This is a genomic window from Olsenella sp. An270 (assembly GCF_002159735.1).
Classification (GTDB): Bacteria; Actinomycetota; Coriobacteriia; order Coriobacteriales; family Atopobiaceae; genus Thermophilibacter.
In genome coordinates this window covers 1-190,071 of sequence record NZ_NFJF01000005.1, presented here as the reverse complement: position 1 = coordinate 190,071, position 190,071 = coordinate 1, and the positions used below count along the sequence as shown (strand labels likewise).

The window sequence follows — 190,071 nt, the reverse complement described above, 5'->3', positions numbered from 1 at the left end:
CCGAGACGCGGCCCGCCCCGGGAGGGCGACATACGAGCGCGGCCCTGGCGCCGGGGGACCGGGGCCGGGGCGGATTTGTCGCTTGACGGAGACTCTCTCATATCAGGAAACCCCGCCCTTGTCCGAGTGCGATCTAAAAAACGGCGGGGTTGTACGGCTTGGAAGGCTGCGAGCAGTACAAGCTCGGCAATTTCTAGAACGGACGGCGACAAGGGCGGCATTTCTTAGAGTGGGCTCGGACAAGGGCCGGGATTTCTAGACCGCTGTTCGACAAGGGCGGCGATTCTTGGAGTGGGCCCAGACAAGAGCGGCGTTTTCTGGAGCGGGCGGGCGACAAGGACGGCGGTCTCCGGGTTTGTCGGCCGTCCGCGGAACCGGCTGGCGAAAACATCTTCTTGTCAGTGGTACAAAACGTTTGGTGGTGTTAAATGGATTGTGTTTAGAAGACGAGAAGGTCGGAGGATACGATGAGAAACGTGGGCGTTCGAGAGATCAGTAGGAAGACGGGGTTCTCTCCGGCCACGGTCTCCAATGCGCTCAACCACAAACGAGGTGTGAACAAGGAAACAGCTGCCATCATCCTCCGTGCGGCCCACGAGCTCGGCTATGACCGTCCCAGCCGCGTCACGCACGTCAACTTTGTCCTGGCGCGCAAGAACGGCCTGGTGCTCGACGAGGGCACGTTTCACCCCGGCGTGATCGAGGGGGTCGAGCGTGCGGCGAGCCTGCAGGACATGAGCACGGTCTTCACGACCATCGAGCTCGCGGACAGGCAGGCGGCGGCGCGCCAGGCGTACGAGGTCACCCATGACAGCTCGAGTGCCATCGTGCTCCTGGGCACCGAGATGGCGGAGGAGGACTACGACCTCTTCCGCGGCTCCGAGGTCCCCCTCGTGGTCGTGGACGGCTGGAGCGACCACCTGTTCCTGGACTGCATCGTGACCTCCAACGAGAACTCGGCGTTCCGCGCGGTGAGCTACCTCATCGAGATGGGCCACCGCGAGATCGGCTACATCGCCGGCTCCTATCGCATCAAGAACTTCCCGCTGCGCGAGCGCGGCTACCGCAGGGCGATGCGGGAGGCCAACCTCCCCGTCAACCCCGCGTTCCGCGTCGAGGTGGGGACGGTCGTCAACAGCGCTTACGAGTCGATGCGCGAATGGCTGGCGACAAACCCCACGCTGCCCTCGGCGTTCTTCGTGGAGAACGACATCATGGCGTTTGGCTGCATGCGCGCGATGACGGAGTGGGGCATCAAGATCCCCGAGGACGTCTCGATGTTCGGCTTTGACGACCTCACCTACGCCAGCATCTCCAACCCGCCGCTGTCCACGGTGCGCGTCCCCAACCGCGAGATGGGCGAGCTTGCCGTCCGCACGCTCGTGGAGCGCATGCGCGAGCCGCGCGACTACACGAGCGTGGTGCACCTCTCGACGACCTTCGTCGAGCGCCAGAGCGTGGCGCGCCTCTAGCGTCCCCGTAGCTACTCGTAGTAGGCGACCTCGTCGCCGCACATGACGTCGTGCGCCTCGTCGAGGGCGGCGATCAGCGGCTTGAGGCCGTCGAGGTTGGAGCTCATGTTCGTCATGATCACGACGACGTAGGTCCCCGTGTCCGAGAAGACCACGCCGGCGTCGTTGGTGGACTGGAGGCCGGTCCCGTCGGCGGGGTACCAGCCCGCCTTGCTCCAGACCTCGCAGGAATCGCGCAGCGTCTCTCCGAGGGGGGTGCTGGTGGTCTGCGAGAGGTAGCCGACGAGCTCCTCTGATCCCGCCTCTCCCGACGTGCCGTAGCGGTGGATCTCCTGCCAGATGGAGGCGAGCTCGTTCGCCGTGGTGTAGGGGTAGTAGTAGAAGTCGCCCGTCGACGCCGCCTGCGGCGCGCCCTTCTCGCCGAGCCACGCGGCGTAGGCCGACAGGCCAAACGCGTCGAGCAGGGCGTGGTAGTCGTCGTTGGAGGAGTAGAGGAGGCAGCTCGCCATGGAGTTCGCCATGCCACCCGAGCCGCCGTGGCTCTCGCAGATCCACGTGCAGTACGCTGCCTTGATGCTGCTCGCGGGGTAGCGGCTGGCGTCCGCGTCGTACCAGAGGCCGCGCCGCGTCTCGAGGTCGACGAGTGCAACGCTGACCTCGACGCCCGTCTCCTCGAGCTTTGCGATCTCCGAGCGGACCGCGCTCAGTTCCTCGCGCTCGAGGAAGGCCTCGGGCGCGGTGACGGTGAGCCCGTCCTCGCCGGTCGACGTGAGGGTGGCGGCCTCGGCCATGGTCACGGGATGGAGCTGCTCCTCTTGGACGACAACGCGCTCCTCGGGCGTCTCCTCGACGGTTGCGGGGGCCTCTGTCTGCTCGGAGTCGGCGCGCAGGCGGGGGAGCAGGGTCGTCCCCACGACGACGCCCGTCCCGATCACCGCGACGACGAGCAGCAAGATGGCAACGCGCTTTCCCATGAGACCTCCCAACCAAATCATTCTGTCACGACGGAGCCCTCGCCGCGCGTCCTTCTCGGCAGGCGAGAAGAACCTGCGTGTAGATGTTGTGCCAGCTCCCGTTTCTGCACAGGTTGTGCAATACTACGCACGCTGTGAAATATCTCACGGAAAGGCACCCATGCAGGAATGCGTGCTCAGCACCGATAGGCGCAGCGTCCGCACCCGCCAGGCCCTGCGCGCCGCGCTCGCGCGCGAGATCGACGCGACGGGCGACCTCTCCCGCGTCACCGTGACCGCGGTGACCGAGCGGGCCGGCGTTACGCGCCGCACCTTCTACTCCCACTTCCGGGACATCCCCGACCTGGTGAACCAGATCGAGGAGGAGACCCTGGCGGAGCTGCGCGCCCCGCTCGCGCGCCTGGCGTCGTGCCACCTGGACGACCTGCGCTCCGCGCTCGACCATGGCAGGCCCGCCCCCGGCGCCGCCGAGCTGCTCCGCTGCGTCCGCGACCGCGGGGACTACCTGCGGCCGCTCCTGGGCGAGGGGGGAGACCCGGCCTTCGCCGAGCGCATCAAGAAGGTCGCCTACGAGGTCGTGGGGCCGCGCGCCCTCGACGGCCTCAACCTGCGCGCCCTGGGACCGCTCTTCGACTACTACCTCACCTTCGCCATCTCCGCCGAGGTCGGCGTGCTGCTGCGCTGGCTCGACGGCGGGATGCGGGAGGGCGTGGGCGTCATGGCGCGCCTCATGACCGCGCTCATGTTCGTGCGCCCCGGCGACCTCTACGACAACCCCATCGACCTTGACCTGCCCAGCTTCGCCCTTGCCGCGATGTGCTCCGAGGAGGACAACTGATGACCAAGACCGCTGACTCCATTCAGGCCGAGAAGAGCGCGCGCAAGCCGCTCGAGCTCAAGGCGGACGGCGCCGAGCTCTCCCCGGCGCACGCGACCGACTTCTCCCACGCGCACCTGCGCCTGGGCATCGACGTGGGCTCCACCACGGTGAAGCTTGCCGTCATCGACGACAACGATAACCTCGTCTACGCCAACTACGAGCGCCACCACACCGACATCCGCGCGACGGCCAAGGAGCTCTTCGCCCGCGCGCGCAAGGTGATCGGCGCGGCGCCCATGCGCGTCTCGATCACCGGATCCGGCGGCATGCTGCTCGCCAACTGGCTGGGACTGGAGTTCGTCCAGGAGGTCATCGCCTCCAAGCGCGCCGTCGAGACCCTCATCCCCCAGACCGACTGCGCCATCGAGCTGGGCGGCGAGGACGCCAAGATCATCTACTTCGACAACGGCATCGAGCAGCGCATGAACGGCACCTGCGCCGGCGGCACGGGCGCCTTCATCGACCAGATGGCCTCCCTGCTCCACACCGACGCCTCCGGCCTGAACGAGCTCGCCAAGGACGCCACCCAGATCCACCCGATCGCGTCCCGCTGCGGCGTCTTCGCCAAGTCCGACGTCCAGCCGCTGCTCAACGAGGGTGCCAAGCCGGCCGACATCGCCGCCTCCATCTTCCAGGCCGTGGCCAACCAGACGGTCTCGGGCCTGGCGTGCGGCCACCCCATCCGCGGCCACGTGGCGTTTCTCGGCGGCCCGCTCCAGTACCTCTCGGAGCTCCGCAAGCGCTTCTACCTGACGCTCAACCTCGACGACGAGCACATCATCGTCCCCGAGAACGCGCACCTGTTCGTGGCCACGGGCGCGGCGCTCGCCGGTGAGTCCGAGAAGTACGTCACCTTCGACGAGGTGATCCGCCTCCTCGAGGAGCTCAGGGACGTCCAGGGCTCCGAGGTCGCGCGCCTCGAGCCACTCTTCGAGTCCGAGGAGGACTACCGGGAGTTCAAGGAGCGCCACGACAAGCAGGTGGTCCCCAAGGGCGATCTGGCCACCTACCGCGGTCGCGTGTTCGTGGGCATCGACGCCGGCTCCACCACGATGAAGTGCGCCGTGGTGGGTGAGGGCGGCGAGCTGCTCTACACCTGGTACGGCAACAACAACGGCGACGTCCTGGGCACCGCGCGCCGCATCATGGACGACATCTACGACCGCCTGCCCGAGGGCTGCTCGATCGGCCACGTGACCACCACCGGCTACGGCGAGCAGATCCTCATCGAGGCCCTGCGCGCCGACTCCGGTGAGATCGAGACCGTCGCGCACCTGCGCGGCGCCAAGGCCTTCGTGCCCGACGTCCAGTTCATCCTGGACATCGGCGGCCAGGACATGAAGTGCCTGCAGGTCAAGGACGGCGTCATCGAGCACATCATGCTCAACGAGGCGTGCTCCTCGGGCTGCGGCTCCTTCATCGAGAGCTTCGCCGTGTCCATGAACATGACCGTCCAGGAGTTCGCGCAGGCCGCCGTGGGCGCCAAGAGCCCCGTCGACCTTGGCTCCCGCTGCACCGTCTTCATGAACTCCCGCGTCAAGCAGGCGCAGAAGGAGGGCGCGACGATCGGCGACGTGGCCGCGGGCCTCTCCTACTCCGTCATCAAGAACGCCCTCTTCAAGGTCATCAAGCTCCGCGACTTCGACGAGATCGGCCAGTGGTGCGTCGTCCAGGGCGGCACGTTCATGTCCGACGCTACCCTGCGCGCCTTCGAGGTCCTGACCGGGCGCGACGTCATCCGCCCGGACATCGCGGGCTGCATGGGTGCCTACGGCGCGGCCCTTCTCGCCCGCGACCGCGCCGGTGCGGCGGGGACCTCCCAGGTCCTGTCCCGCGAGGACATCGACAACCTGCAGGTCAAGCACACCAACGTCCACTGCGGACGCTGCTCCAACAACTGCCTGCTCACGATCAACGACTTTGGCGGCGGCCGTCGCTTCATCACGGGCAACCGATGCGAGAAGGGAGCCGGCGGCAGCCGCGCCAAGAAGAACGACGCGCCCAACCTCTTTGAGTTCAAGAACAAGCTGCTCTTCGACCGTCCGGTGCTGCCGGTCGACGAGGCGCCGCGCGGCACGGTGGGCATCCCGCGCTCGCTCAACATGTACGAGAACTACCCGTTCTGGCATGCGTTCTTCACCAAGCTGGGCTTCTCGGTCGTGCTCTCCGACCAGACCTCGGCCAAGACCTACGACGCGGGCATCGAGTCCATGCCGTCCGAGAGCGTGTGCTACCCGGCCAAGCTCTCCCACGGCCACATCATGAACCTCATCGAGAAGGACCCCGACTTCATCTGGATGCCCTGCATCCGCTGGGAGCGCCAGGAGGACGACGGCGCGACCAACCACTACAACTGCCCGATCGTCATGAGCTATCCGCAGGCGCTCGGCCTCAACGTCGACGAGCTGGGCCAGGGCTCCAAGATCGAGTTCCTCGCCCCGTTCATCCCGTACGACAAGAAGAAGGAGCTCAAGCGCCGCCTCTTCGAGCTGGTCGTTGAGCAGCGCGAGAAGGACGCGGAGGCCGGCCGCGGCCGCGTGCGCGGTGCGCGCATCACCCGCGCCGAGATCGACGAGGCCGTCAACGCCGCCTGGGACGCGGACCTCGCGTTCAAGGACGCCATGCACCGCGCCGGTGACGAGGCCCTGCGCTGGATCGAGGAGCACGACGCCCACGGCATCGTGCTGGCGGGCCGCCCCTACCACAACGACCCCGAGATCAACCACGCCATCCCCGAGCTCGTGCACTCCTTCGGCTTTGCCGTGCTCACCGAGGACTCCGTCGCGCACAAGATGACGCCCGAGCGCCCCATCCGCGTGATCGACCAGTGGATGTTCCACAGCCGCCTCTACCGTGCGGCGCGCTTCGTGGCCTCCCGCAACGACCTGGACCTCATCCAGCTCTTCTCGTTTGGCTGCGGCCTCGACGCCCTCACCACCGACCAGGTCCAGGAGATCCTCGAGGCGTCCGGCAAGATCTACACCGTCCTCAAGATCGACCAGGTCTCCAACCTGGGCGCGGCGCGCATCCGCATCCGCTCCCTCATGGCCGCCCTCACCGAGCAGCGCGAGGAGCTGCGTCGCGCCGCCAGCCGCGGCGAGGTCCGCGAGGTCGAGCCCGTGGGCGTCAAGAACGCCGACGGCTCGCTCGAGCGCGCCCGCAAGACGCAGGAGGGCCGCGTGCCCGTCTACCGCGAGGCTGCCAGCGCCGCCTTCGAGAAGGTCCGCTACACCGAGGACATGCAGAAGGCGGGCTACACCATCCTCGTGCCGCAGATGGCGCCGATCCACTTTGACCTGATCGAGGAGCTGTTCAAGAGCTCCGGCTACAACGTGGTCCTGCTCCCCTCCGTGGACCAGGGCGCCGTCGAGGCCGGCCTCAAGTACGTCAACAACGACATCTGCTACCCGTCCATCCTGGTCACCGGCCAGATCATGGAGGCGGTGCTCTCCGGCAAGTACGACCTCTCGCGTCTGGCCGTCATCATCACCCAGACCGGCGGCGGCTGCCGAGCCACCAACTACATCGCCCTCATCCGCAAGGCCCTCAAGGACTCCGGCCACCCCGAGATCCCGGTGATCTCCCTCACCGCGGCCTCCGGCCTGGACGAGAAGAACCCCGGCTTCAACGTCCTCAAGGACCCTGGCCTGCTCATCAAGGCCGTCTATGCCCTGCTCTACGGCGACCTCATCATGCAGCTGCTCTACCGCGTGCGCCCCTACGAGGCCGAGGCCGGCGCCGCCGACGAGCTCTACGACCGCATGATGGCCGACGCCAAGGGCGTGATCGTGGCCGGCGGGCGCAAGCGCTTCTATGACCTCTGCCAGCGCACCGTGGACGCCTTCGAGGCGCTGCCGCTCGTGAACGACCGCTCCAAGCCGCGCGTGGGCGTGGTTGGCGAGATCCTGGTCAAGTTCCACCCCACGGCCAACAACCAGGTGGTCAAGGTCATCGAGCAGGAGGGCTGCGAGGCCAACGTGCCCGGCCTCGTGGACTTCTTCCTCTTTGGCATGACCAACGCGATCAACACCAACGCCGAGCTCGGCACCAAGGCCACGAGCCGCCTCTCGCACATGGCGGGCATCAAGCTCGTCGAGGGCCTGCGCGAGCCCATCAACAGGATGCTCGATAAGACCACGCGCTTCCAGGCGTACCCCGACATCTTCGAGCTGGCCGCCAAGGCCGAGCAGGTGCTGTCCCTGTGCAACACGATGGGCGAGGGCTGGCTGCTCACGGCCGAGATGTGCGACCTCATCGAGACCGGCACGCCCAACATCGTGTGCTGCTCGCCGTTCGCGTGCCTGCCCAACCACGTCGTGGGCAAGTCCGTCATCAAGCGCCTGCGCCAGATGCACCCCGAGAGCAACATCGTGGCCGTGGACTACGACCCCGGCGCCTCCGAGGTCAACCAGCTCAACCGCATCAAGCTGATGATCTCGGTGGCCAAGGAGAACTTCCGCGAGAACCGCGGCGGCTTCAGGCTGGAGAACCCTGACGACCCGACGCTCGGCGAGGACTACGGCCTGCCGCTCTCCGCCGAGCAGCGCGCCCGCCTGGTGGACCTCAAGGCCCGCGCCGGCGTCGACTAAAGACGGGGTCGCTACGCGTCGATCTTGAACTCGTCGCCGAGGGAGTTGACCACCTGCTCGCTCGTGTCGCGCAGCCAGGTGAGGGGGTCGTCCAGCCCCGAGAACACGGGGTTGGCGGCCGCCAGCTCACCGGTGTAGTCCTTGAGGGGGTAGACGGCGAAGGTGCTGCCGTCGGTGTGCATCACGAGCGGCGTCCAGACGACGTTCTCGACGCTCACCTCGCCGTCCTCCTCCTCGCGCACGAAGTCGCAGCTCAGCATCCCCTCGAGCTGGTTCTTGGGGCTGGGGGCGTCGTGGTTGACCACAAAGTTGCCGAGCGAGTAGGCCACGAGCGTACGGTTGCCCTCCTCGCCCTCGAGCCACGTCATGGGACCGATGACGTGCGGGTGCGATCCCAGCACCACGTCCACACCGAGGTCGGCGAGGTACTGCGCGTACTCGAGCTGGGTCTCGTCGGCCTCCATGAGGTTCTCGGTGCCCCAGTGCATGGCAACGAGCACGACGTCGGCGAGCTCCTGGGCGCGCTCCACGTCGTCTGCGATGCGCTCCTTGTCGATGAAATTCACGGCGTAGTCGGGCAGGTCCGCCTGGTCGTAGCCGTTCACGCCGTAGGTGTAGTCGAGCAGGGCAAACGTGATGCCGCTGCGCTCTATGGTGGCGATCTCCGCAGCCTCCTCCTCGTTCGACGCCGTGCCGGTGAAGACGACGGGCTGGTCGTTCCAGACCTCGCGCGAGTGGTCGTTGGCGCCGAAGTAGCCCCAGTCGTAGGAGTGGTTCGACGCGGAGGCCACGAGGTCAAAGCCCGTGTCCACGATGGCGTCGGCCATCTGGTCGGTGGTGTTGAACGACGGGTAGCCCCGAGGCCCGATGTCATCGCCGCCCAGGTGCGTCTCCTGCTTCACGTAGGCTAGGTCGGCCGCCTGCACGATGTCTCGGACGGGTTCGTAGACGGGCCGGTAGTCGTAGTCGCCGTCGCCCACCTCGCCCGCCTGCGCGTCGGCGTAGGCGGCGATGCCGATCTCCGGCAGGTTGTCGCCCACGGCGACGAAGTGGACGGTCGCGGGGCCCGCGGGCTCCGGGGTCGTCTCGGGCGCCGGCGTGAGCGCCGCCCGGATGCCGAGCACGCACCCCACCACAAAGAGGGCGGCGAGCACGATAACGACGGGGAAGAGCCGCGTCTTTGCTTGGCGCGCGCGGGCTGGTCGGGCGGCCGGGCGACCTGCGGGCTGGCTCGGCGCCGCGGGCTCGATGCGGGTCCCGCGGCGGTGCGGCTGTTTCCTCTGCCTGCGCTCCCGGTAGCTCTCGGACATGGCGTGCCTCCTTCGTCGCCCACCATTGTAGACCCCGGCACACCGTACCGGCGGCTGACACGCGCCGCCGTGCCCTGCGTTAGACTAGCAGGCGAGAAAAACCGTCGAAGGAGGCACCATGTCCGACGTCCTCGAGCGCTTCATGCGCTACGTGCAGGTGGACTCGCAGTCCGACCCCAACAACATGGACGAGACCCCGTCCACGCCCCGTCAGCACGAGATGGCGCGCTTCCTTGGCGATGAGCTGCGCGAGATCGGCTGCGAGGACGTGGCCGTGGACGAGCACGCCTACGTGACCGCGACGCTGCCCGCATCCGCCGGGGCAGAGGGGTGCCCGGCGCTTCTGCTCTGCGCCCACATCGACTCTTCGCCCGACGCGCCCGCCTCGGGCGTCCGCCCGCACGTGGTGCGCTACGAGGGCGGCCCGCTCGTCTCCGGCGTGGTGGACGGCGTGCCGGTCCAGACCACGACCGAGCAGGTGCCCGACCTCGCCCAGTTCGTCGGGCAGGACATCGTCTGCACCGACGGCACCACGCTCCTCTCGGCCGACGACAAGGCCGGCGTGGCCGAGATCTGCGCGCTTCTCGCCCGCCTCGTTTCCAACCCCGACCTGCCGCATCCCACCATCAAGGTGGCCTTTGTCCCCGACGAGGAGATCGGCCACGGCGCCGAGCTGCTCGACCTCGAGGCGCTTGGCGCCCGCTGGGGCTACACCGTGGACGGCGAGGCCCTCGGCGAGTTCAACTACGAGTGCTTCTCGGCCTGCGAGGCCACCGTGCGCGTGCGCGGCGTGATGGTGCACCCGGGCGCCGCCAAGGACGTCATGGTCAACGCCATCACCGTGGCATCCGAGTTCCAGCAGCTCGTCCCCGCCTCCGAGCGCCCGGAGCACACCGAGGGCCGCGAGGGCTTCTACCACCCGACCGACATCGAGGGCACGGCCGACGCGCTCACCCTCTCCTACATCCTGCGCGACTTCGACGCCGACGGCTTCGAGGGGCGCAAGAAGACCTTCCGGGCCATCGCCGCGTTCCTGAACGACCGCTACGGCGAGGGCACGGTCGAGGTGTCCTTCCGCGAGCAGTACCGCAACATGGCCGAGAAGTTCGGGGAGGCCGAGAGGTGCCTCGTTGACTTTGCGCTGGAGGCCAACCGCGAGGTCGGCATCGAGCCGGTGCTCGTGCCCGCGCGCGGCGGCACCGACGGCGCCCAGCTCACCTTCCGCGGGCTGCCCTGCCCCAACATCGCCACGGGCGGCTACAACGCCCACTCCGTGCGCGAGTTCGTGCCCGTGCGCAACCTCGAGCTCACGGTCGACCTCCTCGAGCGCCTCGTCGCCAAGTTCGCCCAGACGCCGGGCGGGGAGGCGTAGCCCGTGGACGTGCTGCTCGTCGTCGTGGCTCTGGCCGTGCCGGTCATCGCCCTCGTGTTCGAGCACGTGGGCAACGTCCGCATCACGGAGCGCCACCACAGCCATCACGACACCTACGTCGTCTCGGCGGAGTTCACGCGCTCGATCGTGCTCGCCATGGCGTTCATGGCGGCGCTGGGCCTGCTCATCGCCTGGCTCTGCGAGCAGGACGTGTTTGGCGCCGACGAGGGGACGGTGCTGACCTTCTTCGACGCGTTCCTCGTCACGTCGTTCCTGCTGTGGGCGGCCATCTGCCGATATCGCGTCTCCACCTTCGGCGACTGCATGGCGGTCACGCCGCTCGTGGGGCCCAAGGTGTGGGTCCGCTACGACCGGATTGACCGCCTCGAGTGGTCGGGGCTGCGCGCCGGGACGGGCTTTCGCAACCTCGTCGTCTGGGTGGACGGCCGCCGCGCGGTCACGCTGCTGGGCATCGTCGACGTGGAGCAGATCCTCATGAGCATCGACCGCTTTGACCTGCTGCCCACGAGCGGGAGGAGGCACGCGTGATCAGGCTCGTCCTGTCCGACATGGACAACACCCTCATCCCCTTTGGCGCGGACCACGTCTCCGACCGCACCGCCCGCGCCATCCACGAGCTGCTCGACGCCGGCGTGCCCTTTGGCCCCGCCACCGGCCGCGACTACGTCGAGCTCATGCGCTTCTTCCGGGGCGACGAGGCGTGCTTCATGACGGGCATCCTCTCCAACGGCAAGCGCGTGCGTGCCGAGGGGCGCTACGTGCGCACGGTCCTTCTCGGCCACGACGAGCTCGTGCGCATCGACGAGGCGCTGCGCGGCGAGAGGGGCATGTTCCTCGTGTGCTACCCCAACGAGACGGACGCCTCCAATCCTGCCTACTGCGTGCGCGCCACCAAGGAGGAGTCGGCTCCCTTCGAGCGGCGCTCGGCCTTCACGGGCATCTGCGTCGACGCCGTGCCCGACGAGGACATGATCGCGGCGACGATCGCCTGCCCCGGACCGCCGGAGCGCATGGACCGCTGCCGCGCGCTCGTCGCCGAGGCGGTCCCCGAGGTGATGATCGTCTCGCCGTTCGCCGAGTGGTTTGACGTGCTGCCGGCGGGCGTCTCGAAGGCCGACGGCCTCGAGGTCCTGCTGGAGGCGCTGGGCGTGGGGCTCGACGAGGTCGTGGTCTTCGGCGACGCCGAGAACGACCTGGCCGTCATGCGGAAGGTCCCGCACTCCGTGGCCGTGGCCAACGCCACCGACGAGGTGCTCCGCGCCGCGCGGCATCGCGTGGGCGCGTGCGCGGACGAGGGTGTGGCCGACGCGCTGCTGGAGGTCGCCCGGGCGACGAGGGCGGGCGAGCTGCCCGCGTTCCTGAAGGAGGAGTCGTGATTAAGCTCATCGCGTCAGACATGGATGGCACCCTGCTCGACGAGGACGCCCAGGTCCCCGAGGAGACCTTCGAGCTGATCCACCGGCTCGCCGAGCGGGGCGTGCGCTTCGTGGCCAGCTCCGGCCGTCGCTACGACACGCTTCGCTGGTTCTTCGAGCCCGTCGCCGACGAGATGGACTACGTGGCCTCGCTCGGCACGCAGGTCTACGCCGATGGCCGGCTGCTCGACCGCGAGGTCTTCTCCACGCTCTCCGTGATGCGCCTCTTCGAGACGTGCCAGATGTTCGACTGTCTGCACCTCGCGCTCTATGACGCCGGCCACGCCTTCCTGCTCAACGACCAGAGCGCCTACGTGCGCGAGCTGGACAAGGACCTGCCCGACGCCATCTGCGTCTTTGACCCGCCGTCGCCCGACGTGAGCATCATCAAGGCGTCCATCTGCTGCGACCGCCCCGAGCAGATCATGGACATGGCCTACGTCTTGGAGCGCGAGCTCTCCGAGTGGTTCACCTTCCTGCCGAGCGGCTCGCGCTGGATCGACGTGACGCCGCGCCATGTGAGCAAGGCCACGGGGCTCGAGCAGGTCATGCGCTACTGGGGAATCCAGCCGGACGAGGTCATGGCCTTCGGTGACTCGATGAACGACTACGCGATGCTGCGCTACGTGGGCCACCCCTGCGTGATGGCCAACGCGCGTTACGCCGTGAAGCAGGTGGCCCAGCGCGTGATCGGTTCCAACGCGGAGCACGCGGTCCAGGCCACGATGCGCGAGCTGCTGGAGAGCCTGTAGGGCGTCCAGGAATTGCCGCCCTTGTCCTAGGGACTTCTAGGAATCGCCGCCCTTGTCCGGCGAGAAGGACCTGCGGCCGGACAACCTCCCGGATTCCCGGAGTTCTTCTCGCCAATGTCGCCGAATCCTAGAACGGGGCGGTACAACGTCCCGAGTTCCTGGATCGCTCTCGGACAAGGGCCTCAACTTCTAGAACGCCTGGCGACAAGGACGAGGATTCCTAGAAGCGCCCGCGGCGCGAGTCCCGTACACTCGACGAAAGGGGAGCGACTCGTCGGCGGGAGGTGCCATGGGCGATGACGCGGCCCGCGCGAGCGGGATCATCACGTCGATGCGGAAGTCGGGGCGCCTGGACGAGGCGCTCGGGCTCGCGCGCCGCGAGCATGCGCGCCACCCGGGGGACGAGCGCGTCTCCCGCGCCCTCTCGTGGGTCCTCTGCGACCTCGTGCGCCGTGACGGCGCGTCCCCGCGCCTGGCCGAGCACCTGCGCGGCATCGCCGAGCTCCGTCTGCCGGATGACGGCAACGAGGTGCTCTACAAGAACCTCCTGCGCCGCCTGACCGACCTCGCGTGGGACCTGCGCCGCGCCCATGACGAGCGGGGGCTCCGCGCGCTGCTCGACTCCCTGCGCTCCGCGACGGTCGTGGTCCCGGACGCCGAGTGGCTCGCGGGCGGCCGCTCCCGCTCGGACGGCGAGCGGGTCCTGATCTCCACGTCGGAGGCGGGACCGCTGCTGCGTCCGCTCTTCTCGGCCTTCTCCGGGTCCCCCGAGGAGCTCGAGTCCCTGGTGTCCTGGTCCGGCCCGGAGCCCTTCGTGATGGCGGAGGACCTGCGCCACGGCACCTGGGAGGCGCCGGACGAGGAGGGGGAGACCCCCGAGGCCCTGGACGACCTCCCGCGCACGCCGATCTACGTGGAGTGGGCGAGCCCGCGCCGCGGCGCCCTGGGCATCACGGCCTATCGGCGCTCCGCCGTGCGCGAGTTTGGCGCGCCGCAGGTGAGCATCGAGCGCAGCGTGGTGCACGACGCCCGCCTGGCGCGCGAGCTCAGGGCGCACGAGGTCTACGACGCCGTGCTCTCACCGGACGGGCGCTCCGTGTTGGGGACGCCGGAGGTCTGCGGGGACGAGGCGCTGCGCTCGGTCTTCGTGCGGCGCTTCGAGGGCCGCTTCGAGCGCGTGGGCGACTACGGCTTTGTGCGGCTGCCCGGTGGCACGGCCTCGACGGGCGACGTGCTGGTGCCGGCGCGGACCGTGGCGGAGCTGGGCATCGCCGATCTCTCGATGCTGAGCGGCGTCGCCGTCGCGTCGTATCGCGAGGATGAGGACGCGTGGGGCTTCGTGGCAGATTCGGTCGAGCACGTCGAGCCGCCGCGACCCGATGACGTGGAGCGGCGCGTGACGGGGACCGTGAGGGTCTCTCGCGGCGGGTCGGCCTTCGTGGGCGACTGCCTGGTGCCGGAACGCCTGATGGGGGAGCTCGGGCTGCGCGACGGACAGGAGGCCTCCGTGCGGGCACGCCTGCGCTGGGACCGTCGTCGTCGCACGTGGGACTGGATCGCCGTCTCTGCGTAGGAACGGGGCTGCGCGCACTGCTTCTAGGAATCTGCGTCCTTGTCATGAGGAGATCTAAGAATTCGGGACGTTGTCAGGTGACAGCCTAGAAAACGGCGACCTTGGCGAGAAAAACTCCGGGAATCCGAGGGGCTGTCCGGCCGCAGGTCCTTCTCGCCGGACAAGGGCGGCAATTCCTAGACGCTCCTGGGACAAGGGCCGCAATCCCTAGACGCCCTCAGGACAACCCCGGCGATTCCAAGAAAACGCCCCGCCGGCCAGCAGGGTCGACGGGGCGCCAGGGGGGCGTGGGTGCGCCGCTAGTCTATCGGCGCGCGGTAGAAGTTCCCGAAGAAGTTCTCGGTACGGCGCGTCATCTTGCCCCTGGGGGCGCTCGCTATCATGTTGTCAACGATTCCTGTCGAGGGGAGGCCTCATGGCGCTGCTGAGGGAGTTCTGTGCGGAGAACGTCGAGCGGGTGCCTGCCGCGCTCGCCGCGGGGGCGGGGAGGATCGAGCTCTGCGACAACCTCGCCGTGGGCGGCACCAGCCCGAGCTACGGCGTCATTCGCGCCGCCGTCGGCATCGTGCGCGAGGCCGGGACGGCCGTCATGGCCATGGCCCGCCCGCGCGGAGGCGACTTCGTCTACACGGCCGCGGAGGAGCAGATGATGCTCGACGACGTGGCCATGGCGCGCAGCCTGGGCGTGGACGGCGTCGTGTTTGGCTGCCTGACCGCCGACGCCGAGACGGGCGAGGCGGTCGTGGACCGCGAGATGACGGCGCGCCTCGTCGAGGCCGCGCACGGACCCGTGACCGACGAGTCGGGGACGGAGGTCCCGCCCGTGATGGTGACCTTCCACATGGCGTTCGACGAGCTCACCGAGGAGCGCCAGCGCGAGGCCATCGGCTTTCTCTCCGACCTGGGCGTGGAGCGCATCCTCACGCACGGCGGGGCCGCCGGCACGCCGATAGCCGACAACCTGGACCATCTGCGCCGCCTGATCGAGCACGCCGCGGGGCGCCTGACCATCCTGCCCGGCGGCGGCATCACCTTCGAGAACGCCGAGTCCGTCGCCGAGGCCCTCGGCGTGCAGGAGGTTCACGGCACCAAGATCGTGAAGCTGGGCTGAGGTTCTTCTCGCCCGCGAAAAGGGCTGTCCTGGGGCGCCCGGCGCCGAGTGTACGAGTTTTGGCTCGCTCGGCTCCGGGCGCTTCCTTGTCAACTGGGGAAACGTCGCCAAGAGGCGCCGTTTTCGACGGCTCCTGCGGGCTAACTCGTACACTCGGCGAGAAGGACGGGCCAGCGAGAAGGACGTGTCGCGCGCAAGAAAAAAGCCCGGAGGCCGCATGAACTCCGGGCTGACTCTGTATGGTCGCGGGGGCAGGATTTGAACCTACGACCTTCGGGTTATGAGAGGCCCATCCAGCCCAAACGCCTCCGGCACGCCCTGGCGGGGCGGGCACCGTTTGTCCCCCTGGGCAGGCAGAATCCGGCAGGGTCGGGCAGGGTCGTCGGCCGGCGTCCCGCCCCCGCTAACGTTGGTAGTACCGGTTTAGGACCCGTCTAGTACCAGCGGGAGGCAAGCGATGCGGAGGGCATACACCCAGGGCTTTGTGTCGAAGCACGGCGGCAAGTGGCGCGCGGTGGTCAACTGGCAGGGCGAGGACGGGAGGCAGCACCGGCTCACGAAGACCACCGGCGTCCGGTGCTACCCGGACAGGGTCGACGAGGCGACGGGCGAGGTCACCCCCGACAACCGGGGCAGGGCGAGCGCCGAGACGGCCCTCCGCCGGTGGAGGGACGAGCTGGTCGCGTCCGAGGAGGAGCGCTCGCGCCTGGAGGAGGCGTCGTGCGACACCACCTTCGCCGAGTACGCGGAGCTGTACGTCATGCGCAAGGAGCTCTCTCGGGCGGTCCGTCCGGTGACGATAAGGGGGTACCGCTCCCACATCTCCAAGATACGGGGAACCGAGATCGGCGACACGAGGCTGCGCGACGTCACCCCGAAGCTGATCGTCGCCTGGGAGCAGGGGATGGCCGCCGACGGCCTCAGCAGCACGACGCTCTCTCACATCCACGTGTTCGCCAAGCAGGTCTTCACGTACGCCTGCAAAATGGGGGACCTGACCCTCAACCCCTTCGATAGGGTCGACGCCCCCAGGCGAAGGGCGAAGCCCGTCAACGCCCTAAGCGCCCGAGAGGTCGCAAGGCTCAATCGGGCCCTCGTGGGATTTGGCCCGTCGCCCCTCGCGGTCGGAGTCCGCATCGCCCTGTCGACCGGAATGCGCCAGGGGGAGATATGCGCGTTGCGGTGGAGCGATGTCGACCTTGAGGGACGCAGCATCCGGATCAGCCACTCTCTTTCGCGCTCTGCCGGCAGGTACGTGCTTAGCTCCCCCAAGACGGAAAGCTCCCTGAGAAACGTGCCGTTTGGGGAGGGGCTCCTCCTGGTTCTTACGGAGCGCAAGCAAGCGATGATTGCGGACAGGGAGGAGTTTGGAATGGACTGGGATGACTCCCTGTTTGTGATCGGCTCGCCAATCAGCGGAACGTGGTACAGCCCGCAGGTCCTGGGTCACGAGTGGCATGCCCTGGCGAGGGCGGTGGGGCTCGTCGGGACGCAGGGGGTTCCGCCCCGCTTCCATGACCTGAGGCACACCTTCGCGACCTTGGCGATCTCCTCTACATCGGGGAACCTGGACGTGAAGACTGTGAGCTCCGTTCTCGGCCACAGCAATGCGGCCATGACGCTCAACGTGTACGCGGATGCCCTTGCTGACAGCAAGCGAGAAGGCATGGAGGCTATGGACCGAATCATGCTGGGCAATGGTGACGAGTCTGCATAGCCACGAGCAGACGTCTTGCTGTAAGCCTTGCGAGGCAAGTCGTCTCTCGTGGACACCGTCAGGGCATTTTCCAAAAAAGCCCGCGCTTGCATCGCGGTCGCGTCGGGCGCTCATTGCGTCATGCTCACGATCGGACTCGTGCTCGACTGCGGCGGCCTTTGCGGTGTGTGTCGCAATCACCATGCTCCTCTGTAGCGAGCGGCCTAACTTGTGGCGGGGGACCGGGCCTGTGTGTCCCTTTGCCCGGTGGCGTCACCGGGCAAAGGGACACACAGGCCCTCTCGCATCGGGCGAGCCGCTGCTCACGTTGCAAGATGTAGGAAGCGGGTACCCAATTCGCCCCTCTGCGGCGGCTGGGTACCCACTTCCATCTTGCGACTCGCGCGTTTCGGGGTCGCGCGTCCGGAGCCCCCCGTTCTTCGCGCGCCCGGTTTTTGCGGTCTGGGGGGCGCCGCCCCGCCGGGGGGGCGTCCCCTCATCTCGCAAGTCGCGCAAGGCCGGACCGGCGGCGTCGCCGTTCACGAAAAGCGAAAAATGAAAAACGGGAGGTTCGAGATGAGCGAGAGCAGGATCCGGAACAAGCAAATCAAGGTGTACGTCACGGAGAGGGAGCGGGAGGAGCTCAGGCGGAAGGCGCGGAAATGCGGAATTCGCGTCAGCGACCTCGTCCGTGACGCCCTCATCTACTCCGACGATTTGAAAGTCGTCGTGATCGACTTCAAGCGCCTGCACCGCGCGTGGCTCGAGGTTCACAGGCAGGGGGTCAACCTGAACCAGATCGCCCGCGCACTGAACTCTCGCGGGGCGGAGGGCTACGACCGAAGGGCGCTGGACCGGGCCCTCGAGCTTCAGCGCGACGCGACCCTCAGGATGATGTCCGCGCTCATCTCGCTCAGGGACGAGGCGGGGCGGCATCATGTCGTCATAGACGTCGAGCCGCTCGACCCGGGCGACATCGAAGGGTAGGGGAGCGGGGAGGGACGTTATGCGAGCAGATGCTGAGACGTTGCGGCCCGGTGTCGCCGCCGCCGACTGCACGATGGGTGCGTTTTGCGACTACAGCGCGGGCGCTCCCGCCGGGGCGCTGGGCGAGGAGGTACGCGTGGCGCCGGTTCGGGCGAGCCCCTCGCGCGCGACCGAGCTGCGGGAGGTCGGCGGCCCGCGCCGCTGGGTGCCGCTCGGCGAGCCCGAGGAGGACTGGTGGGCCGAGGTGGGCGCGTCTGGCGAGCGCCTCCCCGGGGAGTGGGAGTACGACAGGGCAGCCGGGTCCGTCGTGCGCTCGTGCGCGTGAGCGCCCCCGACGCCCCCCGGGCTCCGCGCGGGCGGCGTGCTACCTCGTCGCGCCGCAGCCGGGGCAGCGGTAGCCGGTGGTCACCGTCTCGTCCCACGCGGCGCTCACGAGGACCTGCTCGTCCCAGGCGGCGCTAGCGAGAACCTGCTCGTCCCACGCGGCCTGGACGACGACGGTCTTGATGCTGTAGGACCCACACCCGTTCAGGACGTTCGCCTTCATGTGGGCGTCGACGTTGCCGGTTATGTCCGCCCCGCAGTTGTTGCAGATGGTTCGGTCCTTAGTCACCGCGTCGTGGTGGACCGTCGTGTAGGCCGCGTCGTGATGCACGGTCGTGGTCTGCGCGACCCAGCTGTGGACATGCGCGGTCGGGGAGGACGACCCGGAGCCGCCGGAAGAGCCAGAACCGGAGCCGCCGGGGGTCAAGGAGGAGCCGCCGGTCGAACCAGCAGAGCCGGTAGAGGAGCCGTTGCCGCCAGAGGACGCCGAGGCCGAGCCACCGGAGGGGGACGCAGCCCCGCCAGCAGAGGTCACGGAGCCGCCGTCCTGACCGGCCTGCACTTCGGGCTCTGCCTGGGAGGACTCCGCAGCCCCCGTGTCCGCCTCCACGGCGCCCTCGGCGTCCGCGCCGTCATCCGCGACGGCCGCGCCCGGCGCCCCCTCCGCCTCGCCGCCGGATGGGTCGCCGCCCGGCGAGAGGGAGAGCGCGACGCCGCCGCAGGCCACCGCGAGCGCGAGGGCGCACCCCGCGCATATGGCCGCCACGGCCCCGCGCCCCGGGCGCCTCGCCGCGAACGGGTCCCGCGGCATGTCGAGGACGGCCCTGCCGACGTCCTCGCGCCCGCAGCGCTCGGAGAACGCCTCGCGGGTCGGGGCGTCGCCGCCCTCCTCGTAGGCGTCGTAGAGCGCGTCGATGACGGGCGTCACGACGTCCGCGACGTCCCCGTCCGACAGCGAGGCGGAGACGGCGCCCGCCTCGCGCGCCCTTGCGACGGCGGCGAGGACGTCCCTCCGCGCCCTGTCCTTCGGGCGTGTCGTGGCCCTGGCCGCCCTGGTTCCCGCCCCGCCCGTGGCCCTGGCCTTGCTAGCCTTGCGCTCGCTCATGTCCGCAACCCCCTATCGCCCCTCCCTCGCCGGGCGCCCCGCCCGGGCCGCGAGGGACCTGATCGCGTACGCGATGAGGACGAGGGCCGGGTAGAGCAGGACCGCCATGCACAGCAGGTCGACCGGCGCGCTGCCGATGCCCGTGGTCTGCCTGAAGGTCGCGGCGAGGAGGAACGGGAGCACGGGGGCGGCGACGTACTTCATGACGAGCTACAGCAGCCGCGCCGTGGTGGCCAGGGCCACGAACAGCGGGCCGCCCCACACCACGAGGCGTCCCCCCTCCCTTCCCCCGTCCCAGAGGCCGAGCCTGTAGCTGACGAGGTAGACGAGGTGGTACCAGAGGACCGCCATGTCCCAGAGCAGGAGGAAGCCCCCGGCCGGGCCGAGTGTGTTTGGTCAAGTCCGTCTTTCTGAAATGATCACGGAAAACTTTCGGGTTTGGGCACGCAACTTTTTCGGGTTCGGTCACGGGCGCGCCGCTAGCTTCCCGACTTGCCCAGCATGAGCGACTCCTCGAGACGGTGGCTTGGGCCGCCGAACTCGACGAGCCTGCCGTGGTGGACGACGCGGTCCACGATCGCGGCGGCGAGCTTGTCGTCCGCGAAGACCGTGCCCCACCGGCTGAACTCGACGTTCGTGGTGAACACTATGCTCCTCCTTTCGTAAGAGTCGGATATGACCTGGTAGAGCAGGCGCGCGCCGTCGACGTCGAAGGGGACGTAGCCGAACTCGTCGAGGATCACGAGCTCGGCCCTGCCGACGTCCGCCAGCAGCCTGTCGAGCGTCCCCTCGCGCTTCGCCTTGCCGAGCTGCAGCACCAGCGTCGCCGTCTGGAAGAAGCGCACGGGCACCCCGCGCCGGGTCGCCTCGATGCCGAGGGCCGTCGCCACGTGCGTCTTGCCGCGGCCGGTCGGGCCGTGGAGGACGAGGTCCTCGGCGCGCTCCACGAAGTCGAGCGAGAGCATCTCGTCTCGGCCCCAGCCCTCGGGAAAGCGCACGTTGGACCAGTCGAACCCCTCCACGGCCTTGGGCACGGGGAAGCGGGCCTGGCGCAGCAGCCGGGCGCGCTTCGACCGCTCGCGGGACTCGAGCTCGCGCGCGAGCATCCCCGAGCACGCGGCGAGCTGGCCCGGGGTCGCCGTCTCGAGGAACCACGCTATCGTCGCCTTCGATATGAACAGCGACCTGGCGCGCGAGGAGAACTCCTCGCGCTCGGCGTCCGGGATCCTAGGCACTGGCGGCGCCCCCCTCCAGCAGCTCGAAGGCCCGGTCGTACCCCGCGAGGTCGACCGGCTCGTCGTACTCGACGAGCGCGTCGCCGGCGGCCGCCCTGGCGGCGGCGAGCTCCAGGGTGGCGGCGTCGACGCCGCCCGTGGCCCCGAGCGACCTCAGCGCGCCCTCCACGGTCGCCGCCCAGCCCCGCCTGGCGCTCACGTCGCGCAGCGCCCTGAGGTCGGCTCCGAGGTCGGCGGGCGACTCCGAGTCGAGGAACGCCACGAGCTGCTCGGGCAGGGACCCCCGCACGACGCTGTCGCGCCAGCCGCCGGGGCGCACGCAGAGCAGCCTCAGCTGCAGCATTGGGTCGGCGGAGTCCGTCGGCGCGTCGCCCCACTCGCGCGGGTACTCGGCGACGACCTCGCCTCCGGCGCCGACGACCGTGACGTCGAAGGCGCCCATCGCGACGGCGACCTCGCGGGAGGCGTTGGCGGGCCCCGCCGAGTAGCGGTGCTCGCCGCCCGCCCTGAACGAGCCCTGCTTGTCGCACCTCCTGGTGAGCCACGTCACGCACGCGAACGGCGCCGCGGGCAGCGGCGAGAGCGCGGCGCGGTCGTCCCCGAAGAGCTCGGACTCGGGCGCTCCCTTGCGGTAGTGCGGCCTGCCGTCCGAGAGCGCCAGGCACGTCCCGAGCAGCCGCTCGTTGTAGGCCTTCACGTCCCAGACCTGCGGGACCGGGACGAAGAGGTTGCGCCTGAGCGTCCCGACCTTGTTCTCCACGGAGCCCTTCTCGTTGCCGGAGTGGGGGTTGGTGAAGCTGTAGTCGAGCCCGTAGTGCGCGGCGAACCGGCGGAAGAGCGCCGAGGTCCTCATCTCAGCGCCGACCCTGCGGCCGACCTCGGTGGCGTTGTCGAACACGGCCCGCAGCGGCACGCCCCCGAGGAACTCGAAGACGTCGCGGAGCCCCTGGCAGACGCACTCCGCGGTCTCGCCCCAGAAGACCTGCGCGAGCCCGACGTTTGAGTGCGGGAACGTGACCACGAGGAAGTGGCCGCGGGTGACGACGCCTCGCACGCGGAAGTCGGCCTGCCCGAAGTCGACCTGGCACTCGCCCGGGAGCCAGTCGAGCAGCAGGAACCCCTGCGCCTCGCGGGCGTCGAGCTCGGCGGCGAGCTCCTCGCGCCTCCTCCTCACGTACCTCCTGACGGTCGAGTACGAGCCCTCGAAGCCCTTCTCCGCGACGAGCCGGTCGAAGACCCTCTTCGCGGTGTGGCGCTGCTTGTACCAGCAGCGCCTGTCCTCGAGCAGCCACGAGTCGACCAGCGCCGCGAAGGGCTCGAGCAGGGGCGACTCGGGCGCCCTGCCGACCGCCGGCGGCCTCTCGGAGAGGTCGGTCTCCCTCAGGTACTTCCTCACCGTGGGCTCGGAGACCCCGGTGTCCCGGGCGATCGAGGCGACGCTCGCCCCGCCCCTCCCGAGCCTTCTGATATCGTCGATCTTGTCCACGCCGATCATTTCCTTCCCGGCCTCCCATCGTCGCAACCGTAGCAGCGACAACGTTAGGCCCCGTTGGGGATGGTCGGCGTGCCCATGCCCAAACCCGAAAGTTTTTCGTGACCATTCCCGAAAGCTCCGGGTGATCAAATCCGCAAGTCAGACGTTATCAAACACACCGAGCGCGCCCCACGAGGGGGCCGCCGCGCCGCCCGCGGCGGGGGGCTGGGCCAGGAGCAGGAGCAGCACGAGCGCGCCCGCCCAGGCCGCGGCCGTCGCCGCCGCGGCGAGGAACAGGACGAACCATGCCGGGCGCGCCCCGCCCGCGCCGAGCTTCCGCAGGAAGGTGCGCGGGATGTACCCCCTCGAAGCGCCCATGTGCGACCTCCTTGACGAGACCGTGTTCCTGCCCCCTAGTCTATCTCATATTGTCACTTATATAGGGGTGACTCATATAGGTCGAAGCCAAAACATTGGTGCTCGAGAGCGAGGGGTGCCGATGACTGAGCTTAACGCCCCCATGAGGGTGGGCCTGCGCATAAAGGAGCTGAGGGGGGAGCTGGGCGTGAGCCAGGAGTCCTTCGCCTACTCCATCGAGATGTCGCGCACCTACCTCGCGGAGGTCGAGGTCGGCAGGCGGAACGTCTCCATCGAGAACGTCGACCGCATCGCGCGCGGCCTCGGGGTCTCGCTCAGGGAGTTCTTCGACTCGGAGCTGTTTGGCGGGAAGCCTCTGCAGTCATCCGAGGCTGACGGAGCGGCCCTCTAGTAGATTTGCCGTCACGCTGTCATGGGAAGCAATCTGTTTGTCACTGACGGAGGGGGGTGTTGTCATCAAGCTTCCGGGCAAAGACGTCGTTGCGAGGGCTTTCTGAGGGGGAGGGGTGCAGAGCCATCCTCTTTTGAAAAGCATGAGATGTTACCTATCGTTCCCCTGCCCTCATCCGGCCACGGCGGCCCCGTCAACGGCGCTATGGGCTCCGCTTCGATTGGCCGGTCCCTGTCGCGCGCATCGACCTCTACGAGATTGAGAGGAACGTCGTGAGACCCGCCCCTCGCGATTCCAGCGGCGGCGGCACTCCCTTTGTTTAACGCGGCCGGGAATCGTTTCGGCTGCCGTCCTCCCCGGGGATTGCGGGCGCCGTGTGGGACAAGGCCCATGCCCTCGCCTTGAGGTGCGAGGCTGTTGAGGCGTTCCTCGGCCTGCATGGTGTTCGGCATCTGGGCCGATGGCATTTCTTACCGGGCTGGGTGACGACGATCATTTCTTCCCGTGAGGTGGGCCACCGTTGAGCCTGTGCCTGTCACACATATGCTGGCCCCATTCTTCTTCGAAGATGCCCCTCCACGCAGCGTGGCCGAGAAGAAATGCCCGCACGCTGTCTGCGCAGACAACGTGCGAGGGTTATCGATGGAGGGACTCCTGTGATGCGAAGGCGCTCTAGGAGGGTCGCGGCACAACGGAGCAGCTGTCGAGCAGCTTGTGAAGATAGGAGATCAGGTTGAGGACCTCGACGGCGTCCGTTTCGTTGACGTCCCAATGGATTCTAAGCTGGTGTGCCGTCGGGTTGCGAACCAGGTGTATCGCGCCGTTGAGCAGCTCCCTGAGGCCATTCTGCTGGTTGCGTTCAGATTCGGTCCGCAGGGTGGTCAGGGCGATGTAGGGATCCTTGACGCTCAGCGCCGCGTCAAACAGCCTCGTTCCGTCGAGGCTTAGCCCGGACATTTCTCTCACTCGGTCGCAGAGGCCCTTGGCAGCCTCATGGACGGCATGGAAGTAGTCGTCAACGAGGAGCTCCTTTTGGCAGCACTTCATGACCTCGGGATGAGCGCCGGCCCCAACGAGTGCGTTTCTGAGACTTCTGGTTCGGCGCTCAACCTCATCTAGCGTCTCTGCCACCTGAACCTTATGGAGCTTTCCGTCGTCACGCACCTCGATACCGGAGAGCATGAGGACCCGATTCACCTCGTCCATCATCCACCTGTATCGCGCGCCGTCGTTGATGCCCCGGGCGGGGTTGAAGCAATAAATAATAAGGCCATACACGGCATTGGCATTTCCGGCGCCGTCCGTCCTGCTGGCGAGCGCATTGTACAGCCTCTTCCATTTCGTGTTGGCCGGATCCACGTCTGCAATCCCTAGCTCGGCGAGCATTCTGCCGATCTCGGATCCGGTGAGGCCGTTGTGCGTATCGCCGATAACCCTGCAGATCTGCTCCGCCTGGGCCACGGTCAGTGCGGGTGCCTTGGACACAGCGCTTTCCTCTCTCGTCAGGTGCTGGGGGGCTGCGCCTCCTCCAGGAGATTATCCTAGCTGCCCGATGCCCTAATATCGTTTTCGCGGGTGATGGGGTGGTCTCTCGTGTTGTAACAGACGAGGGCGTTCTCCAGTGGGTAAGGGTGGCCGTGCTTGTCTGCCCTCGGGGGCATGTGCGTCAAGCATTCTGTTGTGCCAGGTTGACTGTGGCTACCGCTAGGACATAGTTGTCTCTAATGTAACTGAGGGAGATGGATGAAACCAGGGATTTCACTATGAGGAAGTTGCGGTAAGACAACCGCAAATGAGTGGACTATAGCTCCGCCACATCATGCGGGGAGTGCTGGTAACTTGGTGGCCCGGCTGGCTTCATACAAGAGGGCATCGTCCCTCGCAGAGTGATGGTAGATTTCAGAGGATATTTCGATTACGAAATAGCGAGCCGATGTCCCTTACTTTCCGTTGCGTGCGTCCAGTGTTGTCCTCATCAGCGGTAAGGACAATCAACGCGTCGCCCATACCGTCTACAGCTGTGCTTACGCCAACGCTCATCCGCTCCAATGTGCTCTGCGGCTCCTGTGCCGTGTCCCCGCTGGTCAGTTTTACCTTGTCTTGCATATCGCTCATGGCCCGCCCTTTCCGTATGGTGGGAAAAGCCGGCACTTATCAGGTGGATAACGGACTACTAGCTCGTTACAAGATGTGTTGCGCGTCAGCGTTTGTTGCGGTCAATGTTCCCCAATGAGAGAATTAATGTGACAAAGCGTTGCGTTCTGCTACAGAAGGTCGTGGTTGAAACGACGAAGAGGCTGTCTGCAGGCACATTCAAAAAATGTGACATGCACATTCACTCGAGTTCCTGCTACAGCAGGGACTACGAAAAGTCCGAGTTCTTTGACGCCTTGACAGGCGGTGACCTCGATGTGGTTGCCGTAACGGACCACAACAGCGTGGATGTCAAGCTGCTGTCGGAGCTGCAGGGCGTGCTGGCGAAAGAGAACAAAACGTTGATTGGCGGGGTTGAGCTAAACGTCAAGCTCCATCCCGACACAATAAAGCAATATAACCTAACGCTAGGAAAGGGTTCGAAAGGCGAGTACTTCCATGCCATAGTCTGGTTCTCGATGGAGGATGCAGGGGCAATGGCGCAGGTGGTCACCCACCTATTCGAGAAACGCCTGCTCGCCGAGAAGGGTGCACCCAGCGACGGCAAACCGGCCATTCAGCCGCAATCGCCGAAGTCTTTCTCTAAGATGACCGAGGGCAAGGCAATCTTCCTCGAAGAGTTCCAGAAAGAGGCCGCCGCAATACCTCATTTCTTCATTCCCCACGAGAACAAGGACAGAAGCCTGTCCTCCTACCTCCCGAACAACTGCCAGGCGAATCTCGACTACAAAGATCGTCTTTTCTACTACAGTCACGCCATGGCGGTTGAAGGCGGCTCTAAAAGCAGAAAAAGCATTTCGACTGGGATGGCTGAAGAGCTTGAGACTACGGTCGCGGCGCTATTTTTCAGCGACGCCAAGACGACTGAGGAGATCGGCTCTCGCTTCACATGGATAGACTTTGACGGCGACCTTGAATCGCTGCTGCTCGCTATCAGCGACCCCGAAAGCCGTATCAAGACGTCGGACGAATATCCGGAGCTGCCGCAGACAAATACTGGGTCTTTTCTGGAGTCAGTGTCCTTCAATACCTACGTTAGCGGCGCTGTGGACAACAGCCGTCCGATCACGCTCAATTTCTCGCCGGGCTATAACGGCATCGTAGGGTCAAGGGGTAGCGGGAAATCGATGCTTGCATGCCTCCTCGCAAATAAGGGAGTCGACACTTACTCGAGGTTCGTAGATGCGGACAGCGTGAAGTTCAAGATGCAGGACGGCGTTCCAACAAGCAATCGCCCTAAGTGCCTTTACCTCGGCCAAGGGGAGCTTGAGGAGATCTACAGGAGTGGGAAGTACGAGCAGATACCCTTTCTAGACGAGCACATTTCGCCATTGAAAGAGAAAGCGAGGAAAGGTTCAGAGGAAGCTGCGGATGAGCTGAAAACTTGGCTGAATCTTGGAGAGCGGCTGCTCAAGGCATTTTGCACGAAATATCCCAACGGTCCACTGCGTATCAACCACCTCGATGCTGCGGTACCTTCGGGCATCACGATAGAAGGGCCGTCGCTGCCCGCAAGGGATGCACCGCAGATAACAAAAGCCAAGAATTCGCTTAACGTCATAGATGACAAGCTCAGAGCCGCATCGGAAGCCATCGGTTCTATCAAGTTCAATGCTTCCTACCCCGAGGATAACACGCTATTTGAAGCACTTGAAGTGGAGACGCGCGCCATCCAAAATGACATGGAAGCAGTCATCAAGCGAATCGGACGATTCTCGGACGGATTGGGGAAAGTTGACCCATCTTGGTTTTCGCGTCGCGAAGAGCTCGTGTCCTTGTTCTCTGAGACATTGAATACGGCTAACAATGCGAGTGGCTCCACAACGCTCGCCCAATACCAGAAACAAACTAAAGATGCCACTGCATTCCTATACGACCTGCTCTCGCTCCGCATTTCATTGAAGCACGTAGATGAGGAAGCGCAAGCGGCATACGAGCGCATGCACAAGCCAATTGATCCGGTGCCGCTGCAGAACGGCGACGAACCAATCGAGATCTCCCTCTTTTACGAAGACGACTCGACGTACGATGACAAGCGCGCGAACCTGCTGGGAGCATCGTCCAGCAAGGACCTGCAGGCCTTGGCCGAAGCCTTCCTGCGCCAAGCGGACAGAAGACGCATGCACAAGCTATTCGATGGAAGGAAATTTATATCGTACTCTTCGAGGGATCTGGGGTCTCATTACGAGAAGTACTTCGAATTGGCCAAGACAACGATATGCGATGCGGGCAGCCTTAAAACCCAGATAAAGATCGCTGAGAAACCTATAGACGACATGTCGCCGGGGACGAAGGCGCAAGCACTGTTGAAGCTCTTTCTAAACGACAGCGTCGCATCTGGAAGATGGGCGTACGTCGTCATCGACCAACCGGAGGACAACCTCGATGTGGCGACTATCAAAGATTTTCTCGTCGACCGTCTGAAGCAGCTCAAACTTAATGTGCAGTTCTTCGTAGTCAGCCACTCAGCACCGGTCATAGTGAACGGGGACGCTCGCACCGTTATCGTCTGCAACAATGACAACAACGGCATTAGCTACGTTCCCGGCCCGCTGAACGAGAGTCCAATCAAGCAATCGATAGCCGATGTGCTGGACGGCGGAGAGCGGTATCTGAAGATGCGGTTGAACAAGTACAATTTCCAAGTGGGTGATCACTCATGATAACGTGTGGAAGCGACGGAAAGGTCATAGTGCAACTGGAGGAGGAATCCTTCGACCTATCCGCCTCCGATCAATACGCGGACCTTCTCCTTTGGCTGACATCGCCAGATGAGAGGGTCCAGATTGATGAGTCTGACTTTGAGGTCGACGAAACGCTAGATGGCAATAATAGGGCCAAGGCAGAAAGGTACTCTGATTTTATCTCTGCCTTCCTGAAGAGAAGAAAAGATAAACTCAGCGAGAGCCGGGCGCTTACGGCGGAGAAGCGAGAGGAATCAATCAAAGAGTTCATTGAATATCTGAGACAGGAAAGTGAGTAAACAGAGGCCCTACAGCCTCATATTGGTGGACGCTGGATGCTCTTCGTGGGGTAGCTCATGAGCCTATTGGGGACTTCACGCCGTCACCGTGCGCGGATGACAATCCCCACCAATCCCCATGGATTGAGGTGGCGCGCTGCCGCCAATCGGGGCCGATGAGCTTTCGGCTCAGTTTCATCAGGGCTCCCTGCCGTACTCGTCGACCATGCGACGGACGGCGTCAAAAGCTTCCTCTCTGGTCGCGGTAGGAGAGCATATAACAAACTCTAGCCCGGCCTTGAAGGGGTATGCCCAGTACGACTCCACCTTGCAAAGCCTGGTTGGATCAAGGGTCCTGGGCGGGGCCTTGCACCAGCTGCGGACGAGGCTGACATCCTCAAGGAACTTGAGCGGAAACCGCATTTGCTCGCTCTTGGGAGTCCTCGTCACGTAGGCCGCGGCCCCGTCGTAGAGGGCCCTCGGCGAATATCCCATGCCCGTAAGCCTATTGAAGGCCTCTCTCGTATCAGCCTCCCTCCTTCCGGGAGGGTACTGGAAGAGACGGGTTAGCCTGGAGAACCAGCCCTCGGGGTCTTCGGAGGAGTGAGCTATAAGGGAACTAGTGTTAAACGTGGTCGCTACGGGACCGTCTGACTCGGAAGAATCGACTACGGTTCCTTCGGCATTTGGGCGATAGCGGGCCCCGAAGTCGCTGGTGGCAGCCTCGTTAGCCGCATTAAGGTCCGGGCTTCGACCGGCAACCGTAGTGGGGTCGATGTCTACGGGGTCGACTACGGTCGAGGCGCTTTCGGCTACGGTTTCTTCGCCTGTGACAACGGTTGGGCGCGTTTGGGGCACGGTTGAATGGGGCTCTCGCGGCGCAACGGTACTCCGTTCCACGGGAGCGCAGGCCCTCGGACGAATGCCGCAGAGTTTCCAAGCCGAGGCGAGCTTCCGTGAATCGCTCTTGAAGTGGGAAGAGAGCAGGGGCCTCCCACCTCGCTCCTCGTACAGCAGCTTGTATGCCTCACGGTACGTTGCCGCGTCCGTGCTTTCGGTCTCGAAGCAAAGGACCCGCAGTACCTGTTGAACGGTTTTTGTGGATTTGGGGCTAAGTCCGATGGCGGTGGCCATCTGGCGATATGAGAAGGTGGCACGCTGCCTGCCGTCCGACAGGATGATGTCACTGGGCGTGAAGAGCGCGACCGCGTTGACGATCTTCTGGATTGTCCGATACGTTTTCCCTTTGATGCGCCCGCCCCCGAAAGCGTTGCCGAGTGAGACTGAGGCATCGAACAGCCAGTCGCTCATCTCGGGCGTGAGCACGGGCATGAAGGAGCCGGGCTCCTCCTCAATCTCCACGTCGTCAAGTATGCCCTGATAGTCGGATGGCATCGGAATAACCCAAATCGCACTTGTGCACTAGAGGGAGACGTCGAAGAAGGCGGCGAGCTTCTGGGGAGAAAAGTACCAAACCCCGCCGATCTTGCGCGCGGGAATGACTCCCTCGCGCGCGAACTCGAGGAGCCTGCGCTCGCTCATCCCGCACCACTTTGCCGCCTCGTGAGTCCTCCACGGCCGGATGCCCTTAGCGCCGCTTGACGTGCCCGACGTCTTTGCGTCCATCCTCGTCTCCTTCGAAAAGCATAGGGTTAATCCGCCTAAAGCCTGAACAAAATTGACTATATCAGTATTAGGGCAAACGAGTCAAGAAAATCAGGTATTCTTTGTGAGAAAGCTGTACGTTTATTCTTCATGCAGACGGGGGGCAGAATGGGCGGTCCGCAAAAAGGCCTCTACATTGCAAAGGACCAGAGGTCTGGGATGCACTCGTTTGTTCGAGTGGTGCCGAGTGCGGGCATGCCCGACTCTCCGTGCAACCCGTCAATCAACTCGGTGAATGATCTGCTCATGGCGAAGAACGTCGAGTCCTTGGCTGACGCAGCGGAGCAGCTGGGGCCCATGTTTCTCAGGGGCAATAGTCTCCGCTTGCGCACCTTGGATAGGGAAGACTTTCGCGCGCTCGTCAGCTCCCCTGACGATCTCTTGGCAGAGTGTTTCTTCGACCCCTACGCGAAGCGGTCGGATGATGACCCATGGGCGTTTGAGCGGTCTGGCAACGCTGCCCGTCTTGCCGTCTCGCGAGCGGTGGAGAATCGAGACTTCTGCTCGAAGTGCCCTGACGTCTCAAGCGGCGAGGGAAGGGCGCCCCTTATCGTTGAGCCTTTGCAGGACTGGGTACTTCTGAGGAACCTGCTTTCAGTCACTCTGAGAGTTGGCGCGCTTCTGAGAGAGGGGGCCAGGAGCTCTGACACCCTTCTCGAGGACGCCGGCTTCTCTAGAGTGGGGAGAAGGACCTTTAGCTCGAAACTGGTAATCGACTCGCCCGGTTATGCCATTCCCGTGATGTTCAATCCGTTTTTCCGACCTGGCAGCGTGACGGGAAACGACCTCGCTTATAACGCCGACGCAACGTGCCCCCTTTATGGGCGCATTGCCGAAGTCAGGATGGGGCTTTTTGGTGCGTCAATAGGAGTCTTGCGAGGCTGTAACGTTATTAAGTTTGCAACGGGGTCACAGGCGGAGGCCGCCCGTGGCTCTTTCAAGCCACGTAAAAACAGGCCGAAAGAGGCAAAGTGGATGTACCTCGTCATCGAGAATAGGGAGGGCGTTGGGCAGGGGGAGCTCGCGGACGTGCTCTTGAACGCTCTCGACTCTCAGCTCTACAGGCCCCACCTCTCGTACAGCGGCAAGATGATGGAGGAGGTCTCGGTTTGCTCCTATGACCTTCCTACCGCACTATGGGGGCTGGTTCGAGACCACCCCTCGCACTACCTGTCAACTTGCGAGAACTGCCAGAGGACCGTCTTCTCAACGAACCAAGGGCCTTCCCGAAGATTCTGTAGCGATGCCTGCCGAACCACATGGAAGAGACGACATGGGCTGTTGGGTAGCGGCATGGAGGAGGCGTGATGGAACGAACTGCTGAGGCCAAGGCATTTGTCGAGCGCTGGAAGGGCATTATCGCCGCCGTCCCCGAGGGGAAGAGCAACGAGCAACAGGATACCCAGAAGTTCTGGATTGACCTCTTGGAGAGCGTCCTCGGAGTTCCCTCTAACGAGATTGCTGGTTTCGTGGACTTCGAGCGAAAGGTGCGAGGTCGGCGCATAGACGTCTTCGTGAGCGACCACCACTTCCTCTGCGAGCAGAAGTCCGTTGGGGTTGACCTTGATGAGCCCGAGCTGAGGAACAAGACGTTCGTGACGCCCTTCCAGCAGGCCATGTGGTACGCCCAGAACCTGCCGTACTCCGAGCGCCCGCGCTGGGTCATGACGTGCAACTTCGAGACGTTCCGCCTCTACGACCTGGATGACGAGCGCCCTGAGGAGGGCTTCCAGGAGTTCTCCCTCGAGGAGCTCCCGGATCATGCGTACCTGCTGTCGTTCCTCACCTCCCAGGAGACGAGCCGCCTCCACAAGGAGCAGCAGCTCTCCGTCGAGGCGGGGACCTACGTGTCCAAGCTGTACGACGCGCTGGCGAAGCAGTATCACCACATCGATGAGGACGCCGAGGAGCAGAGGTCGCTCAACGTCCTCATCACTCGTGTCATCTTCATGCTCTACGCTGAGGACGCGGGGCTGCTCCAGTCCCACAGGGCGTTCGGAAAGTACTGCCAGGGGGATCCAAGGAAGCTCCGCGGAAAGCTCGCCGATCTTTTTGGAGTCGTCGACACGCCCTACGACCAAAGGGACGAGTATCTGGACGAGGATTTGGCCGCCTTCCCATACATCAACGGAGGGCTGTTCTCTGACTCGTCGATAGTTATCCCCCAGATGACCGAGGAGATTGCGGCGGTCATCGCCGAGGCCTCCGAGGGCTTCGACTGGAGGGAGATCTCGGGCGTCATCTTCGGGGCGGTCTTCGAGGGGACGCTCAACCCCGAGACCCGTCACGCGGGTGGCATGCACTACACGAGCGTCGAGAACATCGACAGGTGCCTCAGGCCACTCTTCCTTGATGACCTCTGGGCAGAGCTGCATGCTGCCGAGGGGGAGCGGAGCGAGGGAAAGCGCAAGCAGCTGCTCGGCCGGTTGCATGACAAGATCGCGAGCATCACCGTCGGAGATCCCGCCTGCGGCTCGGGGAACTTCCTCACGGAGGCCTACCGTCAGCTCAGGACCATCGAGAACCGCATCATCGAGGACGAGCTCGGCGACCAGACGGCCATCTTCGATTACCTGGAGAGTCCCGTCAGGGTGACCCTCGACCAGTTCTACGGCATTGAGATCAACGACTTCGCCGTCTCGGTCGCAAAGACCGCCCTCTGGATCACCGAGGAGCAGATGCTCCGAAAGACGCAGGAGATTCTCCCGCACTACGACTTTGATTTCCTGCCCCTGAGGAGCCTCTCGAATCTCGTAGAGGGGAATGCTCTCACAACGGACTGGGCTGAAGTGTTCCCAGAAGACCTTACCTACCTCGTGGGCAACCCGCCGTTCCTCGGGGCACGTAACCAGAGCAAGGAGCAAAAGGCCGAGCTGCTTACCGTGTTCAACGGCGCCAAGAATGCGGGAAACATCGACTATTGCGGCGCTTGGTACATGAAAGCGGCGAGGTTCACGGAGGGGAAGCGCACTCGCTGCGCGCTCGTCTCCACCAACTCCATCTGCCAGGGAGAGCAGGTTGCGAACCTCTGGAAACCGCTGCATGACATGGGACTCCACATCGACTTCGCGCACAACACTTTCCGATGGGACAACGAAGCAGCTGAAAAGGCCCACGTGTTCTGCATCATCATCGGCTTCTCTCGTGAAGACGTGAAGAAGCGCCTCTTTGTTCACGATGCTCCAGATTTGCCCGAACGCACTATTCTTCCATCGAATATTAATCCGTATCTTGTTGATGCTCCCGATGTGTTTGTTTGGAACCGATCCAGGCCATTGTGCGACGTTCCGAGAATGGTAATTGGATCGCAGCCTATTGATGGAGGTAATTACCTCTTTACGGATGAAGAAAAGAATGATTTTCTGAGATGTGAGCCTGGGGCAGCACGCTTCTTTCACCCTTGGATAGGGTCGAAGGAGTTTCTTCACGGGTATCGGCGCTGGTGTCTTTGGCTCGGTGATGCGTCTTTTGCCGAATTAAAAGAACTGCCCCTTTGTCGCGAGCGCATAAATGCCGTGCGTGAATACCGTCTATCAAGTAATCGGAAGCAAACTAAAAAAGCGGCGGAAACGCCCCAGAAGCTAGGGATGGAAGTCATCTCATCAGGAGCATCAGTCGTTATTCCACGTCATAGCTCCGAGAGGAGGAAGTATATTCCCCTCGGTTTTATTGGTAGTGATGACCGCTGCGGCGACGCGAATTTAATGATTCCTAATGCGACGCTATATCATTTCGGAGTGCTTCATTCACAGTTTCATAATGCATGGATGAGAACGGTGTGTGGTCGTCTAAAGAGTGACTATCGATACTCATCCGGTGTTGTATATAACAACTTTGTTTGGCCTGAGCCGACAGAGGCTCAGCGTGCTGAGATTGAGGGTTATGCGCAGGCTGTTCTTGATGCCCGCGCCGCGCAGCATGGCGTGACGCTTGCCGATTTGTACGATCCAGACAATGAGGCGTTCTTTCCTAAGCTGATTGCAGCACATCGTGAGCTCGATTTTGCCGTTGAACGTGCCTACGGAGTGACGTTTAGCGGTGATGAGGGGCGAATAGTTGGCCACCTCTTCAAGCTCTACGCCGAGAAGACAGAATCGTAGGGCAATATGAACGAAGTCGAATCTACTACTTATGAGCGCCTCCTCGATAAGTCTCAGGAGGCCTTCCTGCTTGCCATAGAACTTTATAATCGACCGACCATTCGATATCACGCCGAAGGTTGCTGCTTCTTCCTTTGCAATGCATGGGAGCTTATGCTCAAGGCATATATCATCCATCAGATTGGCTACGAGTCCGTCTATTATCCGGGCAGTGACCGGACCCTCTCGCTCTCCGACTGTCTCAAAAAGGTCTTCACCAACGAAAACGACCCGCTCCGTCTAAACATGGATGTGGTTTGTGAACTCCGCAACACGAGCACGCATTTTGTGACCGATGAGTACGAGCTGTTCTACGGCCCAATCCTGCAGGAGTGCGTGAAGTTTTACGAGGAGAAGCTGCGCGAGCTGCATGGAATTGAGATTAGCGACCGGATACCCGAGAACTACCTCGCCCTGTCCGTGAGGCGTGGAGATGTCGATTTCGATGTAATCAAAGCCCGTTATCCGCGCGAGGTGGTGGAGAAGATGCTCGAGCTTGGTTCCTCGATAGTTGCGAGCAGGCCCGAAGGATCCGGAATTAACTATGCTACCGATCTGCGTCTCACGAAGAAGAAAGAGGGCATTCCCGTCCGGATTGCAAATGACTCGGATACTGCAGTCTCAATACTGCACTCGCTCACTGACCCCATAAACAAGTATATCTATCGCGCTAAGCGGGGGGCAGACTTCATCAGGCGCAAGCTCAACAAGGAGGGTATCGTCCTTAGAGTTAATGGTGAGTCGAAAGAGTTCAACGTTTTTCACTTCAATGTATTTGTGGATTTCTACAACATGAAGGGAAACGATTCCTACTCGTATAACCTCTCGCTTGGTGGTGAACAGCCCAGCTGGGGATACTCACAGCAAGCTATCGACCTCATGTTGCAGGAAATCCGGCGTGATCCTGAACACGTTATCGACGGAATGCGTGGGGAACTTGCAAAGAGAAAGGCGAGGAAAAACCTCTAGCCAGCAAGAAAGCCGACCCCAGGAGCAAGGGAATTCTAAGCAGTCCGGAGACGCCTACCCCCATTCGGGGACCCAGCTTTGTTCCACCCAAGTCGGCTTCTTGGAATTATTCTACCATGTTCGCCCGCCGTTAAACACTGACCTAAATAGCAACGAATTGCTGACCTCGGTTGAAAGGGCCGTGCCCAAGTTGAGTTTCACAATCGGTAGTACCAGCGTAGTACCACGCTAGTACCCAAACAAAAAAGTCGGAGGCCCAAAGGCCTCCGACTAGCAAGTTTATGGTCGCGGGGGCAGGATTTGAACCTACGACCTTCGGGTTATGAGCCCGACGAGCTACCAGACTGCTCCACCCCGCAATGTGTGCACCTCGTGTGTGCAAGGAATAACTATACGCATCGTTCTTCTCGGCTGCAAGAACTTTCTCGATTGTGAACCCTTCTCCATATCTGCGCGTCGACCGATTCAGGATAGCTTGCGATTGCGTTCAGTCCGCGTTACGCATTGCGCCGCTTTTGCGAAGTTGTCGCGCACTAGGATTTTACCTGCTACACGGGTACATCAAAGCATCAGTGCCCCACCGTGTGGGAGCGGGGCAACCCAACAGAGAGGATAGATAATGCATTCAGTTACCGCCGCGGGTCACACCGCGAGGGCGGGAGGGTCGGCAGCGGGGCACTTTGCGGTCCTTCCCATCCTCATTCTCATCCTCGCCCAGATGGGCACGACCGGGGACAACGGCGCGCTGTCGCTCGCCGCGTCCGCGCTCACCCACGACCTCGGCGCCACGACCTCGGAGATCCAGCTGGCCAACATGGTCTACCCGCTCATGGGCGGCGCGTTCATGATCGCGGGCGGCCTCGTGGGCACCATCATCGGCTGGAAGCGCACCTTCCGGATCGGCGCGGCCCTCTGCGCCCTCGGCGAGGTCGCCTGCGCGCTCGCGCCCAACATGATGGTCTTCGTCTGGGCCGGTCGCGTGCTCGTGGGCTTTGGCGCGAGCTTCCTCATCCCGTCCGTCCTCGGGCTCATCCCGTACCTGTACCAGGGTCACGACCGTACCGTCGCCTTCGGCTGCATCGGCGCCGCCTCGGGCCTCTCGGCGCTGCTGCCGCTCATGCTCGGCGTCGTCATGGAGGCGGCCGGCATGCACGTGACCTTCCTCGTGCTCGCCGCCTACTTCCTCGCCGTGCTGGGCGTCTCCTCGAGCCTGCCGCACATCGACCAGGTGGACGAGAAGCTCAGGTTCGACGGCGTCGGCGTGGCGCTCGCCGCGTCCGGCCTGTTCATGTTCCTCGTGGGCATCTCGAGCATCTCCTCGTGGGGCCTCATCGAGCCGCTCGACACCTGCCCGTTCATGTTCTTCGGCATCTCCCCGGCGCTGCCGCTCGCGCTTCTCGGCGTGGTGGTCCTGATCGTGCTCGTGCACGTGGAGAAGGGCGTGGAGAAGAAAAACGGCGTCGCGCTGCTCCCGCAGTCGTTCCTGCACACCCCGCAGGTCCTCGCCGGGCTCGCCGCCAACGCCATCACGTTCTTCTTCATGGGCGTCCAGTCCATCCTCATGGCTCCCTACCTGCAGCTCGTTGCCGGATGGAGCCCCATCGACGTGGGCGTGATCTCCATCGTCACCGGCGTCCCCACCTTCGCGCTGGCGCTCGGCATCCCCAAGCTCGCGCCGCACGCCAACCCGCGCCACGTCATCCAGGCGGGATACGTCATCATGGCGGCCGCCCTGGCGATCATGGCCTTCTCCGTGACCATCGACGGCAGCAACGCGTTTGGCGTCTACCTCGGTGCGTTCGTCGCCGGCGTGGGCGCGGGCACCGTCTCGTCGCATTCGAGCAACGTCGTGGCCCTCGCGGTGAGCGAGCGCGACGCCTCGCAGTCGGGCGGCATCCAGAGCACCATGCGCAACGTCGGCCAGGCCGTGGGCGTGGCGCTCCTGGGCGCGGTGCTCTTGCTCGGCATCACGGGCCAGGTCCGCGCGGGCGCGGCGGCCGATCCCGCCATCTCGCCGGCCGTTAGTGAGCAGGTCTCCCAGATGAGCATCAACCTGGGCAGCAACCAGGAGTTTCGCGAGCAGATCGCCGACATCGACATGACCAGCTCCGAGGAGAACGCCCTCGTCAACATCGAGGCGCGCGCCCGCTACGAGTCCACGCGCGTGGCGTACGGCGTGGGTGCCGCGATCATCCTGCTGGGCCTGCTCACCACCCCGGCGATCAAGACCTTCGAGAAGAGCGAGGGCTAGGAACGGCCGGGCCCCTACAGGTCGTGCGCGGTGAGGATCTCCTGGGGGATGAGGCGCGCGCCCTCCACGACGGCGCGCAGGTAGGCCATCTCCTTCTTGTCCAGCACGCCCTCCATGAGCTCGAGGCCCACCACGCGCACGCCGCCCTGGTCGGTCTCCTCGTTCATGAGCGGGTCGGGGAAGCGGCGCATGGCGCGGCGCAGCATCTTGCGGTAGGCGGGCGCGAACGGCTCGACCGAGAAGCGCCCGTCGGCCATGTCGGCGAGCTTGGCCAGGATGGAGAGGCCGGCGCGGTCGATGTCGCCCCAGTAGAGGATGCGCACGTCGTCGGCGCGCAGCGTGTCGAGAAGGTCGGGCAGCTTGTGCGGGTCGTCCACGAGGTAGCCGTTGCCAAAGACCACGCCGTGGACGCGCTCGCCGAGGATCTTCTTGCGACCGTCCACGAACAGGGCGTCGCGCATGTTGACCCAGGGGTCCAGGTTCTCGGAGACCACCAGGCGCAGGCGGCGGTGGTGCTTGGGGATGTGATGCAGCAGTTCGAGCTTTACCTGCGGGCGGCAGCTCACGACGTCGGTGATGCCCATGAGGTGAAGAAGCTTGCGGCCGTCGGACTCCACGGCGAGGAACTTCTCGTCGCCGAAGAGCTGGTAGGAGAGCTCGCGCAGGCTGAGCGTGCCGTCGCCGAGCGTGGCGCCACCCGCGAGCGCCGCGTCGAGGGCGCGCAGCTCGCGCTCGTAGCGCAGGAACGCGTCGGGCGTGCTGAGCAGCCAGCCGTTGATCCACAGGCGCGGGTCGAGGTCGATGATCTGCCGGCGCACGCCGTTGAGCTCGGGCGACTGCTTGCGGATGGTGTCCAGGCCGGCGAGGCCCCGGCTCGCGCGGCGCGCCGGCGGCCGCGGCGGCTCGGTGCGGGCGATCGAGCGTTCGTCCTTCTCGGCCGCGTCGCCCTGCTCCCGGGGGACGCGCAGCGCGTAGTCGCTGCCTGCCGGCTCGAGGACGCCGGCGTCGAGCAGGGCCCGGAGCGCGGTCTCGTCCGCGTCGTACCTCTCCAGGACGTCGGCGACGTCGGCGGCGGGCAGCGGGCTCTTGCGCACGCGGACGAGTCCGCTCGCGATGCCGCCCGCGACGCTGCGGAACTGCGTGGGGAGCTGCTTGCTCAGGATCTTGGCGAGCTCGAGCACCATGTCGTGCTCCTGCTCGGTGAGTCGGTGTGCCATGGGGGTCCTTGTCTGTTGGTTGCCCCCACAGCATACCGCGTCGGGGGCGCGCTACGACAGGGCGGCGCTCCACGCGCTCTGCAGGCCGAGCACGACCACGAGCGAGAGGACGTTCACGACGAGCGCCGCGATCGCGAGGCCCTTGCCACCCTTGGTCCCGCGCACGGTGCCGACGACGCCCACGATCGAGAAGACCAGGCCGATGGCGCCGATCATGAACGAGAGGTTGTTGACGATGGGGATCCACGAGGTCACGATCGCGAGGATTCCCAGGACCAGTCCGACGATCGCCGCGGCCGAGGTGGGCTTGCTGTCTGCCATGAGGGCTCCTTCCGGTTGGGTTTGCTGCGCCTCACAGTATGGGGAGCGCGCCGCTGCGGTTCATTAGCTCCGAGCTAATTAGGAGACGCACCCCAGTTCGGAACAGCGGGTAACAGAATGCAACATTCTCGCAGGTAGTTATAGGTGTCGTATTGAAGTCCGAATAACACTTCGCAACGGCGTGAAACGCTCCGAGCGGGTTTATTCGTACCGCAATTCGTACCACCCCAGATAAGGGGAAAACTCACTACATGAGAGAAATGGAGCACAGACATGACCGACTGGAAGGCACTCGAGGACGCCGAGGACCACGCCTACTTCATGGCAGAGCTCATGGACATCTCGCCCGAGAGCTTCACCATCGAGGAGAAGAAGCAGATCCTACACGACATGATCGCGAGCTCCTCCGCCATCGAGAACGCGATGCGCGACGAGTTCGCGGAACTCGACGAGGTTACCCAGACCCGCCTGATCGACGACCTCGCGGCGGACGGGCCACGAAGCCGCGAGTGGTGGTACGAGGTGCTCGTGGACGGCCCCAGGCACCGCGACTTCCCGACGCTCAGAGACGGCCCGCGCCGGAGGCGGTAGCGACGGAGGCGGTAGCGACGGAGGCAGTAGCGACGGAGGCCCTCGTCCCATCCCAGGGACGAGGGCCTCTCCTTGTGTAGACCTTCGTGAAGCGACGGAACGCTACGGATCTAGCCTGCCCGCGAGCCAGAGCAGCGGCACGAGCGGCAGCGCGACGACGAGAAGCACCACCGAGAGCACCACGCCCACGCCCCAGCGGGCGTCCTCCCGCGTCACGACAGGATCTCGTTCACGCGAGCCTGCACGGCGTCGTAGAGACTCCCCAGGCGGCGCTTGCGCTCGGTGCCGTTACCGTAGTCGCCGCGGATGACGGCGCGCGCCAGCGCGTCGACGTCCGCGCCGCCGGACGACCCGCCGGAGCCCCCGGCGCCCAGCATCTCGTTCACGCGCGCCTGGACCTCCGCGTAGCGGTCGCCCAGCGCCGCCTTGCGCGCCGCCCCGTTTCCGAACTCGCCCGCGATCACCCGGCGCGCGAGGTCGTCCACGTCGTCGGCCGCCGGCGACTGTGCCGCGCCCCCGCCGGAGCCGCCCGCAAGGATGCGGTTCACCTCCGCCTGCACCTCCGGGTAGCGGCTCCCCAGTGCCGCGCGGCGCGCGTCCCCGTTTCCGAACTCCCCGGCGATGACGCGCCGCGCGAGCTCCGCGACCGTGCCCTCCGGGGCAACCGCAGTCGTCCCGCCGGAGGAGCCCCCGCCCGTGATGCGCGCCTTCAGCGCAGCCCACTTGGACGCTGCCACGTAGGGCGCGGGGCAGAGCTTCCCCGTCACGTCGTAGTGGCGGATGACCCCGGAGGCGCCGATGCCGTACTTGGCCATGAGCTTCCTCACGAGCCAGCCCAGCTTCTCGACCTCGGTCGCGCTGAAGTCCTCGCCTGCCGAGACGACCTCGATGCCGATCGCGCGGCAGTTCATCTGCCAGTCGCCGGCGTGCCAGGCGGTGTCGCCCTCGGCAACGCTCTGGTAGATCTCGGGCGTGATGTCGTCGACGAAGTAGTGGGCGCTCGCGCCCTGGCCCTCGTTCCGCGCGAAGTACGTCGCGTTGTTGCGCGCGGAGGCGAGCGTCGCCGTGAAGTGCACCACGATGCGGTCGATCGCGCGCGAGCGCCCGCGCGTCATGTGGTCACTCCCGCACTGCTTGAAGAGGATGCTATACGCCATCGGCGACCTCCTCGAAGCCGCCGTCCTCGCCCTCGTCGGGCTCCCAGCCGTCCGGCGCGGCAGCCTCGACGCCCTCGCCGCGCAGCGCCTCCCAGCGCTCCTCCTCGCTCGCGTATTCGCGCCCGTCACTCATCGGAACCACCGCCCGACGGCAGCGCCGCGCCGAGCTCCGCCATCACCGGCGACAGCACGGCCATCACGAGCGCCACCACTACCGCGCGCCACTCCGGCGCCAGCACGGCGCAGCCCACGAGCATGTCCACGTTGGCCACGACCACGCCGAGCACGCCCTGCACGATGGTCCGCGCCAGGCGCCACGGCCACTCGTTGGATGTCAGGAAAGCCTCCATCATTGCCCCTTCCGCATGTTCTCGATCTCCGCCTTCACGACGGCGACGTCCTGCTCCAGGGCGTAGGTGCGCTCGACGAGGCAGTTGTGCCTCTCGACCTGCCGCGTCAGGTTGTCGATCTTGACCTCCATGACCGCGCGGCTGCGCGAGTTGGACACGAGCACCCCGGCGAGGGTGAGCACCCCCGTCACGAGCGCCGCGACGACCGACTCCATGCGCGCCTCCTCCCTCGAGCGGGAACGCCCCGCCCTCTGGGAGAAGTGTCCGACGCGGTCACAAACGAGCATGTCTAGCTGCGGATATGTTGCGAAGCGTAGCCTTCCGTCGCTTCACAAAGGAGTTCACAAAGATATATTTGGACGATTTCGAAAAAGTCGCTTGACTGCGACACTACGTCGCAGTTTATGCTCAAGATGGAGGTGAAGGAGATGATAAAAACTGGGGAGGTCAGCAAGCTGACCGGGATAAAAAAGAGGACTCTGCAGCGTTATGTGGAGTGGGGCCTGATCTCGCCGGAAAGGAGCGAGGCTGGATACATGCTCTTCTCTGAGGATGACCTCACTACCCTCTTTCTCATCAAGCTGTTTAAGGACCTTGGATACACAACAAAGGAGGTCAGGGAAGCGCTTGCTGCGCCAGGGTTCGATGTGCGGGAGTCTCTCGATTGCAGAATCTCAGAGCTCGAGACGCAGCTGCGCAAGGGCAGGGAGCGCCTGTTCCTCGCCAAGGAAGTGAGGAAGCTCATCGGGAATGGGTCCGGCCCGAATACGGGAGAGGCCATGCACGCCCTGCTTCGTCATCCCGAGTACGCCTGGATCTTGGCGGATGAAGGGGACGAGGGGGAGAGGGAGCTTGTCAACTACTTCAAGTGGGCGGAGAGCGCGAACAGCCGCATGGCTGATGCCGGCATGTCCGAGCTGGACGAGAGAATGGCCCAGATAATCGAGGAATCGAAGGAGTTCGGGCCGTTCGCTTACATCGTAAATCAAATGCTCATTGCGCTATTAGACCTAGAGGCGCGGGGAATCCCCGCAAGGTCAGAAGAGGCGAACGCCGCCGTGGCCGCTGCGTACTCCGCGGCTGAGAACGCAAACGAGGACGACCCCTATGTCACGTTCTACATACTCGGCAAGTTCTACAAAGAAGGTGGGATGACGCCGCCGAGCATGCTGGCACGGATGGATGAGCGGTCACTCGAACGGCTCCATGTTGCTGAGACTTACATAGCAGAGGCAATGAGCGGTTTCATTGAAACTCTTGAGCTGACTGAAGAGCGCCGCAAAGAGATTGAGGAGCTTGAGAACTGAGAAAGGAGCATGCATGTCTTGGGATTACGCAGATCTTTCGCACATGGCCAAGGAGGCGGGTGGGCCCGACCTCCTGCTAAGCACGCTTGAGAAGAACGCGCGCGGACAAGGAAGGATTGAGGGGGCGGGAATAGGCGCCCTTGTGGCCGGGTCCCTCTTCGCAGGAGCAGCCTTAATCTACGGGCAGTACAGCAAGAAGAAGGCCCTGGCAAATGAGGCGAAAGCGGAACTCGTAAACGGGATACACGCCTACGAAATGCAGGCAGAGAGAACGACTGTCGAGGAGCCAGCGGTTGAGCAAGAAGAGGATGCACCCGAGCCAGAAGAAGGAGAAGAGGATACAGGAGGGGAGAGCGAGGAAGCATGATAGTGATGATGGTCAACAAAGCCTGCGAATGGTGTCGGATCGCAGCAGGAACAGGATCATACACTTGCCCGATCAAAAGAATAGACGGCGAGTTGTTCTTCAAGTTCAAAAGAGAGTGGCACTCCGTAGCAAAATATATCTCGGAGAGTGCTCATGAACTTGCGTATGTGGGCGGCAAGCTGGTAAACAGGAGCTATACGGGATAAGTGCTGTCGTTTTTCAGAGTAAGTCTCGGCACATAATCGCGGCAATGTCCCGCCTCTCGCGCCGCCCGCACGGCGGGTTCGTCCCGAGGGCTATCCGGCGGCGCGTCCACCCCTCCGGCACATGCGGCGCAGGCGCCGCACGCGCCGGAGGGGTGCTTGTCAAGAGCTCTTCGCGGTGAGGTAGCCGGCGCCGCCCACGCCGTCGATCCTCATGTACTGATAGCCCGCGCGCGAGCTCGAGTAGGTCGTTCCCGCCCCTCCCACGAGCGAGGAGCACTGGTAGAACGTCTGGAAGCCGGAGACGCCGGACGCCGGCAGCGCCCAGTCGGCGTCCGCCCAGATCGTCACGAGCGACCCGCACCCGCCGAAGGTGTAGGCGAGGTCCTCGAGCGAGGACGGGTCGAGCCCGGACAGGTCGATCTCGGTGAGCCCCACGCAGCTGTTGAAGGTGTGCTGCATCTCGCGCACGCCGCTGAGGTTCCCCATCCCCGTCACGCTGGCGATCTCCTGGTGCCCGTAGAACCAGTAGTTCGTGTTCACGTGGTCGTAGGCCGCCATGTCGGCGGCGATCTCCACCGCCTCCACGTCGTGCCGGTGGTCGTACCATGGCTGGTAGCCGACGGAGTTGTACCGGGCGTTCGCGCACAGGCGCCCCGACGACACGAGCTCCCGCCCCGCCTCGGGCTCGGCCGCGGCCGTCAGCACGAGCCCGCCGTCGGCGTAGAGGAAGCAGCGGAACCACTCGCGCTGGTCGCTCGCGGGGTCGGTCAGCACGCCGTCCGCCCCGTAGTTGAGCTCCGCGTGGTTGTCCATCTGCCCCGGCACGTAGCCCTGGCCGCCCACGAGCCTGCTGCAGCCGCTGAACATGAGCGACCCGCTCGCGGCGGACGAGGTGAACCCGTCCGCCCAGATCGTCTCGAGCGAGGCGCAGCTCACGAACATCTGGTTCATGCTGGTCGCGCCGGAGAGCTCCTCGAAGCCCTCCACCTCCACGAGGTTCTCGAACCCGTGGAAGAGGTAGCTCGCGTTGGCGAGCCCGCCCTCGGAGAAGTCGCCGTCGAACACGACGCGCGTCACGGAGAGCTTCACGTCGTCCCAGGGGCGGGCGCCGGCCGACGAGTAGCCCTCCGGGTCCACCTCCCAGGCGTCCAGGATGACCGCACCGGGCACGTCGGAGGAGCGTCCGTCGCGGTAGTTGAACTCGAGTGTGCCGTCCGCGAGCAGGATCGCGCGCATCTTCACGCCCACGTCCCAGGAGAGCGCGAGTATCGCCGGCGCCATCTCGCCCGGCGTGTACGTCTCGGAGAGCCCGTTCTGCGCTCGGATCGCGCCGGCGATGCCGTCGAACACAGAGTCCGAGATCACGCCCGTGCCAGCACCCGGCGTCGCCTGGAGAGGCGCCCCCGCCCTGGTGCCGTCGAGCGCGAGCACCGCCGCCGCCATCTCCGAGGGCAGGTAGGTGCCCGTGCCGCCGTTCTGGGCGCGGATGGCGTTCGCGATGTCGGTGAGCACGCTCCTCTGAATCGTCCCCACGGCCATCAGAACTCCACCTCGCTCAGGTCGTCCAGGGCGGCGATCGCCTGGTCGACGTACTGCTTCGTCGCGTATGCCGAGAGGTCGGGCGTGGCGCCGGGCGCGCCGTCCTCGCCGTCCTGCCCGGGCGCGCCCTGCGGCCCCTGCTCGCCGACCTCGCCCTTGAGGCCGGAGAAGGCGAAGGCGAACGTGCGCGCCCCCGGCGTGCCGCCGAGCGTCACGGTCACCGACGGCGTTCCCGTGGAGGCGTCCACCGTGGCGGTCGCCCCCGTGATCTCGGCGTCCGCGCCGTCCTGCCCATCAGAGCCGGGGGCGCCGTCCTGACCGTCCGCGCCCGGCGCGCCGTCGGAGCCGTCCGCACCGCGCAGGGCCTCGAGCTGCTCGGCGGTGAAGTCCGCGTAGGTGAAGGCGTCGCCCTTCGGGCCTCGCAGGTTCGCCGAGCTCGTGCCGCTCGCGCTCGTCACCGTGAGCACGGAGCCGGACCACGAGTGCGTGCAGCTGACGCCGTCCGCGCCCGGCGCGCCGTCCTGCCCGTCCTCGCCATCTTCGCCCGGAGGCCCCTGCAAGCCCTGCGGGCCGCGCAGCGCCTCCAGCTGCGCCGGCGTGAAGTCCCCGTACGTGAACGGGTCCCCCTTGTCGCCCTTCTCGCCGTCGGCGCCGTCCGCGCCCGGCGGGCCCTGGATCCCCTGCGGGCCGCGAAGCGACTCGAGCTGCTCGGCGGTGAAGTCCCCGTAGGTGAACGGGTCGCCCTTGTCCCCCTTCTCGCCACGAAGGGCCTCGACCTGCTCCTCGGTCAGGTCGTCGAACGTCATCTTGTCGCCCTTGGGGCCTCGGAGCGCCTCCAGCTGCGTCGAGGTGAAGTCCTCGTACGTAAACGGGTCACCCTTGTCGCCCTTCTCCCCGTCATCGCCCTTGTCACCCTTGGGTCCGTGCGAGAGGGTGGCGGTGGTGGTGCCCACAGCGTCGGTGACCGTCACCACCGCGCCCGCCTCGGTCTGCTCGACCTTCGCGGTCGGGCTCACGCCGTCGGCCCCGTCCGCGCCCTGCGCGCCGTCCTCTCCGTCGGCTCCCGGCAGGCCGTCCGCCCCGTCGAAGTCGCCGCGCTCGGCGGCCGCGAGCAGCTCGTCCTTCGCCTGCGTCGCCGCGGCGGCTGCCGCGTTGGCGGCGGCGACCGCGCCGGACGCCCCCTGCGCCGCCTCGACCGCCTGTCCCGCCGTGGCCACCGCGCCCTGGGCCGTCTCCACGGCCTCCTGCGCCTTGGCCACGGCGTCGGCGATGACGCCGTCCGCGTCCTCGAACTTCTTCAGCGCCTCGAGGAACATCGAGTAGCCGTCGGAGCCCCCTCCCTCGCCGCCGGTCAGCGCCGGCCCCACCAGCACCGTGAAGGAGAGCGAGGAGAGCGCCCGCTCGTCCCAGGAGACCATGACCTGGGCATCGACGGTGCCCTCGGCGCGCGCCATCGCGGCGGGCCAGAACACGCGGAACTTGCCCGTCTCGGCGTCCACCTCCTCGAGGGGCTCGCAGCCGCGCACGCGCAGCTCGCGGTGGCGCCACAGGAGATAGAGCGAGGCGCCCGTGAGGTCCACCGCCTCTCCGCCGCGCGTCACCGAGAGCGCGATCCCGCGCCCCTCCGCGTCGGCGGGCGAGGCGACGAACGGCCCCGCGAAGGGCGCGTCGCACTCGTCCCAGACGACCTCGCGCAGCCCGTCGCCGTCCAGCGGGAACGTGCTCTCGTCAACCATGTCAGAACTCCCTCTCGCCCAGGTCCTCGTAGGACGCCACCGTGTCGGAGGCGGCAGCAGCCGTCTCCTCGACCGCCGTCACGCGCGCGGCCACGTCTGTCGAGGCCGCCCACGTCGTGCGCTCGACCGTGCCCAGCGTGAGACGCACAACGGGTTTGCCCTCGCCGAGCTCGCGCACGCGCCGCACGCAGCGGGCGCGCAGGTGCCACTCGGGCGAGCGCGACGAGTCGATCACCGCCACGTCGTCGCCCAGCCGCACGCCCGCGCCGCCGTCAACGGCCGCGACGTCCACCTCGTAGGAGACGCGCGGCTCGCACGCCGCCGCGAGCGCAGCCTCGGTCAGCGCCTTGAGCTCGGCGGCGTCCTCGCAGTCCGGGAACACCACGTGCCCGAAGCGGTGCGCCCTCCCGCCCGCGCCGTCGGGGCGCCCCCACACCAGGCGCGCGTCGTCGTCTCCCACCCAGTTCGCGCCCCCGTTCACGGAGCCGAAGGTCAGCCGCCGCGTGAACCCGCCCGTGGGCGCCCCCGTCTCGTCGTAGATGGGGAGGCCCTTGCCGTAGCCGTAGAGCGCCGTGAAGACCTCGTCCTCGAGCACCGTGCGCGTGCACGCCGCGAGCGTCTTGCCGTAGGAGAAGCGCGCCCCGCGCCACGCGCCCCGCCGCGCGGGCAGGTTGACCGTGCGCGACCCCACGCGCCCGTCGGCCACGGCGATCACGGCCTCGGCCTCGCCGCCCCACACCTCCTCGACGCGGCGCAGCGCCGCGAGGGCGTTCACGTGGTAGAGCAGGCACCCGCGCGCCGCGACGCCGGCGCCCACCTCGCCCGCGGTCCAGCGCGTGACCCCCAGTACGGAGGAGAGCGCCTGCTGCGCCGTCTTGCCCACGAGCTGGATCTCCTCGACGAAGTCGCCCAGGAGCTCGCAGAGCGACGACTCCGCGTACACGTGCGCGGGCCCGCCCAGCGGCTCGTCGGTGCGCACCACCACGTGCTCGCGCCAGACGCCGTCCGTCGGGTCGCGCCACAGCAACCGCTCGCCCTTCTCGGGGACGAGCGCGCAGTCGAATTCGATCGTGTCCTCGCCGCCGACCTCCTCGACGTGCGTGATCCCGCCCACCGTAGGCAGGATCCCCAGCCGCTCGTCGAAGCGGTCGAAGAGGTAGAGCGTCGGCACCATCAGAGCCACCTCTCCACCCACGCCACCGTGTGCGCCGAGCACCCGGAGAACGTCAGCACGTGCGCGCCGGGTTCGAGCGAGAAGAACGTGCTCTCCACCGCGACGCCTGACGCCGCGTCCACGCCGTCAACGGTGACGGCCTCGGATGCGAAGTCCATCACCACCTCGTCCCCGGCCGCGAACTCGCGCTCCACGAGCACGTAGCGCCCCAGTTCGTTCGCCACCTTCACCGACGACCCCGCGCTCGCCGTCAGCGTCACCACCGGCCACGTCGCCCACGTGCCGCCCACGGTGAGGGTGCCCGCCGCGCTCGACTTCCCCTCCCCGTAGGCCACCGGGTCGAAGCACGTGAACGCCAGCTCGCAGGATCCGTCCTCGAAGAGCGAGTCCCAGTCGGAGGCGTCCGTCACCACGACGTCGCGCCACGAGAGCCCCGGCTCCCCGGGCAGCTCGAGCTCGGCGCCCCGCGGCGCCACGAGCCACCCGTACAGCTCGTGCCGGACCTCGGAGCGCCCCTCGGCCGTCAGCGCGATCCCCGCGTCGAGGAACAGCCGCACCCGCAGCACCCTCGGCGGAAGCTCGCAGCCCAAGAGCGCCGCGCCCGGCCGCCCCGGCACCGCGAGCGCGCGCGGCTCAAGAGCGTGCCCCGCCGGCTCCACCAGCTCGGCCGTCACGTACCCGGAGAGGTCGTGCCCGTTGTAGACGACGGAGCTCACAGCCGCCCCCGCGCCCGCCCGTAGGCCGTCGCGCGCCGCTGCTGCTCGCGCCCCATGCGGTCGGTCTCCGCCGAGCCCGCCCGCTGCTCGCGCGCTCCCTGAGCCCCACGCTGCAGCGGGTTGCTCCTGCGCACCACGTCGTGGCCGTCCACGCCGCGCCCGGCCCTAACCCTGTCCGCCAAAGTCGATCACCACCGTCAGAATCAGCGTGAACCCCCAGAGCCACCGCCCGGAGCCGTCGCGGCCCCTCGGCGCCGAGCCCCCGGAGTCCACTGCCGCCACCCTGCAGCGCCAGCCCTCGCCGGAGCCCTCCCAGGAGTCCCGCCGCAGGTCGCGCTCCACCGCGCGGCAGGTCGCCTCGGAGTCGCGCGGGTCCTCGCAGCACACGAGCACGCCCACGGGCACCCGCCCGCGCTCCGCTCCGTCCGCGAGCCGCGCGTCGCGCTCGAAGGCGCCCTGGGTCAGCACGATCGGCTCGCAGCACACCCGCGCCGGCGGCGGCGAGCAGAACGCGTTGCCGTAGCCCAGCGCCCGCAGCAGCGTGGCCACCGCGCCGGCGACCCCGCCGCCCTCGGCGTCCCAGTCGGTCGGCACGTGCGCGCCGAGGGGCTCGGAGCAAGCCATCAGCCCACCTCCAGCTCCCAGTGGTGCACCTGGCCGCGCACCACGCAGCACCTCCTGCACGCCTTGACGAGCATCGACGGCCCGGCGCCCACGAGCACGCGCGACCCGGCGGGTACCTCGAGGGCGCCCTCGGAGTTCACCGCGTCCACGAGCACCGTCCCGTGTCCCGCGTCGGCCGAGCGGTGCGCGTCGGAGACGACCTCCTCCGTTCGCTCGAAGCGCACGTGCCGCACCAGGCGGCCCTCGCTGCGCCCGCCGCCCTCGGCGGGGAGGTAGACCAGCATGTCGTCGGGCAGCAGCCGCCTCGGTATCGGCCTCAGGTAGCGCACCTACCTCACCCCCGCGAACGCAAGCCCCGTCCCCGCCAGCTCCGCGAGCGCGGCCTCGCGCGCCACCTCGGCACCCGTCGTGCCCTCGTCGCGGTAGTTCGTCACGGAGAAGGACCCTATCGAGAAGCCGCCCACGCGCCCCTCGCCGTACTCGGCGAAGGCGTCGGCCGCCGCGCACACCGCGCGCCGCCACGCGTCCGCCAAGTCCTCGTCCCAGCGGGGGTCGGGCGCGCGTCGTCCAGTCAGGCCGCAAACGCAGCGCACCGCCGCCGGCAGCGCCTCCGCGAGGGCCTCCGCCGTGAGCGCCCCGCCGTACCCGTCGAGGTAGAAGCCGTAGGGGACGGGCGCGGGGCCGCAGCCGGCGGCGCCCGTCAGCCCCTCGCTCACGCCAGCGGCGCGCAGGAGACGTGCACGCCGTCCAGCTTGTTGTCCAGCAGCTCCACGATGCCGTACTTGCGGTACTTCATCATGTAGCTGTCCAGGTTCTCCAGCTCGTCCGGGCTGAACACGCGGCTCGCCACGTGCTTGTCGAACTTGATCACCGCCGAGCGCTCCACCACCATGAAGTTGATCGGCGCGCCCGCGCCCACGAGCTCGTAGTAGTTGCTCAGGCTCCCGGCGCTCGGGCTCGTCACCTTGGTGTAGGTGCCGGAGCTCTCCGTGTAGTACGTCTTGCCGGGCGTGAGGCTCGTGTCCCCGGTCTTCACGTAGCTGCCCTCGGCGCGCGAGTACCCGAACTGGTCCTCCTCGCCGGAGTTGAGCTCGATCGCGGACCAGAAGCGCGTCTGCGGCACCTCGACGATGCGGCTGAAGCGCTCGAGCACGCGGTTGGAGCGCGCGGGGTTCGCGAGAGAGAAGTCGTCCAGCACGCCCTTGAGCGTCGGCGTGATGAACAGGATGCGGCTCCCGGTCGTGACCTCCGCCTCGTCCATCGCGTTCGTCGCGGCGCGCAGGCTCGCCAGCACGTCCTCGGCCTCGGCGTCGGCGAAGTCCTCCTCGGCGGGCGTCACCCCCTCGTGCCCCGCGATCTCGGAGAAGGTGAAGGCGTCGGCCTCCGGCGCCACCTGCGTGCGCTGGAGCTCCGAGCCCGCCGCCACGAAGCAGTCGAGCACGCCCGCCTCCTCGACGTCCATCACGTCCGCGAGCAGCTTGATGCCGCGGTCGTAGTTGAACGTCTTCGTCTCGAACTCGTAGGTGATCGAGCCCGTCTTGTAGCCCACGTTGCGGGTGTAGTCCCCGAGGCCGGACACCTCGATCTTCGGGACCATGATCTCCTTGGCGTTGCGCCCGGCGCGCGCCATGCGGCGCGGCGAGTTCAGGCACGTCGAGCACGCCGCGCGCTTGTAGACCTCGTCTAGGACGGACGTGTAGTTCTTCGTATATGCGATGGAGTTCGCCATGTCCTATTCCTCCTCGTCGTCGATGCCGGCGATCTTTCGCCAGCGCCTCATCCGCGCGCCCTCGTCGGTGGCCGCGCCCGCGTTCGGCAGCCCCGTCGCCCCCGCCTGCGCCGAGGCGGGGGATGCCGAGAAGAGCCACGGCTCCGCCGCCCTCAGCTTCTCTATGTCGTTGTCGTGGTCGGCGAGAAGCGCTCGCGCCGCCTTGACGTTTCTCGCCCCGGCGATTTGAAGCTCGAATCCCACGCGCTCCTCGTCGCCCTTGCGGCGCAGCTCGTCCATCTCGGCCCGGAGCTTGTCGGCGCTCTCGGCGGTCTTCGCCGCCTCGGCGATCTCGCCCTCGAGCTCGGCGATCCTCTCATCGCGCTCCGCAAGCGCCGCCTCGTAGTCCGCGCGCGCCCGCTCGAGCGCGCCTTCTCCCGGCTCCGCCCGGGCCGCCGCCGGCGCCTGCGCCGCCTGGTCGCCCGTCGCCGCCTGCTGACCCTCGACCTGCACCTGCGCGGCCGCGCCATCGTTCTCGCCGTCCATGAAAGGCCCGCCTTTCTCCTCGGGCGGGCATGAAGGAAGCCCGCACCCAAACGATGGGTACAGGCTATGGGCGTGTCACAAAGACCCCGCGAGCGGGGATAATGGTGATAAGCCAAGGAGGGAAACAATGCCAGAGAAGTCGGATCGTTGCCACGTGTGCGGGAGGGAGGGCCCCTTGTCCTTCGAGCACATCCCTCCAAGAAGCATGGGGAACAACCAGGGCGCTAGGTCGTACAGGGGCGTCGACATCATCAAGAGGGCGGGCGTCTTCGACGCCTCCGCAAAGGACGGGGTGAGGTTCACGAAGATGCGCAGGGGAATCGGGGTCCAAGCCCTCTGCGGCAGCTGCAACAGCTACTTCGGAACGCACTACGTCAGGGAGTACACGGGGTGCATGCGGGAGCTCGGCGCCCACTTTGTCCAGCATCCCCCAGCAGATGACGCGCCCTCCATCCATCTGAGCGGCGGCAACGTGAACGTGCTCGCCTTCTTCAAGCACGCCGTCAGTAACTTCTGCTCCACGACGCCTTATGGGACCATGCTCGACTGCAGGGAGTTCCTGCTCGACAAGGAGAGCAACGACTTCCCGAGCAGGTATCGGCTCTACATGTTCGCGGTCCCCGATTCAGACTCGGTGATGATCACTACCGGATGGATGGTCCTGTACTATGCGAATGGAGGGAGCGTCACCCTTGCCCACGTCGCGACCTTCCCGGTCGGGTTCACTCTGGTGGACGTGGATGCCTCTGACTTCATCCCACCCTACCTGGGGTGCGACATAACCCCCATGGCTTCCCGGAAGTGGGGAGATTGCCCGGAGTTTGCCCTCGACCTCCCGCTCATGACCCTGGACAAGATGCTTCCCGTTCCCAGGGCGGGCAAGGAAGGTGCACGCGAACGAAATGAGGGAGGCCCGGCATGTGCGTGAGGATAAGCCCGCTCACGGAGGACGAGGCACAGTCCGTGCTCGCCGCGCGCGGCATCGGCGGCGGCCACGCCATCCGCTACATAGAGGCGCCTGACCCCACCCGCGACGCGCGGCCCGGCGCGAGGGTGCCCGTCTACGTTCCAAGCAAGACTGGCGCCCTCGAGGTCGCCATGCTCGAGTGGGGCTTCCCGCTCGACGGCAGGCCACACGCAGTCTTCAACACCCGCATCGAGACCGCCCTCGACCAGCTCCGGCTCGGGCGCCGGGGCATGTGGGCGAAGGCCATACGCGACGGCCGCTGCCTCGTTCCGGTCCGCGCCTTCTACGAGTCCCACCGAACGGAGACCGTCCCCAGCGATCGGACGGGCAGGCCCGTGAGGCGCCAGTACCGCTTCCGCCTCCCCGGCGCCCGCGCGTTCCTGCTCGCCGCGGTCCAGCTCGACGGCAGGTTCTCCGTCGTCACCACGGAGCCCAACGCCAGCGTCGCCCCCGTCCACGACCGCATGCCGCTCGTGCTCGGGCCGGGTGAGTCGGGGGTGTGGTTGGGGGAGGATTTTGCCAAGCTATCCAGCCGGGACCAAGTTCGGCTGCTTGCCAACCCAGAGAGATAGGTCACGTCTCGAACAATCAAACTGAGGGCGAAAATACAGTTCGGCTGCTGAGTTGCCGTAAGACAACGCACTACTTCAGTCTCCCTGTCTCCTTCCTCCAAAGGTACGTGTCCCAGAGATACTCAGTGAGCGTGATGCTGGACCCGACGGCGAGCTTGGCGTGCCGAACGAACAGGGGCTCGAAGTCGGCTGCCTTCCCATGGCCGGTGCCCCAGCTGTTCCGATACTCAGCTATCCCCCCGACGAGTCCGGACAGGCTCCCGAGGATCTTCCTGACCGTCGCCGCCTCTGGAAGACTGTCGGAGACGCTCTCGGTATCAATGTCGAGCTTCTGCTTCGTGGCTTTTATCAGCTCGTTCATGCTCCAGTCTTTGGTTTCTCCGACGCCTGTCTCCTTCAGAATCGTCCTGCAGCAGCTTTCCACGAGCTCCTTTGCCTTCCCGATAGCATCGGTCGGGTTCTCCTCGCGCATCCTCATGAGGGAGTCGATCTGCGAGCTCATATAGTCGGAAGAGAACTGCTCCTTAAGATATTCGGATGGCTCCTCAAAGGGGTTGTATCCTGCGTTCTCCCTATTGAGGATCTCGCATGCTTTGTGATAGAGACGAGCGTATTCTTCCGAATAACGCCGGAAGCTGTACAGACAATCGGCTTTTGACCCGGGTTCCGTGTACTCGCTCTCATAGTGAAGCTCGTAGTAGTCCATCAACTCATTCAGAAGTTTCAGAGCATCCTCGTCTGAGCAGCTATCTAGAAAGGCGATGAGAGATTTGCCTTTTGACTTCTCATAGTGCTTGCACAGGGGGATGCCTACACATCGAAAAGTCAAACTGTCGAAGTCGCTTATCGTAAGGTCTAGGACAGCGCCTCCTCTGTTGAAAAGGGAGATGAAAATACCCCTTTCAATCGGGCTTATCGGCAACGTCCTCACCTGCCTCCCTGTCTTGCCTCCACCATCTCACAGAACCCCGCGACGTCCATCAGCCACTCCTGCTGAGCGGGCGTGTAGGTCGGGAATATCGGGCGCGGCACCACGAGCTGGAGGCGGTCCTTTCGCATGGCCCTCGTATAGTCGGAGCTCACGGCCGGCTCGAGCGTAACGAGGTGCTTGTCCTCGACGCGGTCAGCCTCGTCGAGCACCTGCCTCCAGCGCTCCTTGATGGTGGTCTTCGCGCCGAGCACGGTGAGCCGGGCGACGGGGAACTCGGGGTCGTGGTAGTCCTCGATGGAGGGGAAAACGAAGTCCGGCTTCGACTTCCCCTCGGTGTACCTCTGCGCGGAGTAGCGAATCCCGCGGGCGTCGAAGAGCATGGAGAGCTGGTTCTCGAAGGCCGTCCCGGCGCGGGACTTCCTGCGCTGGAAGGCGGACATGGTGGTGCGGAGCACGCCGTCCACGTCGAGCTGCGAACCTAGGAACGGCGCGAGGTCGCGCTCTAGGATGTGCCGCTCGAACACGCGGAAGAGCAGCTCTTCCCGTTCGTAGCAGGCTACGAGCGAGCCGTCGGGGTCGCCCGCCCAGTCGAGCTCGCCGAGGGTCGACGTCGAGTACGCGCTGAAGTCGGCGCCCCTCGGGAAGGAGTCCCCGAAGCGCTCGACGAGGCCGTCGAGGTAGGCGTCGGCGGCGCTGGGGATGCCGACCTCGATTCCGATGGACTCGAGGATCCTCGCCGCCATGGCGTCGATGCGCAGCGTGTCGGTCGGCGCGGGCCTGAAGCCGGTGTCGGCGGCGTCGCCGACGCCGAACAGCCAGCGCAGCTGCGCCTCCGCTGTGGTCCCGGCCCTCGCGAAGGCGACGAGGACCTCGCCCGCGTCCGAGATGGCGATCACCATGAGGTCTCCCGGGCGCGCGGCGGCGATGCACTCGTTGTCGTTGTAGTAGAGGCGGTACTCGGTCCGGGTCGGGTGCCTCCTGCGGGCGTCGTACCACGTCGTGAAGCCGTGGTCGAAGACGGGGTCGGCGCCGTCGTCGAGGTAGGCGAAGGTGGTGCGCATCCCCTTGATGTCGTCGTCGCCGAAAAGGGCGCGCAACGACCCCGTCCCGTTGAACTCGTGCTGGTTGCTCTTGGCGGGGCTTATGTCCACCGCCGCCAGGGTCTTCGCGACCGCACCGTCGAAGTAGCTGTTAAGCGCCCCGTAGTCCATCCCGCATCGCCCCCATCATCAGCCTGGCCACCGAGCGGATCACGGGCACGGTGACCGAGTTCCCAAACTGGTGGTACGCCTGCGTGTCGGAGACGGGGATGATGAACTCGTCGGGGAACCCCTGGAGCCTCGCGCACTCCCTGGGGGTGAGCTTCCTTGGGTTCTCGCCCTCGCCGCGCGACACGAGGATCTCGCTCCCGTCCTTATGATACCTGGCGGAGAGCGTGCGCGTGGTGTCGCCGGGCCCGACCACGCTGTAGCCGAAGCCGTTGCCCTTCGCCTCGTGCTTGGCCTTGTACGCCCTCAGGTAGTCCCAGAGCTTATCGGAGAGCACGTAGCGGTCGTCCACGTCGTCCTCGAGGATCTCCGCGCAGGTGTGCTCCTCGTCGGGCACCTCGAGGTCGTCCCAGTCGAAGTCGGTCGGCTCGGAGAAGCCGACGATGTAGATCCGCTCCCGGTGCTGGCAGGTCCAGTGGCGCGAGTCCAGAACCTTCCAGTGGACGTCGTAGCCGAGCTCGTCCCTGAGCACGTGCATGATCACGCGGAAGGTGTTCCCCCGGTCGTGGCTCGTGAGGTTCTTGACGTTCTCGAGCAAAAACGCCTTCGGCCGCTTCACGTCGATGATGCGGGCGACCTCGAAGAAGAGGGTGCCCTGCGTCTCGTCCTCGAAGCCGGTCGCGCGCCCGAGCGAGCGCTTCTTGGATACGCCGGCGAGCGAGAACGGCTGGCAGGGGAAGCCCGCGAGCAGGACGTCGAAGTCGGGGATGTCGTCGGCGGCGACCTCTCGGATGTCGCCGGCCGGCGTCTCCCCGTAGTTCATGCGGTACGTCTTCTGGGCGAACCTGTCCCACTCGCAGGAGAACACGCAGCGCCCCCCGAGCTCCTGGAAGGGCATCCGGATGCCGCCGATGCCGGCGAAGAGGTCAACGTAGGTGAAGGGCGCGTCCTCGCGGTCGCCCTGGTCAAAGGGCGCGGAGTGGCCGAGGGAGGAGACGAAGGCGGACTCGACCGCGCTCGGGGCGGTCTCGCCCGCCTCCCAGCGCCGGACGGTGCGCTCCCCGTTCGGGCCCATGCCGAGCGCCGCGGCGAACTCCTTCTGCGTCAGGCCGAGCTCGACCCTCTTGGCGCGTATCTCAGATGCCTCAAGCTGCATGTTACATACCTCACGGAACGAATCTAGGTCAGAGTGTCCTTATTCTGACACAGCGATGCGCTCGAAAGGGGTCCGTCTCCCAATCTCCAGAGTGCCTAGAGATTGTAGTGTGCCAAGGGGACAGAAACTCAAGGAAGGCTCAACCGAGAAGAACGAGAAGAACGCCAGCTCGCCACCATCTCCGACGAGGAAGACCCGCACGGCTGCCGTTGCCGACCGGGTCTCCCGCCCGCAAGCCGGCCTTGGTCGAGTTTTGCCCGCCGCCACCCCGGGGCGCTGACATCGCCGGTAGCGGACGAGTGCGTGAGCGCAGCAGCCCGAACGCCGTAGCGGAGTGCGCGCCGCCGCGAGGGACCGACCCGCCCCACGCGAAGGTTCCCCAGCATCAGGCCGCGCCGCACGCGGAGGCTGTGTATGCGCGCGGTGCGAGCGACAGACGGCGCAGCCCGAAGCATGCGCCCGCCGCGAGGGGCGGACGGCGCAGCCGGCCGGACCGAGCCGGGTGCGATGCGAGGGCGGAGCCGGCTGGCGCGAGCCGCGGCGCAATACACAGCCGGAGCGTGCGTCGCGGCCGTGAGGTGGACTTTCGCGCGTGGGGCGGGGCGGGCCCGAGCCGCGCGCGCAACGGAGCGGAGGCGGGCGGGCTGCGGACGACCCTCGACGGGCAGCGGACGGCGGTGGCGGCGCCCCGGGGTGGCGGCGGGCAGGGCGGGGCTCAGCTCGCGATGATGGCGTCGAGCCTCTCTTTGACGCGCTCGATGACGCCCTCCGGATCGGGGGCCGAGCCGTCTGCGCATACCTCTGCGTAGTCCCCCGACGCTATCCCGAGCGAGGGGAGCCCGTCCTCGCGGATCCTCACCACCACAAACCCCGCGCCGAGCAGCTCCTCGCTCTTTCGCTTGTCGACGTCCTCCTTGCCGAGGTGCCAGTGTGCGCCGTCGTACTCGATGGCGACCATGCGGCCCCGGTAGCGAAGCGAGATGTCGATGCTCCACCTGTTTGTGAAGCCCGGGTCGTCATACCTCGCCCCCGACCTTGCGTCGCCCAGCAGCCTCCGGGCCGCCTCGAAATGTCGCAGCTCCACGCGGGACTTCCCCGTGCCCACGCACTCTGGGCACTCCGCGCCGGCGACCCGGGAGGAGATCTCCGCCCTCCATCTGTGCGAGGGGTTCTCCGGGCAGTCCCACAGGGGGACGAAGTCGAGCTTGGAGTGCGGCCGCACCCTCCAGGGGGACACGGGATTCGATGCGTCCCACTGCTCGGCGAGCCTTGGGTACGTCCACGCGAGCGAGCCCTGGATCTTCCCGCAGGACGGGCACAGCTGGCCGTCGCGCTTCGACCTGTCGCGGGGCGACGCCTCCCACTCGTGCCCGCACGCGAGGCACCTCCACCACACCGACCTCTTGCTGCTCTGTCTGACATTCTCCGGCGTCCACCTGCCGTTCCTTTCGGGGGACCACTCGGCGGCGAGCTCGGGGGCGGTGTCGGCGAGGTAGAGTCCGGTGCCCTTCGTCGCGTTCCCCCGGCAGGCCGGGCAGCCGTTCTGCAGGTAGGTGTATGGGTAGGCGTAGGTTCTGTGCCCGTTGGCGCACCTGAAGCGATACTGCCCGTCGCCGGGCGCCATTGCCCACCACCCGGACGGGCAGACCATCGTCTCCCTCGGGTCCCGCTCGTCGTCCCACGCCTCCATGAGCTCGGGGACCTCGGAGACCGGGGTGACCCTTCCCTGGTCGCGCGTGAGGAACGTCCTCTGCACGTGCGTGGGCTCCGGCTCCGTCACCTCGCGCGTCACGGGCGGGGCGTAGTGGGACGATGTGCTCGGGTGGCTCTGGCAGCTGCACCCGAAGGGCACGTCGCGCTCCCGGACGACGAACTGCCTGCCGCACGTCCTGCACCGCACGAGGAGGAGCGCCTCGTGCGCCAGGCCGGGCTCGAGCAGCTCGACGAGGTTGAGCCCATGGGCCCCCGCCAAGGCGCGGGCGGAGGGCTCGTCAGGACATGCACCCGGCGAGGGGAAACGATCGGACCTGAGCCACTCGCGCCAGTAGCACGCCCTGCAGACAGGCTCGCCCGCGATCCCGGCCTTGTCCGTCACGTACCTCAGGCGGTAGTCGGCGACGGTTCCGCACGTCTTGCATCTGGTGAGCAGCCAGGCGTTCTTGGGATAGCTGCGCTGCGAGTCGTATTCCTCCGCGAGCTCGAGCCCCGCCGCCGAGAGAATCGAGTCGAGCTCCTCCCGGGTTCTGAGCACCTTTCTTGGCATGGCAACCTCCATGGTGACGGGCGCGCCCGCCCGGAGCAGGGCGCTCGCCATGGATTGTATTTCCGCGATAGGAGCCGGGCAACTGCTCGTCCGCACGCGTCATCCAAAGAGCCCCAGGCGGTAGCAAAACACTACACAACACTACACCTGAACAGCGCTTTGTTTTCAACAATAGATAAGAACTTGTCGATAAGACCGACGACAAAGACGGCGAGAAGGACGAGGGGCATGCCCCCGCCGCGCACCCGGCACCGCCGCCGCCAGGCGCTGCCAACCTCGGCCCCTCCGCGCCGGCCCCGCCGCCGCTCCGTCGCGCGCACGGGGCGCCCGTGCCGCCGCCATGCGCGCGGGGAGTCCACCTCACGGCCGCGCCCCGCTCCGGTCGCGTCTTCGCCACCGGCTCGGGCCAGCCCGCTGCGCGGTCTGCCCTCGCCAGGGGGCTCAGCCGCTCCCTTCGCTCTCGCGCGGCCTGCCCCGGCAACACGGGCGCGCACGCCGCCGTCACGCCCGCCCGGCGGCGCGCGACGGAGCGGCGGCGGGGCCGGCGCTGCGTAACTCGGCCCGCCCGCGCCCGTCGTCGGCGGTGCCCGCACGCGCGGCGGGGGCCGACCTCCTGCGCGCGGTCGCCTCGTCCTCGCCGTGCCACTTGCGGCGGTACTCCCACGGCTCCATAAGGCCGGCAGCGACCTCGTCCATGTCCTGGCGCTTCTCCGCGCCCGTGTCCGTGATGATGCTGTCGTCGAACGTCACCCGCACAGAGCCCTCGTCCGGCAGCTCCGCGCCGAGTCGCCGCTCCACCGCGAGCAGAGCGCGGCAGATGCCCGCGATCGCGCCCTCCAGGGCGTGCTCGTGCCGGCGGATGTTGCGCATCAGCGCCGAGTTGTCCGCCGACACCTCGGTCGCGGTCTTCACGTATCCCGCGCTGTCGAGGTCGAAGTACCTCGTCCCGAGCCCGCACAGGTCTCCGAGCATCTGCAGGGCGCACCTGAACGCCCGCTCCTGCGCCTCCGTGCGCAGCGTCGGCGCGAACTCCGTGATCGTGTCCTCCGTGCTCATGACCTTGCGGAAGACGGTGCAGTCCGCCCTGCCGAAGGGGATCGAGACGCGCCCGCCCCTGCCGTCGCGCTCGGCGTCGAACATCACGTCGGAGAGGAAGATTCTCATCTTGCCGTTGTCCACCTCGGAGATCATCGCGTCGAAGGCGAGGTCCACCGCCTGGATCGCGTCCACCGCGTCCGCGAACACGCTCTGCCCGTAGGGGCTCATGTCCACCCGCGTGTTGTCTATGGCCGGCTTAACAAGCGAGAAGGTCGGCCACGTAGACCCCGTCTCGTAGACCGGGCACACCCCCTCGGGCTCCACCCGGTTGCCGTCGCGGTCGAAGCACGCCGTCACGATGCTGTACGTGCCCCCATCAGGGCGAGAAGAACCATCGCCCGAGAGGCCCCCGCGCAGGTGCAGCTGCACCTGGTCGAGCGCCTGCCCGCGCCAGTGCGCCCGCGTCACGAGGGCGCACTCGGTCACGCCCTCCGCGTCCCACGTGAGCGGCACCACCATGCGCGCGTCATAGCGGCGCACGCGAACCTCGCGCGAGCCAGCGTCCACCCAGAGCGCCAGCGCCCCGGTCCCCAGCCCGAAGGCCCTCACCACGCACTCCTGCGCCATGGGGAGAAACCCTGTCTCGAAGAGGAACCGCGCGAGCCACGCCGTGCACTCCGCCGAGTCGCACGCCACCTGCGTCTTGTCGTTGAGCAGCAGCGACCCCCACTCCCGGCACACGCGCATCGCCGGGTGGATGGACCGCCGATGCACCTCGTACACCCGCCCCACGCCGTCCGTGTCCCGGTAGTCGTAGAAGTCCCCGAGCGCCCGCATCCACCGGTCCCACGCCCGTATGTGCGGCTCCATGTCCTCCAGCGGCAGCGAGAACCCGAGCGACCTCAGCCACTCCCTCACATGCTCCGGCACCCAGTACTCGTCCTCGTTCACGCCCATGGGCCCACCTCCCGCCTCGTCCGAACACGCCCATTGAACCCGCTCGTCACAAAGGTCGAGAAGAACGTCCGAGATTCAGTAGTCAACTGAATTACGCCACAGGCGACATAGGCGAGAAGAACGCCCGCGCATGCACCGCCACCAGCGGTTTTGCACATTCCAGCGAGAACTTGTCGATAACCTCCCGGCGCTCCGCGCGAAGCGTTGCCCCGTGTTCCAAAGCGTCTCATGCCGAGAAGAACGTGCCGGAGGCCCCAATGTGGAAAACTCTCGCATGCCGCCCGTATAATGGCCGCACGGGACGAGAAGAACCGCGCGACCATGCGCCGGCCTAAGCGCGCGCCCGCTTCCTACGACGCCGCCCGGGCCGCGTCACCATCGAAAGGATCAAGATGGTCACTCACACGCTCGGCACGGGCACGCGGACGGCGGTGCTCCTGCACGGGGGCGGCCTCTCGTGGTGGAACTACCGTGCAGTCGCCGACCTGCTCGCCGCCAACGGGTACCGCGTCGTGCTCCCCGTGCTCGACGGGCACGCCGGCTCGGACCGACCGTTCACCTCGATCGAGGACAACGCCTCCGAGCTCGTTGCCCTCATCGACCGCGAGCTCGGCGGGCACGTCGACGCGCTCGGCGGCGTCTCCCTCGGGGCGCAGGTCGCCCTCGAGGCCCTTGCGCAGCGGCCGCGGATCGCGGGGCGCGCCGTCATCGAGAGCGCACTCGTGCTCCCCATGCGCGCCGCCCGCGCCCTCGTCGCGCCCGCCGTCGCCCTGAGCCACCCGCTCGTGCGGCGCCCCTGGTTCTCGCGGGCGCAGTTCGCGAGCCTCCACCTCCCCGAGGAGCTCTACGAGCCCTACTACCGCGACAGCTGCGCCATATCAAAGCGGGACATGATCGCCTTCATGCGGGCGAACAGCTCCTACCGGCTGAGGCCCGAGCTCGCGGGCTGCGGGGCGCGGGCCACCATCCTTGTCGGCGGGAGGGAGCCCCGCATCATGGTGCGCTCGGCGCGCGCCCTGGCTAAGGCCATGCCGGACAGCACGCTCGTCGAGCACCCTGGCTGGCGGCACGGCGAGGCGAGCTTGTGGCATCCCGAGGTCTACCTCGATGCGCTCGAGGGTCGCCCATAAGCAAGCGCCCGAGCACCGCCACGGCAGATGCAAGGCGTTGCGCATCAAAGTAGGACGAGAAGAACGCTCGCGAGAAGAACTAACCCCTCAGCACGTCGTCCATCATCGCGTAGCGTACCGCGTCGATGCTGTGGTCGTTGCCGTCCGGGATCTCGTCCACCCACGTGCCGTCGCGGTCGCGCTCGTACTCCTTGAGCCGGAACTCCTCGTAGGCGAGCGGCGCCCGCTCGGGGTCGATGCAGATCTCGCGGAGCCCCGCCAGCCACTCGTAGCTGAGCCTGCGCATGTTCGACTTCCTCGCCGGCCGCACCCGCAGCCCCGCCTCGCGCCTCCACACGGCCATCGACTGCTTGCCGTCCGGCGTGTCGTCGCACCAGATGAGCTCGTCGTGGAGGTAGCTGTCCTCGCCGGGCTCGTCGGCGTAGGTGAGCGCCGAGACCACCATCGCCGCCGTCTCGGAGGGCGTCTTCCTGTTCGCCGAGAGCTCGCCGAAGATGGTGAGCCGCCGCTCGCCGGGCTCCCACCCGCACCTCACGAAGCGCCACGGGTCCGGGAACCAGCCCCAGTCCACGCCACACCGCGTGCGCGAGAAGCCCCGGCACGCCGCGTCGGAGAGGCGCACGCTCACGACGTTGTTGAACACCGAGCCGCCCGTCCCCGTGACCTCGCCCAGGTACTCCGAGCGCCACGCCTGCTCGTCGACCTCGCGCAGGTACTCGGCCTCCTCCACGAAGGGGCCGCCCAGCCACTCGGGATGGCTCTCGACGACGTCGAGGTAGCTCGACTGCCGCACCAGCGTGTCCGCGCGCCGCTCCCGCTCCAGCTTCTCGCGGTTCACCCAGCTCCAGAGCGTGCGCGGCGGGTTGTAGCTGTAGAAGATCCAGAAGTCCTCGCCGCCTCGGCGCAGGGAGTTGAGGATGCTCCGCACCGCGTCGATCCCGTCGAACTGGTCGAGCTCCTCGAACCATGTCACGGCGCAGTACCCGCGCGTGAACTTCACGCCCTTGAGCTTGAGCGGGTCGTCGGCTCCTCTGAACACGACGCGCTGCCCCGTGGGCAGGTACGTTATCTCCATCGGCGAGATGCGCGCCCGGAACCACCGCTCGAGCCCCAGCTCCGCGATGGCCCACGTCACCTGCTGGAACACCGAGTCGCGCAGCGTGTTGCTGAACCGCCGCACAATGACGGCGTTCGCCTCCGGCCGCGCCAGGAGGAGAAGGACGACGCACACCGAGATGAACGAGCTCTTCGTGGAGCCGCGCCCGCCGTAGAGCCAGTAGTGAGTGTGGCCGTGGGCCATCACGTCGCCGAGCACGTCGTGGAAGCGCGGGATCACGAGCGCCGACGCGTCAACCATTCGAGCCGCCCTCGTCGAACCCCGGCAGCTTCTCCTGCACCGGCTGGGCCACCACGCCGAGCACGATCCTGGGCGCCGCCTCCTCGCGGCCCTCGTCGCCCTTGCGCTCCGCCTTGCCGAACTCGTCGGGGTACTTGCGCTCCAGCAGCCATGCCGCGGCGGTCCAGTACTGGTGCCTCGTCAGCGCCGCCGAGCGGATCGTGGTGAGCAGCGTCCGCTTGAACGCGCTCTCCTCCTTTTTTAGCCCCTCGCTTAACGCGCGCTGCAGCTTGTTCTTGGGGTCGCCGATCCAGCGGTAGAACGTCGACTCGTGGATGCCCAGCGCGCAGATGATGTCGCCGTTGGAGAGGCCGTCCGCCTTGAGCGCAATAGCCTCGTCCACCATCTCCTGCGTCAGCTTCGGACGCCTCGCCATGCGAATCACCCCCGTGAGCGTCGATAAACTTCCCCACGGTGGATTCTCATGGCACGTCACAATAAGAGAGAATTGGACCTCACTCTTCTGCCTCAGTGGCTATGGCACATGCCGAACGGGAGCGTGACTGATTCTGAGATAGCTGGGGAAATGCCCGTCTTTGGTAGTGAGAAAACCAAGTATCGTAAATGTATTATGCCCTTTGTATGTTTCACCGGCGTTTTGTTGCGCGACGACAAGGGTGTCGCGAGGACCTTCTGCTCTGATGATTTCGAAACGACCTTTTGACAAGTCGGAGAAGAAGTTCTCCAAGTGCTCTCTTCTATAGAGCTCCTCAGAGGTATCAAAGGTGAGCATTCCACTCGAATCTTTAAGCACGACGCGCTTATTTCCAGACAAGCTTTCGTAAAGCCGTATCGACTCATCAACCGCACCTCGGCACCAGGCGATGTTATCCTTTGCCTCAGTGAGTAGATTCTCCATAGCTTCAAGTTCATAACGCCTTTTAACAAGCCTTCGGCGCATCCACTTGAGGGATAGAGAGAATAATGTGCGATCTTCCACGAAGCTGGCATTTCGCAAAGTGTTGTCTGCGGACGCGATAAGCTCGTCTTTTTTTGAGGCGTTCTGGCTTACCTGATCCTCTTGCTCTTGAAGTGTTTTCCGTAGCTTTTTCAAGTTTTCAATGCCATTAACAGCATTCGATGGTGCATCCGAGGTTGTGCCAACAAAGTTTGTCTGGGGAGTTTCCAAGCTGACAGCAACCTTTTTGAAATAATCAGAGAGCTTACTCTGAGCATCGACGGATTGAGATAAATTCTGGCTCAGTTTTGTGAGCGCCCTTAGAGATGTTCTTGCCTCGTCGAGGATAAGAAGTAGCTGAGACTTAAGAGCCACGTAACGATACAGGTTTTTCAGCCCCGACATCAGACACCAGGCAGCAAGTATTAGCAGAAGGAAATACGCATACAAGTTGAGGGGGGAAAGGAAGTCAGCCACGTCCAGGAGCGAGGCGAGGCGGACGACTGCAAAGAACAGTACTCCTCCCAAAGCAAGGAATACAACCGCCCTCGGTAGGCATGTCCAGCGTGCCTTACCACCTGTAAGCATACCCAGCTCCCTCTCAATGTGTTCGGAAAGCATATTGAGAGAGCTGGACATTTTCTGATTGCCATCTAGCTTTGAGGCGAGATTCTGATATATCTCAATGTCATTTTTAATGCGCCCGCGTTGACTGACCTCTGAAAAGAGAGATCCGACTAAGGAGAGCACTGCGGCAAGGAACGGGACAATCACAGTAGCAATCAATTCGATCGTCACATCCAACCCCCCTTAAACCTCCAAGAAACTTTATTTGGTTCAGTTTATATCGAGGCAGGAACTCTGATGTTTTGGCATCGCCCCACACGGGTTCTATGGATTAGAGAAGCCGCTAGATTAATTCCGCTTCCGACGCCCCTTGAGCCCGTACTTCCTGCACAGGCGGCTGTTCCGCTGCCGCATCATGTCCCGCTCGCGCCGAACCGCCTCCAGTTCTGCGGACTCCTCCGCGTGCGCCCTCTCACGCTCGAGCTGCTCGTTGAAGGCGCGCTCCTGCTCCAGATGGTAGCGCTCGGTGCAGAGCGGGCACATGCCGGTCTGCCGGTTGATTTTCACGCCCACGGCCCCGCACTCGGGGCACACCGTCTGCACTGCTAGCGAGCAGTGGATCCGCGACGCGCGCATCTCCACGGCCCGCACGGAGTGGGCCACGCCGCACCTCCGCTCGATCTCGGCGGCGGCGAACTCGGCGCCCCGGTAGCTCACCTCGCGCAGGACGTCGTCCTGCTCCTCGGTCCACCAGCTCACCGCGCGCACCTCCCTCCGCGTCTCATGCTCGAAGCCTGCGTGCCATCGCGCCCGTGCCGCCCGATTGAGACGGCGAACAGCCCGCCTACCAGCGAGGACGCCGCCCGTCTCAACGTCTCGACCGGAGGCGAGCCCAGGGCCCCCGCCCGCGCGTGCGCGCGCCCGCGCCCGCCCGCGCGCGACGTCCCCCCATGTCTCGTCCCCGTCAAGACGTTGAGACAAGAGGATAGGACGCGCACCCTCACCAGCCGCCAGGGGCGTCTCGACCCGTGTCTCAGCATGGCCCGCCCCCTTGAGACGGAGCCACCGAGGGCGGCGCGCCCGCAGAGCGCTCGAGCATAGCCTCGAGCGCCGCGTTGTCGACGCACACGCAGTACACCCGCGAGTCGCCGAAGCGCTTCTGCCGCGTGAACCCGCGCCCGGAGCCGGGCAGCAGCACGCCCTCGTCGGCCATGCGCCGGAGCGTCTTCTGCCTGTCGAAGTTGGCGCCCGCGAGCGCCTGGTCGAGCACGGACGAGAAGACCCACCAGCAGAAGCCCGGGCGGTCGCGATACTGCTCCACGGAGCCCCATCGCTCGAGCCGGTCCATCTCCGCCGAGCTCTCGAAGTGCAGGCGGTTGCGCACCAGCCACTCGGCCACGAACTGGATCGCCTTCACGTCGGTGTCGCCTCCGTCCGCGCCCGTGGCGTTCACGAGCGCCCAGCGCGCCATCAGCATCGCGCCCTCCAGGCACGCCGCCCAGTCGCTGCCCGGCGCGAACACGTAGAACTGCGCGAGGGCGTCCGCGAGGGCGAGCAGCGCCACGTTGTCTGCCTGCGGGTGCCCGCCGGCGGCGGCGCACACAGCGTCGCGCACGGAGGAGAACTGCCCCGCGTAGAAGGCCGCGTCGTTTCGCCTCAGCGCCGCCACGTATGCCCGCCCCGCGGTTCCGTGCTGCGCGGAGACGAGGTGGTGCATGGCCTGGGCGGCGCGCACGTCCTCGAAGGGCTCGGCGCAGAGCTCGAGGGTGCGGTTCGCCGCGCCCTGCTGCGTGGAGGAGCCCACGATGGGGATCTCGCCCGTGGCTATCGTCAGGCAGCGCCACGAGCCCGCCCTCATCATCGTCCGGTCGCTGTTCAGCGCCCCGCGCTCGTGGCCGATGGAGAGCGAGTAGAGCAGGTCCTCCACGACCTGCCGCTTGCCCGCCTGGCCGCCCACGGCGCCCTTGCTCTGCAGCTCGTCGATGATCACGGGTATGTCGTGCAGGAGCGCCGCCGCGCGCACGATGCTCTTGGGCGTGTCCGCGAAGGTGCGGAAGTAGCTGTCCGCGCCCTCGGTGGGGTCGCCCCACACGCTGCCGGCGGCCTTGAGGGTCGGCGTCTTGCCGGAGCGCGAGCGCCCCCAGAGGTAGACGATGAAGGTCTGCACGCCCAGGAGAGACACCAGGGGCGACGCGAAGCTCGCCGCCAGCACGCAGCGGAACGCCATGGAGGCGGCCCGCGCCGGCGCCACGCCCTCCACCCACGCCGCGAGCGTGCCCGCCGGCTCCATGAAGGGGCGCGCCTTCACCGCCTCGTCCGGGCTGGGGTCGAAGCGCACGCCGCCCGCGCCCAGGTCGTAGGGCATGAAGGCGGAGAGCGGGCCGTCCGCCCACCCCAGGTGCACGACGCTCCTCGCGCGCGGCCGCGCCCATCCGTAGCGGCGCTCCACGTCGGTCAGGTAGCGCACGACGTCCTTGGCGTTGGCCGACGAGACGTTGGCCCCGAGGGGCGCGAGCGCGCCGATCACCTTGCTCTGGTTGAGCAGCACCTCGCGGTCGAGCGCCCGCTCGCGTACGCCGCCGGGCACCGTCACGCGCACGAGGGCGCGCACGTCGCCGGTGTCCACGTCCACGAGGTCGGCCGCCACCCAGGGCGCCGTCGAGGTCACCGAGCGCGAAAGCTCCCCGTCGCGTCCGCGCACCCACAGCCGCCCGCGAGCGTCGACGAACCACCCCTCCACAGACGGCGCCGTCTCGAAGTCCGGCGCCTCCTCGTCGGGGGAGCCCCCTCCGTCCGTGTCGGGCGCAGCGGTCGAACACATGTTCTTGTCATTGACGCGAGAAGGACGCACGGGGCGAGAAGGACGGTCGGCCCGCCGCTCCCTCGGCCGGTAGAACTCCGTGCAGCCCTCCACGGCCCGCTCTATCGTCTGCGCGCCGTACGTGGTGCCGCCCCGGCGGCTGTCCCACTTGTCGCGCATGAGGCCGCTTGCGCGGAAGATCCGGTCCATGCGGGCGGCATCACCGGCGCACCAGAAGGCGAGGTGCGAGCACAGCGCCATGTCGGCCGCCGATCGGTCGTCGCCCTGCGCCGAGCAGTCGCCGGCCATGAGGGCGCGGATCGCGTCGCCGCTGCGGGAGGCGTACATGCGCTCGAGCAGCGCCCCGTCGTCCATGTCCGCGCCGGCCGTTGGCACCTCCGAGAGCGTCGGCTGCGCGGCGGCCCGCTCCGGCTCGATCCACGTCCGGTATGCCTTCTCGACGACCTCGGGGTTGGAGCCCAGCGTCCCGCGACCCTCGAACACGTCCCCCGTCACCGTGAAGTAGCGGTCGTGGTCGTACATCTCCACCACGCGCCCGCCGGGCTGCCCCTTTCGCGAGCGGGTCGCCCAGTCGGGCTTTCCGCCCCGGAAGATCAGGTGCAGCCCGTCGCCGGAGGGCGACACCTCCGTGTAGGTGCCGGCCTCGTCCATCACCCAGCGGTATTCCGCGTCAAGCACGCCGTCGACAAGCACATGGTCGAGGTCGAGCCCCGTGAACGCCCGGTCGGGTCCGAACACGAATCCCACGCCGTCGCAGCGCCAGCGGCCGACGGCCGCCACGGCCTCCTCGAAGGTCGCCCAGGTCGCGGGGTCGGTGCTCTTGGCCATGCGCCCCGTGTGCGCGTCCACGGGCAGCTTCGTCGCCCTGCCGTTGCGCTCCTCGCGCCGCCAGCACACCCAGCGCGGCTCGGCCTTGAGCTCCGCAGGGACGCGTGCCAGCGCGTCGGCGAGGGAGCCCGCTCCGCGTGGGCTACTCGCGGCCCTCTCCGTCATTCGAGGCCCCCTTCTTCGCGTTCTTGAAGATCACGTCGCGGCAGATCCGCCAGCGACCGTTCACCTTGTCGGCGGGGATCCGCCCCTCGCGTATGCCGCGGGTGATGGATCCCTCGTGCTCGCCGGTCACGTCGGCGAGCTGCTTGGGGGTCATGAAGTACGGCAGCTCCTCGAAACTCATCTCTCGCTCCCTCTCCTCCGATTTGCCTCTGGACCGCACGCACGGCTCCGAACCGTCTGTCACGAAGTGGCACGTTTCGTCGCCGTGCAGCGGTAGAATATCACAGGAATTGTCAACAAGTGAGATTCTTTGCAAGTTTTGAGGTAGAATGACCCTATACGATTGAACAGCTTGTCAACTAGTGATAGAATTTGTTGCGAAGCGTAACAACGAAACGGAGGGCGCCGAGGGCACCCCTCCACAGGACGAACACATCCGAGAGAGGCGGAGTGCATGGCGAGCAACCTTCTGAAGCTCCGTAAGGCGGCGGGCTACAAGAACTCCAACGAGTTCGCGGTGGAGTACGAGATCCCGACCTCCACCTACGCGCGCTACGAGTCCAACCCCGACAAGATCCCCATGGACCGCGCCTGGCAGCTCGCGGACATCTTCGGCACCACCATCGACGCCATTGTCGACCGCGAGGTGCCCGACCCCGCGTGCATGCGCGGCGAGGTGCAGCTCGAGTACGACGGGCTCACGCCCGAGGCGCGGCAGCTCGCCGACGAGCTCCGCGAGTTCGTGCTGCAGAAGGACGAGAAGATCCGCGCGCGCAAGCGCCGCGAGGAGGAGCGCCCCTACGAGGCGCTCTGCTACCAGTACGAGCAGCAGATGCTCTCCCAGATGCGTGACGGCGCCGCCTTCGGCGAGCTCGTCGCGTTCGACAGCGCCGAGGCCGCCCGCGCCGCCTTCGAGTCCTTCCTCCGGGAGCAGGCAGCGAAGAAGCGCGGCAAGCACCCGCTCAAGGCGCAGGAGCTCATCGACAACAGGACCATCGAGAAGATCATGGCGGCCTACGACCGCACCCACGGCGAGTTCGAGCTCGAGGGCACGCGCGTGCTGTGGGGCTCCGTCGACCACGGCGTCGCGGTCGAGTACGACTCCGAGGCGAGCGCGAGGGGCGGTGATGCGAAGGCGTAGAAGGAGAAACAGGTGGGCCCGCGGGAGCTGGCACTCCCACGGGCCCGGCGTCCGGTCCAGAGGCAAATCCAGAAGGGACGGTGACAAGTATATGTCACTGGCTGCAACCTCCCAAACCCCCTACAAGGCCATCAGCGGCAAAAGAACACTCCAGCGCCTGCGCCGCGAGGCGGGCTACCGCTCCGCGAAGGAGTTCGCCGAGGCGCTCGGCATCCCCGGCTCAACCTACGCGCGCTACGAGCGCGCCGGCGACGGCGCCGACTGCGGCATCCCGCTGCCGGCGGCGTGGCAGATCGCGGACAAGCTGGGCTGCTCCATCGACCTCGTCATCGGCCGCGAGGACATCGACGCGCCCGAGCCCGAGGGCATCCAGCCCCGCTACGAAGCCCTCAGCCCCGAGGGCCGCGCCCTCGTGGACAGCTACCTCTCCTACGTGGAGCTCGGCGAGCGCGCCGCCCGCTCCCAGGGCAGGAGGTGAGCGCCATGGCCAAGGCAGAGAAGAACCTCAGCATCATGTCCTTCTCCCTCACGGACGGCTCCGGTAACGAGGTTCCCGCCGTCGCCCTCGTCGCCGCCCCCGGCGAGGCCCTGCGCCTCGACGAGCCCTGGCAGCGCGAGCTCGCCCGCGACCTCGAGTGGCGCTACCGCCCGCCCTACGTCGTCGTCGGGGACGGTGAGTAGCCATGGCAAAGGTCACGGGCGAGGGCACCATAGTCCAGCTCGAGAAGGACAAGCCCAAGAGCAAGTGCCGCAAGTGGCAGCTGCGAGTCCCCGTGGGGCTCGACCCCCGCACGGGCAAGTACAAGACCCGCACGAGGCGCTTCAACGGCACCTACACCGAGGCGAAGAAGGCCCTGCGCGAGTTCATCAAGGAGATCGAGAACGACGAGGTGCACAAGAGGTCGGGCACGACCATCAAGGAGTGCGCGGAGGACTTCATGACGAGGCGCCGTGCGTCCGGCGAGTTCACCGAGAACACCAACGTGACCTACGAGCGATTCTTCAAGGCAATCAACCGTCACATCGGCTACGCCGACGCCTCGAAGGTCACGCGAGAGACGCTCGAGAAGATGTACGCCGCCATGCGCTCCGGCGACACCCTCTCCGGCAAGCCCGCCAGCGGCACCTATCTCAACCAGATCCACAAGACGCTCAAGCTGCTGTTCGACGACCTCGTGAAGGACGGTGTCGTCGCCAAGAACCCCTGCACCGAGATGGACACGCCGCGCAGGGACACCCAGCCCCGCCGCGCCCTCAAGCCGGAGGCCATCCGGGAGTTCATAGCGCAGCTCGACTTCACCCGGGAGGCCGACATCGCGTACTTCCTCGCGGTCAGCACCGGGATGCGTCGCGGGGAGGTCTGCGGTCTCTCGTGGCGCGACGTCGACCTCGAGAGCCAGGTCATATCGATCCGCAAGTCCTACGACTGCTTCGGGAACCTCAAGGACCCCAAGACGAAGGCCGGCGTGCGGCGCCTCCCCATGCCCGACTCCGTCCGAGACGCCCTCGTCATGCACAAGGAGGCGCAGAAGGCCCGCATTGACGAGTACGCGGCGGAGCAGGAGAGGCTGGCGAAGAAGAACGGCGAGAAGCCCGGAAAACGCCTGGAGCAGAGCGAGAGCACCCCGGTCGTTCTCAGCACGACCATGGGCAGGCTCAGCCCAAACGTGCTCGAGGCATGGTGGCTGCGCGACCGCGAGACGCTCGGCCTCAATGGCTGGGCGTTCCACGAGCTACGCCACTCCTACCTCTCCACGCTCGCTCTGAGGGGCGTGCATCCCAAGGTGATGCAGGAGCTGGCCGGCCACGCCTCGAGCGAGATCACGATGGAGATCTACACCCACGTGAACATGGAGGCCAAGCGTGCGGCGGCAGACGTCGTGAGCGACCTCTTCTCCGAACCCGTCGAGGCCGCCCCCGCCGTCACTCCGATCGTCCAAGTCGAGCCCCGCGTCATCAACGGCGGGCGCCGACTCACCCTCGTAAGCTCACCTCGTGAGCTCGTGGAAAACGCCCCTGAAAGTACCTCAGAGCAACCCCAAGAACGATTCGTACCGGATTCGTACCAGGCGGCAATCCGCTGAAAGGAGGTCAAAAGAAACGATACCTTCTACCTGCGCATTTATTCGCTCTTTCGGACCAACCGCCCTCCTACGTCATTAGCTGCGAGCTAATGAATGCGGCGCGGCGTGTTGGTACGCTGCGATCACCTGCTGGCACACACGAAGAAGGTTCAGGTGGTTGCAATGAGCAAGAAGTCTATGCTTGCCCGTCTCGCCCTGGCGGCGGTCCTGGTGATTGCGACGCCGGTCGCGCTGGTCGGCTGCGGCGGTGGGTCGTCCGCGGGCGGCGACGATGCCACGGCCGAGCAGGCCGCCGAGCCCGAGCAGGAGCCGTACACGGTCTCCGAGGAGCAGCTCGACACCTCGAACCAGTTTGCCGTCTACGTCACGGGCACGCTGACCAACAACACCGAGGACGAAGTGGGCTACATTCAGGTGGAGTACAACCTCTACGACGCCGACGGGGCGCAGGTGGGAACGGCGCTCGCCAACACCAACAACCTCAAGGCCGGCGGTTCCTGGAAGTTCGAGGCAATCGGGACCGCCTCGCCCGACGAGGTTGCCTCCTACGAGCTGGTGGACGTCACGAGCTTCTAGCGGAAGAGGGGAGGAGGCCGCATGAGCGAACCGCTGACCGAGGAGCTGCTCGATGAGCTCCTCTCCACGTCGAGTCTGGACGCCTACCTCGAGGAGCACGAGCCGCGCGCCCTCTCGCTCTCTGAGTACCTGCAGCAGCTGCTGGACGAGAAGGGCCTCGAGCGCTCCCGCGTGGTGCGCATGGCCAACCTCAACGACACCTTTGGCTACCAGATCTTCCAGGGCACGCGGCATCCCAGCCGCGACAAGGTGCTGCAGATCGCCTTCGCCATGGCGCTCACGCTGCGCGAGACCAACCGCGCGCTCACCGCGGCCGGCGTGAGCGAGCTCTACTGCAAGGACCGTCGCGACGCAATCATCATCTTCTGCATCGACCGCGGCTGCTCGCTCCAGAAGGTTAACGAGGAGCTCTACCGCTTTGGCGAGGAGACCATCTGCTAGCGAGGGTCGCCCAAAAGTACCCAGACAACATGCCTGTGGCGACGTCGTCCCAGTTGACGTCCCCCGAATCGCCGTTGTCTGGGTACTTTTTCGCGGGGTTGCGAAGTAGCCCTCTGATAGGATGGGCGCATGGAAGATGAGCTCTCAAACTACCTCTCCGCGCTCGACCGCGATAGCTGCTACCGCGTGGACGCGGTGCTCAAGCAGGGGCCGCTGGAGACCACCGAGCGCGTCTACTTCGTGGGCGAGAAGAACGGCGCCGAGCTGGGTCCCTTTGTGCGCAAGTACCTGGCTCCCGGGCTGGGCGGCGCGTACGAGCGGATCCATGCTGCCCAGCGCGATGGGGCGCGGCTCTCCCACCTGCCCCGCATCGTCGAGTGCCACCGCCAGGACGAGCGTCTCGTCGTGGTCATGGAGCACGTTGCCGGAGAGACGCTCGCGGAGGCCGTGGCGTCCGCGACCGACCGTCTCGACCTCGTGCGCCGCGTCTTCCCCGACCTCTGCGACGCGGTGAGCGAGCTTCACGAGCTCTTTGACCCGCCCATCATCCACCGCGATCTCAAGCCGGGCAACGTCATGGTCTCGGCGGGCGGCGTCACCCTCATCGACCTGGGTATCGCGCGGACCTGGCGCGAGGGCGGCGAGCAGGATACCACCCACTTTGGCACGCGCGCCTACGCCCCGCCCGAGCAGTTTGGCTTTGGCCAGACCGATGTCACGAGCGACGTCTACGCCCTGGGCATGCTGCTCTTCTTCTGCCTCATGGGCCGCGACCCCATGGCGGCGGACCGCGAGCGCGGCTTTGCGGGGGTCGGCGTGCCCGAGCCTCTGCGCGCCGTCGTCGCTCAGGCGACCGAGCTCGACCCCGCCCGGCGCCACCAGACCGTCCGCAAGTTCAAGGATGCCCTGCTCGCCGCCCTGCCCGCAGCATCGGGCGAGAAGGACCAGCAGCTCGAGCCGCCTACGTTCGAGGTGCCGCGCCGCGGCGCGTCCGCCCTTCTCGCCCGCGTCCCGCGCTGGCTGGGCGTCGCGTGGGACCTCTGCGTGCTGGGGGCCTGCGCGATCATGCTGATGGGCTGCGTGATGGCGATCGCTGACCCGACCCCCGAGAACGCCGCGTGGCCCACGTGGTATCTCGTTTACTCCTACCTGGCCTTCATGGCGCCGCTCGTCATCGTCGTCTGCTACCTGATGCTCGACCGACGGCCGCTGCGCCGCGTGGTCCCCGCACTCGGGCGTCTCACCGTGCGCCGGGAGCTGCGCGTGGGGCTGCTCGTCATTCTCGGCCTGTTTGCCGCCTGGGTCGTCGCGTCGCTGCTCGCGCTGGCCTAGCCCAGCGCCCGGACCGTTGCCTCCAGCTCGGCGACGTCTCCGGTGAAGTGGTACGCGTGCATGCCGGCGACGCGCGCGCCCTCGCAGTTGTCCGCGTTGTCGTCCACAAAGAGGCAACTCTCGGGGGCCAGGTTGAAGCGCTCGCAGAACAGGCTGAAGATCGCGGGGTCCGGCTTCATGATGCGCTCGCGCGCGGAGACGAGGTAGCCGTCAAGCAGGGGCGTCACGGGAGCGTGGCCGAGCTGCCGCATGATGTTGGTGTTGGCGTTGGAGAGCACGTAGACCTTGTATCCCTCGCCCTTGAGGCGGATGCCGAGGTCGTTCACCGCCTCGATGGGCTCCGAGAACTCCGGCCAGTGCTCGAGGCACTCGGTGAGGTTGGGGTGCAGACGCTCGGGCAGGTGGGCGGCCGCGACGCGGGCCATGGTCTCGTACGAGATGGTGCCCGAGTCGAGCAGTGCCCAGGAGGTCGACCCAAAGACCGCATCGTTGAGCAGGACGGTGTCCTCCGGCGTGCTGGTGAAGTGGGCAGCCAGGGTGGGGCCGTCGAACGTCATGAGCACGTTGCCCATGTCAAACACGATGGCGCGCAGCTTGCGGTCCATGGGGCTCCCTTCGTCGCCTGAGGCGAGTATAGCGGCGACGCGGCGGGGTCGCGCCCTCGAATCGGCCGACCCGGCTATACCTCGATGCTGAGGAAGACGTACGTGTCGCTGTTCTCGTTGAACTCCTCCTTGGGATCCGTCGAGAAGTGCGCGTAGACCGTGAGCCCGTCTTCGGTTCCCTCGTACACGGAGACGTCGTCGTAGTAGGTTCCCGCCAGGAACTCCTCGGTGAACTCGGCGGGCAGCGTCGGCGAGGGCATGCCAAGGCCGGAGAGCATGTCCGCGAGTCTGTCGAAGTCCGCCTGCACGGCGGCGAGGTTCTCCTCCGGCGAGAGCGTCAGGTCTATGTCCGCGTGATAGCTGATTTCCTTGAGGGCGCCCGAGGCGTCCGTGTCGACGCACGCGTACGAGACCAGGGGCTCGTCGAGGGCGTCCAAGTAGCCGTAGACGGAGTAGCCGTACGACGTCTGACGTCGGGTCGGGTCGTCCGCCGAGACGTAGGCGCACCCGCCGTCCTCGAACGCCTCCTCGATGGCCGACACGCGCTCCGCCGCCTCAGCGCGCGCCTCCGAACTTGCCTGTGCGGACGAGACGAGTCGCGGCGTGAATACCGCGACAAACACGAGGATTGGCACCAGCACGACCGCCGCGCGCCAGGCGCCGAGGCTCGGCAGGCGCACGCCGCCCTTCTCGGCGGCGATCCGCGCGGCCTCGTGGAACGCGCGCATGAGGCGCCAGAACCCGAAGAAGCTCAAGGCACTGCCCACGACCTCCAGTGCCTCGCCACCCGGCGTCCCGCCGTCGCGCGAGTTCATGAGGCGACCGGCGGCGCTCATGCCGATGCCCGCGTAGAGCTCCCCGGGCAGGGGAGTGTCCGCGGCCTCGCCGAAGATCTTCCGCTCCACGGAGCGCCAGGCGGGGCGGTTGGCCATCACGCGTGTGCCTATGGAGAACACGAGGCAGAGCGCCACGTAGACGATCACCACAGGCAGCAGCGAGTAGAGCCCCGGGAGGTAGACGCCTTGGGACTTGAGAATGGCGTCGTCCACCGCGATGCAGGCGATCCACACGGCGAGCGCCGGAAAGATCGAGAAGAGAAAGTACGTCCCGAGCTTGGGCCAGAGGTAGAGCCGGCGAATCGCGCGCTTCTCGTCGTCGCTGAACATGGGCGCTCCTAACATGGGGTGGGACAAGTATAGAGCGCGCCGGACGTCGCGTTTCCAAACAAGGGGCCAACGGACTCCCTATATTGCGATGACTAGGCAACCAGCGCTGGGTTTTCGCGCCTGAACTGCTCGTAATGAACAGCGAGAAGATCGGTGTTGGGCGCAAGGTCTGCCGAGACGGGCTCGCGGAGCCTCTGATGGTTGTAACGGAGATACGCCGTGCTCCCCAGACGCTCGCTGAGACTCACCGAAAGTGAGTCGGGTTCCACCGAGATGAGATGGGCGTCATAGAGGAGGTGCAGGTCCGCGCGCAGGAGGATGCCGTTATTGACAACCTGGGACTTTCTCCCGCGGTACGGATTGATGTGCGCTGCCTGCAGCACCTCGGGGACATTCACGCCGGTTATGGCACACGTCTCCGAATAGGCTCGAAGAAGCGCCTCGCGAAACTTGCCTTGCTGCTCGCGTCGAACCTGCTGGGCGGTCACCACGCGCCGCTCGTCCTGCCCGTCCAGCTCCATTAGGATCTTCTGCTCGTCCTCGGGCAGCTCCTCAAAGCCATGGGGGACAAACGAGCCGGCCGTCTCGGTTGCCGCCGAGACCGGGCCATGCAGCGTGAACATGCGGGTGACGCTGTTGTACTGTTCGACATAGGCAAGCCCGAGGACTCGGTATCCGGGGGCCTCCTTGACGAAGACGCCGACGGGAATACCGTCGTTGAGACAGTTCATCAGGGCGGCGTTGTATCCCTGGCTCAAGTCGGAGCCCTCATGAGCGGCATAGCTGAGGACCCACGTTCCATCGGCGAGACGGATGGGTGCCCTGTCGTTGTACCTCCTATGCCCCGTCGAGTGAACCGAGAGGGCATACCTTCGCCCTCCGTCATATTCGACTTGGGCAGCACCTGGAATGTAGATGCCGGAGTCCCTGCTGAGCGGGATGGGTGTCGTCGGTTTAGGGTGCATGTTGTGGGGAAGTCGGGGGACCTTCTCGCCAGCGTTGCTCATGAACCAGTCATAGCAGGGCAGAAACGCCTGCGGGACCAGCTTCTTGGCGCGCTCCAACGTGGGGAGAAACACCGGGGATTCGTATGTGAGCTGTGCTGGCATGGCCTCCTCCTTGGAGCGATTATACGTTTAGACCGCGGTCGCTCGGCAAGGACCTGCCTTGAAAGCCGACTTGTGAATAGATTGGCGAGCGGAGGGCGGCCGTTCAGTCTACGACCGGTAGGAAAACCGCAGGTAATCTTAATTGTATAAATGATATTGAGAGTACTCGAGGGCCAAATCTGTTCACAAGTCGGCTTTCAGGGCAGATTGAGTCCGAAACGCTCACCAGAAACGGCGCCTTGTGCGCTCGCAGAGCTTGCTACACTTGGAGCCACTGACCGCGAGAAAGGACCCGCCATGTCTGACGTGCTGTTTGTTGAGTATCCGAAGTGCAGTACCTGCAAGCGCGCTAAGGCGTGGCTGGACGCGCATGGCGTCGCGTACATCGACCGCCACATCGTCGAGGACAACCCGACGGCCGAGGAGCTCGCCGCCTGGCAGGAGCGCTCCGGCCTCCCCGTGCGCCGCTTCTTCAACACGAGCGGCGTGCTCTACCGTGAGCGCAACATCAAGGCGCAGCTCGACGCCGGCATGTCGGACGCGAAGGCGTTCGCCCTTCTCGCCGAGAACGGGATGCTGGTCAAGCGGCCGATCGTCGTGGGCGAGGACTTCGTGCTCGTGGGCTTCCGCGAGGCTGAGTGGGAGAAGGCGCTGCTGTAATGGCGCGCCTGCGGCAGGTCAGGCGCTTTGCGCAGGTGCGCGACGACCTGGGATGCAACCTGAGCAAGGACGGGCTTCTCGCCGCGCTGACGACACCGGACGCGCACGTGGCCAACACGGCGTTCACGGGCCTCGAGCTCGCGGACGTCGCGGCGGACGGCACCGTCTTTGAGAACGTTGCCTTCCGCAGTTGCACGTTTGAGCGGGTGAACCTCTCCAACTGCACGTTCACCGACGTGCTCTTCTCGGGCTGCCGCTTCGTGCGCTGCGACCTGGGGCGCAGCTGGCTCAACCGCGTGGACTTCCGCTCGTGTTCGGCGCCGGGGCTCTCCTTCCTCAAGGGTCGCCTCTCCGGCGTCTCCCTCGTGGACAGCCAGCTCGCCTATGCCGACCTCTCGGAGGCCTCCGTCGACCAGCTCGCGGCGAGTGAGACCAAGCTCTCGGAGGCGAGCTTCCACGTCACGCGCCTGCGCCACCTCGCGCTGGACCGCTGCGACCTCTCGCGTGCCACGTTCTTCCGCACGAGCCTCTCCGGCGTGGACCTCTCCACCTGCGACATCGCCGGGCTGCGCGTCTCGAGCGACCTGCGCGAGCTGCGCGGTGCCGTTATAGACCCCGACCAGGCCGCGGAGCTCATGGGGCTTCTCGGCATCAAGATCAAGGAGGACGAATGGCGCTGATAGACGAGAACGCCTCCCTCGAGGAGGTCCAGGCCGTCTTCAAGAACGACCACTTTGCCACCGACGCCTGCGGCTGTCGCGTGGTGGAGGCCGCCCGCGGGCATGCGGTCACCGAGTTTGACATCACGCCGGGGCATCGCAACGAGAAGGGCGGTGTGATGGGCGGCGCCATCTTCACGGTGGCCGACCTAGCGTTTGCCGTGGCGTCCAACGTTGGCGAGTCCGTGACCGTGTCCGTGAGCAGCAACATCGAGTTCATGAGCGCGGCCAAGGGCGAGAAGCTCATCGCCACGGCGGACGTCGACAAGAACGGCCGCACGCTGGCGTTCTACACCTGCTACGTGACCGACGAGCTGGGCACGCCCGTCGCCCGCGCCACGCAGACCTGCATGCACCTGCAGAGGTAGGCGCGCCTCAGTCGAGGGACGCGAGCTCGATGGGAATCCAGTCTACGAGCGGGCGCATGTAGGCGAGCAGCTCGTCGGTGACGCCCATGCCGTCCTCGGTGATCCACGTGCGCGGGACGTGCTTGACCTGGTTGGCCACGGAGAGCACGTCCACGAGCCTGGTGCGCACCTCGTAGGGGTCGTCGCTCACGCGCTCGAGGGCGCACATCTTGGTGGTCTCGCCGGCAAGCGCCGCGCGCACGCCGGCGCGGCCCAGCTCGAAGGCCTCGTCGAGGTCGACCTCGCTGGCCACGTAGCTCGCGCAGCGCTGCAGGGTGGAGAGCTCGACGGCGCGCGTCTTGCAGTGGAGCCGCTCCTTCGCGAGCGCGGCGAGGTAGCGCGCAGCCCCGGAGAGGGTGGCGAGGTGACCAAACTCGTCGACGCCCACGCCCTCCGCGATGGCGGCGGCCTCGCAGACCAGCCGTCCGTCCGGCGTGCGCACGCCCTCGCTCACGCCCACCATCACGGTGTTCTTCTGCGCCAGCAGCTCGGAGATGCGCGCCAGCAGCGCGGCCTCGTCGAGCGGGGCCTCGGGCAGGAGCACGATGTCGGGGTTGGCGAGCGCGGAGGCCGCGGCCAGCCAACCGGCGTCGCGGCCCATGATCTCAACGAACGTGACGCTCTTGAGGTCGTAGACGTTCGCGTCGCAGGCGATCTCGCGCATGGCGGTGGCAACAAAGCGCGCGGCGCTGCCATAGCCGGGAGTGTGGTCGGTCTGCACGAGGTCGTTGTCGATGGTCTTGGGCACGCCGATGAAGCGGATGTCGCTGCCGTACTCGCGGCCGTAGGCGCCGAGCTTGGCGATCGTGTCCATGGAGTCGTTGCCGCCGATGTAGAGGACGGCGTCGGCGCCGAGCTCGCGGAAGCGGTCAAAGAGACGCTGGTAGGTCGCCTCGTCGTCGGCGGGGTCGGGGAGCTTGTAGCGGCAGCTCCCGAGCCAGCTCGACGGGGTGTTGCGCAGCAGCTCCAGGTCGCGGGGGTCGCCGAAGGAACGGCTCAGCTCGACGGAGCGCCCGCCGAGAAACCCCTGGATGCCGTAGCGCATACCCACGACGCGGGCGCCAGCGTCCATGCCTGCGGAGATGACGCCCGCCAGGCTCGCGTTGATGGCGGCGGTGGGACCGCCCGACTGTCCGACCAGCACGCACTTCTCGTCTGCCATGGCGCCTCCTTGGCCGCGACTGCTGTGACCCCAGCATACCGCAAGTGCGCCACCGTCTTGCGAGAGGGCACCCCGCACGCATCGGTGCCGGGCGCCCTCTCGCGGTTCTTTGTGTTGCCTGCTGCTACTTGCCGAGTACCTTGCGGCCCAGGGCGTCGGCGGCGACGATGGCCGCGTGCAGCTCGTCGGGCGTGACGTCGCCCGCCAGGTTGTGAATCGTCTCTCCGGGGGCGCAGGCGTTCTCGGCGATCGTGTGGATCTGCTCGTCGGTGGTGACGCCCAGCTCCTCAAGGGTCACGGGCAGGCCGACCTCAAGGCAGAAGTCCTGGACCTCGTCGAACTCGTCCTGCGAGACACCCTCGAGGACCAGCTGGACCAGCGTGCCGAAGGCCACGCAGCAGCCGTGCGGCGCGCTGTGGCCGCCGAGCGCGGTGAGGCCGTTGTAGAAGGAGTGCGCGGCCGCGCAGTTGACGTTGTCGGCGCCCACGCCGGACAGGTATACGTTGGCCTCGATGATTGCGTCGAGAGCCGGGGTGACCACGTTCTTCTCGCATGCGGCGATGGCCTGGGAGCCGTAATCGCGCAGGGTCTCGTAGCACAGGCGCGCCAGGGCCATGCCGGCGCGGGTGATGCCGGTGCCCTCGAGGCTGGGGGACTCGGTGCGGATGGAGGCGCGGCCCTCGAAGTAGGTGCCCAGCGCGTCGCCCATCCCAGCCACCAGGAAGCTCACGGGTGCGTTGGCAATCACCTCGCTGTCGACCATCACGGCGTCGGGGTTGGTGGGGTAGAAGAGGTACTTGTCGAAGGTGCCGTCGTCGTTGTAGATGACGGAGAGGCCGGTGCAGGGGGCGTCGGTCGCGGCGACGGTCGGGATGATCACGACGTGCTTGCCCGTGTAGTAGGCGGTCGCCTTGGCGGTGTCGACGGCCGAGCCGCCCCCGACGGCGACTACGGTGTCGATCTCGTCCTGCTCGACGATGGCCTGCATCTTGGCGATCTCGCCCTTGCTGGAGATGCCCCCGAAGATCTCGTAGCGGCGGTAGTCATCAGACCCGGTGTCTTCGAAGCTCTGCTCAATCTTCTCGTGACACGCCTTGTAGCCGCTCTTGGAGCAGACGAAGAGCCAGCGATGGCCCATGTAGCCCATTTCCTCGGTGAACTTGAGCAGGGCGCCCTTGCCCTGGACATACTTCAGGGGCTCTCGCATTGCACGCAAACGCTTCATGAAAGACCTCTTTCTCCCAGGTGGCGTCGGCATCTTGGCAGTCGGCTCCACATCTACCGAAATACTAGTTCCGACGCGCGAACGGCACCGTGTGTGGGAGGCCATCAACACGAATTCGAAACAGAGAGCGGCACGGATTCCTTTGGGGCTACGGACGGGCCGGGTCTCGACGTATACTTCTCCCGTAGACTGACACGCGGCCGCTCGTGCGGCCGCGGAAGACGGGGAGGTTGTATGGGAGCATTTTTCGGCGCGGTTTCTTGTCGCGACGTGGCACTGGACGTGTTCTTTGGCGTCGACTACCACTCTCACCTCGGAACTCGCCGCGCGGGGATGGTCACCTGCCGCGAGGGCGGCGGCTTCAACCGCCAGATCCACTCCATCGAGAACACGCCGTTCCGCACCAAGTTCGAGCACGACCTGCCCGCCCTTTCGGGCACGTGCGGCGTTGGCTGCATCTCCGACAACGACCCGCAGCCGCTGCTCGTTCGCTCCCACCTGGGCGTCTATGCCATCTCCACGGTGGGCGCGATCGCCAACATCGACGAGCTGGTGGCGCGCTTCGAGAAGGACGGCCACCAGTTCATGGCGCAGAGCTCCGGCGAGGTGAACGTCAACGAGCTCGTGGCGGCGCTGGTCAACACCCAGGCGAGCATCGTCGAGGGCATCCGCTACGCGCAGGACCAGATCGAGGGCTCGCTCACGCTGCTGATCATGACCGAGTCCGGCGAGCTCATCGCCGCGCGCGACAAGATGGGCCGCCTGCCGGTGCTCATTGGCAAGGACGATGACGGCTACTGCGTGTCCTTCGAGTCCTTCGCCTACGGAAAGCTCGGCTACGCCGACGAGTACGAGCTGGGCTCTGCGGAGATCGTGAAGGTCACCGCCGATGGCTACGAGACGCTCTCCGCCGCGCGCGACGAGATGCGCATCTGTGCGTTCCTGTGGGTCTACTACGGCTACCCCAACTCCAACTACGAGGGCGTCAACGTTGAGTGCATGCGCTACCGCAACGGCGCCATCATGGCTCGCGATGAGCGTGCCGCGGGGCTGCTCCCCGAGGTCGACTACGTCGCCGGCATGCCCGACTCGGGCCTGCCGCACGGCATCGGCTACGCCAACGAGTCCGGGGTGCCGCTCGCGCGTCCGTTCGTGAAGTACACGCCCACGTGGCCGCGCTCCTTCATGCCTGCCAACCAGGAGGTCCGCAACCGCGTCGCCAAGATGAAGCAGATTCCGGTCCCCGAGCTCATCCGTGACAAGCGCCTGCTGCTCGTGGACGACTCGATCGTGCGCGGCACGCAGATGCGCGAGACGATCGACTTCCTGCGCGGTACCGGCGTCGCCGAGGTCCACATGCGCTCGGCGTGCCCGCCGATCATGTACGGCTGCAAGTTCCTCTCGTTCTCCCGCAGCCGCTCCGAGTACGAGCTCATCGCGCGCCGCAAGGTCCGCGAGCTCGAGGGCGACGAGGGCGAGAAGCACCTCGACGAGTACGCCGACGGGCGCAGCGAGCGCGGCCGCTGCCTGCTGCGCTCCATCTGCGAGGAGATGGGCTTCGACTCGCTGGAGTACCAGAGCCTGGACGGCATGCTCGAGGCCATCGGCATTGACCGCAAGAAGATCTGCACCTACTGCTGGACCGGCCGCGACTAGGGGTCCGTCATGGCCTACGCCCTCGTTGGGATCGGGGTGGTCTCGCTCGCCTATGGCGTGCTCATGGCCGTGCTCTATCCCGCGGGAGGGTTCTTCCTCGTGTGGCTGGCGCTGGGGGCGGCGCTCGCAGCGGCCGGGCTCGTCGAACGGGTTCGGCTGGTGGTCTGCGCGGTCCTTCTGGTCCTGGCGATTGCCGCAGGCGGCCTCTGCGCGCTAATCATGACCACGGCGGCGGCTCGTCCCCCGGTGGGGCTCGACTGCCTGGTCGTGCTGGGCGCCGGCCTGCGCCCCGACGGCACGCCCTCCGAGACGCTGCGCTACCGCCTCGACGCCGCCCTGGCGTATCTCGCGGAGAACCCCGACACCACCTGCATCGTCTCGGGAGCCCAGGGCTTTGGCGAGTCCCGGACCGAGGCGGACGCGATGGCGGAGTACCTGGTGGCGCACGGGCTCGACGCGCGACGCATCACCAAGGAGGAGCGATCCACCACCACGGCCGAGAACGTGCGTTACTCCTCCGAGCTCGTGGGCGAGGGGTCGACGGTCGCCGTTGTTACCAACGACTTCCACCTCTATCGCGCGCTGCGAATCGCCCATAAGAACGGGCTGCCAGGCGCGTCTGGCCTGGCAGCCCCAACCAACCCGCTCTATCTCCCCCATGCGACGCTGCGCGAGTGCGCCGCAATCGCGAAGGACTTCCTCGTCGGGAACATCTAGTCGAAGGGGACGGCCCCCTTCGGCCCATTTGCTAGGCAGCGGCCTCGGCGTCGAGGGTCTCGCGGATGGCGAGGATGAACTCGCGCGTGCCGAGCGTCTCCGGGTTCTCCAGCGACGTGATGCGCGCGAGGTCGCCGGTCATGCGGCCGGACTCGATCGTGTGGACCGTGGCCGCCTCCAGGCGGTTGGCAAAGTTCACGAGCTCGGGCAGCTCGTCGAGCTCGCCGCGCTTGCGCAGGGCGCCGGTCCAGGCAAAGATTGTGGCCACCGAGTTGGTGGACGTGGGCTCGCCCTTGAGGTGCTTGTAGTAGTGGCGCTGGACGGTGCCGTGCGCGGCCTCGTACTCGAAGTAGCCGTGCGGGCTCACGAGCACGGAGGTCATCATTGCCAGGCTGCCGAAGGCGGAGGACAGCATGTCGCTCATGACGTCGCCGTCGTAGTTCTTGCACGCCCAGATGAAGCCGCCCTCGGACTTAACCACGCGGGCCACGGCGTCGTCAATCAGCGTGTAGAAGTACTCGATGCCGGCCGCCTCGAAGCGCTCGCGGTACTCGGCCTCGTAGATGTCGGCGAAGACGTCCTTGAAGCGGTGGTCGTAAGTCTTGGAGATCGTGTCCTTGGTGGCAAACCACAGGTCCTGACCCGTGGAGAGGGCGTACTCGAAGCAGCTGCGGGCAAAGCTCTCGATGGAGGCGTCGAGGTTGTGCTGGCCCTGGACTACGCCGGGGCCGTCGAAGACGTGGACGAGCTCGCGGCGCTCGGTGCCGTCGGCGGCGGTGTAGACGAGCTCCACCTTGCCGGGGCCGTCGATGCGCATCTCGGAGTTTTTGTAGACGTCGCCATAGGCGTGACGTGCGATGGTGATGGGCTTCTTCCAGCAGCTCACCACGGGGTCGATGCCCTTGACCACGATGGGGGCGCGGAAGACCGTGCCGTCGAGCAGCGCACGGATCGTGCCGTTGGGGCTCTTCCACATCTGCTTGAGGCCGTACTCCTCCACGCGAGCGGCGTTGGGGGTGATCGTGGCGCACTTGACGGCCACGCCCAGGCGCTTGGTGGCCTCGGCGGAGTCGACGGTGACCTGGTCATCGGTCTCGTCGCGGTGCTCGAGGCCGAGGTCGTAGTACTCGGTCTTGAGGTCAACGTACGGGCAGATGAGCTCGTCCTTGATGATCTGCCAGATAATGCGGGTCATCTCGTCGCCGTCCATCTCGACGAGTGGGGTCTTCATCTCGATCTTGGCCATGGGTCCTCCCGGGGGTCGCCTGTTACGGGGATGAATGTAACACGGCTTTGGGAGAATCTGGCGGCGCAGGGGGAGTTGAGACGCGCCTGACACATGGGAGCGCGCATAAAACCGTCTCTCGTGCAGCATTACGCGCGTTTCAAAATCAAAATGCCCGCTCGTGTAGCGTAAAATTCTCCCTTACGGCGGAATCGATTTGAAAATCGATTTTTGCAACTGGGATTTTCCGAAAAGCGACGGCTGAATTCGCCCTTGGGGCGAAAAACACGCTACACGAACGACGGTTTTATGTCCCGAAGTGCCCGTAATGCTGCACGAGCGAGCATTTTGATCAAAGTGGGACGTCCGAAGTGCTCTAGAGCTCGGTCGAGAAGCCGTCCAGGCGCCAGGGAATGTCGCCCTCGCAGGCGCTCAGCCTGGCGTAGAGCGGTTTGCCCTCTGCGGCCAGGATTCCAGTCTCGAACCAGGCGCGACTCCCGTCCTCCGATACGCCAAGAAGACCCTCGGCCTGCACGCGTGCGAACGTGAGCGCAAGGTAGCCGCGCAGGACGCAGCGGTCGGGTCCCCAGGAGTCGGGGGCGAGGCTTTCGGCGAGACTGCGCAGCGCCTCGTCCCAGGATCCGAGCTGGACGGTAGTGGCGAGCAGCCGCTCCGCCTTCGCGAGCGGACCGGCCTCCTCGTTTAGGCCCTCGAGGCCGACCTCCGCCGGCTCGCCGGCGTCGACGTCGGCGAGCGTCCAGCGCTTCCCCGAGACCGCCTTTGCCGAGCGACGCAGAGAGACCCTCACGGGGCCGGTACCGTCGGCGCGCAGGAAGCGAAGCGGGAAGGTCACGTTGCTGCGCGTTCCCTCGATGGTTCCGGTGGAGCGGGCGACGCGGAAGTCCTCCTCGAGCGTCGCCATGGGGTCGACGTCGGGCGGGAGAACCTGGTAGAGCTTGCTGAGCTGGTCGTCGGGACAGCGGACGTCGCGATGGAAGTCCTGCGGAAGGTCGCTTTGGGCGGCGGCCGTCCTCGAGGGGACCTTCTGTGTAGGCTGCTCCTGGGCCTGCTTCGGGACGTAGGTGATGGTGAGCGAGATCGATGGTTCGGGCTCGGGCTCCGGCGCGGGCTCCGGCTCAGGTTCCGGCTCGGGCTCGGGCTCCGGCTCCGGCTCAGGTTCCAGCTCAGGTTCCAGCTCCGGCGTGGGCTCGGGTTCCGGCTCCGGCTCGGGCTCCGGCGCGGGCTCCGGCTCCGGTTCCGGCTCGACGTGCCGGGGCTTGACGGGCTTCAGCGCCTTGGCGCCGCGCCTCCGCTTCCACGGCTTGCCGCCCGACGCCTTCTCGCCAGCTCGCTCCTGCTGCTCCAGCGCCCGGTCGTACTCCTCGTTCGCGAGCACCGTGGCGTAGACGTAGCCCTTCTTGAAGACGGTCAGCTTGACGAACTCGCCGAGCTGCTCACAGAGCTCTCGCATGCTCGAGCACCCCAGGTCGCCGACGCAGAGCCCGTCCGCCTCGAGCGCCTCCTCGACGCGCGGCAGCAGCGTCTGCCTGCCCACGCCAACCTCGCGCGAGAGCAGCTGATACAGGTACAGGCGATTGCCCGGGTTGATCTGAGCCATGACGACCTCTTTCGGGGTGGTGGACGCCCGTGGGCGCGGGGGACTCTACCTTACTCCCCAATTGTGGAGGCGCTCTGCGACCGCTCCCGGATCGCCCGGTTGCGGAGGTTCACGACTGTCGCCTCCATGCCATGCGGCGCATACGCGAGGCTCTCCAGCTCGTCGAGGTCGTGGGGCAGATAGGCCGCGAGCGAGAGCTCGGCGGTCTGCTCGACGCGCTCCGGGACGGGCCCCGGCGTCGCCGTGATCGCGAGCACCCGCGCCCCCTGGGCGCCGAGCCGGCGCTCGTACTCGCTGGCCGGGTCGTCGGGGCGCTCGGACCGGGCGTCGCGGCTCTCCCAGAGCAGCTCGTAGCCGGCGAGCGGGACCTGCGTGAGCATGAAGTCAAAGAGCGGCTGGCTGTCGGTGCGCATGCGGACCTCGCCACCGGGGGTCAGCACCTCGCGGAAGTCTATGAGACGCTCCATGCAGGCCATGCGCTTGCCCGCGTCGCGCTTGCGCGGGAACGGCGTGGGGAAGTTGAGGTGGATCACGGAGAGCTCGCCGGGTGAGAAGAACTCCCGCAGGCGCATGCCCGTCCCGGGGACCACGACCACGTTGGGAAGCCCGCTCTCGAAGACGCGCTGCGCTGCGTACGCAACGCAGATGGGCTCGGAGTCCATCGCAACGAAGAGCACGTCGCCCTCGCGCCGCGCGGCCTCGACGACGAAGCCGCCCTTCCCGCAGCCCAGGTCGAGCCTGACCTCGCGGAAGGGCGCGGACCCGAGAGGCGCGCAGCCGAGCGCCCACCGCCCGCGCCAGCTCTCGGGGCGAAGCTCGATGACGCTGCCGTAGCGCTCGAGGCGCTCCTCGAGCACGAAGTTCTTGGGCAGCCGGGCATGAAGGGCGTGGGGCATGGGGCGGGGCTCCGTTTCGTGTTGGAACCTGACAAAGGTGCCAGGCACCTTTGTCAGGTTACAGAAGCTCGTCGAGGGTGGCGCCGTAGGAGGGGAGGAACTCCTGCAGGAAGTCGGCGACCTCGGGCAGCTCGGCGGCCATCTCGTCGACGGCGGCGCGGGTGCTCGCCTCGGCGCTGCCAAACTCGGCGTTGCCCGAGCGCGCCTCCTCGACGCACTTGATGAGCGCGGAGACCTTGTCGGCCGCCTTGACCAGGCGGCGCAGGTAGAGCTCGTCGTCGCTGGCGTTGTCCGCCACCCAGAGCACGTCCTCGATCGCCGGGCGCAGGTCGGCGGGAAGGGTGTCGAGCAGGCGCTCCTCGGCGCTGCGCTCGACGGCCTTGTAGGCGTCGCGGATGGTGCCGTCGTGATACTTCACCGGGGTGGGCAGGTCGCCCGTGATGATCTCAGACGCGTCGTGGTAGAGCGCCACGAGGGCGGCGCGCTCCGCGTCGAGCGAGCGGCCGTGCCGCACGTTGCCGATGACGCAGAGCACGTGCGCGATGAGCGCCACCTCGAGCGAGTGCTCGGAGAGGTTCTCGGCGCGCGAGCTGCGCATGAGCGACCAGCGCTCGATGTACTTCATGCGCGAGAGGATCGCGAGGAAGTGGGACCCGGCCGGCGCGCCCGCCCCCGCCCCCGATGCAAGGTTCTTCTCGGCCACTAGTCCTGATCCTCCTGAATGCTCTGGAGCGTCGCCATGAGCGAGGGGATGACCTGCTTCTTGCGGCTGACCACGCCGGGCAGCAGCGCCATGCCGTCGTGCGGGTCCACGTCGAAGGCGCGCGCCACGATGCTCTCGGCGCCCTCGCCGTACCACAGGATCTCGCTCGAGGAGCTCTTGACGTCGGTGAACAGGTAGAAGACGAGGGGGAGCTCCTCCTCGCGCGCGGCCTCGGCGAGGTAGGGCCCCACGAGCGCCTCGGCCGCCTTGCGGCTCTTCTCGGTCATGTAGCTGCCCTGGCCCACGCCAAACTTGACGTTGCCGCGGGAGAAGACCTTGAAGTCGGCGCCAAAGACCTCCTCGGCGGTGCGGCCGGTGAGGTCGGCGCCCGCCTCGAACATGGCGTCGGCGTAGCTCTCGATGTCCACGCCGGCGATCTCCGCGAGGGCGGCGGCCGCGTCGCGGTCCACCTGCGTGCAGGTGGGGGAGCGGAACGCCAGCGTGTCGGACAGGATCGCGGAGAGCATGAGGCCGGCGATGTCCTTGGGAATCCTCACGCCGTTCTCGCGGTACATCATGTGGACGATCGTGCAGGTGCAGCCCACGGGCATGTTGCGGAAGTACGCCGGGCCGCTCGTCTCGATGGAGCCGATGCGGTGGTGGTCGATGATCTCCATGATCTCGGCCTGCTCGAGCCCCTCGACTGACTGCGAGCGCTCGTTGTGGTCCACGAGGATGACGTGCTTCCTCTTGGCCGAGAGCAGGTTGGGGGAGCTGACCAGGCCCACGTACTTGCTGTTCTCGTCGATGACGGGGAAGAAGCGGTGGCGCGTGTGGGCCATCATCTTGCGCGCGTCGTCGATCGCGGTGTTGACGCTCACCTTGAGGATGCCCTCGGAGAGCATCTTGGCGCGCACCGGGATCGACATAGAGACGAGGCGCGCGGCGGCGTAGGTGTCGTAGGGCGTGGTGATGATCGCGCAGCCGTGGCGCTCGGCGGAGGCGATCACGCGGTGCGAGATGTGGGCGCTGCAGCACACGATCAGGCAGCGGGCGTCGCACTCGACGGCAAACTGCTGCGTCTCGTAGCGGTTGGTGGTGAGCACGATGTCGCCGGGCTCGACGGTGTCCTCCATGAGCTCGGGCGTGGTGCCCACGCGGACGTTGCCGCCGTCCACGCGCGCCGTGGGGTCGCCCAGGATCATCTCGCCCTTGAGCGTGTCGATGATGTTGGCGTAGCAGGTGTGCGACTCGCCGATCACGCTCGTGTCAAAGACGTCCATGTTGGCGTTGGCGATGTCCTTGACGGCGATGAGGCCCTCGAGGTTGTTCTCCTCGTCGGTGATGCAGAGGGTGTCGGTCTTGGCCTCGCGCATGAGGTTCCATGCCGAGAAGAGGCTCATCTCGCCGTCGATGCCGCCCTGGCGCTGGATCTCCGTGTCCTTGATCTGCGGGGTGACGGAGGTGATGAGCTGCGGCTCCTCAAAGCCAAAGTGGCGCAGCACGAACGCCGTCTCGCGGTTGATGGCGCCGGCGCGGCGCGGCTCGTAGATGTTGGTGTGCTCCACCTCGTTCTTGAGGTGGGCATAGGCGATGGCCGAGCAGATGCTGTCCGTGTCCGGGTGTAGGTGGCCTATGACGTTGATCTTGCGGATTCCCTCGGGCATGAGCGCTCCTCATGAGTGGTGTCGTCAACCCTGATTGTGCCACGCTGGCCGGACGTTTTCAGGGCGGTCTTCCCGAACGGCAACATTCGTGCAGGCGGTGTGAACGCCGGGCGAGAAGGACGGCGCGGCCGCCGCGCGCTCCCGTATGATGGGGGCGACAACCCCCGAATCCCGCGAGAAGGCGAGAGACACATGGCTGAGTTCGTCTACATGTTCAACCGCGCCCGCAAGGCCGTCCACGACAAGGTGATCCTCGACGACGTCACGGTGGGCGTCTACCCCGGCGCCAAGATCGGCGTGGTGGGCCCCAACGGCGCGGGCAAGTCGACCCTCCTCAAGGTCATGGCCGGCCTCGAGGACGTCTCCAACGGCGAGGCGCGCCTCACGCCGGGCTACACCGTGGGCATCCTCCAGCAGGAGCCGCCGCTCGACGAGGACAAGACCGTCCGCGAGAACATCGAGCAGGCCTTTGGTGACATCCTGGCCAAGATCGAGCGCTTCAACCAGGTGAGCGCCGAGATGGCCGACCCCGACGCCGACTTCGACGCCCTCATGGCCGAGATGGGCGAGCTCCAGACCCAGATCGACGCCGCCAACGGCTGGGACCTGGACAGCCAGCTCTCCCAGGCGATGGACGCCCTGCAGTGCCCGGACCCCGACGCGCCCGTGAACATCCTCTCCGGCGGCGAGCGCCGCCGCGTGGCCCTGTGCAAGCTGCTCCTCGAGGCGCCCGACCTGCTGCTGCTCGACGAGCCCACCAACCACCTGGACGCCGAGTCGGTGCTGTGGCTCGAGCAGTTCCTGCACTCCTACCCCGGCGCCGTCATGGCCGTCACGCACGACCGCTACTTCCTCGACGACGTGGCCGAGTGGATCTGCGAGGTCGATCGCGGCCAGCTCTACCCCTACGAGGGCAACTACTCCACCTACCTGGAGAAGAAGGCCGCGCGCCTGGAGGCCCAGAGCCAGCAGGACGCCCGCCGCGCCAAGAAGATGAAGGCCGAGCTCGAGTGGGTGCGCAGCTCTCCCAAGGCGCGCCAGGCCAAGAACCGCGCCCGTCTGGAGCGCTACGAGCAGATGGAGGCCGAGGCCCGCGCCTCCAAGCGCGTCGACTTCACCGACATCCACATCCCCGTGGGCCCGCGCCTGGGCGCCAAGGTCCTCGAGGCCGAGCACCTCTGCAAGAGCTTCGGCGACCGCGTCCTTATCGACGACCTGTCCTTCTCGCTGCCGCGCAACGGCATCGTGGGCGTGATCGGCCCCAACGGCGTGGGCAAGTCCACGCTCTTCAAGATGATCGTGGGCAAGGAGGAGCCCTCGTCCGGCACCCTTGAGGTGGGGGAGACCGTGCAGCTCTCCTACGTCGACCAGATGCGCGAGGGCCTGGACGCCGAGAAGACCCTCTGGGAGGTCGTCTCGGACGGCAACGACTACATCCGCGTGGGCGACACAGAGATCCCGAGCCGCGCCTACGTGGCGGCCTTCGGCTTCAAGGGCTCCGACCAGCAGAAGCGCGCCGGCGTCCTCTCCGGCGGCGAGCGCAACCGCCTGAACCTCGCGCTGACCCTCAAGCAGGGCGGAAACCTGCTGCTCCTGGACGAGCCCACCAACGACCTCGACGTCGAGACGCTGGAGTCGCTGGAGGAGGCGCTCGAGGAGTTCCCTGGCTGCTCCGTGGTGATCTCCCACGACCGCTGGTTCCTCGACCGCGTGGCCACGCACATCCTCGCCTGGGAGGGCGACGACGAGAACCCCGGCCGCTGGCACTGGTTCGAGGGCAACTTCGAGGCCTACCAGGCCGACCGCGAGAGGCGCCTCGGCGCGGAGGCCTCCAAGCCGCACCGCCTCCACCGCAAGCTGACCCGCGACTAGCGGCGTCGAAGGCACTTCTCGGCGAACGGCGACGCTTTTCTGAAACGTTACCGTCACAGAATGTCCACATCCGTCTAGAATGAAGGGGCGCCCCCACGGGTGCCCCTTTTTTTTGTGAGAGACGGCGCGCCGCGCCACGACGATAGGAGCTCGCATGCACGGAGAAGACATCCGCACTCGCAAGGCGGTCATCATCGGCGCCGGACGCGTGGGCAGCCACGTGGCCCTGTGCCTCATGTTCCAGCACCTCGTGAATGAGATCGTCTTCCTCGACGTCAACAAGGAGGCCGCGCGCGCCCAGGCGCTCGACCTCGACGACCTCGCCTCCGGCCTCGGTGACTCCTTCACCATCCGCGTGGGCGACTACGCCGACTGCAAGGACGCCCACTTCGTGATCCTCACCGCGGGCCGCAGCCGCCGTCCCGGCGAGACGCGCCTGCAGATGCTCGACGGCACCATCAAGGTGCTCGACGGCATCGTGGGCCCGCTGCGCGACTCCGGCTTCCACGGCATCCTGATCAGCGTCTCCAACCCGGCCGACATCGTGGTCGAGTACCTCTATCGCAAGATGGGCCTGCCCCGCAACCAGGTCTTTGGCACCGGCACCTCGCTCGACTCCGCGCGCCTGCGCCGCGTGCTCTCCGAGACGATCGACGTGGGCAGCCGCCAGATCCAGGCCTTCTGCATGGGCGAGCACGGCGACTCCATGTTCATCCCCACCTCCCGCATCTCCGTCGAGGGCATCGGCCTGCGCGAGTACCTGTCGCTGCGTAACGACGTCGTCGACTCCATCGACTTCGACGACGTCATGCGCCGCGTGCGCGAGTCCGGTGCCGCGATCATCGCCGGCAAGGGCTGCACCGAGTTTGGCATCGCGTCGGTGGTGTCCACGCTTGTGACCTCGATCCTGCACAACGAGAAGCGCGTGGTGCCGCTGTCCGCTCACCTCGACGGCGAGTACGGCGAGTCCGGCATCTCCGCCGGCGTGCCGTGCGTGATCGGCAGCACCGGCGTCGACTCCGTGCTCGAGATCGACCTCTCCTACGACGAGCGCCGTGCGATGCGCAAGTCCTGCTCGATCATCCGCGACTACTGCGAGAAGGCGCTGCCCGCCGAGGAGTAAGGACATGACAAAGGTGCCAGGGCACTTTGTCAGGTTTCCTGACAAATGACCCTGGCACCTTTGTCATGTGACGGAACCGTAACGACTAGTTTGCCGGGGGGGGGGGTCCTCCTGGGATAGAATTGCGCGGTCCCCAAGAGGCGACGACGACAGGAGAGACATGATCCGCATCGACCACGTGTCCAAGTCCTACGACGGCGGCGCCACCTGCGCGGTGCGCGACCTCACGCTCGAGATCAAGTCCGGGGAGATCTTTGGTCTTCTCGGCCCCAACGGCGCGGGCAAGTCCACGCTGCTCAACATGCTCGCCGGCGTGCTCGCGCCCACCTCGGGCGAAATCGAGCTCGACGGCGTCGACATCGCCGCGGACCCGCTCGCCGCCAAGCGCAACCTCTGCTACGTGAGCGACTCGCCCGACCACCTGCTGCGCCTCAAGGGCCACGAGTTCCTGCGCTTCATCGCCGACGTCTATGAGGTGCCGGACGCCGCGCGCGGCCCGCGCATCGCGGAGCTCGCGCGCGAGTACGGCATGGAGGGAGAGCTGGACAACCAGATCCAGTCCTACTCCCACGGCATGCGCCAGAAGATGATGATCATGGGCGCGCTCCTGCCCGACCCGGCCATCTGGATTCTGGACGAGCCGATGACGGGCCTGGACCCCAAGGCCTCGTGGCTGCTCAAGCAGTCCATGCGCCGTCACGCGGACGCGGGCAAGACCGTGCTCTTCTCGACGCACGTGCTCGACGTTGCCGAGAAGGTCGTGGACCGCGTGGGCGTGATCGCCCACGGCGAGCTGCTCTTCGTGGGCACCGTCGACGAGATGCGCGAGCACTTCAAGAGCAACGGCTCGCTCGAGGAGATGTTCCTCGAGCTCACGTCCGAGAACTCGCCGTTTGCCGAGGAGGCCAAGTGATGGCGCGCTCGGCGGCCCAGGGCTTCTCCTGGCGGCAGCTCCGCGTGATGCTGCGCGTGATCATGCGCGGCGAGCAGCACCTGGACAGCACCGGCATGGGCCTCGGCGACGACGACGCGCCGCGCAAGGGCTTCTGGGGCGGGCTCGGCTCGGGCGTGCGCAAGGTGGCGATGGGCTTCCTCTTCCTGCTGCTCGCGGCCGTGTTCTTCATGATGGGCTACCTGATGGGGGAGGTCGGCGTCACGCCGTACGTGGCGTTCAGCCTCTGCGTGGTGTGCCTCGTTGGCCTCACCGTCCTCACGGGCCTCTACCAGGCCGTGAACATCCTCTACTTTGTGCGCGACCTCGGCTACTACCTCACGCTGCCCGTCTCGGCCACGACGGTCATGTGGGCAAAGCTCGTCCACTTCCTGGGGATGTCGCTCCTGGGCGACCTCATCATCCTGCCGGTGGGGCTGGGGTGCCTCCTTGCCGTCGGCGCCGCGCCCGGGACGTGGGTCGCCATGACGCTGGCCTTCCTGCTGAGCGCCGTGGCAGTCAACCTGGCGCTCGTGATCATCTGCGTTCCCCTCATGCGCTTCTCGCGTCTGGCGCACGACAAGGACCGCTTCTCGCGCGTCTTTGGCGCCCTGATCGTGGTGTTTGCCCTCGCGGTCGGTGTGGGCAGTCAGTTTGCGCTCCAGGGCGACGGCCTGGCGTCGCTGGCGTCCGGCTCCGAGCAGCTGCTCTCCGGCGGCGTCCCCGCGGTCGTGATGGGCGTCCTGTGCCCGCCGTCGCTGCTCGCGCGCACTGTCGTGGAGGGCGACGTGCTGGTCGTGGTGGGCGGCCTTCTGGGCATGCTCGCCTGCGTGGCCGTCTATGCCGTCGTGCTCTCCGCGGTCGCGCGACGGTGGTACTTCGAGGGCGTGCAGGCGCTCCAGGGGGCCGGCGGGAAGCGCGGCCGTCGCGTCGAGGGCACCGAGCTCGCCCAGGCAACGCGCACGCGCGGCGCGTTCGCGGCCAACCTCAGCCGCGACTGGAAGACGCTGGTGCGCGTGCCGGTGTTCTTCAACCAGTTTGTCCTGAGCTCGCTGCTCATGCCGCTCTACTTCGTCGTCATCATGGTGGCGAGCGGCTTCGTGGGGTTTTCCCAGGCGTCCGAGGCGGGCATCGAGCCGATGGACCTGCTCGAGATGGCCCGCTCCCTCACGGCGCTGCTCACCTTTGACAGCCCCGCGCTCGCGTGGTGTGCCGTGGGCGTGCTCGTCTTTGGCCTCTTCCTGGGCTTCTCGGCCTACTCGTTCACGATGGGCGTGAGCCGTGACGGTGAGGACTTCTTCTTCATGCGCGGCCTGCCCATGGACTGGGGCGCGTACCTGGCGTCCAAGTTCGTGGTGCCGTTCGCGCTCTCCACGGTCCCGATGCTCGTGCTCATCGTGGCGGCGCTGGTGGTGCTGGGCGTCCCCGCGGCGGCCGGACTCTATCTCGTGGGCATCTACCTGGGCGCCACGGTCGCCCTCGGTCTGCTCTCGCTCGGCCTCGGCGCGCTCTTCCCGCGGCTCACGTGGGACAACGAGGCGCAGCTCGTCAAGGGCGGCGGCGCCACGCTGATGGTCTTCGCGGGGCTTCTCGTGGGTGCGGCCGTGATGGCGCTGCCCGCGCTCGCGCTGCTCGCCGGCGCGCTCTGGGAGGTCCTGGCGGTGCCGGTCGCGCTCGGCCTCGCGCTGGCGGTCTTCGTCGCGGAGTGCGCGGCGCTCGTGTGGTGGGTGCTCGGACCCTGCGCGAGGAGCCTCTCCCGTCGCGAGCGCTGACGCGTCGCCTGCGGCCCTCCGGCCGGCGTGCCCGCCGCCACGTGCGTTCAGCCGGCTTTGGGTACAATCTCCGCGTCGCCTATCGAGGAGGGAACCCCGATGTCCAGCCAGGGCCCGAGCCTGAAGGACCTGTTCGACCGTCTCAGCCAGCAGGGCGCCCCCGGCAACATGCCGCGCCCGGGCAGCTCGTTTTTTGACCGCGCCGCCGCCTGGGGCAAGCGCGCGCTCATCATTGCCGCGGTCGTGCTCGTGGTGGCGCTCGTCGCGTGCTACTGGTGGTTCCACCCCTCGCTCAGCCTTCAGAGCATGCAGATCTGGACCTGGATCGTGGGCATCTGCCTCGTGGCGCTGCTGGTCCTGCCCGTGCTGGCCGCGCGCAGCGAGAAGAACGCCAGGCTGTTCCGACGCCTCATGGTCATCCCGGCCGCGCCGATCGTGGGCTTCGTGGTGGGCCTGCTGCTCTCCCAGCCCTTCTTCCCCGGCAACGCCGAGCGCTACGCGAGCGTGCTCGACACCACCGACGGCGTCTTCGCCGAGGACATCGAGGAGGTCGACTACTCCGAGGTCCCCGTCATCGACCGCGACTCCGCCATTCTCCTGGGCAACCGCGCGATGGGCTCCATCCCGGAGTACGTGAGCCAGTTCGAGATCGCGGACACCTACAGCCAGATCAACTACCAGGGCCGCCCCGTGCGCGTGAGCCCGCTCGTCTACGCGGACCTCTTCAAGTGGTTCTCCAACCGCGACACGGGCATCCCGGCGTACGTGCTCGTGGACATGGTGACGCAGGAGTCCGAGGTCGTGCGGCTGGACGAGCCGATCCTCTACTCCGACTCCGAGCCGCTCGCGCGCAACGTGGACCGCCACGTGCAGCTCTCCTATCCCAGCCTCATGTTCGACCAGAAGTCCTTCGAGCTGGACGAGGACGGCCACCCCTGGTGGGTCTACCCGGTCCAGCGCCGCACGATCGGCACCTTTGGCGGCACGGACATCTACGCCGTGGTGCTCGTGGACGCCTGCACGGGCGAGACGGACTTCTACGCCGTGGAGGAGGTCCCCACGTGGGTTGACCGCGCCTATCCCTCTGACCTGCTGATCGAGCAGTACAACTGGAGCGGCATGTACGAGAGGGGCTGGCTCAACTCGTGGCTCGGCCAGGAGGGAGTGGTGCGCACCACGCCGGGCACCAACGGCCAGCTGGGCTACAACTACATCGCGCAGGGCGAGGACATCTACCTCTACACCGGTGTGACCTCCGTGACGGCCGACGACTCGAGCGTGGGCTTCATCCTGGTGAACCAGCGCACCGGCGAGTCGCACTTCTACCCGGTGGCGGGCGCGACGGAGGCCTCGGCCATGGCGAGCGCCGAGGGCCAGCTGCAGAACCTCCGCTACCAGGCCACTTACCCGATCCTGCTCAACGTGGCGGGCCAGCCCACCTACTTCGTGAGCCTCAAGGATGACGCGGGCCTGGTCAAGATGTTCGCGATGATCAACATCGAGCAGTACCAGAGCGTGGCCACGGGCTCCACGGTGGAGGAGTGCCAGGAGGCCTACCTCTCGCTGCTGGCCGCCGACGGGCTGCTCAGCGAGCAGGAGGCGGCGGACGCGTCGACGACGGTGGAGGTCTCCGGCACGATCGCCACGATCGCGCAGGCCGTGGTGGACGGCAACTCGCACTTCTACGTCACGCTCGAGGGGGACGAGACGATCTACGACTTTGCCCTGCCGGGCCTGCTCGAGATCGTGACCTACCAGCCGGGCGACGAGGTCGCGTTCATGTGCCCCGAGAAGGACGAGGACACGTCGGCCGTCACCGTGACGCAGCTCCTGTAGCTCCGCACGGGCCGCTACGCCGAGCGGTCGTGGTTGATCGGCTCGTAGAAGAGGCGCTCGACCTCTGCGGGGTCGTGGGTCCGGCCGAGCGCCCACATGGTCTTGGCGACGAGCGCCTCGGTGGTCATGTCGCCGCCGCGCAGGATGCCGCATCGATCGGCGTAGGCGCGCCCGACCTCGTAGACGCCCAGGTCCAGACCCTCCTCGGGCACCTGGGTGGTCACGACGAGCGTGCGCCCGGACTCCACCCAGTCAAAGATCGCCCGCTGGTAGGCGCCGCCGTAGGCAGGGATGCCGCCGATGCCAAAGGTCTCCAGGATCACGGCGTCGTAGTCGGGCGCGAGCAGATCGAAGATGGACGGGCGCAGCTCGGGCGTGAGCTTGAGGACGATCACGCGGTCGTCGAGCGCGTCCGAGAAGCGCGGCGGACGACCGTCCTTCTCGGCCTGCGCCACGCCGGTCGCGCGGACCACGCGCTCGCCGCGGACGTAGGCGAGCGGTGGGAAGTTCATGCTGGTGAACGCATTGAAGCTCATGGTGCGCTGCTTGCGGGCACGCGTGCCGCAGATGACCTCGCCGCCAAAGACCACGCTCACGTCGCGCGACGCGGGGTCGCAGGCGTAGAGGGCGCTGTGGTAGAGGTTGAGCTTGGCGTCGGTGAAGGGGGCGGCCATGGGCTGCTGCGAGCCGGTGAGCACGATGGGCTTCTCGCTGTCCCGGACCAGGTAGGAGAGGGCGGCGGCGGTGTAGGCCATCGTGTCGGTGCCGTGCAGGACCACAAAGCCGTCGTAGCGGTCGTAGGCCTCGCGGATCGTCGCGGCGATGCGCAGCCAGTCGCGCGGGCGCATGTTGGTGCTGTCGATGTTCATGGGCTGGACGAAGTCCAGGTCGCAGATCGTGTCCAGGAGCGGGACGCGGTCGGCGAGCTCGCGGCCGGTGAGCGTGGGGGCGAGCCCGTCGGTCTGCGGGGTGGACGCGATGGTGCCGCCGGTGGCGATCAGCAGGATGCGGCTCATCGCCCACCTCCCAGCAGGAAGCGGTCGATCGCCTCGGCGCAGCCGTCGTGGTCGTTGTCTGCCACGACGACGTCCGCCGCGGCGCGGGCGCCCTCGTTGGCGTTGCCCATCGCCACGCCGAGGCCGGCGGCGCGCAGCATGTCGATGTCATTGTCGGCGTCGCCGACGGCGATCGTGGCGGCGGCGTCGATGCCCAGCTGGTCAGCCAGGGCGAGCAGGCCCGTGCCCTTGGTCACGCCCGCGGGGGAGAACTCGAGGCTCGCCATCTCGGAGCGTGCCAGCTCGGCGTCGATGCCCGCGACGCGGGCGGCGAAGCGCTCGCGCGCCTCCGGGCTCGCGAAGTGGAAGATGAACTTCTGTATGGGCGTGCCCTCGTCGAGCATCACGGGGCGGATGTCGTCCACCTGCCAGGCGGTCGCGCGATACATGTCCTGGTAGATGCCCATGCCAAAGCGCGGCATGGCCTCGATGTGGGAGGTCTGGCAGTAGAAGCCCCGGCCCTGGAACGCGTCGACCATGACGTCCTCCGAGCCGAGGAGGTCAAACGCCTGCGCGATGATTTCGTGCGGCATGTCCGCGGACGACGTGACACGGTGGTCGCGGAGGTCGTAGAGGACGGTGCCGTTGCAGCAGATGGCGTAGCGCACGGGACCGAGGTCGGCCTGGTTGAGCTCGACCATGCGCGGGCAGCGGCCCGAGCTGATGGCGACGACCTTGCCGGCGTCCGCGGCGCGCTCCATCGCTGCGGTCGAGGACGGCAGGACGCGCTTGTCGCTGGTCAGCAGCGTGCCGTCCATGTCAAAGGCTATGAGCTCGTAGGTCATGGGCGCTCCGGGTTCGAGGGTGCTTGCATTGGATAGTAGACCATACACACCCCCCTGTTTTAAGCCGCGATACGGGTGTTTTTTGGTAGGTATGTATGGTTGGTTCGTGAAGACGTTCTTTCTCGTTTTGGCCCGGTTTGCCGCCCGCGAGTACCCCTACCTCGGGTAAGACCAAAATCGTGAAGTTTCGTGTACGCCAACGGATGTTTCGTGTCAGCGGCCCTCCGTAGGCTGGGTGCATGGTGACGCTTACCGACATAACCGCGATGCGTCTCTGGGCGCACGACGGCCTGCTCAGGAAGCTTGGGCAGCCCGTCACGTGTGCCGACTGGACCGTCTCGTCCGCCCGTGAGCTCTGGGAGACGGACCTTGGTCAGCTCGGGGAGCTCGCCACGAAGGAGAACCCTATCCATGTGCTCGTCGACGCGCCCGAGCATCGGATCCAGTCTGACCGGGTGGTGTGCCACGTGTGGTCGGGACGCCTTCCGGCGGGGTCGCTCTACCAGCTTGCGCCCGGAGTGCTCGTCACCTCTCCCGCGTTCTGCTGCCTTCTGGCGGCCGCGCGCCAGAGCGTCCCCCGCGTCGTCGCGCTCGAGATGGAATGCCTGGGCCTGTACGGGCGCGTCCCCATCCCCCGAGGATTCCTGGACCGGAGCCAGCTCATGAGCACCGATGAGCTGAGGGGCTACCTTCTCGACGCGCAGGGTTGCCCCGGGTCGAGGAAGGCGCTCGACGCGCTCGAGTGGGCGTGCGAGCGCTCGCGCTCCCCGCTGGAGACAAAGACGACCATCATCCTGGTCCTGCCGCGACGCCTGGGAGGATACGGGCTTCCCCTGCCGACCCTGAACTGTCGCATCTGGCCCTCTGCCGAGGAGCTGCCCCTCAGTCAGTTTGCGTTCTACGAGGTGGACATCTCCTGGGTGGAGAGGCGGACCGTCGTCGAGTGCGACAGCTACGCGAACCACGTCTCCCCGCAGCAGCTCAATCACGATGCGATGAAGCGGAACTCGCTCAAGGCCCTGGGCTGGAAGGTCTCGTCGGTGACGGAGGGACAGCTCTCGGGCGACGCTCTCGACGTGCTCGCGCGTCAGCTGGGAAGGGACCTCGGAATAGAGGTGAGGATGCCCCCGCCGGAGCGCCGGGACTGGCTCCTCGGGCAGATCCTATAGAGCACGACCATACACACCTACCCGTTTTCACCCCTTTTAGGGTCCAAAACAGGGAGGTGTGTATGGTCGAAGCGGATAGCCTAGCGGTGGTAGTAGCCGCGGCGCTCGTACTTGGGCTCGCAGCAGACGTTGATCCCCAGGTTGCGGTAGGTGCTCTTGTCGGCCTCGGAGAGGATGACCGAGAAGTACGCGTCGCAGCCGGCGAGCTGCGCGAGCGCGTCCACCGCCGCGTCGGCCTGGGTGTCGGTCGCCGAGGAGAGCGAGAGCGCGATGAGCATCTCGTCGGAGTGCAGGCGCGGGTTGCGGCTGCGCAGGTGCTCGGTCTTGAGGTGGCAGATCGGCACGAGCGCCTCCTCGCTCACCACGTAGGTCTGCTTGGGAATGCCGGCCATGTGCTTGGCCGCGTTGAGCAGAAGCGACGCGGCGGCGCCCATGAGGTCGGACGTCTTGCCGGTCACGAGCTCGCCGTCGGGCAGCACCATCGCGGCGGCGGGACCGCCGGTGGCCTCCTCTTTGGCGAGCGCCGCCTGGTGGGCGGGCGAATAGTCGCAGGTCACGTCGGCCTGGCTCATGAGCAGCTCGATCTTGTCGAGCGCCTCCTTGCCCTCGCCGCTGCGGCGCAGCTCCTCGGCCGCGGCGAACCAGCGGCGCACAATCTCGTTCTTGGCGGCCTCCTGGCAGACCTCGTCGTCGGAGATGCAGAGCCCGACCATGTTGACGCCCATGTCAGTGGGGGACTGGTAGGGGCTCTCACCGGCGATCTTCTCCATCATGGCCTTGAGCACGGGGAAGGTCTCGACGTCGCGGTTGTAGTTGACCGTGACGTCGCCGTAGGCCTCGAGGTGCCACGGGTCGATGATGTTGCGGTCGTCGAGGTCGGCCGTAGCGGCCTCGTAGGCGATGTTCACGGGGTGCTTGAGCGGCAGGTTCCACACCGGGAAGGTCTCGTACTTGGCGTAGCCGGCCTGCACGCCGCGCTTGTTCTCGTGATAGAGCTGGGAGAGGCAGGTCGCCAGCTTGCCCGAGCCGGGGCCGGGGGCCGTGACCACCACGAGCGGGCGGGTCGTCTCGATGTAGTCGTTCTTGCCGAAGCCCTCGTCGGAGACGATGTGGTTGACATCGGAGGGATAGCCGTCGATCAGGTAGTGGCGCCAGACCGAGACGCCCATCGCCTCGAGGCGGCGCTGGAACGCCTCGGCGTGCGGCTGACCGGTGAAGTGGGTGATGCAGATGCCGCCCACCATGAGGCCGCGCGCGCGGAACGAGTCCATGAGGCGCAGCGCGTCCTCCTCGTAGGTGATGCCGATGTCGGAGCGGCGCTTGGCGTTCTCGATGTTGTCGGCGTTGATGACGATGATGGCCTCGACGTCGTCGGCCAGGCTCTCGAGCATGCGGATCTTGGAGTCGGGCTCAAAGCCGGGCAGCACGCGGCTCGCGTGGTAGTCGTCGAAGAGCTTGCCGCCAAACTCGAGGTAGAGCTTGCCGCCAAACTGCCCGATGCGCTCACGGATCTTCTCCGCCTGGAGGGAGATGTACTTGTCGTTGTCAAAGCCGATGCGCATGGGGCCCCTTTCGTCTTCTTCTCACGATAGGAAAGGGTAGCACGAGCCCAGGGGGTCTCTCTCAACAAACTGAGCAGTCATTTTGCCCGCCGTGGGCAGAAGTTTCCGATTTGTGTCACCCTTACACAGGCAAAACGTGGCCCCCGCATGCGAGCGGTATCATGACTGATACACAATCGGGGGACATGATCCAACCTTTTGGGGGAAACATGGACAAGAAGAACATCGTGTGCACGAGCAGCATCCTGGGCGAGGACATGCACGTCGTCGCCTACGGCAAGAAGGGTCTGCCCGTCGTGGTCTTTCCGACGCAGGGCCAGGCGCCCGAGAGCCTGGAGGAGGTCGGCGTCATCGACGAGCTGGCCGACTACCTCGACTCCGGCACCATCCAGCTCTTCTGCACCGAGACCGTCGACGACGAGTCCTGGGGTGGCACCGGCGACCCCGCCGAGCGCGCCCAGCGCCAGGAGACCTACTACCACTACGTGGTCGACGAGCTCGTGCCGCTCGTGGCCAAGATGAACAAGTCGGGCGCCCGCCCGCTGGCCCTCGGCTTCGATGCCGGCGCCACCCAGGCCTCCGTTGTCGCGCTGCGCCGCCCGGACCTCTTCCAGGGCTGCGTCTGCCTCTCCGGCTGCTATGACGCCCGCCGCTACTTTGGCGACTGGATGGACGCCACGCTCTACGACAACACGCCCTGCGCGTTCCTGTCCCAGATGCCCGTCGACCACCCCTACGTGGCCGTCTACAACCAGCGCCAGCTGCTGTTCTGCACGGGCCAGGAGGCCTCCGAGGCCGACTCCCTGCGCTCCACGCACGAGATGGGTGAGCAGTTTGCCCGCCTCGGCGTCGACGTCTGGTGCGACTACTGGGGCGCCGACGTGACGCACACCTGGTTCTGGTGGAAGAAGCAGCTGCGTTACTTCCTGCCGATCGTCCTCGACGACGTCGAGAAGACCACGGCTGCCGAGAAGCCCGCGCCCGCCAAGAAGCGCGCGACCACGCGCAAGAAGGCCGCGACGACCACCGCCGCCAAGAAGCCGGCTGCCAAGAAGGCTGCTCCGGCCAAGGCTGCCGCCGAGAAGGTCGAGGAGCCCGCCAAGGCCACGGCCAAGAAGCCGGCCGCCGCCAAGGCCACCACGACGAAGGCCGCCGCCGCGAAGCCTGCCGCTGCCAAGACCACCGCCGCCAAGAAGGCTGCGACTACGAAGGCCGCGACCGCCAAGAAGGAGGTCGCCGAGAAGCCGGCTGTCACCAAGAAGGCCGCCGCTCCCGCCAAGGCCGAGAAGCCCGCGACTCCCGCCAAGGCCACCAAGGCCGCTGTGCCGGCCAAGGCCACCAAGGCTGCCGCCCCGGCGAAGGCCGTGAAGCCGGCCGCCCCGGCCAAGGCCGAGAAGCCCGCCGCCCCGGCGAAGGCCGTGAAGGCCGCGACCCCGGCGAAGGCCACCAAGGCCGCGGCTCCCGCCAAGGCGCCGGCCGCCAAGAAGGCCGCCGCGCCGAAGGCTGCCGCCGAGAAGAAGCCCGCCGCGACCAAGACGGCCGCCAAGAGCGCCGCGACCAAGGCCAAGAGCGCCAAGTAAATGAACTTCGTCTTCGTCTCGCCGCAGTTCCCGCACGTCTACTGGCAGTTCTGTGCGGCGCTGCGGCGAGACGGCGCACGGGTGCTCGGCGTCGGCGACACGCCGTTCGACGCCCTCGCGCCCGAGGTGCGCGACTCGCTCGACGAGTACTACTGGGTCCATGACCTCGAGAACTACGAGGAGACCTACCGAGCCGTCGCGTACTTCTCGTACCGCTACGGCAAGCCCAACTGGATCGAGTCAAACAACGAGCACTGGCTCGCGCTCGATGCCCGCCTGCGCGAGGACTTCAACGTCGCGCACGGCCCGCGCTCCGGCGACGTTGCCCGCTGGCAGAGCAAGGCCGCCCAGAAGCCGCTCTACGCCGCGGCGGGCGTGCCCACCGCGCGCCAGACCCGCCTCACGACCTTCGACGAGACGCGCTGGTTCATCGGCGAGATGGGCCACTATCCCGTATTCGCCAAGCCCGAGGTGGGCGTTGGCGCGGGAGGGACGCGCGTCCTGAGCTCGGACGACGACCTGCGCGCCCTTCTCGCCGACCACGGCGACACCCCTTACGTGATCGAGCAGCTCGTCCACGGGGACATCTGCTCATGGGACGCCGTCCTGGACAGCCGCGGGGAGCCCCTCTTCGAGAACCAGGAGGAGTTCCCGCCCTCGATGGCCGACGTCGTCTATGGGGGCCTCGACCTCGCCTATCTCTCATGTCCGGACGTGGACCCGGAGCTCTCTCGCCTGGGCAGGGCCACGGTGCGCGCCTTTGGGCTCGCGAGCCGCTTTGTCCACCTGGAGTTCTTCCGCCTGGACCGCGACCACCCGGGCCTCGGCGCTGCCGGCGACTACGTGGGCCTGGAGGTCAACGTGCGCCCGCCCGGCGGGACCACGCCCGAGATGATGGACTACGCGCATGCCGTGGACGTCTACCAGGTCTGGGCGGACATGGTCTGCTTCGACGAGCGCCGCGTGAAGAGCCGGGGCACGGACGCCTTCTGCGTCTACGCGAGCCGCCGTGACGCGCATCGCTACGCGCACGCCCACGAGGACGTGCTCGGGCGCTTTGGCGAAGCGGTCGTCGCGCACGGGCGCGTGCCCGACGCGCTCTCCGACGACATGGGCAACTACCAATACACGGCGCGCTTTGAGACGCGCGCAGAGGCGGACGAGTTCGTGACGTACGTCCATGAGAGGGAGCGTGAGACGGATGCGGGTTAGAAGGGCGGCTGAGAAGGACCTCGAGGGCGTGCACAACCTGCTGAGCCAGGTGCTCGAGGTGCACGCGGCGGGCAGGCCGGACATCTTCCGCTCCGGGACGCGCAAGTACACCGACGAGGAACTCCTCGCCCTGTTCCAGGATGATGCGCACCCCGTGTTCGTGGCCGTCGACGACGACGGGGCCGTGCTCGGCCACGCCTTCTGCCAGGTCCAGGACTACCGGGAGTCGAACAGCTGGCAGCCCATCGTCAGCCTCTACATCGACGACATCTGCGTCGACGAGGCCCATCGCGGCCGCGGCGTCGCCACCGCCCTCTACCGGCACGTCATCGCCTTCGCGCGCGAGCTGGGCTGCCACAACGTGACGCTCAACGTCTGGGAGTGCAACCCCGGCGCCCGCGCGTTCTACGACGCCATGGGCATGACCCCGCTCAAGACCTGCCTCGAGCAGGTGCTGTAGCACGCCAGGCCCGGCGCGCGGGGCCTACGCCTCCATGACCCAGCTCTTGCCAAAGTCGTCGGTGACGCGGACCATGTCGCTCACGAGCGGGCAGACGTGCGTGCGCACCACGCGGGCCGGGTTGCCCACGACGGTGGTGTCGGCGGGCACGTCGTCGACGACGACCGAGCCGGCGCCGATGTAGGCCCCGTCGCCGACGGTGATGGCGCCGAGCAGGATGGAGCCGGCGCCCACGAGCACGCCGTTGCCGAGCGTGGGGTGGCGCTTGCCGCCGTGCTTGCCGGTCATGCCGAGGGTGGCGTTCTGGTACATGAGGCAGTCGTCGCCGATGATCGCGGTCCCGCCCACGACCACGCCGATCCCGTGGTCGACGGTGAAGCGCCGGCCGATCTTCGCGGCGGGGTGGATGTCGGCCCCGTACCTGATGCGGGAGCGCTTGGCGAGCCACAGGGCGAGCGTGCGGTGACCGCGCGCGTAGAGCCAGTGCTGGCGGCGGTAGGCCCGCACGATGCGAAAGCCCACCGAGAAGCGCGTGACGTCGGAGACCGACCCGGCGGAGGGGTCGCGCGCGAAGGCGGCCTCCGCGTCCTCGCGGATGAGGGCGCGGAGCTCGGACCAGCTGATCTTCTCGTCAGACATCATGCCTCCACGGAGAGGTAGCGCTCGCCGGTGTCGGGGAGCACGGCCACGATCGTCTTCCCGGCGCACTCCGGGCGCGCGGCGAGCGAGAGCGCGGCGCAGACGGCGGCGCCGGAGGAGATGCCCACGAGAAGCCCCAGCTCGCGCTCGAGGCGACGCCAGGTGGCGAGGGCGTCCGCCGAGCTCACGGGCATGATCTCGTCCACGAGCGAGCGGTCGAAGTTGCCGGGCACGAAGTTGGCGCCGATGCCTTGGATCGCGTGCGGGCCGGCCGCGCCGCCGGCGAGCACCCGCGACTCGGCGGGCTCCACGGCGACGGCACGCACGGCGGGGTTCTTCTCCTTGAGGTAGCGCGCTGACCCGCAGAGCGTGCCGCCGGTTCCCACGCCGGCAACGAGCACGTCGACAGTGCCGTCGGTGTCTGCCCAGATCTCCGGGCCGGTGGTCTCGTAGTGGGCGCGCGGGTTGGCGGGGTTGTCAAACTGCCCGGCGATGATGGAGTTGGGCGTCGCGGCGGCCAGCTCCTCCGCGCGCGCGACCGCCCCGGCCATGCCCTCGGTACCCGGCGTGAGCTCGATCGTGGCGCCGTAGGCGGCCGCGAGGGCGCGCCGCTCCACGCTCATGGTGTCGGGCATCGTGAGGACGAGCCGATAGCCGCGCGCGGCGGCGACCATGGCGAGGCCCACTCCGGTGTTGCCGCTCGTGGGCTCGATGATGGTGCCGCCGGGGGAGAGGCGCCCGGTGCGCTCGGCGTCGTCGACCATCGCGCGGGCCACGCGGTCCTTGGCGGAGCCGCCGGGGTTGGCCGCCTCGAGCTTTCCGAGAACGCGGGCCGAGCCCCCGGCGAGCGACGAGAGGTCGACGAGGGGGGTGGACCCGATCAGGTCCTCGACGGTGTGTGCGACGCGCATGGTGCCTCCTTCTCCCGGGGCTCCAGCGTGCCACTCATAAACCCACCCTACAAGTAGGAATTACGTATCGGTAACATCCCAGGCGCCCATCCCTCGGAGGTTTGGGTTCGCGGGCGAGAAGGACCAGCGGCTAGTAGAGGGGCAGCTCGCCCGTCAGCGGGTCGATCTTCTCGGCCGGGAGCGGCTCGAAGGCGAGGCAGGTGTAGGTGGGCTCGCCGTGGAACTCGGTGTGACCCGCGTCACGCACCAGCGCCACGGCAAAGCCCAGCTCGCGGCCACGAGCGGCGAGGTCGAGCAGCTCCTCCTCGGAGTCCACGTACACGCAGACCTTGGCGACGCCCGCGTCGAACCAGTCGGTGAGCGGGGTGACGTCGTCCTCCGCGTGCTCGACCCACGCCCAGCCGTCGGTGGCGCGCAGGTCCGCCCCGCGCCCCTCGCGCACGAGCGCCATGAGGACCGCCTCGACGCAGGCGTGCCCGGCCTGCGCGGCGATCTTGCCCTTGCGCATCCGGAGGTCGCGCCTCATGACGATCATCTGCTTGGCGAGGTAGCTGCTGGAGGGCATGGGGGCTCCGATCACTGACGGGAGGAGATGTAGGAGTCGTCGATCGTTATCTTGCAGATCGCGCGCGGGTAGCGCTCGCGTACGAGGGAGGAGACGCGCTCGCGCAGCTCGCCGGTGGAGAGCTCGCAGCCGGCGGGGCGCACGCAGTCAAAGATCACGTTGGTGTGCGTGGGCCCGGGCACGCAGCGGAGGTCGTGGATCGAGAGGCGACCGTCGATCCCCTTCACCGCGAGGTCGATCCAGTGGCGCATGTCGCGGACTTCGGGGTCGTTGGTGACGATGGGGTCGTAGTGCAGCGTCATGACCAGGCCCTCGTCGTCCTTGAAGTCCTGCTCGATGTTGTCGAGGAGGTCGTGCTGCTCGAGGGGGTCGCCCTCGGCGGCCATCTCCACGTGGGCGCTCGCGAACTGCCTCCCGGGGCCGTAGTCGTGGACCATGAGGTCGTGGGTGCCCAGGACGCCGGGGTAGCTCATGATCTTCTCGCGGATGTGCTCGACGTAGGCGGGGTCGGGCACGCGACCCAAAAGCGGGCTCACGGCCTCGCGCACGAGCTCGACGCCGCTCCAGCAGATGAAGCCGCCCACGGCAAGTCCCGCCCAGCCGTCGAGGTCGAAGCCCGTGAGCTGGGAGACCACGGCGGAGGCGAGGACAGCGGCGGTGGAGATCACGTCGTTTCTCGAGTCCACGGCGGTGGCCTCGAGCGTGTCGGACGAGATTGTCCTCCCCAGGCGGCGGTTGAACGACGCCATCCACAGCTTCACCAGCATGGACCCCACGAGCACGACGACCACGGCAGGGCCGAACTCGGTGGGCTCGGGATGCGCGATCTTGTCGACGGAGGAGCCCAGCAGGTTGATGCCGATGGCGCATACCAGCACGGCCACCACGAGCCCGGCCAGATACTCAAAGCGACCGTGCCCGTAGGGGTGCTCCTCGTCGGCAGGGCGGCTCGCGAGCTTGAAGCCGAGCAGGCTTACCACGTTGCTCGAGGCGTCGGAGAGGTTGTTGACGGCGTCGGCCACGATGGAGACCGAGCCGGCGAGAAGACCCACCGCCCCTTTGCCCAGGCACAGAGCGACGTTGCAGACGATGCACGTGACGCTGGCGAGAAGGCCGTAGCGCGTGCGCACCGCCGGGTCGGCGGTGTCGTCCGCGTTTGGCACGAACGTTCTCACGAGCCAGCTGGTCATGCGCCCTCTCCCTCCGTCATTGGTCCGCGCCACAGTATACGCCGCCCGCCGCGGCGCTCGCGCGAGCGAGGGGCGCCGTCTCGCCGTCTCGTACAAACCCCCGAGAACCTAGAAGCGCCCTCGGCGCGGTCCGTCTAGAATCCCGGCAGACGAGAGGGGGCGGCATGGTGGGGGTCGTGGTGACGGTCGCGTGCGTCGGCGTGCTCGCAGCGTCGCTCGGCGTTGCCGCGGCGACCGACCTGAGGTGCAGGATCATTCCAAACGGGTGCTCGGCCGCCGCCGCGCTCTCGGGGCTGGTGCGCGCCGTCGTCGTTGCGCTCTGCGGAGGAGGCGTGCTTCCCCTCGCGCGGGTGCTGGCGGGAGGCACCGTCGTCCTCGCCGTCATGCTGGCCGCGTCGGCCCTGTCGTCTAGGCTCGGGCGAGGCCCGGGCGTGGGAGGGGGAGACGTCAAGCTCCTCTCCGCGGTCGGCGTCTGGGCCGGGCCGGTCGGCGGTCTGCTCGCGGTGGGGCTGTCGTGTCTGGTGGGGGTCATCGGATGGCTGGTCGTCGCGCCGCGGGCGCGCGGTCGTCCGCCGGCGATCCCGCTGGGCCCTGCCATAGCGGCGGCGTCCCTTGCCGTCGTGCTCGCGACCCCTCCCGTCGCCTCGACCCTCTGAGGTGCCGCCGGTACCGTCTGCGAGTTTCTGTGCTACGCTCTCGGCCGAGCGGGTTATACCTAGAGTGGCCGTGCGTCGAGCCCAGCGCCGACACGCGGCGTTTTCGGGCGCGACGGCCCCCGACCGTCGCGCCTGGGCCTTCCCGACGGCTGCGCGCGGGGATCGCCGGGTGCTCGAACCCGCATTCCCGCCGCAGCCGTCACAGAGGAGTCCCCGTGATCCGCCTTGTGCTCAGCGACCTCGACGCCACGCTCATCTGGCGCGACGACCACGTGATAACCCCCTTCGCCCTGGACGCCATCCGCACGCTGCGGGAGGCGGGCGTCCACTTTGCCCCCTGTACGGGACGCATCTACCGGGACCTGCCGCAGATGTTCGCGGGCGACGAGACGGCGTGCTCGACTGCCGTCACGAGCAACGGCCAGCTCGTCTACCTCGACGGCGAGCTCGTCGAGAAGGTCGAGCTCGACCATGACGAGCTCGTGCGCGTGGCGGCCGAGCTCGCCGGGGTAGACGACGCCTACCTCGTCGTCGAGTACGGCGGCGAAAAGGTCGCCGTGGGCGCGGACCTCGCCTACGTCCTGGCGCACCCCGACAACTTCTGGCGCGTGGAGACAGCAGTCCCCGTCGTCCCCGACGACCCCTGCTACAAGGCGAACGTCCGCGTCGTGGGCAGCTTCGGGCGCTGCCAGGAGGTCGCCGCCCTCCTGGGCTCCCGCCTCGCGGCGCTCGACTTCGTCTGCCCCATGCCCGGGACGCCCCACATCGACATCACGCCGCACGGCTTTGGGAAGGACCACGGCGGGGACTTCCTCATGGAGCGCCTGGGGCTCACGCCCGACGAGGTCTGCTGCTTCGGGGACGCCGAGAACGACCTCGCCGTGCTGCGCCACTACGAGAACTCCGTCGCCGTGGCCAACGCCGTGCCCGTCGTGCGCGAGTGCGCCCGTTACCACATCGGGCCCGCCGACGAGGAGTCGGTGGCGCGGGCCCTCCTCGACATCGCCGAGGCGACGTCCAGCGGTCGCATGCCCTCGTTCATGTGTGACAATGGGGACGGATTCGACTGACATCCGCGGCCGGGGAAAGGGGCCAGCATGAGGATCGCCGACAAGCTCGCCGAGCGCCAGACCTTCTCGTTCGAGATCTTCCCCCCGAAGGGGAACCTGCCCCTCGAGGAGGCATACGCCATCGCGAGCGAGATGGCCGCCGACCGCCCGGACTGGATCTCGGTCACCTACTCCGCGGGAGGGTCCGGCAACTCGGCAAACACCGTGCCCATCGCCGCCTCCATCGAGCGCGACCTCGGCGTCACCGCCCTCGCGCACCTCACGTGCCTGGGATCGGCGCGCGCGGACGTCGACGCCTACGTGGCGCAGCTCGCCCAGGCGGGCATCGAGAACGTGCTGGCCCTGCGCGGGGACCGTGCTCCGGGGCGCGAGCCGATCGACTTCGCGCACGCCTCCGACCTCATCGAGCATCTGCGCGCGTCGGGCGCCGACCTCTGCATCGGCGCGGCCTGCTACCCCGAGGGACACGTCGAGTCCCCCACGGAGGAGGAGAGCTTCGAGAGCCTCTACAAGAAGCAGGAGGCCGGTGCCGACTATCTGGTCTCGCAGCTCTTCTTTGACAACGAGGACTTCTATCGCTTCCGCGAGAAGTGCCTGCGCCACCGCGTGCGCCTTCCCATCGTCGCCGGCATCATGCCGTTCACGAGCGTGAAGCAGATCCAGCGCATGGCGTTCACCTGCGGCGCCTCCATCCCCGCCAAGGTCGTGAAGCGTCTCGTGCTCGCCGGGGACGACCCTGCCGACCAGGCACGCGCTGGCGTCGAGTACGCCTGCGAGCAGCTCTGCGACCTCGCCGCCAACGGCGTGGACGGCTGCCACGTCTACAGCATGAACAAGCCCTCCGTCGCCCATGCCGCCCGGGAGGCGCTCGTTGCCTGCGGCTATCTGGGGGCCTAGCGCGTGGAGGCCGTCCAGACCTATGACGTTCGCTCTCTGGACCGTGGCGAGGTCCTGCGCTACCTGGGCTATGCCGGTCAGACCCTCACCGAGGAGCTCGACGCCCGCATAGACGCGGGCATGGCACGCTGCCTGGAGGTGGCCCGCCCGCGTGCCTGCGTTCGCATCTTCGACGTGGCGGAAAGGGGCGAGCGGGACGGCGAGCCCGTCATCAGCCTTGCGGGTTGCGCTCTCGAGTTGTGGGGAAGCTCCATCGCCGCGCATCTCGACGGCGCCGTGGCGGCCGCCGTGCTCGCGGTGACGGCGGGCATGGGCGTGGAGGCCGAGCTCCGCCGGCTCTCGCTCACCGACCCCGTGGGCCAGCTGGTCCTTGACGCCGCCGGCTCTGCCCTCGTCGAGCGCGCGGCAGACGCCGCGGAGGCGAGCGTCGTGGCGGCCGCTGCGGACCGGGGCCTCTTCTGCTCCTCGCGCTTCTCACCCGGCTACGGCGACCTTCCGCTGGCGACGCAGGCTCCCCTGCTCGCCACGCTCGACGCGCAGCGGGCGCTGGGGATCACGCTCTCGGCGGACTACCTGATGTCACCCACCAAGAGCGTGACCGCCGTGGTGGGCCTTCTCACCGCGCCGCGCGAGGGCATCCGTGCCAGCTGCGCCGCCTGTCCCTGCTGCGACTTCTGCGTGCTGCGCGCGTCCGGGAGGACGTGCGGCGCTCCGCGTGCATAAAAGTCTTCCTCGTGCGGCATAACGACGCTTCCGGGACATAAAACGGCGACTCGTGTAGCACAGATTCCGGGAAAAATCTCAATCTAGTTTCTAGTATTATGTACTCAACTGGGCAAACTCTCTTACGCTACGTGAGCCACCCCTCAAATCACGCTACACGAGTCGACGTTTTATGCTCCGACAGGGCCGTTGTGCCGCACGCGCGGCCTTTTTATGCAAAGCGTTCTCCTGTGCGGCGCCCCGAGAGGGCTGCTAGCATGGAGCGCAGCGACGTGAAAGGAGCCCGCATGCCAGCCGCCCAGAAGGACCTGCTTGCCGCCGCCCTCGACGGCGACGCGTTTCTGCTCTTCGACGGCGCCATGGGCACGCAGCTCCAGGCGCGCGGGCTCGCCGCCGGGGAGCTGCCCGAGCTCCTGTGCCTCACGCACCCGGAGGTGGTGACGGACGTGCACGCCGCCTACGTCGCGGCCGGTGCCGACGTGGTGACCACCAACACCTTCGGCGCCAACGCGGCCAAGCTCGGTGACGCCGCCACGGTGGAGGAGGTCTTTGCGGCGGCCGTGTCCTGCGCCCGCGCCTCTGGCGCCCGCTACGTGGCGGCTGACCTGGGGCCGACGGGTCAGCTCCTTGCGCCCATGGGCCCGCTCGCCTTCGACGACGCCTACGAGCTCTTCGCCCGGCAGGTGCGTGCCGCAGAGGCGGCCGGGGCGGACCTCTTTGTCATAGAGACCATGTCGGACCTCGCGGAGGCCAAGGCGGCCCTGCTCGCCGCGCGTGAGAACTCGAGCCTCCCCGCCCTCGTCACGATGACCTTCGAGGAGGACGGACGCACCTTCCTGGGCACCACGCCGGAGGTCGCCGCCCTCACGCTGTCCTCGCTCGGCGCCGCGGCGGTGGGCATCAACTGCTCGCTCGGCCCCGCGGAGGTGGCCCCGCTCGTGGCGCGCATGGCCGACTGGGCCCGCTGCCCGCTCATGGTGCAGGCAAACGCCGGGCTGCCGCATGTCGAGGACGGCGTCACGGTCTATGACATAGGCCCCGATGAGTTTGCGACCGCAGTCGTCCCCATGCTGGAGTCGGGCGTCTCCATCCTCGGCGGCTGCTGCGGCACGACCCCGGAGCACATTGCCGCCGAGCGCGCGCTGCTCTCCGGCCGCGCCCCCGTCCGTCGCACCCTGCCCGACCGCTTCGCCGTCTGCGGCCCCCAGCGCGTGGCCTCGCTCGTTCCGGGCGAGGTGGGCGTCATCGGCGAGCGCATCAACCCCACGGGCAAGAAGAAGATGAAGGAGGCGCTGCGCAGCGGCAACCACGACCACGTGATCGCCGAGGCCATCGCCCAGGAGCGCGCGGGCGCCCAGATCCTGGACGTCAACGCCGGCCTGCCCGAGATTGACGAGCGTGCGGTCATGTGCCGCCTCGTCGACGAGCTCCTGGGCGTGACCACGCTGCCGCTGCAGATCGACGCCTCCGACCCCGCGGTCATCGAGGCCGCGGTGCGTCGCTATCCCGGCAAGGCGCTCGTCAACTCCGTGAACGGCAAGGCCGACTCGCTCGCCGCCGTGGTGCCGCTCGCCGCGCGCTACGGCTGCGCGCTCGTGGGCCTCACGCTCGACGAGGACGGCATCCCCGCCACCGCCGCCGGACGCCTGGCCGTGGCGCGCAAGATCGTGGCCGCCACGGACGCCGCCGGCATCCCGCGCGCCGACGTCGTCATCGACTGCCTCGCCATGGCGGCCTCGACCGACCAGACCGCCCCGCGCACCATCCTGGACGCGATTCGCCTGGTCAAGTCGGAGCTTCCCGGCGTTCGCACGGTTCTCGGCGTCTCCAACATCAGCTTTGGCCTGCCCTTCCGCCCGCTCGTCAACGCAACGTTTCTCGCGGCGGCCTTCGGCGCCGGCCTCGACCTCGCGATTATCAACCCCGGCGTGCGGCGCATGATGGACGTGGTGGACTCCTGGCGCGTGCTCTCCGGGGAGGACGAGGCGGCGCGCTTCTACGTGGAGCACTACGCGGGCCGCTCCGACGCGGTGCCGGCCGCAGCCCCGGGCGAGAAGGCTGCGCCGTCAGAGAAGGACACGGCGCTTCCGACCGACCCCGTCGAGCGCGCCCGCCGGCTCGTCCTCGACGGGCGCGGCGCCCCCATGGCCGACGCCATGCGCGAGGTCCTTCGCGACCACGACGCGATGTTCGCGATCAACGAGGTGCTGGTGCCCGCCCTCGACGAGGTGGGGCTGCGCTTCGAGGCGGGAACGTTCTTCCTGCCGCAGCTCATGGCCTCGGCTGAGGCGGCAAAGGCCGGCTTCGAAACGGTGCGCGAGGCCGCTGCGGGCCAGGCGGGCGCGTCGGCGGGCAAGGGTCCCGTGGTCGTGTGCACCGTGCGCGGCGACATCCACGACATCGGCAAGAACATCGTGCGCATGCTGCTCGAGAACTACGGCTTCGAGGTGATCGACCTCGGGCGCGACGTGGCGCCGGAGACCGTGGCCGACGTCGTGGTGGAGCGCCACGTGCGCCTGGTGGGCCTCTCGGCGCTCATGACCTCGACGGTACCGGCCATGGCCGAGACGATCGAGCTTCTGCGCGAGCGCGCCCCCTGGTGCAGGGTCGTCGTGGGCGGTGCCGTGCTCACGCCCGAGTACGCCCAGATGGTGGGTGCTGACTTCTACGCCAAGGACGCCACCGAGACCGCCCGCATCGCCGGCGAGGTCTTCGCATAGAGAAGGGGCGCCGGCCGCAGCCGACGCCCCAACTTCCCGTCCCCGCAGCTTGAGGCGTTAGACGAAGATGCTCTCGACCTCGCTCGCGGAGGTCTCGTCCAGCTCCCAGCCATCGTCACCGTTGGTGTAGGTGAGCTCGATGGTCTTCTCGCTCGGCTCGATGGCGTCGAGCAGGCCCATGATGTACTCGCCGGCCCAGGCGTTGACCGCATCGTCGTCGTTGACGTCGAGCTCGCCGGAGCTGATTGCCTCCATGATCGCGTCGTACATGGCGTCGGAGTCCGGGTTGGCGATCGGGCTTATGGACTTGGACATGACGGTGACGGTTGCCGTGGCGGTGTCGTCCTCGACGGTGACGCCGTCGATCGTGTAGTCAAAGCCGTCGAGCACCGAGGTGACGACCTCGCTCGGCTCGATCCCGTAGTCCTCGAGGCCCATGCCCTCCATCTGGGCGGCGAGCTCGTCGACCAGGGCGCCCTCCTGGCTCTTGAGCGCGTCGAAGTTGGTGGTGATGTCGGTGCGAATGGCCTCCTCGGGGTCTGTGCCCGAGCATCCCGCGAGCACGAGCCCGCCGACGAGGGCGAGCGAGGCGCACAGGGTGCAGGCGAGTGCCTTGAGGGTGAGCTTCTTCATGGACTGCTCCTTTGCTTGGGTGTTCCGTGCCACTAGATTCTCAGACTTCTTTCAGGTCGTGACAAGCGTTCGGCGGTCGGAGCAATCTTTCGCGCCGGTGGTGAGCGGAGATTGAGGCTCGTGCCGCTTGCCGAGCGGTCGTCCTTCTCGCCGAATGCCTCTGACGGGTGTCGCCTCATCGACGTAAAGTAAATCAACTATGTCGTGGCCGAGGGGGCCATGACATCCGTACCTCCATGAGTGCAAGGAGAGGGCCTATGGCAAGAATGCACGTCATGGAGCAGAGCGAGACCCAGGCGATCATGTCGAGCATGCACGAGATGCTCGAGAAGCGCCTCTCGGTCAGCTCGCTCGCTCCGTGCCCCGTCGAGTTCACGGCCTCGTACGTGGCCATGTGCGCGACGCAGAGCTGCGGCAAGTGCACGCCGTGCAGGAACGGCCTACGCATGCTGCGCCACCTGTTCAACGACGTCCTGAACAACCGCGCCACGCTCGAGACGCTCGACCTCATCGAGTCCACCGCCCGCACGGTGTACCTGTCGAGCGACTGCGCGATCGGCTACGAGGCCGGCGAGGTGGCCCTCATGGCCATCCGCGGCTTCCGCGACGACTTCGAGCACCACGTGACCAAGCACGCCTGCGGCTTCTCGCAGCACCAGACGGTGCCGTGCGTCTCCGGCTGCCCGGCCGGCGTGGACATCCCCGGCTACATCGCGCTCGTCGAGGCCGGTCGCTACACCGAGGCCGTGCGCCTCATCCGCAAGGACAACCCGCTGCCGCTGGTCTGCGGCCTCGTCTGCGAGCACCCCTGCGAGATGCACTGCCGCCGCGGCATGGTGGACGACCCGATGAACATCCGCGGCCTCAAGCGCTATGCCGTGGACCACGCGGGAGACTACCGCCCCGTCATCAAGCCCGCCACGGGCAAGCGCGTCGCCGTGATCGGCGGTGGCCCGGCTGGCATCAGCTGTGCGTACTACCTCACGCTCATGGGCCACAAGGTCAAGATCTTCGAGCAGCGCGCCCACCTCGGCGGCATGCTCCGCTACGGCATCCCCAACTACCGCCTGCCGCGCGAGCAGCTCGACTCCGAGATTCAGTGGATCCTCGACTGCGGCATCGACGTCGAGCTCAACCACAGCGTCGACGGCGACGAGATGACCCGCCTGCGCTCCGAGTACGACGCGGTCTACCTGGCCATCGGCGCGCACGCGGACAAGAAGCTCGGCCTGCCGGGCGAGGACGCCGAGGGCGTCATGTCCGCCGTCCAGCTCCTGCGCGACATGGGAGACAACAACCCGCCCGACTTCAAGGGCCTCACGGTCGCCGTCGTCGGCGGCGGCAACGTGGCCATGGACGTGGCCCGCACCTCCGTGCGCCTGGGCGCCGAGAAGGTCATCATCGCGTACCGTCGCCGCGTGGCCGACATGACGGCCCAGGACGAGGAGATCGCCGGTGCCGAGGCCGAGGGCTGTGAGGTCATGGACCTGCACGCGCCCAAGGAGGTCGTCGTCGACGAGAGCGGCCACGTGGCCGGCCTCAAGGTCGAGCCGCAGATCATCGGCGGCCTCAAGCGCGGCCGTCCCGCGCCGCGCGCGGCCGAGGGCGGCGACGTCGTGGTGCCGTGCGACCGCGTGATCGTGGCAATTGGCCAGGACATCGACTCCGCTACCTTCGAGGAGCAGGGCGTGCCCTGCAAGTGGGGTCGCATCGTCACCGACCCGGACGGCGCCGTGCCCGGCCAGGACGGTCTCTTCTCCGGCGGCGACTGCCAGAGCGGCCCGGCCACCGTCATCCGCGCGATCAACGCGGGCAAGGTCGCAGCCGGCAACATCGACAACTACCTCGGCTTCAACCACAAGATCGAGCTCGACGTGGAGCTGCCGCCCGTGCAGTTCAAGGGCAAGATCTCCTGCGCGCGCTGCGAGATGCGCGAGCGCGAGGCGTCCGAGCGCATCAACGACTTCGACATCGTCGAGAACGGCCTCACCGACCAGGAGGCGCACCAGGAGGCCTCGCGCTGCCTGCGCTGCGACCACTTCGGCTTCGGCGCGTTCCGCGGAGGGAGGATCGAGCAGTGGTAAACCTCACTATCGACGGCCGCGCCGTCACCGTGGAGGAGGGCACCTCCATCCTCGACGCCGCCGCAACCGTGGGCATCAAGATCCCCACGCTGTGCTACCTCAAGGACCTCAACGAGATCGGTGCCTGCCGCATCTGCGTGGTTGAGATCGAGGGCATCGACCAGCTCGTGGCCGCGTGCAACAACACGGTGCTCGAGGGCATGGTCGTGCACACCAACAGCCCCAAGGTGCGCGTGGCGCGCCGCATGAACATGGAGCTTCTGCTCGCCACCCACGACTCCGAGTGCACGAGCTGCGTGCGCTCCGGCAACTGCACCCTGCAGACGCTTGCCAACGACCTGGGCATCTCGGACCTGCCGTACGAGAAGCGCCTCATGCACGACGGATGGGACAAGTCCTTCCCGCTCATCCGCAACAACGACAAGTGCATCAACTGCCTGCGCTGCATCCAGGTGTGCGAGAAGATCCAGGGCCTCGGCGTCTGGGACCTCGCCAACCGCGCGACGCACACGAGCGTCAACGTCCGCGGCGGCATGACGATCCAGGAGTCCGACTGCACGCTCTGCGGCCAGTGCATCACGCACTGCCCGACGGGCGCCCTGCGCGAGCGCGACGACACCCAGAGGGTCTTCGACGCGCTGGCCGACCCCGAGAAGGTCGTCGTGGTCCAGATCGCGCCGGCCGTGCGTGCCGCCTGGGGCGAGAGCCTCGGCCTCGCGCGCGAGGATGCCACCGTCGGCCGCCTCGTGGCCGCGCTGCGCCAGATGGGCGTCGACTACGTCTTTGACACGAACTTCTCGGCCGACCTCACCATCATGGAGGAGGGCACCGAGCTCCTTCACAAGCTCGCCCACAAGGAGGAGAACAAGTTCCCGATGTTCACCTCCTGCTGCCCGGGCTGGGTGCGCTACGTCAAGGCCGTGCGCCCCGAGTTCACCGACCAGCTCTCCACGTCCAAGTCGCCGGGCCAGATGTTCGGCGCCGTGACCAAGAGCTACTTCGCCGAGCTCAAGGGCATCGACCCGCACAACATCTTCTGCGTGGAGGTCATGCCGTGCACCGCCAAGAAGGCCGAGGTCGCCATTCCCGTCATGAACGACGCCTGCGGTGACCCCGACGTCGACGTCTCCATCACCACGCGCGAGGTCGACCGCATGATCCGTGCCGAGCACATCGACGCCGCGATGCTGCCAGAGGAGGACTTCGACGACCCGCTGGGCACCTCCACGGGTGCGGCCGTCATCTTTGGTGCGACCGGCGGCGTCATGGAGGCCGCGCTGCGCACCGCCTACCACGTGGTCACCGGCAAGACGCCCGAGCCCGACGCCTTCTCCGACGTTCGCGGCCTGGACGCCTGGAAGGAGGCCACCTACGACCTGGCGGGCACCCCGGTGCGCGTTGCCGTGGTGAGCGGGCTGGCCAACGCGGGCTACCTGCTCGACGCCATCGCGGCGGGCGAGGTCGAGTACGACTTCGTCGAGGTCATGGCCTGCCCCGGCGGCTGCGCGGGCGGCGGCGGCCAGCCCATCCACGACGGCGAGGAGCTCGCCGGTGTGCGCGGCGACGTCCTCTGGGGCCTCGATCACAACGCCGAGCTGCGCAACTCCTACGAGAACCCGTCGATCACGGCAATCTACGAGGACTACCTGGGCGAGCCGCTCTCCGAGCGCGCCGAGGAGCTGCTCCACACCGATCACCACGCCTGGAGCATCCACTGATTCAAAAGGGGACAGTCTCCGTTTGAATCATTTGGGCCCGAGCCGTCACCCCCCCCACGGCTCGGGCCCTTTCTACCAGGCGGCGACGCTCTCGCGCATGCCCTCGACGTCGAGCACGCCGCAGGCGAAGCCCTTGCGGACCAGGCTCTCGGGCACGAGCTCGTCGTACTTCTCGAAGTAGGGGACCTCTGCCGGGTAGAGGAGCTCCATCGGGTCCGTGAGGCGCTCCGCCGCGTCCTTGACCACCGAGAGGAACGTCTGCTCGTCGGCTGCCATGACAAAGGTCATGAAGTACGGACGCGACGAGTTGACGCCCTTGATGCCCAGCTCCGCGGCGCACTTGATCTTGATCAGGCGCTCCAGGGCGAGAAACGCGTAGGTCCCCAGCCACGGCAGCAGGCACCACATGGTCTGCTCCTTGTCGTTCTCGCCGAGGCAGACGAGCGGGCCGGCCGTGAGTCGGGAGTTGCGCGCCACACGACGGGCCTCGCGCAGGCGGGCGCGGGCGTGGTCGCGCAGGTAGGGGTAGGGCGTGCTCTCCTCCAGTACGCGACGCATGCGCTCGAGGATGCGCGTGTTAATGTCTCCCGCCACGTCGCCAAAATACGCCGGGACCCTGCCCTTGACCTGCGTGACGTAGAGCAGGTGCCGCTCGTGGTCCACCTCGTCCACGATCCAGACGTGCCCCGCTATGGCGACCTTCTCGCCGGGCGGGGGCGGTGCGCAGAGCGTGCCGATCTCCTCGGAACCCGAGCGCACGGTGTACTCCACGTTCTCCTGGAAGACCGCGAAGAACTTGTAGGAGCTCGTGACGCGCTCGCCGGCGAGGCCGACGATGAGGCCGCCGCCCTCGGTCTGCTCGACGAAGTCGTTGCGAATCAGGTGGCGCAGGAGCTCGCGGAAGTCGTCAGTCGTCACGCGATGGAAGTAGGTGAGCGTGAGCACGCGGCTCGCGAGCTGGGCGGGGGAGAGCTCCCCCTCGCCGGCGAGCGTGGCGAGCGTCTGGTGGCAGAGCAGGCTGTAGGGAAGGCGGTTCAGGTTGGGCGGCTCGACCCAGCGCTCCTCGCGGTAGAGCTGGACGAGCGCGATACCCTGGAGCAGCTTCCAGGGGATGGTCTCCGGCAGGAGCGTGCGGGCCTCCGGCTGCTCCTCGCGCATGACGAACCACATCTCGGGCGGGGCCTCGCGGCGTCCCGTACGGCCCATGCGCTGGAGGAACCCGGAGACGGTGAACGGCGCGTCGATTTGGAACGCCCGCTCGAGACGGCCCACGTCGATGCCCAGCTCGAGCGTGGCGGTGGCCACGATCGAGAGGTCCGAGGCGTCGTCGCGCATCTGCTCCTCGGCGCTCTCGCGGATGGCGGCCGAGAGGTTGCCGTGATGGATGAGGAAGCGGTCCGGCTCCCCGTTGAACTCGCAGTAGGCGCGCAGCGTCGTGCAGACCTCCTCCGCCTCCTCGCGCGAGTTGCTAAAAATCAAACATTTTCTACCACGAGTGTGCTCGAAGATGTACCCGATGTCAGGGTCGGCGTTCGCGGGCGCCAGGTCCGTGGGGGCTTCGGGAGGGCCGGGGCTTATCGCCGTGCTCAAACAGTCCTGCTCGCACGGACGAGCCACCGGCTCGTCCGGCTCGTGCGGAACTGCGCGCGGCAATAAGCCCCGGCCCTCTGGCGAGGCATCCTCGGGCTCCAGTGCGATGACGTCAACCTCGGTGCTTCCGTCTGCCGTCTGGAGCTCGGACTCGTCGGCCTGCGGGCCGCTCTGGTAGAAGTGCTCCATCGAGAGGCGCCAGGTGCGCGGGGGCTCCTCGATGCGGGGGACGACCGTGTTGCGCCCGGTGCCGGCGGCGAGGAACGCGCCCACGGTCTCGGGGTCGCCGATCGTGGCGGAGAGGCCGATGCGCCGCGGCTGCACGCCCGCTATTCTCGCCAGACGCTCGATGAGACAGAGGCACTGCCCACCTCGGTCCTGTCGCAGCAGCGAGTGGACCTCGTCGATAACGACGTAGCGCAGGTCGTAGAAGAGCTTGGAGACCACAGCATGGCGGCGCATGAGCAGCGCCTCGAGAGATTCGGGCGTGATTTGCAGGATGCCGGAGGGGCGCTTCACGAGTCGTGCCTTGTGCGAGGCGGAGACGTCCCCGTGCCAGTGCCAGACGTCGATCCCGGCCTCCTCGCAGAGGTCGGTGAGGCGGTAGAACTGGTCGTTGATGAGTGCCTTGGTGGGGCCGATGTAGAGGGCGCCCACGGATGCGGGCGGGTCCTCCCAGAACTCGGTCAGGATGGGGAAGAAGGCGGCCTCGGTCTTGCCTGAGGCGGTGGAGGCGCAGAGAAGCACGTGGTCATCTGTGTCAAAGATCGCCTCGCCGGCGGCCACCTGGACGCCGCGCAGGTTCTCCCACTCGTGCGCGTAGATGAAGTCCTGCACGAACGGCGCGTATCGGTCAAAGACGCCCATGACGACCTCCCCTCGGTGACAGTCAGTATACGAACAAGTGTTTCTGATTGCAAGGAGAAGACCTAGCCACTGCTAGCAGAAGATGCTAGCATATGCTTTACATTGGAAAGGAGACCAATGGACACCACGCTCGCGCAGATCAATGCACGCATAGATGCGAACCTCAAGGTCTCGGGAGATGCGGCCCTTGCCGAGGCGGGGCTCACGCCCACGAAGGCCATTCGTGCGATGTGGGGGCGTTTTTCCAGCCTGGCGGACCAACCCGAGAAGATCAGGGAGCTCGTGTCAGGCCAGCAGGCAGAGTCGTCTTCCGCGGCGCGTGTCGAGCGGGATCGCAAGCTCGCGCTGGCACGAGAGGGAAGTCAGATAGTAGCGCGCTCGCTGGCCTCTCGGGGCATATCGGTGCCCGAGGACCTTGAGGAGCTCTCCTATGACGAGCTCAGAGAGCAGGTCCTGCTCGAGCGTCTTCGTGAGAGGGGGCTGGATTCGTGAGCCCGCGGCTATCTATGCTCCTGGATACCAATGTCTGGCTTGACTACTATCTCCCTTGGAGAGGTGGTCACGCGGTGGCCAGGCAGCTCATAGAGCGTGCCCTCGAGGATAATCGGACCTTGGCCTATGCCGTCTCAACCGTCAAGGACGTGTACTACATGGTGGCGGCTGAACACAAGCGCGCCGAGCGCGCGGCGGCTGGCTCGCTCAGCGATTCCGCCGCTCAGGCGGCGACCGCCACGGCATGGGGCTGTATCAACAACATGCAGGCAATTGCCTGCGCCGTACCGCTCGACCACACGGACGTGTGGATGGCCACCAAGCAGCGTGCCCTGCACGGGGACTTCGAGGACGACCTCGTCATCGCATCGTCGATGCGAGGCAAGGTCGACTATCTCGTGACCAACGACGAAGCGCTCCTGCGACACTGCCCCGTAGCAGCGCTCAACGCGACGGACATGTGCAAACTACTGGAGATTCGGCAAGAATAGGGGTGTCGGTCGCGCACGGCGGCTTGATACGACCTCGTGTGAGGGGGAGTCATGAGCGCAAAAGACGAGTTCCGCGTAAGGGCTCTCGCGACGTGTGCCCTCGCGCTGGCCGTAGTCGCCTTGTGTGCGGGATGCTCCGAGCGCGTTGACTCCCTCGTCCGCTTTGTCAAAAGCCAGGTGACGGGCGAGGAGTACGTGAGCCCGCGGGGACAGGCCTGCCTCGACGCGGCGGAGGGCCTTCTCGATGCCCTCGAGGCAGGCGACGGGGATGCGATCGTCGAGCTCTTTTCGCCCGAGGTCCGCGCGGGCTCCGATGATCTTGACGATCAGGCCAGGGAGCTGGCGGAGAGTTGTTCCGGTCACGTTGGCTACCTGGACACCCACTCGGTGACGCGCCCCATGGAATCCGAGAGGATCGATGACGGCAAGCGCCGCGTCGAACTCTCGACCGACTTCTCGTTTGCCCTCGGCGGAAAGAACTACTGGTGCTACATGACGCTTGTGAGCGAGAACGACTTTGACGAGGCAGAGGTGGGCGTCTCCACCGTCATCGTGTGGTCCGAGGACGCGTACTCGGCGATGCTCTACGACGCGCGCGAGACGGACTGGCCCGAGGGGACGGGACTGCACCTCCGGCTGAGCTATCCCCTGGAGTGGGAGACGCGCCTCGTGAATGACGACCCCCTGCGCTACGAGGTCGGGGACACCATCCCAGACGTTGATGACGTCACTGCGTTTCTCGACGGGGGCGAGAAGAACGTCGATGACTTCGAGGAGCGTTTTGGCCGGCCCTGCTGCGTGTCGTGGACGGGCGACGGGCGTGTCTACTACGAGCTCGCCGGCGACGGGGAGGGTCCCCGCTATCTCGAGGTGAACGCGACGGCGCCGGACGAGCCGATCTACTCCGCGTATGTGGTGGACGAGCGCGACGTTGTCGAGAAGGTATGGGATGCGGGCGGCGACGCCTAGATCGTGAACTCGGCGTAGGCGTCGTCGACGTCCTGAGCGCCGGCCGCCACGACGGGGGCAGCGACGGCTCCGGAGAACGCGTCGGTCTTGAGCAGGGCGTCCACGTTTGCGCCCGGGTTCTGGCACAGTATGTCCAAAAGCTCGATGAAGTCGCGGATGACCTCACGCGGCGTCAGGTGGGTGTCGGCGCCGACGCGACCGAACTCGGTCCTGAGGAAGCTCACGAGCTGCGTCTCGGTGAGGGTGCGCTCGTAGCCGAAGTAGCCGGCGTGGATGTCGGCGAGCTTCTCGATGAGGACGAGCAGCTCCTCGTAGGTGAGCGGCTCCAGGTGAATGACGGGCGCGAGCATGTCCGCGAGACCGGCGCTCGCGAAGCGCCCCTGCGTGAGACGGCTGCGCAGGGCCTCGTAGGAGAAGACGCCACGGCGGCGGTCCTCGATGGACTGCGGGGTGCCGCCCATGATGATCCCCAGGTGATGCGCCTTGCCCTGGAGCGTGTCGTTGTACATGGTGAGGATCTTCTCGTAGTTGTACTGGCGCGAGGTGGCGTTGGGGATCTTGTAGAGGTTCACGAGCTCGTCTATCAGCACGACGAGGCCCTTGTAGCCGGCGCCCACGAGGAACTGTGCGAAGAGCTTGAGGTACTCGTACCAGGTGTCGTCGGTGATGCAGGCGTTGACGCCGAGCTCGGTGCGGGCCTCGGTCTTGGTGCGGAACTCGCCGCGGAGCCACTTGACCACACCGGCGCGCCGCTCGTCGTCGCCCTCGAGGCTGGCCTGGTAGTAGAGCCGCAGGACCTGCGTGAAGTCAAAGCCGCAGACGAGCTCGCGGATGGGGGCGAGCTGCTCGGCGAGGGCAACCTCGGCGTCGGGCTGCTCGCGCAGCGCCGCGACCCAGCGGTCGAGCACGAGCTGGAGCGCACCGCCCTCGGGGCGCGTCTTGGTGGACAGGTTGCGGACGAGCTCGCGATAGGTGGCGAGGCCCTGGCCCTGCCCGCCCTGGAGGCGACGCTCGGGGGAGAGGTCGGCGTCCGCCACGACGAAGTCGTTTCCCATGGCGTGCGTGCGGATGGTCTGCAGCAGGAAGCTCTTGCCGGCGCCGTAGCGGCCGACGAGGAAGCGGAAGCTCGCGCCGCCGTCTGCCACGAGCTCGAGGTCGTGCAGGAGCGCCTGAATCTCACGCTCCCGGCCCACGGTGACGTAGGGCAACCCGATGCGCGGCACGACGCCGCCCTTGAGGGAGTTGATGATGACCGCCGCTATGCGCTTGGGTACCCGCACGTCACCCATTGTGTCACCCCTCCTCTTTGCCTGTGAGGAGGCAATTCTAGCACACGTGTTCTAACTAAGAGAGCGCCTCGCGTACGTCCTCGATGTAGTCCTCGACCAGGGCGGGGGAACCCATCTCGTCGAACTCGACGACGGTGTCGCCCACGAGGTCGAACAGCTTCTCGTTAATGGAGTCGACGATAAGGTCGACGCTGGCGACGGCCTCGGCGCGTCCGTCGAGGAGGCCCCGGAGGAACGCGAGCTCGTCGGGGGAGAGCCCGAGCCCCTCGCCTGCCCCGTCCGCCCGTTTTGGAACGAGGACCGTCATCTCGTCCTCGCGCTCCTCGTCCACGAGCAGCGCCTCGCGGGTCTCGGCGGCGGTCGACCGGATGCTCGCGAGCTTGGAGAGGTCGATCTCTATGCGGCGGGGTGTGTGGGTGCGGCGCCACTCCAGGAAGTCACGGGCTTCGCGGTCGATGATCTGCGCGAGGTACTTGGGGTCACCGCGGCCCTTGAGCTGGTGGGGGTAGTCGAGCGCCTCTCGGAGCCGCTGGTCGACGGCATGGAGGATCTGCCCCAGCTTGGCGCTCCGGGCACCGCCGTCATGAAGGGAGTCGCGGGTCCAGATTCCGTTGCGGCAAACGAAGCGGCAGGTGTCGTCGAGCTCGACGACGCAGTCCTCGTGGCGCTCCCCGGGATAGAACACGGCCGACGCGAACATGAGGTGAGGCATCGCGTGGCGCACGCCGAAGAGGCTCTCGGTGATGCCCTGGGCACGGCTTCCGCTGTAGTAGCGGGCGAGCTGGAAGAAGGTTCCGCAGGCGACGCTCGCGAGCGCGTCGGGATCGTCCTGGTAGAGACGAGTCTCCTTGAGACGGTACGTGGAGAGCGCGTCGAGCGCGTCGAGGAGCTCGGGGTCTGCCCTGTTCACATAGGGGTCCCTGCGGCGCCCTCCCCGTCGGGAGGACGCGAGCGCGTCCGCCTCCGCGCGGGCGAGGACCGCGACCGCGCGGTCATGCGCGGTGTTGAGGTAGGGCCGGGCGAGCTCGGCGGGAAGGCTATGGTAGATCGCATAGTCTACGAGCCAGGGGCGAACGTAGCGGTCCATGGCGGGCTCGAACGCGCGGTAGCTCCGCCAGAACGACTCGATGGCGCGAAACGCGGGTTCCCCCGGATCCGCCCCGATGCCGTTGATGAGCTCATACAGGTAGACGTAGGCGAACGACGTGGAGGTGCGCTCGACGGTGCCGCCGCGCACGTGCGTGCGCCAGGTGAAGTAGCCACGCAGCTGCGGGTTGGTCATCGACTCGTAGGTCGGGAAGTAGCTCTTGAACTCCCCCTCGTAGGGAAAGTCGTCCTCGTAGTCGGCCATGAGACGTGCCTGCTCCACGAACAGGTGCGCGTCCGACCAAGAGCGGGCCTCGGGCCTACGGGCGAGGGACCGCATCTCGCGGATGGGCTCGGGAAGATAGCTGGCGAGCTGCGAGCCGCGCAGGAGGATCGGCTCGTCGGCGTAGGTGCGCTCGCTCGCGAAGGCACGGCCGCCCTTCGCGCGAGTCGCGGCGATGATCTGCTCTATGATCGCGTCGACGTCCGGCATGGTCCTCCCAAGGGTGTCGTTCCATGGTACTCGACCGCCGCGTCTGCCGGTGATTGCGTAAAAGTGTCGCTCGTGTAGCATTACGGCGACTCTGGGCGCAAAACATCGATTCGTGTAGCGCAAAAACGCCCCGAAATCTCGTTTTGATTCAATGATGTATTTTGCTATCAGGCAAAACGTCACAGACGGAGAGGACTGCGATCAAAAAAGCCAAAGATGACGCTACACGAATCGACGTTTCGTGCAGCGGATGGGGCGTAATGTCGCACGAGCAAGGGTTTTATGCACTGTCGGTGCGAACGAAGACCAGGGTGTCGCCATCTGAGCGCCGCTCGTCGAGTGCATAGCCGCGCTCGTCGAAGGCGCGCACGTCGCGCGGCTCCTCGACGCCTCGCTCGGCGCACCAGCGGACGAAGGTGCCGCGCGCCGCCTTGGCCTCGGTCGCCGGCTGGCGGAGCCTCCCGTCGCGCACCATGCCAAAGAGGCAGGTAAGGACCTGGGGCCCGTCGGGGCGAACCCAGGGCGTGACGGCCCGGGCATACTCGACCGAGGCGACGTTGACGATCGTGTCGCAGCCCTCCTCGGCGAGCGTCTCGTAGAGGGAGTTCCCCCAGAACCCGTAGAGGTCGCGCTCACCGTCAACAGCAAGGCGCGCCTGCATCTCCAGACGGTACGGGACCACCCCGTCGAGCGGCCGGAGCACCCCGTAGAGGCCCGAGAGGATACGGAGGTGCTCGTCGAGCCACGCGAGCTCGCGCTCGGACATGACCCCGGGTGCGAGGTGCGTGTACTGGATTCCCTCGTAGGCAACGGCCGCCGCCGTGGTGTCGCGCTCGAGGTTCATGGCCTGGAACCGCTCGTAGTTGAGGTCGGCGAGCCGATCGCTGCAGGCCCAGAGGGCCTGGGCCTCGTCGCGGGAGAGCGCCCGGACCGCGCGCATGAGCCGCCCCGCCCGTTTGAGGAACCGCGGCTCGCGCACGGGCCAGGGCGGCGCGTCGACCGCACGCATCTTCTTGGCGGGTGAGACGATGAACCTCAGTGACATGGACGCTCCTTCCGGCACCAATCGTAGCAGCCGTCTATCATGTGGGCAGAGAGGAGGCGTGCATTGTCCGGAAGAAGCAAGGTCGCGGTCGCCGCGCTGGCGGCAGGCGTCGCCGTCGCGGCACGCTGGCTCTCTCGCGTGCGCCCGCACGTCGTGCGCACCATGAGCGGCCCCGCGCTCGTCTACGTCATGCGCGACGACGCCGGCGAGCCCGTGCGCGTCCTGCGCACGGGCGGCGTCCTCCAGTCCGCGACCTATCTCGGCGAGGGGAGGATGGAGCCGGTCTTCGAGTACTACCGAGCCTTCGGGCGCCTCTTCGACCTGCGCCCCGACGCCCGACGCGTGCTCGCGATCGGCGGCGGGGGATTCGCTTTTCCCAAGCTCGTGGCAGCGGGCCATCCGGGCGTGCGAACCGACGTCGTAGAGATAGACCCCGCCGTCATCCGGGCGGCACGTCGCTGGTTCTTCCTTGACGAGGCCGTCTCCCTCGCCCGCACGTCCGGCGGCGAGCTGAGCGTGACCTGCGACGACGGTCGCCGCTTCCTCGAGCGCCGCGTCGGCCCCTATGACGCCGTGATCCTCGACGTGTTCGTCGGTGCCGACCCCGTCCGCTCGCTCGCCACGGTCGAGGCGATGCGCCTGGCCCGGCGCGCCCTCGCGCCCGACGGGCTCCTCCTCGCGAACGTCGTCTCGCGCGACGGCGGCACGGACGTGAGCTTCCTGCGCTCGGAGGTCTCGACCGCCCTTTCCGTCTTCTCGCACGTCGAGGTCGCCCTCGCAACCGACGACGCCCACGCCGTCGAGGACAACTACCTCCTCGTCGCGTCCGACGCCCCCGTGGGGCTCCCCGACGCCATACCGTACGACGCGGACTTCCCCGGCGAGCCCCTGTTTGACATCTAAGCGCACACGACTGAGATTATCTAAAAACGGGTACACTACCCCACGTTCAACAACCCGCACGGAAAGGGGCGCACCGCATGCGCAAGTTCAAGACTGAGAGCAAGAAGCTCCTCGACCTCATGATCAACTCCATCTACACCAACCGCGAGATCTTCCTCCGCGAGCTGATCTCCAACGCCTCGGACGCGATCGACAAGCTCTACCTCAAGAGCCTCACGGACAGCTCCGTGCAGGTCGACCAGGCCAACCTCGCCATCAACGTTGCCTTCGACAAGGACGCCCGCACCATCACCGTCTCCGACAACGGCATCGGCATGACGGCCGAGGAGCTCGAGAAGAACCTCGGCACCATCGCCCACTCTGGCTCCGAGGAGTTCAAGGCGGCCAACGCCGAGGCCCAGGGCGACGCCGTGGACATCATCGGCCGCTTTGGCGTGGGCTTCTACTCCGCCTTCATGGTCGCCAAGGAGGTCAGCGTGGTCACGCGCGCCTGGGGCGCAGACGAGTGCAGCCGCTGGACCTCCGACGGCGTCGAGGGCTACACGATCGAGCCCGTTGCCGCCGACGACCCGGCGTATCGCGAGACTTGCGGCACCACGATCACCCTTACCCTCAAGGAGAACGCCGAGGAGGCCGACTACGACGAGTTCCTCAGCGAGTGGAAGCTCCGCGAGCTCATCAAGAAGTACAGCAACTACGTGCGTTACCCCGTGCAGATGCTCGTGACCAAGAGTCGCGAGAAGGAGAAGCCCGCGGACGCCGGCGACGACTACAAGCCGGAGTGGGAGGACTACACCGAGCTCGAGACCATCAACTCGATGACCCCCATCTGGAAGAAGCGCGCCTCCGAGGTCACCGAGGAGGAGTACGCTGAGTTCTATAAGTCCACGTTCCACGAGTGGACCGACCCCGCCCGCACCTTCACCCTGCACGCCGAGGGTACGCTCGAGTACGACGCGCTGCTGTTCATCCCCGGCAGGGCCCCCTTCGACCTCTACAGCCGTGACTACGAGAAGGGCCTCGAGCTCTACAGCTCGAACGTCCTCATCATGGAGAAGTGTGCCGACCTCCTGCCCGACTACTACAACTTCGTCCGAGGCGTCGTCGACTCCTCCGACGTCTCCCTCAACATCTCCCGCGAGACGCTCCAGCAGACCCGCCAGCTCCAGGCCATGGCGCGCCGCATCGAGAAGAAGATCACCTCCGAGCTCGAGGCCATGCGCGACAACGACCGCGAGGCGTACGAGACCTTCTTCGAGAACTTCGGCCACGGCCTCAAGTACGGCATCTACTCCAGCTACGGCATGAAGAAGGACGAGCTCGCCGGCCTGCTCCTGTTCTGGAGCGCGCGCGAGCAGAAGATGGTCACGCTCCAGGAGTACGTGGCTGCCATGCCGGCAAATCAGAAGGCGATCTACTACGCCGCCGGCGACGACCGCGAGCGCCTCGCCAAGATGCCCGTGGTTGAGTCCGTTCTGGCCAAGGGCTACGACGTGCTCCTCTGCACGCAGGACGTCGACGAGTTCTGCTTCCAGGCCATGCGTGACTTCACGGCGACCGGCCTGCCCAAGACCTACGCCGACGACGCCGCTCGCGAGGCGGCCGAGAAGGCCGTCGCCGACGGTGCCGAGCCCGAGGTCGAGGACCGCACGGTCGAGCTCAAGAACGTCAGTGCCGGCGACCTGGACCTTGCGAGCGACGAGGAGAAGAAGGAGGCCGAGGAGGCCACCAAGGCCAACGAGGGCCTGTTCGGCGCCATGAAGGACGCGCTGGGCGAGAAGGTCGAGAAGGTCGCGGTGTCCACGCGCCTCGCGGCCGACGGCGCGCCCGCGGTCATCACCTCCGAGGGCCCGCTCTCGCTCGAGATGGAGAAGGTCCTCTCGGCCGGCCCCGAGGCGGAGCAGGCGCCCAAGGCCGTCCGCGTGCTCGAGGTCAACGCCAAGCACCCGGTCTTCGAGAAGCTCCGCGCCGCGCAGGAGGCGGGCGACAAGGACAAGGTCGCGCTCTACGCCGGGCTCCTCTACAACCAGGCGCTGCTCGTCGAGGGCATCCTGCCCGAGGACCCCGTGGCCTTCGCGTCGCAGGTCTGCGAGCTGATGTAGCGAACGCGTCCGCTTGACGACGGGGTCTAGCCGTAGCGCTCGAGGCAGGCGTTGCGGGCGATGCGGCGGACCTCGGCGGCGCGGGCGTCGTCGTCCAGCTGCTCGCATATACGCTCGACGATGATGTCCTCGGTGGCGCTCTTGTCCCAGCGGACGCCGGAGCGCCATGCCCTGCGGCAGATGCGCCTCCAGGCGGCCTGCCAGGTCGCGGTTCTGCGGCGTCGGGCGAGAAGGACGGCCGCGGCGCCGGCCACGGCGAGAGCCACAAGGCCGAGAGGGACGACCGCCCGCCAGGGAAGCGGCGAGGCGTCGTCCTTCTCGGCCTCCTCTCTGGGAGCGTCCTGCTGCGGAGACTCCTCCACGGGCTCCGTGGGCGTCTCCTCCGGCGCAGGCTCGCTCGTCGGCGTCTCACCCTCCGACGTCTCCTCCGCCTCCGGCGTCGACGTTCCCGCCCCCGCAGCGGGCGTCACGTCCACGCCGACCCAGCCGATGCCGTCGAACCAGACCTCGGCCCAGGCGTGGAGCTCGCGCATCGTGACCACGTAGCTCCCGGCGTCGTCTCGCTGCGCGGACGGCGCGTAGCCGAGCGCCACGCGCGCGGGTACGCCGAGCTCGCGCGCGAGCAGGGCGAACGTCGTCGCGTAGTGCACGCAGTAGCCGGAGCGCGACTCGAGGAAGCTCCCGATCGTCTCGAGGTTGCCCTCGTCTCCGCCGGGCGCGTCGAGCGAGTACGAGAAGCTCCCGTCGGTGAAGTAGGAGACGAGCCAGCGGATGGCGTCGACCTGGGTGACGAGGTTTGCGCCCGCGTCCCCCGCGCCCTCGGAGCGCGCCCGCGCGACGACGTCGGCGACCTCGTCGGGCAGCTCCGAGGGGACCTCGAGTGCCCGTGCGCCGGGACCGCTCCTGCCTCGGTCGTAGCCCTCGAGCGCCGGGGCGACGCGGAGGAGCGTGTCCAGGTACGAGGCGCCCGTGACCGGCGCGAGGTAGCAGCCGCTCGCCTCGAGCGACCCGTCGTCGCCGAGGAGCCCCGTGGCGGACCCCGGTGGGGTGGGCATGGAGGGATCGGCCCCCTCCTCGGGCGCAAGGGTCGTCGTGACGTAGGGCACGAGCTGCGACGCCCACGCGTCCCCGTCGATCCCCCCGGCGCGGCCCGCCCAGTAGAGCGGCGAGTCGTCCTCGAGCGCGGTGCCGTCGCGCCCCTCGAAGCGCCACGTTGATCCGTCGAAGGTGTCGAGCACGCCGAGCCGCAGGTAGACGGGACCGATCGACGTCGTGTCATAGGTGAGGACGCGCTCGTTCGAGCGGCTGCGGAGGTCGCGCGAGAGGTCCACGAGCGTCTCAACCCGCGTTCCACCCGCGGACCACGGCGAGAAGTCGGCCGTCGGCGCGACGGCCGCCGCACCCCAGCCGAGCGCGCAGGCGAGCGCCGTCACGAGGAGCGCCCGCGGGACGCGGGGCCTCCGACAGCCCGAGAGCCAGACGAGCATAAGGCCCAGGGCGACGGTCGCGCCCACCCACCCGAGGCGCGCGGCGGGGCCCATGATGGACTGGTCGGCGGCGGCGAGCGCGAGCGGGACGAGCGCGGCGGCACCACGCAGGGCGCGGGAGGCCGAGAGGCAGGCGAGCAGGGCGGCGAGCCCGGAGCCCATGAGCACGACGAGGATGTCCCAGGTCTCGTCGGCCGGGCCCGACGCGGCGCCGGCGAGCTGCTCCGCCCCGGTGTCGACGATCACGCGCAGCCAGCGCAGGGGCTCGTCCCAGACCGTCTGGAGCCGCGCGGCCTCGGTGCCCTCCACCGCGACGGCGCCCACGCGGCCGTCGAGGAGCCAGAGCGCGAGGGCCGCGCCCGCAACCAAAAGCGCGACGGCGAGAAGGACGGTCGCGCCCGCACGCACGGCGGGCCGCGCCCCGGCCCGTCGCAGCAGCGCGCCGAGTGCCGAGCCCAGAGCCGCCCCGGGGACGAGCAGCGTGGGGACGATTCCCGACCACGCGCCCTCGTAGATCATGCTCGCGAGCGAGACCGCCGCGAGCAGCGCGAGCGCGCAGCAGGCGAGCAGGGCGGCGAGCTCGGCGACGGCGCCCGGGCGGGCGGGGGCCGCCGCGGCCTGCGTGGGCTCCGCCACGGCGTCGTCCTTCTCGGCGGTCCCCTCATGCGCCCCCGCGACGCCCGCCGACCCCGTCGCGCGAACGACGGTGACGGAGCCTGCGAGCGGCCCGCGGGTCAGTGCCCGGGCGAAGGCTCCCTCCGGGTCCCGGGTCACGAGCACGACGCGCCGCCGGGAGGGGCCGCCCCCGGCGATGCGCGTCACCTCGCGGGCCCTGCGCGCCGCCTCCTCTCCGTCCGCGCGCTCGCCCACGACGGCGGCGCAGAAGCGCTCCTGCTGGATTGGCGAGCGCAGGACGCGGACACCGTCGCTCAGGAGGACGTCCGGCACCCTCTGAAGGCCGCGGAGGACGGCCGCGAGGGCGGCGGCGAGCCCGTCGCCGTTGCCTGCCCCGATCGCATCCGCGACCACGAGGACGGGCGGCGCGTCGGTGCCCGTCTGCTCGAACGACATGAGCTCGCCGTGGTGGGCGGTCTGCCGCCAGGCGATCCTGCGGATTCCGTCGCCCTTCTCGTAGGGCCGCACGCTCGTGCGGTCCTGCTCGGACGTGCGCTCGGCGATGCGCGCCAGCGGCCGCCCGGCGACGTGACGGAGCAGCTCGGGGCTCACGACGGGTGGGACGCGCAGCTCGCGGTCGGAGGGCTCGACGCGCGTGGCGCGCCAGAACCCGAAGGCGTCCGACCAGGTCACGCGCACGCTCCGCTGGCGGTAGAGGCCGCGCCGCGCGCCGGGGGCGGACAGGCTCTCGACGACCTCGCCGCGCTGGTCGACGCGCACCCAAGACTCGGCGCGCGAGCTCGCCTCGAAGAGGGCGGAGCCGGCCCGAGCGCCCACGGCCCGGGCGAGAAGGACCTCGGCGAGCCCAAGTGCGCAGGAGGCGAGCAGGGCGATGCCGGCGGCCCCCGGGGCGAGCCAGCCGCCGACCAGGCCGGCGGCGAGCAGCCCGGAGCCGATCAGGAGCTGGGCCGCGCCGCGGCGCGTGAGGGCCAGCGGCCGGGCGTTCTTCTCGCCCCGCACTCCCATCAGCGACGCGAGCCCGGGGCGCTCACCCGTGAGATGACGCGCGCGAGGACGGCGCGCTGCTGCTCTGCCTGCGGGGTGCCGGGGATGGCATCGCGCAGCACGAGGCGGTGCGCGAGCACGGCGGGGGCGAGCGTGCGGACGTCCTCGGGGAAGACCGCCGTCCTCCCGTCGAGCAGGGCGTGCGTGCGGCTGACGGCGAGCAGGGCGAGTCCGGCGCGCGGGGAGGCCCCGAGCCTGACCTCGGGGGCGCGGCGCGTGGCGTCGAGGATGGCGAGGGCGTAGTCGGCGACCTCCTCGCTCACGTGCACGCCCGACGCGAGCGCGCGGAACACCCGGACGTCGGCGAGGTCGCAGACGGGCCTCACGCGCGAAACCGGGTCCGTGCCCGACGCGCCGACGAGCATGGCGCGCTCGTCGGCGGGCGCGGGGTAGCCCAGGCTCGCACGCACCATGAAGCGGTCGAGCTGCGCCTCGGGAAGCGGGTAGGTCCCCTCCATCTCGACGGGGTTCTGGGTCGCCAGGACGAAGAAGGGGTCGGGCAGGTCGTAGGTGGTGCCGTCCACGGACACCCGCCGCTCCTCCATGGCCTCGAGCAGGGCCGACTGCGTCTTGGGGTTGGCGCGGTTGATCTCGTCGGCGAGCACCACGTCCGAGAAGACCGGGCCGGGGTGGAAGGTGAAGGCGCGCGCCTGCGGGTCCCAGACGCTGACGCCGGTGAGGTCGCTCGGGAGCATGTCGGGCGTGAACTGGACGCGGGTGACGCGCGCGTTGACGGCGCGGGCGAGGGCGCGGGCGAGCGTGGTCTTCCCGACGCCCGGCACGTCCTCGAGCAGCAGGTGTCCGCCGGAGAGCAGACACATCACCGAGAGGGCGATCGTCTCCTTGCGGGTGCTGAGCGTCGCGGCGAGCTGCTCGGCGATCGCGTGGCCGAGACGGGCGGCGGAGGTCGCGTCGGTCCCGGCGGATGCTGGCGCGTGGTTGGCGTGGTTGGGGTTCATGGACGCACCTCCTTGCGGGTGGATATATCTAGTGTCGTTGTTACGAGCCTGAAAGCCGCTCCCCGGGGCAGCTAATCGGTGAGCGGCGAATTGCTATGCTAGGGGTTCGGTGGTTCCGCCGAATGCGAAGGACGGGGGAGACATGGTCAAGTTGCTGGTTCTCGTTCGGCACGGTGCGCCCGAGGCGACGTCGCCCACGGGCTCCGACCTCGACCGCAGGCTCACGGAGTCGGGCGCCCGCTCGCTCAGGGCCGCCTATCCCCGCACCTTCTCCCTGCTCGGCGACGCCGCGCAGGTCCGCGTCTGGAGCAGCCCCGCCGTGCGCGCCCTCGAGACGGCCGACGTGGTCGCCGCCGCGGTGGGCGTCGAGGACATCGAGGTCCGCCAGTCGCTCTACGCCCAGGACGGAGCGACCTTCCTCGCCGAGCTCGAGGCGGTCGACGTGCCGTGCGTGATCGCCGTGGGGCACGCTCCCTTCGTGGACACGCTCGCCGCGCGCATGGTCGGCACCTGCCCGCCCTTCGGCAAGGGGACCGCCGTCGCCATCGACCTGCCCGAGGGCCCCGCCCGTCGCGGCGTCCTGCGCTGGTACGTGGCCGGTCCCGAGTGCGCCTCATGGGAGGAGCTCGCGCTCGTGGAGCGCGCCCTGGCCGACTCCGCGAAGGACCTCGCGGGCAGCGCCAAGGCGTTTCTCGCCAGCCCGGACGAGCCGTCGAGGCTCCTGGAGTTTAGGGTGGCCATCCGCCGCGTGCGCTCCCTCCTGCAGTTCCTCGCGCCGTGGCAGGGCAAGAAGCAGAACCGGCGCTGCGAGCACGTCCTCAAGGAGCTGCAGGTTGCCTCTGCCCGCCTGCGTGCCCTCGACATCCTCTCCGACGCCGTGGACGGCCTCGTGGAGAGCGGCGAGCTGGGCGAGAACTGCCTGCTGCCGATGGCGTGCGCCAAGGAGCGCGCGCTCGAGTGCTCGTCGCTCGTCACGCTGATGCGCAAGCACAACGCCGCGAAGGACCTCAAGCGCCTCGCCCGCGACCTCGGCTGTCTCAGCTGGAAGTCCAAGGTCGCGGAGCGCGGGCTCACCGCCGAGGACTTCCGCGCGCGCTTTGACGCCCAGTTCAACGAGGTCGACGAGGGCCTCTTTGGCCTCGACCTGCGCGACGGCGACGCCGTGTACGTGGCGCGTCGCGACACCAAGGAGATGCGCTACGTGGCCGAGCGCCTGGGCGAGGTCCTGGGCCCCGACCGCGCGCAGATGGGCGAGTACCTCGACGAGATCCAGCGCGAGCTGGGCGCCCTCTCGGATGCCCGCAGCAACAAGCAGCTCGCCGAGGAGTGCGCCAAGAGCCCGCGCTTCCGCGGCGTGCGCGCCGACCTCGGCGTGGTGGCGCGCGACCAGGCCGAGGTCGTCTCGGCCATCACGTCCGGCATGGAGCGGCGCGAGGCCGACGGGCGCCCCGCCCGCACCTCCGACGTCGTCGACGACGAGGAGGAGTAGGCGTGGGCGAGCTGAGCGCGCGGGAGGGCTGGCGCGTCGAGCGTGACTCGATGGGCGAGATGTACGTGCCGGAGGGGGCCCTCTGGGGCGCCCAGACCGAGCGCAGCCACGAGAACTTCCCGATCGGCACCGAGCGTATGCCCGAGGAGATCGTGCGCGCGTTCGCCCTGGTGAAGAAGGCGGCCGCGCGCGCCAACTGCGGTCTTGGCCGCCTTGCTCCCGAGGCGTGCGACCTCATCTGCGCCGCCGCCGACGAGGTTCTTCTCGGCGCCCATGACGACGACTTCCCGCTTGTGGTGTGGCAGACGGGCTCGGGCACCCAGTCCAACATGAACATGAACGAGGTGCTGGCCAACCGCGGCAACCAGCTCGCGGCCGAGAAGGGCGTGGAGCTGGAGAAGCCGCTCCACCCCAATGACTCGGTCAACATGAGCCAGTCCTCCAACGACACCTTCCCCACGGCCATGCACGTGGCCGCGGCGCTCGCCGTGACGGGGCGCCTGCTCCCTGCGATCGACCAGCTCACGGCCACGCTCCGCCGCCTCGAGGAGGAGAACGAGGGCGTGGTCAAGAGCGGGCGCACCCACCTGCAGGACGCGGTGCCCATCTCGTTCTCCCAGGAGATCTCCGGCTGGCGCGGCCTGCTCGAGGGCTCGCGCGAGGAGCTTCTCGCCGCGATGCCGGGGCTCTATCGCCTGGCGCTCGGCGGCACGGCCGTGGGCACGGGCCTCAACGCGCCGGCGGGCTTCGACGAGGCCGTGGCCGCGGAGCTCGCCGAGCTCACCGGGGAGCCCTTCGAGACCGACCCCAACAAGTTCCGCGCGCTCACGGGCAAGGACGCGCTCGTGTTCTCCCACGGCGCCGTGAAGGGCCTCGCCGCCAACATGATGAAGATCGCCAACGACGTGCGCTGGCTCGCCTCGGGCCCGCGCCTCGGCCTCGGCGAGATCACGATCCCGGCCAACGAGCCGGGCAGCTCCATCATGCCGGGCAAGGTCAACCCCACCCAGTGCGAGGCCGTCACCATGGTGGCCGTGCAGGTCATGGGCAACGACGCCGCGATCGGGATGGCCGCCTCCCAGGGCAACTTCGAGCTCAACGTCTTCATGCCGGTGATCGCCTACAACTACCTGCAGTCCGTGCGGCTCCTCGCCGACGCGATCGTCTCGTTCGACGAGCGCTGCGCGAGCGGCATCCGCGCCAACCGAGAGAGGATGGACGAGAACCTCCACCGCTCGCTCATGCTGGTGACCTGCCTCAACCCCCACATCGGCTACGACAACGCCGCGCGCGTGGCCAAGAAGGCCTTTGCCGAGGGGACCTCCCTCAAGGAGGCCTGCGTGTCGCTGGGGCTTCTCACCCCGGAGCGCTTCGACGAGGTCTTCCACCCCGAGCGGATGGTGTAGCCGCCACGCCCTTCTCGCCGCGCCCCCGTCCGCCCTTCTCGCCGGAATAACACGCAGAATCACCTTAAATCTTATATATCCGCAGTTGGGTTTTTCGGAAAAGTCCGATTCTGCGTGTTAATCCTGAGGCATCGCGCCCGCCGCGCCGTCTGCCCACAGCACGTGCCGCGCTATCATGGAGCGAGCCTACGAAAGGAGCCCCATGAGCGAGCAGAGCATCGGCACCCGCTGCGTCCAGGCCGGCTACACGCCGGGCGACGGCGAGCCGCGCCAGATTCCCATCGTCCAGTCCACCACCTTCAAGTACGCCACCTCCGAGCACATGGGTCAGCTCTTTGACCTCGAGGCGGAGGGCTACTTCTACACGCGCCTGCAGAACCCCACCAACGATGCCGTCGCGGCCAAGATCGCCGCGCTCGAGGGCGGCGCCGCGGCCATGCTCACGAGCTCCGGCCAGGCGGCCAACTTCTTCGCGCTCTTCAACATCTGCGAGGCGGGCAGCCACGTCGTGGCGAGCTCGGCCATCTATGGCGGTACCTACAACCTGATCGCGCACACCATGGCCAAGATGGGCATCGAGTCCACGTTCGTCTCGCCCACCTGCACGCCCGAGGAGCTCGAGGCGGCCTTCCGCCCCAACACACGCGCCGTCTTTGGCGAGACGATCGCCAACCCCGCGCTCGACGTGCTGGACATCGAGCGCTTTGCGAGCGCAGCCCACGCGCACGGCGTGCCGCTGATCGTGGACAACACGTTCCCCACGCCCGTCTTCTGCCGCCCCATCGAGTGGGGCGCGGACATCGTGACCCACTCCACCACCAAGTACATGGACGGCCATGGCGTGGGCGTGGGCGGCGCGATCGTGGACTCCGGCAACTTTGACTGGATGGCGCACGCGGACAAGTTCCCCGGCCTCACGACCCCGGACGAGTCCTACCACGGCATCGTCTACGCCGAGAAGTTCGGTCAGGCCGGCGCCTTCATCACCAAGGCGACCTCCCAGCTCATGCGCGACCTCGGCTCCATCCAGAGCCCGCAGAACGCGTTCTACCTCAACATGGGCCTCGAGAGCCTGCACGTGCGCATGCCTCGTCACTTTGAGAACGGCCTCGCCGTGGCGGAGTACCTCGCGGGCTCCGACAAGGTGACCTCGGTGCGCTTCCCGCACCTGGCCGGCGACCCGTACCACGAGCTCGCCCAGAAGTACCTGCCCGAGGGCGGCTCCGGCGTCGTGTCCTTCGAGCTGGCCGGAGGCCGTGCGGCTGCCGAGAAGTTCATGGCGGCGCTGCGCCTCGCCGCGATCGAGACGCACGTGGCCGACGCACGCACCTGCTGCCTGCACCCGGCCTCCGCGACGCACCGCCAGATGAACGACGAGGAGCTGGTCGCGGCCGGCATCTCCCCGGCCATGGTGCGCTTCTCGTGTGGCCTGGAGGACAGTGCCGACCTCATCGCCGACATCGAGCAGGCCCTCGCCGCGATCTAGCGGGGCGGGTTTCTCGCGCGTTTCCGCCGCATGGCGGTGCGTTGCGAGGCCGCGTCAAAGGTTTCTATCTCGCCGCGCGGAGGTTACCTTCCGCGCGGCGAGTCGTTTCTCGGCGCTGAAAGGGAGCAGCATCGGTCGGGTCACGTCCGCGCGACCGAGGAGGCTCTCATGTATGACAGCGGATCGACGGCCTTCATGCTCGTCTGCACGATGCTCGTCCTGTTCATGACCCCGGGGCTCGCGTTCTTCTACGGCGGTCTCGCCCGCCGCAAGAACGTGGTCAACACCATGCTCATGTGCTTTGCCGCCATCGGCGTGGTGGGACTCGTCTGGGTCCTGGCCGGCTGGTCGTTCGCCTACGGCGGCGACGGCTCGCTCTCGTGGTTTGGAGGCTTTGACCAGCTGGGGCTCACCAATGTGGTCAACGGCATGCTGGCCGAGAAGGACGCGGTGCCGGAGGGCGTGGCCTATCCGAGCATACTTGACGTGACCTTCCAAATGGCCTTTGCCATGATCACCGCCGCGATCGTCACGGGTTCGGTGGCCGGCCGCATGCGCTTTGGCGCGGTCGTGGCGTTTCTCGCCGCGTGGGTGCTCGTGGTGTACGCGCCGCTCGCGCACATGGTGTAGGGCGGGGAGGGCTCGCTCATTGGCGACGTGATCGGCGCGCTCGACTTTGCCGGCGGTGACGTGGTCCACATAAGCTCGGGCGTCACGGGCCTGCTGCTCTGCCTGGCGCTTGGCGGCCGTCGCGGCTTTGGTCTCACGAGCTACCGTCCGCACAACGTGCCGTTCGTCGCCCTGGGCGCGGGCCTTCTGTGGTTCGGGTGGTTTGGGTTCAACGGCGGCTCCGAGTTCGCGGCCGACGGCACGGCTGCCCTGGCGATTCTCAACACGGTCGTCTCCAGCGCGGCGGGCCTGGTCTCCTGGCTGGTGGTCGAGCGCGTCGCCACGGGCAAGCCCTCGCTCGTGGGCGGCTGCACCGGGCTGGTTGCGGGGCTTGTGGTGGTGACGCCGGGCGCGGGTTTCGTGGAGCCGTGGGCGGCCGTGGTTATGGGGCTTCTCGTCTCTCCTGTCTGCTACCTTGCCATTTCGCACCTCAAGGCGCGCCTTGGCTATGACGACGCGCTCGACGCCTTTGGCTGCCACGGCGTGGGCGGCATCCTGGGCGGGCTGCTCACCGGCCTCTTCTGCGTGCCCGAGCTCTCGTGGACCGGACAGGGCGGGCTGCTCTACACCGGTGATCCGTCTCTCATGGTGAGCCAGGTCCTCGGCATTGTGGTGACCCTCGCCATAGTGGTTGTGCTCGACCTCGTTCTCATCGGGGCGCTGCGTCTCGTCTTCCGAGGCCAGCTGCGCGTGAGCGACCGCGACGAGGCGCTTGGCCTTGACGTCGCCGAGCACGGCGAGAGCGCCTACCCCGCCTTCACCGGTCTTGACGCCTGAACTCACGATAAGGAGCCAGTTATGAAGAAAGTGACCGCCATCATCCGTCCGGAGAAGCTCGAGGAGCTCAAGGACGAGCTCAACCAGCGCGGGCTTCACGGCATGACCGTCTACGAGGTCTTGGGCTGCGGGACCCAGCATGGCTGGAGCGAGTACTACCGTGGGCGTGAGGTCATGCTCAACATGATCCCCAAGGTCAAGGTCGAGCTTGTCGTCAACAACGCACAGGTGGACGCCCTTATCGACCTCATTTGCGAGGTCGCGCGCACCGGCGAGGTCGGCGACGGAAAGATCTTCGTCTACCCGGTGGAGGAGTGCGTGCGAATCCGCACCGGCGAGCGCGGCGTCAAAGCCGTCTGACCCTGGCGGCCCCTCCGCTTGGCCCCTCTTCGGGGCCCGGGTTCACGTCTTGGCTGCCCAAGAGGAAACTCGCAGGTGAGTGTCGCTCACCTGCGGGTTTTCGGTTCGTGACTGCGTGTGGCGCCGCTACTCGACCTCGAGGAGCTCGATGTTGAAGTTGAGCGCCTTGCCGGCCATCTCGTGGTTCATGTCAAAGGTGATGTTGCCGTCCTCGACGGCCGCGACCACGGCGGGGAAGGGCTGACCGGTGGGGGAGGAGAGCATCACGCGGTCGCCGGCGGAGAGCTCCTCGGCGCCGGGCATGGCGGAGACGGGCACGGTCTGGACGAGGCGCTCGTCGCGCTCGCCGTAGGCCTCGGCGGGCTCCAGACGCACGTCAACGACCTGGCCGACCTCCATCTCGCGCACGGCCTCGTCAAAGCCCTTGATCATCTGGCCGGCCATGCAGGTGAACGCAAGCGGCTCGCCGCGGTCGCGCGAGGAGTCGAACTTCGTTCCGTCGTCGAGCGTGCCCACGTAGTGGACCTTGACCTTCTTGCCCTCGTTGCTCATGTCTCTCCCGTCTCTGGGGTCCGTTGCACAGACCCCAGATTCTGACAGAAGCCCCGCGCGGACGCTAGCCGCGTTCCGCCCGCTCCCAGATTGGGTCACAATAGCGCTCGCTCAGGACCTGCTCGCGCAGGGCGTTCCAACCGTCGTCGGTCAGCAGGTCTGGTCCGAGTGCCGTCCCGAGGACCCCCTCGACCATGGAGCGGTCAAAGACGCGCAGGTCAACGTCATAGCTGCCGTCGTCCGGCTCCGTTTCGATCAGGCTCACCTGGTCGAGGCCGTCGATCGTGCTCATGAGCGCGACGACGTCATAGACGAGCGCGCGGTCAACGTGGTCGTCATCGTGCGCCAGGAGGTCGCGGTCCTGGTAGTTGTAGTAAATCTCGAGCGTTCCCGCCCCGGCGTCCGGCGTGACGGCGCTCACATACCCGCCGACCGGAAGCGACCGCACGATCTCCTCGACGCGCGAGGCGTCCCCGAGTCCGGTTCCCGCATAGACGGAAAGCTCGCTGGGGGAGTGGTCCTGGACCTCGGCCAGAAGCCCGGTTTCGCTCTGGGAGGGCGCCCCGTGACGGTTGCCCGTGCCGTCCTGCTGGTCCGTGCTCGTGGTGGAATCGGTGGGCTGCTCGAGCGTCACGACGAGAGAGTCCTCGGCGTTGGTGGAGACGTCGCGGGCGGCGTCCGCGCTCACGACGTTGAACACCGTCACCACGATCATTCCAGCAACCAGCACGCCCGCGACCACAACGGTGACGATCGCCCAGGTCGGCCAGTGCTTTTGCTGTGTGGTCGGCGCGGTCGCGGCTGCGGGCGCCGGGTCGGCCGCGGGCGCTGGCGGCTGCGCCGCGGGCGCGACGACCGTGGCGTCGACGGCCGGCTCGTCCTTCTCGCCCAGCATGTCCTCGACGCCCGTCACGGCCTCGCAGGTTCGGCGGTATGCCTCGTCCTCGCTCATGCCCTGGGCGACGTAGTCGTCGAAGCGCGCGGTGAGGTTGCCGTAGATCTCCTCCTTGAGCTCGATGGTCTCGGCGTCGAGCGTGCGACCCTCGAAGAGGTGCTCGACGTACATCCTGATGTCGCTCCTGCCGCTCATTTGCTGCCTCCGCTCTGCCTGAGAAGTCGGTCGATGATGGTCCTGGCGCGGACCCAGCGCGCGGTCGCCTCCTCGAGCTCGTCGCGACCGTCCTTGGTGATGTGGTAGTACTTGCGCCGGGCTCCCTGGGACTCGCTGCCCCAGTAGCTCTCCACGAGCCCCTGCCCCTCGAGGCGCTTGAGGCTCGTGTAGAGCGAGGGCTCCTTCATCTCGTACGCGCCCTGGCTCGTGCTCGCGACGTCCTTGAGGATCTCGTACCCGTAGGAGTCGCCGTTCGAGAGCGTGCTCAGCACGATGGCGTCGATGTTGCCCCTGATGAGCTCGCTCTCTGCGTCCCTCGTTGCCATGACACCTCCCTCTTCGTCCTGACTGAGAGCATCGTACCCAACATTACTATGTGTGTCGATATACCATCTGAGAAATATAATTATGAGTGACACTGTTTTGGGGGTGAGCGGCGCGTGGCGCGATGCGGTATCCTCTTTGCGAGGGGCGCGACCGAGGGAGGTGCGGCATGGGCAAGGAGCGCGACGGATTCGTGGGGGTCTTCGACTCCGGCGTCGGCGGCATCAGCGTGCTGCGCGCGCTCGTCGCCGAGCTCCCGCACGAGGACTTCCTCTTCTTCGGCGACTCCGCGAACGCCCCCTATGGCGAGAAGACCGAGGCCCAGGTACTCGACCTCTCGCGCGACATCGCCGAGCGCCTCATCGCGGAGGGCGCCAAGGCGATCGTGATTGCCTGCAACACCGCGACGTCCGTGGCGGCGTCGACGCTGCGCTCCGCCCATCCCGACGTTCCCATCGTGGGAATCGAGCCTGCGCTCAAGCCCGCCGCGCGCGCCCTGCCGCACGGCACGATACTCGTGATGGCGACCGAGGTGACGCTGCGTCTGGAGAAGTATCACGAGCTCGTGCGGACCTGGGGAGGGGAGTGCGAGGTCGTTCCCGTTCCCTGCCCGGGGCTCGCGGCGCGCATCGAGCTCGGGGACCTCGACGCCCCCGACCTGCGGGAGATGCTCGAGGGTTATGTGGGCTCGTACGCGGGCAAGGTCGACGGCGTGGTGCTCGGATGCACCCACTATCCCTTCGTCCGTCGGCACATCGCCGAGGTCCTGGGCGCCGACGTGCGCTTCTTCGACGGCGGTGCCGGCACCGCGCGCCAGCTCAGGGCACGTCTCGCCGACGCCGGTCTGCTCGCCGGTCGCGACCGCCCCGGGCGCGTCGAGTTTGCCTCGAGCCTGGACACGCCCGAGGAGCTGGCGCTCTACGAGAGGTTCTTCTCGCTCTCGTGCTAGCCGCTCATTGTCTGGGTACTTTTTTGCTGACCCTCAAAGTAGGGGCGACTGGACGCTCAAAAACGCACAGGTAGAAAAATGGCACCTCCCAAGTCGTACTTGAGAGGTGCCGAAAAAAGTACCCAGACAACGAACGGGGCGCTCTGCTATGCGCGCTTCTCGCCCCAGAAGAAGAGGGCGACGGTGCCCGGGCCGGTGTGGACGCCGATGGTTGCGCCGATGGGGAAGATCTCCACCTTGCCGTCGAGCTTGGGGAACTTCGCCTCGATGCGGTTGGCGACCTCGCGGGCGTCATCCTCGCACTCGGACTGGGAGATGAAGCACTTGCCGGAGTAGTCGAGGCCGCCCTCGGCGAGCTCCTCCATCTTCTCCACCACGCGGTTCACGGCCTTCGCCTTGGTGCGGATCTTCTCCTTGACGGCGAGCGAGCCATCGGGCTCCACGTCCATGACCGGGCAGATCTTGAGCATGCCGCCCACGAGGCCAGCGGCCTTGGAGATGCGCCCGCCGCGCACGAAGAACGTGAGGTCGGACGAGAAGAACCAGTGCTGGACCTCGCTCTTGTGCTCCTCGGCCCAGGCGGCGAGCTCGTCGATGCCCATGCCGGAGCCGCGCAGGTCGGCCATCCTGTCCATGAGCAGGCCGTAGCCGGAGGAGGCGGCCAGCGAGTCGATTACGACGACCTTGCGGTCGGGGTACTTCTCGGCGAGCTGGTCGCGTGCGGTGCAGGCGGAGTTGTAGGTCCCCGAGATGCCGGTGGAGAGCGTCACGTGCAGGACGTCCTTGCCGTCGGCCAGGAACTTCTCGAAGTGCTCCATGTAATCACCGGCGCTGATCTGCGAGGTCTTGGCCTCCGCGCCGGCGAGCATCTTGGCGTAGAGCTCGGCGGGGGCGTTCGTGGCGCCAAAGTCGTCCTTGCAGACCTCGCCGTTGAGGTAGTAGTTGAAGAAGATGTACTTGATGTTGCGGCTCTCGAGCCAGTCGTGCGTGAGGTCGGCCGTCGAGCAGCAGCTCAGAACGTAGTCGGGCATGGTACCTCCTTCGATTGTTGTGCGCCCGTCCAGCATAGCGCACTCCACGTTCGAGTTAGAGGCCCATCTCCGCCTTGAGGCGGGCCAGCTCGTCCTCGACAGCGGCGTCGTTCACAGCGCCGTCGTACTTGGCGGCCAGGGTCTCGGCGTCGTCGACGGGCTCGGTGTTGAGCTCGGCCATGGCGTCGGCGGTGTCGAGCGCGCGGTCGGCCTTCTCCTCCATGCGGTTGAACGCCTCGATGGCGCTCTCGGCCTTGTCGGCGCCGGAGGTGAAGCCGGCGACCTTCTCCTGCGTCTCGGCGACGGCCATCTTGGCCTTGATCGTCTCGCGGCGGCTCTTGAGGTCCTCGATGTCGCTCACGAGCTTGTCGTGCATCTGGCGCATCTTCTCGGCGTTGGCGTGCGCGGCGTCGGCCGCCTTGGCGAGCTCGGCGCCGGCGGTCGCGAGCTTCTGCTTCTTGCCGAGGAACACGCGGGCGTCGCCCTCGTTGCCGGCGGAGAGCGCCTTCTTGGCGAGCTCCTCCATGCGCGCGACCTCCTCGGCGTTGGCGTCGACGGCGCGCTTGGTGCGGGCCTCCTCTGCCATGACGCCGGCGGTCTCGCGCTTGACGTCGGCGAGCGACTCGGTGAGGTCGACGAGGTACTGGTCGACCATCTTGGCCGGGTCCTCCGCCTTGTCGAGCAGCTCGTTGATGTTGGCCTTCACGATCGTGGTGAAGCGGTCCAGAATCCCCATGTCAGTCCCTTTCTAGTCCTTGTCACCCGTGATGGGTCCATCGTCCTCGTACTTGTCTGCGAGGTCCTCCACGTCCTTGTCGCCAAACTTCTCGAGTGGCGTGTTGAGGATTTCCTCCATCCTCTCCTTCTCCTCGGCCTCCTTCGCCTTGCGCCGCTTCACGACGTAGGCGATGCCAAAGCCCGCCGCAACGACGACCGCGACGACGCCCGCGGCGACGAGGAACGTCTGGTCGCGCTCCTCGTCCTCGGCGGCGGCCATGATGCGCTCCGCCGTCTTAGAGAAGGCGTCCGAGAAGACCTCCTCGTCGGTGTCGGCGTTGTTGTAGGCGTAGTCCAGCTCGTCGGCAAGGATGCCCAGCGCCTCGGAGTCCATTATCGCCGAGGCGGCGGTGCCGACCGTATACCCGCAGTTGAACGTCCCGTCACCTGCGTCGCAGAAGACGAGCAGGAGGTGCCCCTCGTCGGAGAAGAGCTCGTCGTAGAGCGCGTCCGAGGTGCTCTGGAGCTCGCTGCCCGAGGTGGTCTGGCCGTTGGGGAGTATGTAGACGTAGGGCTGGACGCCGGTGCGCTCGTAGAACTCCTCGAGTCCGTCGAGGAGCCTGCCGGCGCTGTGGATCCAGTCGCCGTCGGCATCGGTGTAGTAGTCGGTCTTGGTGACGGCGCTTGCGGGGAGCTTCTCGCGCACGGTGTCGGAGTCGACCTGCTGCGAGTACGACGACTGGCCGTAGGAGCCGCCGTAGGAGCTGCCGTAGGAACCGCCGCCGCACAGGGAGAGGGACGTGGTGAGCACGGCGATGAGCAGCGCGGCCATGACGAGGCCGAGGATGCCGCCCGCGCAGCCCCCGCAGCCGCAGCCCCCGCCCGTGGAGACGGGCACGCCCATGGTGGGACGCGGGCGCGAGAAGCCCCCGAAGAACGGGACGCCCATGCCAAAGCGCGGTCGCGGCGACCCCCAGCCGCCCGCGGGCTGCGGGCCAAAGCCGCCGTTCACGGGGCCGCCGGATCGTCCGCCGGAACGGAACCCGCCGCCGGAGAAGCTGCCCGAGCGGCGCCCGCCGCCCGAGAAGCCGCCGACGCGGCCCCCTCCACCGGAACGTCCCCCTCCGCCAGACCTACCCATGTGGCGCCCTTCTCGCGAGGTTTACCTCTCTAGAGTATGACCGATTTGACGCTCCAGGGCTCGGCTCGCCTCCTCCTCGGCGACAAGCGCGGCGATCTCGCGCCGTCGGACGAGCGCGATGGCGGCGGGCATGAGGAGCACGAGCAGGCTGGCGAGGACGAGGGTGCCCTGCACGCCCAGGACCTCGGCGAGCGCGGGGGCGCACAGGAGCGGGGCCACGCCGGCGACGTTGTTGCCAAACCCGAGGACGGCGTTGACGCGACCGAGCGCAGCGAGCGGCGCGTGGGACTGGACGAGCGTGTTCAGCAGCGGCGTGAGCATGCCAAACGCCACGCCGAGAAGAACCTGCCCCACGGACGCCGCCACGACCCAGGAGGTGCCCACGTAGAGGAGGGCGAAGGCGCCCTCGGACGCGAGCACGAGCAGCAGGGTGCGGACGTTGACGCGGCGCGACGGGAGCCTCATGACGAGCATCGACCCCACGACGCCGCCCACGCCGGCCGCCGCCGAGAGCCACCCCATCCATTCGACGTCCACCTGCAGCACGTCGCGATAGTAGAGCGACTCGAGCGGGTCGAAGGCCCCGTAGCCGAGAAACGAGAAGAAGCAGCTCCAGAACAGGAGCGCGAGCGCGGGGGACCCAAAGACTGCGGCGAAACCCGCTCGCAGCGAGTCGTCCCCGGTGGACGCGGACTCCTTGCCCGCATGGGGGTCGCGCGCGGGACGAAAGCCCAACGCGGGCACGGCCGAGAGGAGCGCACAGACGCCGAGCAGCCAGAAGACCGCCTGCGGCGAGGCGACCGAGGAGACGAACCCGCCGAGGAGCGGCCCCACGATCACGGCGACGTTGGAGACGGTGTAGATGACCGAGTTCATGGTCTTGAGCTCGTCGGCGTCGTCCGTTAGGTAGGCGGGGAACGACTTTGCCACGAGGTCGCCCAGGCCCCAGGAGGCGCCGAGCAGCGCGGCGCCCGCGAGCACGCCGAGGACGCTCTGCGAGAGCAGCTGGTAGAGGACGGAGGTGAGGGTGAGCGCCGCCACCACAACGAAGAAGAAGCGCCGCGGGCCCACGCGGTCGAGCAGCGGCCCGCCGACGAAGGAGCCCAGGACGATGCAGCCGTTAAGCAGCACGATGCCGAGCGCGTTCTCGGTCACGCCGCCGCCGAAGGCGTAGGTGAGCGTGCCCACCACGCCGATGAAGTAGGCGCACTGCATGCCGAGGTAGACCAGCAGCCGCATGACGACGAGCCGCAGCGCGGCGGGGGAGAGCGACCTCAGGCTGGCGCGGAGGGACATGTCGGGCGCGCTAGGCGAGCCCGGGTGCGGAGCGCAGCGTGGCGGAGCGCTCGACGAGGGCGCCGACGGCCTCGTAGGGCTCCCAGACGCCCTCGACCGTGGCGTCCATCGGGCACTGCCCGTTCTTCGCGCGGTTCTGGATGTGCGGCACGAGCGTGTCGTAGCTCGTCGCGATCCCCGCGGCGAGAAGGACGGCGCGGCCGGTCCAGGACATGACGGGGGAGAAGACGGCGTCGGGGCCGAGCACCGCGTAGAGCAGCGCGGGAGCCTTGCCCACGACCTTGTCGGCGACCGAGAAGCCCGTGAGGTCGCGACCCTCGCGCACCCATGCTAGGAGGGGCTTGATGCCGCGGTCGGTCACGGTGATGACCTCCTCGCCGCGGACGGCGACGAGCGTGGCGTCGCGGTTGGCGATCAGCAGGGCTCGGGCGAGGTCGAGGTCGGTGAGATCCATGTCTTCATCCCTCCCGGTCACAGGGTGAATTCAAGTCCGCGGGCACTCTACCATAACGGCCGACCCCGTCGCCGACCGCTCGCCGATTTCGTCGACGAGGGCACCTTTGTCATGAAGAGCGGGCCGCCACCCGGGGGTGACGGCCCGCAAGCGACGCGATGTCGGGCGCGCTACTCGTTCAGAGCGGCGTTGACGGCGACGGCGCAGGCGACGGTCGCACCGACCATGGGGTTGTTGCCCATGCCGATGAGGCCCATCATGTCGACGTGCGCGGGCACCGAGGAGGAGCCGGCGAACTGGGCGCTGGAGTGCATGCGGCCCATGGTGTCGGTCATGCCGTAGGAGGCAGGGCCGGCGGCCATGTTGTCCGGGTGCAGGGTGCGGCCGGTGCCGCCGCCGGAGGCGACGGAGAAGTACTTCTTGCCGGCGAGCACGCGCTCCTTGAAGTAGGTGCCGGCAACCGGGTGCTGGAAGCGCGTCGGGTTGGTGGAGTTGCCGGTGATGGAGATGTCGACGTTCTCGTGCCACATGATGGCAACGCCCTCGCGGACGTCGTCGGCGCCGTAGCAGTTGACCTCGGCGCGCGGGCCGTCGGAGTACGGGATCTTCTCGACGATGTTGAGCTCGCTCGTGAAGTAGTCGAACTGGGTCTTCACGTAGGTGAAGCCGTTGATGCGGGCGATGATCTGGGCGGCGTCCTTGCCGAGGCCGTTCAGGATGACGCGCAGCGGCTTCTTGCGGGCCTTGTTGGCGTTGAGCGCGATGCCGATGGCGCCCTCGGCGGCCGCGAAGGACTCGTGGCCGGCCAGGAAGCAGAAGCACTCGGTGTCGTCACCGAGGAGCATGGCGCCCAGGTCGCCGTGGCCCTTGCCGACCTTGCGGTCCTCGGCCACGGAGCCGGGGACGCAGAAGGCCTGGAGGCCCTCGCCGATCATGGCGGCGGCCTCAGAGGCGCTCTTGGCGCCCTTCTTGATGGCGATGGCGCAGCCGCAGACGTAGGCCCACTTGGCGTTCTCGAACGCGATGGACTGGACGCCCTCGACGATCTCGCGCGGGTTCACGCCCTTGTCGAGGCAGATCTGCTCGGCCTCCTCGAGGGAGGAGATGCCGTTCTCAGCGAGCACCTTGTTGATCTTGTCGATGCGGCGCTCATAGCCCTCAAACGAAACTGCCATTTGGTTTTCCCTCCCTTTCTACTCGTGAACGGGGAAGACGTTGGCGACCGTGTGGGTCTCCTCGTCCGTGCGCGGGTCGATGTACTTGGCGGCGTTCTCCCACTGGCCGTAGTGGCCCATGGCGCCGGCGATGGCGTCCTCGGGGGTCTTGCCGGCCTTGAGGGCCTCGGTGAACTTGCCGAGGTTCAGGAACTCAAAGGCCACGATCTCGTTGTTCTCGTTGAGCGCCATGCGGGTGACGTAGCCCTGGGCGAGCTCGAGGTAGCGGGCGCCCTTGGCCTTGGTGCCGAACATGGTGCCGACCTGCGTGCGCAGGCCCTTGCCGAGGTCGTCGAGGGAGGCGCCCACGGGCAGGCCGTCCTCGGAGAAGGCGGTCTGGGAGCGGCCGTAGACGATCTGGAGGAACAGCTCGCGCATGGCCACGTTGATGGCGTCGCAGACGAGGTCGGTGTTGAGGGCCTCGAGGATGGTCTTGCCCGGGAGGATCTCGGAGGCCATGGCCGCCGAGTGGGTCATGCCGGAGCAGCCGAGGGTCTCGACGAGGCACTCCTCGATGACGCCCTCCTTGACGTTAAGGGTGAGCTTGCAGGCACCCTGCTGGGGCGCGCACCAGCCCACGCCGTGCGTGAGACCGGAGATGTCCTTGATCTCCTTGGCCTGGACCCACTTGCCCTCCTCGGGGATGGGCGCGGGGCCGTGATATGCGCCCTTGGCGACGGGGCACATATTCTCGACTTCTGCGGAATACTGCATGTAATGCTCCTCTCCGTGGTGTTGAGGTCGGTGCCATGCGACCGGCCTTTGCCAGTCCGGCTCTAGTTTACGGCAAAACGGCGGGCGAGAAGCGCGTGGCGGCGCTATAATTCCGCCCCATGAGTGCCGAGAAGAACATCAATGGCTCCACCCCGTCGTGGGTGTGGAAGCTCGCCCTCGCGGGGGCCGCCGCCATCTGGGGCGGCTCGTTCGTCGTCATGAAGGACACGTTGGACGCCATCCCGCCCGCGTGGCTCATGGGCATCCGCTTCCTGGCGTCCGCCGTGATCGTGGGCGCGCTCTTCTGGCGTCGCCTTCGCGACAACCTCGACGGGAGCCATCTCGCCATGGGAGCGATCCTGGGCCTGGCGTCGGGCGCGGCATTCGTGGTGCAAAACATCGGCCTCGACGACACAACGCCGGGGCGCAACGCCTTCCTCACCGCCACCTACTGCGTCATGACGCCGTTCATCAACTGGGTGGTCACGCGCCGACGTCCCGACGGGGGCAACGTGCTCGCGGCCCTTCTCGCCATCGTGGGCGTGGGGCTGGTGGCGCTCGGCGACGACCTCTCGCTCGCCATGAGCCGCGGCGACTGGATGACGCTCGTTGCCGCGGTGCTCTTTGCCGTGCACATCGTGCTCGTGGCGCGCTTCTCGTCCGCCCATGACGTCATGACGCTCACCGTGGTGCAGCTCGCGGTCAGCGCCCTGGTCGCGCTCGGGACGGCGCTCGTTCTCGAGGTCCCGCCCGCGTCCGAGGCCTTTGCCTCCGCAGACACGTGGTTCTCGCTCGCGTACCTGGTGCTCCTGTCGTCGTGCGTGTGCATGGTGCTCCAGAACCTGGGCCAGGCGCACGTCCCGCCCGCCCAGGCGTCGCTGCTCCTCTCGCTCGAGAGCGTGTTCGCCGTGGTGGCGAGCGTGCTCTTCTACCACGAACTCGTCACGCCGAGGATCGCGCTCGGCTTTGCCACGATCTTCGTCGCCGTGCTCGTGAGCGAGCTCGGACTGGGCCGGCGACGCGGCAAATAGAGGGTCGGGCCGGAGATCGTGCGGGCACCTGACTTCTATGCCGGCTTATGAATAGATTCTCTCTGTCACGAGCACCTAGGGCGGCGGGTCCCACAAAGAAACGCCTGATAGAATTGATTTAGTTAGTAATGTCTGGGCCATTCGCGCCGACAATCTGTTCATAAGTCGGTAAAAATGGCAGGTATCGTGAGAGTTGCTCCGGGAGACCGGGAAGGGGAGCACATGATTCAGGAGTTTGGCGACGAGCACCGCTATGACAACCACTTCGAGCCGCACCAGGCGGGCGAGAAGGACTACCTGCTGCACTTCACCTCCGCCGGCTGCCTCGCGCGCGTGACGCACGTGGGCGGCGCCGACGCGGACGCCGGTGACTCCGGCGAGGTCGTGGAACTGCCGCGCGTCGCGGACTACCCGCGCAGGCCGTCGCAGGTGACCTACCTCTTCTCGCTCGGCGACGAGCGCTTCTTCCTGGCGCTCGACGACCGCGTGAGCGCGCCGGCGGGGTTTGCCTACGAGTCGGTGAACTGGCTGCGCCACGCCGAGCCCCAGCACCTGCTCTTTGCGGCGGCGACGGCCTCGCAGCTCGACCGCTGGTACCGCGACAACCGTTTCTGCGGGCGCTGCGGCGCGCCGACCGAGCTCGCGCCCCGCAGCCGCGAGATCGTGTGCCCGGAGTGCGCCAAGGTGACCTACCCCAAGATCTGCCCCGGCGTCATCTGCGCCGTGGCGCGCGTCGCCGATGACCCCGCCGACGACGCGATCGTGCTCACGCGCTACGCGGGGCGCACGACCGCGCTCTGGGCGCTCGTCGCCGGCTTCACCGAGGTCGGCGAGCCGCTCGAGGACACCGTGCGACGCGAGGTGATGGAGGAGGTGGGCCTGTCTGTCAGGAACCTGCGCTTCTACAAGAGCCAGCCGTGGAGCTTCACCGACACGCTCATGGTCGGCTTCTGGTGCGAGGTCGACGGCGACCCCCAGATCACCGTGGACCGCTCCGAGCTCAAGGAGGCTCGCTGGTTTACCCGAGACGAGATCCCCCTCGAGCGCACGAACGACCGTGCGTCCATGACGGGCGAGATGATCGAGCGCTTCCGCACGATGGGCCGCGCCGCCTGGGAGTAGCTGCCGGGCGCGCCTACTCGCCGACCTCCCCGAGGGCCCGCTCCTCGGCGAGCTCCTCGGGGGTCACGTAGTCGATGATGTCGCCGGGCTTGCACCGGAGAACCTGACAGAGCGCCTCGAGGGTCGAGAAGCGCATGCCCCTGATGTGGCCGTTCTTGATGTTCGACAGATTGACCGTCGAGGTACCCACCCTCTTGGCGAGCTCCGTGGAGGAAATCTTCCTCTCGGCCATGACTCGATCAAGGCGCATGACTATGGGCACGTGATCACCTCTTCCCTTGAGCAGCTTGCACCCATATCTTACGCGATGCTGTCAGAATCCTCCTTGAGAGCGCCGCCGTATCGGACGACCAGCGCGAGACAGAGGAGAAAGACGACCATGGTGATGTCGTCGACCTCGACCCCGGGTGCGTCGGTGACCAGCAGCGGGACCGGCTCCGCAGACACGAGCATGGGGTCCAGGGGCGCGTACATCCCCGAGAGGACCTGCTGCAGGAGCAGGAGCGCGCCCGCCACGGCGAGCCGGGCGGACTGTGCGGGCTCGAACGGGCTGCCGTCGGCAAAGTGCCGCAGGAAGCCTGCGAGCGGCAGGACCTGGAGCGCGGGAACGAGGTTCGACGCGAGCATGACCAGGACCTGCCCGTCGGGGAGCGGACGCAGGGTATCCGTCCCGACCGCCACGTACAGGAGCACGAGGGCGTTGAGCAACATCAGGAGGAACAGCAGGCACATGCACGCCGTGCCGACGGCGGCCGCCCTGCTCGCCCTCCGATAGGATCGGTCGATCTCATCTGTCATGGTTCCTCCTAGACTCCGATGCGGATGCCCGCGATGACGATGCAGGTACGTGCCGTGGCGTTGATCTCAAACAGCATGGTCGTCCACCCCCTCTCCCCTGAACCTACGCGCAAGCTGCTCGCAGAGGCCCGTGTAGTGCGAGCGCGAGAGCTCGCAGTACGGGTCCCTGCCGGAAAGGCTTCCGGTTGCCATGAGGGCGCGTGCGCGGCAGCCGCCCCCGCAGAGGTAGCGGACGTCGCAGGAGGAGCACCCCTCGACGTCGTCGACGCTCGGCATCTCCGCCGTCGCGCCCAGGCTCCCCTCGAACGCGTTGCCCAGGGCAAGCTCGCGCACGTGCAGCATGTGGCAGGGGTAGACCGTGCCGTCCGCGGCAACGCTGAGCGTCCGCCTGCCCGCCCCGCAGGAGCTGCGCGCGCAGAGGGTGGGGAGTGCGGAGGGGTCGAGCGCGTCTCCGGTAGGCCGCACCCCTGCGGGAGGTCGCGTTCCGAGCCGACGGAGCTGCTCGTCCGTGAGCCGCAGCTCGCCGAGCTCGTCCCCAGGTGCCGTGAGCAGGCTGAAGCCGAGGGTGGCCCCCAGCTCCACGGCGAGCCGGCGGTAGCGGGGAATGTCGTCGAGGTTCGCCGCGTGCAGGGTCGGCAGGATGCGCGCCTCGATGCCCGCGTCCCGGATGACCTCGACCGCCCGCACCAGACGCTCGTAGTTCTGGGGCCCGCGCAGCGGCGCCGGGGCGTCCGCCGACGCCCCGTCGAAGGCGACGGCGACGCACGAGACGGCCCCGTGCAGCGCCCGGACGCGGGCCTCGTCCACGAGCAGCCCGTTGGTGAGCACGACGACCTCGGGGATCCCCTTGTCGCACGCCCTCCCGGCGAGCTCGGGGAGGTCGTCTCTCAGGAACGGCTCCCCGCCGGAGATGACGAGGCGGGCGCAGCCGAGGGAGGCGAGGAGGTCGACGGCTCGACAGAGACTCGCGAGGGGAGGGTCAGCCAGGCGGTTCCTGTCGTCCCCCTCGGAGTAGCAGAAGCGGCACGAGAGGTTGCAGCGCTGCGTCACGTGGAGGTAGGTCGAGTCGAGCCTGGTGACCTCCCGCTTCGCCGGGCCGAGGTAGCCGCCGCGCTCCAGGTGCCCGACCAGCTCGTGGCAGCCCTGCGGAACCTCCGCGGGGAAGACCTCCCGCTCGCTCAGCGCGGCGCACAGCCGCGCGCCCTCGCTGGTGAGCCCGATGATCCCGCCCGTCGCGAGGTTCCCCACCATCGGGAGGCCCGCGGGGCTGAGGGTGACGACGTCATCCGAGAAGCGCATACCTTGCCATCCTGACTGTAAAAGTTTATCTCGTACAATTACAAGCTAACGATGTTCAAATACTTTACTGAATCTTAAAATAACCTGAAAAGAGGTCTCATATCTTGCAACACCCGTGTGAGACGCGCCCCGGCGGCCCCGCTCGCCGACGCGATTTGTTTCGGTTGCAAAACCATTTCCAGCTGGGAAGCCGAGCTGTGAGATAGTGCGCTCTAATCGCGCCCGACGTGGGGCGCTCGAGACGTTGGGGGGATGGCATGACACGGCGCACCACCGCAGGCGTTGGAACCTCTCCGTGCGCGCATGCCCTTCTCGCCCTCAACCTGCTCTCGCTACCCAGCGCGCGCTAGGGTTACGCTCGCCTGGCGCGCGCCACGTCCGCGTCCCCGGGGCGCGGCCCCTTCGAGCACACAGCTCCCGCATGAGGACCCACACGAGAAAGGCCCCTGCCATGACCAGGAAGATTCACATCTTTGACACCACCCTGCGCGACGGCGAGCAGAGCCCCGGCGCCTCCATGAACACCGAGGAGAAGCTCGTCATCGCCCAGCAGCTCATCCGCATGGGCGTGGACGTCATCGAGGCCGGCTTCCCCATCTCCTCTCCGGGCGACTTCCGCTCCGTGCAGGAGATCGGCCGCATCGCCGGTGACGACTGCGTGGTCTGCGGCCTCACGCGTGCGGTCGAGAAGGACATCGACCGTGCGGCCGAGGCGCTCAAGTGCGCCAAGCGCCCGCGCATCCACACCGGCATCGGCGTCTCGCCGAGCCACCTGCGCGACAAGCTGCGCATCACCGAGGACGAGTGCGTCGAGCGCGCTATCCACTGCGTGGAGTACGCCAAGAAGTACGTCGAGGACGTCGAGTTCTACGCCGAGGACGCCGGCCGCGCCGACCAGGCCTTCCTCGAGCGTGTGATCCAGGCCGTCGTCAAGGCCGGCGCCACCGTCGTGAACATCCCGGACACCACGGGCTACCAGCTGCCCGAGGACTTTGGACAGCGCATCAAGGGCCTCGCGGACAACGTCATCGGCATCGAGGACGTCATCATCTCCGTCCACACCCACAACGACCTCGGCATGGCCACGGCGCTCGCCCTCCAGGGCGTCAAGAACGGAGCCCGCCAGATCGAGTGCACGATCAACGGCCTGGGCGAGCGCGCCGGCAACACCGCGCTCGAGGAGGTCGTCATGGCAATCAAGATGCACGGCGAGGAGCTGGACGCCCACACCGACATCGTGACCACCGAGCTCACGCGCGCGAGCCACCTCGTCAGTCGCATCACGGGCATGAGTGTCCAGGCCAACAAGGCCATCGTCGGCGCCAACGCCTTCGCGCACTCCTCGGGCATCCACCAGGACGGCGTCCTCAAGGCCCGTGACACCTATGAGATCATCGACCCCGCCGACGTGGGCGCGGCCGGCTCCGAGATCATCCTCTCGGCGCGCTCCGGCCACGCGGCGCTGCGCCACCGCCTGGCAGAGCTGGGCTACACCTTCGCCGACGCCGAGTTTGACGAGGTCTACCAGCGCTTCCTGGAGATCGCGGACCAGAAGAAGGAGGTCTACGACGAGGACCTCGAGTCCATGGTCCAGGAGCGCCAGCGCGACGTCGCCGCCGTCTACACGCTCGACGCGCTGCAGGTCTCCTGCGGCGACCCGCTGATCCCCACGGCCACGGCCACGATCACCGACGAGCTGGGCGTGAGCCACGTGGTCGCCGCCACCGGCACCGGTCCCGTCGATGCCGCCTACCAGGCGATCGACAAGGTCGTCGCGGTCCACGGCGACCTCGCGGAGTTCTCCGTCAAGGCCATCACCCGCGGCATCGACGCCATCGGCGAGGTCACGGTGCGCATCACGGCCGAGGACGGCAGGGTCTACACCGGCCGCGGCGCCGACAACGACATCATCGTCTCGAGCGCCAAGGCCTACGTGAACGCCATCAACCGCATGATCCAGACCGCGCGCTCCAAGGAGGGTAAGTAAATGGCTCGTCCCATGACCATGGCCGAGAAGATCCTCGCCGCCCACGCGGGCCTCGAGGAGGTCGTCCCCGGCCAGCTCGTCGAGTGCGACCTCGACCTCGTGCTCGCCAACGACATCACGGCCCCCATCGCGATCAAGACCGTGCGCGAGATCGGTGCCGGCGTCTTCGACAAGGACAAGATCTGCCTCGTGCCCGACCACTACGCCCCCAACAAGGACATCAAGAGCGCCGAGCAGACCAAGGTCACGCGCGACTTTGCCCACGAGCACCAGATTACGCACTACTACGAGCAGGGCTGCATGGGCATCGAGCACGCCCTGCTCCCTGAGCGCGGCGTGGTGGTCCCCGGCGACCTCATGATCGGCGCCGACTCCCACACCTGCACCTACGGCGGCATCGGCGCCTTCTCCACCGGCGTGGGCTCCACCGACGCCGGCGTGGGCATGGCCACCGGCCGCGCCTGGTTCAAGGTGCCCGAGACCATCCGCATCGTCGTGGACGGCGAGCTCCCCGAGGGCGCGAGCGCCAAGGACGTCATCCTCCACGTCATCGGCAAGATCGGCGTGGACGGCGCGCTCTACTGTGCGATGGAGTTCGCGGGCTCCACGATTGAGGCGCTCTCCGTGGAGGGCCGCCTCACCATTGCCAACATGGCCATCGAGGCGGGCGGCAAGGCTGGCCTCTTCGAGGTGGACGACAAGTGCCGCGAGTACGTGAGCCGTCGCACCCAGCGCGCCTTCGTCGAGTATCATCCCGACGAGGACGCCCAGTACAAGCAGGTCATCCACATCGATGCCGCCGACATCGTGCCCACGGTCTCCTGGCCGCACCTGCCGAGCAACACCCACCCGGTCGCCGAGAGCCGCCACATCAAGATCGACCAGGTCGTCATCGGCTCTTGCACCAACGGCCGCATCGAGGACATGCGCGCCGCGGCCGAGGTGCTCTGCGGCCGCACCGTCGCCGACGGCGTGCGCTGCATCGTCATCCCCGCCACGCAGGGCGTCTGGCTCGACTGCGTGCACGAGGGCCTGATGGACATCTTCATCAACGCGCACTGCGTGGTCTCCACGCCCACCTGCGGCCCCTGCCTGGGCGGCTACATGGGCATCCTCGCGGCGGGGGAGCGCTGCGTCTCCACCACCAACCGCAACTTCGTCGGCCGCATGGGCGACCCCACCTCCGAGGTCTACCTGGCGAGTCCCGCCGTCGCGGCCGCATCGGCCGTCGCGGGCCACATCGCGCTGCCATCGGACCTGTAGGGCACGTCCGGGCGGCCCGGGGTCCTTCTCTCCAAGCTCAGCGCTCGCTCACTTCGTGAATCGCTTGGCGAGAAGGACCCCGGGTCGCCCTTTTGCGTGTCGAGTGGACGCCCGGCAACATGGCCCACGACGGCGGCTCGTCGCCGGTGTGCGACTCGTACCGAGAGGGCGCATAATGGTGGCGAGAAGAACCTTGGCGCAAGGGAGGGGCCATGTACTTCATTGGCGTCGATCTGGGTACGTCCGCCTGCAAGTTCCTGCTCATGGACGAGCGGGGCGAGATCCTCAATATCACGAGCAGGTCCTATGACGTCGAGTTCCCGCGTCCCGGCTGGAGCCAGCAGGACCCCGCGGACTGGTGGCGCGCGGTGCGCGAGGGCGTGCCGGAGCTGCTCTCCGGGTTCGACGCCGCCCAGGTCGCCGGCATCGGCTGCGGCGGTCAGATGCACGGCCTCGTCGCCCTGGACGAGAAGGACGAGGTCATCCGCCCCGCCATCCTCTGGAACGACGGTCGCACGGTCGAGCAGGTGCGCTACCTCAACGAGACCGTCGGCACTTCTCGGCTGCTCGAGCTCACCGGCAACATCGCCTACGCGGGCTTCACGGCTCCCAAGGTGCTGTGGATGCGCGACGAGGAGCCCGAGCTCTTCTCGCGCGTCGCCCACGTCATGCTGCCCAAGGACTACCTGAACCACCGGCTCACGGGCGTCTATGCCACCGACGTCTCCGACGCCTCGGGCACGCTGCTCTTCGACGTGGCACGTCGCACGTGGAGCGAGGAGATGCTCGCGCTCTGCGGGCTCACGGCCTCGCAGATGCCCGAGGTCCACGAGAGCTACGAGGCCATCGGCACGCTGCTGCCCGAGGTCGCCGCCGAGCTGGGGCTACCCGCCGGCGTGGTCGTCGCCGCCGGCGCGGGCGACAACGCCGCCGCGGCCGTGGGTACGGGCGCCGTGGGAGCGGGCACGATGAACATCAGCCTCGGCACGTCGGGCACCGTCTTCATCCCCACGACCGACTTCGCCGCGGGCGTGGGCGACCGCATCCACTCCTTCTGCCACGCCGACGGCGCCTGGCACCTGATGGGCTGCATCCTCTCGGCGGCGAGCTGCAACGCCTGGTGGGTGAACGACGTGCTGGGCGCGGACGACATGGCGGCCGAGCAGGCCAACATCGACGTGCGCTCCGCCGACCCCTCGCTCCCGTACTTCCTGCCCTACCTCATGGGCGAGCGCACGCCGCACAACGACGTGTCCGCTCGCGGCGCCCTCGTGGGCATGAGCATGTCCACCACGCGCTCCGACCTCACGCGCGCGGTGCTGGAGGGCGTGGCCTTCGCCGTGCGCGACTCGGTGGAGATTGCGCGCTCGCTGGGCGTGGACGTCTCGTCCTCGACGGTCTGCGGCGGCGGGGCGAGAAGTGCCGTGTGGCTGCGGATGCTCGCCGACATCCTGGGCATCGAGCTGGTCCTGCCCGCGACGGAGCAGGGCCCGGGCTACGGCGGGGCCATGCTCGCCGCGGTCGCGGCGGGCGCCTACGACTCCGTGGCGTCGTGCGCCGGCTCGATCGTCTCCGAGCGGGAGCGCGTGACGCCCAACCCCGACCTCGCGTCCGCCTACGACCGACGCTACCAGGTGTGGCGCGGGATGTACCCGGCACTGCGAGGGAGCTTTGCCGAGGTCGCCGGCGGCGAGTGAGGCGGCACGTCCTTCTCGGCTGCTGTTCTGCTGGTCGTTTGCCTTTTGTTTATAAACGTTTAGGGACACATTTCTCGACGTTGTACCGTCGCCGAGAGAAAATCTACCGTTCGCGGAATAGCTTGGCAGTAAACGTTTTTTAAACGCGTGCCCGTACTAGCGTACCTATGAGGAGAACCATGGGACGCGGAACGTCCGCGCCCGAAGGAGAGGAGCAAGCATGGCACTCAAGTCACCCAACATCCCCGACGTGAAGCTCGGCATTGTCGCCGTCTCCCGCGACTGCTTCCCGATCGAGCTCTCCGAGCGCCGTCGCGCCGCCGTAGCCGCCGCCGTGGCTGAGCTCGGCATCGACGCCGTTGAGGTCAAGAAGACCGTCGAGTCCGAGGCCGACGTCGAGCCGGCCCTCGCCGAGGCCGTCGCCGCGGGCGCCAACGCGCTTGTCGTGTTCCTCGGCAACTTTGGCCCCGAGACCCCGGAGACCCTGCTCGTCCAGAAGTTCGACGGCCCCGCGATGTGCGTGGCCGCCGCCGAGGGCGACGGCGACCTCGTGAACGGTCGCGGCGACGCCTACTGCGGCATGCTCAACTGCAGCTACAACCTGGGCATGCGTCACCTCGCCGCCCACATCCCCGCCTACCCGGTGGGCACCGCCGCCGAGGTCGCCCAGATGATCAAGGACTTCGTGCCCGTGGCCCGCGTGGTCATCGGCGTGCGCAACCTCAAGATCATCACCTTTGGCCCGCGCCCGCAGGACTTCTTCGCCTGCAACGCCCCGATCAAGGGCCTCTACCAGATCGGCGTTGAGATCGAGGAGAACTCCGAGCTCGACCTGCTCGTCGCCTACAAGGCGCACGCGAACGACCCGCGCATCGCCGACGTCTGCGCCGACATGGCCGCCGAGATGGGCGAGGGCAACTACTACCCCGACCTCCTCGAGCGCATGGCGCAGTTCGAGCTCACCCTGCTCGACTGGGCCGAGCAGCACAAGGGCGCCCGCAAGTACGTGGCCTTCGCCGACAAGTGCTGGCCGGCGTTCCCGGAGGAGTTTGGCTTCGAGCCGTGCTTCGTGAACTCCCGCCTCGCCACCCGCGGCATCCCCGTGGCCTGCGAGGTCGACATCTACGGCGCCCTCTCCGAGTACATCGGCATGTGCGCCTCCGACGACACCGTGACCCTGCTCGACATCAACAACTCCGTGCCCGCCTCCCTCTACGAGGAGCAGATCGCCGGCAAGTTCGAGCACGACTGGAAGCTCACGGACACCTTCATGGGCTTCCACTGCGGCAACACCCCGAGCTGCAAGCTCTGCGCCGACCGCGCGGTCAAGTACCAGCTCATCCAGCACCGCCTGCTCGAGCCCGCCGGCTCCGACCCGGACTTCACCCGCGGCACCCTCGAGGCCGACATCGCCCCGAGCGAGATCACGTTCTACCGCCTGCAGTGCGACTCCGACGGCGTCCTGCGCAGCTACGTCGCCGAGGGCGAGGTCCTGCCGGTCACGACCTGCTCCTTCGGTGGCCGCGGCGTCTTTGCCATCCCGGAGATGGGCCGCTTCTATCGCCACGTCCTCATCCAGAAGCGCTACCCGCACCACGGCGCGGTTGCCTTCAACCACTGCGGTCGCGTCCTCTTTGACGCCCTGCGCTTCCTCGGCGTCGAGGACATCGCCTACAACCAGCCCAAGAGCCTCCCGTACCCCACGGAGAACCCCTTCGCGTAGGCACGTGCCGCTGACATAGCCCGACCCTTCGGACGGGTTCTGAGAGCAGTTCCGTTAATGCTCGAAGAACCCGTCCCCCTTTACGTAAGAGCTCCCCGGTCCCGACGCTAGAATGGCGCCAACGAAGAGGGGCGGGACCCGCATGGCGCGAGCCGCGTCAGACGGTTCCCTCCCAACGGCATGTTCTTCTCGACCACGAGCCGCCGGGACCATTCCCGCGCGCAGTTTTTGCGCCGCAAACTGTTTGAGCACGGGGATGGTCCCGGCGGCACCAGGAGCGTACAGAAAGGGACGACGATGCAGTTCAAGGGAACCGTCTTCCGCTACGGGCGCGACATCGACACCGACGTCATCATTCCGGCGCGCTACCTCAACACGTCGGACCCGGCCGAGCTCGCCAAGCACTGCCTCGAGGACCTCGACCCCACGTTCGTGAGCCGCGTGAAGCCCGGTGACATCGTGGTGGCCGACGAGAACTTTGGCTGCGGCTCCTCCCGCGAGCACGCCCCCGTGGCCATCAAGGCCGCCGGCGTCTCCTGCGTCATCGCCAAGAGCTTCGCGCGCATCTTCTACCGCAACTCGATCAACATGGGCCTTCCCATCCTCGAGTGCCCCGAGGCCGCCGAGGCCATCTCCGACGGCGACGTCGTCTCCGTGGACGCCGATACCGGCACCATCACCGACGAGACCACGGGCGCCGTCTTCCAGGCGCAGCCGTTCCCGCCGTTCATCCAGGAGATCATCAACGACGGCGGCCTCGTCGCGCGCACCAAGCGCGTGATGGCCGAGAAGGGCGGTAACTAGCATGGCGTCTGTGACCTATCGCGTCTGCACCCTGCCGGGTGACGGCATCGGCCCCGAGATCATCGCCGAGGGCAAGAAGGTCCTCGCGGCGCTGGGCGAGAGGCACGACGTCGAGTTTGTCTGCGAGGACCACCTGATCGGTGGCGCGGCGATCGACGCCACCGAGGCCGCGGGTGGCCCCGTCTCGGCGCTGCCGCCCGAGACGCTCGAGGCCGCGAAGGCGGCCGACGCCGTCCTGCTCGCCGCGGTGGGCGGTCCCAAGTGGACCGACACGCGCGTGGGCGCCGTGCGCCCGGAGCAGGGGCTCCTCGCCATCCGCAAGGAGCTGGGCCTCTACCTCAACCTGCGCCCGGTGCGCATGTTCGACGCGCTGATCGATGCCTCCACGCTCAAGCGCGAGGTGCTCTCGGGCGTTGACCTGCTCATCGTCCGCGAGCTCACGGGCGGCCTCTACTTCGGCGGCCACGAGCGCATGATGGGCGTCGAGGGGGCCGGCGTGGGCGGCACCCGCGGCGAGTACGCGCGCGACATCCTGGAGTACTCCGAGTACGAGGTCGACCGCGTGGTGCGCTGGGCCTTCGACGCGGCACGCCGCCGCAGGGGCGTGGTGCACTCCGTGGACAAGGCCAACGTGCTCGACACCTCCCGCATGTGGCGCGAGGTCGCGCACAACATCGCGGCCGAGTACCCCGACGTGCGTCTCGAGGACATGTACGTGGACAACGCGGCGATGCAGCTCATCGCCAACCCGGCGCAGTTCGACGTGCTCGTGACCGAGAATACCTTCGGCGACATCCTCTCCGACGAGGCCTCCATGCTCACGGGCTCGCTCGGCATGCTCGCCTCCGCGAGCCTGGGCGACGGCACCGCCCTCTACGAGCCGAGCCACGGATCGGCGCCGGACATCGCAGGCCAGGGCATCGCCAACCCGATCGCGCAGATACTCTCCGTGGAGCTCATGCTCCGCTACAGCTTTGGTATGGACGACGCCGCCGACGAGCTGGCCGCCGCGGTCACGCGTGTGCTCGACGAGGGCTGGCGCACCGTGGACATCGCCGACGAGGGCACGCCGGAGGACAGGGTCCTCGGCACCGCCGCGATGGGTGACAAGATCGTGGAGGCTCTGGGCTAGACGGTGATCTCGATCTGGTTGTGCTCGGGGCCGAGGACGCAGCTCTCGTGGTAGCCGTCTCCCGTGGTGCGTGGTCCGCTCACGACCTCGTAGCCTGCCGAGGCGAGCTCTGACGTGAGCCGGTCGACCTCTGCCTCGGAGCCGACCGAGAACGCGAGGTGTGCCCAGCCGGTTCTCGCGAGGTCCTTCGCGGCGTCGGTCATGCTGGGCTTGGTCATGACCTCGAGCCTCGCCCCATCGTCGAAGGTCAGGAAGTAGGAGCGGAAGTCCGTGCGAGGGTTGTGGTAGCCGTCGTTGGCGACGGCGCCGAAGAAACGAACGAAGAAGTCCCGTGCCCCTTCGAGATCGTTGACGTAGAGCGCGACGTGTTCGACTCTCATGGCTCCCCCTCGGTAGGCCGATGCTCCGGGTCTGCGTTAAATCGCTCCTCGTGCAGCATTATGGCCAGGTGCCGGCATAAAACCGTCGCTCGTGTAGCGTCTTTTTCGGTCATTTTGGGATTCGGACGATTCCGCGACGGTGTTTTCGCAGGAAAGAAAATAAGCAATTTAATCTAATCCCAGAATGGGGCGAAATTTACGCTACACGAGCGGCCGTTTTGATTTCTAGAAGAGCAGAATGTTGCACGAACGACGGTTTTATGCGCGCGTCGGCTCCTCATGCCCCCGACACGGCCGACTGACGAAGGGAACCCCATGACCTACGACTTCACCTCGATTCTCGACCGCGCCGGTCACGATGCGCTCGCGCTCGACGCCATCGGCGTGCCGGGCTCTGGCTATCCGGCGCCCGACGCGGGCTTCGACCCCATCCCCATGTGGGTCGCCGACATGAGCTTTCCCGTGGCCCCCTCGATCACGCGGGCGATCGAGGAGCGCCTCCAGCACCCGACCTTTGGGTACTTCTCACCGAGCGACGCCTACTACCAGGCCATCATCGACTGGCACCGCGATCGCAAGGGTGTGGGTGACCTCGAGCCGCGTCATATCGGCTACGAGAACGGGGTGCTCGGCGGCGTGGTCTCCACCCTCACGGCCTTCGCGGCGCCGGGAGACGCGGTGCTCGTGCACAGCCCGACCTACATCGGCTTCACGCACGCACTCGAGGACAATGGCTTCAAGATCGTGCACTCTCCGCTCGTGCGCGACGATGCGGGCGTGTGGCGCATGGACTTCGAGGACATGGAGCGTCGGCTCTCCGAGGAGCGGATCCACGTCGCGATCTTCTGCTCGCCGCACAACCCCTGCGGGCGTGTGTGGGAGCGCTGGGAGATCGAGCGGGCGATGGAGCTCTTCCGCTCGCATGAATGCGTCGTCATCTCGGACGAGATCTGGTCGGACATCGTCCGGCCCGGCATGACGCACGTCCCCACGCAGTCCGTCTCCGAGGACGCGCGCGAGCGAACGGTTGCGCTCTACGCGCCGTCCAAGACCTTCAACCTTGCCGGCCTCATCGGCAGCTACCATGTCATCTACAACGACTACCTGCGCGACCGCGTGACGTCCAAGGGCGCCAAGACGCACTACAACAGCATGAACGTTCTCTCGCAGCATGCGCTCGTCGGTGCCTACGGGCCGGAGGGCCGGGCCTGGGCCGATGAGCTCAACCAGGTGATCGCCGCCAACGTCGACTGGGCCTGCGACTTCATCGAGGACCGCCTGCCCGGCGTGAGCGTCTTCCGACCCGAGGGCACCTACATGCTCTTCCTCGACTGCGGCGAATGTTGCGCGAGGAGCGGCCGCTCGATCGAAGACCTCCTGCGCGCGGGCCATCGCGTGGGCGTGTGCTGGCAGGACGGGCGCGCCTTCAACGGGCCCCATCACATCCGCATGAACCTCGCGCTGCCGCTCTCCCGCGTGCAGGAGGCCTTCGGTCGTCTCGAGGAGCACGTCTTCTAGGCGGTCGCGTTGTCCTCAGACGAGCTCGCCGCTGGCGAAGCCTCGCTCGACGACGCGCCTGAAGCGCTCCGTGAGGCGGTCCTCGTCGTCGGGGATCTCGCGCGCGTAGGAGATGAGCTGGTGGGAGCTGGCGATGGGACGGCGTCCCGCGAGTTCGGCGACCTGCTCGCAGATCATGGGGACCGCCCATGAGGCGGGCCTCGGTGAGAGGTGCAGGGTCTTGCCGTCGGTCACGATGCCACCCTTGAACGGGAGCAGCGTGAGGAGCATGAGCGAGGGGATGTGGTGGACGTGCGCGTCGGCGGGGTCCTGCATGGCGCCCACGACGAAGAGGCGGTCGCGGTTCATGTAGACCGCGCGGTCCTCGTCCGCGTCCACCACGGTGAACATGTCGCGCAGGGCGTGGCGCCAGGGGCGCGCGGTCTCGAGCTGACGCTCCGAGACGGCAAGCGGGTTGTCGCGCACGAAGTCCTCGACCAGCCAGCGGTTTCGCCAGAGCGCGTCGGAGACCTGACCGCCATGCTCGTAGAGCATGTCGGGGTTCTCGGGCCGCTCCCTCAGGAGCTCCGGGTCCACGACGTGCAGCCGCTCGTTCGCAAAGACGAGAAGCGCGTTCATCGTGGAGTAGAACAGCCGCGCATCCTCGTCGCTCATGTGCGAGAACGGGGCTCGGGCGCTCTCGAGGACGTCGCCTACGGTCTTGGGCCTGGTCATGTCTCCTCCTTCGGTCGTCGTGCGAAGGAGGTTATCAGGGGGTGCTTTCAGCAGGCGACGCGCTGGCGTGCAGGAGTCTGCACTCCCAGCTCACGGGCTCGCGGCCAGAGTGCCGCGCGATGACGAGTTCGCGTGCGGCGCACTCGCGCCCGCGAGCGGCCGACGAGGGGGCGGGCGCGCCGCAGGGCGGCCTCACTCCATGGTGTGCGTGGCGAAGATCGGCTCGTCCTCCCACCAGATGACGTCGTCTCCCGGCGTCTCGAGGGTGGCCGGTACGTCGATGAGGCGCTGGTTGGAGGAGCCGCGGAAGCGCAGCGTGATGTCGTGGAGGTCCTGCACGAAGGGTCCGTCCACGAGCACGTCCAGCGTGTCGAGCAGACGGTCGGTCACCTCGCCCAGGTTCCAGGCGCCGCCGGGGGCCAGCTGGTCCCAGGTGTGGCCCGAGAAGAGCCAGATGGACTTCTCGCTCCCAAAGCGCTCGCGCACCGCCTCGAGGAAGCCCACGAGACCCTGCTGGTTCTCGGGCTCCATCGGCTCGCCGCCGAGGATGGTGAGCCCGGTCACGTAGGGGACGTCCATCGAGTCCATGATCTTCTCGGCCACCTCGTCGGTGAACGGCTCGCCGGCCTCGAAGTCCCACGCCTCCTCGTTGAAGCAGTTAGGGCAGTGCAGGCGACAACCGGAGACAAAGAGCGTGGTGCGCACGCCCGGCCCGTTTGCGATGTCGCAGTACTTGATGTTCGCGTAGTTCATTCCGTTCCCCTGTCGAGAAAAACCTCGTCCCGAGACGACTCGCGGCGGACCCTGGGGACAAGGTCCGCCGCGAGTTCTTGTCGCGCGCCGTGCGAAGCCGTTACAGGTGCAGCACGCGGTCGCGGATCTCCTCGGTGCGGCCCTGGTTCCAGAACTGGGTGCCGATGTAGCCGCAGGTGCGACGCGCGACGTTCATCTTGGACTGGTCGCGGTTCCCGCAGTGCGGGCACTCCCAGACGAGCTTGCCGTCGTCCTCCACGATCTGGATTTCACCGTCGTAGCCGCACACCTGGCAGTAGTCGCTCTTGGTGTTGAGCTCGGCGTACATGATGTGGTCGTAGATGTACTGCATGACCGAGATGACGGCCTCGAGGTTGTCCTGCATGTCCGGGACCTCCACGTAGGAGATGGCCCCGCCGGGGGAGAGGCGCTGGAACTCGGACTCGAAGCGCAGCTTGGTGAAGGCGTCGATCTCCTCGGTCACGTGGACGTGGTAGCTGTTGGTGATGTAGCCCTTGTCGGTGATGCCGGGGATGATGCCAAAGCGGCGCTGGAGGCACTTGGCGAACTTGTAGGTGGTGGACTCGAGCGGCGTGCCGTAGAGCGAGTAGTCGATGTTCTCGGCGGCCTTCCACTCGGCGCACTTGTCGTTCATGCGCTGCATGACGGCCAGCGCGAACGGCGTGGCCTCCTCGTCGGTGTGGCTGTGGCCGGTCATGGCCTTGACGCACTCGTAGAGGCCGGCGTAGCCGAGGGAGATCGTGGAGTAGCCGCCGTAGAGCAGCTTGTCGATCTTCTCGCCCTTCTTGAGGCGTGCGAGGGCGCCGTACTGCCACAGGATCGGCGCGGCGTCGGAGGTGGTGCCGAGCAGGCGCTCGTGGCGGCAGCGCAGGGCGCGGTGGCAGAGCTCCAGGCGCTCGTCGAAGATCTTCCAGAACTCGTCCATGTCGTGGTGGGCGGAGAGCGCCACGTCCACGAGGTTGATGGTCACGACGCCCTGGTTGAAGCGGCCGTAGTACTTGGGCTTGCCGGGCTCCCAGTTGCCGGCGTTGGAGACGTTGTCAAAGCCGTTGCCCGAGCGGTCCGGGGTGAGGAAGGAGCGGCAGCCCATGCAGGTGTAGCAGTCGCCGTTGCCCTCGGTCTCGCCCTTGGAGAGCTTGTACTCCTTCATCTTCTTCTCGGAGATGTAGTCGGGCACCATGCGCTTGGCCGTGCACTTGGCCGCCAGCTTGGTGAGGTAGAAGTACGGGGTGCCCTCGCGGACGTTGTCCTCCTCGAGCACGTAGATGAGCTTCGGGAAGGCGGGCGTGATCCAGACGCCCTCCTCGTTCTTGACACCCTCGTAGCGCTGCTTGAGCATCTCCTCGATGCACATGGCCAGGTCGGCCTTCTCGCGCTCGTTCTTGGCCTCGTTGAGGTACATGAAGACCGTGATGAACGGCGCCTGGCCGTTGGTGGTCATGAGGGTGACGACCTGGTACTGGATGGTCTGGACGCCGCGCGCGATCTCCTCGCGCACGCGCTTCTCCACGATCTGGGAGATCTTCTCCTCGCCGGGGTGGGCGTCGATGGCCTCCATCTCGGCCTCCACCTGGCGGCGGATCTTCTGGCGCGAGACGTCCACGAACGGCGCGAGGTGCGTGAGGGAGATGGACTGGCCGCCGTACTGGCAGGAGGCCACCTGGGCGATGATCTGCGTGGCGATGTTGCAGGCGGTGGAGAAGCTGTGCGGGCGCTCGATGAGCGTGCCGGAGATCACCGTGCCGTTCTGCAGCATGTCCTCGAGGTTGACGAGGTCGCAGTTGTGCATGTGCTGGGCGAAGTAATCCGAGTCGTGGAAGTGGATGATGCCCTCGTTGTGGGCCTCCACGACCTCGGCGGGGAGCAGCTCGCGCATCGTGAGGTCCTTGGAGACCTCGCCGGCCATGTAGTCGCGCTGGACCGAGACGACCGTGGGGTTCTTGTTGGAGTTCTCCTGCTTGACCTCCTCGTTGTTGCACTCGATGAGGGCGAGGATCTTGTCGTCGGTCGTGTTCTTGTGGCGCTTCTGGTTCTGCACGTAGCGGTAGATGATGTACTTGCGCGCCACCTCAAAGTGGTGCAGGCCCATGAGCTGATCCTCGACGAGGTCCTGGACCTCCTCGACCGTGACCGTGTGGCCGGCCTCCATGCACTCGTCGGTGACGTTCAGGGAGGCGAACTTGATCTCGCGCTCGGTGAGGCGCTCGCTGGCGGACGCCTCGGCGTTGGCCGCGCGGATGGCGTTCTCGATCTTAGAGATGTCGAAGGCGACCTCCGAGCCGTTCCGCTTGATGATCTTCATGCTGCGCCGCCCTTTCGCTAAAGAGGCGCGCCCTCCCGGGTACGCCGTACTGTTCCATTAGTGTGTGCACAGTCAACTATGGCACAACCGCTAGTGGTTTTGGCCGACAAATACACTAGATGTTGTTGACAAGTGGTCGAAAACACATGAGGTGCTGTTGATAACCCATATCGCCGCAGCTAGTAAAAATGGCGGCCAAAAAAGCTTTCGCCAATCGGGTCTCAAATTGACATTGATGTTTCCGTGAGCGGCTCGGCGAGCGGTCCGGAGGGCGCATGGGATAGAGTTAGGCGAGAAGGACGACGAGAGGGGAAGCATGGAGTTCTCCAAGAGACTTGACCTGTTCGGCGACGAGGTCTTCGCCGCGCTCAACGCGCGCCGGCGCGAGCTCGAGGCGCAGGGGCGCAGGGTCTTCGACCTCTCGGTGGGCACGCCCGACTTCCGGCCGCCCGAGCACGTGGTCGAGGCGCTGCGCGCGAGCGCGGCCGACCCGGAGAGCTGGAAGTACTCGCTGCACGACACCGACGAGCTGCTTGACGCCGTGTGCGCCTACTACGAGGACCGCTACGGCGTGGCCGGCATCACGCGCGACATGGTGATGAGCTGCCGCGGCACGCAGGAGGGGCTCGTGCACGTGTGCTCGGCGCTCGTGGACGCAGGCGACGTGGCGCTCGTGCCCGACCCGTGCTACCCGGTCTTCCAGAACGCGACGCTGCTCGCCGGCGCGCGCCCGCACTACTACCGGCTCACGGCCGAGCACGACTTCCTGCCGCACCTGGCCGACGTCCCCGCCGAGGTGGCCGACGCCGCCAAGTACCTCATCGTGTCGCTTCCCGCCAACCCGGTGGGCTCGGTGGGCACGCCGGAGGTCTACGAGCAGGTCATCGCCTTCGCGCGCGAGCACGACCTGATCGTCATCCACGACAACGCCTACTCCGACATCGTCTTCGACGGGCCCGCCGGCGGGTCGTTCCTGTCGTATCCGGGCGCGCTCGACGTGGGCGTGGAGTTCCTCTCGCTCTCCAAGTCCTTCAACGTGACGGGCGCGCGCCTGTCCTTCCTCGTGGGCCGCCCCGATGTGGTCGCCGCCGCGCGCAAGCTGCGCAGCCAGATCGACTTTGGCATGTTCTACCCCGAGCAGGCGGCCGCCGTGGCCGCCCTCACCGGGCCGCGCGACGCCGTCGAGCGTCAGCGCCTGCTCTACCAGGAGCGCCGCGACGCCCTGTGCGACGGGCTTGAGGCCATCGGCTGGGAGCGCCCCAACGCGCACGGCTCCATGTTCGTGTGGGCCAAGCTGCCCGGCGGGCGCACCGACTCGGCGGCCTTCGTGCTCGAGCTCATGGAGCGCGCCGGCGTGATCGTGACGCCGGGGTCGAGCTTTGGCCCGTCGGGGGAGGGCTACGTGCGCATGGCGCTCGTGATGCCGCCCGATCGGCTGCGCGAGGTCGTCGCGGCGATCGCCGAGGCGGGGATCTAGGAATCGCGGCTCTTGTCGACTGCGCTTCTAGAATTCGCCGCCCTTGTCGTCCGGCGCCCCAGGAATCGCCGACCTTGTCATGGGGACGTCTAAAAAAACGGAGCCCTTGTCGCCCGCGCCTCTAAGAATCGGCGAGCTTGTACGATTCGCACCCATGTTTTGGGGCCCTTGTCCGGCAGAACGATCTGCTTGCCGGACAAGGGCCCAATTTCCTAGAAGGCTCTATGACAAGGGCGGCGATTCCTAGAAGCGCCGGGCGACAAGGACGACGGAGCCTGCTAGCAGAGCTCCGTCACGGCGTCGAAGCTGACCGTGCTGGCCTCGATCGCGTCGCGGCCGCCGAAGATGCAGATGCCCTGCGGCGCGCCCTCGTCCGCGAGCGCCGCGGCGAGCGCGCGCACGTCGTCGGCCGTGGCCGCGAGCTCCTGCTCGCGGACCGTATCGCGCCAGCCCTCCGGCCGCGCGTTGAAGCGGGCCACGTCCTGGCGCCGCGCGAGCTGGCGGGGCTTGACCGGGGCGTCGTGCGCGGCGACCGTGGCCACGACGTAGCCGTCGAGCTCGCCCTCGGTGCCCTGCCAGCCGGCGAGCCAGGCGGCCGCGGCGTCGTAGCGCGCGAGCGTGGCGTCCACCGACGGGTCGCGGTAGCTCCAGAACTGCCGGAGGCCCTCGGTCGAGCGCTTGAAGCCCACGCCGTAGGCGCCGCCCTTCACGCGGACCTCGTTCCAGAGGTAGTCGTAGGAGAGGGCACGCGCGGCCACCTGCCAGGTGCCGACGCTGCCGGCGTCGGCGGGCGAGGGGGCTGCGGCGCGGGCCACGTACGCGACGTCGGAGGGGATCACGAAGGCCTCGCGGCGCGGCTCGGGCGCGGGCACGGTGAGGCGCCGCTCGACGTCACCCGGGCGCAGGCCGAGGTCGCCCCCGCGCCGCCAGAAGAGCTCGCGGTCGGCGGCGGGGCCGGTGAAGCTCACGGTCACGTTGTCGGCGGTGAAGACGCGGCGCGCCAGGTCGGCGAGAAGGTCGCTCAGGCCGTCCGCGCGCTCGTCCCAGTGCTCGAGCAGCTCGCGCAGGAAGAGGTAGTAGTCCAGCCCGCCCATGGCGCCGGAGGCGCGGGCGGCGGACGAGAAGTACGTGCTCGTGCGGCCGAGCGCGGCGGCGTGCCCGGAGCTCAGGTAGTACTGCTCGAGCGCGACGCGCCGCTGCGTCAGGATGTCGCGGACGCGGGCGAGGTCGCCGAAGTCGGTCTCGCCCCACACCTCGGCGGGCAGCTCGCAGAGGGCCGCGGCCTTCTCGGAGAGCGCCGAGGCGCCCACCACGAGCGTGGGGGCGGCGAAGGAGAGATCGTCGTCGCGGGTGTAGGTCTCGACGAAGAAGTCGAGCCCGCCGAGGTTGGTCTCGACGAGCGTGTCCAGGTCCGAGGCGCTCCTGCGCGCGGTCGCGAGGCGGCCGAGGAGCTCGGTAAGCACGCCGACCCAGGGCAGCTCGTCAAAGTCGAGGTGACGCAGGTCGAAGTAGTGGTACACGTAGTCGATCCCGTGGGTGTCGAGCTCGTGGGCCACGCAGGGCAGCGGCGCCTCGACCTCGAGCGCCGCCGGCTCGGCGGGCGCGGGCCCGATGTCAGACACCCTGAGCTGCGGGAGCGTAGCCAGCGCCTCCGGGGAGTCGGGCGCCTCCTGCTCCGCGCGCAGGGCGTCGACCTCGGCGCGCACGGCATCGAGGTCCTTCTCGCCCATGCCCGCGCGCAGGCGGGCGAGCTCGGCGGCCTCCTCGTCGGCGTCGCCGTCCTCGACCGGCACGAGCTCGACCTCGGCGCAGTGCGCGCTCTCGCAGACTACCTCGCGGAGCAGCCGCTCGAAGAGCCCCTCGGAAAGGCCGCGCTTGAGCTCGGCGAGCGCGTCCTCGTAGCGGAGGTAGTCCACCGGGCGCCCGTCGTCGTAGAGCCAGCTCGACATCGCCTGCATGGCGAGGGCCACGCCGTCCGGGTAGCCGCCCCAGTCGCCCTCGCGCAGGTTGAACTCGGCCTGGGCGAGCGACGCCTCGAGCTTGTCGCGCGGGATGCCGCCCTCGGCGAGCTCGGCGCAGGTGGACTCCACGAGCTCGCGGAACCTCGCGCCCGCGCCCTCGCGCAGGCCGCGCAGGCAGAACATGACCTGCGGCTGGAGCACGCCGTCGATCAGGGAGGCGGAGAAGTCGTCGGCCAGGCCCGCGTCCAGGACGCGTCGCTTGAGCGGCGCCTCGTTGGAGCCGCAGAGGGCGTCGAGAAGGACGTCCGCGGCCAGCACGCGGGTGCGGTCGGCGGCGGTCCCGATCACGTACGAGAGGCCGACCTCGGAGTTGCCCGGCGCCGTCGCCATGCGAACCTCGGCGCGGGGCGCGCGCACGGGCGCCTGGGGGACGAGCGGGTTGGGAGATCCCGCCCCGCGCTCGGCCGCGCCGCACAGCGCCTCGTCCACGAGGGCGAGCTCGCGGTCGACGTCGAGGTCGCCGTACAGGAAGACGTAGGCGTTGGACGGCGCGTAGTGGCGCGCGTGGTTGTCGAGGAATGCCTCGTAGGTGAGGGTGGGGATGGCGCGCGGGTTGCCGCCCGACTCGTGGCCGTAGCAGGTGTCGGGGAAGAGCGAGCGCGTGAGCGCCTGGTAGAGCACGTCGTCGGGGTCGGAGAGCGCGCCCTTCATCTCGTTCAGGACCACGCCGTTGTAGCTGAGGGTGCCGTCGTCGGCCGCCTCCAGGTGCCAGCCCTCCTGCTCGAAGATGCGCCGGCGGTGCCAGATCGCGGGGTGCAGCACGGCGTCCAGGTAGACGCTCATGAGGTTCTCGAGGTCGGCCACGTTGGTGGAGGCCACCGGGTACATGGTCTTGTCGGGGAAGGTGAGGGCGTTCAAAAACGTCTGCATGCTCGTCTTGAGCAGGTTGACGAAGGGCTCCTTCACCGGGTAGCGGTCGGACCCGCACAGAACCGAGTGCTCCAGGATGTGGAAGACGCCCGTGTCGTCGGCGGGCGGCGTCTTGAAGCTGATGGCAAAGGCCCTGTTGACGTCGGCGCAGGCGAGCCACAGGGCCCGCGCCCCGGTGGCGTCGTGGCGCATGACGTAAGCGCAGCCCGACAGCTCGCTCAGCGGCTCGACGGAGGTGACGGTGAAGCCCGCGTGGGTCGTGCCCACGGCGAGCTCGGCGCGCGGCTCGACGAAGTTCTTCTCGGCCATGTTCTTCTCCCTGGACGCATTTCTCACAGCGTCGAGCATACCGCAGAGCTGCCGTGGTAGGCTATCGACCGTTGCGAAGGGGGGCGCATGGGCGAGAAGGACATGGAGCGGCGGAGGATCGTCCGCCGGGGCATCGTGGCGACGCTGGTGGGAGGCACGTTCTGGGGCCTCAACGGCACCGTCTCCAAGTGGCTCATGGACGCCTATGCGATAGACCCGCTCTGGCTCGTGTGCGTGCGCGAGCTCACCGCCTGCTGGCTCTTCCTCGCGGCGGCGGCCGTCACCTCGAAGGGGCGCGGCCAGCTCGCCGGCGTGCTGAGGAGCCCGCGCGGCCTCGCGCAGGTCGTCGCCGTGAGCTTTGGCGCCGTGCTCTTCTCGCAGGTCGCCTACCTTGAGGCGATCGACTGGACCAACTCGGCCACGGCCACGATCATGCAGAGCCTGGGCATGGTGCTCGTGCTCGCCTACGTGTGCCTCAAGGTGCGCCGGCGGCCGCGGCGCCGTGAGATCCTCGGCGTGGGCCTCGCGCTGGTGGGCACCTACCTCGTGGCGACGGGCGGCAACCCCGGCCAGCTCAACCTCCCGCCGGAGGGCCTGGCGTGGGGCCTGGGGTGCGCGGCCGCCGCGGCATGCCTCTCCATCCTGCCCGCGGCGCCGATGGCGCGCTGGGGCAATTTCACGGTGAACGGCCTGGCGTTTCTCATCTCCGGCGCGGTGCTCTCGGCGTGGTACCGACCCTGGGAGCACATGCCGGCGCTCGACGGCGTCGCGATCACGGTGCTCGCGCTGTGCGTGGTGGTGGGGACCTTTGCCGCGTACGCGCTCTACCTGCAGGGCGTGAAGGACGCCGGCTCCATGCGCGCGAGCCTGCTCGGCACGATCGAGCCGGTCACGGCCACGATCGCCACGGTGGTCTGGCTCGGGACGCCCTTCTCGCCCGCCGAGATCGTGGGCTTTGTGCTGATCATCGTGATGGTCTATCTCACGGCGTAGGCGCCGGGCACGGGTCCGTCTTGGAATCGCCGCCCTTGTCCGGAGGCGTTCTAGAAAAACAGGCCCTTGTCGGCCTGCGTTCCGGGAATCGCCGCCCTTGTCGGTACACCGTCTAAGAATTCCGCCTCTTGTCTCGTGATGATCTAGGAAAACGGGACCTTGTACGGCTTTCGCCTCTCGCGGCCGTACAAGGGCGACGATTTCTAGAGCGAGTCACGACAAGGGCGGTAATTTCTAGAGCGGGTCACGACAAGAGCAACGATTCCTAGAGCGCCGGCCGACAAGGGCGAGCATTCCGGGAACGCCTCAAGACAAGGGCGGAAAATCCTAGATTCGCTGCATGTTGGCGAGGACGCTCGTGTACCAGTGGTCCGCGTTGGGCGGGCAGTACTTCAGGGCGCCCGCGTAGGTGAGCTGGCCGCCGTAGCCGGAGGCGAGGCCGGCCACGTGGGCCCAGATGGCCTCCTCCCAGCTGCCCCAGCTCACGTTGCCCCAGCCCCAGGCGTTGTGGGGGAGGAAGCAGTAGCGACCCGTGGAGCTCTCGACCGTGGAGATCGCGGGCGAGAAGCGCGGGTCGACGCCGTACTCCCACGCGGCCTCGGCGAAGGTGTGGCCCTGGCCGCTGAGCGGGGAGCCGGCGAGATAGGCGTCGATGCGCGCGGTCCAGGTGCTGATGAAGGTCTCGCGGTCGACGTTCCAGTCGATGGCGCCGGCGTTGGGCGACGAGGGGACCTCGACGGGCGCCTGGTTGCCGGACTCGGTGGTGAAGGAGTTGCCGGCGTCCTTCTTCGCGGCCTCGACGGCCGCCTGACGCTCGGCCGCCTCCGCCGCGGCCTGCGCGGCGATTCTCGCCTGGAGCTCGGCGCGGGCGGCGTTTGCCTCGGCGAGCGCGGCCTCGGCCTCGTCCTGGCGGGCGCGGGCCTCCTCCATCTGGGAGCTGAGGCTGGCGCGCGTCATCTCGAGCTCTCCCTCGAGGGCGACGAGCTCATCGAGGGCGTCGGTGCTGTGGGCCTGGATGACGTCGAGGTACTGAATCGTGGAGAGCAGGTCGTAGAAGTCGTCGGAGGCGAGCAGGAGCTCGAGGAGCCCGCCGCCACTCTGCTGCATCTTGTAGAGCGTGCGCATAGACGACGCCGCGCGCTCCTGCGCGCCGGGCAGCTCCGCCTCGATCTGGGCGATGCGCTCCTCGTTCTCGTCGATCTGCCCCTGGATCTGGTCCACCTGCTCGGTGGCCTCCTCGTAGGCGGCGTTGCTCTCCGAGACGCGCTCCTGGACCTCCTGGAGCTCGCTCATCGGGTCGGCCTTTGCCACGGTCGGCTGGGCGACGATCGGGCTCACGGCGCAGGCGAGAAGGCCGGCGAGAAGGACGCCGGTGACCCTCGCTCTGATGCGTCTAGCTGGTGTCACGTCGAATTTCCTCCGTGGTCGGGCGGCCGTTCGCCCCAGTGGGGCGAACATACAGACTTATCCATTCTACCGGGAGAGGCGAAATCTCACCGATTCTGCATGACTCGGCCCCGCCGCACGATGGCGCGACGGGGCCGACGGGATGCCGCCCGGGGCACGGGGCTACTTGATGACCAGCGTGTCGCAGTCGGTGTTGCGCGTGAGGAACGTGGAGATGGACCCGAGGATCGCGTACTTGATCGAGGAGAGGCCGCGCGCCCCGCAGATGACGAGGTCGGGCTTGATGACGTCGAGCATCTCGTCCTTGAGCGTCTCGCGGATGCGACCGGCGCGGACGATCACCTCGACCTTCTTGATGCCCGGCATCCCCTCGGCCACGCGGACGCGCTCGGTGATGGAGTCGCGGAACTCCTTCTCGAGCGAGGGCACGATGTCCACCGGGAAGGTGCCGGCGGCCTCGAGGGCCGTGGAGTCGATCACGTGCCCGATGTAGAGCTCGGCGTTGTCGTTGGCCGCCATGACGATGGCGCGGTCGAGCACCTTGTCCTGCTCGTCCGATCCGTCGAGGGAGACGAAGATCCTGTCGTAGCCGAGGTCTTGGTAGGAGGTTGTGGTTTCGGCCATGGTGACTCCCTTCCGCTTTGGGCCGTCTAGAGGGCTGCGTCTTTTATTCCCCTCGTCGGGAAACGCGTGTCGGACGGACCGCCCAACGGCGTAGAATTTCGGTGGCGGGGTGCCACGGACCCGCCTCTTGCGCGACCATAGGAGCGCTGTCGCTGAAAGGGAGGGCAATGGACCCCATAGAGCTCGCAAAGGCCGCGGTGTACGGCGTCGTCGAGGGCGTCACGGAGTGGCTCCCCATCTCCTCGACGGGCCACATGCTGCTGCTCAACCAGTTCCTCACCATGGACGTCTCCGAGGACTTCTGGAACATGTTCCTCGTCGTCATCCAGCTCGGCGCGATTCTCGCCGTCTGCGTGATGTTCTTCCACAGGTTGAATCCCTTCTCCCCGAGCAAGACCGCGGGCGAGAAGCGCGACACCTGGTCGCTCTGGGGCAAGACGATCGTCGCCTGCATACCCGCCGCCGCGATCGGCATCCCCATCGACGACTGGATGGAGGCCAACCTCGGCAGCCCCTTCGTGATCGCCGCCGCGCTGATCGTCTACGGCATCGCCTTCATCGTGATCGAGACCGTGCGCGAGCGCCGCGCGACCGCCGTCGCGGCGACGGGGAGGCACTTCTCGACGCCCGACCTCGGTGACGCCCCCACGCGCTCCGAGCTCGCCGACGCCGGCGCGCGCGTCCAGACGCTCGAGGCGCTCGACTGGAAGACGGCGATCGGCATCGGCCTCTTCCAGGTGCTCTCGATTGTCCCCGGTACCTCGCGCTCGGGCTCCACGATCATCGGCGGCCTTCTGCTGGGCTGCTCGCGCACCGTGGTGGCGGAGTTCACGTTCTTCCTCGCCATCCCCGTCATGTTTGGCGCGAGCGCGCTGCGCCTGGCCAAGTACTTCCTCGCGGGCAACATGTTCAGCGGGACCGAGGTGGCCGTCCTCGGGGTGGGCTGCCTCGTCGCCTTCCTCGTGTCGCTCGCCGTCATCCGCTTCCTCATGGCCTTCGTGCGCCGCCACGACTTCAAGCCCTTCGGCTGGTACCGCATCGTGCTGGGCGTCGCCGTGATCGCCTGGTTCGTCCTCGTCGGATAGGGGAGACACCGTGAAGACCGCCTCGCGCCGCCGCACCGCCCCCGCGCTTCTCGCCGTCCTTCTCGCCCTTGTCTGCGGCACGGCCGTCCTCGCGGCGCCCGCCCTGGCCGAGGAGGGTGAGACTGCCGCTCCCGCCGCGGAGGAGTCCGCGCCCGCGGCGGAGGTCGCCCCCGCCGAGGAGACCGCCCCTGCCGAGGAGGAGCCCGCCTACTCCGCGGACGTGCCGCCCGAGCTCGCGTCCGCCCACGCGCTGCTGATAGACCGCGAGACCGGCCTCGTCCTGCTGGACAAGGGCTCCCACGAGCGCTGGTACCCGGCGTCCGTCACCAAGGTCATGACGGCGCTGCTCACGATCGAGAACGTCGGGCTCGACGAGATGGTGACGGTCACGGAGGAGGACCTCGAGGAGGTCACCTGGGAGAGCTCGATCGCGGGCCTGGTGCCGGGCGACACGCTGTCGGTGCGCGACCTTCTCGCGGGCCTCATGATCCCCTCCGGCAACGACGCCTCCTACGTCCTGGCGCGCTACGTCGGCGGCGGGGACTGGCACGCGTTCGTGGACATGATGAACGAGCGCGCCGCTGAGCTCGGCTGCACCGACACCCACTTCGTCAACCCCTGCGGCCTGCACGACGACGACCACTACTCCACGTGCGCCGACCTCGTGCTCATGTTCGAGGAGGCCCTCAAGCACCCCGAGTTCGTCGAGGTGAGCAGCCAGTTCACCTGGGAGCTGCCGGCGACGGCCGCCGCCCCCGCGCGCAAGCTCGAGAACACCGACACCCTCATCGACCCCGAGAGCCCCGTCTACATGGGCGACGACATCGTCTCGAGCAAGACCGGCTCGACCTGGGAGGGCGGCAGGAGCCTCATAGCCCTCTTCGAGCGCGACGGCCGCTCGCTCGTCGGCGTGGTGCTGGGCGCCCCGATGGAGACGGACGAGGCCGGCGTCTCGCCCAACTTCTACGACATGCGCGAGCTCCTCGAGTGGGGCTTCAACGCCTGGCGGACCGGCGAGGTCGTGAGCGTGGGCGACGTGGTGGGCTCGGCCGAGGTGACCCTCTCGAGCGACGGCGACGCGGTCGACGCGACCGCCACGTCCTCGATCGTGGCCACGGTCCCGACCGAGACCACGCTCGCCGACCTCACGCTCGTGCCCTCGTGGTCGGAGGCGCTGCAGGCGCCGGTCGCCGAGGGCGTCGCGCTCGGCGAGGTCGCCGTGTCCCTGGGCGATCGCGACCTGGGGACGGTGACGGCGAGCACCGCGCACGCGATGGAGCTCTCCGTCCCCGACTACGCGCTCTGGTGGGTCACGTCCGACCCGAGGCACACCGCCATGGTCGCGAGCGCCGCTGCGGGGGTGCTCGTGGTCGCGGGCGTCGTCATAGCGCTCGTCGTCCGAGCGCGCCGTCGCCGTGCCACCTCGGGTAGCCACATGAAGAAGTAGCGTCGGCCGAGAAGGGCGACGAGTCGCGAGGAGTCCCATGACGCGCATCCTGTTCGTGTGCCACGGCAACATCTGCCGCTCGACGATGGCTCAGTTCGTGATGGAGGAGCTCGTGCGCCGCGCGGGCCGCGAGGGCGAGTTCAGGATCGACTCCGCCGCGACGAGCCGCGAGGAGATCGGCAACCCGCCCCATCCCGGGACCGTGGGCAAGCTGCGTCGCGAGGGCGTGCCGGTGGGGTCCCACCGCGCCCGCCAGCTGCGGCGCGAGGAGTACGACGCCTGGGACCACATCGTCTACATGGACGCCGAGAACGCCCGCGGCGTCGCGCACATCCTCGGGGGCGACCCCGAGGGCAAGGTGAGCCGCCTGCTCGACTGGGCCGGGCGCTCCCGCGACGTCGCCGACCCCTGGTACACGGGGGACTTTGACGCCACGTACCGCGACGTGCTCGCGGGCTGCGAGGCCCTGCTCGCCGCGCTGTAGGGCCGCTCCGCCGTTTCTCGCTATACTCGTGCCCGTATGCAAGCGCGACGGGAGGTAGGCATGGCGGCAGACAAGAAGGAGAGCAGGGGCGCGAGGTTCTTCTCGTACTTCGAGGGGAGAAGGACGCGCGAGAGCACGCCCACGCCGCACCTCATGGAGGAGCTCAACGCCCCCAAGCGCGACGTCCCCCGCTGGTCGCGCGCGTTCGGGCCGCTCGGCTTCGTCCTTGTCATGGTGGCTATGGGCGTAGGCTGCTTCTACCTGGGCTCGCCTGCCATCGGCGTCCTCTTCTGCCTGTTTGGCCTGGTTCCCGCCGTCGCCGTCGCGGTCCTGGTGGCCCGTGCGCTGCCCGCGGTCTTTGGACCGCAGCGCCGTGCCGGCGAGGAGGAGCTTGGCCCGTACCTGGGCGGTGGCGGCGACAAGCGCGTGCGCGACATGTCCCCCGGCCTCTTCGAGCAGGAGCGCGAGAAGATCGAGTGGAACCGCGCCGAGGAGGCCGACCGCACATGGCGCTGGCTCCAGTCCCTGACCTGCGGCGTCGAGCGCGTCGAGACGACGTCCGACGACGGGTGCCGCCTTGTGGGCCGCGCGATCGCGTGCTGCCCGACCTCCGAGCGCTGGCTCGTCTTCGCGCACGGCTACGCCGACAACTGGCGCGCCGGCCTCACCTATGCCCGCCGCTACGCCGAGATGGGCTTCAACCTGCTGCTCGTGGACCTACGCGCGCACGGCGAGAGCGACGGCGCCTGGGTGGGCGCCGGCTGGCTCGACCGACGCGACCTCGTGGCGTGGTGCCGCTGGGTCGTGGGTCGCGCCGGCGAGGGCGCGCGCGTCACGCTGGCCGGCATCTCGATGGGCGCCGCCTCGGCGATCATGGCCTGCGGCGAGGGCGACCTGCCCGAGCAGGTGCGCGCCTGCGTGGCCGACTCCGCCTACGACGACTTCTGGGACACGGCCGCCGGCGTCGTGGCCTCCGGATCGCTCGGGACGCCCCCGATGCCGGCGCACCCCGTCCTCGACCTTGCCCGCGTGTTCGTGAAGCTGGGCCGCGGCGGCTACGATGTCGCGCTCTCGCGCCCGGTCGACGCGATCTCGCGCTCGGCCGCGCCGGTTCTTCTCGTCCAGGGAGAGGATGACAAGGTCGTGCCCGAGCGCATGGCCGACGCGCTCGCCGCCGCCGCGGGCGGCGCCGCCGAAGGCGAGGGGAACGAGCTGGTCAAGATCCCCTCCGCCGGCCACTGCTGCGCCGTCTTCGCTGATCCCGAGCGCTACTGGGAGGCTGTCGGCTCCTTCGTCAACCGCTGGTCATAACCTGACAAAGGTGCCAGGTCCCTTTGTCAGGTCCGTCTAGGAATCTGCGCCCTTGTCATGGTGCCTTCTAGAAAAGCGGCCCCTTGTCCCGCAGGGTTCTAGCAAAGCCGGCCCTTGTCCGCGTTTCGCCCGAAAAGGCGGGGTTTTGCCCGACGAGAAGAACCTGCTGCCGTACAAGGGCGGCAATTCCTAGAAGCCCGTGTGACAGGGGCTGCGATTCTTGGATCGATATGAGGCAGCCTCCCGACACCCTGAACCACCTCGTCCTTTCCACCGCCGCCGCCTACTATTTCTGGACGGCGGTTTTGGTTTCTCGCTGAAATAGTTGCTACCGTTAACCGAAGAATAGTTACCGCTGACAACTACTCGATTGCTCCGTTAATAGTTAATAGCAACAATCAAAATCACTGAAAGGGGCATGAAAAAGCATGTCCCAGCTACGGTATGGAGAGGACACGAGGATGAGGTATCTGCTTCTGGTCAGTCACGGCACGTTCGCGCCGGGTTTGCACAGCGTGCTCGACATGCTGGTGGGCAAGCGCGAGGACATTCTGAGCTGCAGCCTGCGCGACGGCGAGGGCGCCGACGAGTACGTCGCGGAGCTCGAGAAGGTCGTCGAGAAGATCGGCGCGGACGACGAGGTCATCGTCATGGGCGACATCATCGGCGGCTCGCCTCTCACCAACGCGCTCAACGTGCTCGCCGGCCGCGGGCTTCTCGCCCACACGCGCGCCTTTGGCGGCGTGAGCCTGCCGATGGCGCTCACGGCGGCCTTCGACCTTCAGACCGATGACCCCCTGGCCCTGTGCGAGCAGGCGCTCTCCGAGGGCCAGGCCGCGATGCGTGAGGTCGAGCTCGACCTCAACGAGGACGAGGAAGAGGATCTCTAGGCACCTTCACGGGGGTGACCCGTGCGAGTATTGGAACACAGACAGGACAAGGAGAAGGACATGGCAGTTTCGTTCGTTCGCATCGACGACCGCATGATTCACGGCCAGACCGTCACTCGCTGGGCGGTCGAGTACCCCTGCGACGGCATCATCGCCGTCAACGACGCCGCGGCATCCAACCCGGTGCTCAAGAGCGCCTACAAGAGTGCCGCGCCGGACAAGAAGACCTTCGTGTGGACCATGGATCACTTCAAGGAGAAGGCCCAGACCGTCCTCGACAGCGACACCCGCTACTTCCTGATCACCAAGAACCCGCTCGACATGGCCGAGATCCTCGTGAACTTTGGCTTTGTCCCGGGCGACGTCAAGACCGTCATCGTGGGGCCCTGCAATGACCGTCCCGGCACCACCAAGCTGGGCAACAACCAGTCCATCACGCAGGAGGAGGCCCAGGCCTTCGAGGACATCTCCAAGGCCGGCTACACCGTCGACTTCCGTCTGATTCCCGACAAGGGCATCGGTACCTGGGACAAGTTCCGCGGGCAGTTTGGCTTCTAGTTCGTCGCACTGCGGGGCGGGCCGTCCGGGGGTCCGCCGCGAGAATCGCAAGCGCCCCGCAAGGGGCCTAGCACGGGAAAGGTGGTTCGTATGGAAATCAACGTGTTCCAGGCAGCGCTGCTGGGACTGTTCGCCTGCCTGGCGTCTATGCCCGGCCTCGGCGGCACGTCCATCGGCAACTACACGCTCGGACGCCCGCTCGTCGCCGGTCTGGTGGTCGGCATCATCCTGGGCGACATCACGCTCGGCATCATCGTGGGCATGGCCATCCAGGTGGTCTACATCGCCCTCGTGACCCCCGGCGGAACCGTCTCCGCCGACGTCCGCGCGGCATGCTACATCGGCATCCCGCTGGCCATGATCGCAATCAAGGGCAACCCGGCGCTCGCCGCCGACCCCTCTGGCGCCGACGCCGCGGCCCTCGCCACGACCCTCGGTGCCACCTGCGGCACCCTCGGCGCCATCCTCTTCTACGGCACCGCGACCGTCAACCTGGCCTGGCAGGCCATGGGCTGGAAGTGGCTCGAGAAGGGCGATACCCACAAGCTCTACCTCGTGGACATGGTCCTGCCCTGGATCTCCCACATCCTCTGCTCCTTCATCCCCACGTTCGTCATCGTCTACTTTGGCGGCGACATGGTGACCACGCTGCTCAACAGCCTCCCCATGGACGGCATCCCCATGAAGACGCTCTTCGCCGTGGGCTCGCTGCTTCCCTGCGTCGGTATCGCCATCCTGCTCAAGCAGGTCATCACCAAGGCCACCGACTTCCTGCCGTTCTTCTTTGGCTTCACGCTCGCGGCGGTCATGGGCTGTAACCTCATCGCCTGCTCTGCCATCGCCTGCTTCTTCGCGCTCATCAAGTTCGAGCTCTCCAAGATCGAGTCCAAGCTCGAGAAGGTCGGCACTACGGGCACCATCACCGCATCCGTTGACGACGAGGAAGAGGAGGACATCTAATGGCTGACAACACCGTCGAGCAGAAGGGCGGCCGCAAGGTCTCCAAGAAGGCCCTCGCCAAGTCCTTCCGCAACTGGTACTACGGCAACCTCACGTGCTTCTCGCAGGAGCACATGCAGACCTTCGGCTACCTGGTCTCCATGCTGCCGATCGTCGAGGACCTCTACGACAAGAAGGAGGACCAGACCAAGGCCCTCCAGACCTACTCCGCGTTCTTCAACACCGAGCCGCAGATCGGCACCATGATCGTCGGCGTGACCGTCGGTCTCGAGGAGGCCCGCGCCAACGGCGAGGCCATCGACGACGACACGATCAACGGCATCCGCGCCGGTCTCATGGGCCCGCTCGCCGGCATCGGCGACTCCCTCATCGTGGGCACGCTGATCCCGATCCTGCTCGGCATCGCCATGGGCCTCGCCGAGGGCGGGAATCCCCTCGGCCCGATCTTCTACATCGTGGTGTGGAACCTGCTCGCCTACTTCGGCATGCGCTTCGCCTACTACCGTGGCTACAAGCTCGGCGGCGACGCGGTCGAGGCGCTGGTGGGCCCCGACGCCACGGCCCTGCGCGAGGCGATCGTCCTGGTGGGCACCATGGTCATTGGCGCTGTCGCCGCGACTTGGGTTTCCATCACCACGGCGCTCGCGCTGCCGGGCGGCGGCACCCTCCAGGGCACCTTCGACGGCATCTACCCGAAGCTGCTCCCGCTGATCTTCACGATCTTCTGCTGGTGGCTCATGTCCAAGAAGAAGGTCAGCCCGATCATTACGATGCTGATCCTTCTCGCCATCGCCTTCGTCGGCGCGTGCGTCGGCTTCTTCGGCGCCGCCACGATCGCCACGGCGGCCTAAGGCCTGCAGCCTGCTCGCAACAGCCCCCCTTTCAGCCCGGGCCGCAGGTCATCCCCTGCGACCCGGGCATATCCCTAGAGAAGAGGAACCCATGGCACTCGACACCTCAAACTGGACTCGTGAGGACCTCGTCAGGGAGGCCAAGCTCCAGACCGATGCCATCCAGCGCCTGAACGTGTGGCTGCGGATCGGCTACTCGCTCGTCGCGGTTGGGTTCATCCTGGGCTACTGGGGCTTCTATGGCGGGGGAGGGACTGGCTTCGGCGTGCTGGGCGTGGTCCTTCTCGTCCTCGGGGCAATCGTCTCCGCGGTCCTCAAGGTCGGAACGACCAACGCAAAGAGGAACGTCAGGAACATCCTCGCCGCTGCGGGCGTTGACCTGGACGAGAAGGGCGAGGGGGCGAGCAACTCATGACGGACGCCCTTCCCTCCGCGGTGTTCTCGGACGTGGACGGGACCCTGCTCGACAAAGACCACCGCGTGAGCCCCCGCACGGTCGCGGCGGCGCACATGCTGGAAGAGCGCGGGATTCCGCTCGTGCTCGTCTCTGCCCGCATGCCCGAGGCGCTCGTCGAGATCCGTCGGACGCTCGGCAACGTCGGTCCCGTCGTGTGCTACGGCGGCGCCTACGTGCTCGACGGCGACGGGGCCGAGCTCCTGAGCCGACCCATCGGCATCGGCTGCGCGCTCGAGGTGCGCGACTTCGTGGCGTGCGAGGCTCCCGACGTCTGCTGCATGGCGTATGGATACCACGCTTGGGTGACGAGCGATCGCTCGGACCCACGCGTCCGGCGCGAGGAGAAGATCGTGGGCGTGACGTCAACGGAGGGCGAGATCGAGGAGCACTTTTCCGAGCGTGGGCTGCACAAGCTCCTGCTCGTGGGTGAGAGCGCCTCGATCGAACGCGTCGAGCGCGTGGTGGGCGCGGCCTTCCCCAGCCTCACGGTCGTGCGCTCGTCCCCCATCCTCTGCGAGGTCATGGACGGACAGGTGAGCAAGGCCGAGGGCATCGAGGCCGTATGCCGGCACCTGGGCGTGGACGCCGCGGATGCGGCCGCCTTCGGCGACGGAAGAAACGATGTGGCCATGTTCGATGCCGTGGGGGAGAGCTGGGCGATGGCAAACGCACCCGCCGAGGTGCGGGCCGCCGCCACACGAGTCACCTGGCTCGACAACGAGCACGACGGCCTCGCGGAAGCTGTTTTCTCGTTTGTGTGAGGGGGAGAAAGACGTGCCAATCTCGCAAGAAGTTGCTACCATTAATCAGTCATATCGAACTGACGGGGCAACGTGTGCGTCTTGCCTCGAGGAGGGGTCGCGCTGCGAGAAGATGGACTACGAGGACGCCGCCAGAAAGCTCATCATGTACTCGCGGGGCGTTGCGAAGGGCGCCATCGGTACGGCCTACGGCATGTCAATGGGCGAGGATCCCGTTCTTGAGTACCTCTCCCGACACGAGGATGGCCTGAGCCCGTCCGACCTGGCGGAGAAGCTCGGTTACACGCGTCCCCGCATGACCCGCATCCTTGATTCTCTGGAGAGCAAGGGCTACGTCGAGCGCATCCCCGATGCCAAGGATCGCCGTCGCGTGATCGCGCGCTGCACCGAGGAGGGGCGCCGTCATGCCCAGGACCGTCACACCGACGGCGTCTCGAGCCTTGCCGCCACGTTGAGCAAGATGGGCGAGCACGATGCCCGCGAGCTGCTCAAGGGTCTCGAGACTGCCTACAGCATCACCTACAACAAGGACGACATCTTCGGAGGGCCCAAGAAGTAGCCGGCGCTTCCAGAGGCGTCTTCCCGTCTAGGAATCGCCGGGTTTGTCTTGGGGACGCCTAGGAATTGCCGCCCTTGTACGGCGGCGGGTTCTTCTCGCCGTGCAAAACCCCGTCTTTCTAGACACAGTGCAGACAAGGGCCCGGATTTCCGGAACGTTGGACGACAAGGGCCCGAATTCCTAGAAGCCGGCATGACAAGGGCGGGAAATCCTAGAAGCCCCCAAGACAGCCCCTGCGATTCCCGGAAGGTCACCCGCGGTCGTGTTCTTCTCGCCCCGTCCTGTTTTGCGTCCGGGCTTGCCGCTACACTCATAGGGCGAAAAGACGGCGAGAGGAACATCGAGAATGACGAGCGACCAGCAGACCCTGTTTGCCCCGGCGCCGACCGTGGACCTGGAGGGCCTCAATCCGGCCCAGCGCGAGGCCGTGGAGTGCACGCGCGGCCCGCTGCTCGTGCTCGCGGGCGCGGGCTCGGGCAAGACGCGCGTGCTCACGTACCGCATCGCGCACATGATCGCCGACGAGGGCGTGCGCCCTTGGCAGGTCCTGGCCATCACGTTCACCAACAAGGCCGCGGCCGAGATGCGCGAGCGCCTGGAGGCCCTGCTCCCGTACGGCACGCGCGGCATGTGGGTCTGCACCTTCCACGCCATGTGCGTGCGCATCCTGCGCGAGGACGGCGAGCTCGTGGGCTACCGCCCCAACTTCACGATCTACGATGACGACGACTCGCGCCGCCTGGTCAAGACCATCATGGCCGACCTCGACCTGGACCAGAAGCAGTTCCCGATGAACTCGGTGCGCGCCAAGATCTCCGCCGCAAAGAACGCGATGGTGGGTCCGGACGAGCTGGCGAGCTCCTCAAACCCGGCAGACCGCGCCGCGGGGCGCGTCTACCGCGAGCTGGACCGCCGCCTCGCGCGCGCCAACGCGATGGACTTCGACGACCTGCTGGTCAAGACCTTCGAGCTGCTCTCCAAGCGCCCCGAGGTCCTGGAGCGCTACCAGGACCGCTTCCGCCAGATCAGCGTGGACGAGTACCAGGACACCAACCACGTCCAGTACGCGATCACCAACCTGCTCGCCGCGCGCTACCGCAACCTCATGGTCGTGGGCGACGACGACCAGTCCATCTACAGCTGGCGCGGCGCCGACATCCAGAACATCCTGGACTTCGAGAAGGACTACCCCGACGCCCGCGTGGTGCGCCTCGAGCAGAACTACCGCTCCACGGGCCACATCCTGGCGGCGGCCAACGCCGTCGTGGCCAACAACGCCCGCCGCAAGCCCAAGCGCCTGTTCACCGACGCCGGCGACGGCGAGAAGATCCAGGTGTTCCAGGCAGCGGACGAGCGCGACGAGGGGCGCTGGATTGGCTCGGAGATCGAGCGGCTCCACGACGGCGGCACGAGCTACGACGACATGGCCGTCTTCTACCGCACCAACGCGCAGTCGCGCATCCTCGAGGACATGTTCCTGCGCGCGGGAGTGCCGTACAAGATCGTGGGCGGCACGCGCTTCTTTGACCGCGCCGAGGTCCGCGACGTCATGGCCTACCTCAAGCTCGTCGTGAACCCCGACGACGACGTGGCGGCTCTGCGCGTGGTCAACACGCCGCGCCGCGGCATCGGCACCACGTCCATCGCCAAGATCCGCGAGCTGGCGGCCGACGAGCGCATCTCGTTCTTCTCGGCCTGCCAGATGGCGATCGCCGAGCAGGGCCTGCTCGGCGCCAAGGTGCGCGGCGCGCTGGCTGAGTTCACCGGCGTGATCGAGGCGGCGCGCCACTTCACCGGCGAGCTCGCCGACGTGGTCGAGGCCATCGTGGACCGCGCGGGCCTCGTGCGCGCGCTCGAGGCCGAGCACTCCGTGGAGGCCGACGGCCGCATAGAGAACATTCGCGAGTTCCTTGGCGTCGCCGCCGAGTTCGACGAGACCCACGACGCCGTCGAGACGCTCGAGAGCCTCGCGCAGCTCCGCGCGGCGGGAGCGCTCGAGCCCGAGGGCCTGACGCCCGGGGCGTTGCCCCAGAGCGATTTCGCGCAGCGAGCGAGCGAAGCGAGCGCTGAGCTCGGGGGCAACGCCCCGGGCGTCAGGCCACCCGTTGCCTCGGAGAAGCTGCCGGCGCTCATCGAGTGGCTCGCCCTGCGCTCCGACCTCGACTCGCTCGCCGGCCAGACGCACGCCGTCACGATGATGACGATCCACTCCGCGAAGGGCCTCGAGTTTCCGGTCGTGTTCGTGGCCGGCATGGAGGAGGGCATCTTCCCGCACGCCTCCTACGACAGCGACGAGGCGAGCGTGGAAGAGGAGCGGCGCCTGGCGTACGTGGCCATCACGCGCGCCCGCAAGCGGCTCTACCTCACGCATGCCACCACGCGCCGCACCTTTGGCTCCGTCGCCGCCAACGCTCCGAGCCGCTTCCTGCGGGAGATTCCCGAGGCCGACGTCGAGCGCGTGGGCGTGGGCTCGTCGGGCTTTTCCGGCGTGGGCTGGGAGAAGCGCGGCGACCGCCACGGGACGTTCGGCAGCGGGCGCGGCTCCGAGGTCTACGGCGGCCACGTCTTCGGCTCGCGCACGCGCTCCACGGGCGGCGGCCCCTCTCGCCCGGCGCCCGCGGGGCCCAGGCCGGATGCGGCCCGCGCCGCCGCGTCCTTCTCGCCCGGCGACCACGTCTCGCACAAGACCTTTGGCCCCGGCGTGGTCATCGCCGCCTCCGGCGACACGATCGAGGTCAAGTTCACGCGAACCGGCAAGACGAAGAAGCTGCTCAAGGGCTTTGCGCCCATCGTCAAGATCGAGGGGTGATGCAAAGGGGCAGTCTCTTCGTATCATTTATGCGTTCGCATAAGTTCCGGCATGTCAGCCGTTGATTTATGCGTACGCATAAACTAACATAGCGCTTGAGCAGGTTTATGCGTACGCATAAAGGAAGCAGCATGTCGTGCATAAGAAGCGTCAGAGATTTGGGGGCGGTCATTCGCGGCGAGCGTCGGCGTCAGGGGATGACCCAAGCAGAGCTCGCCGGCCTCGCGGATGTGGGCGTCACCTTTTTGTCGCAGCTTGAGAACGGCAAGGATTCGGCAGAAATCGGAAAGACGCTGCGGGTCCTGACCATGCTGGGAATTGACGTTATTGCCGAGCCTAGGGGCTGAGATGGCAAGCTTATACGTCTACAGGCTCAGACGCGAGTCCGCGGTTCTCGTGGGAGCCCTCGATGAGTACGGGGCATCGTTCTCGTATAATGCCGCGTACCTCGGGTTGTCCGAGATCACCCCGCTGTCTCTCTCGCTACCCCTGAGGTCAGCGCAATTCAACGAGGCGGAGATGCGTCCCTACTTCGAGGGGCTGCTCGCCGAGGGGCGCGCCCGGGCAGTCCTTTCCTCCGAACTTGGCTTGGCCGAAGAGGACTGGGTTGGGCTGCTGGTTGCCTGCGGAAGGGAGTGCATCGGAGACGTACTGGTGCTCGCCCGGCCCGTCGAGCATCCCTTGGGTGTCGGGGAGTACGAACCACTCGACGAGGATGATCTTCGCAGGATGTTCCTCAATGAACCCGGCGTGGCTCGAGAGAATGTTGCGACGCGCCTCTCGCTCGCAGGCACGCAGTCTAAGACGGCGCTCGCGCGCGACTATGGAGCGGCTTCGAGCGGGCGATGGCTGCGTCCCGTCGGCCTGTCCGCGAGCACGCATGTCCTCAAGACGAGTCACCTGCGCGATCTGCCGGAGGTGGAGTATCTATGTATGACCGCCGCAAAGCAGTGTGGAATGAACGTTGCGAACGTAGAGCTCCTGGGTTACGGGAATCCCGTTCTTGCTGTCGAGAGGTTCGACCGCGACGTGTCCCTCGCGGACGGGGGCCTGACGGTCTCCAGGCGCCACCAGGAGGATATGGCGCAGGCTCTGGGAATCAGCGGGGGATCGAAGTACGCCGAGCTCGAAGGTGGGAGCATCCGTCGGATGGCGGAGCTTTTGAGGAGGCATGGCCTGAGGCCCGCGAGTGACGTTGCGGGACTCGCCCAGATGACGTGCCTCAACTATCTCGTGGGAAACTGCGATGCCCACCTCAAGAACTTCTCGATCCTTCATGAGGGCAACGATCGCGAGGGGGGTGCGCTTGTCTCCCTTGCGCCGGCGTACGACCTCGTGAGCACGGCGTACTTCCCCAAACACCCAAGGCGTCTTGCTATGCGCATCGGGGGTGCGCAAACGATTGATAAGGTGACACCTGAGAGCTTCCGTGCGCTTGCCGCCGATCTGGGAATCAGGGACTCGGCGCTCAGGCGTCTGGCAGCGCCGCTCGTAGAGGGGCTTGCGGAAGGAGTCCGCCGTGCCGGTGAGGGGGAGTTTGGCCCTGTGCTCGAGTCGACCCCCTACGTTGCCGATGATCTTATCGATACCATGGCGTCTCGCGTGGGAATACTGAGTGAGTATTGTTCCGGTCGAAATGGGTGAGGGCGAGAGGAACGTGATGGAGCACTTCATCGGCATAGACGCGGGCGGCTGGCTCGACAAGGCCATTGCGCTCGTCGTGGTGGTGGCTATTGCGCTCGTGATCCAGCGCGTGGTGGTGCGCCTCATGCACAAGGTACTGGACGCCTCCAATCTGCCGAGCGCCTCGCTCTTCATCAACATCGTGCGCGCCGTCATCTGGGCGCTCGCCCTGCTCAGCGTCATGCGGCCCGTCTTTGGCGTGGACCCGGCGGGCTTTGTCGCCGCCCTCGGCGTGGTGTCCATCGCGGTCTCCCTGGGCATGCAGGACACGATCTCCAACATCATCGGCGGCATCAGCCTCATGCTGAGCAAGGCGGTCCAGCCCGGCGACCTCATCTCCGTCGGTGACGTGACGGGCGAGGTCACCGATGTCACGTGGCGCAGCACCACGGTGCGCATGCGCGGCGGTGCCGAGGAGGTCATCCCCAACTCGGTGCTCTCCAAGACCGCCCTCACGCGCATCACCGACTGGAGCGCCGGCTACTGCGGCGTGCCCATCGCCGTGGTTCCGGGCGCCGACCTGGGCGCCGTGGCAGACGAGTGCTGCGAGGTCGCCGCGCGCGAGCTCGCCGACCTTCTCGACCCGGCGTTCGAGACGGACGTGGTCTTCTCGGCGTTTTCCGCGTATGGCACGCAGGGTGAGATTCGCCTGCACGTGAAGCCCGACGTGGTCTTCTCGACGGCCCAGGACCGTCTGGCGCGTGCCCTCTCCGGGCGCCCTTGGCTTGCGAGCGCGCTGTAGCTGGCCCCTGCTGAGCTCGTCCGGAAATCCCGCCCCTTGTCCGGGAGGGGGTCTAGACGATATGAGGGGAAGCGGCTGAGACCCCTCGCGTGAAGTTGGCCCCCTGGGCGTCGTGGGTTAGGCTCGGTCGCGTCATCGTCCGGCTTGCCACAGTCACGG

General features: G+C 67.3%; 172 protein-coding genes, 1 tRNA gene and 1 pseudogene. 90 read left to right on the top strand and 84 right to left on the bottom strand.

Translation table 11 applies throughout. From position 1 onward, the window contains the following. Positions 1 to 467 precede the first annotated feature (467 nt). Positions 468 to 1,472 (top strand): substrate-binding domain-containing protein, encoded by a 1,005-nt coding sequence (locus B5F73_RS07185; RefSeq protein WP_087227565.1) that lies wholly within the window; start codon positions 468 to 470, stop codon positions 1,470 to 1,472. Between the two features lie 11 nt (positions 1,473 to 1,483). On the opposite strand, the gene B5F73_RS07180 is transcribed toward B5F73_RS07185, so the two are convergent. Beyond that, on the bottom strand, positions 1,484 to 2,446 hold the full coding sequence (locus tag B5F73_RS07180) for a serine hydrolase (protein ID WP_143803163.1): 963 nt from the start codon (positions 2,444 to 2,446) through the stop codon (positions 1,484 to 1,486). Positions 2,447 to 2,618: 172 nt separating this feature from the next. Between B5F73_RS07180 and B5F73_RS07175 the strand changes: the two genes are divergently transcribed. Next, positions 2,619 to 3,284 (top strand): TetR/AcrR family transcriptional regulator, encoded by a 666-nt coding sequence (locus B5F73_RS07175; protein ID WP_239379834.1) that lies wholly within the window; start codon positions 2,619 to 2,621, stop codon positions 3,282 to 3,284. Then, a complete protein-coding gene (locus B5F73_RS07170; RefSeq protein WP_087227562.1) occupies positions 3,284 to 7,915 on the top strand; it encodes a 2-hydroxyacyl-CoA dehydratase in 4,632 nt (1,543 codons plus the stop codon). Before B5F73_RS07175 ends, B5F73_RS07170 begins: the two co-directional genes overlap by 1 nt. Before the next feature lie 11 nt (positions 7,916 to 7,926). On the opposite strand, the gene B5F73_RS07165 is transcribed toward B5F73_RS07170, so the two are convergent. After that, positions 7,927 to 9,225 (bottom strand): CapA family protein, encoded by a 1,299-nt coding sequence (locus B5F73_RS07165; RefSeq protein ID WP_087227561.1) that lies wholly within the window; start codon positions 9,223 to 9,225, stop codon positions 7,927 to 7,929. Positions 9,226 to 9,343: 118 nt separating this feature from the next. Between B5F73_RS07165 and pepT the strand changes: the two genes are divergently transcribed. From pepT to B5F73_RS07120, 9 genes are all read left to right on the top strand, one after another. After that, a complete protein-coding gene (gene pepT / locus B5F73_RS07160) occupies positions 9,344 to 10,597 on the top strand; it encodes a peptidase T (protein ID WP_087227560.1) in 1,254 nt (417 codons plus the stop codon). Positions 10,598 to 10,600: 3 nt separating this feature from the next. Beyond that, positions 10,601 to 11,146 carry a hypothetical protein gene (locus B5F73_RS07155; protein ID WP_087227559.1) on the top strand — a complete coding sequence of 182 codons (546 nt, stop codon included), beginning with the start codon at positions 10,601 to 10,603 and terminating at the stop codon, positions 11,144 to 11,146. After that, positions 11,143 to 11,994: an HAD family hydrolase gene (locus tag B5F73_RS07150; protein ID WP_087227558.1), complete on the top strand. Its 852-nt coding sequence runs from the start codon at positions 11,143 to 11,145 to the stop codon at positions 11,992 to 11,994. The genes B5F73_RS07155 and B5F73_RS07150 overlap by 4 nt, the downstream gene beginning before the upstream one ends. Continuing rightward, positions 11,991 to 12,785 (top strand): HAD family hydrolase, encoded by a 795-nt coding sequence (locus tag B5F73_RS07145; protein ID WP_087227557.1) that lies wholly within the window; start codon positions 11,991 to 11,993, stop codon positions 12,783 to 12,785. Before B5F73_RS07150 ends, B5F73_RS07145 begins: the two co-directional genes overlap by 4 nt. A gap of 289 nt (positions 12,786 to 13,074) precedes the next feature. Next, on the top strand, positions 13,075 to 14,358 hold the full coding sequence (locus B5F73_RS07140; protein WP_087227556.1) for a hypothetical protein: 1,284 nt from the start codon (positions 13,075 to 13,077) through the stop codon (positions 14,356 to 14,358). Between the two features lie 415 nt (positions 14,359 to 14,773). Continuing rightward, positions 14,774 to 15,469 carry a copper homeostasis protein CutC gene (locus B5F73_RS07135; RefSeq protein ID WP_087227555.1) on the top strand — a complete coding sequence of 232 codons (696 nt, stop codon included), beginning with the start codon at positions 14,774 to 14,776 and terminating at the stop codon, positions 15,467 to 15,469. Between the two features lie 457 nt (positions 15,470 to 15,926). Continuing rightward, positions 15,927 to 17,186, top strand: coding sequence for a tyrosine-type recombinase/integrase (locus B5F73_RS07130; protein WP_087227554.1), 1,260 nt, complete (start codon positions 15,927 to 15,929; stop codon positions 17,184 to 17,186). Positions 17,187 to 17,741: 555 nt separating this feature from the next. Beyond that, on the top strand, positions 17,742 to 18,152 hold the full coding sequence (locus B5F73_RS07125) for a plasmid mobilization relaxosome protein MobC (protein ID WP_087227553.1): 411 nt from the start codon (positions 17,742 to 17,744) through the stop codon (positions 18,150 to 18,152). A gap of 19 nt (positions 18,153 to 18,171) precedes the next feature. After that, a complete protein-coding gene (locus tag B5F73_RS07120; protein ID WP_087227552.1) occupies positions 18,172 to 18,477 on the top strand; it encodes a hypothetical protein in 306 nt (101 codons plus the stop codon). Between the two features lie 39 nt (positions 18,478 to 18,516). Here B5F73_RS07120 and B5F73_RS07115 read toward each other — a convergent pair whose 3' ends face one another. The 6 genes from B5F73_RS07115 to B5F73_RS07095 all read right to left on the bottom strand — a co-directional run bounded on the left by B5F73_RS07115 (position 18,517) and on the right by B5F73_RS07095 (position 22,668). Next, positions 18,517 to 19,581 carry a hypothetical protein gene (locus B5F73_RS07115; RefSeq protein WP_087227551.1) on the bottom strand — a complete coding sequence of 355 codons (1,065 nt, stop codon included), beginning with the start codon at positions 19,579 to 19,581 and terminating at the stop codon, positions 18,517 to 18,519. Positions 19,582 to 19,593: 12 nt separating this feature from the next. Continuing rightward, positions 19,594 to 19,785: a hypothetical protein gene (locus B5F73_RS07110; RefSeq protein ID WP_087227550.1), complete on the bottom strand. Its 192-nt coding sequence runs from the start codon at positions 19,783 to 19,785 to the stop codon at positions 19,594 to 19,596. 6 nt (positions 19,786 to 19,791) lie between these two features. Continuing rightward, positions 19,792 to 19,932 (bottom strand): hypothetical protein, encoded by a 141-nt coding sequence (locus B5F73_RS09405; RefSeq protein WP_158094781.1) that lies wholly within the window; start codon positions 19,930 to 19,932, stop codon positions 19,792 to 19,794. Between the two features lie 128 nt (positions 19,933 to 20,060). Beyond that, positions 20,061 to 20,816, bottom strand: coding sequence for an IS21-like element helper ATPase IstB (istB, locus tag B5F73_RS07105; protein ID WP_087227549.1), 756 nt, complete (start codon positions 20,814 to 20,816; stop codon positions 20,061 to 20,063). Then, positions 20,809 to 22,302 (bottom strand): IS21 family transposase, encoded by a 1,494-nt coding sequence (gene istA, locus B5F73_RS07100; RefSeq protein ID WP_204206285.1) that lies wholly within the window; start codon positions 22,300 to 22,302, stop codon positions 20,809 to 20,811. Before istA ends, istB begins: the two co-directional genes overlap by 8 nt. 147 nt (positions 22,303 to 22,449) lie before the next feature. Continuing rightward, positions 22,450 to 22,668 carry a hypothetical protein gene (locus B5F73_RS07095; protein ID WP_087227547.1) on the bottom strand — a complete coding sequence of 73 codons (219 nt, stop codon included), beginning with the start codon at positions 22,666 to 22,668 and terminating at the stop codon, positions 22,450 to 22,452. A gap of 121 nt (positions 22,669 to 22,789) precedes the next feature. On the opposite strand from B5F73_RS07095, the gene B5F73_RS07090 reads away from it, so the two are divergent. Next, a complete protein-coding gene (locus B5F73_RS07090) occupies positions 22,790 to 23,059 on the top strand; it encodes a helix-turn-helix transcriptional regulator (RefSeq protein ID WP_087227546.1) in 270 nt (89 codons plus the stop codon). Between the two features lie 672 nt (positions 23,060 to 23,731). Here the strand turns inward: B5F73_RS07090 and B5F73_RS07085 are convergent. Beyond that, entirely contained in the window at positions 23,732 to 24,544 is an 813-nt protein-coding gene (locus tag B5F73_RS07085; RefSeq protein WP_087227545.1) for a TIGR02391 family protein, read from the bottom strand. Positions 24,545 to 24,958: 414 nt separating this feature from the next. Beyond that, entirely contained in the window at positions 24,959 to 25,174 is a 216-nt protein-coding gene (locus B5F73_RS07080) for a hypothetical protein (protein ID WP_087227544.1), read from the bottom strand. Between the two features lie 128 nt (positions 25,175 to 25,302). Here B5F73_RS07080 and B5F73_RS07075 point away from each other — a divergent pair, with 128 nt between their 5' ends. Beyond that, positions 25,303 to 27,876, top strand: a complete 2,574-nt coding sequence (locus B5F73_RS07075; RefSeq protein WP_239379833.1) for an AAA family ATPase — start codon at positions 25,303 to 25,305, stop codon at positions 27,874 to 27,876. Next, positions 27,873 to 28,196, top strand: a complete 324-nt coding sequence (locus B5F73_RS07070) for a hypothetical protein (RefSeq protein WP_143803161.1) — start codon at positions 27,873 to 27,875, stop codon at positions 28,194 to 28,196. Before B5F73_RS07075 ends, B5F73_RS07070 begins: the two co-directional genes overlap by 4 nt. A 177-nt stretch (positions 28,197 to 28,373) precedes the next feature. Here B5F73_RS07070 and B5F73_RS07065 read toward each other — a convergent pair whose 3' ends face one another. Both B5F73_RS07065 and B5F73_RS07060 read right to left on the bottom strand, forming a co-directional pair. Then, entirely contained in the window at positions 28,374 to 29,570 is a 1,197-nt protein-coding gene (locus tag B5F73_RS07065; RefSeq protein WP_087227541.1) for a hypothetical protein, read from the bottom strand. Between the two features lie 27 nt (positions 29,571 to 29,597). Then, a complete protein-coding gene (locus B5F73_RS07060) occupies positions 29,598 to 29,801 on the bottom strand; it encodes a helix-turn-helix domain-containing protein (protein ID WP_087227540.1) in 204 nt (67 codons plus the stop codon). A gap of 285 nt (positions 29,802 to 30,086) precedes the next feature. On the opposite strand from B5F73_RS07060, the gene B5F73_RS07055 reads away from it, so the two are divergent. Genes B5F73_RS07055 through B5F73_RS07045 form a run of 3 tightly spaced genes read left to right on the top strand, consistent with a single transcriptional unit; the run spans position 30,087 to position 34,948 of the window. Beyond that, positions 30,087 to 31,148 (top strand): hypothetical protein, encoded by a 1,062-nt coding sequence (locus B5F73_RS07055; protein WP_143803160.1) that lies wholly within the window; start codon positions 30,087 to 30,089, stop codon positions 31,146 to 31,148. Further along, positions 31,148 to 33,940, top strand: coding sequence for a DNA methyltransferase (locus B5F73_RS07050; protein ID WP_087227538.1), 2,793 nt, complete (start codon positions 31,148 to 31,150; stop codon positions 33,938 to 33,940). The genes B5F73_RS07055 and B5F73_RS07050 overlap by 1 nt, the downstream gene beginning before the upstream one ends. A gap of 6 nt (positions 33,941 to 33,946) precedes the next feature. Beyond that, a complete protein-coding gene (locus B5F73_RS07045; protein WP_087227537.1) occupies positions 33,947 to 34,948 on the top strand; it encodes a DUF3644 domain-containing protein in 1,002 nt (333 codons plus the stop codon). A 282-nt stretch (positions 34,949 to 35,230) separates the two neighbouring features. Here the strand turns inward: B5F73_RS07045 and B5F73_RS07040 are convergent. Further along, a tRNA-Met gene (locus B5F73_RS07040) sits at positions 35,231 to 35,307 on the bottom strand. 260 nt (positions 35,308 to 35,567) lie between these two features. On the opposite strand from B5F73_RS07040, the gene B5F73_RS07035 reads away from it, so the two are divergent. Further along, positions 35,568 to 37,199: an MFS transporter gene (locus tag B5F73_RS07035; RefSeq protein ID WP_087227536.1), complete on the top strand. Its 1,632-nt coding sequence runs from the start codon at positions 35,568 to 35,570 to the stop codon at positions 37,197 to 37,199. Positions 37,200 to 37,213: 14 nt separating this feature from the next. Here B5F73_RS07035 and B5F73_RS07030 read toward each other — a convergent pair whose 3' ends face one another. Further along, on the bottom strand, positions 37,214 to 38,416 hold the full coding sequence (locus B5F73_RS07030; RefSeq protein ID WP_239379832.1) for a Wadjet anti-phage system protein JetD domain-containing protein: 1,203 nt from the start codon (positions 38,414 to 38,416) through the stop codon (positions 37,214 to 37,216). Between the two features lie 51 nt (positions 38,417 to 38,467). Beyond that, positions 38,468 to 38,737, bottom strand: a complete 270-nt coding sequence (locus B5F73_RS07025; RefSeq protein ID WP_087227535.1) for a hypothetical protein — start codon at positions 38,735 to 38,737, stop codon at positions 38,468 to 38,470. Positions 38,738 to 39,010: 273 nt separating this feature from the next. Between B5F73_RS07025 and B5F73_RS07020 the strand changes: the two genes are divergently transcribed. Beyond that, positions 39,011 to 39,328 carry a hypothetical protein gene (locus B5F73_RS07020; protein ID WP_087220823.1) on the top strand — a complete coding sequence of 106 codons (318 nt, stop codon included), beginning with the start codon at positions 39,011 to 39,013 and terminating at the stop codon, positions 39,326 to 39,328. Between the two features lie 212 nt (positions 39,329 to 39,540). Here B5F73_RS07020 and B5F73_RS07015 read toward each other — a convergent pair whose 3' ends face one another. Genes B5F73_RS07015 through B5F73_RS07005 form a run of 4 tightly spaced genes read right to left on the bottom strand, consistent with a single transcriptional unit; the run spans position 39,541 to position 41,050 of the window. Beyond that, positions 39,541 to 40,485 carry an N-acetylmuramoyl-L-alanine amidase gene (locus tag B5F73_RS07015; RefSeq protein WP_087220826.1) on the bottom strand — a complete coding sequence of 315 codons (945 nt, stop codon included), beginning with the start codon at positions 40,483 to 40,485 and terminating at the stop codon, positions 39,541 to 39,543. Continuing rightward, on the bottom strand, positions 40,475 to 40,618 hold the full coding sequence (locus B5F73_RS09400) for a hypothetical protein (RefSeq protein WP_158094780.1): 144 nt from the start codon (positions 40,616 to 40,618) through the stop codon (positions 40,475 to 40,477). Before B5F73_RS09400 ends, B5F73_RS07015 begins: the two co-directional genes overlap by 11 nt. Further along, the gene (locus B5F73_RS07010) at positions 40,611 to 40,838 is read right to left on the bottom strand and encodes a hypothetical protein (protein WP_204206284.1); all 228 of its coding nucleotides are present in this window, start codon (positions 40,836 to 40,838) and stop codon (positions 40,611 to 40,613) included. Before B5F73_RS07010 ends, B5F73_RS09400 begins: the two co-directional genes overlap by 8 nt. Further along, the gene (locus tag B5F73_RS07005; protein ID WP_087227534.1) at positions 40,835 to 41,050 is read right to left on the bottom strand and encodes a hypothetical protein; all 216 of its coding nucleotides are present in this window, start codon (positions 41,048 to 41,050) and stop codon (positions 40,835 to 40,837) included. Before B5F73_RS07005 ends, B5F73_RS07010 begins: the two co-directional genes overlap by 4 nt. 189 nt (positions 41,051 to 41,239) lie before the next feature. Here B5F73_RS07005 and B5F73_RS07000 point away from each other — a divergent pair, with 189 nt between their 5' ends. Both B5F73_RS07000 and B5F73_RS06995 read left to right on the top strand, forming a co-directional pair. Then, the gene (locus B5F73_RS07000; protein ID WP_087227533.1) at positions 41,240 to 42,142 is read left to right on the top strand and encodes a MerR family transcriptional regulator; all 903 of its coding nucleotides are present in this window, start codon (positions 41,240 to 41,242) and stop codon (positions 42,140 to 42,142) included. A 13-nt stretch (positions 42,143 to 42,155) separates the two neighbouring features. After that, the gene (locus B5F73_RS06995) at positions 42,156 to 42,509 is read left to right on the top strand and encodes a hypothetical protein (RefSeq protein ID WP_087227532.1); all 354 of its coding nucleotides are present in this window, start codon (positions 42,156 to 42,158) and stop codon (positions 42,507 to 42,509) included. A 365-nt stretch (positions 42,510 to 42,874) separates the two neighbouring features. Here the strand turns inward: B5F73_RS06995 and B5F73_RS06990 are convergent, their stop codons facing one another. The 10 genes from B5F73_RS06990 to B5F73_RS09395 are packed head-to-tail and all read right to left on the bottom strand — an operon-like array spanning position 42,875 to position 50,758. After that, positions 42,875 to 44,254 (bottom strand): hypothetical protein, encoded by a 1,380-nt coding sequence (locus tag B5F73_RS06990; protein ID WP_087227531.1) that lies wholly within the window; start codon positions 44,252 to 44,254, stop codon positions 42,875 to 42,877. Further along, the gene (locus B5F73_RS06985) at positions 44,254 to 45,990 is read right to left on the bottom strand and encodes a collagen-like protein (RefSeq protein WP_087227530.1); all 1,737 of its coding nucleotides are present in this window, start codon (positions 45,988 to 45,990) and stop codon (positions 44,254 to 44,256) included. The genes B5F73_RS06990 and B5F73_RS06985 overlap by 1 nt, the downstream gene beginning before the upstream one ends. Before the next feature lies 1 nt (position 45,991). Then, a complete protein-coding gene (locus B5F73_RS06980; protein ID WP_239379831.1) occupies positions 45,992 to 47,164 on the bottom strand; it encodes a phage tail spike protein in 1,173 nt (390 codons plus the stop codon). Continuing rightward, entirely contained in the window at positions 47,164 to 47,880 is a 717-nt protein-coding gene (locus B5F73_RS06975) for a phage tail domain-containing protein (RefSeq protein ID WP_239379830.1), read from the bottom strand. Before B5F73_RS06975 ends, B5F73_RS06980 begins: the two co-directional genes overlap by 1 nt. Then, positions 47,877 to 48,062: a hypothetical protein gene (locus B5F73_RS09310; protein ID WP_143803159.1), complete on the bottom strand. Its 186-nt coding sequence runs from the start codon at positions 48,060 to 48,062 to the stop codon at positions 47,877 to 47,879. The genes B5F73_RS06975 and B5F73_RS09310 overlap by 4 nt, the downstream gene beginning before the upstream one ends. Next, on the bottom strand, positions 48,046 to 48,504 hold the full coding sequence (locus B5F73_RS06970) for a hypothetical protein (protein WP_087227528.1): 459 nt from the start codon (positions 48,502 to 48,504) through the stop codon (positions 48,046 to 48,048). The genes B5F73_RS09310 and B5F73_RS06970 overlap by 17 nt, the downstream gene beginning before the upstream one ends. After that, positions 48,504 to 48,833, bottom strand: coding sequence for a putative minor capsid protein (locus B5F73_RS06965; RefSeq protein WP_087227527.1), 330 nt, complete (start codon positions 48,831 to 48,833; stop codon positions 48,504 to 48,506). Before B5F73_RS06965 ends, B5F73_RS06970 begins: the two co-directional genes overlap by 1 nt. Continuing rightward, a complete protein-coding gene (locus B5F73_RS06960) occupies positions 48,834 to 49,220 on the bottom strand; it encodes a hypothetical protein (RefSeq protein ID WP_239379829.1) in 387 nt (128 codons plus the stop codon). It lies immediately after the preceding gene. Continuing rightward, positions 49,217 to 50,233, bottom strand: a complete 1,017-nt coding sequence (locus B5F73_RS06955) for a hypothetical protein (protein WP_087227526.1) — start codon at positions 50,231 to 50,233, stop codon at positions 49,217 to 49,219. The genes B5F73_RS06960 and B5F73_RS06955 overlap by 4 nt, the downstream gene beginning before the upstream one ends. A 3-nt stretch (positions 50,234 to 50,236) precedes the next feature. Continuing rightward, positions 50,237 to 50,758: a hypothetical protein gene (locus tag B5F73_RS09395; protein WP_087227525.1), complete on the bottom strand. Its 522-nt coding sequence runs from the start codon at positions 50,756 to 50,758 to the stop codon at positions 50,237 to 50,239. Positions 50,759 to 50,885: 127 nt separating this feature from the next. Between B5F73_RS09395 and B5F73_RS06945 the strand changes: the two genes are divergently transcribed. Together B5F73_RS06945 and B5F73_RS06940 are read left to right on the top strand one after the other, a co-directional pair. Then, positions 50,886 to 51,686, top strand: coding sequence for a hypothetical protein (locus B5F73_RS06945; protein ID WP_087227524.1), 801 nt, complete (start codon positions 50,886 to 50,888; stop codon positions 51,684 to 51,686). Beyond that, entirely contained in the window at positions 51,677 to 52,297 is a 621-nt protein-coding gene (locus B5F73_RS06940; RefSeq protein WP_087227523.1) for an SOS response-associated peptidase family protein, read from the top strand. The genes B5F73_RS06945 and B5F73_RS06940 overlap by 10 nt, the downstream gene beginning before the upstream one ends. Before the next feature lie 70 nt (positions 52,298 to 52,367). On the opposite strand, the gene B5F73_RS06935 is transcribed toward B5F73_RS06940, so the two are convergent. The 5 genes from B5F73_RS06935 to B5F73_RS06910 all read right to left on the bottom strand — a co-directional run bounded on the left by B5F73_RS06935 (position 52,368) and on the right by B5F73_RS06910 (position 59,850). Continuing rightward, entirely contained in the window at positions 52,368 to 53,228 is an 861-nt protein-coding gene (locus B5F73_RS06935) for an abortive infection family protein (RefSeq protein ID WP_087227522.1), read from the bottom strand. Beyond that, on the bottom strand, positions 53,225 to 54,439 hold the full coding sequence (locus tag B5F73_RS06930) for a type II restriction endonuclease (protein ID WP_087227521.1): 1,215 nt from the start codon (positions 54,437 to 54,439) through the stop codon (positions 53,225 to 53,227). Before B5F73_RS06930 ends, B5F73_RS06935 begins: the two co-directional genes overlap by 4 nt. Then, positions 54,420 to 55,592 (bottom strand): DNA (cytosine-5-)-methyltransferase, encoded by a 1,173-nt coding sequence (dcm, locus tag B5F73_RS06925; RefSeq protein ID WP_087227520.1) that lies wholly within the window; start codon positions 55,590 to 55,592, stop codon positions 54,420 to 54,422. The genes B5F73_RS06930 and dcm overlap by 20 nt, the downstream gene beginning before the upstream one ends. 715 nt (positions 55,593 to 56,307) lie before the next feature. Beyond that, positions 56,308 to 57,855, bottom strand: a complete 1,548-nt coding sequence (locus B5F73_RS06920; protein ID WP_158094779.1) for a zinc-ribbon domain-containing protein — start codon at positions 57,853 to 57,855, stop codon at positions 56,308 to 56,310. Between the two features lie 501 nt (positions 57,856 to 58,356). Continuing rightward, positions 58,357 to 59,850, bottom strand: coding sequence for a hypothetical protein (locus B5F73_RS06910; protein ID WP_239379828.1), 1,494 nt, complete (start codon positions 59,848 to 59,850; stop codon positions 58,357 to 58,359). A 392-nt stretch (positions 59,851 to 60,242) separates the two neighbouring features. Between B5F73_RS06910 and B5F73_RS06905 the strand changes: the two genes are divergently transcribed. Continuing rightward, positions 60,243 to 60,980: an alpha/beta hydrolase gene (locus B5F73_RS06905; protein WP_087227517.1), complete on the top strand. Its 738-nt coding sequence runs from the start codon at positions 60,243 to 60,245 to the stop codon at positions 60,978 to 60,980. 79 nt (positions 60,981 to 61,059) lie between these two features. On the opposite strand, the gene B5F73_RS06900 is transcribed toward B5F73_RS06905, so the two are convergent. The 6 genes from B5F73_RS06900 to B5F73_RS06880 form a co-directional block, all read right to left on the bottom strand. After that, a complete protein-coding gene (locus B5F73_RS06900) occupies positions 61,060 to 62,337 on the bottom strand; it encodes a phage terminase large subunit (RefSeq protein WP_087227516.1) in 1,278 nt (425 codons plus the stop codon). After that, on the bottom strand, positions 62,330 to 62,752 hold the full coding sequence (locus B5F73_RS06895) for a hypothetical protein (RefSeq protein WP_087227515.1): 423 nt from the start codon (positions 62,750 to 62,752) through the stop codon (positions 62,330 to 62,332). The genes B5F73_RS06900 and B5F73_RS06895 overlap by 8 nt, the downstream gene beginning before the upstream one ends. A gap of 99 nt (positions 62,753 to 62,851) precedes the next feature. Next, entirely contained in the window at positions 62,852 to 64,072 is a 1,221-nt protein-coding gene (locus tag B5F73_RS09300) for a hypothetical protein (RefSeq protein ID WP_143803158.1), read from the bottom strand. 117 nt (positions 64,073 to 64,189) lie between these two features. Beyond that, positions 64,190 to 64,600 carry a hypothetical protein gene (locus B5F73_RS06890; protein WP_087227514.1) on the bottom strand — a complete coding sequence of 137 codons (411 nt, stop codon included), beginning with the start codon at positions 64,598 to 64,600 and terminating at the stop codon, positions 64,190 to 64,192. A 274-nt stretch (positions 64,601 to 64,874) separates the two neighbouring features. Further along, positions 64,875 to 67,655 (bottom strand): DUF927 domain-containing protein, encoded by a 2,781-nt coding sequence (locus tag B5F73_RS06885; protein ID WP_087227513.1) that lies wholly within the window; start codon positions 67,653 to 67,655, stop codon positions 64,875 to 64,877. Beyond that, a complete protein-coding gene (locus B5F73_RS06880; protein WP_087220893.1) occupies positions 67,633 to 67,836 on the bottom strand; it encodes a helix-turn-helix domain-containing protein in 204 nt (67 codons plus the stop codon). The genes B5F73_RS06885 and B5F73_RS06880 overlap by 23 nt, the downstream gene beginning before the upstream one ends. A gap of 273 nt (positions 67,837 to 68,109) precedes the next feature. Between B5F73_RS06880 and B5F73_RS06875 the strand changes: the two genes are divergently transcribed. From B5F73_RS06875 to B5F73_RS06845, 7 genes are all read left to right on the top strand, one after another. Continuing rightward, a complete protein-coding gene (locus B5F73_RS06875) occupies positions 68,110 to 68,796 on the top strand; it encodes a helix-turn-helix transcriptional regulator (protein WP_087227512.1) in 687 nt (228 codons plus the stop codon). Between the two features lie 91 nt (positions 68,797 to 68,887). Then, positions 68,888 to 69,274, top strand: a complete 387-nt coding sequence (locus B5F73_RS06870; protein WP_087227511.1) for a helix-turn-helix transcriptional regulator — start codon at positions 68,888 to 68,890, stop codon at positions 69,272 to 69,274. A gap of 5 nt (positions 69,275 to 69,279) precedes the next feature. Further along, positions 69,280 to 69,477 (top strand): hypothetical protein, encoded by a 198-nt coding sequence (locus tag B5F73_RS06865; RefSeq protein ID WP_087227510.1) that lies wholly within the window; start codon positions 69,280 to 69,282, stop codon positions 69,475 to 69,477. Positions 69,478 to 69,479: 2 nt separating this feature from the next. Beyond that, positions 69,480 to 70,880, top strand: a complete 1,401-nt coding sequence (locus B5F73_RS06860) for a tyrosine-type recombinase/integrase (protein WP_087227509.1) — start codon at positions 69,480 to 69,482, stop codon at positions 70,878 to 70,880. A 162-nt stretch (positions 70,881 to 71,042) separates the two neighbouring features. Then, on the top strand, positions 71,043 to 71,456 hold the full coding sequence (locus tag B5F73_RS06855) for an FxLYD domain-containing protein (protein ID WP_143803156.1): 414 nt from the start codon (positions 71,043 to 71,045) through the stop codon (positions 71,454 to 71,456). A 21-nt stretch (positions 71,457 to 71,477) separates the two neighbouring features. Further along, entirely contained in the window at positions 71,478 to 71,897 is a 420-nt protein-coding gene (locus tag B5F73_RS06850) for a transcriptional regulator (protein ID WP_087227508.1), read from the top strand. A gap of 129 nt (positions 71,898 to 72,026) precedes the next feature. Beyond that, entirely contained in the window at positions 72,027 to 73,229 is a 1,203-nt protein-coding gene (locus B5F73_RS06845; protein ID WP_087227507.1) for a protein kinase, read from the top strand. Here the strand turns inward: B5F73_RS06845 and B5F73_RS06840 are convergent. The 3 genes from B5F73_RS06840 to B5F73_RS06830 form a co-directional block, all read right to left on the bottom strand. After that, positions 73,226 to 73,834, bottom strand: a complete 609-nt coding sequence (locus tag B5F73_RS06840) for an HAD family phosphatase (protein WP_087227506.1) — start codon at positions 73,832 to 73,834, stop codon at positions 73,226 to 73,228. The genes B5F73_RS06845 and B5F73_RS06840 overlap by 4 nt on opposite strands. Before the next feature lie 74 nt (positions 73,835 to 73,908). Beyond that, the gene (locus B5F73_RS06835; protein ID WP_087227505.1) at positions 73,909 to 75,000 is read right to left on the bottom strand and encodes a hypothetical protein; all 1,092 of its coding nucleotides are present in this window, start codon (positions 74,998 to 75,000) and stop codon (positions 73,909 to 73,911) included. 92 nt (positions 75,001 to 75,092) lie between these two features. Beyond that, positions 75,093 to 76,109 (bottom strand): HNH endonuclease, encoded by a 1,017-nt coding sequence (locus B5F73_RS06830; protein WP_087227504.1) that lies wholly within the window; start codon positions 76,107 to 76,109, stop codon positions 75,093 to 75,095. Positions 76,110 to 76,406: 297 nt separating this feature from the next. Here B5F73_RS06830 and B5F73_RS06825 point away from each other — a divergent pair, with 297 nt between their 5' ends. Genes B5F73_RS06825 through B5F73_RS06815 form a run of 3 tightly spaced genes read left to right on the top strand, consistent with a single transcriptional unit; the run spans position 76,407 to position 77,856 of the window. Continuing rightward, positions 76,407 to 76,769, top strand: a complete 363-nt coding sequence (locus B5F73_RS06825) for an arsenate reductase family protein (protein WP_087227503.1) — start codon at positions 76,407 to 76,409, stop codon at positions 76,767 to 76,769. Next, entirely contained in the window at positions 76,769 to 77,449 is a 681-nt protein-coding gene (locus B5F73_RS06820) for a pentapeptide repeat-containing protein (protein WP_087227502.1), read from the top strand. Before B5F73_RS06825 ends, B5F73_RS06820 begins: the two co-directional genes overlap by 1 nt. Beyond that, positions 77,440 to 77,856 carry a PaaI family thioesterase gene (locus tag B5F73_RS06815; protein ID WP_204206283.1) on the top strand — a complete coding sequence of 139 codons (417 nt, stop codon included), beginning with the start codon at positions 77,440 to 77,442 and terminating at the stop codon, positions 77,854 to 77,856. The genes B5F73_RS06820 and B5F73_RS06815 overlap by 10 nt, the downstream gene beginning before the upstream one ends. A gap of 7 nt (positions 77,857 to 77,863) precedes the next feature. On the opposite strand, the gene B5F73_RS06810 is transcribed toward B5F73_RS06815, so the two are convergent. Both B5F73_RS06810 and B5F73_RS06805 read right to left on the bottom strand, forming a co-directional pair. Continuing rightward, a complete protein-coding gene (locus tag B5F73_RS06810) occupies positions 77,864 to 79,057 on the bottom strand; it encodes a 6-phosphofructokinase (RefSeq protein ID WP_087227501.1) in 1,194 nt (397 codons plus the stop codon). 124 nt (positions 79,058 to 79,181) lie between these two features. After that, a complete protein-coding gene (locus tag B5F73_RS06805; protein ID WP_239379827.1) occupies positions 79,182 to 80,264 on the bottom strand; it encodes a glycerol dehydrogenase in 1,083 nt (360 codons plus the stop codon). Between the two features lie 252 nt (positions 80,265 to 80,516). Here B5F73_RS06805 and B5F73_RS06800 point away from each other — a divergent pair, with 252 nt between their 5' ends. Next, entirely contained in the window at positions 80,517 to 81,938 is a 1,422-nt protein-coding gene (locus B5F73_RS06800) for an amidophosphoribosyltransferase (protein WP_087227499.1), read from the top strand. Between the two features lie 9 nt (positions 81,939 to 81,947). Beyond that, positions 81,948 to 82,655, top strand: a complete 708-nt coding sequence (locus tag B5F73_RS06795) for a YdcF family protein (RefSeq protein WP_087227498.1) — start codon at positions 81,948 to 81,950, stop codon at positions 82,653 to 82,655. A 31-nt stretch (positions 82,656 to 82,686) separates the two neighbouring features. Here B5F73_RS06795 and B5F73_RS06790 read toward each other — a convergent pair whose 3' ends face one another. The 5 genes from B5F73_RS06790 to B5F73_RS06770 all read right to left on the bottom strand — a co-directional run bounded on the left by B5F73_RS06790 (position 82,687) and on the right by B5F73_RS06770 (position 88,764). Continuing rightward, on the bottom strand, positions 82,687 to 83,901 hold the full coding sequence (locus tag B5F73_RS06790; protein ID WP_087227497.1) for an NADP-dependent isocitrate dehydrogenase: 1,215 nt from the start codon (positions 83,899 to 83,901) through the stop codon (positions 82,687 to 82,689). 355 nt (positions 83,902 to 84,256) lie between these two features. Further along, positions 84,257 to 85,498 (bottom strand): DUF3825 domain-containing protein, encoded by a 1,242-nt coding sequence (locus B5F73_RS06785; RefSeq protein WP_087227496.1) that lies wholly within the window; start codon positions 85,496 to 85,498, stop codon positions 84,257 to 84,259. Positions 85,499 to 85,548: 50 nt separating this feature from the next. Continuing rightward, positions 85,549 to 86,394: a methyltransferase domain-containing protein gene (locus tag B5F73_RS06780; RefSeq protein WP_087227495.1), complete on the bottom strand. Its 846-nt coding sequence runs from the start codon at positions 86,392 to 86,394 to the stop codon at positions 85,549 to 85,551. A gap of 58 nt (positions 86,395 to 86,452) precedes the next feature. Continuing rightward, on the bottom strand, positions 86,453 to 87,097 hold the full coding sequence (yfbR, locus tag B5F73_RS06775; RefSeq protein ID WP_255376242.1) for a 5'-deoxynucleotidase: 645 nt from the start codon (positions 87,095 to 87,097) through the stop codon (positions 86,453 to 86,455). Then, positions 87,097 to 88,764 carry a putative manganese-dependent inorganic diphosphatase gene (locus tag B5F73_RS06770; RefSeq protein ID WP_087227494.1) on the bottom strand — a complete coding sequence of 556 codons (1,668 nt, stop codon included), beginning with the start codon at positions 88,762 to 88,764 and terminating at the stop codon, positions 87,097 to 87,099. The genes yfbR and B5F73_RS06770 overlap by 1 nt, the downstream gene beginning before the upstream one ends. Positions 88,765 to 88,956: 192 nt before the next feature. Between B5F73_RS06770 and ettA the strand changes: the two genes are divergently transcribed. The 5 genes from ettA to B5F73_RS06745 all read left to right on the top strand — a co-directional run bounded on the left by ettA (position 88,957) and on the right by B5F73_RS06745 (position 96,298). Then, complete coding sequence (gene ettA / locus B5F73_RS06765; protein ID WP_087227493.1) at positions 88,957 to 90,636, top strand: energy-dependent translational throttle protein EttA; 1,680 nt, start codon at positions 88,957 to 88,959, stop codon at positions 90,634 to 90,636. 154 nt (positions 90,637 to 90,790) lie between these two features. Further along, entirely contained in the window at positions 90,791 to 91,759 is a 969-nt protein-coding gene (locus tag B5F73_RS06760) for an L-lactate dehydrogenase (RefSeq protein WP_087227492.1), read from the top strand. A 160-nt stretch (positions 91,760 to 91,919) separates the two neighbouring features. After that, entirely contained in the window at positions 91,920 to 92,672 is a 753-nt protein-coding gene (locus B5F73_RS06755) for an ABC transporter ATP-binding protein (protein ID WP_087227491.1), read from the top strand. Further along, positions 92,672 to 94,462, top strand: a complete 1,791-nt coding sequence (locus B5F73_RS06750) for a hypothetical protein (RefSeq protein ID WP_087227490.1) — start codon at positions 92,672 to 92,674, stop codon at positions 94,460 to 94,462. Before B5F73_RS06755 ends, B5F73_RS06750 begins: the two co-directional genes overlap by 1 nt. 99 nt (positions 94,463 to 94,561) lie before the next feature. After that, positions 94,562 to 96,298: a Tat pathway signal sequence gene (locus tag B5F73_RS06745; protein WP_204206282.1), complete on the top strand. Its 1,737-nt coding sequence runs from the start codon at positions 94,562 to 94,564 to the stop codon at positions 96,296 to 96,298. 14 nt (positions 96,299 to 96,312) lie between these two features. On the opposite strand, the gene B5F73_RS06740 is transcribed toward B5F73_RS06745, so the two are convergent. Together B5F73_RS06740 and B5F73_RS06735 are read right to left on the bottom strand one after the other, a co-directional pair. Beyond that, positions 96,313 to 97,314, bottom strand: coding sequence for an asparaginase (locus B5F73_RS06740; RefSeq protein WP_087227489.1), 1,002 nt, complete (start codon positions 97,312 to 97,314; stop codon positions 96,313 to 96,315). Beyond that, positions 97,311 to 98,138, bottom strand: coding sequence for a Cof-type HAD-IIB family hydrolase (locus B5F73_RS06735; RefSeq protein ID WP_087227488.1), 828 nt, complete (start codon positions 98,136 to 98,138; stop codon positions 97,311 to 97,313). The genes B5F73_RS06740 and B5F73_RS06735 overlap by 4 nt, the downstream gene beginning before the upstream one ends. Positions 98,139 to 98,377: 239 nt before the next feature. Here B5F73_RS06735 and B5F73_RS06730 point away from each other — a divergent pair, with 239 nt between their 5' ends. Continuing rightward, on the top strand, positions 98,378 to 99,307 hold the full coding sequence (locus B5F73_RS06730) for a hypothetical protein (protein WP_087227487.1): 930 nt from the start codon (positions 98,378 to 98,380) through the stop codon (positions 99,305 to 99,307). A gap of 80 nt (positions 99,308 to 99,387) precedes the next feature. Here the strand turns inward: B5F73_RS06730 and B5F73_RS06725 are convergent, their stop codons facing one another. Then, a complete protein-coding gene (locus tag B5F73_RS06725; protein WP_087227486.1) occupies positions 99,388 to 100,869 on the bottom strand; it encodes a DUF1846 domain-containing protein in 1,482 nt (493 codons plus the stop codon). A 209-nt stretch (positions 100,870 to 101,078) separates the two neighbouring features. Between B5F73_RS06725 and B5F73_RS09455 the strand changes: the two genes are divergently transcribed. The 3 genes from B5F73_RS09455 to B5F73_RS06705 are packed head-to-tail and all read left to right on the top strand — an operon-like array spanning position 101,079 to position 104,121. After that, positions 101,079 to 102,449, top strand: a complete 1,371-nt coding sequence (locus B5F73_RS09455) for an alpha/beta hydrolase-fold protein (protein ID WP_204206281.1) — start codon at positions 101,079 to 101,081, stop codon at positions 102,447 to 102,449. Then, positions 102,450 to 103,661, top strand: coding sequence for a carbamoylphosphate synthase large subunit (locus B5F73_RS06710; RefSeq protein ID WP_087227485.1), 1,212 nt, complete (start codon positions 102,450 to 102,452; stop codon positions 103,659 to 103,661). Beyond that, the gene (locus B5F73_RS06705) at positions 103,651 to 104,121 is read left to right on the top strand and encodes a GNAT family N-acetyltransferase (protein ID WP_087227484.1); all 471 of its coding nucleotides are present in this window, start codon (positions 103,651 to 103,653) and stop codon (positions 104,119 to 104,121) included. Before B5F73_RS06710 ends, B5F73_RS06705 begins: the two co-directional genes overlap by 11 nt. A 24-nt stretch (positions 104,122 to 104,145) precedes the next feature. Here the strand turns inward: B5F73_RS06705 and epsC are convergent, their stop codons facing one another. The 4 genes from epsC to B5F73_RS06685 form a co-directional block, all read right to left on the bottom strand. After that, positions 104,146 to 104,760 (bottom strand): serine O-acetyltransferase EpsC, encoded by a 615-nt coding sequence (gene epsC, locus B5F73_RS06700; RefSeq protein WP_239379826.1) that lies wholly within the window; start codon positions 104,758 to 104,760, stop codon positions 104,146 to 104,148. After that, the gene (gene cysK, locus B5F73_RS06695; protein ID WP_087227482.1) at positions 104,760 to 105,671 is read right to left on the bottom strand and encodes a cysteine synthase A; all 912 of its coding nucleotides are present in this window, start codon (positions 105,669 to 105,671) and stop codon (positions 104,760 to 104,762) included. Before cysK ends, epsC begins: the two co-directional genes overlap by 1 nt. A 130-nt stretch (positions 105,672 to 105,801) precedes the next feature. Further along, positions 105,802 to 106,236: an aminoacyl-tRNA hydrolase gene (gene pth2, locus B5F73_RS06690; protein WP_087227481.1), complete on the bottom strand. Its 435-nt coding sequence runs from the start codon at positions 106,234 to 106,236 to the stop codon at positions 105,802 to 105,804. Positions 106,237 to 106,247: 11 nt separating this feature from the next. Further along, the gene (locus tag B5F73_RS06685) at positions 106,248 to 107,426 is read right to left on the bottom strand and encodes a cation diffusion facilitator family transporter (RefSeq protein WP_087227480.1); all 1,179 of its coding nucleotides are present in this window, start codon (positions 107,424 to 107,426) and stop codon (positions 106,248 to 106,250) included. Positions 107,427 to 107,590: 164 nt separating this feature from the next. On the opposite strand from B5F73_RS06685, the gene B5F73_RS06680 reads away from it, so the two are divergent. From B5F73_RS06680 to B5F73_RS06660, 5 genes are all read left to right on the top strand, one after another. Then, complete coding sequence (locus tag B5F73_RS06680) at positions 107,591 to 108,082, top strand: prepilin peptidase (protein ID WP_087227479.1); 492 nt, start codon at positions 107,591 to 107,593, stop codon at positions 108,080 to 108,082. A gap of 215 nt (positions 108,083 to 108,297) precedes the next feature. Continuing rightward, positions 108,298 to 109,152, top strand: coding sequence for an HAD family hydrolase (locus B5F73_RS06675; protein ID WP_158094778.1), 855 nt, complete (start codon positions 108,298 to 108,300; stop codon positions 109,150 to 109,152). Between the two features lie 27 nt (positions 109,153 to 109,179). Further along, the gene (locus B5F73_RS06670) at positions 109,180 to 110,049 is read left to right on the top strand and encodes a methylenetetrahydrofolate reductase (RefSeq protein WP_087227477.1); all 870 of its coding nucleotides are present in this window, start codon (positions 109,180 to 109,182) and stop codon (positions 110,047 to 110,049) included. A gap of 3 nt (positions 110,050 to 110,052) precedes the next feature. After that, positions 110,053 to 110,772 carry a vitamin B12 dependent-methionine synthase activation domain-containing protein gene (locus tag B5F73_RS06665; RefSeq protein WP_087227476.1) on the top strand — a complete coding sequence of 240 codons (720 nt, stop codon included), beginning with the start codon at positions 110,053 to 110,055 and terminating at the stop codon, positions 110,770 to 110,772. 287 nt (positions 110,773 to 111,059) lie between these two features. Continuing rightward, a complete protein-coding gene (locus B5F73_RS06660; RefSeq protein WP_087227475.1) occupies positions 111,060 to 113,492 on the top strand; it encodes a homocysteine S-methyltransferase family protein in 2,433 nt (810 codons plus the stop codon). 57 nt (positions 113,493 to 113,549) lie between these two features. Here B5F73_RS06660 and B5F73_RS06655 read toward each other — a convergent pair whose 3' ends face one another. Further along, on the bottom strand, positions 113,550 to 114,125 hold the full coding sequence (locus B5F73_RS06655; protein ID WP_087227474.1) for a hypothetical protein: 576 nt from the start codon (positions 114,123 to 114,125) through the stop codon (positions 113,550 to 113,552). A gap of 257 nt (positions 114,126 to 114,382) precedes the next feature. Here B5F73_RS06655 and B5F73_RS06650 point away from each other — a divergent pair, with 257 nt between their 5' ends. Both B5F73_RS06650 and B5F73_RS06645 read left to right on the top strand, forming a co-directional pair. Beyond that, entirely contained in the window at positions 114,383 to 116,209 is a 1,827-nt protein-coding gene (locus tag B5F73_RS06650; RefSeq protein WP_087227473.1) for an NAD(P)-binding protein, read from the top strand. Then, positions 116,203 to 117,927 (top strand): NADH-dependent [FeFe] hydrogenase, group A6, encoded by a 1,725-nt coding sequence (locus tag B5F73_RS06645; protein ID WP_087227472.1) that lies wholly within the window; start codon positions 116,203 to 116,205, stop codon positions 117,925 to 117,927. Before B5F73_RS06650 ends, B5F73_RS06645 begins: the two co-directional genes overlap by 7 nt. Positions 117,928 to 117,999: 72 nt before the next feature. Here the strand turns inward: B5F73_RS06645 and B5F73_RS06640 are convergent, their stop codons facing one another. Continuing rightward, a complete protein-coding gene (locus B5F73_RS06640; protein ID WP_087227471.1) occupies positions 118,000 to 120,384 on the bottom strand; it encodes a DEAD/DEAH box helicase in 2,385 nt (794 codons plus the stop codon). Positions 120,385 to 120,501: 117 nt separating this feature from the next. Here B5F73_RS06640 and B5F73_RS06635 point away from each other — a divergent pair, with 117 nt between their 5' ends. The 3 genes from B5F73_RS06635 to B5F73_RS06625 are packed head-to-tail and all read left to right on the top strand — an operon-like array spanning position 120,502 to position 122,336. Continuing rightward, on the top strand, positions 120,502 to 120,876 hold the full coding sequence (locus tag B5F73_RS06635; protein ID WP_087227470.1) for a hypothetical protein: 375 nt from the start codon (positions 120,502 to 120,504) through the stop codon (positions 120,874 to 120,876). Positions 120,877 to 120,890: 14 nt separating this feature from the next. Further along, on the top strand, positions 120,891 to 121,367 hold the full coding sequence (locus tag B5F73_RS06630) for a PIN domain-containing protein (RefSeq protein ID WP_087227469.1): 477 nt from the start codon (positions 120,891 to 120,893) through the stop codon (positions 121,365 to 121,367). 51 nt (positions 121,368 to 121,418) lie between these two features. After that, positions 121,419 to 122,336, top strand: a complete 918-nt coding sequence (locus B5F73_RS06625) for a DUF5104 domain-containing protein (protein ID WP_087227468.1) — start codon at positions 121,419 to 121,421, stop codon at positions 122,334 to 122,336. Here B5F73_RS06625 and B5F73_RS06620 read toward each other — a convergent pair. The 3 genes from B5F73_RS06620 to yaaA all read right to left on the bottom strand — a co-directional run bounded on the left by B5F73_RS06620 (position 122,333) and on the right by yaaA (position 126,249). Then, positions 122,333 to 123,625, bottom strand: a complete 1,293-nt coding sequence (locus tag B5F73_RS06620) for an ATP-binding protein (protein ID WP_087227467.1) — start codon at positions 123,623 to 123,625, stop codon at positions 122,333 to 122,335. The genes B5F73_RS06625 and B5F73_RS06620 overlap by 4 nt on opposite strands. 55 nt (positions 123,626 to 123,680) lie before the next feature. Continuing rightward, positions 123,681 to 125,204 carry a TerB N-terminal domain-containing protein gene (locus B5F73_RS06615; RefSeq protein WP_087227466.1) on the bottom strand — a complete coding sequence of 508 codons (1,524 nt, stop codon included), beginning with the start codon at positions 125,202 to 125,204 and terminating at the stop codon, positions 123,681 to 123,683. Between the two features lie 280 nt (positions 125,205 to 125,484). Next, a complete protein-coding gene (gene yaaA, locus B5F73_RS06610) occupies positions 125,485 to 126,249 on the bottom strand; it encodes a peroxide stress protein YaaA (RefSeq protein ID WP_239379824.1) in 765 nt (254 codons plus the stop codon). Positions 126,250 to 126,312: 63 nt separating this feature from the next. Here yaaA and B5F73_RS06605 point away from each other — a divergent pair, with 63 nt between their 5' ends. Both B5F73_RS06605 and htpG read left to right on the top strand, forming a co-directional pair. After that, positions 126,313 to 127,152 (top strand): fused MFS/spermidine synthase, encoded by an 840-nt coding sequence (locus B5F73_RS06605; RefSeq protein WP_087227465.1) that lies wholly within the window; start codon positions 126,313 to 126,315, stop codon positions 127,150 to 127,152. Between the two features lie 77 nt (positions 127,153 to 127,229). Continuing rightward, the gene (htpG, locus tag B5F73_RS06600) at positions 127,230 to 129,254 is read left to right on the top strand and encodes a molecular chaperone HtpG (RefSeq protein ID WP_087227464.1); all 2,025 of its coding nucleotides are present in this window, start codon (positions 127,230 to 127,232) and stop codon (positions 129,252 to 129,254) included. A gap of 26 nt (positions 129,255 to 129,280) precedes the next feature. On the opposite strand, the gene B5F73_RS06595 is transcribed toward htpG, so the two are convergent. Beyond that, positions 129,281 to 132,382: a transglutaminaseTgpA domain-containing protein gene (locus B5F73_RS06595; RefSeq protein ID WP_087227463.1), complete on the bottom strand. Its 3,102-nt coding sequence runs from the start codon at positions 132,380 to 132,382 to the stop codon at positions 129,281 to 129,283. Further along, positions 132,382 to 133,380, bottom strand: a complete 999-nt coding sequence (locus B5F73_RS06590; RefSeq protein ID WP_087227462.1) for a MoxR family ATPase — start codon at positions 133,378 to 133,380, stop codon at positions 132,382 to 132,384. Before B5F73_RS06590 ends, B5F73_RS06595 begins: the two co-directional genes overlap by 1 nt. Before the next feature lie 142 nt (positions 133,381 to 133,522). On the opposite strand from B5F73_RS06590, the gene B5F73_RS06585 reads away from it, so the two are divergent. The 5 genes and pseudogenes from B5F73_RS06585 (at position 133,523) to B5F73_RS06565 (ending at position 139,567) form a co-directional block, all read left to right on the top strand. Next, complete coding sequence (locus tag B5F73_RS06585) at positions 133,523 to 134,869, top strand: CHAD domain-containing protein (protein WP_087227461.1); 1,347 nt, start codon at positions 133,523 to 133,525, stop codon at positions 134,867 to 134,869. A 2-nt stretch (positions 134,870 to 134,871) separates the two neighbouring features. Beyond that, positions 134,872 to 136,275, top strand: coding sequence for a class II fumarate hydratase (fumC, locus tag B5F73_RS06580; protein ID WP_239379823.1), 1,404 nt, complete (start codon positions 134,872 to 134,874; stop codon positions 136,273 to 136,275). Positions 136,276 to 136,477: 202 nt separating this feature from the next. Then, entirely contained in the window at positions 136,478 to 137,761 is a 1,284-nt protein-coding gene (locus B5F73_RS06575) for an O-acetylhomoserine aminocarboxypropyltransferase/cysteine synthase family protein (protein WP_087227460.1), read from the top strand. 30 nt (positions 137,762 to 137,791) lie between these two features. Further along, positions 137,792 to 139,207 (top strand): annotated as a pseudogene (locus tag B5F73_RS06570) (ammonium transporter). Positions 139,208 to 139,228: 21 nt separating this feature from the next. Further along, entirely contained in the window at positions 139,229 to 139,567 is a 339-nt protein-coding gene (locus B5F73_RS06565) for a P-II family nitrogen regulator (RefSeq protein WP_087227459.1), read from the top strand. A 126-nt stretch (positions 139,568 to 139,693) separates the two neighbouring features. Here B5F73_RS06565 and B5F73_RS06560 read toward each other — a convergent pair whose 3' ends face one another. The 3 genes from B5F73_RS06560 to B5F73_RS06550 all read right to left on the bottom strand — a co-directional run bounded on the left by B5F73_RS06560 (position 139,694) and on the right by B5F73_RS06550 (position 141,556). Next, positions 139,694 to 140,119, bottom strand: a complete 426-nt coding sequence (locus B5F73_RS06560) for a peptidylprolyl isomerase (RefSeq protein WP_087227458.1) — start codon at positions 140,117 to 140,119, stop codon at positions 139,694 to 139,696. Positions 140,120 to 140,183: 64 nt separating this feature from the next. Next, positions 140,184 to 141,209, bottom strand: coding sequence for a permease prefix domain 1-containing protein (locus B5F73_RS06555; protein WP_087227457.1), 1,026 nt, complete (start codon positions 141,207 to 141,209; stop codon positions 140,184 to 140,186). Next, entirely contained in the window at positions 141,206 to 141,556 is a 351-nt protein-coding gene (locus B5F73_RS06550; protein WP_087227456.1) for a PadR family transcriptional regulator, read from the bottom strand. Before B5F73_RS06550 ends, B5F73_RS06555 begins: the two co-directional genes overlap by 4 nt. Before the next feature lie 167 nt (positions 141,557 to 141,723). Between B5F73_RS06550 and murI the strand changes: the two genes are divergently transcribed. Then, on the top strand, positions 141,724 to 142,503 hold the full coding sequence (gene murI / locus B5F73_RS06545; RefSeq protein ID WP_087227455.1) for a glutamate racemase: 780 nt from the start codon (positions 141,724 to 141,726) through the stop codon (positions 142,501 to 142,503). Between the two features lie 146 nt (positions 142,504 to 142,649). On the opposite strand, the gene B5F73_RS06540 is transcribed toward murI, so the two are convergent. The 7 genes from B5F73_RS06540 to B5F73_RS06510 form a co-directional block, all read right to left on the bottom strand. Then, positions 142,650 to 143,534: a DegV family protein gene (locus B5F73_RS06540; RefSeq protein WP_204206280.1), complete on the bottom strand. Its 885-nt coding sequence runs from the start codon at positions 143,532 to 143,534 to the stop codon at positions 142,650 to 142,652. 55 nt (positions 143,535 to 143,589) lie between these two features. Continuing rightward, entirely contained in the window at positions 143,590 to 144,270 is a 681-nt protein-coding gene (locus tag B5F73_RS06535; RefSeq protein WP_087227453.1) for a PspA/IM30 family protein, read from the bottom strand. A 12-nt stretch (positions 144,271 to 144,282) separates the two neighbouring features. Then, on the bottom strand, positions 144,283 to 145,392 hold the full coding sequence (locus B5F73_RS09450) for a hypothetical protein (protein ID WP_204206279.1): 1,110 nt from the start codon (positions 145,390 to 145,392) through the stop codon (positions 144,283 to 144,285). A 21-nt stretch (positions 145,393 to 145,413) separates the two neighbouring features. Beyond that, complete coding sequence (locus tag B5F73_RS06525; RefSeq protein WP_087227452.1) at positions 145,414 to 146,688, bottom strand: MFS transporter; 1,275 nt, start codon at positions 146,686 to 146,688, stop codon at positions 145,414 to 145,416. Between the two features lie 10 nt (positions 146,689 to 146,698). After that, positions 146,699 to 147,142 carry a DUF1893 domain-containing protein gene (locus B5F73_RS06520; RefSeq protein WP_087227451.1) on the bottom strand — a complete coding sequence of 148 codons (444 nt, stop codon included), beginning with the start codon at positions 147,140 to 147,142 and terminating at the stop codon, positions 146,699 to 146,701. Positions 147,143 to 147,312: 170 nt separating this feature from the next. Further along, positions 147,313 to 148,317, bottom strand: coding sequence for a GGGtGRT protein (locus B5F73_RS06515; protein ID WP_087227450.1), 1,005 nt, complete (start codon positions 148,315 to 148,317; stop codon positions 147,313 to 147,315). 18 nt (positions 148,318 to 148,335) lie between these two features. Beyond that, positions 148,336 to 149,070: a hypothetical protein gene (locus B5F73_RS06510; RefSeq protein ID WP_075576061.1), complete on the bottom strand. Its 735-nt coding sequence runs from the start codon at positions 149,068 to 149,070 to the stop codon at positions 148,336 to 148,338. A 119-nt stretch (positions 149,071 to 149,189) separates the two neighbouring features. Between B5F73_RS06510 and B5F73_RS06505 the strand changes: the two genes are divergently transcribed. Together B5F73_RS06505 and nudC are read left to right on the top strand one after the other, a co-directional pair. Further along, complete coding sequence (locus B5F73_RS06505; RefSeq protein ID WP_087227449.1) at positions 149,190 to 150,101, top strand: DMT family transporter; 912 nt, start codon at positions 149,190 to 149,192, stop codon at positions 150,099 to 150,101. Between the two features lie 222 nt (positions 150,102 to 150,323). Then, a complete protein-coding gene (gene nudC / locus B5F73_RS06500; protein ID WP_158094777.1) occupies positions 150,324 to 151,223 on the top strand; it encodes an NAD(+) diphosphatase in 900 nt (299 codons plus the stop codon). A gap of 13 nt (positions 151,224 to 151,236) precedes the next feature. Here nudC and B5F73_RS06495 read toward each other — a convergent pair whose 3' ends face one another. The 3 genes from B5F73_RS06495 to B5F73_RS06485 all read right to left on the bottom strand — a co-directional run bounded on the left by B5F73_RS06495 (position 151,237) and on the right by B5F73_RS06485 (position 153,320). Then, the gene (locus tag B5F73_RS06495; RefSeq protein WP_087227447.1) at positions 151,237 to 151,485 is read right to left on the bottom strand and encodes a helix-turn-helix transcriptional regulator; all 249 of its coding nucleotides are present in this window, start codon (positions 151,483 to 151,485) and stop codon (positions 151,237 to 151,239) included. 38 nt (positions 151,486 to 151,523) lie between these two features. Then, entirely contained in the window at positions 151,524 to 152,021 is a 498-nt protein-coding gene (locus B5F73_RS06490) for a hypothetical protein (RefSeq protein ID WP_087227446.1), read from the bottom strand. A gap of 66 nt (positions 152,022 to 152,087) precedes the next feature. Then, positions 152,088 to 153,320 carry a radical SAM protein gene (locus tag B5F73_RS06485; protein ID WP_087227445.1) on the bottom strand — a complete coding sequence of 411 codons (1,233 nt, stop codon included), beginning with the start codon at positions 153,318 to 153,320 and terminating at the stop codon, positions 152,088 to 152,090. A gap of 451 nt (positions 153,321 to 153,771) precedes the next feature. Between B5F73_RS06485 and B5F73_RS06480 the strand changes: the two genes are divergently transcribed. The 6 genes from B5F73_RS06480 to leuB all read left to right on the top strand — a co-directional run bounded on the left by B5F73_RS06480 (position 153,772) and on the right by leuB (position 161,926). Beyond that, positions 153,772 to 155,307: a 2-isopropylmalate synthase gene (locus B5F73_RS06480; RefSeq protein ID WP_087227444.1), complete on the top strand. Its 1,536-nt coding sequence runs from the start codon at positions 153,772 to 153,774 to the stop codon at positions 155,305 to 155,307. Continuing rightward, positions 155,308 to 156,570: a 3-isopropylmalate dehydratase large subunit gene (gene leuC, locus B5F73_RS06475; protein WP_204206278.1), complete on the top strand. Its 1,263-nt coding sequence runs from the start codon at positions 155,308 to 155,310 to the stop codon at positions 156,568 to 156,570. It begins immediately after the preceding gene. 212 nt (positions 156,571 to 156,782) lie between these two features. Next, entirely contained in the window at positions 156,783 to 158,267 is a 1,485-nt protein-coding gene (gene xylB / locus B5F73_RS06470) for a xylulokinase (RefSeq protein ID WP_087227443.1), read from the top strand. 220 nt (positions 158,268 to 158,487) lie between these two features. Next, positions 158,488 to 159,990, top strand: coding sequence for a fucose isomerase (locus B5F73_RS06465; protein ID WP_087227442.1), 1,503 nt, complete (start codon positions 158,488 to 158,490; stop codon positions 159,988 to 159,990). 297 nt (positions 159,991 to 160,287) lie between these two features. After that, positions 160,288 to 160,794, top strand: coding sequence for a 3-isopropylmalate dehydratase small subunit (locus B5F73_RS06460; protein WP_087227441.1), 507 nt, complete (start codon positions 160,288 to 160,290; stop codon positions 160,792 to 160,794). Between the two features lie 10 nt (positions 160,795 to 160,804). Then, positions 160,805 to 161,926: a 3-isopropylmalate dehydrogenase gene (leuB, locus tag B5F73_RS06455; RefSeq protein WP_204206286.1), complete on the top strand. Its 1,122-nt coding sequence runs from the start codon at positions 160,805 to 160,807 to the stop codon at positions 161,924 to 161,926. On the opposite strand, the gene B5F73_RS06450 is transcribed toward leuB, so the two are convergent. Further along, entirely contained in the window at positions 161,923 to 162,306 is a 384-nt protein-coding gene (locus tag B5F73_RS06450) for a VOC family protein (protein ID WP_087227439.1), read from the bottom strand. The genes leuB and B5F73_RS06450 overlap by 4 nt on opposite strands. Positions 162,307 to 162,621: 315 nt before the next feature. Here B5F73_RS06450 and B5F73_RS06445 point away from each other — a divergent pair, with 315 nt between their 5' ends. Beyond that, complete coding sequence (locus B5F73_RS06445; protein WP_087227438.1) at positions 162,622 to 163,824, top strand: aminotransferase class I/II-fold pyridoxal phosphate-dependent enzyme; 1,203 nt, start codon at positions 162,622 to 162,624, stop codon at positions 163,822 to 163,824. 15 nt (positions 163,825 to 163,839) lie between these two features. Here the strand turns inward: B5F73_RS06445 and B5F73_RS06440 are convergent, their stop codons facing one another. The 3 genes from B5F73_RS06440 to nrdD form a co-directional block, all read right to left on the bottom strand. Next, positions 163,840 to 164,538, bottom strand: a complete 699-nt coding sequence (locus B5F73_RS06440) for a hypothetical protein (protein WP_087227437.1) — start codon at positions 164,536 to 164,538, stop codon at positions 163,840 to 163,842. A 192-nt stretch (positions 164,539 to 164,730) separates the two neighbouring features. Continuing rightward, the gene (nrdG, locus tag B5F73_RS06435; RefSeq protein ID WP_087227436.1) at positions 164,731 to 165,291 is read right to left on the bottom strand and encodes an anaerobic ribonucleoside-triphosphate reductase activating protein; all 561 of its coding nucleotides are present in this window, start codon (positions 165,289 to 165,291) and stop codon (positions 164,731 to 164,733) included. Between the two features lie 100 nt (positions 165,292 to 165,391). After that, positions 165,392 to 167,614, bottom strand: coding sequence for an anaerobic ribonucleoside-triphosphate reductase (nrdD, locus tag B5F73_RS06430; RefSeq protein WP_087227435.1), 2,223 nt, complete (start codon positions 167,612 to 167,614; stop codon positions 165,392 to 165,394). A gap of 316 nt (positions 167,615 to 167,930) precedes the next feature. Here nrdD and B5F73_RS06425 point away from each other — a divergent pair, with 316 nt between their 5' ends. Beyond that, entirely contained in the window at positions 167,931 to 169,091 is a 1,161-nt protein-coding gene (locus B5F73_RS06425) for an aminotransferase class I/II-fold pyridoxal phosphate-dependent enzyme (protein ID WP_087227434.1), read from the top strand. A gap of 278 nt (positions 169,092 to 169,369) precedes the next feature. Here the strand turns inward: B5F73_RS06425 and B5F73_RS06420 are convergent, their stop codons facing one another. Continuing rightward, positions 169,370 to 172,291 carry an insulinase family protein gene (locus tag B5F73_RS06420; RefSeq protein ID WP_087227433.1) on the bottom strand — a complete coding sequence of 974 codons (2,922 nt, stop codon included), beginning with the start codon at positions 172,289 to 172,291 and terminating at the stop codon, positions 169,370 to 169,372. Between the two features lie 87 nt (positions 172,292 to 172,378). Between B5F73_RS06420 and B5F73_RS06415 the strand changes: the two genes are divergently transcribed. After that, positions 172,379 to 173,284 (top strand): DMT family transporter, encoded by a 906-nt coding sequence (locus B5F73_RS06415; protein ID WP_087227432.1) that lies wholly within the window; start codon positions 172,379 to 172,381, stop codon positions 173,282 to 173,284. 327 nt (positions 173,285 to 173,611) lie between these two features. Here B5F73_RS06415 and B5F73_RS06410 read toward each other — a convergent pair whose 3' ends face one another. Further along, the gene (locus tag B5F73_RS06410; RefSeq protein ID WP_239379822.1) at positions 173,612 to 174,691 is read right to left on the bottom strand and encodes a hypothetical protein; all 1,080 of its coding nucleotides are present in this window, start codon (positions 174,689 to 174,691) and stop codon (positions 173,612 to 173,614) included. A 162-nt stretch (positions 174,692 to 174,853) separates the two neighbouring features. Next, positions 174,854 to 175,315: a universal stress protein gene (locus B5F73_RS06405; protein ID WP_087227431.1), complete on the bottom strand. Its 462-nt coding sequence runs from the start codon at positions 175,313 to 175,315 to the stop codon at positions 174,854 to 174,856. A 167-nt stretch (positions 175,316 to 175,482) separates the two neighbouring features. Between B5F73_RS06405 and B5F73_RS06400 the strand changes: the two genes are divergently transcribed. The 15 genes from B5F73_RS06400 to B5F73_RS06330 all read left to right on the top strand — a co-directional run bounded on the left by B5F73_RS06400 (position 175,483) and on the right by B5F73_RS06330 (position 189,912). Then, positions 175,483 to 176,400 (top strand): undecaprenyl-diphosphate phosphatase, encoded by a 918-nt coding sequence (locus B5F73_RS06400; protein WP_087227430.1) that lies wholly within the window; start codon positions 175,483 to 175,485, stop codon positions 176,398 to 176,400. A gap of 10 nt (positions 176,401 to 176,410) precedes the next feature. Further along, positions 176,411 to 177,847, top strand: coding sequence for a D-alanyl-D-alanine carboxypeptidase family protein (locus tag B5F73_RS06395; RefSeq protein WP_087227429.1), 1,437 nt, complete (start codon positions 176,411 to 176,413; stop codon positions 177,845 to 177,847). A gap of 37 nt (positions 177,848 to 177,884) precedes the next feature. Beyond that, positions 177,885 to 178,331, top strand: a complete 447-nt coding sequence (locus B5F73_RS06390) for a low molecular weight protein-tyrosine-phosphatase (protein WP_087227428.1) — start codon at positions 177,885 to 177,887, stop codon at positions 178,329 to 178,331. A 60-nt stretch (positions 178,332 to 178,391) separates the two neighbouring features. After that, the gene (locus tag B5F73_RS06385; protein WP_158094776.1) at positions 178,392 to 179,642 is read left to right on the top strand and encodes an alpha/beta hydrolase; all 1,251 of its coding nucleotides are present in this window, start codon (positions 178,392 to 178,394) and stop codon (positions 179,640 to 179,642) included. 461 nt (positions 179,643 to 180,103) lie between these two features. Next, on the top strand, positions 180,104 to 180,532 hold the full coding sequence (locus B5F73_RS06380; protein ID WP_087227426.1) for a PTS fructose transporter subunit IIA: 429 nt from the start codon (positions 180,104 to 180,106) through the stop codon (positions 180,530 to 180,532). A 60-nt stretch (positions 180,533 to 180,592) separates the two neighbouring features. After that, positions 180,593 to 181,090, top strand: coding sequence for a PTS sugar transporter subunit IIB (locus B5F73_RS06375; protein ID WP_075576087.1), 498 nt, complete (start codon positions 180,593 to 180,595; stop codon positions 181,088 to 181,090). Positions 181,091 to 181,180: 90 nt separating this feature from the next. Then, entirely contained in the window at positions 181,181 to 182,050 is an 870-nt protein-coding gene (locus B5F73_RS06370) for a PTS sugar transporter subunit IIC (RefSeq protein ID WP_087227425.1), read from the top strand. Further along, on the top strand, positions 182,050 to 182,901 hold the full coding sequence (locus B5F73_RS06365) for a PTS system mannose/fructose/sorbose family transporter subunit IID (protein ID WP_087227424.1): 852 nt from the start codon (positions 182,050 to 182,052) through the stop codon (positions 182,899 to 182,901). Before B5F73_RS06370 ends, B5F73_RS06365 begins: the two co-directional genes overlap by 1 nt. Positions 182,902 to 182,992: 91 nt before the next feature. Continuing rightward, positions 182,993 to 183,316: a hypothetical protein gene (locus B5F73_RS06360; RefSeq protein WP_087227423.1), complete on the top strand. Its 324-nt coding sequence runs from the start codon at positions 182,993 to 182,995 to the stop codon at positions 183,314 to 183,316. Continuing rightward, a complete protein-coding gene (locus B5F73_RS06355; protein WP_087227422.1) occupies positions 183,313 to 184,119 on the top strand; it encodes a Cof-type HAD-IIB family hydrolase in 807 nt (268 codons plus the stop codon). The genes B5F73_RS06360 and B5F73_RS06355 overlap by 4 nt, the downstream gene beginning before the upstream one ends. A 112-nt stretch (positions 184,120 to 184,231) precedes the next feature. Next, complete coding sequence (locus B5F73_RS06350) at positions 184,232 to 184,678, top strand: MarR family transcriptional regulator (RefSeq protein ID WP_158094775.1); 447 nt, start codon at positions 184,232 to 184,234, stop codon at positions 184,676 to 184,678. A gap of 346 nt (positions 184,679 to 185,024) precedes the next feature. Beyond that, positions 185,025 to 187,487, top strand: a complete 2,463-nt coding sequence (locus tag B5F73_RS06345) for a UvrD-helicase domain-containing protein (RefSeq protein ID WP_087227420.1) — start codon at positions 185,025 to 185,027, stop codon at positions 187,485 to 187,487. A 131-nt stretch (positions 187,488 to 187,618) separates the two neighbouring features. Next, positions 187,619 to 187,834: a helix-turn-helix domain-containing protein gene (locus tag B5F73_RS06340; RefSeq protein WP_087227419.1), complete on the top strand. Its 216-nt coding sequence runs from the start codon at positions 187,619 to 187,621 to the stop codon at positions 187,832 to 187,834. Position 187,835: 1 nt separating this feature from the next. Next, a complete protein-coding gene (locus tag B5F73_RS06335; protein WP_087227418.1) occupies positions 187,836 to 189,131 on the top strand; it encodes a HipA domain-containing protein in 1,296 nt (431 codons plus the stop codon). 16 nt (positions 189,132 to 189,147) lie between these two features. Then, entirely contained in the window at positions 189,148 to 189,912 is a 765-nt protein-coding gene (locus tag B5F73_RS06330) for a mechanosensitive ion channel domain-containing protein (RefSeq protein ID WP_087227417.1), read from the top strand. The last annotated feature ends 159 nt before the right edge of the window (positions 189,913 to 190,071 follow it).

Excerpts from the sequence above, each read along its gene's own strand:
- B5F73_RS07185 (WP_087227565.1), top strand. The coding sequence starts at position 468 with ATGAGAAACGTGGGCGTTCGAGAGATCAGTAGGAAGACGGGGTTCTCT.
- B5F73_RS07180 (WP_143803163.1), bottom strand. The coding sequence starts at position 2,446 with ATGGGAAAGCGCGTTGCCATCTTGCTGCTCGTCGTCGCGGTGATCGGG.
- B5F73_RS07170 (WP_087227562.1), top strand. The coding sequence starts at position 3,284 with ATGACCAAGACCGCTGACTCCATTCAGGCCGAGAAGAGCGCGCGCAAG.
- B5F73_RS07165 (WP_087227561.1), bottom strand. The coding sequence starts at position 9,225 with ATGTCCGAGAGCTACCGGGAGCGCAGGCAGAGGAAACAGCCGCACCGC.
- pepT (WP_087227560.1), top strand. The coding sequence starts at position 9,344 with ATGTCCGACGTCCTCGAGCGCTTCATGCGCTACGTGCAGGTGGACTCG.
- B5F73_RS07140 (WP_087227556.1), top strand. The coding sequence starts at position 13,075 with ATGGGCGATGACGCGGCCCGCGCGAGCGGGATCATCACGTCGATGCGG.
- B5F73_RS07135 (WP_087227555.1), top strand. The coding sequence starts at position 14,774 with ATGGCGCTGCTGAGGGAGTTCTGTGCGGAGAACGTCGAGCGGGTGCCT.
- B5F73_RS07130 (WP_087227554.1), top strand. The coding sequence starts at position 15,927 with ATGCGGAGGGCATACACCCAGGGCTTTGTGTCGAAGCACGGCGGCAAG.
- B5F73_RS07125 (WP_087227553.1), top strand. The coding sequence starts at position 17,742 with ATGAGCGAGAGCAGGATCCGGAACAAGCAAATCAAGGTGTACGTCACG.
- B5F73_RS07120 (WP_087227552.1), top strand. The coding sequence starts at position 18,172 with ATGCGAGCAGATGCTGAGACGTTGCGGCCCGGTGTCGCCGCCGCCGAC.
- B5F73_RS07115 (WP_087227551.1), bottom strand. The coding sequence starts at position 19,581 with ATGAGCGAGCGCAAGGCTAGCAAGGCCAGGGCCACGGGCGGGGCGGGA.
- B5F73_RS07110 (WP_087227550.1), bottom strand. The coding sequence starts at position 19,785 with ATGAAGTACGTCGCCGCCCCCGTGCTCCCGTTCCTCCTCGCCGCGACC.
- B5F73_RS09405 (WP_158094781.1), bottom strand. The coding sequence starts at position 19,932 with ATGGCGGTCCTCTGGTACCACCTCGTCTACCTCGTCAGCTACAGGCTC.
- B5F73_RS07095 (WP_087227547.1), bottom strand. The coding sequence starts at position 22,668 with ATGGGCGCTTCGAGGGGGTACATCCCGCGCACCTTCCTGCGGAAGCTC.
- B5F73_RS07090 (WP_087227546.1), top strand. The coding sequence starts at position 22,790 with ATGACTGAGCTTAACGCCCCCATGAGGGTGGGCCTGCGCATAAAGGAG.
- B5F73_RS07080 (WP_087227544.1), bottom strand. The coding sequence starts at position 25,174 with ATGAGCGATATGCAAGACAAGGTAAAACTGACCAGCGGGGACACGGCA.
- B5F73_RS07070 (WP_143803161.1), top strand. The coding sequence starts at position 27,873 with ATGATAACGTGTGGAAGCGACGGAAAGGTCATAGTGCAACTGGAGGAG.
- B5F73_RS07065 (WP_087227541.1), bottom strand. The coding sequence starts at position 29,570 with ATGCCATCCGACTATCAGGGCATACTTGACGACGTGGAGATTGAGGAG.
- B5F73_RS07060 (WP_087227540.1), bottom strand. The coding sequence starts at position 29,801 with ATGGACGCAAAGACGTCGGGCACGTCAAGCGGCGCTAAGGGCATCCGG.
- B5F73_RS07055 (WP_143803160.1), top strand. The coding sequence starts at position 30,087 with ATGGCGAAGAACGTCGAGTCCTTGGCTGACGCAGCGGAGCAGCTGGGG.
- B5F73_RS07050 (WP_087227538.1), top strand. The coding sequence starts at position 31,148 with ATGGAACGAACTGCTGAGGCCAAGGCATTTGTCGAGCGCTGGAAGGGC.
- B5F73_RS07045 (WP_087227537.1), top strand. The coding sequence starts at position 33,947 with ATGAACGAAGTCGAATCTACTACTTATGAGCGCCTCCTCGATAAGTCT.
- B5F73_RS07035 (WP_087227536.1), top strand. The coding sequence starts at position 35,568 with ATGCATTCAGTTACCGCCGCGGGTCACACCGCGAGGGCGGGAGGGTCG.
- B5F73_RS07030 (WP_239379832.1), bottom strand. The coding sequence starts at position 38,416 with ATGGCACACCGACTCACCGAGCAGGAGCACGACATGGTGCTCGAGCTC.
- B5F73_RS07025 (WP_087227535.1), bottom strand. The coding sequence starts at position 38,737 with ATGGCAGACAGCAAGCCCACCTCGGCCGCGGCGATCGTCGGACTGGTC.
- B5F73_RS07020 (WP_087220823.1), top strand. The coding sequence starts at position 39,011 with ATGACCGACTGGAAGGCACTCGAGGACGCCGAGGACCACGCCTACTTC.
- B5F73_RS07015 (WP_087220826.1), bottom strand. The coding sequence starts at position 40,485 with ATGGCGTATAGCATCCTCTTCAAGCAGTGCGGGAGTGACCACATGACG.
- B5F73_RS09400 (WP_158094780.1), bottom strand. The coding sequence starts at position 40,618 with ATGAGTGACGGGCGCGAATACGCGAGCGAGGAGGAGCGCTGGGAGGCG.
- B5F73_RS07010 (WP_204206284.1), bottom strand. The coding sequence starts at position 40,838 with ATGATGGAGGCTTTCCTGACATCCAACGAGTGGCCGTGGCGCCTGGCG.
- B5F73_RS07005 (WP_087227534.1), bottom strand. The coding sequence starts at position 41,050 with ATGGAGTCGGTCGTCGCGGCGCTCGTGACGGGGGTGCTCACCCTCGCC.
- B5F73_RS07000 (WP_087227533.1), top strand. The coding sequence starts at position 41,240 with ATGCTCAAGATGGAGGTGAAGGAGATGATAAAAACTGGGGAGGTCAGC.
- B5F73_RS06995 (WP_087227532.1), top strand. The coding sequence starts at position 42,156 with ATGTCTTGGGATTACGCAGATCTTTCGCACATGGCCAAGGAGGCGGGT.
- B5F73_RS06990 (WP_087227531.1), bottom strand. The coding sequence starts at position 44,254 with ATGGCCGTGGGGACGATTCAGAGGAGCGTGCTCACCGACATCGCGAAC.
- B5F73_RS06985 (WP_087227530.1), bottom strand. The coding sequence starts at position 45,990 with ATGGTTGACGAGAGCACGTTCCCGCTGGACGGCGACGGGCTGCGCGAG.
- B5F73_RS06980 (WP_239379831.1), bottom strand. The coding sequence starts at position 47,164 with ATGGTGCCGACGCTCTACCTCTTCGACCGCTTCGACGAGCGGCTGGGG.
- B5F73_RS06970 (WP_087227528.1), bottom strand. The coding sequence starts at position 48,504 with ATGGCTTGCTCCGAGCCCCTCGGCGCGCACGTGCCGACCGACTGGGAC.
- B5F73_RS06955 (WP_087227526.1), bottom strand. The coding sequence starts at position 50,233 with ATGGCGAACTCCATCGCATATACGAAGAACTACACGTCCGTCCTAGAC.
- B5F73_RS09395 (WP_087227525.1), bottom strand. The coding sequence starts at position 50,758 with ATGGACGGCGAGAACGATGGCGCGGCCGCGCAGGTGCAGGTCGAGGGT.
- B5F73_RS06945 (WP_087227524.1), top strand. The coding sequence starts at position 50,886 with ATGCCAGAGAAGTCGGATCGTTGCCACGTGTGCGGGAGGGAGGGCCCC.
- B5F73_RS06940 (WP_087227523.1), top strand. The coding sequence starts at position 51,677 with ATGTGCGTGAGGATAAGCCCGCTCACGGAGGACGAGGCACAGTCCGTG.
- B5F73_RS06930 (WP_087227521.1), bottom strand. The coding sequence starts at position 54,439 with ATGGACTACGGGGCGCTTAACAGCTACTTCGACGGTGCGGTCGCGAAG.
- dcm (WP_087227520.1), bottom strand. The coding sequence starts at position 55,592 with ATGCAGCTTGAGGCATCTGAGATACGCGCCAAGAGGGTCGAGCTCGGC.
- B5F73_RS06920 (WP_158094779.1), bottom strand. The coding sequence starts at position 57,855 with ATGCCAAGAAAGGTGCTCAGAACCCGGGAGGAGCTCGACTCGATTCTC.
- B5F73_RS06910 (WP_239379828.1), bottom strand. The coding sequence starts at position 59,850 with ATGGGCGTGAACGAGGACGAGTACTGGGTGCCGGAGCATGTGAGGGAG.
- B5F73_RS06905 (WP_087227517.1), top strand. The coding sequence starts at position 60,243 with ATGGTCACTCACACGCTCGGCACGGGCACGCGGACGGCGGTGCTCCTG.
- B5F73_RS06900 (WP_087227516.1), bottom strand. The coding sequence starts at position 62,337 with ATGGTTGACGCGTCGGCGCTCGTGATCCCGCGCTTCCACGACGTGCTC.
- B5F73_RS06895 (WP_087227515.1), bottom strand. The coding sequence starts at position 62,752 with ATGGCGAGGCGTCCGAAGCTGACGCAGGAGATGGTGGACGAGGCTATT.
- B5F73_RS06885 (WP_087227513.1), bottom strand. The coding sequence starts at position 67,655 with ATGACGGAGAGGGCCGCGAGTAGCCCACGCGGAGCGGGCTCCCTCGCC.
- B5F73_RS06880 (WP_087220893.1), bottom strand. The coding sequence starts at position 67,836 with ATGAGTTTCGAGGAGCTGCCGTACTTCATGACCCCCAAGCAGCTCGCC.
- B5F73_RS06875 (WP_087227512.1), top strand. The coding sequence starts at position 68,110 with ATGGCGAGCAACCTTCTGAAGCTCCGTAAGGCGGCGGGCTACAAGAAC.
- B5F73_RS06870 (WP_087227511.1), top strand. The coding sequence starts at position 68,888 with ATGTCACTGGCTGCAACCTCCCAAACCCCCTACAAGGCCATCAGCGGC.
- B5F73_RS06865 (WP_087227510.1), top strand. The coding sequence starts at position 69,280 with ATGGCCAAGGCAGAGAAGAACCTCAGCATCATGTCCTTCTCCCTCACG.
- B5F73_RS06860 (WP_087227509.1), top strand. The coding sequence starts at position 69,480 with ATGGCAAAGGTCACGGGCGAGGGCACCATAGTCCAGCTCGAGAAGGAC.
- B5F73_RS06855 (WP_143803156.1), top strand. The coding sequence starts at position 71,043 with ATGAGCAAGAAGTCTATGCTTGCCCGTCTCGCCCTGGCGGCGGTCCTG.
- B5F73_RS06850 (WP_087227508.1), top strand. The coding sequence starts at position 71,478 with ATGAGCGAACCGCTGACCGAGGAGCTGCTCGATGAGCTCCTCTCCACG.
- B5F73_RS06845 (WP_087227507.1), top strand. The coding sequence starts at position 72,027 with ATGGAAGATGAGCTCTCAAACTACCTCTCCGCGCTCGACCGCGATAGC.
- B5F73_RS06840 (WP_087227506.1), bottom strand. The coding sequence starts at position 73,834 with ATGGACCGCAAGCTGCGCGCCATCGTGTTTGACATGGGCAACGTGCTC.
- B5F73_RS06835 (WP_087227505.1), bottom strand. The coding sequence starts at position 75,000 with ATGTTCAGCGACGACGAGAAGCGCGCGATTCGCCGGCTCTACCTCTGG.
- B5F73_RS06830 (WP_087227504.1), bottom strand. The coding sequence starts at position 76,109 with ATGCCAGCACAGCTCACATACGAATCCCCGGTGTTTCTCCCCACGTTG.
- B5F73_RS06825 (WP_087227503.1), top strand. The coding sequence starts at position 76,407 with ATGTCTGACGTGCTGTTTGTTGAGTATCCGAAGTGCAGTACCTGCAAG.
- B5F73_RS06820 (WP_087227502.1), top strand. The coding sequence starts at position 76,769 with ATGGCGCGCCTGCGGCAGGTCAGGCGCTTTGCGCAGGTGCGCGACGAC.
- B5F73_RS06815 (WP_204206283.1), top strand. The coding sequence starts at position 77,440 with ATGGCGCTGATAGACGAGAACGCCTCCCTCGAGGAGGTCCAGGCCGTC.
- B5F73_RS06810 (WP_087227501.1), bottom strand. The coding sequence starts at position 79,057 with ATGGCAGACGAGAAGTGCGTGCTGGTCGGACAGTCGGGCGGTCCCACC.
- B5F73_RS06805 (WP_239379827.1), bottom strand. The coding sequence starts at position 80,264 with ATGCGAGAGCCCCTGAAGTATGTCCAGGGCAAGGGCGCCCTGCTCAAG.
- B5F73_RS06800 (WP_087227499.1), top strand. The coding sequence starts at position 80,517 with ATGGGAGCATTTTTCGGCGCGGTTTCTTGTCGCGACGTGGCACTGGAC.
- B5F73_RS06795 (WP_087227498.1), top strand. The coding sequence starts at position 81,948 with ATGGCCTACGCCCTCGTTGGGATCGGGGTGGTCTCGCTCGCCTATGGC.
- B5F73_RS06790 (WP_087227497.1), bottom strand. The coding sequence starts at position 83,901 with ATGGCCAAGATCGAGATGAAGACCCCACTCGTCGAGATGGACGGCGAC.
- B5F73_RS06785 (WP_087227496.1), bottom strand. The coding sequence starts at position 85,498 with ATGGCTCAGATCAACCCGGGCAATCGCCTGTACCTGTATCAGCTGCTC.
- B5F73_RS06780 (WP_087227495.1), bottom strand. The coding sequence starts at position 86,394 with ATGCCCCACGCCCTTCATGCCCGGCTGCCCAAGAACTTCGTGCTCGAG.
- B5F73_RS06770 (WP_087227494.1), bottom strand. The coding sequence starts at position 88,764 with ATGCCCGAGGGAATCCGCAAGATCAACGTCATAGGCCACCTACACCCG.
- ettA (WP_087227493.1), top strand. The coding sequence starts at position 88,957 with ATGGCTGAGTTCGTCTACATGTTCAACCGCGCCCGCAAGGCCGTCCAC.
- B5F73_RS06760 (WP_087227492.1), top strand. The coding sequence starts at position 90,791 with ATGCACGGAGAAGACATCCGCACTCGCAAGGCGGTCATCATCGGCGCC.
- B5F73_RS06755 (WP_087227491.1), top strand. The coding sequence starts at position 91,920 with ATGATCCGCATCGACCACGTGTCCAAGTCCTACGACGGCGGCGCCACC.
- B5F73_RS06750 (WP_087227490.1), top strand. The coding sequence starts at position 92,672 with ATGGCGCGCTCGGCGGCCCAGGGCTTCTCCTGGCGGCAGCTCCGCGTG.
- B5F73_RS06745 (WP_204206282.1), top strand. The coding sequence starts at position 94,562 with ATGTCCAGCCAGGGCCCGAGCCTGAAGGACCTGTTCGACCGTCTCAGC.
- B5F73_RS06740 (WP_087227489.1), bottom strand. The coding sequence starts at position 97,314 with ATGAGCCGCATCCTGCTGATCGCCACCGGCGGCACCATCGCGTCCACC.
- B5F73_RS06735 (WP_087227488.1), bottom strand. The coding sequence starts at position 98,138 with ATGACCTACGAGCTCATAGCCTTTGACATGGACGGCACGCTGCTGACC.
- B5F73_RS06730 (WP_087227487.1), top strand. The coding sequence starts at position 98,378 with ATGGTGACGCTTACCGACATAACCGCGATGCGTCTCTGGGCGCACGAC.
- B5F73_RS06725 (WP_087227486.1), bottom strand. The coding sequence starts at position 100,869 with ATGCGCATCGGCTTTGACAACGACAAGTACATCTCCCTCCAGGCGGAG.
- B5F73_RS09455 (WP_204206281.1), top strand. The coding sequence starts at position 101,079 with ATGGACAAGAAGAACATCGTGTGCACGAGCAGCATCCTGGGCGAGGAC.
- B5F73_RS06710 (WP_087227485.1), top strand. The coding sequence starts at position 102,450 with ATGAACTTCGTCTTCGTCTCGCCGCAGTTCCCGCACGTCTACTGGCAG.
- B5F73_RS06705 (WP_087227484.1), top strand. The coding sequence starts at position 103,651 with ATGCGGGTTAGAAGGGCGGCTGAGAAGGACCTCGAGGGCGTGCACAAC.
- epsC (WP_239379826.1), bottom strand. The coding sequence starts at position 104,760 with ATGTCTGACGAGAAGATCAGCTGGTCCGAGCTCCGCGCCCTCATCCGC.
- cysK (WP_087227482.1), bottom strand. The coding sequence starts at position 105,671 with ATGCGCGTCGCACACACCGTCGAGGACCTGATCGGGTCCACCCCCCTC.
- pth2 (WP_087227481.1), bottom strand. The coding sequence starts at position 106,236 with ATGCCCTCCAGCAGCTACCTCGCCAAGCAGATGATCGTCATGAGGCGC.
- B5F73_RS06685 (WP_087227480.1), bottom strand. The coding sequence starts at position 107,426 with ATGACCAGCTGGCTCGTGAGAACGTTCGTGCCAAACGCGGACGACACC.
- B5F73_RS06680 (WP_087227479.1), top strand. The coding sequence starts at position 107,591 with ATGGTGGGGGTCGTGGTGACGGTCGCGTGCGTCGGCGTGCTCGCAGCG.
- B5F73_RS06670 (WP_087227477.1), top strand. The coding sequence starts at position 109,180 with ATGAGGATCGCCGACAAGCTCGCCGAGCGCCAGACCTTCTCGTTCGAG.
- B5F73_RS06660 (WP_087227475.1), top strand. The coding sequence starts at position 111,060 with ATGCCAGCCGCCCAGAAGGACCTGCTTGCCGCCGCCCTCGACGGCGAC.
- B5F73_RS06655 (WP_087227474.1), bottom strand. The coding sequence starts at position 114,125 with ATGAAGAAGCTCACCCTCAAGGCACTCGCCTGCACCCTGTGCGCCTCG.
- B5F73_RS06650 (WP_087227473.1), top strand. The coding sequence starts at position 114,383 with ATGGCAAGAATGCACGTCATGGAGCAGAGCGAGACCCAGGCGATCATG.
- B5F73_RS06640 (WP_087227471.1), bottom strand. The coding sequence starts at position 120,384 with ATGGGCGTCTTTGACCGATACGCGCCGTTCGTGCAGGACTTCATCTAC.
- B5F73_RS06635 (WP_087227470.1), top strand. The coding sequence starts at position 120,502 with ATGGACACCACGCTCGCGCAGATCAATGCACGCATAGATGCGAACCTC.
- B5F73_RS06630 (WP_087227469.1), top strand. The coding sequence starts at position 120,891 with ATGCTCCTGGATACCAATGTCTGGCTTGACTACTATCTCCCTTGGAGA.
- B5F73_RS06625 (WP_087227468.1), top strand. The coding sequence starts at position 121,419 with ATGAGCGCAAAAGACGAGTTCCGCGTAAGGGCTCTCGCGACGTGTGCC.
- B5F73_RS06620 (WP_087227467.1), bottom strand. The coding sequence starts at position 123,625 with ATGGGTGACGTGCGGGTACCCAAGCGCATAGCGGCGGTCATCATCAAC.
- B5F73_RS06615 (WP_087227466.1), bottom strand. The coding sequence starts at position 125,204 with ATGCCGGACGTCGACGCGATCATAGAGCAGATCATCGCCGCGACTCGC.
- yaaA (WP_239379824.1), bottom strand. The coding sequence starts at position 126,249 with ATGTCACTGAGGTTCATCGTCTCACCCGCCAAGAAGATGCGTGCGGTC.
- htpG (WP_087227464.1), top strand. The coding sequence starts at position 127,230 with ATGCGCAAGTTCAAGACTGAGAGCAAGAAGCTCCTCGACCTCATGATC.
- B5F73_RS06595 (WP_087227463.1), bottom strand. The coding sequence starts at position 132,382 with ATGGGAGTGCGGGGCGAGAAGAACGCCCGGCCGCTGGCCCTCACGCGC.
- B5F73_RS06590 (WP_087227462.1), bottom strand. The coding sequence starts at position 133,380 with ATGAACCCCAACCACGCCAACCACGCGCCAGCATCCGCCGGGACCGAC.
- B5F73_RS06585 (WP_087227461.1), top strand. The coding sequence starts at position 133,523 with ATGGTCAAGTTGCTGGTTCTCGTTCGGCACGGTGCGCCCGAGGCGACG.
- B5F73_RS06575 (WP_087227460.1), top strand. The coding sequence starts at position 136,478 with ATGAGCGAGCAGAGCATCGGCACCCGCTGCGTCCAGGCCGGCTACACG.
- B5F73_RS06565 (WP_087227459.1), top strand. The coding sequence starts at position 139,229 with ATGAAGAAAGTGACCGCCATCATCCGTCCGGAGAAGCTCGAGGAGCTC.
- B5F73_RS06560 (WP_087227458.1), bottom strand. The coding sequence starts at position 140,119 with ATGAGCAACGAGGGCAAGAAGGTCAAGGTCCACTACGTGGGCACGCTC.
- B5F73_RS06555 (WP_087227457.1), bottom strand. The coding sequence starts at position 141,209 with ATGAGCGGCAGGAGCGACATCAGGATGTACGTCGAGCACCTCTTCGAG.
- B5F73_RS06550 (WP_087227456.1), bottom strand. The coding sequence starts at position 141,556 with ATGGCAACGAGGGACGCAGAGAGCGAGCTCATCAGGGGCAACATCGAC.
- murI (WP_087227455.1), top strand. The coding sequence starts at position 141,724 with ATGGGCAAGGAGCGCGACGGATTCGTGGGGGTCTTCGACTCCGGCGTC.
- B5F73_RS06540 (WP_204206280.1), bottom strand. The coding sequence starts at position 143,534 with ATGCCCGACTACGTTCTGAGCTGCTGCTCGACGGCCGACCTCACGCAC.
- B5F73_RS06535 (WP_087227453.1), bottom strand. The coding sequence starts at position 144,270 with ATGGGGATTCTGGACCGCTTCACCACGATCGTGAAGGCCAACATCAAC.
- B5F73_RS09450 (WP_204206279.1), bottom strand. The coding sequence starts at position 145,392 with ATGGGTAGGTCTGGCGGAGGGGGACGTTCCGGTGGAGGGGGCCGCGTC.
- B5F73_RS06525 (WP_087227452.1), bottom strand. The coding sequence starts at position 146,688 with ATGTCCCTCCGCGCCAGCCTGAGGTCGCTCTCCCCCGCCGCGCTGCGG.
- B5F73_RS06520 (WP_087227451.1), bottom strand. The coding sequence starts at position 147,142 with ATGGATCTCACCGACCTCGACCTCGCCCGAGCCCTGCTGATCGCCAAC.
- B5F73_RS06515 (WP_087227450.1), bottom strand. The coding sequence starts at position 148,317 with ATGGCAGTTTCGTTTGAGGGCTATGAGCGCCGCATCGACAAGATCAAC.
- B5F73_RS06510 (WP_075576061.1), bottom strand. The coding sequence starts at position 149,070 with ATGCAGTATTCCGCAGAAGTCGAGAATATGTGCCCCGTCGCCAAGGGC.
- B5F73_RS06505 (WP_087227449.1), top strand. The coding sequence starts at position 149,190 with ATGAGTGCCGAGAAGAACATCAATGGCTCCACCCCGTCGTGGGTGTGG.
- nudC (WP_158094777.1), top strand. The coding sequence starts at position 150,324 with ATGATTCAGGAGTTTGGCGACGAGCACCGCTATGACAACCACTTCGAG.
- B5F73_RS06490 (WP_087227446.1), bottom strand. The coding sequence starts at position 152,021 with ATGACAGATGAGATCGACCGATCCTATCGGAGGGCGAGCAGGGCGGCC.
- B5F73_RS06485 (WP_087227445.1), bottom strand. The coding sequence starts at position 153,320 with ATGCGCTTCTCGGATGACGTCGTCACCCTCAGCCCCGCGGGCCTCCCG.
- B5F73_RS06480 (WP_087227444.1), top strand. The coding sequence starts at position 153,772 with ATGACCAGGAAGATTCACATCTTTGACACCACCCTGCGCGACGGCGAG.
- leuC (WP_204206278.1), top strand. The coding sequence starts at position 155,308 with ATGGCTCGTCCCATGACCATGGCCGAGAAGATCCTCGCCGCCCACGCG.
- xylB (WP_087227443.1), top strand. The coding sequence starts at position 156,783 with ATGTACTTCATTGGCGTCGATCTGGGTACGTCCGCCTGCAAGTTCCTG.
- B5F73_RS06465 (WP_087227442.1), top strand. The coding sequence starts at position 158,488 with ATGGCACTCAAGTCACCCAACATCCCCGACGTGAAGCTCGGCATTGTC.
- B5F73_RS06460 (WP_087227441.1), top strand. The coding sequence starts at position 160,288 with ATGCAGTTCAAGGGAACCGTCTTCCGCTACGGGCGCGACATCGACACC.
- B5F73_RS06450 (WP_087227439.1), bottom strand. The coding sequence starts at position 162,306 with ATGAGAGTCGAACACGTCGCGCTCTACGTCAACGATCTCGAAGGGGCA.
- B5F73_RS06445 (WP_087227438.1), top strand. The coding sequence starts at position 162,622 with ATGACCTACGACTTCACCTCGATTCTCGACCGCGCCGGTCACGATGCG.
- B5F73_RS06440 (WP_087227437.1), bottom strand. The coding sequence starts at position 164,538 with ATGACCAGGCCCAAGACCGTAGGCGACGTCCTCGAGAGCGCCCGAGCC.
- nrdG (WP_087227436.1), bottom strand. The coding sequence starts at position 165,291 with ATGAACTACGCGAACATCAAGTACTGCGACATCGCAAACGGGCCGGGC.
- nrdD (WP_087227435.1), bottom strand. The coding sequence starts at position 167,614 with ATGAAGATCATCAAGCGGAACGGCTCGGAGGTCGCCTTCGACATCTCT.
- B5F73_RS06425 (WP_087227434.1), top strand. The coding sequence starts at position 167,931 with ATGGAGTTCTCCAAGAGACTTGACCTGTTCGGCGACGAGGTCTTCGCC.
- B5F73_RS06420 (WP_087227433.1), bottom strand. The coding sequence starts at position 172,291 with ATGGCCGAGAAGAACTTCGTCGAGCCGCGCGCCGAGCTCGCCGTGGGC.
- B5F73_RS06415 (WP_087227432.1), top strand. The coding sequence starts at position 172,379 with ATGGGCGAGAAGGACATGGAGCGGCGGAGGATCGTCCGCCGGGGCATC.
- B5F73_RS06405 (WP_087227431.1), bottom strand. The coding sequence starts at position 175,315 with ATGGCCGAAACCACAACCTCCTACCAAGACCTCGGCTACGACAGGATC.
- B5F73_RS06400 (WP_087227430.1), top strand. The coding sequence starts at position 175,483 with ATGGACCCCATAGAGCTCGCAAAGGCCGCGGTGTACGGCGTCGTCGAG.
- B5F73_RS06390 (WP_087227428.1), top strand. The coding sequence starts at position 177,885 with ATGACGCGCATCCTGTTCGTGTGCCACGGCAACATCTGCCGCTCGACG.
- B5F73_RS06385 (WP_158094776.1), top strand. The coding sequence starts at position 178,392 with ATGGCGGCAGACAAGAAGGAGAGCAGGGGCGCGAGGTTCTTCTCGTAC.
- B5F73_RS06380 (WP_087227426.1), top strand. The coding sequence starts at position 180,104 with ATGAGGTATCTGCTTCTGGTCAGTCACGGCACGTTCGCGCCGGGTTTG.
- B5F73_RS06375 (WP_075576087.1), top strand. The coding sequence starts at position 180,593 with ATGGCAGTTTCGTTCGTTCGCATCGACGACCGCATGATTCACGGCCAG.
- B5F73_RS06370 (WP_087227425.1), top strand. The coding sequence starts at position 181,181 with ATGGAAATCAACGTGTTCCAGGCAGCGCTGCTGGGACTGTTCGCCTGC.
- B5F73_RS06365 (WP_087227424.1), top strand. The coding sequence starts at position 182,050 with ATGGCTGACAACACCGTCGAGCAGAAGGGCGGCCGCAAGGTCTCCAAG.
- B5F73_RS06360 (WP_087227423.1), top strand. The coding sequence starts at position 182,993 with ATGGCACTCGACACCTCAAACTGGACTCGTGAGGACCTCGTCAGGGAG.
- B5F73_RS06355 (WP_087227422.1), top strand. The coding sequence starts at position 183,313 with ATGACGGACGCCCTTCCCTCCGCGGTGTTCTCGGACGTGGACGGGACC.
- B5F73_RS06350 (WP_158094775.1), top strand. The coding sequence starts at position 184,232 with ATGGACTACGAGGACGCCGCCAGAAAGCTCATCATGTACTCGCGGGGC.
- B5F73_RS06345 (WP_087227420.1), top strand. The coding sequence starts at position 185,025 with ATGACGAGCGACCAGCAGACCCTGTTTGCCCCGGCGCCGACCGTGGAC.
- B5F73_RS06340 (WP_087227419.1), top strand. The coding sequence starts at position 187,619 with ATGTCGTGCATAAGAAGCGTCAGAGATTTGGGGGCGGTCATTCGCGGC.
- B5F73_RS06335 (WP_087227418.1), top strand. The coding sequence starts at position 187,836 with ATGGCAAGCTTATACGTCTACAGGCTCAGACGCGAGTCCGCGGTTCTC.
- B5F73_RS06330 (WP_087227417.1), top strand. The coding sequence starts at position 189,148 with ATGGAGCACTTCATCGGCATAGACGCGGGCGGCTGGCTCGACAAGGCC.